The 214,144-nt window shown below is 70.6% G+C and carries 201 protein-coding genes, 2 pseudogenes and 1 riboswitch (1 of these 204 only partly in view); of the genes and pseudogenes, 92 read left to right on the forward strand and 111 right to left on the reverse strand.

The features are described from left to right. The 5 genes from H0B56_RS13300 to H0B56_RS13320 all read left to right on the forward strand — a co-directional run. Window positions 1–324, forward strand: partial view of a flavin monoamine oxidase family protein gene (locus H0B56_RS13300; protein ID WP_219632702.1) — the end only. Its footprint begins 1,026 nt before the window's first position; 324 of the gene's 1,350 nt are visible here — the last part of the coding sequence; the start codon falls outside the window, past its left edge; the stop codon is at window positions 322–324. Between the two features lie 114 nt (window positions 325–438). Continuing rightward, entirely contained in the window at window positions 439–1,671 is a 1,233-nt protein-coding gene (locus H0B56_RS13305; RefSeq protein ID WP_180893336.1) for an acyl-CoA dehydrogenase family protein, read from the forward strand. Continuing rightward, window positions 1,668–2,186 carry an SDR family NAD(P)-dependent oxidoreductase gene (locus H0B56_RS13310; protein WP_180893337.1) on the forward strand — a complete coding sequence of 173 codons (519 nt, stop codon included), beginning with the start codon at window positions 1,668–1,670 and terminating at the stop codon, window positions 2,184–2,186. The genes H0B56_RS13305 and H0B56_RS13310 overlap by 4 nt, the downstream gene beginning before the upstream one ends. Window positions 2,187–2,224: 38 nt before the next feature. Then, window positions 2,225–3,784, forward strand: a complete 1,560-nt coding sequence (locus H0B56_RS13315) for a long-chain-fatty-acid--CoA ligase (RefSeq protein WP_180893338.1) — start codon at window positions 2,225–2,227, stop codon at window positions 3,782–3,784. A 238-nt stretch (window positions 3,785–4,022) separates the two neighbouring features. Then, entirely contained in the window at window positions 4,023–5,825 is a 1,803-nt protein-coding gene (locus H0B56_RS13320; RefSeq protein ID WP_180893339.1) for an FAD-dependent oxidoreductase, read from the forward strand. 231 nt (window positions 5,826–6,056) lie between these two features. Here the strand turns inward: H0B56_RS13320 and H0B56_RS13325 are convergent, their stop codons facing one another. From H0B56_RS13325 to H0B56_RS13335, 3 genes are all read right to left on the reverse strand, one after another. Beyond that, the gene (locus tag H0B56_RS13325; protein WP_180893340.1) at window positions 6,057–8,102 is read right to left on the reverse strand and encodes a fatty acid desaturase; all 2,046 of its coding nucleotides are present in this window, start codon (window positions 8,100–8,102) and stop codon (window positions 6,057–6,059) included. A gap of 35 nt (window positions 8,103–8,137) precedes the next feature. Next, window positions 8,138–9,118, reverse strand: coding sequence for a R2-like ligand-binding oxidase (locus tag H0B56_RS13330; RefSeq protein WP_180893341.1), 981 nt, complete (start codon window positions 9,116–9,118; stop codon window positions 8,138–8,140). Window positions 9,119–9,237: 119 nt separating this feature from the next. Then, window positions 9,238–10,542: a sensor histidine kinase gene (locus tag H0B56_RS13335; protein WP_219632703.1), complete on the reverse strand. Its 1,305-nt coding sequence runs from the start codon at window positions 10,540–10,542 to the stop codon at window positions 9,238–9,240. Window positions 10,543–10,609: 67 nt separating this feature from the next. Here H0B56_RS13335 and H0B56_RS13340 point away from each other — a divergent pair, with 67 nt between their 5' ends. Then, window positions 10,610–11,278: a response regulator gene (locus H0B56_RS13340; protein ID WP_343063883.1), complete on the forward strand. Its 669-nt coding sequence runs from the start codon at window positions 10,610–10,612 to the stop codon at window positions 11,276–11,278. 27 nt (window positions 11,279–11,305) lie between these two features. On the opposite strand, the gene H0B56_RS13345 is transcribed toward H0B56_RS13340, so the two are convergent. Further along, the gene (locus H0B56_RS13345) at window positions 11,306–11,953 is read right to left on the reverse strand and encodes a TetR/AcrR family transcriptional regulator (RefSeq protein WP_180893343.1); all 648 of its coding nucleotides are present in this window, start codon (window positions 11,951–11,953) and stop codon (window positions 11,306–11,308) included. A gap of 164 nt (window positions 11,954–12,117) precedes the next feature. Between H0B56_RS13345 and H0B56_RS13350 the strand changes: the two genes are divergently transcribed. The 8 genes from H0B56_RS13350 to H0B56_RS13385 all read left to right on the forward strand — a co-directional run bounded on the left by H0B56_RS13350 (window position 12,118) and on the right by H0B56_RS13385 (window position 19,912). Beyond that, window positions 12,118–13,389 (forward strand): cytochrome P450, encoded by a 1,272-nt coding sequence (locus tag H0B56_RS13350; protein ID WP_180893344.1) that lies wholly within the window; start codon window positions 12,118–12,120, stop codon window positions 13,387–13,389. 18 nt (window positions 13,390–13,407) lie between these two features. Beyond that, on the forward strand, window positions 13,408–13,599 hold the full coding sequence (locus tag H0B56_RS13355) for a ferredoxin (protein ID WP_180893345.1): 192 nt from the start codon (window positions 13,408–13,410) through the stop codon (window positions 13,597–13,599). Between the two features lie 9 nt (window positions 13,600–13,608). Next, a complete protein-coding gene (locus tag H0B56_RS13360) occupies window positions 13,609–14,829 on the forward strand; it encodes an NAD(P)/FAD-dependent oxidoreductase (protein WP_180893346.1) in 1,221 nt (406 codons plus the stop codon). A 176-nt stretch (window positions 14,830–15,005) separates the two neighbouring features. Further along, window positions 15,006–16,301 carry an HNH endonuclease signature motif containing protein gene (locus H0B56_RS13365; RefSeq protein WP_180893347.1) on the forward strand — a complete coding sequence of 432 codons (1,296 nt, stop codon included), beginning with the start codon at window positions 15,006–15,008 and terminating at the stop codon, window positions 16,299–16,301. An 87-nt stretch (window positions 16,302–16,388) separates the two neighbouring features. Then, on the forward strand, window positions 16,389–17,414 hold the full coding sequence (locus tag H0B56_RS13370) for a fatty acid desaturase family protein (RefSeq protein ID WP_180893348.1): 1,026 nt from the start codon (window positions 16,389–16,391) through the stop codon (window positions 17,412–17,414). Window positions 17,415–17,463: 49 nt separating this feature from the next. Next, window positions 17,464–18,135, forward strand: coding sequence for a sensor domain-containing protein (locus H0B56_RS13375; protein WP_180893349.1), 672 nt, complete (start codon window positions 17,464–17,466; stop codon window positions 18,133–18,135). Further along, window positions 18,132–19,280 (forward strand): sensor histidine kinase, encoded by a 1,149-nt coding sequence (locus tag H0B56_RS13380; protein ID WP_180893350.1) that lies wholly within the window; start codon window positions 18,132–18,134, stop codon window positions 19,278–19,280. The genes H0B56_RS13375 and H0B56_RS13380 overlap by 4 nt, the downstream gene beginning before the upstream one ends. Then, on the forward strand, window positions 19,268–19,912 hold the full coding sequence (locus H0B56_RS13385; RefSeq protein WP_180893351.1) for a response regulator: 645 nt from the start codon (window positions 19,268–19,270) through the stop codon (window positions 19,910–19,912). The genes H0B56_RS13380 and H0B56_RS13385 overlap by 13 nt, the downstream gene beginning before the upstream one ends. A gap of 8 nt (window positions 19,913–19,920) precedes the next feature. Here the strand turns inward: H0B56_RS13385 and H0B56_RS13390 are convergent, their stop codons facing one another. The 3 genes from H0B56_RS13390 to hsaA are packed head-to-tail and all read right to left on the reverse strand — an operon-like array spanning window position 19,921 to window position 22,744. Beyond that, complete coding sequence (locus H0B56_RS13390; RefSeq protein ID WP_180893352.1) at window positions 19,921–20,658, reverse strand: cupin domain-containing protein; 738 nt, start codon at window positions 20,656–20,658, stop codon at window positions 19,921–19,923. Between the two features lie 48 nt (window positions 20,659–20,706). Beyond that, the gene (locus H0B56_RS13395) at window positions 20,707–21,567 is read right to left on the reverse strand and encodes an alpha/beta fold hydrolase (RefSeq protein ID WP_180893353.1); all 861 of its coding nucleotides are present in this window, start codon (window positions 21,565–21,567) and stop codon (window positions 20,707–20,709) included. A gap of 10 nt (window positions 21,568–21,577) precedes the next feature. After that, the gene (gene hsaA / locus H0B56_RS13400; protein WP_180893553.1) at window positions 21,578–22,744 is read right to left on the reverse strand and encodes a 3-hydroxy-9,10-secoandrosta-1,3,5(10)-triene-9,17-dione monooxygenase oxygenase subunit; all 1,167 of its coding nucleotides are present in this window, start codon (window positions 22,742–22,744) and stop codon (window positions 21,578–21,580) included. Window positions 22,745–22,968: 224 nt separating this feature from the next. Between hsaA and H0B56_RS13405 the strand changes: the two genes are divergently transcribed. Beyond that, window positions 22,969–25,524, forward strand: a complete 2,556-nt coding sequence (locus tag H0B56_RS13405) for a PEP-utilizing enzyme (protein ID WP_180893354.1) — start codon at window positions 22,969–22,971, stop codon at window positions 25,522–25,524. On the opposite strand, the gene H0B56_RS13410 is transcribed toward H0B56_RS13405, so the two are convergent. Then, the gene (locus H0B56_RS13410; RefSeq protein WP_180893355.1) at window positions 25,502–26,272 is read right to left on the reverse strand and encodes a tyrosine-protein phosphatase; all 771 of its coding nucleotides are present in this window, start codon (window positions 26,270–26,272) and stop codon (window positions 25,502–25,504) included. The genes H0B56_RS13405 and H0B56_RS13410 overlap by 23 nt on opposite strands. Before the next feature lie 165 nt (window positions 26,273–26,437). Between H0B56_RS13410 and H0B56_RS13415 the strand changes: the two genes are divergently transcribed. Continuing rightward, entirely contained in the window at window positions 26,438–27,049 is a 612-nt protein-coding gene (locus tag H0B56_RS13415; protein WP_180893356.1) for a hypothetical protein, read from the forward strand. A gap of 52 nt (window positions 27,050–27,101) precedes the next feature. After that, window positions 27,102–27,872, forward strand: coding sequence for a FadR/GntR family transcriptional regulator (locus H0B56_RS13420; RefSeq protein ID WP_180893357.1), 771 nt, complete (start codon window positions 27,102–27,104; stop codon window positions 27,870–27,872). A gap of 21 nt (window positions 27,873–27,893) precedes the next feature. Here H0B56_RS13420 and H0B56_RS13425 read toward each other — a convergent pair whose 3' ends face one another. From H0B56_RS13425 to H0B56_RS13470, 10 genes are read right to left on the reverse strand one after another with little or no spacing between them, the layout of a single operon-like run. Continuing rightward, a complete protein-coding gene (locus tag H0B56_RS13425) occupies window positions 27,894–29,606 on the reverse strand; it encodes a pyruvate, phosphate dikinase (RefSeq protein ID WP_180893358.1) in 1,713 nt (570 codons plus the stop codon). 56 nt (window positions 29,607–29,662) lie between these two features. After that, complete coding sequence (locus tag H0B56_RS13430) at window positions 29,663–31,096, reverse strand: purple acid phosphatase family protein (protein ID WP_180893359.1); 1,434 nt, start codon at window positions 31,094–31,096, stop codon at window positions 29,663–29,665. A 15-nt stretch (window positions 31,097–31,111) separates the two neighbouring features. Next, the gene (locus tag H0B56_RS13435) at window positions 31,112–32,605 is read right to left on the reverse strand and encodes an FAD-dependent oxidoreductase (protein ID WP_180893360.1); all 1,494 of its coding nucleotides are present in this window, start codon (window positions 32,603–32,605) and stop codon (window positions 31,112–31,114) included. Window positions 32,606–32,642: 37 nt separating this feature from the next. After that, window positions 32,643–34,061 (reverse strand): ABC transporter substrate-binding protein, encoded by a 1,419-nt coding sequence (locus H0B56_RS13440; protein WP_180893361.1) that lies wholly within the window; start codon window positions 34,059–34,061, stop codon window positions 32,643–32,645. A gap of 53 nt (window positions 34,062–34,114) precedes the next feature. Beyond that, complete coding sequence (locus H0B56_RS13445) at window positions 34,115–34,810, reverse strand: ABC transporter ATP-binding protein (protein ID WP_246361108.1); 696 nt, start codon at window positions 34,808–34,810, stop codon at window positions 34,115–34,117. 8 nt (window positions 34,811–34,818) lie between these two features. Beyond that, window positions 34,819–35,634: an ABC transporter ATP-binding protein gene (locus tag H0B56_RS13450; protein ID WP_180893363.1), complete on the reverse strand. Its 816-nt coding sequence runs from the start codon at window positions 35,632–35,634 to the stop codon at window positions 34,819–34,821. Beyond that, window positions 35,631–37,595: an ABC transporter permease gene (locus tag H0B56_RS13455; RefSeq protein ID WP_180893364.1), complete on the reverse strand. Its 1,965-nt coding sequence runs from the start codon at window positions 37,593–37,595 to the stop codon at window positions 35,631–35,633. Before H0B56_RS13455 ends, H0B56_RS13450 begins: the two co-directional genes overlap by 4 nt. Further along, a complete protein-coding gene (locus H0B56_RS13460) occupies window positions 37,588–38,025 on the reverse strand; it encodes a hypothetical protein (RefSeq protein WP_180893365.1) in 438 nt (145 codons plus the stop codon). The genes H0B56_RS13455 and H0B56_RS13460 overlap by 8 nt, the downstream gene beginning before the upstream one ends. Beyond that, complete coding sequence (locus tag H0B56_RS13465) at window positions 38,022–38,351, reverse strand: hypothetical protein (protein ID WP_180893366.1); 330 nt, start codon at window positions 38,349–38,351, stop codon at window positions 38,022–38,024. The genes H0B56_RS13460 and H0B56_RS13465 overlap by 4 nt, the downstream gene beginning before the upstream one ends. Further along, on the reverse strand, window positions 38,339–39,670 hold the full coding sequence (locus H0B56_RS13470) for a hypothetical protein (protein WP_180893367.1): 1,332 nt from the start codon (window positions 39,668–39,670) through the stop codon (window positions 38,339–38,341). The genes H0B56_RS13465 and H0B56_RS13470 overlap by 13 nt, the downstream gene beginning before the upstream one ends. A gap of 329 nt (window positions 39,671–39,999) precedes the next feature. On the opposite strand from H0B56_RS13470, the gene H0B56_RS13475 reads away from it, so the two are divergent. Next, the gene (locus H0B56_RS13475) at window positions 40,000–40,626 is read left to right on the forward strand and encodes a PadR family transcriptional regulator (RefSeq protein WP_180893368.1); all 627 of its coding nucleotides are present in this window, start codon (window positions 40,000–40,002) and stop codon (window positions 40,624–40,626) included. 28 nt (window positions 40,627–40,654) lie between these two features. Next, entirely contained in the window at window positions 40,655–42,238 is a 1,584-nt protein-coding gene (locus H0B56_RS13480; RefSeq protein ID WP_343063884.1) for a FadD3 family acyl-CoA ligase, read from the forward strand. Window positions 42,239–42,297: 59 nt separating this feature from the next. On the opposite strand, the gene H0B56_RS13485 is transcribed toward H0B56_RS13480, so the two are convergent. From H0B56_RS13485 to H0B56_RS13500, 4 genes are read right to left on the reverse strand one after another with little or no spacing between them, the layout of a single operon-like run. Next, window positions 42,298–43,116, reverse strand: coding sequence for an SDR family NAD(P)-dependent oxidoreductase (locus tag H0B56_RS13485; RefSeq protein ID WP_180893370.1), 819 nt, complete (start codon window positions 43,114–43,116; stop codon window positions 42,298–42,300). 33 nt (window positions 43,117–43,149) lie between these two features. Then, a complete protein-coding gene (locus H0B56_RS13490) occupies window positions 43,150–43,881 on the reverse strand; it encodes an SDR family NAD(P)-dependent oxidoreductase (RefSeq protein WP_180893371.1) in 732 nt (243 codons plus the stop codon). 11 nt (window positions 43,882–43,892) lie between these two features. Further along, window positions 43,893–45,599, reverse strand: coding sequence for an FAD-dependent oxidoreductase (locus H0B56_RS13495; protein ID WP_180893372.1), 1,707 nt, complete (start codon window positions 45,597–45,599; stop codon window positions 43,893–43,895). Between the two features lie 15 nt (window positions 45,600–45,614). Then, window positions 45,615–46,352: a glucose 1-dehydrogenase gene (locus tag H0B56_RS13500; protein WP_180893373.1), complete on the reverse strand. Its 738-nt coding sequence runs from the start codon at window positions 46,350–46,352 to the stop codon at window positions 45,615–45,617. Window positions 46,353–46,586: 234 nt separating this feature from the next. Here H0B56_RS13500 and H0B56_RS13505 point away from each other — a divergent pair, with 234 nt between their 5' ends. The 4 genes from H0B56_RS13505 (at window position 46,587) to surE (ending at window position 50,088) form a co-directional block, all read left to right on the forward strand. Then, on the forward strand, window positions 46,587–47,717 hold the full coding sequence (locus tag H0B56_RS13505; RefSeq protein ID WP_180893374.1) for an LLM class flavin-dependent oxidoreductase: 1,131 nt from the start codon (window positions 46,587–46,589) through the stop codon (window positions 47,715–47,717). Window positions 47,718–47,781: 64 nt separating this feature from the next. Further along, the gene (locus H0B56_RS13510) at window positions 47,782–48,759 is read left to right on the forward strand and encodes an alpha/beta hydrolase (protein ID WP_180893375.1); all 978 of its coding nucleotides are present in this window, start codon (window positions 47,782–47,784) and stop codon (window positions 48,757–48,759) included. Beyond that, window positions 48,756–49,103 (forward strand): bleomycin resistance protein, encoded by a 348-nt coding sequence (locus tag H0B56_RS13515; protein WP_180893376.1) that lies wholly within the window; start codon window positions 48,756–48,758, stop codon window positions 49,101–49,103. The genes H0B56_RS13510 and H0B56_RS13515 overlap by 4 nt, the downstream gene beginning before the upstream one ends. 43 nt (window positions 49,104–49,146) lie before the next feature. Beyond that, window positions 49,147–50,088: a 5'/3'-nucleotidase SurE gene (surE, locus tag H0B56_RS13520; RefSeq protein WP_180893377.1), complete on the forward strand. Its 942-nt coding sequence runs from the start codon at window positions 49,147–49,149 to the stop codon at window positions 50,086–50,088. Between the two features lie 24 nt (window positions 50,089–50,112). On the opposite strand, the gene H0B56_RS13525 is transcribed toward surE, so the two are convergent. The 4 genes from H0B56_RS13525 to H0B56_RS13540 form a co-directional block, all read right to left on the reverse strand. Beyond that, the gene (locus H0B56_RS13525) at window positions 50,113–50,910 is read right to left on the reverse strand and encodes a 2-keto-4-pentenoate hydratase (RefSeq protein WP_219632704.1); all 798 of its coding nucleotides are present in this window, start codon (window positions 50,908–50,910) and stop codon (window positions 50,113–50,115) included. Beyond that, on the reverse strand, window positions 50,911–51,807 hold the full coding sequence (locus H0B56_RS13530; RefSeq protein ID WP_180893378.1) for a VOC family protein: 897 nt from the start codon (window positions 51,805–51,807) through the stop codon (window positions 50,911–50,913). A 58-nt stretch (window positions 51,808–51,865) separates the two neighbouring features. After that, the gene (locus H0B56_RS13535) at window positions 51,866–53,035 is read right to left on the reverse strand and encodes a 3-ketosteroid-9-alpha-monooxygenase, oxygenase component (RefSeq protein ID WP_180893379.1); all 1,170 of its coding nucleotides are present in this window, start codon (window positions 53,033–53,035) and stop codon (window positions 51,866–51,868) included. Window positions 53,036–53,111: 76 nt separating this feature from the next. Further along, window positions 53,112–53,624 carry a flavin reductase family protein gene (locus tag H0B56_RS13540; protein ID WP_180893380.1) on the reverse strand — a complete coding sequence of 171 codons (513 nt, stop codon included), beginning with the start codon at window positions 53,622–53,624 and terminating at the stop codon, window positions 53,112–53,114. 243 nt (window positions 53,625–53,867) lie between these two features. On the opposite strand from H0B56_RS13540, the gene H0B56_RS13545 reads away from it, so the two are divergent. The 6 genes from H0B56_RS13545 to H0B56_RS13570 all read left to right on the forward strand — a co-directional run bounded on the left by H0B56_RS13545 (window position 53,868) and on the right by H0B56_RS13570 (window position 60,215). After that, on the forward strand, window positions 53,868–54,692 hold the full coding sequence (locus H0B56_RS13545) for an IclR family transcriptional regulator (RefSeq protein WP_343063885.1): 825 nt from the start codon (window positions 53,868–53,870) through the stop codon (window positions 54,690–54,692). Between the two features lie 78 nt (window positions 54,693–54,770). Then, complete coding sequence (locus tag H0B56_RS13550; RefSeq protein WP_343063886.1) at window positions 54,771–55,457, forward strand: PadR family transcriptional regulator; 687 nt, start codon at window positions 54,771–54,773, stop codon at window positions 55,455–55,457. A 102-nt stretch (window positions 55,458–55,559) separates the two neighbouring features. Then, window positions 55,560–56,861: a bifunctional 3,4-dihydroxy-2-butanone-4-phosphate synthase/GTP cyclohydrolase II gene (locus H0B56_RS13555; RefSeq protein ID WP_180893381.1), complete on the forward strand. Its 1,302-nt coding sequence runs from the start codon at window positions 55,560–55,562 to the stop codon at window positions 56,859–56,861. 31 nt (window positions 56,862–56,892) lie between these two features. Next, complete coding sequence (locus tag H0B56_RS13560; protein WP_180893382.1) at window positions 56,893–58,185, forward strand: type 2 periplasmic-binding domain-containing protein; 1,293 nt, start codon at window positions 56,893–56,895, stop codon at window positions 58,183–58,185. Between the two features lie 33 nt (window positions 58,186–58,218). Then, window positions 58,219–58,704, forward strand: coding sequence for a TRAP transporter small permease (locus H0B56_RS13565; protein ID WP_180893383.1), 486 nt, complete (start codon window positions 58,219–58,221; stop codon window positions 58,702–58,704). Beyond that, on the forward strand, window positions 58,701–60,215 hold the full coding sequence (locus tag H0B56_RS13570) for a TRAP transporter large permease (RefSeq protein ID WP_180893384.1): 1,515 nt from the start codon (window positions 58,701–58,703) through the stop codon (window positions 60,213–60,215). The genes H0B56_RS13565 and H0B56_RS13570 overlap by 4 nt, the downstream gene beginning before the upstream one ends. 67 nt (window positions 60,216–60,282) lie before the next feature. Here H0B56_RS13570 and H0B56_RS13575 read toward each other — a convergent pair whose 3' ends face one another. The 7 genes from H0B56_RS13575 to H0B56_RS13605 all read right to left on the reverse strand — a co-directional run bounded on the left by H0B56_RS13575 (window position 60,283) and on the right by H0B56_RS13605 (window position 69,223). Next, window positions 60,283–61,911 (reverse strand): amidohydrolase, encoded by a 1,629-nt coding sequence (locus H0B56_RS13575; protein ID WP_343063887.1) that lies wholly within the window; start codon window positions 61,909–61,911, stop codon window positions 60,283–60,285. Next, window positions 61,908–63,386, reverse strand: a complete 1,479-nt coding sequence (locus H0B56_RS22900) for a purine-cytosine permease family protein (RefSeq protein ID WP_180893385.1) — start codon at window positions 63,384–63,386, stop codon at window positions 61,908–61,910. The genes H0B56_RS13575 and H0B56_RS22900 overlap by 4 nt, the downstream gene beginning before the upstream one ends. A 37-nt stretch (window positions 63,387–63,423) precedes the next feature. After that, a complete protein-coding gene (locus H0B56_RS13585) occupies window positions 63,424–65,388 on the reverse strand; it encodes an amidohydrolase (protein ID WP_180893386.1) in 1,965 nt (654 codons plus the stop codon). Between the two features lie 96 nt (window positions 65,389–65,484). Next, the gene (locus H0B56_RS13590) at window positions 65,485–66,978 is read right to left on the reverse strand and encodes a purine-cytosine permease family protein (protein ID WP_219632705.1); all 1,494 of its coding nucleotides are present in this window, start codon (window positions 66,976–66,978) and stop codon (window positions 65,485–65,487) included. Window positions 66,979–66,986: 8 nt separating this feature from the next. After that, window positions 66,987–67,157, reverse strand: a complete 171-nt coding sequence (locus H0B56_RS13595; protein WP_180893388.1) for a hypothetical protein — start codon at window positions 67,155–67,157, stop codon at window positions 66,987–66,989. A 1-nt stretch (window position 67,158) separates the two neighbouring features. Beyond that, a complete protein-coding gene (locus H0B56_RS13600; protein ID WP_180893389.1) occupies window positions 67,159–68,103 on the reverse strand; it encodes a nitrilase-related carbon-nitrogen hydrolase in 945 nt (314 codons plus the stop codon). Between the two features lie 19 nt (window positions 68,104–68,122). Continuing rightward, entirely contained in the window at window positions 68,123–69,223 is a 1,101-nt protein-coding gene (locus H0B56_RS13605; RefSeq protein WP_180893390.1) for an agmatine deiminase family protein, read from the reverse strand. Window positions 69,224–69,247: 24 nt separating this feature from the next. On the opposite strand from H0B56_RS13605, the gene H0B56_RS13610 reads away from it, so the two are divergent. After that, window positions 69,248–69,733: an Lrp/AsnC ligand binding domain-containing protein gene (locus tag H0B56_RS13610; protein WP_180893391.1), complete on the forward strand. Its 486-nt coding sequence runs from the start codon at window positions 69,248–69,250 to the stop codon at window positions 69,731–69,733. 12 nt (window positions 69,734–69,745) lie between these two features. Here H0B56_RS13610 and H0B56_RS13615 read toward each other — a convergent pair whose 3' ends face one another. Continuing rightward, complete coding sequence (locus H0B56_RS13615; protein WP_180893392.1) at window positions 69,746–71,191, reverse strand: aminobutyraldehyde dehydrogenase; 1,446 nt, start codon at window positions 71,189–71,191, stop codon at window positions 69,746–69,748. 186 nt (window positions 71,192–71,377) lie between these two features. Between H0B56_RS13615 and H0B56_RS13620 the strand changes: the two genes are divergently transcribed. The 8 genes from H0B56_RS13620 to H0B56_RS13655 all read left to right on the forward strand — a co-directional run bounded on the left by H0B56_RS13620 (window position 71,378) and on the right by H0B56_RS13655 (window position 80,722). Further along, complete coding sequence (locus H0B56_RS13620) at window positions 71,378–71,857, forward strand: Lrp/AsnC ligand binding domain-containing protein (protein WP_180893393.1); 480 nt, start codon at window positions 71,378–71,380, stop codon at window positions 71,855–71,857. 114 nt (window positions 71,858–71,971) lie between these two features. Beyond that, window positions 71,972–73,408, forward strand: coding sequence for an aspartate aminotransferase family protein (locus H0B56_RS13625; protein ID WP_180893394.1), 1,437 nt, complete (start codon window positions 71,972–71,974; stop codon window positions 73,406–73,408). Between the two features lie 242 nt (window positions 73,409–73,650). Then, complete coding sequence (locus H0B56_RS13630) at window positions 73,651–75,093, forward strand: aminobutyraldehyde dehydrogenase (protein ID WP_343063897.1); 1,443 nt, start codon at window positions 73,651–73,653, stop codon at window positions 75,091–75,093. Window positions 75,094–75,138: 45 nt separating this feature from the next. Beyond that, window positions 75,139–76,326: an ABC transporter ATP-binding protein gene (locus tag H0B56_RS13635; RefSeq protein ID WP_219632759.1), complete on the forward strand. Its 1,188-nt coding sequence runs from the start codon at window positions 75,139–75,141 to the stop codon at window positions 76,324–76,326. Then, window positions 76,319–77,560, forward strand: a complete 1,242-nt coding sequence (locus H0B56_RS13640; RefSeq protein ID WP_180893397.1) for an ABC transporter substrate-binding protein — start codon at window positions 76,319–76,321, stop codon at window positions 77,558–77,560. Before H0B56_RS13635 ends, H0B56_RS13640 begins: the two co-directional genes overlap by 8 nt. 8 nt (window positions 77,561–77,568) lie before the next feature. Continuing rightward, window positions 77,569–78,426 carry an ABC transporter permease gene (locus tag H0B56_RS13645; RefSeq protein ID WP_180893398.1) on the forward strand — a complete coding sequence of 286 codons (858 nt, stop codon included), beginning with the start codon at window positions 77,569–77,571 and terminating at the stop codon, window positions 78,424–78,426. Continuing rightward, window positions 78,423–79,265, forward strand: a complete 843-nt coding sequence (locus H0B56_RS13650) for an ABC transporter permease (RefSeq protein WP_180893399.1) — start codon at window positions 78,423–78,425, stop codon at window positions 79,263–79,265. The genes H0B56_RS13645 and H0B56_RS13650 overlap by 4 nt, the downstream gene beginning before the upstream one ends. A 41-nt stretch (window positions 79,266–79,306) precedes the next feature. Further along, entirely contained in the window at window positions 79,307–80,722 is a 1,416-nt protein-coding gene (locus H0B56_RS13655) for an FAD-dependent oxidoreductase (protein ID WP_180893400.1), read from the forward strand. A gap of 13 nt (window positions 80,723–80,735) precedes the next feature. Here H0B56_RS13655 and H0B56_RS13660 read toward each other — a convergent pair whose 3' ends face one another. The 3 genes from H0B56_RS13660 to H0B56_RS13670 form a co-directional block, all read right to left on the reverse strand. Then, on the reverse strand, window positions 80,736–81,143 hold the full coding sequence (locus H0B56_RS13660; protein ID WP_180893401.1) for a PIN domain-containing protein: 408 nt from the start codon (window positions 81,141–81,143) through the stop codon (window positions 80,736–80,738). Then, window positions 81,140–81,463 (reverse strand): type II toxin-antitoxin system Phd/YefM family antitoxin, encoded by a 324-nt coding sequence (locus tag H0B56_RS13665; protein WP_180893402.1) that lies wholly within the window; start codon window positions 81,461–81,463, stop codon window positions 81,140–81,142. Before H0B56_RS13665 ends, H0B56_RS13660 begins: the two co-directional genes overlap by 4 nt. A gap of 74 nt (window positions 81,464–81,537) precedes the next feature. Further along, complete coding sequence (locus H0B56_RS13670) at window positions 81,538–83,160, reverse strand: PucR family transcriptional regulator (protein ID WP_180893558.1); 1,623 nt, start codon at window positions 83,158–83,160, stop codon at window positions 81,538–81,540. A gap of 144 nt (window positions 83,161–83,304) precedes the next feature. On the opposite strand from H0B56_RS13670, the gene H0B56_RS13675 reads away from it, so the two are divergent. Next, entirely contained in the window at window positions 83,305–84,609 is a 1,305-nt protein-coding gene (locus H0B56_RS13675; protein WP_180893403.1) for an aspartate aminotransferase family protein, read from the forward strand. After that, window positions 84,606–86,102, forward strand: a complete 1,497-nt coding sequence (locus H0B56_RS13680; RefSeq protein WP_180893404.1) for a CoA-acylating methylmalonate-semialdehyde dehydrogenase — start codon at window positions 84,606–84,608, stop codon at window positions 86,100–86,102. The genes H0B56_RS13675 and H0B56_RS13680 overlap by 4 nt, the downstream gene beginning before the upstream one ends. An 80-nt stretch (window positions 86,103–86,182) precedes the next feature. Here the strand turns inward: H0B56_RS13680 and H0B56_RS13685 are convergent, their stop codons facing one another. Next, on the reverse strand, window positions 86,183–87,676 hold the full coding sequence (locus tag H0B56_RS13685; protein WP_180893405.1) for a PucR family transcriptional regulator: 1,494 nt from the start codon (window positions 87,674–87,676) through the stop codon (window positions 86,183–86,185). A gap of 132 nt (window positions 87,677–87,808) precedes the next feature. On the opposite strand from H0B56_RS13685, the gene gabT reads away from it, so the two are divergent. Then, on the forward strand, window positions 87,809–89,131 hold the full coding sequence (gabT, locus tag H0B56_RS13690) for a 4-aminobutyrate--2-oxoglutarate transaminase (protein ID WP_180893406.1): 1,323 nt from the start codon (window positions 87,809–87,811) through the stop codon (window positions 89,129–89,131). Between the two features lie 16 nt (window positions 89,132–89,147). Further along, a complete protein-coding gene (locus H0B56_RS13695) occupies window positions 89,148–90,578 on the forward strand; it encodes an aldehyde dehydrogenase family protein (protein WP_180893407.1) in 1,431 nt (476 codons plus the stop codon). A gap of 22 nt (window positions 90,579–90,600) precedes the next feature. Here H0B56_RS13695 and H0B56_RS13700 read toward each other — a convergent pair whose 3' ends face one another. Next, on the reverse strand, window positions 90,601–91,296 hold the full coding sequence (locus tag H0B56_RS13700; RefSeq protein ID WP_180893408.1) for an acetoacetate decarboxylase family protein: 696 nt from the start codon (window positions 91,294–91,296) through the stop codon (window positions 90,601–90,603). Between the two features lie 124 nt (window positions 91,297–91,420). On the opposite strand from H0B56_RS13700, the gene H0B56_RS13705 reads away from it, so the two are divergent. After that, window positions 91,421–92,257, forward strand: coding sequence for an SDR family oxidoreductase (locus H0B56_RS13705; protein WP_180893409.1), 837 nt, complete (start codon window positions 91,421–91,423; stop codon window positions 92,255–92,257). Between the two features lie 80 nt (window positions 92,258–92,337). On the opposite strand, the gene H0B56_RS13710 is transcribed toward H0B56_RS13705, so the two are convergent. Beyond that, a complete protein-coding gene (locus H0B56_RS13710; RefSeq protein WP_180893410.1) occupies window positions 92,338–93,105 on the reverse strand; it encodes an IclR family transcriptional regulator domain-containing protein in 768 nt (255 codons plus the stop codon). Between the two features lie 82 nt (window positions 93,106–93,187). Between H0B56_RS13710 and H0B56_RS13715 the strand changes: the two genes are divergently transcribed. After that, entirely contained in the window at window positions 93,188–94,852 is a 1,665-nt protein-coding gene (locus H0B56_RS13715) for an amidohydrolase (protein WP_180893411.1), read from the forward strand. A gap of 2 nt (window positions 94,853–94,854) precedes the next feature. Here H0B56_RS13715 and H0B56_RS13720 read toward each other — a convergent pair whose 3' ends face one another. From H0B56_RS13720 to H0B56_RS13735, 4 genes are read right to left on the reverse strand one after another with little or no spacing between them, the layout of a single operon-like run. Further along, the gene (locus H0B56_RS13720; protein WP_343063888.1) at window positions 94,855–95,649 is read right to left on the reverse strand and encodes an ABC transporter ATP-binding protein; all 795 of its coding nucleotides are present in this window, start codon (window positions 95,647–95,649) and stop codon (window positions 94,855–94,857) included. Window positions 95,650–95,671: 22 nt separating this feature from the next. Further along, complete coding sequence (locus H0B56_RS13725) at window positions 95,672–96,457, reverse strand: ABC transporter permease (RefSeq protein WP_180893413.1); 786 nt, start codon at window positions 96,455–96,457, stop codon at window positions 95,672–95,674. Then, window positions 96,454–97,272: an ABC transporter permease gene (locus tag H0B56_RS13730; RefSeq protein ID WP_180893414.1), complete on the reverse strand. Its 819-nt coding sequence runs from the start codon at window positions 97,270–97,272 to the stop codon at window positions 96,454–96,456. The genes H0B56_RS13725 and H0B56_RS13730 overlap by 4 nt, the downstream gene beginning before the upstream one ends. A 4-nt stretch (window positions 97,273–97,276) precedes the next feature. Continuing rightward, on the reverse strand, window positions 97,277–98,296 hold the full coding sequence (locus H0B56_RS13735; RefSeq protein ID WP_180893415.1) for an ABC transporter substrate-binding protein: 1,020 nt from the start codon (window positions 98,294–98,296) through the stop codon (window positions 97,277–97,279). Between the two features lie 185 nt (window positions 98,297–98,481). On the opposite strand from H0B56_RS13735, the gene H0B56_RS13740 reads away from it, so the two are divergent. The 8 genes from H0B56_RS13740 to H0B56_RS13775 all read left to right on the forward strand — a co-directional run bounded on the left by H0B56_RS13740 (window position 98,482) and on the right by H0B56_RS13775 (window position 105,984). Then, window positions 98,482–99,378: a LysR substrate-binding domain-containing protein gene (locus tag H0B56_RS13740; protein WP_180893416.1), complete on the forward strand. Its 897-nt coding sequence runs from the start codon at window positions 98,482–98,484 to the stop codon at window positions 99,376–99,378. Window positions 99,379–99,492: 114 nt separating this feature from the next. Next, window positions 99,493–100,329: an MBL fold metallo-hydrolase gene (locus H0B56_RS13745; protein ID WP_180893417.1), complete on the forward strand. Its 837-nt coding sequence runs from the start codon at window positions 99,493–99,495 to the stop codon at window positions 100,327–100,329. Continuing rightward, window positions 100,329–101,771, forward strand: a complete 1,443-nt coding sequence (locus H0B56_RS13750; protein WP_180893418.1) for a fumarylacetoacetate hydrolase family protein — start codon at window positions 100,329–100,331, stop codon at window positions 101,769–101,771. Before H0B56_RS13745 ends, H0B56_RS13750 begins: the two co-directional genes overlap by 1 nt. Further along, the gene (gene dapA, locus H0B56_RS13755; protein WP_180893419.1) at window positions 101,768–102,703 is read left to right on the forward strand and encodes a 4-hydroxy-tetrahydrodipicolinate synthase; all 936 of its coding nucleotides are present in this window, start codon (window positions 101,768–101,770) and stop codon (window positions 102,701–102,703) included. The genes H0B56_RS13750 and dapA overlap by 4 nt, the downstream gene beginning before the upstream one ends. Beyond that, a complete protein-coding gene (gene hpaE / locus H0B56_RS13760) occupies window positions 102,696–104,201 on the forward strand; it encodes a 5-carboxymethyl-2-hydroxymuconate semialdehyde dehydrogenase (protein ID WP_180893420.1) in 1,506 nt (501 codons plus the stop codon). The genes dapA and hpaE overlap by 8 nt, the downstream gene beginning before the upstream one ends. An 11-nt stretch (window positions 104,202–104,212) precedes the next feature. Further along, window positions 104,213–105,259: a 3,4-dihydroxyphenylacetate 2,3-dioxygenase gene (gene hpaD, locus H0B56_RS13765; RefSeq protein WP_180893421.1), complete on the forward strand. Its 1,047-nt coding sequence runs from the start codon at window positions 104,213–104,215 to the stop codon at window positions 105,257–105,259. A 48-nt stretch (window positions 105,260–105,307) separates the two neighbouring features. Then, on the forward strand, window positions 105,308–105,565 hold the full coding sequence (locus H0B56_RS13770; protein ID WP_180893422.1) for a hypothetical protein: 258 nt from the start codon (window positions 105,308–105,310) through the stop codon (window positions 105,563–105,565). After that, on the forward strand, window positions 105,565–105,984 hold the full coding sequence (locus tag H0B56_RS13775) for a TA system VapC family ribonuclease toxin (protein WP_180893423.1): 420 nt from the start codon (window positions 105,565–105,567) through the stop codon (window positions 105,982–105,984). Before H0B56_RS13770 ends, H0B56_RS13775 begins: the two co-directional genes overlap by 1 nt. Window positions 105,985–106,002: 18 nt before the next feature. Here the strand turns inward: H0B56_RS13775 and H0B56_RS13780 are convergent, their stop codons facing one another. The 4 genes from H0B56_RS13780 to H0B56_RS13795 all read right to left on the reverse strand — a co-directional run bounded on the left by H0B56_RS13780 (window position 106,003) and on the right by H0B56_RS13795 (window position 110,661). Beyond that, window positions 106,003–107,283, reverse strand: coding sequence for a lactate 2-monooxygenase (locus H0B56_RS13780; protein WP_180893424.1), 1,281 nt, complete (start codon window positions 107,281–107,283; stop codon window positions 106,003–106,005). Window positions 107,284–107,422: 139 nt separating this feature from the next. Then, a complete protein-coding gene (locus tag H0B56_RS13785) occupies window positions 107,423–108,649 on the reverse strand; it encodes an ABC transporter permease (protein ID WP_219632706.1) in 1,227 nt (408 codons plus the stop codon). After that, window positions 108,646–109,611 (reverse strand): ABC transporter ATP-binding protein, encoded by a 966-nt coding sequence (locus H0B56_RS13790; RefSeq protein WP_180893425.1) that lies wholly within the window; start codon window positions 109,609–109,611, stop codon window positions 108,646–108,648. Before H0B56_RS13790 ends, H0B56_RS13785 begins: the two co-directional genes overlap by 4 nt. Before the next feature lie 132 nt (window positions 109,612–109,743). After that, a complete protein-coding gene (locus H0B56_RS13795; protein ID WP_180893426.1) occupies window positions 109,744–110,661 on the reverse strand; it encodes an oxygenase MpaB family protein in 918 nt (305 codons plus the stop codon). A gap of 98 nt (window positions 110,662–110,759) precedes the next feature. Here H0B56_RS13795 and H0B56_RS13800 point away from each other — a divergent pair, with 98 nt between their 5' ends. Further along, entirely contained in the window at window positions 110,760–111,422 is a 663-nt protein-coding gene (locus H0B56_RS13800) for a TetR family transcriptional regulator (RefSeq protein WP_180893427.1), read from the forward strand. 243 nt (window positions 111,423–111,665) lie between these two features. Here H0B56_RS13800 and H0B56_RS13805 read toward each other — a convergent pair whose 3' ends face one another. From H0B56_RS13805 to H0B56_RS13815, 4 genes are read right to left on the reverse strand one after another with little or no spacing between them, the layout of a single operon-like run. Further along, window positions 111,666–112,043, reverse strand: coding sequence for a PPOX class F420-dependent oxidoreductase (locus H0B56_RS13805; protein ID WP_180893428.1), 378 nt, complete (start codon window positions 112,041–112,043; stop codon window positions 111,666–111,668). 13 nt (window positions 112,044–112,056) lie between these two features. Further along, window positions 112,057–113,085 (reverse strand): MFS transporter, encoded by a 1,029-nt coding sequence (locus H0B56_RS13810; RefSeq protein WP_343063898.1) that lies wholly within the window; start codon window positions 113,083–113,085, stop codon window positions 112,057–112,059. Continuing rightward, window positions 112,992–113,279, reverse strand: coding sequence for a hypothetical protein (locus H0B56_RS22910; RefSeq protein WP_246361197.1), 288 nt, complete (start codon window positions 113,277–113,279; stop codon window positions 112,992–112,994). The genes H0B56_RS13810 and H0B56_RS22910 overlap by 94 nt, the downstream gene beginning before the upstream one ends. Before the next feature lie 30 nt (window positions 113,280–113,309). Continuing rightward, on the reverse strand, window positions 113,310–113,735 hold the full coding sequence (locus H0B56_RS13815; RefSeq protein ID WP_180893430.1) for a DoxX family protein: 426 nt from the start codon (window positions 113,733–113,735) through the stop codon (window positions 113,310–113,312). A gap of 116 nt (window positions 113,736–113,851) precedes the next feature. Between H0B56_RS13815 and H0B56_RS13820 the strand changes: the two genes are divergently transcribed. Further along, window positions 113,852–114,352 carry a MarR family winged helix-turn-helix transcriptional regulator gene (locus H0B56_RS13820; RefSeq protein WP_180893431.1) on the forward strand — a complete coding sequence of 167 codons (501 nt, stop codon included), beginning with the start codon at window positions 113,852–113,854 and terminating at the stop codon, window positions 114,350–114,352. Window positions 114,353–114,472: 120 nt separating this feature from the next. Here H0B56_RS13820 and H0B56_RS13825 read toward each other — a convergent pair whose 3' ends face one another. Then, a complete protein-coding gene (locus tag H0B56_RS13825; protein WP_246361110.1) occupies window positions 114,473–114,895 on the reverse strand; it encodes a hypothetical protein in 423 nt (140 codons plus the stop codon). A 238-nt stretch (window positions 114,896–115,133) separates the two neighbouring features. Between H0B56_RS13825 and H0B56_RS13830 the strand changes: the two genes are divergently transcribed. Continuing rightward, window positions 115,134–115,898 carry a GntR family transcriptional regulator gene (locus H0B56_RS13830; RefSeq protein WP_180893432.1) on the forward strand — a complete coding sequence of 255 codons (765 nt, stop codon included), beginning with the start codon at window positions 115,134–115,136 and terminating at the stop codon, window positions 115,896–115,898. 44 nt (window positions 115,899–115,942) lie between these two features. On the opposite strand, the gene H0B56_RS13835 is transcribed toward H0B56_RS13830, so the two are convergent. The 11 genes and pseudogenes from H0B56_RS13835 to H0B56_RS13885 all read right to left on the reverse strand — a co-directional run bounded on the left by H0B56_RS13835 (window position 115,943) and on the right by H0B56_RS13885 (window position 129,282). Next, entirely contained in the window at window positions 115,943–117,148 is a 1,206-nt protein-coding gene (locus tag H0B56_RS13835) for an MFS transporter (protein ID WP_180893433.1), read from the reverse strand. Continuing rightward, the gene (locus H0B56_RS13840) at window positions 117,145–117,954 is read right to left on the reverse strand and encodes a glucose 1-dehydrogenase (RefSeq protein WP_180893434.1); all 810 of its coding nucleotides are present in this window, start codon (window positions 117,952–117,954) and stop codon (window positions 117,145–117,147) included. Before H0B56_RS13840 ends, H0B56_RS13835 begins: the two co-directional genes overlap by 4 nt. A gap of 162 nt (window positions 117,955–118,116) precedes the next feature. Beyond that, a pseudogene (locus H0B56_RS13845) lies at window positions 118,117–118,794 on the reverse strand (SDR family oxidoreductase); the annotation flags it as partial. Beyond that, complete coding sequence (locus H0B56_RS13850; RefSeq protein WP_180893436.1) at window positions 118,791–120,158, reverse strand: aspartate aminotransferase family protein; 1,368 nt, start codon at window positions 120,156–120,158, stop codon at window positions 118,791–118,793. The pseudogene H0B56_RS13845 and the gene H0B56_RS13850, both read right to left, overlap by 4 nt. After that, window positions 120,155–121,462, reverse strand: a complete 1,308-nt coding sequence (locus H0B56_RS13855) for an aminotransferase family protein (RefSeq protein WP_180893437.1) — start codon at window positions 121,460–121,462, stop codon at window positions 120,155–120,157. The genes H0B56_RS13850 and H0B56_RS13855 overlap by 4 nt, the downstream gene beginning before the upstream one ends. Continuing rightward, entirely contained in the window at window positions 121,462–122,910 is a 1,449-nt protein-coding gene (locus H0B56_RS13860) for an aldehyde dehydrogenase family protein (protein ID WP_180893438.1), read from the reverse strand. The genes H0B56_RS13855 and H0B56_RS13860 overlap by 1 nt, the downstream gene beginning before the upstream one ends. A 124-nt stretch (window positions 122,911–123,034) precedes the next feature. Further along, window positions 123,035–124,552 (reverse strand): SulP family inorganic anion transporter, encoded by a 1,518-nt coding sequence (locus H0B56_RS13865; RefSeq protein WP_180893439.1) that lies wholly within the window; start codon window positions 124,550–124,552, stop codon window positions 123,035–123,037. Between the two features lie 4 nt (window positions 124,553–124,556). Then, window positions 124,557–125,765, reverse strand: coding sequence for a fumarylacetoacetase (gene fahA, locus H0B56_RS13870; protein WP_180893440.1), 1,209 nt, complete (start codon window positions 125,763–125,765; stop codon window positions 124,557–124,559). Further along, window positions 125,762–126,670, reverse strand: a complete 909-nt coding sequence (locus H0B56_RS13875; RefSeq protein WP_180893441.1) for a hypothetical protein — start codon at window positions 126,668–126,670, stop codon at window positions 125,762–125,764. The genes fahA and H0B56_RS13875 overlap by 4 nt, the downstream gene beginning before the upstream one ends. After that, entirely contained in the window at window positions 126,667–128,313 is a 1,647-nt protein-coding gene (locus tag H0B56_RS13880; protein ID WP_180893442.1) for an FAD-dependent monooxygenase, read from the reverse strand. Before H0B56_RS13880 ends, H0B56_RS13875 begins: the two co-directional genes overlap by 4 nt. 6 nt (window positions 128,314–128,319) lie before the next feature. Next, on the reverse strand, window positions 128,320–129,282 hold the full coding sequence (locus tag H0B56_RS13885; protein WP_180893443.1) for an MBL fold metallo-hydrolase: 963 nt from the start codon (window positions 129,280–129,282) through the stop codon (window positions 128,320–128,322). Between the two features lie 106 nt (window positions 129,283–129,388). On the opposite strand from H0B56_RS13885, the gene H0B56_RS13890 reads away from it, so the two are divergent. Continuing rightward, on the forward strand, window positions 129,389–129,928 hold the full coding sequence (locus H0B56_RS13890) for a MarR family winged helix-turn-helix transcriptional regulator (protein WP_180893444.1): 540 nt from the start codon (window positions 129,389–129,391) through the stop codon (window positions 129,926–129,928). 145 nt (window positions 129,929–130,073) lie between these two features. On the opposite strand, the gene H0B56_RS13895 is transcribed toward H0B56_RS13890, so the two are convergent. After that, window positions 130,074–131,297, reverse strand: a complete 1,224-nt coding sequence (locus H0B56_RS13895; RefSeq protein ID WP_343063899.1) for an MFS transporter — start codon at window positions 131,295–131,297, stop codon at window positions 130,074–130,076. 158 nt (window positions 131,298–131,455) lie between these two features. Between H0B56_RS13895 and H0B56_RS13900 the strand changes: the two genes are divergently transcribed. Then, entirely contained in the window at window positions 131,456–132,136 is a 681-nt protein-coding gene (locus H0B56_RS13900) for an FCD domain-containing protein (RefSeq protein ID WP_180893445.1), read from the forward strand. Between the two features lie 22 nt (window positions 132,137–132,158). On the opposite strand, the gene H0B56_RS13905 is transcribed toward H0B56_RS13900, so the two are convergent. Beyond that, complete coding sequence (locus H0B56_RS13905; protein WP_180893446.1) at window positions 132,159–133,331, reverse strand: 4-hydroxybenzoate 3-monooxygenase; 1,173 nt, start codon at window positions 133,329–133,331, stop codon at window positions 132,159–132,161. A 174-nt stretch (window positions 133,332–133,505) separates the two neighbouring features. Between H0B56_RS13905 and H0B56_RS13910 the strand changes: the two genes are divergently transcribed. The 5 genes from H0B56_RS13910 (at window position 133,506) to H0B56_RS13930 (ending at window position 137,874) form a co-directional block, all read left to right on the forward strand. After that, on the forward strand, window positions 133,506–134,306 hold the full coding sequence (locus H0B56_RS13910; RefSeq protein WP_180893447.1) for an IclR family transcriptional regulator: 801 nt from the start codon (window positions 133,506–133,508) through the stop codon (window positions 134,304–134,306). Window positions 134,307–134,431: 125 nt separating this feature from the next. Next, entirely contained in the window at window positions 134,432–135,388 is a 957-nt protein-coding gene (locus tag H0B56_RS13915; RefSeq protein WP_180893448.1) for an ABC transporter substrate-binding protein, read from the forward strand. Continuing rightward, window positions 135,385–136,203 (forward strand): ABC transporter permease, encoded by an 819-nt coding sequence (locus tag H0B56_RS13920; RefSeq protein WP_180893449.1) that lies wholly within the window; start codon window positions 135,385–135,387, stop codon window positions 136,201–136,203. Before H0B56_RS13915 ends, H0B56_RS13920 begins: the two co-directional genes overlap by 4 nt. Then, window positions 136,200–136,976, forward strand: a complete 777-nt coding sequence (locus H0B56_RS13925; protein WP_180893450.1) for an ABC transporter permease — start codon at window positions 136,200–136,202, stop codon at window positions 136,974–136,976. The genes H0B56_RS13920 and H0B56_RS13925 overlap by 4 nt, the downstream gene beginning before the upstream one ends. A gap of 70 nt (window positions 136,977–137,046) precedes the next feature. Beyond that, the gene (locus H0B56_RS13930) at window positions 137,047–137,874 is read left to right on the forward strand and encodes an ABC transporter ATP-binding protein (RefSeq protein ID WP_219632766.1); all 828 of its coding nucleotides are present in this window, start codon (window positions 137,047–137,049) and stop codon (window positions 137,872–137,874) included. 260 nt (window positions 137,875–138,134) lie between these two features. Here the strand turns inward: H0B56_RS13930 and H0B56_RS13935 are convergent, their stop codons facing one another. Then, window positions 138,135–138,911 (reverse strand): GH25 family lysozyme, encoded by a 777-nt coding sequence (locus tag H0B56_RS13935; protein WP_246361189.1) that lies wholly within the window; start codon window positions 138,909–138,911, stop codon window positions 138,135–138,137. A 697-nt stretch (window positions 138,912–139,608) separates the two neighbouring features. On the opposite strand from H0B56_RS13935, the gene H0B56_RS13940 reads away from it, so the two are divergent. The 7 genes from H0B56_RS13940 to metE all read left to right on the forward strand — a co-directional run bounded on the left by H0B56_RS13940 (window position 139,609) and on the right by metE (window position 148,726). Continuing rightward, window positions 139,609–140,352 carry a (Fe-S)-binding protein gene (locus tag H0B56_RS13940; protein WP_180893452.1) on the forward strand — a complete coding sequence of 248 codons (744 nt, stop codon included), beginning with the start codon at window positions 139,609–139,611 and terminating at the stop codon, window positions 140,350–140,352. A gap of 17 nt (window positions 140,353–140,369) precedes the next feature. Then, window positions 140,370–141,845, forward strand: coding sequence for a LutB/LldF family L-lactate oxidation iron-sulfur protein (locus H0B56_RS13945; RefSeq protein WP_180893563.1), 1,476 nt, complete (start codon window positions 140,370–140,372; stop codon window positions 141,843–141,845). Next, the gene (locus tag H0B56_RS13950; RefSeq protein WP_180893453.1) at window positions 141,842–142,477 is read left to right on the forward strand and encodes an LUD domain-containing protein; all 636 of its coding nucleotides are present in this window, start codon (window positions 141,842–141,844) and stop codon (window positions 142,475–142,477) included. The genes H0B56_RS13945 and H0B56_RS13950 overlap by 4 nt, the downstream gene beginning before the upstream one ends. Before the next feature lie 328 nt (window positions 142,478–142,805). Continuing rightward, window positions 142,806–144,059, forward strand: a complete 1,254-nt coding sequence (locus tag H0B56_RS13955; protein ID WP_180893454.1) for a betaine/proline/choline family ABC transporter ATP-binding protein — start codon at window positions 142,806–142,808, stop codon at window positions 144,057–144,059. Then, window positions 144,052–144,906 (forward strand): ABC transporter permease, encoded by an 855-nt coding sequence (locus tag H0B56_RS13960; RefSeq protein WP_180893455.1) that lies wholly within the window; start codon window positions 144,052–144,054, stop codon window positions 144,904–144,906. Before H0B56_RS13955 ends, H0B56_RS13960 begins: the two co-directional genes overlap by 8 nt. An 85-nt stretch (window positions 144,907–144,991) precedes the next feature. Next, on the forward strand, window positions 144,992–145,930 hold the full coding sequence (locus H0B56_RS13965) for a glycine betaine ABC transporter substrate-binding protein (RefSeq protein WP_180893456.1): 939 nt from the start codon (window positions 144,992–144,994) through the stop codon (window positions 145,928–145,930). Between the two features lie 112 nt (window positions 145,931–146,042). Further along, window positions 146,043–146,286: riboswitch (cobalamin riboswitch) on the forward strand. Between the two features lie 133 nt (window positions 146,287–146,419). Continuing rightward, window positions 146,420–148,726: a 5-methyltetrahydropteroyltriglutamate--homocysteine S-methyltransferase gene (gene metE, locus H0B56_RS13970; protein WP_180893457.1), complete on the forward strand. Its 2,307-nt coding sequence runs from the start codon at window positions 146,420–146,422 to the stop codon at window positions 148,724–148,726. Between the two features lie 124 nt (window positions 148,727–148,850). Here metE and H0B56_RS13975 read toward each other — a convergent pair whose 3' ends face one another. Continuing rightward, window positions 148,851–149,492, reverse strand: a complete 642-nt coding sequence (locus H0B56_RS13975) for a bifunctional 4-hydroxy-2-oxoglutarate aldolase/2-dehydro-3-deoxy-phosphogluconate aldolase (RefSeq protein ID WP_180893458.1) — start codon at window positions 149,490–149,492, stop codon at window positions 148,851–148,853. Window positions 149,493–149,652: 160 nt separating this feature from the next. Between H0B56_RS13975 and H0B56_RS13980 the strand changes: the two genes are divergently transcribed. Continuing rightward, complete coding sequence (locus H0B56_RS13980) at window positions 149,653–150,951, forward strand: alanine racemase (protein ID WP_180893459.1); 1,299 nt, start codon at window positions 149,653–149,655, stop codon at window positions 150,949–150,951. 173 nt (window positions 150,952–151,124) lie between these two features. On the opposite strand, the gene paaE is transcribed toward H0B56_RS13980, so the two are convergent. The 6 genes from paaE to paaZ are packed head-to-tail and all read right to left on the reverse strand — an operon-like array spanning window position 151,125 to window position 156,947. Beyond that, window positions 151,125–152,207 carry a 1,2-phenylacetyl-CoA epoxidase subunit PaaE gene (gene paaE / locus H0B56_RS13985; RefSeq protein WP_180893460.1) on the reverse strand — a complete coding sequence of 361 codons (1,083 nt, stop codon included), beginning with the start codon at window positions 152,205–152,207 and terminating at the stop codon, window positions 151,125–151,127. Window position 152,208: 1 nt separating this feature from the next. Beyond that, a complete protein-coding gene (gene paaD, locus H0B56_RS13990) occupies window positions 152,209–152,724 on the reverse strand; it encodes a 1,2-phenylacetyl-CoA epoxidase subunit PaaD (RefSeq protein ID WP_180893461.1) in 516 nt (171 codons plus the stop codon). Then, window positions 152,718–153,599, reverse strand: a complete 882-nt coding sequence (gene paaC / locus H0B56_RS13995) for a 1,2-phenylacetyl-CoA epoxidase subunit PaaC (RefSeq protein WP_180893462.1) — start codon at window positions 153,597–153,599, stop codon at window positions 152,718–152,720. Before paaC ends, paaD begins: the two co-directional genes overlap by 7 nt. Window positions 153,600–153,613: 14 nt before the next feature. Then, window positions 153,614–153,931, reverse strand: coding sequence for a 1,2-phenylacetyl-CoA epoxidase subunit PaaB (paaB, locus tag H0B56_RS14000; RefSeq protein WP_180893463.1), 318 nt, complete (start codon window positions 153,929–153,931; stop codon window positions 153,614–153,616). Further along, complete coding sequence (gene paaA / locus H0B56_RS14005) at window positions 153,928–154,902, reverse strand: 1,2-phenylacetyl-CoA epoxidase subunit PaaA (RefSeq protein WP_180893464.1); 975 nt, start codon at window positions 154,900–154,902, stop codon at window positions 153,928–153,930. Before paaA ends, paaB begins: the two co-directional genes overlap by 4 nt. Continuing rightward, entirely contained in the window at window positions 154,899–156,947 is a 2,049-nt protein-coding gene (gene paaZ, locus H0B56_RS14010) for a phenylacetic acid degradation bifunctional protein PaaZ (RefSeq protein WP_343063889.1), read from the reverse strand. The genes paaA and paaZ overlap by 4 nt, the downstream gene beginning before the upstream one ends. A 234-nt stretch (window positions 156,948–157,181) precedes the next feature. Here paaZ and paaK point away from each other — a divergent pair, with 234 nt between their 5' ends. Further along, a complete protein-coding gene (gene paaK, locus H0B56_RS14015) occupies window positions 157,182–158,441 on the forward strand; it encodes a phenylacetate--CoA ligase PaaK (protein WP_180893565.1) in 1,260 nt (419 codons plus the stop codon). A 25-nt stretch (window positions 158,442–158,466) separates the two neighbouring features. Here paaK and H0B56_RS14020 read toward each other — a convergent pair whose 3' ends face one another. Both H0B56_RS14020 and H0B56_RS14025 read right to left on the reverse strand, forming a co-directional pair. Continuing rightward, on the reverse strand, window positions 158,467–159,747 hold the full coding sequence (locus H0B56_RS14020) for a cytochrome P450 (RefSeq protein WP_180893465.1): 1,281 nt from the start codon (window positions 159,745–159,747) through the stop codon (window positions 158,467–158,469). Next, a complete protein-coding gene (locus H0B56_RS14025; RefSeq protein ID WP_343063890.1) occupies window positions 159,747–160,508 on the reverse strand; it encodes an alpha/beta fold hydrolase in 762 nt (253 codons plus the stop codon). Before H0B56_RS14025 ends, H0B56_RS14020 begins: the two co-directional genes overlap by 1 nt. 83 nt (window positions 160,509–160,591) lie before the next feature. Between H0B56_RS14025 and H0B56_RS14030 the strand changes: the two genes are divergently transcribed. The 4 genes from H0B56_RS14030 (at window position 160,592) to H0B56_RS23500 (ending at window position 163,657) form a co-directional block, all read left to right on the forward strand. Next, the gene (locus tag H0B56_RS14030) at window positions 160,592–161,338 is read left to right on the forward strand and encodes an IclR family transcriptional regulator domain-containing protein (protein ID WP_180893466.1); all 747 of its coding nucleotides are present in this window, start codon (window positions 160,592–160,594) and stop codon (window positions 161,336–161,338) included. Between the two features lie 67 nt (window positions 161,339–161,405). Beyond that, the gene (gene paaI / locus H0B56_RS14035) at window positions 161,406–161,795 is read left to right on the forward strand and encodes a hydroxyphenylacetyl-CoA thioesterase PaaI (protein WP_180893567.1); all 390 of its coding nucleotides are present in this window, start codon (window positions 161,406–161,408) and stop codon (window positions 161,793–161,795) included. Window positions 161,796–161,831: 36 nt separating this feature from the next. Then, a complete protein-coding gene (locus H0B56_RS14040; RefSeq protein ID WP_180893467.1) occupies window positions 161,832–162,458 on the forward strand; it encodes a TetR/AcrR family transcriptional regulator in 627 nt (208 codons plus the stop codon). After that, window positions 162,455–163,657 carry an NTP transferase domain-containing protein gene (locus H0B56_RS23500; RefSeq protein WP_219632708.1) on the forward strand — a complete coding sequence of 401 codons (1,203 nt, stop codon included), beginning with the start codon at window positions 162,455–162,457 and terminating at the stop codon, window positions 163,655–163,657. Before H0B56_RS14040 ends, H0B56_RS23500 begins: the two co-directional genes overlap by 4 nt. Window positions 163,658–163,753: 96 nt before the next feature. Here the strand turns inward: H0B56_RS23500 and H0B56_RS14055 are convergent, their stop codons facing one another. Next, the gene (locus tag H0B56_RS14055) at window positions 163,754–164,116 is read right to left on the reverse strand and encodes a metalloregulator ArsR/SmtB family transcription factor (RefSeq protein WP_180893468.1); all 363 of its coding nucleotides are present in this window, start codon (window positions 164,114–164,116) and stop codon (window positions 163,754–163,756) included. Window positions 164,117–164,207: 91 nt separating this feature from the next. On the opposite strand from H0B56_RS14055, the gene H0B56_RS14060 reads away from it, so the two are divergent. Continuing rightward, on the forward strand, window positions 164,208–166,184 hold the full coding sequence (locus H0B56_RS14060; RefSeq protein ID WP_180893469.1) for a heavy metal translocating P-type ATPase: 1,977 nt from the start codon (window positions 164,208–164,210) through the stop codon (window positions 166,182–166,184). A 14-nt stretch (window positions 166,185–166,198) separates the two neighbouring features. Here H0B56_RS14060 and H0B56_RS14065 read toward each other — a convergent pair whose 3' ends face one another. From H0B56_RS14065 to H0B56_RS14105, 9 genes are read right to left on the reverse strand one after another with little or no spacing between them, the layout of a single operon-like run. After that, complete coding sequence (locus H0B56_RS14065; RefSeq protein WP_180893470.1) at window positions 166,199–167,008, reverse strand: IclR family transcriptional regulator domain-containing protein; 810 nt, start codon at window positions 167,006–167,008, stop codon at window positions 166,199–166,201. 33 nt (window positions 167,009–167,041) lie between these two features. Next, entirely contained in the window at window positions 167,042–167,485 is a 444-nt protein-coding gene (gene pcaC, locus H0B56_RS14070; protein ID WP_180893471.1) for a 4-carboxymuconolactone decarboxylase, read from the reverse strand. After that, window positions 167,482–168,261: a 3-oxoadipate enol-lactonase gene (gene pcaD, locus H0B56_RS14075; RefSeq protein ID WP_180893472.1), complete on the reverse strand. Its 780-nt coding sequence runs from the start codon at window positions 168,259–168,261 to the stop codon at window positions 167,482–167,484. The genes pcaC and pcaD overlap by 4 nt, the downstream gene beginning before the upstream one ends. Further along, window positions 168,258–169,670 carry a 3-carboxy-cis,cis-muconate cycloisomerase gene (gene pcaB, locus H0B56_RS14080; RefSeq protein WP_180893473.1) on the reverse strand — a complete coding sequence of 471 codons (1,413 nt, stop codon included), beginning with the start codon at window positions 169,668–169,670 and terminating at the stop codon, window positions 168,258–168,260. The genes pcaD and pcaB overlap by 4 nt, the downstream gene beginning before the upstream one ends. After that, window positions 169,663–170,232, reverse strand: a complete 570-nt coding sequence (gene pcaG / locus H0B56_RS14085) for a protocatechuate 3,4-dioxygenase subunit alpha (protein ID WP_180893474.1) — start codon at window positions 170,230–170,232, stop codon at window positions 169,663–169,665. The genes pcaB and pcaG overlap by 8 nt, the downstream gene beginning before the upstream one ends. Continuing rightward, on the reverse strand, window positions 170,222–170,959 hold the full coding sequence (gene pcaH / locus H0B56_RS14090) for a protocatechuate 3,4-dioxygenase subunit beta (protein ID WP_180893475.1): 738 nt from the start codon (window positions 170,957–170,959) through the stop codon (window positions 170,222–170,224). The genes pcaG and pcaH overlap by 11 nt, the downstream gene beginning before the upstream one ends. Next, complete coding sequence (locus H0B56_RS14095) at window positions 170,956–172,143, reverse strand: thiolase family protein (RefSeq protein WP_180893476.1); 1,188 nt, start codon at window positions 172,141–172,143, stop codon at window positions 170,956–170,958. The genes pcaH and H0B56_RS14095 overlap by 4 nt, the downstream gene beginning before the upstream one ends. 42 nt (window positions 172,144–172,185) lie before the next feature. Beyond that, the gene (locus tag H0B56_RS14100; protein ID WP_180893477.1) at window positions 172,186–172,983 is read right to left on the reverse strand and encodes a CoA-transferase subunit beta; all 798 of its coding nucleotides are present in this window, start codon (window positions 172,981–172,983) and stop codon (window positions 172,186–172,188) included. Further along, window positions 172,980–173,783 (reverse strand): CoA transferase subunit A, encoded by an 804-nt coding sequence (locus tag H0B56_RS14105; protein WP_180893478.1) that lies wholly within the window; start codon window positions 173,781–173,783, stop codon window positions 172,980–172,982. The genes H0B56_RS14100 and H0B56_RS14105 overlap by 4 nt, the downstream gene beginning before the upstream one ends. A gap of 125 nt (window positions 173,784–173,908) precedes the next feature. On the opposite strand from H0B56_RS14105, the gene folP reads away from it, so the two are divergent. Together folP and H0B56_RS14115 are read left to right on the forward strand one after the other, a co-directional pair. Beyond that, a complete protein-coding gene (gene folP, locus H0B56_RS14110; RefSeq protein WP_180893479.1) occupies window positions 173,909–174,793 on the forward strand; it encodes a dihydropteroate synthase in 885 nt (294 codons plus the stop codon). A gap of 120 nt (window positions 174,794–174,913) precedes the next feature. Further along, complete coding sequence (locus H0B56_RS14115; RefSeq protein WP_180893480.1) at window positions 174,914–175,357, forward strand: hypothetical protein; 444 nt, start codon at window positions 174,914–174,916, stop codon at window positions 175,355–175,357. 66 nt (window positions 175,358–175,423) lie between these two features. Here the strand turns inward: H0B56_RS14115 and H0B56_RS14120 are convergent, their stop codons facing one another. From H0B56_RS14120 to H0B56_RS14150, 7 genes are all read right to left on the reverse strand, one after another. Continuing rightward, window positions 175,424–176,401, reverse strand: coding sequence for an asparaginase (locus tag H0B56_RS14120; protein ID WP_180893481.1), 978 nt, complete (start codon window positions 176,399–176,401; stop codon window positions 175,424–175,426). Window positions 176,402–176,433: 32 nt separating this feature from the next. Beyond that, window positions 176,434–177,180 (reverse strand): Crp/Fnr family transcriptional regulator, encoded by a 747-nt coding sequence (locus H0B56_RS14125; RefSeq protein ID WP_343063891.1) that lies wholly within the window; start codon window positions 177,178–177,180, stop codon window positions 176,434–176,436. Between the two features lie 93 nt (window positions 177,181–177,273). Then, a complete protein-coding gene (locus H0B56_RS14130; RefSeq protein WP_180893482.1) occupies window positions 177,274–178,203 on the reverse strand; it encodes an SMP-30/gluconolactonase/LRE family protein in 930 nt (309 codons plus the stop codon). Between the two features lie 11 nt (window positions 178,204–178,214). Further along, on the reverse strand, window positions 178,215–178,859 hold the full coding sequence (locus tag H0B56_RS14135) for a histidine phosphatase family protein (RefSeq protein ID WP_180893483.1): 645 nt from the start codon (window positions 178,857–178,859) through the stop codon (window positions 178,215–178,217). Continuing rightward, on the reverse strand, window positions 178,859–179,938 hold the full coding sequence (locus H0B56_RS14140) for a phosphotransferase family protein (RefSeq protein ID WP_343063892.1): 1,080 nt from the start codon (window positions 179,936–179,938) through the stop codon (window positions 178,859–178,861). Before H0B56_RS14140 ends, H0B56_RS14135 begins: the two co-directional genes overlap by 1 nt. Continuing rightward, on the reverse strand, window positions 179,935–180,690 hold the full coding sequence (locus tag H0B56_RS14145) for an SDR family oxidoreductase (protein ID WP_180893485.1): 756 nt from the start codon (window positions 180,688–180,690) through the stop codon (window positions 179,935–179,937). The genes H0B56_RS14140 and H0B56_RS14145 overlap by 4 nt, the downstream gene beginning before the upstream one ends. Further along, the gene (locus H0B56_RS14150) at window positions 180,687–181,949 is read right to left on the reverse strand and encodes an acyl-CoA dehydrogenase family protein (RefSeq protein ID WP_180893486.1); all 1,263 of its coding nucleotides are present in this window, start codon (window positions 181,947–181,949) and stop codon (window positions 180,687–180,689) included. The genes H0B56_RS14145 and H0B56_RS14150 overlap by 4 nt, the downstream gene beginning before the upstream one ends. Window positions 181,950–182,007: 58 nt before the next feature. Here H0B56_RS14150 and H0B56_RS14155 point away from each other — a divergent pair, with 58 nt between their 5' ends. Further along, window positions 182,008–182,643, forward strand: a complete 636-nt coding sequence (locus H0B56_RS14155) for a TetR/AcrR family transcriptional regulator (protein ID WP_180893487.1) — start codon at window positions 182,008–182,010, stop codon at window positions 182,641–182,643. A gap of 2 nt (window positions 182,644–182,645) precedes the next feature. On the opposite strand, the gene H0B56_RS14160 is transcribed toward H0B56_RS14155, so the two are convergent. After that, window positions 182,646–184,280, reverse strand: coding sequence for an acyl-CoA synthetase (locus H0B56_RS14160; protein WP_180893488.1), 1,635 nt, complete (start codon window positions 184,278–184,280; stop codon window positions 182,646–182,648). Between the two features lie 190 nt (window positions 184,281–184,470). Continuing rightward, window positions 184,471–188,487 carry an ATP-dependent RNA helicase HrpA gene (hrpA, locus tag H0B56_RS14165; protein WP_180893489.1) on the reverse strand — a complete coding sequence of 1,339 codons (4,017 nt, stop codon included), beginning with the start codon at window positions 188,485–188,487 and terminating at the stop codon, window positions 184,471–184,473. Window positions 188,488–188,521: 34 nt separating this feature from the next. On the opposite strand from hrpA, the gene H0B56_RS14170 reads away from it, so the two are divergent. Next, window positions 188,522–188,887, forward strand: coding sequence for a DUF2784 domain-containing protein (locus H0B56_RS14170; protein ID WP_180893490.1), 366 nt, complete (start codon window positions 188,522–188,524; stop codon window positions 188,885–188,887). A gap of 44 nt (window positions 188,888–188,931) precedes the next feature. On the opposite strand, the gene H0B56_RS14175 is transcribed toward H0B56_RS14170, so the two are convergent. Continuing rightward, window positions 188,932–189,450, reverse strand: coding sequence for a MarR family winged helix-turn-helix transcriptional regulator (locus H0B56_RS14175; protein ID WP_246361112.1), 519 nt, complete (start codon window positions 189,448–189,450; stop codon window positions 188,932–188,934). Between the two features lie 143 nt (window positions 189,451–189,593). Here H0B56_RS14175 and H0B56_RS14180 point away from each other — a divergent pair, with 143 nt between their 5' ends. From H0B56_RS14180 to H0B56_RS14200, 5 genes are all read left to right on the forward strand, one after another. Continuing rightward, window positions 189,594–189,806 carry a hypothetical protein gene (locus tag H0B56_RS14180; RefSeq protein WP_180893491.1) on the forward strand — a complete coding sequence of 71 codons (213 nt, stop codon included), beginning with the start codon at window positions 189,594–189,596 and terminating at the stop codon, window positions 189,804–189,806. 126 nt (window positions 189,807–189,932) lie between these two features. Further along, window positions 189,933–191,924, forward strand: a complete 1,992-nt coding sequence (locus tag H0B56_RS14185; protein ID WP_180893492.1) for an SDR family oxidoreductase — start codon at window positions 189,933–189,935, stop codon at window positions 191,922–191,924. Between the two features lie 73 nt (window positions 191,925–191,997). After that, the gene (locus H0B56_RS14190; protein ID WP_180893493.1) at window positions 191,998–192,492 is read left to right on the forward strand and encodes a GtrA family protein; all 495 of its coding nucleotides are present in this window, start codon (window positions 191,998–192,000) and stop codon (window positions 192,490–192,492) included. Between the two features lie 221 nt (window positions 192,493–192,713). Further along, window positions 192,714–192,923 (forward strand): CbtB domain-containing protein, encoded by a 210-nt coding sequence (locus tag H0B56_RS14195; protein WP_180893494.1) that lies wholly within the window; start codon window positions 192,714–192,716, stop codon window positions 192,921–192,923. 19 nt (window positions 192,924–192,942) lie between these two features. Then, window positions 192,943–193,692, forward strand: coding sequence for a CbtA family protein (locus tag H0B56_RS14200; protein WP_180893495.1), 750 nt, complete (start codon window positions 192,943–192,945; stop codon window positions 193,690–193,692). Here the strand turns inward: H0B56_RS14200 and H0B56_RS14205 are convergent. The 3 genes from H0B56_RS14205 to H0B56_RS14215 are packed head-to-tail and all read right to left on the reverse strand — an operon-like array spanning window position 193,689 to window position 197,127. Next, a complete protein-coding gene (locus H0B56_RS14205; RefSeq protein ID WP_180893496.1) occupies window positions 193,689–195,212 on the reverse strand; it encodes a cobyric acid synthase in 1,524 nt (507 codons plus the stop codon). The two genes, H0B56_RS14200 and H0B56_RS14205, sit on opposite strands and share 4 nt — an antisense overlap. Continuing rightward, window positions 195,209–196,189: a cobalamin biosynthesis protein gene (locus tag H0B56_RS14210; RefSeq protein ID WP_180893497.1), complete on the reverse strand. Its 981-nt coding sequence runs from the start codon at window positions 196,187–196,189 to the stop codon at window positions 195,209–195,211. Before H0B56_RS14210 ends, H0B56_RS14205 begins: the two co-directional genes overlap by 4 nt. Then, the gene (locus tag H0B56_RS14215; protein WP_180893498.1) at window positions 196,186–197,127 is read right to left on the reverse strand and encodes an alpha/beta hydrolase fold domain-containing protein; all 942 of its coding nucleotides are present in this window, start codon (window positions 197,125–197,127) and stop codon (window positions 196,186–196,188) included. Before H0B56_RS14215 ends, H0B56_RS14210 begins: the two co-directional genes overlap by 4 nt. Window positions 197,128–197,370: 243 nt before the next feature. Here H0B56_RS14215 and cobU point away from each other — a divergent pair, with 243 nt between their 5' ends. From cobU to H0B56_RS14230, 3 genes are read left to right on the forward strand one after another with little or no spacing between them, the layout of a single operon-like run. Continuing rightward, window positions 197,371–198,003, forward strand: a complete 633-nt coding sequence (gene cobU / locus H0B56_RS14220; protein WP_246361113.1) for a bifunctional adenosylcobinamide kinase/adenosylcobinamide-phosphate guanylyltransferase — start codon at window positions 197,371–197,373, stop codon at window positions 198,001–198,003. A gap of 16 nt (window positions 198,004–198,019) precedes the next feature. Further along, a complete protein-coding gene (gene cobT / locus H0B56_RS14225; RefSeq protein ID WP_180893500.1) occupies window positions 198,020–199,066 on the forward strand; it encodes a nicotinate-nucleotide--dimethylbenzimidazole phosphoribosyltransferase in 1,047 nt (348 codons plus the stop codon). Beyond that, window positions 199,066–199,824 (forward strand): adenosylcobinamide-GDP ribazoletransferase, encoded by a 759-nt coding sequence (locus tag H0B56_RS14230; protein ID WP_180893501.1) that lies wholly within the window; start codon window positions 199,066–199,068, stop codon window positions 199,822–199,824. The genes cobT and H0B56_RS14230 overlap by 1 nt, the downstream gene beginning before the upstream one ends. Window positions 199,825–199,913: 89 nt before the next feature. On the opposite strand, the gene H0B56_RS14235 is transcribed toward H0B56_RS14230, so the two are convergent. After that, window positions 199,914–200,111: a DUF397 domain-containing protein gene (locus H0B56_RS14235; RefSeq protein WP_180893502.1), complete on the reverse strand. Its 198-nt coding sequence runs from the start codon at window positions 200,109–200,111 to the stop codon at window positions 199,914–199,916. Beyond that, on the reverse strand, window positions 200,086–200,967 hold the full coding sequence (locus H0B56_RS14240; RefSeq protein ID WP_180893503.1) for a helix-turn-helix domain-containing protein: 882 nt from the start codon (window positions 200,965–200,967) through the stop codon (window positions 200,086–200,088). The genes H0B56_RS14235 and H0B56_RS14240 overlap by 26 nt, the downstream gene beginning before the upstream one ends. A gap of 180 nt (window positions 200,968–201,147) precedes the next feature. Here H0B56_RS14240 and H0B56_RS14245 point away from each other — a divergent pair, with 180 nt between their 5' ends. Further along, the gene (locus H0B56_RS14245; protein ID WP_180893504.1) at window positions 201,148–201,360 is read left to right on the forward strand and encodes a hypothetical protein; all 213 of its coding nucleotides are present in this window, start codon (window positions 201,148–201,150) and stop codon (window positions 201,358–201,360) included. 11 nt (window positions 201,361–201,371) lie between these two features. Here H0B56_RS14245 and H0B56_RS14250 read toward each other — a convergent pair whose 3' ends face one another. The 9 genes from H0B56_RS14250 to H0B56_RS14290 all read right to left on the reverse strand — a co-directional run bounded on the left by H0B56_RS14250 (window position 201,372) and on the right by H0B56_RS14290 (window position 210,059). Next, a complete protein-coding gene (locus tag H0B56_RS14250) occupies window positions 201,372–202,118 on the reverse strand; it encodes an ESX secretion-associated protein EspG (protein WP_180893505.1) in 747 nt (248 codons plus the stop codon). A gap of 27 nt (window positions 202,119–202,145) precedes the next feature. After that, a complete protein-coding gene (locus H0B56_RS14255; RefSeq protein ID WP_180893506.1) occupies window positions 202,146–203,480 on the reverse strand; it encodes a WXG100 family type VII secretion target in 1,335 nt (444 codons plus the stop codon). Continuing rightward, on the reverse strand, window positions 203,480–204,112 hold the full coding sequence (locus tag H0B56_RS14260) for a DUF3558 domain-containing protein (protein ID WP_180893507.1): 633 nt from the start codon (window positions 204,110–204,112) through the stop codon (window positions 203,480–203,482). Before H0B56_RS14260 ends, H0B56_RS14255 begins: the two co-directional genes overlap by 1 nt. Next, window positions 204,113–204,538 carry a hypothetical protein gene (locus tag H0B56_RS14265; RefSeq protein WP_180893508.1) on the reverse strand — a complete coding sequence of 142 codons (426 nt, stop codon included), beginning with the start codon at window positions 204,536–204,538 and terminating at the stop codon, window positions 204,113–204,115. A 90-nt stretch (window positions 204,539–204,628) separates the two neighbouring features. After that, window positions 204,629–205,684 (reverse strand): Rv2231c family histidinol phosphate aminotransferase CobC, encoded by a 1,056-nt coding sequence (gene cobC, locus H0B56_RS14270; RefSeq protein ID WP_180893571.1) that lies wholly within the window; start codon window positions 205,682–205,684, stop codon window positions 204,629–204,631. Between the two features lie 19 nt (window positions 205,685–205,703). Further along, complete coding sequence (locus H0B56_RS14275; RefSeq protein WP_425484533.1) at window positions 205,704–207,092, reverse strand: cobyrinic acid a,c-diamide synthase CobB; 1,389 nt, start codon at window positions 207,090–207,092, stop codon at window positions 205,704–205,706. 11 nt (window positions 207,093–207,103) lie between these two features. Beyond that, a complete protein-coding gene (gene cobO / locus H0B56_RS14280; protein WP_180893510.1) occupies window positions 207,104–207,718 on the reverse strand; it encodes a cob(I)yrinic acid a,c-diamide adenosyltransferase in 615 nt (204 codons plus the stop codon). Next, window positions 207,718–207,945, reverse strand: coding sequence for a hypothetical protein (locus H0B56_RS14285; protein WP_180893511.1), 228 nt, complete (start codon window positions 207,943–207,945; stop codon window positions 207,718–207,720). The genes cobO and H0B56_RS14285 overlap by 1 nt, the downstream gene beginning before the upstream one ends. Further along, window positions 207,942–210,059, reverse strand: a complete 2,118-nt coding sequence (locus H0B56_RS14290) for a putative cobaltochelatase (RefSeq protein WP_180893512.1) — start codon at window positions 210,057–210,059, stop codon at window positions 207,942–207,944. The genes H0B56_RS14285 and H0B56_RS14290 overlap by 4 nt, the downstream gene beginning before the upstream one ends. Window positions 210,060–210,383: 324 nt before the next feature. Between H0B56_RS14290 and H0B56_RS23505 the strand changes: the two genes are divergently transcribed. From H0B56_RS23505 to cobM, 3 genes are all read left to right on the forward strand, one after another. Then, window positions 210,384–211,385, forward strand: coding sequence for an asparaginase (locus tag H0B56_RS23505; RefSeq protein ID WP_343063894.1), 1,002 nt, complete (start codon window positions 210,384–210,386; stop codon window positions 211,383–211,385). A gap of 74 nt (window positions 211,386–211,459) precedes the next feature. After that, a complete protein-coding gene (cbiE, locus tag H0B56_RS14300; protein ID WP_180893513.1) occupies window positions 211,460–212,716 on the forward strand; it encodes a precorrin-6y C5,15-methyltransferase (decarboxylating) subunit CbiE in 1,257 nt (418 codons plus the stop codon). Window positions 212,717–212,729: 13 nt separating this feature from the next. Then, on the forward strand, window positions 212,730–213,503 hold the full coding sequence (gene cobM / locus H0B56_RS14305) for a precorrin-4 C(11)-methyltransferase (protein ID WP_180893514.1): 774 nt from the start codon (window positions 212,730–212,732) through the stop codon (window positions 213,501–213,503). A gap of 6 nt (window positions 213,504–213,509) precedes the next feature. On the opposite strand, the pseudogene H0B56_RS14310 reads toward cobM, so the two are convergent. Continuing rightward, window positions 213,510–214,144: pseudogene (locus H0B56_RS14310) on the reverse strand (hypothetical protein); the annotation flags it as partial.

The following is a 214,144-nucleotide window of genomic DNA, read 5'->3' on the forward strand; positions in this document are numbered from 1 at the left end:
GGTCTCAAGTGGAGCGACAAACTCCTCGACAACCGCGCGGCCCGTCGCGCCGCGTTCCTCGACGATCTGACGACGCTGTTCGGGTCCAAGGCGGCGAACCCGGTTCGTTACCTCGAGAAGTCCTGGGTGGACGAGCCGTGGATCCAGGGCTGCGTCAGCACACGCGCGCCCGGCACGCTGACCCGTTACACGAACGCCGCGCGTGAGCCGGTCGGCCGCGTCCACTGGGCAGGCACGGAGACCGGGATCTTCTACGAGGGCTACATGGAAGCGGCGGTCAGCGCCGGCGAGCGCGCCGCCAATGAGGTCCGCGATGTGCTCTGACCTCGCGACAGCGGGTGCCCCGGCCGCACGGTCGGGACACCCGCCTCGATCACGAACGTCGTTACCCGGACAGGTTCTGGCGAGCCTGTCCCCGCACAACAAGGAAAGGTGATCATGACCGCCTCACAGGATCCCGCCCGTCAGGCGGATCGGCTGTACCACGATCTTCTCTCTCCCACCGAGACGCTGGAGGTGCGCGACCGGGTGCGCAAGGTCGCCGCCGAGGTCGTCGCCCCTGCCGCGCGCCGGATCGCCGGCGGGGACGAGCGCGTCGACGGCTTCCCGCGGGACGTCTTCGACGGCCTTGCCTCCGCGGGCCTGTTCCGGGTGCCCTACGGGTCCGAGATGGGTGGGGACGGCCTGGCGCACCCGGTCACGGCGACGGCCGCCGCGATCGAGGAGCTGGCCTACTACTCCAGCAGCATCGCGGCGGTGTTCGACGTGCACGGCATCCTGGCCGGCAACGCGCTGACCCACGGCACCCCCGCACAGCAACAGCGCTGGCTGCGACCTGTGGCTGACGGGTCGCTGGTCGGTGCCTTCGCCACCACCGAGCCGGAGGCCTCCTCCGACCTGAGCCCGCACGCGGTGCAGACCGTCGCCGTCCAGCACGGCGACAGGTGGGTCCTCACCGGCCGCAAACGCTGGATCTCCAACTCCCCGGTCGCCGGCTTCGTCGTCACCCTCGCCCGCACCGGCGAGAAGCTGTCGATGTTCATCGTCGACACCTCACTGCCCGGAGTGCGCGTCGGCGAGCCCGACCAGAAAATGGGCAACCGCGGCCAGCTCACCGCCGACGTGTGGTTCGACGACGTCGAGCTGGACAACGACGCCCTGCTCGGCGGCCAGCCCGGACACGGACTCCGCCACGCGCTCGCCACGCTCACGCTCGGCCGCATCGGCATCGCCGCGGCCGGTGTCGGCATGGCCCAGGCCGCGTTCGACCACGCTGTCGCGCACCTGTCCACCCGGGAGGCGTTCGGACGGAAACTGGCCGCCAACCAGCACTGGCAGTTCCTGCTTGCCGACCGCGCCACGGAGATCGACAACGCCCGCACCCTCTACCTCAAGGCCGCGCTGCGCCGCGACGCCGGCGAGACCTTCCCCGAACCGGAAGCCGCCATGGCGAAGCAATACGGAAGCCGGCTGGCGGTCGACATGGCCCGCGACGCCGTCCAGGCCTTCGGTGGGCTCGGCTTCGCCCGCGAACTCAGCGCCGACAGCACACCGGGACCGGTCGAGGCCATCTACCGCGACAGCAAGATCGGCGAGATCTACGAAGGCACCAACGAGATCCAGAAATGGATCATCGCACGGAACATCTTCGGCAAGGGCATCACCGGATGAACCTCGCAGGCCGCACCCTGCTCATGTCCGGCGGCAGCCGCGGCGTCGGCCTGGCGATCGCCGTCGCCGCCGCCCGCCACGGCGCCAACCTGATCCTGCTGGCCAAAACCGACACGCCGGATCCCCGCTTGTCCGGCACCATCCACACCGCAGCCGCGGAGATCGAGGCCGCGGGCGGCAGTGCACTCGCCGTCGTCGGGGACGTACGCGACGAGGCATCCGTACAGCGCGCGATCGAACACGGCATCGCCGCCAACTGCCTGTGGCCCGAAACCTACATCGCCACCGACGCCGTGAAGAACATCCTCGGTGGCGACGCCGCGACGGACAGATCACGCACACACCAGATCGTCGCCGACGCCGCCACCACGATCCTCCAACAACCCGCACGCGAATGCACCGGCAACACCTACCTCGACGTGGAGGTGCTCCGCGACGCCGGAACCACCGACCTCACACCCTACGGCGGCACGAGAGACCTCGAATACGACATCTTCGTCGACCCACCCCGATGACCAGCGACCTCCACCACGAAGACCACGAGGGAGTCACCATGCTGAACCTGTCGATCCTGCTCGAGGACTCGGCCCGCACCTACCCCGATCGCGATGCCATCGTGCTGGGCGCGACCCGCCTGACGTACGCCCAAGTCGACGGAGCCGCGAACCAGGTCGCGAACCTGCTCGTACAGCGCGGGATCGAGCCCGGCGACAAGGTCGCCCTGATGTGCCCGAACCTGCCGTACTTCCCGATCGTCTATTACGGCATCCTCAAGGCCGGTGCCGTCGTCGTACCGCTGAACGTGCTGCTCAAGGGCCGCGAGGTCGCCTATCACCTCCAGGACTCCGACGCGAAGGCGCTGTTCGCCTTCGAAGGCACCGCGGAACTGCCGATCGGATCCGAGGCCAAGGCCGGATTCGACCAGGTCGGAACCTGCACGGAGTTCCTGGTCGTCACGGGTGACCCGGCCGGATCCTCACAGATCGAGGGAACGGAGACCTTCGGCCAGGCCGTGGCGAACCAGCCCGCGACCTTCGAGACGGTGGCCACCGACCAGGACGACACCGCGGTCATCCTCTACACCTCCGGCACCACCGGCCAGCCCAAGGGCGCCGAGCTGCGCCACCGCAACATGCGCGACAACGCGCTGGCCAGCAGGGAGCTGTTCGGCTGCGACGCAAGCCGGCCGGACACCTACTTGTGCGTGCTGCCGCTCTTCCACTCCTTTGGCCAGACCGTCATCCAGAACGCCGGCTTCGCCTTCGGTGGCACCGTGGTGATGTTGCCCCGCTTCGAACCGGGCCCCGCGATCGACGCCATGCTGAAGGAGTCGGTAACGGTCTTCGCCGGCGTCCCGACGATGTACTGGGGTCTGCTCGGCGCACTCCAGCAGGACACCGACATGGAGACCCTCGGGCGGAACCTCCGGATGGCGATCGCCGGTGGCGCCTCGCTCCCTGCCGAGATTCACCGTGAGGTCGAGAAGCGGTTCGGCGTCTCGATCTCGGAGGGCTACGGCCTTTCCGAGACCTCCCCCGTGGCCTCGTTCGCGCCGTACGGCGAACCACCGCGCCCCGGCTCCATCGGCAAGCCCATCCCCGGCGTCGAGATGACGCTCATCGAGCCGGAATCCTGGGCCGAGATCGAATGGTCCCCGGACGCGATCGGCGAGATCGCCATCAAGGGACACAACGTGATGAAGGGCTACTACAAGCGCCCCGACGCGACCGCCGAGGTCATCGACGCGAACGGCTGGTTCCGCACCGGCGACCTCGCACGACGCGACGAGGACGGCTACTACTACATTGTCGACCGGTCGAAGGATCTCATCATCCGGGGCGGCTTCAACGTCTACCCGCGGGAGGTCGAAGAGATCCTCATGACCCACCCGGACGTCAGCCTCGCCGCCGTCGTCGGCGTCCCCCACGACACCCATGGCGAGGAGGTCAAGGCCTTCGTCATCCTCCAACCCGGCTCCTCCCGCACCACCGACCAGCTCATCGCCTGGGCCAAGGAGCAGATGGCGTCCTACAAGTACCCCCGCATCGTCGAGCTCGTCGACTCGCTGCCGATGACCGCCACCGGGAAGGTCCTCAAGCGCGAGCTGGCGTGAAGCACGTCAACGACCACTCCGCCGGCCTCGGGCGCATGAGCTTGCTGCGTGAGCGTCGCGAGCACGGCGTCGAGCTCCTGCGGAGATCGTCGCCGGCTGTGACCTCCGGGTCGCAGGCGACAACCTCGAACTCGCGTTGGCCGGGGCCCGCCTGGGCGTGCCGGTCGGACCGGCAACACCCCGGTGCAGACGCGTTACCCCACAGACGAGGCGTGAGCCGCACGCGAAGGAGAGCCCGATGACAGGGAATCAGCCCGTGGCCGCTGGCCATCACATCCTCGTCGAGGCCGAGGAGTTCGAGGACTTCGGTGGGTGGACGCTGGACTCTCAGTTCGAGATGGAGATGGGGTCGCCGTACCTTCTGGCTCACGGTCTGGGTGTCCCCGTCGCCGATGCCACCACGTCGATCGACGTCGAGCAGGCCGGCTCCTATCGCGTATGGGTGCGTGCCAAGGATTGGGTGCCCTCCCACCATCCCGGCCGGTTCGCCGTCTCGGTCAACGGCGAGCGGCTGCCGGTCGAGTTCGGCGCGAACGGTAGCGACTGGAGCTGGGAGAATGCCGGCCGGATCGACCTCGCTGAAGGCCGAGCCACGATCACCCTCACGGACCTGACCGGGTTCGATGGTCGATGTGATGCCATCTACCTGACCACCAGCGACACCGAACCACCCAACGGGATCGATCCCGACACTCGTGCCTGGCGACGTCAGCTCCGCGGGCTGCCGGACCATCCGGTCGACGGCGGATCGTTCGACCTGGTGGTCGCCGGCGGTGGCGTCACCGGCGCTGCGGCCGCGCTGGCAGCAGGACGTCTCGGCCTGACGGTCGCCCTCATCCAGAACCGCCCGGTCCTGGGCGGCAACGCGAGCACCGAGATCGGACTCACTCCCCGAGGAGAGAGGGGTCCCCTCATCAAGGCACTGTCCGCGCGGTCCGAGGACGGCGATCTCACGGCTCTCGATCTCCTGCGTGCGGAACCGACCGTGTCGGTGTTCCTCGAGCACCAGATCTTCGACGTCGCCCGTAACGGTGACCGGATCGTCTCGGTCGACGCCCGCGACGCCCGCTCCGGACGCGAGACCCGATTCCGTGGGGCGACGTTCATCGACTGCACGGGCACCGCGATCCGCGGCCTGCTCGCCGGCGCCGAGACCATGTTCGGATACGAGAGCCGAGCCGAGTTCAACGAGCCACTCGCTCCCGAGGAGCGTTTCGAGTCGCACCACGGAAACACCTTGTTCTTCCGGACCCGGGAACTGGACCACCCGTCCGACTTCCCCGACGTTCCGTGGGCAGTCGAGGTCGCCCAGGACTACGCCAACCTCGGCGGACAGCTCGAACGCCCTGGCGTCGACAACGTTGCAGGACCGGTCGCCGGGCCGGCCCGAACCCATGACCCGAGCATCCCCCGGCGCATGCTCAAGCCGTTTACCCACTTCTGGGAGTACGGTCACGACCTCGACCCGTACACCGACGCCGAGCACATCCGTGACCACCTCTTACGGGCGGTGTACGGCACGTTCTCCAATGTCAAGACCCTCGAACCCGAGACCTATGCGAATCTCGCACTCGACTGGGTTGCGTTCGTCCCCGGACAAGGCGAGTTCCGTCGGTACAAGGGTGCCCATGTCCTGACCGAGAACGACATCCGCGAACACCGCAGGTTCAACGACACGGTCGCCTGGAACTCCGGCGCGTTCTGCCTGCACTACCCGGGCCACGAGAAGTACGACTTCCGCCTGCGGGACTGGAAGTGGGACACCCGCGACGAAAGGCCCTTCGAGGTGCCGTTCCGGTGCCTGTACTCGGCCGACCTCGACAATCTGATGATGGCCGGAAAGCACATCAGCGTGACCCACATCGCCGGATCTGTCACCAAGTTCATGGGCAACGGTGGCCAGCACGCGATCGCCACGGCAGCCGCAGCCAAGCTCTGCCTCGAGTACGACGCCACACCAGGCGAGATCCGCGACAACCATCTGGAGGAACTCCAGAAGACGGTCGAGAAGCTCGGTGGGTCGGCCGGACATCCGGTCTGAGTGAGACCGTTCAACCGACAGTCCCGATCGCCGCCGACGTCGTCGCCCCGCCGGGACGGCTCGCCGCAGCATGCGCCCCGCACCACTGCATCGCCGTTCCGGTGGCGTGTACCCGATCACACGGTCCAGGCCGGAGCAACCGGCCCGCAGGCCACCTCCTGACGACCCGTACGGGCCACACCGCCGACGCGACACACCGACGGCGTGGCGACCTGGTCCGCGTGCTCACGGTCACGCGTCGTAGTCGACAACGATCTGCGCGGCGGTGGGGTACGACTGGCAGGTCAGGACGTACCCCTCGGCGACCTCGCGATCGCCGAGCACGAGGTTCTGCTCCATATCGACGGTGCCCTGCACGAGCCGGGCACGGCATGTGCCGCAGGCCCCACCCCTGCACGCGTACGGCGCGTCGACGTTGTTGTGCAGCGCGGCGTCGAGCACCGTACGGTCGCCCTCGACCCGGAACACCACCCGCCGGCCCCGCACCGTCGCCGCGACCGTGGCATCGACCGCGGTCTGCACGGCCTGCGGCGCGGCGTTCGTAGCGCGCTCGGGGTGGAACAGCTCGATGTGGATACGGTCGGAGTCGACGTCGTCGTTGCGCAGCGCGGCACGCACGTCCTGGACAAGCGACTGCGGCCCGCACAGGTACCACCCGTCGACCGCCAGGGGATCACCGGTCAGTCGGGTGAGCTCACTCGGCTCGATCCGCCCCGCGACGCTCGTCTCGCCATCGTCACGCTGTCGTTCGGCAGCCTCGCTGCTCCACCCGCTGAAGTGGTGCACGACGCGCAACCTGCCCTCGAACCGGCGTTCCAGCATCCGCAGTTCGTCGAGGAACATGGTGTTGTCCGGGTCGCGGTTGCCGTAGATCAGCGTGAACCGGCTGTCCTCCTCCACGAGCAGCGCCGTGGAGAGCATCGAGATGACCGGGGTGATCCCGCTACCGGCGACCACCCCGACATAGTGGCGCCGCGCGCCACCGTCCGGGCGCAGTGTGAAGCGGCCGGACGGTTCCTGAACCCCGATGCGGTCACCGGCACGCAGTCGCTGCGTGAGGTAGGTCGAGACGGTGCCGCCCGGAACCCTCTTGACCGCGATCCTGAGCAGGTCCGATGTCGCCGACGTGCAGATGGAGTACGTCCGGCGGTACGTGGTCCCGTCGACGTCGACATGGACGGTCATGTGCTGGCCCGGCACGAACCGGAACTGCTCGCGCAACTCGGCAGGCAGCTCGAAACTGATGGCGACGCTGTCCTCGGTCAGCGAGCGCACCTCGGAGACACGCAGCCGGTGAATGCGACCGGCCTCGGCAGGGTCCGAGGCGGACTCGGTGTAGAACGAGTCGGCCAGCTTGCGCCAGGCACGGTACTCACTCGCGCTCAGCTCCTTGCCCCAGGCCGTGATGATCGCCGAGTCCCTGGACACGTAGGCGTCCTCGTTGCACCGCCACGCCCGGATGTACCGGTAGAACGGGATGGCAGGGTGCAGGTGGTGCACCAGATGGTAGTTCTGGTACAGCATCAACGGCGTCAGCAGCCACTCGAGTCCTACCCGGACCCGGGTGGCACGGAATCGGTTCTGCGACTCGGTCGCCGTGAGCCCGTGATGCGGCAGCCAGTCGAACCACCACGCGAGCACCATCGCCCCGAAGCGTTGCGGGATCAGGTAGATCACCGCGAGCGACCAGAACCAGCCCCCGAGAACCGACCAGGTGATGACCCCGATGGTCGCTGCCGCCAGCGCCACCGTCTCGACCACCTCGGCCCGCGGCCGCCGCCGGATACGCGGGGCCCAGAACCAGATGTAGTAGAGATCCTGGGTGGCCCAGCGCAACGGTAGCTGCCAGACAGGGCCGTGACTCGTCCAGGCGTCCGGGTCGATACTGCGATGCTCGTTGGTGTTCCTGTGGTGCTCGATGTGGACGAACCGGAACGCAGGGAAACTCGCGAAACCCGCCACGAAGGGCGCGGACATGCGCCCGAGCGCCTCGTTGACCCGGGAGTACCGGCCCGCGGCGTGGTGCGACGCCTCGTGGAGCACCGTGAACATGAGGAAGGTGACCGCGGCGTGCATCGGTACGGTGACCCACGCCGAGACGCCGGCGCCCAGTACCGACCAGGTTGCCACGCACCACAACAGGAGCGAGGCGAGGTAGAGCAGCAGTGTCGGCACCGACACGCGCGGGACCGGTATCCCGGGGTCGGGGACACCGCGGCGCACGGCCCTGGACTCGGCCTCACTGAGCACCGGACGTTGTTCCACGGATGTCGTCACTGTCAGCTCCTCGTCGACGGCCTTGCGGGAGTTGGTCAACGGGCCGAAGCCACCGCCCGGCCCGTCACCTCGGCATCCTCCTCGGCGAAGGTGTCCTCCAGCCGCATCGGCGTGTAGTCCTCGTCGATATCGGCGACGTCGCGCCCACGCGCGCTCTCGATCGCCTTCAACCTCCTGGTGACCTTGTCCATGGCGTACTCGGTCATCTCGTCGAGATCGATCCCGAAGGGAACGCCGTCCGGGAACTGGTCGAAGATCCGGGAGATCAGCGCGAGCGAGGGCTGGATCAGCTCCTGCATCCGCGCGTCCACCACATCCCAGTTGGCGTCGTCCGCGGCGACGTGCCGGCGGCAGGTGAACGTACCCCAGGCCATGTGGCGGCGCTCGTCGTCACCGATACGCTTGATGATCTCCTGCATGCCCGGCAGGATGCCCGTGCTGTTGCACATCTTCGCCCAGGCGAAGTAGCCGGTCAGCGCGAGCGTTCCCTCCACGATGTGGTTGTAGGTCACCGAGGCCCGGATCTGGGCGGCAGGCGAGGGATCGGCCGAGAGCGCGTACAGCGACGCGGGCAGCTCCTCGTAGAAGATCGTGCGGTAGGGCTCGCTGTAGTCCACGTAGGGATGCAGGTCCTCGGTCAGCCCGACGGCGTCGAACCACATCCGGAACGACTGCATGTGCTTGGCTTCCTCGAACAGGAACTGCGTCAGGTAGGCCTCGTCGGCAAGGCGGCCCTCCGCGGCCATCGCGCTCAGGAACGGCTGCAGGTCCTGGGCGACCGACTCCTCCCCCGCCATGAAATGCGCGGCCATGGTGCACGTCAGCTGCTTCTCGTCCGGCGACATCGCGGCGAAGTCGGCCGCGTCCTTGCTGAAGTCGATGCCGGCGGGGTGCCAGAACTTGTCGTTGCCCTTCTGGAGAAGCTTCATCGGAAACGAGTCCATCCGGAGCCCGCCCGAGGCCAGGCTGCCGAACCCGGCGCGGCTTCCGTGCTCGATCACGCGGTTCGTGGTCATCGGCATCTCCACTGTCGGCGGGCAGTTGCTACCGGCAGTATCGGCGGGGTCGTACTCGTGCCGCGCGGGCCGCAGGGGCCCGTACTGGCCCTCCGGTGCCAGGTCGTGCGCCTGCCGGTTCAGTGCAACGGGACACGTACGGTCGCGGCGAGTCCGCCGCCCGGACGCACAGCGAGGTCGAGCCCGCCACGCATGGCCTGGACGATCTGCTCGACGATCCACAGGCCGAGTCCGGTACCGCCAGAGGCCTCACCGAGCGATACGTCCTTACGCTTCACCGCTTCCAGCTGTTCGGGCGCAAGACCGGGCCCACGGTCGAGCACATCGAATCGCACCTCCGTCGGGTCGACGGTGGCCGATACCTCGACGGGTTCGCCTTCGCCGTGCCGTGCGGCATTGTCGATCAGATTGGTCAACACGCGGCGGATTCGCTGGGTGTCGATCCGCACGACCGCGTCCGGTGGGGTCACGTTCAACCGCAGTCGCGGCGGGTGCAGCCCGGCCGCGTCGCTCGAGGCGAGCAGCAGCTCGTGCAACCCGACCGTACGCGGCTGGCCCGCGGGCTGCGTCGGGCTCTTGCTGGCGGTCACGTCGGAGAGCGCGTCGAGCATGGTCGACAGGTGCTCGGCGTGCTCGGCGACCAGGCGCTGCGCCGTGGCGCGCTGCTCCTGGTCGAGCCGCCCGCGTGGATCGCCGAGCTGGGCACTCAGCGCGCGCAGCGAGGACACCGGCGTGCGGAAGTCGTGCAGGATGGCGCGCAACCCGTCGTGTTGCGCGCTGTAGGCCTCGAGCAACCGGGCGCGGAGATCACGTTCCTCCTCGGCGGCGAAATGCTCGGCGAGGGCTTCCGCGTTGGCGGCGGCCCTCGCCGCGTGCGCACGCTCCGCGTACAGGGCGAGGCTGCCCCCGAACACGGCCATGAACAGCAGGTAGAGCGGCCACCACACGCCTGCGACCAGCCGCTGCTCCAGCGGTACTTCGTCCGCGTCGATGAGCAACGCGACCACGAGGTACCCGGTGCCGAGCACCGTGGCCAGCCCGATCGCCAGCCAGAGGTTCAATCGTGTCGCCGCGGCGGTGACGGCCAGGAACAGGATGGCCACGGCCGGGCTCGTGGCACCACCGGTGAGAGCGATGAGCCCCAGGGTCAGGGCCCCGTCCACCGAGGTCACGACGAGCGGGGCCGCACTACCGGGCCGTTCCCAGTGCGGCCGGAACATCAGCACGAGCGCGTAGCCCAGCGCCGCCGACAGCAGGACGGCCGTCGGGATCGGGTGGTTGCGCGTCGGATCGACACCGGCGACGAACGGCACGATGACCGACAGCACGATGGCGAGCCGGATCGAGACGATCACCCGCTCGACCGGGGCGAGATTCCCGTCCTCGTCCAGGACGTGCGGGGTGGAGCCGCCGCCGTGGCTCATGCGGACCGACCTCCTTTCCCGGCCGAGCAGTGTCGCACCCGGCAACCGGGCATGGCACACTACCGCAGTGAACGATCCGCTGCGCATCGTCATCGTGGATGACCACGGCCTGTTCGGTCAGGGCCTGGCGCTGCTGCTGTCGACGGAGGCCGGTGACCGGTTCGAGGTCGCGGGCCGCACCACGCGCGTCGAGGAGGCGGCTACGCTCGCGGCCGACTGCCGGGCGGATGTGGCGATCGTCGACCTCGCGATGCCCCCGCTCGGTGGCAGTGCGGCGATCCGCCAGATCCGTACCCGCTCGCCCGACACGCGGATCCTCGCGCTGTCCGGTACCGACGACCTCGAGCTCGCAGAAGAAGCCGTGCGGGCAGGCGCGCACGGCTACCTTCCCAAGTCGGCCGACCCGGAAGTGCTTGTCGCGCCGCTGCTGGCTCTCGCGGACGGATTCGGTGTCTTCGACGAACGGCTCGTGCACACCCTCGTCGATGCTTCGCGCAAACCCCCGCAAGACCTGGTCGACCGGCTGTCGCGTCAGGAGATTCACCTGTGGAAGCTGGTGGCAGGCGGCCTGGAGACCACGGAGCTCGCCCGCAGGATGTTCGTATCGGATCGTAGCGCCAAACGCATGGTCGCCGGCTTGCTGAACAAGATCGGCGCCGCCAACCGCATCGAGGCGGCCGGGCTCGCCGGGCAGTTCGGCCTACTGGAGCAGGAGTCGTCACCGCAGATCCGGTGACCAGGCCCGCTCCAGCCCTGACGGCGGTCAGCGCGCGGCCGGACCGCCTGCGTCGGCGCCTGCCCGTGACAGGGCGCCGTGGACGTTGCGGATCGCGAGCTCTGCGACCCGAGCGCCCGTCTCCTCGGCCGGCTCGACAGGGAACAGCATGTGGCTCACGGTCATGCGGACGATCGCGTCCACCGTCACGGCCAGCTCGCGTTGCTCGAGCTCCGGGTGGTGCGCCTCGACGAAACGCCCGACCACCCCTGCCGCCGCGCTCATGATCGCGTCGGAGCGGGTGGTCAGCAGGGGCAGCAACGAGTTCTCCCCGCCGCGCGCGCTGTCCAGGACGGCCCTGATGAGCGAGTTCGTCTCGGCTTCGCGGAGCACGTGGGTCACCATGGCGGCTATGGCGCTGCCGAGGTCGTCGGGATGCCGCTCGAACTGCTCCGCAACGCCCTGCAGGACGTGATCGGCCTCCCTCGACACGACCTCCTGGCCGAGGTGGTCCTTGGAGTCGAACTCCGTGTAGAGGGTCTGCCTGCTGATCCCCACGTTCTCGGCAAGGCGCCCCATGCGGACGCGGGCCCAGCCCAGCTCGATCGTCAGCCGCCGCGCCTCGTCGAGCACGGTGTCGCGGAGCTGCCGCCGCACCGCATCCCGGATCCGGTACGCGGTTGACGCCTGAGCCATCACTACCTCCTCCGTGCCGGACGCCCCACATCGTCACCCACCTCCGCAGCCTAACAAATCCTTGACACTGACTTGGTGCCTGACAAAATTTAAATATTGTAAGGTTGTCCAACACGGCGTAGTATTTGTCACCACCGCCCCGCCTACTCGAACCGGGAGATGCCATGTCGCGACCCACCAACGAATCACCTCGCCCGTACGACCCTGTCGACCTGTCGTCCCGGGCCTTCTGGGCAGGCACCGACACCGAGCGGGAGACGGCGTTCGCCGAGCTGCGCGCGAAGCGACCGGTCTCCTGGCACCGGCCGCTGGAGGACCTGCTGTTCACCGACCCGAACGACACCGGGTTCTGGGCGATCGTGCGCCACGCGGACCTTGTCGAGGCGACCAAGCGACACGAGGACCTCATCTCCGGGGAGGGCATCCTGATGGAGTCGCTGCCGCCGGAGCTGCTGGAGGCGGGCCAGTCGATCATCGCGATGGACCCGCCGCGGCACAGCAAGCTGCGCAGGCTGATCAGCAAGGCCTTCACCCCGAAGCAGATGAAGCGCATCGAGGACCGGATCCGGGCCAACGCGCGAATGATCGTCGATGACCTGGCACCCAAGGGTGAGGCGGACTTCGTCGCCGAATGCGCCGCGCTGATGCCGATGCACAACATCTGCGACATGATGGGCATCCCGTACGCGGACCGGCAGAAGGTCGCGCACGAGGCCGCGATGCCGACCGGGGTGTCCGACCCGGATGTGGTCGGCGAGGGCGATCCCGTGCAGCGGCTGTTCGAGGCCGCCGGGTACCTGCACGACATGGCCAAACGACTGGCCGCGCAGCGGCGGGACGAGCCGGGCGACGACCTGATCACCGCGCTGGCCGTCTCCGAGGTCGACGGAGCGAGACTGACCGACGACGAGATCGGCGCGTTCTTCGTGCTGCTGTGCATCGCGGGCAACGACACAACCCGCCAGTCCACAAGCCACGCGATGAAGGCTCTTACCGACCACCCTGCGCAACGCGCGTGGCTGATGGCCGACTTCGACGGGCGCATCACCGGGGCCGTCGAGGAGTTCGTCCGCTGGGCCACGCCGATCATGACCTTCCGCCGCACCGCGGCACGGGACATCGAGTTCGGCGGGCAGACGATCCGCAGCGGCGAGAAGGTGATCCTGTTCTACTCCTCGGCCAACCGCGACGAGACCGTCTTCGACCGGCCGAACGAGTTCGACCTGAGCCGGGACCCGAACCCGCACGTGGGCTTCGGCGGCAACGGTATTCACCACTGCCTTGGCAACCAGCTCGCACGCACCCAGCTGCGGGTGCTCTTCGACGAGCTGCTGCACCGGCTGCCGGACATCCAGGCAGGCGAGCCCGACCTGCTCAACGCGAACTTCATCCACGGCATCAAGCGCATGCCGTGCACCTTCACCCCGCAACGCTGACCGGCCGAGGTGACAACCATGAAGATCCACATCGATGAGGACAAGTGCACCGGCCACGGTGTCTGCGAAGCCATCAGGGAGGACGTGTTCGAGGTCGGTGACGACGGCGTCGCGCACCTGATCACCGAGGAGCTGACCGAGGACATGCGTGAGGACCTCCAGGACGCCTGCGACCAGTGCCCGACACAGGCGCTGCGCCTGGAAGGCTGAGGGGCGGTGATGAGCACGTCCCGTCTCGTCGTCGTCGGCGCCTCGCTGGCCGGGCTCCGCGCGGTCGAGGCCGCAAGGCGCACCGGCTACGACGGCCCGCTCACGCTCGTCGGCGCGGAACCGCACCTGCCGTACGACCGCCCGCCGTTGTCCAAGGAGTTCCTCGCCCCCGCCCCGCAGCCACCGGAACCTCCGACCCATCGCGCCGAGCACTCGCTGCGCGCCGAGCTCGATGTCGACCTGCGACTCGGCACCGCCGCTACCGGCGTCGACACGGCTGCGCGGGTGCTGCACCTTGACGACGGGCGGCTGCCCTACACCGGGCTGATCATCGCCACCGGTGCCACTGCCAGGCAGCTGCCGAACACCCCTGAACTCGCCGGGGTGCACACGCTGCGCACTGTGGAGGACGCCCACCGGGTGCGCGCCGAACTCGATGCCGGAGCGCGCAACGTGGTCGTGGTCGGCGCGGGGTTCATCGGTTCCGAGGTCGCCGCCGCCGTGCGTAAGCGCGGGCTGCCGGTCACGGTCGTCGAGATGGCTCCCGTCCCGCTGGTGCGGGCGATCGGCGAGCAGATGGGGTCGGCGTGTGCGCGGCTGCACGAGCGGCACGGCACGGACCTGCGCTGCGGCGTGGGCGTAGCGGGCCTCGAGGCAGGCGAGGGCACCGACCGTGTCGAGCGGGTGCGGTTGACGGACGGCAGCACCCTGGACGCGGACGTCGTCGTGGTCGGCACCGGAGCCGCGCCTGCCACCGGATGGCTCGCCGGGTCCGGGCTCGAGATCGATGACGGTGTCGTGTGCGACGAGACGCTGGCCACCGGTGCACCGGGCGTGTACGCGGCGGGCGATGTCGCCAGATGGACCAACCCTGCCTTCGGTGAGCGGATGCGGCTGGAACACTGGACCACCACCGCCGAGCAGGGTGCCGCCGCTGCCCGGAACGCGCTGCGTCCCGTTGAGGCGCAGCCGTTCGAGACCGTGCCGTACTTCTGGTCCGACTGGTACGAGCACCGGCTGCAGTTCATCGGCGTCCCTACCGCCGAGGAGGTCCGCGTGGTCACCGGCGACACGGACTCCGAGAGCTTTCTCGCCCTCTACCGGCAGGGCGACAGGGTGGTCGGTGCCCTCGGGCTCAACGAGCGCAAGCTGGTCATGAAGTTCCGCAGGCTCATCGCCACACGCACATCGTGGCGCGACGGCCTGGACTATGTCGAAGGGACGCGGTGACGGCCTGCCGGGAAGCGCCAGCTTCCGTCCACATCAGATCGATGATGCCTGCGACTTGGCGTGCCGGCGAACCACCCGTGCGACGCGCTCGCCCGCAGCCGCATCATAGCGATTCCGTCAGAAGCCTGCCTCCAGCTCCTTGCCTATATCGAACACGTGTTCTATTATGGGTGGTGATGGTTGTTTCTGGGGATGTCGCTCTTCCCGAACCCGGCACCGAGTGGTGGCGGGTGTCTCCGGATGAGCTGATGCGCACGCTGCAGCGCATGGAGGTGCTGCAGCGGCAGGCGGCCGCCGTGCAGGGAGAGATCCTTGCCGATATCGCCGGGCGCGGAGTCATGGACGCGTACGGCTACGGCACACTGCACTCGCTGGTACGGGATGTACTGCGGCTCGATGCCCGGGAGGCGCGGCAGCGGGAGGCGCGGGCGATGGCCTGCAATCCGGTGTGCACCGGCATTCGCGAGACCCCTGCGCCGTGCCCCCGGACCGGGCAGGCGCTGCGGGAGGGTGTGATCGGGCAGGGACATGTGGATGCCCTGCGGGAAACTCTCGAACATCTGCCGGGCAGCGCCACTGCAACGGAGTACGACGAGCTCGAACACCGGCTGCTGGCGCGCGCCGAGGAGTCCGGGCCTGCGCAGGTGCGTACCTTGGGTCGACGACTGCTGGCCCGTTTCCCGCTGCCCGGCGACCCACTTGACGACTCCGAGCTGGCCCAGCCCCAACGTGAGCTGCTGCTGGGCTGGCGGAGGGACGGGCGCCTCGCGTTCTCCGGCACTCTCGATGCCGAATCCGGAAAGGCCCTCGAGACCGCACTCAGCCCACTGGCCAAGCCCCAACCCAGCGAGGACGGCGCCCGCGATGAGCGAAGCCGCGCGCAGCGGCACGGGGACGCGCTTGCCGACCTGATCGGACTCACGCTCGCCGAGGGACGACTGCCCACCGAGGGCAGTGAGAAGCCCCGCCTCGTGATCACGATCCCGCTGCACGAGCTGTGCACGAACGGTCGGGCGGCGCCGGACGCGTTACTGAATCAGGATCTTCCGGTCACCGCGGAGCAGGCCCGCCGGTTCGCCTGCGATGCCGGGGTGATCCCCGCCGTGCTCGGGCCGAAGGGCGAGGTGCTGGATCTGGGTCGCGAACAGCGGCTGGTCTCCACAGCTCAGCGCCGCGCCCTCGTCGTCCGCGACGGCGGCTGTGTATTCCCCGGCTGCGGACGCCCCGAAAGATGGTGCCACGCCCATCACATCGAACATTGGGTACACGGTGGACCCACCGACATCGGCAACCTGGCCTTGCTGTGCACCGAACACCACCGCGTCATTCACCACTCCGAGTGGGACATCCACATGGGAAGCGGCGGCATCCCCTACTGCACGCCACCACCCTGGCTCGCACCCGCGATCCCCCGGCAACGCGAACCCGTCGGGAATGAACGAACCCGGAGCACGGCGCTTCCCGCAGGCTAGCCGTAACCTCCTGGTGGGGCACACCCCCGTTCCGGTTGGGGTGCGCACCGCATGTCGGTCGCGCGGTGCCATGTCGAGACTCGGTGCATGACCAGCGACTTCACCGAGCTCTCCCGGCAGGTCCGCGCGGCAGGCCTGCTGCGCGGGCGCCCCGGCTACTACATCGCCCGCATCACCGTGGTGACCGCATCACTCGCAGCGACGTGGGTGGCGTTCCTCGCCCTCGGGTCCACCTGGTGGCAGCTGGGGATCGCGGTGTTGCTCGCCGTACTCAACGGGCAGGTCGCCCTGCTCGCGCACGACGTCGCGCACCGCCAGGTCTTCCGCACCAGGCGCGCGAGCGAGATCGCGGGCAGGGTGCTCGGCAACCTGGCCATCGGCATGTCCTACGGCTGGTGGATGGCCAAGCACACCCGGCACCACGCCAACCCGAACCACGAGCGGCTCGACCCCGATGTCGACCCGGCGATCCTGGTGTGGTCTCGAGAGCAAGCGAGACGCAGCGGCGGCGCGACGCGGCTCATCGCCAGGTGGCAGGCGTTCCTGTTCGTCCCCCTGCTCACGCTCGAAGGGCTGAACCTGCACTACGCCGGCGTGCGGGCGGTACTCGACCCGGGCACCAACCGGCGCGGGACGGAGGCCACGCTGCTGCTCGCGCACTTCGCGGCCTACCTCGCAGCCGTAGGGGCAGTCCTGCCCCTGCCACAGGCGCTCGCCTTCATCGCCGTACACAAAGCACTGTGGGGCGTCTATCTGGGAGCGATATTCGCACCCAACCACAAAGGAATGCCGGAACCGGCCGAGCGAACCGACTTCCTCCGCAAGCAGGTCCTCACCTCGCGCAACGTGCGCGGAGGGCGGCTGACCGATATCGCCCTCGGAGGCCTGAACCACCAGATCGAGCACCACCTGTTCCCGAACATGCCGAGCCCGCACCTGCGCGCGGCACGCCCGATCGTGCGAGCACACTGCGCCCACCTCGGCGTCACCTACCACGAGGTGGGGTTGCTCCACTCGTGGCGGGAAGCGTTCCGGCACCTGCACCGCGTGGGCGCGCCGCTCCGCGACGGCCGCCCGCGCGCCGGGGGTGGGGCTAACCCCACCTCGTGGTGACCTGCACGCGGTATGGCAACCGGGCTCCCCGCATCGCCAGACTGGCGGCATGACTCGGACCAGCCCCCACCCCGCGACCGAACGCACCGGTGACCGGCCCGCGACGGGACGCCCACCGGTACTCGGCTCGCTGGCTTTCCTGCTGCTGAACCTCCCCCTCGGCGTGTTCTGGTTCTCCCTGCTCGTCAGCCTGATCGCGGTGAGTGCAGGCACCGCCGTCATCTGGGTCGGCCTGGTCACCGGGGCCGCCACCGTGCTGCTGTGGCGTGGCGGCGCCGTGGTCGAACGCGCCAGGGTGCACGCCCTCCTGGGAACCGCCATCGCCGAGCCGTACCGGGAGCTGCCCGACGCACCACCGTCGGTGCGCTGGAAGGCGCGCCTGCGGGACACAGCCACCTGGAAGGACCTCGGCTACCTGCTCGCGCTGTTCCCGGTCGGTATCCTCGAGTTCGTGCTGATGGTCACGACGTGGTCGACCAGCCTGGCTCTCGTCGGCCTGCCGATCTACTACCGGTTCCTCCCCGGCGGGGCCTACCACTTCCCCGGTTACGACCCCGGGCACCAGTGGTTCACGGTCGACTCGGTCGCCGACGCGCTGCCGTTCGCGATCGCAGGTGCCGTCGCTGTGCTGGTCACGGTAGCGCTCACCAGGGCACTCGGCGCCTCGCACGCGAGGTTCGCGCGCAGCATGCTCGGCACGATCCCCGCGAGCGCGGCATGACCGCGGTGCAGGACGACACGGAGAGCGGGCAGCTGCGGCGGCCCCGCGCCGTCGCGGCGATCACATTCCTGGTCGCGAGCTTCCCGATCAGGCTCGGGCAGTTCGTCGCGATCACCGTGCTCACCCTTGTCGGTGTCGCCACCACCGTCATCTGGGTCGGTGTTCCGATCCTGATGGCCACGACCGCGCTCGTGCGCGACCTCGGCGACCGGGAACGCCGGTGGATCCGCGGCATGCTCGACGCACCCCTGCCACCGGTCACCCGCAGCCCCGAGTCCGGAGGGCCCGTGCAGCGCTGGCGCGCGCGGCTGACCGACCCGAGCACCTGGCGCGACCTCGCCTACCTGCTGCTGGCGTTCCCACTCGGAGTGCTCGAGCTGGTGGTCGGGCTCGTGGGTATCGTGCTCGTCCCGATCGGGATCTGGGTAGCGCCGGGGCTGGCCTGGCTGCACGGCAGAATGGCCATGGCGCTGCTCGGCCCGGACACGTCGCGACGGCTGGCGGACAAGGCCCGGCGGTTACAGGCTTCGCGAGCACGCGGGGTGAACGCCGCCGAGAGCGAGCGGCGGCGCATCGAACGGGACCTGCACGACGGTGCACAGCAGCGCCTGGTCTCGCTGGCCATGAACCTCGGGAGGGCGAAAGCGAAGATGAGCACCGATCCCGACGCCGCACGGGACCTCGTCGACGACGCGCACGCCAACGCCAAGACCGCGGTCACCGAGCTGCGCGACCTCGCCCGCGGCATCTATCCCGCCGTACTGGCCGACCGCGGTCTCGACGCAGCGGCCTCGGAGCTCGCCGCGAGCTGCCCCGTCCCCGTCGAGATCTCCGTCGACGAGGGGGTCGTCACGCCACGGCCACCGAGCGCCGTGGAGACCTGCGCGTACTTCATCGTCGGCGAGGCCCTGACCAACGTCGCCAAGCACTCCGGCGCGAACCGGGCGCGGGTGCGTATCGAGCGGGACAGCCAGGCCGTCGTCGTCGAGATCACCGACGACGGTGCGGGCGGGGCGCAGCTACACCAGGGACGCGGCCTGTCGGGGCTGGCCGACCGCGCTGCCGCGATCGACGGCACGGTCACCGCGCACAGCCCACCGGGCGGGCCGACGGTGATCAGGGCGGTGCTGCCGTGCGTGTGGTGATAGCCGAGGACGCCGTGCTCGTCCGCGCGGGACTCGAACGCCTGCTCGCGGACGGCGGCATCAGCACCGTCGCCGCGGTCGACAACGGCGAGGACCTGCTGGACGCCATCCGGCGCCACCAGCCCGACCTGGCGCTCGTCGACGTCCGGATGCCACCCACCTACACGGCAGAGGGGCTCAGCGCCGCCCTCCGCGCGCGCGAACTCGTTCCCGGCCTGCCGATTCTCGTGCTCTCCCAGTACGTGGAGGAGACCTACGCCGTCGACCTGTTCGCCGGAGGCGCGGGCGGGGTCGGATACCTGCTCAAGGAGCGTGTGGCCGACGTAGACGAGTTCCTGGACGCCCTGCACCGGGTCGCCGCGGGCGGCACGGCCATCGACCAGCAGGTGATCGCGCAGCTGATGGCCCGCCGCGGCGGCAGCCCGCTCGAGCGGCTGAGCGCGCGCGAGGCCGAGGTGCTGCGGCTGATGGCGCAGGGGCTGTCCAACACCGCGATCGCGCGCGAGGCCGTCCTCTCGCACGGCGCTGTGGAGAAGCACATCGGCAACATCTTCGCCAAGCTCGACCTGCCCGGTGACGCCGAGGGGCACCGCAGGGTCCGCGCGGTGCTCACCTACCTGGACCGCCGCTGAGCGGTACCTCAGGTATCCAGCATCTCGAAGTCGGCGAAGTCGAATCCCGGGCAGACAACGCAGCTGACGAGAACGTCGCCGTGCGCCCGTGCGCGCTGCCAGGTCCCGCCCGGCACGAGCACCTGCGCCGTGCGCACACCGTCCAATCGGGACACGCTCGAGTCCAGCTCGAGGTCGAGCGTTCCCGGCCCGTGCCACAGCCACAGCTCATCCGAACCCACCCGGTGCCATCGCGAGGTCCGGCCGTCGGTGAGCAGGTAGTGGATCGCCGTGGCCGCGGCACGGGACCCGCCATCGACGGCCAGCCGCGTGGGGCTGGTCCACGTGCGGCGGTACCAGCCGCCTTCGGGGTGCGGGAGCAGGTCCAGCTCCTCGGCACGGGACGGCCGGGACTCGAAGTCGACAAAGCGGCCGTCCAGCGTCCTGCGCGCGTACCGCAGCCCCACCACAGCCGAGAGGTCGATGGGCCCGTAGATGTGCGGGAACCGGACCGACGCGTCGACGCCGGGGGGCGGTGCGGGCGCGGCCTCCTCGAACACGGTCGATGCCGTGTTGCGCGCGGTGTCGACCTCCAACGCGACGAACTGGCCGTCGGCCTCGCGGTAGAGGTGGTTGGCCACCGCCAGCAGCGTGTCACCGTCACCGGTGCAGTGCACGAAACCTTCGGTATCCAGCGAGGCGGGGTGGAGCCTCTCCCCCGCGGCGTCGTACTCCTCGAGCGGAGTCAGGTGCAGGACTGTGGTCATCCTGCGATCGTAAGGCTCACCATATCGAGCCCGGCGCCCGCTTGCCTCCTACAACCCTGCGCCGAGGAAGTCGACCACCGATCGTTCGAACGCGTCCCTACGCTCGATCTGCACCCAGTGGCCGCAGTTGCCGAAGATGCGCAGATCCGCGTTGCACAGCTGGCGTGCGGGCAGCAGGGCTCCTTCGACCGGTGTGACGCGATCGTCCTGCCCCCAGGCAAGCAGCACAGGATGGTTCAGCCTGCCCAGTTCGGCCCACAACGGCACGCTATCGGCCAGCGCGGGGTCGGAGAATGTCGCGTAGGTGTCCCGCAGCGCGGTGATCGCGCCCGGCACCGTGGCCTCGGCGTAGCGGCGCTCGACCAGCTCCTCGGTCAGCATGCTCTCGTCGGAGACCATGGTCCGTAGCCAGGCCGTCAGCCGCTCCCGCGTGGGGTCGGCATTGAACTCGAGCAACCGCTTGATCCCTTCCGAGGGTTGCGGGCCGAGCACCGGAACGCCGACACCTCCGGGTGCCATCAGTACCATCCGGTCCACCCGGTCGGAGTGCTCCAGCGCGAACCGGACCGCGACCGCACCGCCCATCGAGTTGCCCAGGATGTGCGCCCGTGGAATGGCGAGGCTGTCCAGGAAGCCGCGCACCGCGTCCGCCGCGATACGCAGGTAGTTGCGCTCGTAGCGGGCCGGGCGTTCACTGCTGCCGAAACCCGGCTGATCCAGGACCAGGCAGCGGAAGTGCTCGGCCAGGCTCGGCAGGTTGCCACCGAAATTGGCCCACCCGCTGACTCCGGGGCCCGACCCGTGCAGCAGCACGAGCGGCGGCCCGCTACCCGCATCGTGGTAGTGCAGCCGCAGCCCGTCGACCGTCACCGAGGCGCTGGTGGCCTCCCAGCTGTGCGCATCGACCATGCGGATCCCCTCAGACAAGCCGGTCGTGCACGTCGACGCCGAACTCACCCTGGCCGAACATGGCCAGCGCACGCTCCACGTCGTTGGCCACGTGCACGCTGCCTGCATGCACGTCCCGCCAGTGCCGCTCGATCGGGTTGCCGCACGAAAGGGAATGCCCGCCGGAATTGTCGAACAGCAGCTCGATCGCCTGGATCGCGCGTTCGGTCGCGCGTACCTGGTCCCGCCGCGCGCGCAGGCGCAGGCTCATCGGGATGTCCTCACCGGCGACCGCGTAGCTCAGCTCCTCGCTGACGTTGCGGTCCATCTGCAGGGCCGCCGCATCGATCTCGGAGGCCGCTCTGGCCACCCGGACATGCGCGAACGGGTCCTCGGCGACTCGCTGCGAGCCGTAGGACAGCCGGACACGCTCCCGCATCCGTTCGATGTGCGCATCGTAGGCTCCCTGAGCGGCGCCGACGATCGGGGCAGTGATCGAGTAGGTGAACACGGTGCCGAACGGCAGCCGGTACAGCGGGGCCGGGTTCACCGCCTGACCCGGCCCACGCAGCTGCGTCTGCTCCGTGGCGCTGTAGGCCCGGTGCGCGGGCACGAACGTCTTGTCGATCACGATGTCGTTGCTACCGGTGCCGCTGAGGCCGACGACGTGCCACACGTCCTCGATCCGGTACTCCCCGCGTGGGACGAGAGTGGTGAGGTAGTCGACCGGCGCCCCGTCGTCGCCCATCCGCAGCCCGCCGAGCAACGCCCAGCTCGCGTGGTCGCATCCGGACGAGAAGCTCCACCGCCCGGAGAGCTCGTACCCGCCGTCCACCTCGGTCAGCTTGCCGGTCGGCGCATACGACGACGAAACCAGCGTATCGGGGTCATCCGCCCAGACGTCCCGCTGCGCCTCGTCCGGGAACAGGGCGAGCTGCCATGGATGGATCCCGAGCACCGAGGCGACCCACCCCGTGGACGGGCACGCCGCCGCGACGGCCCGCACGACCTCGTAGAAGCTCACCGGATCGCGCTCCCTGCCGCCGTACCGGCTCGGCTGCAGCATGCGGAACACACCCGCCTCGGCCAGCTCGCGGATCGTCTCCGCAGGCACCCGCCGCGCCCGGTCGCTCGCGTCCGCACGCTCGCGGATCACCGGGAGCAGATCACGGACCGTATCGAGCACCTTGTTGTTCATCTGGGCGACCTCCTCGACCACCACATCGCTCACGCTGACGAAACCCGGACACGGCTGGCCGCGTTGAGCACAACAGTAGGGCTGTCGAGCCGCGCGTGCCCCGGAACAGTCCCACTGAACGGAACTTCTGAGACGACCACACATCATTAAAACTAGATAATCTAGCTTCTTGACGTACCGTGTGCCACACTGCGGCGCGGCTGCCTTGTGAGGAGTGAGTCGAGATGCGCGTACTGGTTACCGGTGTCACCGAGCAGAGTGGATGGGCCGTAGCACGCAGGCTGCTTGCCGCCGGACACGAGGTCGTCGGCCTGGCATCGCGACCCCATCGCTACGTCGACCCGCGGGTGGAGCTCGTCGTCGGCGATCCGGGCGATGAGCGGGTATGCGCGCGGGCCGTGACGGGCTGCGCTGCCGTGGTGCACCTGCACTGGGTCCAGCCGCGGCGCGGTGACACCGGGCACGAGAACGTCCGGGCCGCCGGTCGCATCGCCAGGGCCGCTCGTGACGCGGGAGCACGGATCGTGCTGCCGTCCACATCCGAGCTCGGTCACGACAGCACCGGGACCGCGGGCAGACGCCGCAGTAGCGAAGCGCGCCTGCGCGCGATGGCCGAACAGGCAGTGCTCGCCTCCGGTGCGACGTCCGTGATCGTCCGCGCAGCACCACTGGCCGGTCGGCGGGCGGATGCCGCATCCTGCACCACGTTGGCTTCCCTGCTCCGCGCACCGGAGGGTGAGTCCTGGCAATTACTGCACAACGACGACTACGAGCGGTTCCTGACCGTGGCCGCCACATCCGCCGCCCGCGGCATCGTCGCACTCGCTTGCCGGGGCACGATCGACCCGCCGACCGCACGCCGGATCCTGCGTGAGCACGGGGCACCCACATCGGCGCGCCGGGTCCCTGGAATACCGTGCCCACCGTCGCTCGATACGGCCGCACTGAGCGAGGAATGGGAATTCCACTGTGGCTGGTCAGCGGCGGAGGTCGTCGAGGACCTCGCCCGCGGTCTGGTAGGACGCACACCCCGCCGCGACGGAGCCGTGCCGCTGCGTGGACGGATACCGCTGCCGTCGCATGTCATCCCGGCCCGGGTTCCCGCATCCGACGAGCACCCCCTCGAGGTCGCGGCTCCCGACGGGCTGGAGGGCGAGTTCGACGACCGAATCGACAGCCGCTTCCCGGTCTACACGGCCACCAACACGTCCGAGGCGTTGCCGGGGCCGATGACCCCGGCAACGATCGACCTGCACGTGGGCGCGATCCGCCTGGCCAACGAGCAGATGGGCAGGATGCTCGCCTTCGACGGCCTGGCGATGGAGCAATGGAACAGCCGGGTGATCAGCGTGTTCGGTCACCACGTCTACATCAATGTCTCCGTCGGTGTACTCACCGCCGAGAACATGCCCGGCTGGGACGAGGACAGCATCCGCTCCGACGTGTACGGCAACGTGCCCACCGACGTCGAGCTCCTTCCGCACGGCAGGCCGCCCATGCCGGAAGGACTCGCCGGGGTCAAGGCCACGGCGACCGTGATGGGCCGCGTGATCGCCACCGCACGCCGCTACCGCGCGTCGGCCGAGCACGTCTACGCCGCCGCGCACCGTGAGGCGCTCGGCTCGGAGGCGATCCTGGCGTTGACCGACGAGCAGCTGGAGACCAGGGCACGGCTGTGGCGCGACCGGCTGGGCCACGCGTGGGCCGCCGCGGCGATCGGCGTGATGATGACCGGCGCGGCGAAGGCGATACACGAGCGCAAGCACCCCGGTGAGGAGCCGGCGATCGACGTGCGCGAGCTCGCTTCGGCGCGCACGATGCTCGGCGTGGAACGTCTTGCCGAGTACTTCCGGGCCGACGCGAAGCTGTGCGCGCTCGGCAAGGCCGGTGACGTCACAGGGGTGCGCGCGGCCTCGCCCGGCTTCGCCGCCGCGCTGGACGCCGAGCTCGATACGGTGGGGCACCGCGGTCCCGGGGAGTGCGAGCTGGCCAACCCGGTGTTCGCCGACCGTCCGGAGATGCTGGTGACCGCGGCGGCCAACGCGGCGAGCCTGCCCGTCGCCGACCGGAGCGAGCGGCCGCGCGGCCGGTCCAGCCGTACCGCCCGCATGACGGCGGGCGCCACCATCGCACGGGAACGGGCACGCGACGCCGTCGTCCGCGTGAACCACTGCCTGCGGCTGGTACTGCGGGAGCGCGGGCGGCGGCTCGCGGCAGCCGGAGTGCTGCGAGAGATGGAGGACATCTTCTACCTCAGCATGGAAGAGGCTTTTCACCCGCCGTCCGACGCCGCCGAGCGCGCGGCACGGCGACGCGGTGAGCGTGAGCGCCTCAGGGAGCTGTCGATGCCGGATGTGATCACCGGGCGCTGGGAGCCGACGCGGGACAGCGCGCGGCTGGCAGCCCAGGAACAGCTGAGTGGTCTCGGTGTCTGCGGCGGTGTCGTCGAGGGCCCCGTCAAGCTCGTGGCATCGGTCGACGACGAGATCGAACCCGGCGACGTCCTCGTCGCCTCGGTCACCGACACCGGACACACCGCGATGTTCGGCTACGCGGCTGCCGTGGTGACCGACCTCGGAGGCGCGGCGTCGCACGCGGCGATCGTGGCGCGCGAGTTCGGCATCCCGTGTGTCGTCGACACCAAGTGCGCCTCGGGCGCGCTCACCGACGGCCAGGCCGTGCGCGTGGACGGCTCCGCGGGCACGGTCACCGTCGTCGGCAGGGACGACGCTGTGGGTACCGACTCCGGCGAGGTCGCTACCGAGGGGCGGGCGCGGTAGCCGTGGGCGCGGGTTCCACCAGCGCCTCTCGCAGGCGGTCGAGCTCGGACTCGCGCATCCCGTGACGAACGAGCCACTCGGCACCGCCGCCGTACTTCTCCCGCATCATGGCGACGAAGCGCCGCATCACGGCCGGATCGGCGCTGAGCACTCCGGTGCCGACGGCGGGAAGGCGTTCGTAGGACGGCAGGCGTACCAGCCGTGCCCTGATGCTCTCCAGCCTCCTACCGGTGAGCGCGTAGTCCTGCACGATGCTCTCGGCAGGTACGCCGACGGCGTCGAGCAGCACCGCCGCGAGCACACCGGTACGGTCCTTGCCGCCTGCGCAATGGAACACCACGGCGTGCCGGTCCCGATCGGCGATGATGCGCGCCGCCGCGACGATGGACTCCTCGCTTCCCCTGAGCATGCCGGCGTAGAGCGCGGTCAGATCCGTCCCTCGCGAGTCGGGGACCACATCGTCCGGCCGCGCGTTCTCCCCGCGGATGGGCAGGTTGATCCTGCGCACCCCGGTACCGGTAAGCAAGCCGTATCCCTCGCGCCGTACCTCGTTCGGCAGGCGCAGATCGATCACCGTACGCAGCCCGAGGCGGTCGAGCCAGGTCCGCAAGTCGCTGTCGGTCAGCTCCTGCAGCGTACTGGAACGGAACGCGAGCCCGGTGCGCGTGCGGTAACCGTCCCCTGCCGGCAGGCCACCGAGATCGCGCACGTTGTCGATACTCGCGAAGTTCACCCAGCGCGGTGCCATCGTCGCCTCCCAGGAGTGCAGCGCTGCCTGTCATCGCGATCCTGCTGCGTACCCGATGTTACAGCTTTACATATTAGTATAGATTATCTAAATTAAATAGCTGAAAGTGTGATCCGTCACCGTGCCGCGCGACCGCGGTCACGGCAGCGTCAGCGTGGAGAGTCCATGTCAGATCTAGAGGTACTGCGCATCATCGGTGTGAAGGGGCGTGTCACGCCCGAGACGGTCAGTGCGAGCCTGGGAGCCGACAGCTCCGGGATCGACGAGCGCTGCCGGGCTCTCGTGGCGAGCGGGCACTGTGTCGAGACACCGGGAGGGTTACGCATCTCCCCCAGTGGCAAGGAGTACCTTGCCGAGCTGCTCGAGCGCGAGCGGGCGGATGTCGACGTCAACGCCATGAGCCAGGCCTACGAGGAGTTCGCAGGCTACAACGGCGAGCTCAAGAGCATCATCACCGCGTGGCAGATGAAGGACGCCGACACACCCAACGACCACTCCGACGAGTCGTACGACGCCGAGGTACTGAGCAGGCTCACCGACCTGCACCGGCGCGTACGTCCGCTGCTGGAACGGTTCGGCGCGCTGGCACCGCGGCTCGCCCGCTACCGTGACCGCCTCGATCTCGCCGTCGACAAGGTCGCGGCAGGCGAGCACAGCTGGGTGGCACGGCCGATCATGGATAGTTACCACACGGTATGGTTCGAGCTGCACGAAGATCTGATCGCGCTGTGCGGACTGTCGAGGCAGGACGAGGCCGCCTCGGGCCGTGCCCAGTAACCGGCCCAGTGACCGGCCCAGTGACCGGCCTCGTGACAGCAGGGGAGGAACCATGTCGGGATGGCCCACGAACAGCACCCGCGTCCAGCCGAAGAAGGCCGCGGACCTGGTCGCCAACCACATCCGGCTGATGATCGCGCGCGGGGAGGTCGGTGACGGCGAGTGGCTGCCGACGGAGGCCCGGCTGATGGAACAGTTCGGCGTCTCCCGCCCGACCCTTCGCGAGGCGTTCCGGCTGCTCGAGGCCGACTCGCTCATCACCATCCGCCGCGGGCCTCCCGGCGGCGCGAAGGTCACGATCCCCGGACCCGAGGCCGCGGCCTCGCAGTTCGCCATGCTCCTGACGCTGTCGAAGACCACGATCCAGGACGTCTACGACGCCAGGATGGTGATCGAACCGGCCGCGGCGCACGAGCTGGCCAGGCGGGGCAGCGCGGCAGGCAGGCGCGCGCTGGCTGACGAGCTGGAGAATACCCGTCTGCTGGCAGACAAACCGGCCGAGTTCGGAGCAGCGACCGTACGCTTCCACCAGCGCCTCGTGGAGCTGTCCGGGAACAAGACCCTGGCCACCGTTGTCGGGATGCTCGCCGAGATCGTCTCCCGGCACGTCACCAAGCTCACCGAGGAGGCGCCCGCCCCCGACGAGGAGCGCATCTCCCGCAACCACGGTGCTGTCCGCGCGTACGAGCGTCTCGTCGAGCTCGTTCAGGCGCGCGACGGCCAAGCAGCCGAGCAGTACTGGCGCAAGCACATGCGCTCGGTCCGCCCGCACATGCTCGGCAGCGCGACCGGCGAGATACAGGTGGTGGACCTGCTGTACTGAACGGCCCGCTCCCCCGCCGTATCAGCCGGAGCCCCGTTCCTGTCCGGTCACGCACTCCACAGCCGACAGCAACGCGGGCGCGGCGTGTTCGACCACGATGAACTCCAGTCCCGCTTCCACAGCCGCGTGAACACCCTCATCGGTCTCCAGGACAGCGCCGCGGGCACCCCGTGCGGCACGCAGGGCGGGCCGCCACTGCTCACCAGCGTCGTCCAGATCCGCAGGCTCGTACCCACCGACCTGTGCCGGGTCGAACGTGCTCGCGCGGTACACCGCGAGCGGCGCCTTCCGCGCAGCCCACTCACCGATCCGTAGTACGTCCGGCATCGTCGTCTCGTCGATGGCGTCCCCTGCGTGCGTTCCCGCCCACACGACGCCGGTCGCCCCGTCGACGGTGACGTCGCGACCGGCGAGGCCGTCCACGGTTCCCGCCCCGCAACCCACCACGCAGGGGCGACCGATCTCCCTGCTCACCACCGCGGCGTGGGACGTGGCACCACCGAGCTCGGTGACCACGGCGCGGGCCGCGAGCATGCCGTGGAAGTCCTCCGGGCTGGTCGTCGACCGCACCAGGATCACGTCATCGCCGTCGTCGGCGCGTTTCTCCGCCTCATCCGGGTCGGTGACCACCTGCCCGGAGGCCAGACCCTGGCACGCGGCCTCGCCACTGGCCAGTGCCGATCCCGCGTGCCGGTCGGACAGCTCGGGTTCGAGCAGCAGCCGCAGCTGCTCGGCACTGACCCTGCGCAGTGCCTCCGTCTCCCCGATCAGCCCTTCGCCTGCCATCGCCACCGCGGAGCGCACCGCGGCGCGTGGGGTGCGTTTGGCCGACCGCGCCTGCAACAACCACAACGTGCCCGACTCCACCGTGAACTCGATGTCCTGGATGTCCCGGCCGTCGCGTTCGAGCTCCTCGGCAGCCGCGAGCAGGCGCGCGTACACCTCGGGTTGCGACTCGGCGAGCGCGGTCAACGGCTCCGGCGTGACGCGCCCGGCGACCACGTCCTCGCCCTGCCCGCCGACCAGCCACTCGCCCCACACCGGGCCCTCTCCCGTGCTCGGGTCCCTGCTGAACAGCACGCCGGTGCCGGACCGGCCGTCCCGGTTACCGAAGACCATCGCCTGCACGGTGACCGAGGTCCCCGAGGTGTCGTCGATGCCTCGGTTGCGCCGGTAGGCACGTGCCCGTGGCGACTCCCAGGAGTCGAACACCGCCGCGATCGCCGCCCACAGCTGCTCCCACGGATCCTCGGGTACCGCACCGCCCGGATCGCCGAGCACGATCTCGCGGTACTGCTCGACGAACCGCCGGTGCGTGTCGTGCGCGTAGTGCGCACTGCCCACCTCGCCTGCGAGCACGCGCTCGACCGTGGCGTTGATGCCGAGGTCCAGGACGGTGTCCATCATCCCCGGCATGCTCACCGCGGCCCCGGACCGCACCGACACCAGAAGCGGGCGTTCCGCCCCGCCGAACCGGCGTCCGGTGTCTGCTTCGAGGAAGCGGATCCCTTCCCGTACCTTCTCGTCCAGCCAGCCGGGCAGCCGCCGCCCGGCTGCGACGTACTCGGCGCAGCATGCCGTGGTCACCGTGAACGCGGGCGGGGCGGGGAGGCCGAGCGCACGCATCCGGTTGAGGCTCCATGCCTTCCCACCGATCGCTTCCCGCGGCAGCAGGCACGTACCGTCCAGCCACGCGACAGCAGGACGGGTGCCGGTCGGATCCGTCGTGGTCATCGGGTCTCCTTCGTGGGTGTACGGGGTCAACGAAGCTACCGTGGTCGCGGCAACGGTCACCAGGCGCGGCGCACCAGCGTCACGGAGTCGACGAGCCGACCGCTACCGGCGTCCACCGACCGCAACCGCAGGCTCGTCCGGCCGTCGGTGTCGCGGGCGGTGGCCTCACCGCAGATCACCACGGGAGACAGCTCGTCGGTGACCGCGGACCAGAACGCCGTCTCCGGCACCCGCAGCCCGAAGTCCGTTCCGGTGTAGTGGGTCAGGGCCGATCCCGGTTCCGTGGCGCGATCCGGGATGCGCTCGTCCTCCTCGGACAGTCCCGACACGATGTACGTCGTGCCGTCGGCCTCGGGATCGACGGTGGCTCCGCGCCGGGCGTCGGCGGTGACGTCACCGCCGCGGATCGGGTGAGTGCGCTCGTAGAGATGGTTGTGCCCGTTGACGACGAGGTCGACGCGGTACCGGTCGAACAGCGGTGACCAGCGATCCCGCACCCCGGCATCGGAGCCGTGCCGGAAGGACGAGCAGTAGGCACAGTGGTGGAATCCCACGACGATCCAGTCCACGCTGTCGCTGTCCCGGTAGTCAGCCAGCGTGGCAGCGAGCCAGTCCTCCTGGGCCCCGCCCAGGTAGTCCCGGTTGCGCGGCAGCTCGGCGCTCGCGTCGTTCGCGTCCAGGGCGACGACGGCCACGTTGCCGACCTGCAGCGACCAGCTCGCGCCCGGCAGGCCGGGTGCCCCGTTGGCAGGCAGGGAGAACCGCGCGAAGTACGACGCGTAGCCGAGCTCGGTGCCGTCGACCTCCATCTCGTGGTTGCCCAGTACGGGCATCCACGGGATGCGGGAGGACACCGGCTGCACGCCGGACAGCCACGCGTCCCACTCGGCAGGGGCGTAGCGACCCGGGTCATCGGCCCACAGCGTCTCGAAAGCACGGATCCCCCCGGTGTCCGAGGCGTACGACAGGTCACCGACGTGCAGGTGCAGGTCGGGGTCGAAGCCGGCGATCGTGCGCAGTACGGGCGCCATGCGGTTGTCGTAGGTCCCCTGATCGCCGAACGCCGTGAACCGCACGGTACGGCCATTGCCGCCATGGCCGTTCCACGCGGTCCTGAAGGTGAGCTCCTCGCTCCGCGCACCATCGTGGGCAGCGCGGTAGTAGTAGGTCTCGTCCGGGTCGAGCCCGGACAGCCGGACGTGGTGCTGGACGGCGCGCACACCGGGTGCCGATGTGGAGTCGGCGGGGACGATCTCGCCCAGCTCGCCCGTGCTGTCACCGAGCAGCAGGCGCGGCCTGCTCACCGACTCCGGCGTGTGCCACGAGACAGCCATCTCGCGGCGCGGATCCGTCCCGTAGGTGAGGTGGATCCCGCCGGGAGCCTGCGTGGCGTATCCGGGCCGCTGCCACAGCAACGGCCCCGTGGCCGCCGCTCCACCAAGCAGTGTCGCCCCTCTCAGGAACGATCTCCGATCCACGTGCACGGTCATGGCTCGTCCTTTCGTTCAGCGCGCTGCCGCGGCCCTGCCTGCTCGTCGCCCGAAGAATGTGCCGTCACCGAGCGAGGTGCCGCTGACGTAACCGCTGCCGTGCATGCCGCAGCTCGCCCGCCCGGCTGCGAACAGGCCGGGGACGGCCGCGCCGTCGATGTCGAGCACGTGACCGTCGACAGAGGTGTGCAGCCCTCCGGTGGTGAATACCGAGGCCCCGGTACCGCGCGCCTGCCGCCCGGCATTCCCGCCCGATGCGCTCGGCGGCCGCAGGCCCGACCTGACCTCGACGGCCGCATATGGTGCGCGCAGGGGACGCAACCAGCGTGCGGCCTTGTGGAAGTACGGGTCCTCGCCGCGTGCCGCGTACTCGTCGTAGACCTCGACGGTACTGCGCAACGCACCCGGGGGAACGGAGATGGCCTCCTCCAGCTCGGCGAGGTCGTCGGTCACGTGGTACGGCCGCACACCCCAGCGTTGCTCCTCGGGAACGGCCTCGTAGGCATCCTCGTCGACGATCACCCAGACGTTCATGTGCTGGCGCTGCAGCGCGGCGTGCCCGATCAGCCCCGGGTAGGTGTCCTCGTTGATGAACCGCTGCCCGTACCCGTTCACGAGCACGCCCCTGGCCACCATCGGTGGGATCAACGCGATGCCGACCTGGGCGGCGGACATGTGCTTGACGGCGGCGCCGGCGGCCTGCGCCATCCGGATGCCGCTGCCGTCATCGGAGCCGTCACTGTTCTTGCCGTGCTCCAGCAGGTGCGGGGCGTGCAGCGCCAGCATGGCGTCGTTGTCCACGAAGCCTCCCGTGGTCAGCACGACGCCACGCCGTGCCCGCACGGTGTAGTCGCTGCCGTAGCGGCGCACCACGGCTCCCAGCACGCTGCGGTCCGAGTGCACGACGAGCCGTGTCGCCGAGGTGTCGTAGTGCGTCCGGACGCCGCGACCGTCGGCCGCGCCCGCGAGCCGTTCCATGAGCAGCCATCCGCCGAAGCCCGCCGCTGCCGGCCGGTGCCCTCGGGGCGCGGGCCGTGCCAGCTCGTTGTACGGCCAGCTGTTCTCCCCCATCCACATCAACCCGTCATCGGTCGGCGGGACCCAGGCCGGCTCGTCCCACATGCTGGGCTTGAACCCGATCCCGCGTGCGACGAGCCAGTCGAAATGCTCCACGCTGTGCTCACTGTAGGCGGTGATCTTCTCGGCGTCGGCCCCCGGACCCAGTGCCTCCTGCAGGAACCGCGCCATCGCCTCCGGGGAGTCGTCGAAGCCGCACGCGCGCTGGACCCGCGTCCCGCCACCGAGGTAGAGCTCACCGCCTGCCAGCCCGGATGAGCCGCCCGCGCCACTCGCCCGCTCCACGACGAGGACATCGGCGCCGGAGCGTGCCGCCTCGAAAGCAGCCGACGCCCCCGCACACCCGTAGCCGATGACCAGCACATCGGTTACCTCGTCGAAGCGTTCCACCTCGCAGGCTTGCAGTGGTGCCACTACTCGTGTCCCGTTCATTGGCCGCTCCTCCGGTTCGCCCGCTCCGCCATGCCGGTCACCAGCAGTCCGGGTCATCGCCGTCGGGCGATGCCCATCCACCGTCCGCTCCCTGCATGAAGAAGGTGCACTGCGCGTCCACGGTGCCCTCGCCTTCGGCGAAGCCGAGCGGCACGGTCAGCCCACCGAGGCGTTCCTCGTCGAAACCGTAGAGTGCCTGGCGCAGGCTGTCACGGGTCACCTCCGGGCCCGCGGTCCCCGCGGCCTGCTCGAAGAGCTTCCCCGCGGCCCAGCCCAGTGAGGCACTGGGCCCGGGTGCGGAGTCGCCGACGTGCTCTGCCCACGCGGAGCGGAACTGCTCGAATCCCTGGCTGTTCAACCCTTCGAACGGGAAGGTCGGCATCTGCAGCAGGACATCCTCCAGGCCCGTCTTGCCCGGCGTGCCCGCGTTGGCGGTCGAGTACGACTGCAGGAACTGCGGGTCGAAGCCCTGCCGGTCACACGAGGCCGCCACCCGCTCCAGCGTGTTGGGGTCCGCGGCGACATACATCAGCTCGACGCCTGCGTTGCGTGCCTGGATGCACTCGGATGTGAAGTCCGGTTGGGACACCGATATCTGTGCCTTGTAGACCGGATCGAGCCCGGCCCGCTCGGCGTCACCCTTGTCGAAGATCCTTTCCTCGGCGACCGTGCAGGCGCTGTTCGATGTGCAGAACAGGCCGCCGAGCTTCGTACCGTCCCCGTGCCGAGCACCGATGCGCATCGCCCCGAAGATGTTCGAGAACGTCGACGCGCACTGGCTGAACGCCATCGGGCTCTCCATCCAGATGAGGTGCGAGCAGTCGCCACCGATCACGGGAACCTCGTTGTCCTCGACGTAGCCCTGCCACGAGGCCATGGTCTCCTGCAACGTCATGGCGCCCACGATCGCTGCCACCTCGTGCTTCTCGACGAGCTGCTCGACCTGGCTTCGCGAGCGGGCGGGGTCGCCTCCGTCGTCCTGGACGATCAGCTCCACCGGGCGGCCGCCGATGCCGCCGCCGTTGTTGATGCTCGCCGCCCACGCCTGCAACGCTTGGGCACCTTGCGCGAATGCCGCCCCCGCGGGGCCGGACAGGGTGCCGACGCTTCCGATGACGATGGGTTCGCCATCGGCGGAGCCGCCGTCGCCGCCGTCACCACCGGCGGCACCGTCGCCATCGCCGTCGCCAGGACCGTTGGTTCCGTCACCGCCCTGCGATCCCGCGTTCTCGCCGCCGTCTCCGGTGCCACCCGGCGCCCCGTCGCGGGACGTCCCCGTGCCGAGCTCGCCGGGGCCCGTGCCAGGCTGTGCCTGGTCGGTGCCGTTCCGGGAGCCTGCCTCCCTGGCGGCCTGAGCGATGGTGTCCTGGTCGAGCCTGCTACCGCAGGCAGCCAGCGTCAGGGTCACCACCGCGAGCATCGCCAGCGCGATGCGGGTCTTCCTGCGTGTACTCACCGTATCCTCCAAGAGTGGCAGTGCCGGCTCGGCCGGCTGAGCAGGGTGGGCTGTCAGGTTGTGCCGATGTAGTGCTCGGCGAGGCCGTCGGCGTCCAGCTCACCCGGTTCGCCTGCGAAGGTGACGCTGCCGCGGGTGATCAGGTAGGCGTAGTCCGCCAGTGCCAGCGCGCGGCTGACATACTGCTCGACGAGCAGCAGCGCGCAGCCTTCCTCCGCGAGCGTGCCGAGGAACGCGAAGATCTCGTCGACGACGACCGGGGCCAGCCCCATGGAGACCTCGTCGAGCAGCACGTAGTCGGCCTCGGCGATGTAGGCGCGCGACAGGGCCAGCATCTGCTGCTGCCCGCCGGACAGGGCGCGTGCGGGCTGGGACAGCTTCCGGCCAAGGGCGGGAAACGCGGATACGGCCTTGTCGACGGCCCCGGCCACGTCACCGGCGGCACCACCAGCGCCCGCGTGCAGCGCGATGTTGTCGCGCACGCTCAGCTTAGGGAATACACCCCGGCCTTCGGGGATGTGGCAGATGCCGCGCCGCGCGAGCTCGTGCGGGGCCCTGCCGGTGACGTCCTCGCCGTCCAGGCTCAGCTGCCCGGCACTGGGTGCCAGCAACCCGGAGGCCACACGCAGCAGCGTGGTCTTGCCTGCCCCGTTGGCGCCGAGCAAGGCCACCACCGAACGCGGAGGCACCCACATCGACACCTCCCGCAGGACGGGGGCGTGCCCGTAACCCGCGCTGACATCGCGCATCCGCAGCATCAGCCTGCCTCCGATCCCAGGTAGGCGGCACGCACGGTCTCGCTGGAACGCACCTCGCTCGGAGTGCCCGCGAAGACCAGCTCGCCGAAATCGAGGACGTGGATGTGCTCGCAGATGTCCATGACCAGTGCCATGTCGTGCTCCACGAGCAGCACGCCGCTACCGTGCTCGGCGACGACCCGGCCGATGATCTCCCCGAATCGCCGCGTCTCGGCCGTATCCAATCCGGACGAGGGCTCGTCCAGCAGCAAGACGGAGAACCCGCCTGCCAGCACCCTGGCGAGGTCGACGAGGCGGCGCTGCCCGGTGGACAGGGACCCGGCGATCGCCCGGCGCTGCTGGCCGAGCATGCACAGCTCCAGTGCGTCCTCCGTGGCCGCGCGCACGGCCTTGCGCTGGGCCGGTGGGTTGACCACCTGCCTCAGCGGGTGGCTTCCCGCGAGCCGGGCCTCGCGGCCCAGCGCGACGTTCTCCTCGACGGTCAACGTGTCGAACAACTCCATGCGCTGGAACGTGCGCCCCAGCCCCAACCGGGCCCGCCGGGCCGGTCCGCGCGCGGTGACGTCCTCGCCGAACAGCGCGACCCGGCCCGCGCTGGGTGCCAGCAGCCCGGAGCATGCGTTGAACGTGGTAGTCTTGCCCGCCCCGTTCGGGCCGATCAAGCCGGTCACCCGCCCTCGCGGTGCGGTGAACGAGATGCCGGAGACCGCGGTGTTACCGCCGAACCGCACGGTCAGCTCGGTAGCCCGCAGCCCGGAAGTGTCCGCAGCGGCAGCGGCATCCGCCCCGTGCTCGGTGTCCACACGGTGTGTCATCGGCCTCCTTCCCGCGCGGTGCCGATACTGATCCGGTAACCGGGCCGGTCACCGGCGCGGGACACGGCCCGCTCCGCCCGTTCCGCGGCGGCGCTGCCCGCGCCGATGCGTTCGGCCGCCCGCGACGGCTCGCCCTGCTGTGCCGTGCTCCCGCCCGCGTGCCGCTGGGCCCTGCCTGCCTCGTGCACGGCCACCAGCAACGCGCCGAGGCCGAAGACGACCGGCATCCAGTCGGTGAGGGCGTCGCTCGTGCCGTAGGTGGGCGCCACCACGAGGAACAGGGCAGCCAGCACCGGAGCGGCACCGCGCGCCGGCCCGAAGAGCACCAGCACCGCCAGCCAGGTCAGGGACTGCAACGCGGAGAACGGGGTCGCGCTGGCCGCATGGCTCTGCGCGGCGTGCAGCGCCCCTGCGACCCCGGCGATCAGTGCCGACAGGCCGAACACGGTGATCCGTGTCACGTTGATACCCAGGCCCAGGGTGGACAGCGTCGTCGGCGAGTCGGCAAGGGCCCGTAACAGCCTGCCCAGCCTGCTGCGGGTGATCAGCGCGACCAGGCCCAGCCCCGCGACGGTGAAGGCCAGCAGCACGTAGTAGAACGCGACATCGCTGTCGAACCCGGCCGGCCGGGTGGCAGGCAACGTGCCCTGGGCCCCGAACACCCAGTCGCTGGGGTAGGCCACCTTCTCCAGCAGCAGCGCGAACCCGAACGTGGCCAGGGCCAGGAACAGCCCCGCCAGCCGGATGGCAGGGACCGCCACGATCATCCCGACAGGGACGACGACCAGCCCGGCGAGCGCCACCGCGCCGAGCCAGGGCAGTCCCACGCCGGTGGCCAGGTGGGCGAAGGTCGCCGCGCCGATCGCGACCAGTCCGGCATGTGCCAGGGAGATCTGCCCGGAGATGCGCACCAGCAGGTGCAGCGAGGTGAAGATCAGCACGAACACCAGCGCCGAGGCGTACACCGGAAGCCGGGGGCCGACCAGCAGCGGCAGCACCGCGGCCACGGCGATCGCCGCCACGGTCAGTGCGCGCGCGGTCGCCGGGCTCACCAGCGGCGCCACCGGAGCCGGGCTGGCGTGCGCTCCCGGTTCGACGAGCTTGTGCCGGGGCACCAGCAGCAGCACCACGAACAGCACCACGAACGGCATCGCCGGCGGGAGCTGAGCCAGCCACTGGTGACCGGCGACGAGGTTGGTGGCGAGCGCGGCCAGCACCCCGATCAGCAGGCCACCGGCGTAGGTCAGGGGAAGGCTGGCGAACAGCCCCACAGCCGCTGCCCCGTAGGCCTGCACCACGAGCAGCGTCAGCAGCAACGCGTCCAGCCCGATCTGCGGGGCGAGCAGCACGCCGGAGATCGCCGCGAACCAGGTCCCGATCAGCCACGCCCACCGGCGCACCGCGACCGGGTTCGTCCCGGCCAGCGACAGCAGCTCGGGGTTGTCCACCACCGCCCGCATCCGCGTACCCGTCGGCGAGGCGCGGAAGAACACGAAGAACGCCACCGCGGCGGCGGCAGCCACCCCTGCGGAGATGAGCTGGTCGATACCGACGTTGATGCCGACGATCCCGACGGACTCGGTGGGCAGGAATCGCGGGAAGCTCAGGCCCGCACCGCCGTAGTGGGCGATCAGCGCGCTCACGATCGCCAGCTGCAACCCCACGGTGGCCACGATCTTGGTCGTGACCGTCCCGCCTGCCAGGCCCCGGGTGACGCGTTCCAGCCCGACCGCGACGACCGGCGGCAACACCACCACCGCCAGCAGCAACGCCACCGGCCACGGCAGCCCCCGCACCGTGTGCAGCTCGTAGAAGGCGAACGCCGCCACCGCCGCGATCGCGCCGTGCGCGAAGTTGAACACTCCTGAGGTCTTGTAGGTCAGCACCAGCCCCATCGCGGCCAGCCCGTACACCGAGCCACTTGTGACGCCGATGATCAGAAACGGTGCCAGCTCACCCATGGCACACCTCGCACGACCGGCCGTCACCCGGGCTCGCGGGATCCACGTGCTTGCCTGCCACGAGCGGGCAACCGGGACGGTGTACCCGCGCCATACCCTCGGCGCGCACGAGCTCCGGCGACTCCGTCCCTGTCGCGTGCGTCGTACGCGGGACGTCCGCCGCGCGCTGTTCGAGCGAGATCAGCGCCGCGCGACGCTCGCCGACCGCGCGACGGCCGCGCAGCAGCCACAGGCACACTCCGCCCGCGAAGATCGCGAACCCGGCGACCCCGACCTGCAACCAGCCAGCCCTGGCAAGGGCCGAGCCCGCACGCTCGGCACCGGCCCAGGCCGCCGCGATCGCGATCGGACCGACCAGCGCGGTCACCGCCAGCGTCACGATGTCGCCGTCGCGCCACGCCAGGTGACGCGCGCCCTGCTGCGAGGTCATCGCGCGCCCTCCGTCGCGGCCGTGGGCAACGGCCGGGTCGGCTCGGGGGAAGGCTCGGCGGGGCGCTCCTCGCGGATCGCCCGCTCGATACGGTCCAGCTTGCGCCACTCGTCGTGCAGGTCCGCCGACAGCCACAGCGTCGCCGAGGCCCCTAGCAGGAACAACCCGCCGAGACCCGCGCTGATGATGTAGGGAAGCTGCTCGGCCGGGTACGGCGTACCGCTGACCCGGTACCACCCGAGGGTCAGCACCACCACCCCGGCGATCAGCGCGGCCGCCGCCAGCAGACGGTCCCACTGGCTACCCGCCCGCGTCACGAGATCCATCGCGTCCTCACTCCCAACAACCGCAGCAGCGTGCCGCCGGTGACCGTGGCCAGACCGCCGAACACGATGACCAGGTACACACCGGCCATGCCCATATCCATCGGTTCACTCGCCAGGCGGGTACTCGCCTCCTCCGGCGCCGCCTCCGCCTCGGGGGCCCGCGCCTCCTCCGGCGCATCCCCTTCGCTGACCGCCTTCCCTGTCCCGGCCCCACCGGCGTCCTCCGGTGCGCCTGCGGCAGCCGGTCCCTGCTCCTCGGGGACCGCAGGGGAGCCGCTGCCCTGCACTCCCGCGGGAATCTCGGCGTCCGCGCCTGCGCCGGCGGGTCCCTCCGCTACCGTGTCGGCGGCCGCGAACGCGCGCCCGAAGGTGTAGTGCGCCGTGTAGACCGCCGTCTCCACCCGCTGCTCGGCGATGACCTCGACTCCCGCCGAGAGCACGCCCCTCGGGGTCTCGACCTCGTCCAGGTAGCGCACCCGCACACCGGCCTGTTCAAGGACCTCGTTCGGGTCCGGACCATCCGGCAGCTCGATGCCCTCACCGGCCGCCTCGACACCGTCCGGAGTGACCACCACCTCCTGGCCGCCGACCCGTGTGCGCCCTACCTCGAGCTCCGCCGTGCGCGAGAGCTCACCCCGGGAGTCCACAGCTGCCTTCGCCGAGCTACGAACCTGCCCCAGCTCCAGCACATCGTTGATCACCAGCGGCCGCGTCGTCGACGCGGCCGTCGCCTCCGACGAACTCTCCTGCGGATCGACCACGGACGTAGCCCTCGCCCCGGCCACGGCCGCACCCGCGTCGTCCTCATCGTGGCCGCTGCCCGCGCGAGCCTCGGTCGAGGTTTCCTCGCTCCGCGAGCTCAACGTGTAGCCGTCCTCCGAGACCGAGGACTCGGGGTCGCCCGGGTGACGCGAGGAGACATAGGCCGGATATCCGGGGAACTCCTGACCGGTCTGGCCACCGAGCAACCCCGGAAGCGCCACGACGTTCGCGCCGGGGTACGGGTTGCTCGCGAACCCGGTCGACTCCCCCAATCCGTAGTCCACACAGGACTGCGCAGCCGGGGCGGCCACACCCGTGGGAGCGGACAGGAATATGTCGTCGCTTTTCGACGCCATCATCCGCACCCCCTGCGCTGCCGCGACGACGGGGCAGGAGTGCTGCTCCGTCCCCTCGCCTCCTGCGGCAACGCCCGGCACACACAGTGGCGGGAACACGGCTGCCAGCAGCACGGCCCGGCGGAACCGGCGACGCGTGGGCCGGCGTGCGGGCCGCACTGCGAGCCACTGCCGATGCCCGTCATGCCGAGGTCGTCTCACGTCTTCTCCCGGTCGACTCGTACGCGGCTACGGCCTCAGCGTGGAACCTGCGAGGGGGCGCCGGTAGGCAACGTCCTGGTGACCGGGATCGGACGTATCCCCGCGCCGGGCACGACCCGCGGCAGTGCGGATTCCCGCTCACCGGGACGTCCCGGTGAGATGCGCGCCGAGCCCCGGATACGGTGCACGCCGACAGCAGCAACGCCCCGGGCGCCCGCTCAGCCGGGCGCGCCCGGATCGCCGATCGAGTGGACGTGAACGTGACACCTTCCGCCCGCTTCACCGGCAGGCAGGCCGGGCGGGGAACCAACGGTCAGTACGCTGGGAGCATGCCAGCACGCCGAGGATCCCCGACACATCCCGACCTGCCGGCCACCAGCTGGGCCGTGCTCGGCCTGCTGTCCTTCGGCAGGGAGCTGTCCGGCTACGACATGAAGAAGTGGGCGGACTACGGCCTGTGCTTCTTCTACTGGAGCCCGTCGTTCAGCCAGATCTACAACCAGCTCAAGCGCCTGGAACGACACGGGTACGCCAGCTCACGCGTGATCAGCGGTACCGACTCACGGGACAAGCGCGTCTACACGATCACCGAGGACGGCAGGGAAGCGCTGGAGACGTGGGTCGCCCATGCACCCGTACACCCGCCGGTGCTCAAGCACAGCGTGCTGCTGCGCGTGTGGCTCGGGCACCTGGCGGAGTCCGGCACGCTACGCACGTTGCTCACCACACACGCAGGCGAGGCCGAACACATGCGCGCATGGGCGAACGAGGCACACGGTCAGGCCGAGGGCGAGCCCGCCTGGGCCTACCAGGCGAGCGTGTTGCGGTGGGCGGAGCGCTACTACGCCGCCCAGCGGGACAATACCGAAACCCTGCTCGCCGAGCTCGACGAGCTCGGTCACGCCTCAGCGCACGACCCGACCGGAGCCGGGGGCGAACGGTCCGCACATCCCTGACGGCAGCACGGGAGTGAACACTATGTCGGTGAGTAAGCAGCAGGACTGTCACCTCGAGTCGCTCGGCACGGTCCCCGCGCTGTTGGACTACGCGGCGTGCCACTACGCGGAGCTGCCCGCGGTCGTCGACGAGTCCGGCAGCATGACCTTCGCGCAGCTCGACGAGGAGACCCGCGGCGTCGCGCGCGCGGCACGCGGACTCGGCACGCGCCCCGGCGACGCTGCAGCGATCTGGGCGCCCAACGGGCGACGGTGGATCATCACCGCACTCGGCCTGCTACGCGCGGGCGTGACGGTCGTGCCGATCAGCACCCGGTTCCGCGGTACCGAGACCGCCGACATCCTCCGGCGCAGCCGCAGCCGCCTGCTGTTCACCGTGCGCGGGTTCCTGGGGACCGACTACATCCGGCTGCTGCGTGACACCGGAGCCGAGCTCGGCGGCCTCGCCCACACCGTGATACTCGACGGGGATACCGAGCCGTCCGAACACGACTGGGAGTCGTTCCTCGCCGCGCAGCGACATGCTCCCGCCGCGACAGGCACGCAAGGCTCGGTGACCGCGGACAGCGTCTCGGACGTGCTGTTCACATCGGGAACCACGGGCCTGCCGAAAGGCGTGATGTCCACGCACGGGCAGACCCTGAAGGTGTACGCGCGGTGGAGCGAGGTCGCCACGTTGCGGCCGGGCGACCGTTACCTGCTGATCAACCCGTTCTCGCACACATTCGGGTACAAGGCGGGCATCCTGGCCTGCGTGATGCGCGGTGTCACGATGTACCCGCTCGCCGTGTTCGACCCCGAGGTGGTGATGCGCACCATCGCGAGTGAACGGATCAGTGTCCTGCTCGGACCGCCGACGCTGTTCACGAGCATCCTGGATCACGAGCAGCTCGCCGCGCACGACCTGAGCCCGTTGCGGCTGGCCGGGACCGGGGGCGCGACCGTGCCGGTCGAGCTCGTCCGCCGAGTGCGCGAGGAGCTCGGTGTCGGCGGCATGTTCACCGCCTACGGGTTGACCGAGTCGGCAGGAGTCGTGTCGGTCTGCCCACCCGACGCCGATGCCGAGCGGGTAGCCACCACCGTCGGCCCGCCGCTTCCCGGCACCGAGCTGCGTATCGTCGGCTCCGACGGCCGAGCCGTAGCTCCCGGCGAGCACGGCGAGATCCAGACGCGCGGCGACAACGTCATGCTCGGCTACCTGGACGACCCGGAGGCCACCCGGGCGGCGATCGACGATGACGGGTGGCTGCACACCGGCGACGTCGGCACGGTGGACCCGGACGGGTACCTCAGCATCACCGACCGCCTCAAGGACATGTTCATCGTCGGCGGGTTCAATGCCTATCCCGCCGAGATCGAGCGCGCGCTGACCGAGCACCCGGCGGTCCGCGAGGTCGCGGTCGTCGGGACACCCGACGACCGCCTCGGCGAGGTCGGCCACGCCGTTGTCGTCCCGGCGGACGGGGAAGCGACCGACGCCGACGGGATCATCTCCTGGGCACGCGAGCGGATGGCAGGCTACAAGGTGCCCAGGAGCGTGGAGTTCCGCGAATCGCTGCCCCGCAACGCCACCGGCAAGGTCCTCAAGCGCGAACTCCGGTCCAAGGGGTGAGCCGAGGGACTCCTCGGGTACATATCAGGTACCCGAGGAGTCCCTCGGCTCGGCCGGGCTCACGCCGGCTGCCGCCTCATCGACGCGGTGATGACGCGCTGGTAGCCGGAACCGAGAACTCTGGGCATCAGGTCGATCATGTAGGCGTCCGGGCCGACCAGGATCTTGGACCTCTCCTTGCGGATCCCGCGCAGGATGTGCTTGGCGGCCCTGTCGGCCGAGGTCCTGGCCAGGCGCTCGAAGTTGTCCGCCAGCTCGTCGACGTCGCGGCTCGCGCCGGCGCGCGCCTTGCGAGCGATCCCGGTCTTGATCATTCCGGGGTGGACACAGCTCACCCCGACGGGACGGCCCTCCATGCGCATCTCCTGACGCAGCGCGTCGGTGAAGCCCTTCACCGCGAACTTCGAGGCGTTGTAGGCGCTCTGCGTGGGGCACGCGGCCAGGCCGAACATACTGGACACGTTGGCGATGTAGCCGTCACCCGAGGCGATCACGTGCGGCAGGAACGCCTTGGTGCCGTGCACGACGCCCCAGAAGTTGATACCCATGATCCACTCGAGGTCGTCCCACGTCGTCTCGTCGACACCGGAGGTCATCGACACCCCGGCGTTGTTGACCACGAGGTTGACCCGGCCGAAGTCAGCCAGCACCTCCTCAGCGTGGTCGTAGACAGCCTGTCGGTCGGTGACGTCGAGCCGGTAGGCGCGTGCCTTGGCACCGGCACGTTCGCAGAGCTCCGCGGTCTCGGCAACCGTGGACTCGCGCCTGCCGGACAGTGCGAGCCGGGCGCCCTCGTTGGCGAGCGCGACAGCCAACGACCTCCCGATTCCCGCACCCGCACCGGTGATGACGGCGACCTTGTCGTCGAAGTTCTTCATCGGTCGTCACTCCTGCCGATCCTGTGTTGAGTCTTACTGGCTGGTATAGCCACCGTCGGCGACGAACTCGGAGCCGGTGCAGAAGCTCGACTCGTCGGAGATCAGGAACAGCACGAGGTTGGCCAGCTCCTCCGCTGTGCCTCGGCGCGCGAGGGGCTGGTCGGTCACCATGCCCTGCGAACGGTCGGAGTCCGCGGTCATCTCGGTCGCGACGACGCCCGGGTGCACCGAGTTGACACGGACCCCGTCCGCGCCGAACTCCTGGGCTGCGGTCTTCGTCATGCCGCGCACCGCCCATTTCGAGGCGGTGTAGCTGACGATCCCGGAGAAGGCGATGATTCCGCCGATCGACGAGATGTTCACGATCGAACCGCCTCCCGCTCGGCGCATCGAGGGCAGCACCGCCTTCATACCGAGGAACACGCCGATCTGGTTCACATCGATGACCCGCCGGTAGTCGGCCTCGTCCAACGACTCGATCGAGCCGACGTGCACGATCCCCGCATTGTTGACCAGCCCGCTTACCGGCCCGTTCCGGTCGGTGACCTCGGCGACGACACGTTCCCACGCGTCGTGGTCGGTCACGTCGAGCTCCGCGAAGTCCGCCCGCCCGCCGAGCTCACCGGCAAGGGCCTTGCCCTCTTCGGCGAGGACGTCGGCGATGACCACGGACGCTCCCTCCGCGACGAGCGCACGGGCGAACGCCGCGCCGAGCCCCCGCGCGCCCCCTGTGACGATCACCGTCTTACCGCTGACCCTTCCCATGGCCTACGCTCCTATCCGCTTTCCGTCGGCCCGTGCGACTCTCGCGTGCCCCCGGCGAGGTGGCGCGCCGCGATGTACCCGAACACCATCGCAGGGCCGATCGTGGCACCGGCCCCGGCGTAGCTGTTGCCCATCACCGATGCGGAGTTGTTGCCCGCGCTGTACAGCCCGCCGATCGGCGTCCCGTCGCCGTCCAGCACGCGGGCGAGCTCGTCGGTGACCAGCCCGCCCTTGGTGCCCAGGTCCCCGGGGACCATCTCCACCGCGTAGAACGGCGGCTGGTCCACCGGCGCCAGGCACGGGTTGGGCGAGATGGTGGGGTCCCCGTAGTAGCGGTCGTATGCCGACTCGCCGCGGCCGAAGTCCTCGTCCTTGCCCTGGTGGGCGAAGCGGTTGAAACGTTCCACCGACGCGGTGAACGTCTCCGCAGGCACGCCGATGCGCTCGGCGAGCTCGGTCAGCGAGTCGGCGCGGGTGACGATGCCGGCCTCGTAGTACTTCGCAGGGATCTCCTGCCGGGGGAACAACCCGAGGAACAGGTACCTGTTCCGGAACCGCTGGTCCATGATGAAGTGTGCGGGGATGTGCCCGACGCCTTCCCCGTGCCTGCGGTACATCTCGTGTACGACGTCGACGTAGCAGGCCGCCTCGTTGGTAAAGCGCCGTCCGGCGTCGTTGACCATCAGCGAGCCCGGCTGCGAGCGCTCGGCGACGCAGAAGAACGGCGGGCCGTCCGGGGTCCGTACGCACGGTCCCCACCAGGCATCGTCCATCAGGTCCAGCGCGGCACCCAACCGCTTGCCCGCCTGGATGGCGTCCCCGGTGTTCCCGGGGCTTCCCACCGTCCAGTCCGTACTGACCGGGCCGCTGAGGTGTTCCCGGCGCATATCCAGGTTGTGCTCGAAGCCGCCCGCTGCCAGCACCACTCCCCGGTCCGCGCGGACCGTCACCCGCTGCCCGTCCCGCTCGGCGCGCACACCCGTCACGGCGGCACCATCGGTGGTCAGCTCGGCAAGCGGAGCTCGCAGCCAGACATCCACGCCGGCATCCCGCATCGCCAGCCACAGCCGCGCGACCAGCGCCTTGCCCATGGCGAGCGGAGCCCGCTTGGTGGCGATGTTGCGGACGGCGTTTCCCAGCACCGCCAGCGCCGTACGCTTACCCGCACGTGTGCGGGTGACCATGTTGAGGTCGTGGAACTGCGTCGCGGTGAACGCCACACCTTTCGGTAGCGACTGCGAGGACGAGTTGAGCAGGCGCAGGTCACGGCCGAGCAGGTTGCCGTCGATGGGTTCCGGCTCGATCGTGCGTCCTTGCGCCAGCCCGCCGGGAAGCTCCGGGTAGTAGTCCGCGTACCCGCGGTCGTACAGGAACCGCATGTAGGGGCTTCGCTCGGTGAGGAACGACAGCATCTCCGCTCCGTGGTCAAGGTAGGCGTTCAGGCGATCGTCCGGCACCCGCTCGCCCACCACGGCCTTGATGTAGGTCCGGGCCAGCTCCGGATCGTCGGGCACACCCTCGCGCCGGAGGACATGGTTGTTCGGGATCCATATGCCCCCGCCCGACCGGGCTGTCGAGCCGCCGAAGAACCGGCTCTTCTCGATCAGCAGCACGGACAGGCCCTTGTAGCGTGCCGTCAGGGCCGCGGTCATACCGGCCGCACCCGATCCCGCGACGACAACATCATACTGGTAGTCCACTGAGGACTCCCGCGTCATCGGCATCTCCTTGTCTCAGTACCCGGCGCCGCTCAGCAGCCCGCCGTCGACGACGAACTCGCTTCCCGTCGAGTAACTCGCTGCATCGGAGAGCAGGAACGCCGACATCCGAGCGACCTCGCCGGGATCGCCCCATCGAGAGATCGGGATGCTGCTGAAGAAGGCTTCCGCGTCCGCTCCCTCGGTCATCGGGGTGGCGATCGCTCCGGGGTGTATCGAATTGACGCGGATTCCCGAGCCGCCGAGCTCACGCGCGGCCGATCTGGTCATCCCGCGAACGGCGAACTTGCTGGCACTGTAGGCCGACATACCAGCGGCACTGATGAACCCTTCGACCGAGGAGACGTTCACAATAGACCCTCCACCTGCGTCCCGCATCGGCCCGATCACCGACTTCATCCCCAGCCAGGACCCGGCGACATTCACCTGCATGATCCGGGTGAACTCCTCGAGACTCATCTCCTCCACCGAGCGGAAGGCAAGGATGCCCGCGTTGTTGAGCAGTGCGTCGAGCTTGCCGAACCGGTCCGTGGCCTCGGCCACGGCGCGAGCCCAGTCGTCCTGACTGGTCACGTCGTGGTGCACGTAGCAGGCATCCGCACCGAGGTCCTTCACCAGCGCCCTGCCCTCCTCGTCGAGCACGTCACCGAGAACCACTCGCGCGCCCTCGCCGACGAAGTGCCGCACGCTCGCCGCACCCATGCCCCGAGCACCCCCGGTCACCAGTACGACCCTGCCGTCAAGAAGTCCCATCACGTTGTCCTCTCGCCACGTCGTGTACTCGCCGCGCGCCGACCCGACCGCGGGGCTGTCCCGAACGCTACGTCGCGAATGTGCCGGGCAGGTACACCGCAGTCCCGCTCACCGGGATTGCCGCCACGCCCGCCCGCTGCACACGGGCACGCGCCGAACGATCTCGTTACTCGCCAGTTGACATATCGGATCGAAATACTTCTACTAGGTATGTTCCGTCTGGAGGTAGCAAGCATGAAGTTCTCGATGATCTTTGAGGCCCAGATGGCCGACCCCTCGGCCGAGCACGAGCGCCAGGTCCTGCACGACTGCGTCGAGCAGGCCGTGCTCGCCGATCAGGTCGGTTTCGACCGGGTCTGGGCCGTAGAGCATCACGCCTTGCGGTGGTACGCGCATATGAGCGCCCCGGAGACGTTCCTGGCCTGGGTGGCGGCGCGTACCGAACGCATCCGCATCGGTCACGGTGTGGTCTGCATGCCGTTCAACTTCAACCACCCGGTCCGGGTGGCCGAGCGTGCCGCGATGCTCGATGTGCTCTCCGGGGGCCGGATGGATGTCGGTGCGGGGCGGGGTGCCACCCCGCAGGAGACCTCGTTGTGCGGGGTGGACCGGGACCGCACTTACGAGGAGATGGACGAGGCACTGCGGATCTTCGGACAGGCCTGGCAGGACCCGGAGGGTGAGCTGTCGTGGCAGGGCGAGCTGCTCGCCATCGACCCGCACCCGATCCTGCCGCGGCCGGTGCAGCGTCCGCATCCGCCGCTGTACATGGCCTGCACAAAGAAGGACACCCTGAAGCTGGCCGCCGACTACGGTGTCGGCGCCCTGGTTCTCGGCTTCGCCGGTGTGGACGAGATCGCCGAGCTACGCCACTACTACGACCAGTGCATCAGTGAGCGTACCGGCGAGAAGCTGGTCTCCACGGTCGTCAACGACCACTTCACCGCGCTGTGCCCCACGATCGTGCTCGACGACCGCGACAGGGCCGCGCAGATCGGGGCACGCGGGCAGCGGTTCTTCGCGCAGTCCATCAAGCACTGGTACGGCGCCGGGCCGGTACCCGACGAGGCCGTCGACCCGGAGGTCGACGAGGTGGCGGCGATCAAGCAGGCCGCCGAGGAACACGAGGCCTACCTGCACGAGACCAAGATCCCGGTCAACGCGGCCACGACGGGGGTTTTCAACGTCGAGCACGCCTACGGTTCCGCCGATGACGCCATCGCGTACGTGGAGCGCCTCAAGGAAGCCGGAGCCGACGAGATCATGTGCCTGATCCAGATGGGCACCGTGCCACAGGAGGCATGCCTGGAGACCATCCGGCACTGGGGCGAGAAGGTGATCCCGCACTTCCGGCAGGACGGCTGAGCGGGCAGGCAACTACACCCTGCGGGCCGGCCGGGCCCGCTCGACGCAGCACGAAGGAAGCACGATGCCGTTGAAGCCAGAGGCGCGGGCGATCGTGGATATCGCCGCGAAGGAGTTCCCCGCGCTGGGAACCGAGGTCGTCGACGCGGACCATGCCCGCCGGATCCTCGCGCGACGACCGCAGCCCGACGTCGAGCCGATCCCGGTCGGGTGGGTGGCCGAACGTACCGTTCCCGGCTCCGAGGGATGCGGGGACGTGCGGGCGCGGGTGTACTGGCCGGGGAAGCACATCGACCGGCCGGGGGTCGTGGTGTTCTGCCACGGCGGCGGATGGGTCCTCTGCGACGTGGACACCCACGACCGGCTGTGCCGTGCCATGACCAATGCCACCGGCGCCGTCGTGGTCTCGGTGGACTACCGCCGGGCACCCGAGCATCCCTTCCCCGCCGCTGCTGTCGACGCCTACACGGTCACCAGGTGGGTTGCCGACCATCCGACCGCGCTGGGTGCCGACCCGGATCGCATCGCCGTCGCCGGGGACAGTTCCGGGGGCAACCTCGCCGCCGTGACGGCGTTGATGGCTCGCGACCGCGGCGGCCCCGACATCGCCTTCCAGCTGCTGATCTATCCCATGCTGGATCACGCGCAGGACACCGCTTCCTACCGAGACAACGCGCACGGGTACTTCGTCACAGCCGATCACCTGCGGTGGTACTGGCAGCAGTACCTCGGCGATTCCGGTGACGGGGCGCACCCCTACGCATCGCCACTGCGCGCCGCCGACCTGTCCGGTCTACCCCCGGCGCACATCATCACCGCCGAGCTCGACCCGCTGCGCGACGAGGCTGAGGAGTACGGGCGGCGGCTGGCAGCTGCGGGAACACCTACCGATGTTCGGCGGTACGACGGGATGTTCCACGGTTTCGTCAGCATGGCCGAGCACCTACCGGACGCGGTGGCCGCAGGCTCGGCGGCGTACCGCGCGTTGGCAGCCGCGCTGGGCACCTCCCCGGAGCACCCCGATGGGGAGGCCGGCCCGTGAACGCGTCCCGGATGAACCCCATCCTGCCTGTCTCCGACCTGCCGCACGTCGTCGCTGTGCTCACCTCGATCCTCGGCCGCCGAGCGACGTTCGTCGACGGCGAGCGCTGGGCGCAGTTCGACCTCGGCGGCGGGCGCCTCGCCCTCGCGGCGGGTGGCGCCGCCGAGGACGGCCCGGCACTCGCGGTCAAGGTCTCCCGGCTCGACGCCACCGTAGCCAGGCTCCGCGCGGACGGGTATCGCGTCGGCGATACGGGGCGTGGCCCGCACGAACGCAGCGCCACCGTCACGGTCGACGGTGCGACCGGGTGGTCCGTGGTGCTGTACGAGCCACTCGAGCCGTGACTCGGCCCGAGCATGTCGCAGGAGAACCGACAAGGAGGTTGTGATGTCACACCCGACAGGCACGCGACGGAAGCGCCGTCGCATCACGACGGTGGCTTCCGCCGCCGCTACCACGGTGCTGGTACTGGCAACGGCAGGCGGGGGCAGCGTCCTCGCCGCCCAGAGCGGCGGTGGCGAGCCACTACACATCCTGCTCAGCAACGACGACGGTGTCGGCTCGCTGGGCATCGAGAGCATGCAGGACGCGCTCGAGGACGCGGGCCACCGGGTCACCGTGGTCGCCCCCAGCTCCGATCGCAGCGGGTCGGGCGGGGGCATCACCACCGAACCGTTCGACGTCGAGCGGATCGCCGACGACACCTGGGCTGTGGACGCCACCCCGGCCACGTCCGTCGCCGTCGGGCTGGACGCGATCGTCGACGAGCCGGTGGACCTCGTTGTGTCCGGCATCAACGACGGCGCCTCGAACGCGGGCGAGACCGCTCTGGTCTCCGGCACGGTCGGTGCCACAACCTCGGCGATCTCCGAGCTGCTCGGCGGGGACGCCGTCCCGGCAGTCGCGCTCAGCTCGTGGCCGCCAGCCGACGACGTCGAGGAGCACTTCGCGCTGATCGGCCGGTACGGTGTCGAGCTGGTCGAGGAGCTGTTCGAGCATCGGGGGAACAACCCGGTCCTGACCGAACCCCTTGCGCTGAACGTCAACTTCCCCGTCGGCCACGCCCGCGACGCAGGCGAAACAGAGGTCACCACGCAGGGCAAGGGGGCGCTCCTCCCCGGCATCGGAGCTGCCGAGTTCGGCTACACGCTTGAGGACGGCACGGCCACCATCGGCGCGGCACCGCTCGACGCGGACCAGCCGCGCGACTCCGACATCACCGCAGGCGAGGGCGGAGCCGTCACCATCACCCCGTTCGACGGCGACCTCACCGCCCCGGTGCAGCAGCGCAAGCAGGTCGAGAACGTCCTCGGCGAGCTCACCCGGTAGCTGTCTACCGCCGAGTTCACCGGGTCACACGAACGACATCCGTACCGTGCCGAGCCCGGTGAACTCGGCGGAGAGCGTGTCGCCCGCGCTCACGTCCACGGCCCTGGTGCACGAGCCAGGCAGCACGATGTGGCCGGCCTCGAGCCGCACCCCGAACGCCGCGACGGTTCGTGCCAGCCAGGCCACCGCGGCCGCCGGGTTGCCGAGCACGGCATCCGATCGTCCGCGGGTCACCTCGCTGCCGTCGCCCCGGTACAGCGCAGCGTCGATTCGGGTCAGGTCCAGCTCGTGCGGGGACATGCGCCGCGCGCCGAGCACGAACCCAGCCGAGGACGCGTTGTCCGCGATCGTGTCGGCGATTCCGATCTCCCAGTCGCGGATGCGGCTGTCGATCAGCTCGATGCCGGGCACGACCGCCTCCGTCGCGGCGAGCACATCCCGCTCGGTGCAGCCCTCACCCGGCAGTGCCTCGGCCAGGACGAACCCGACCTCCACCTCGATGCGCGGGTAGCAGTACGGCCCGAGCGGGACCGGGGCACCCTCACCGAGCTCCATGTCGTCGAGCAGGTGCCCGTAGTCCGGCTCGTCGACCCCCATCATCCGCTGCATCGCCGCCGACGACAGGCCCACCTTGTGTCCCACCACACGCCGGCCCGCCGCCAGTCTCCGCCGGATGTTGACCAGCTGAATCGCGTAGGCATCACTGGCGTCGATCCCCGGGAACAACAGGCGCAACGGTTCGATCGGCGCACGGTCGCGTTCGGCACACCACAGGAAGTCGGCCGCACACGCGCGCTGCACCTCGTCCAGCATCGCGGACATTCACGCGCCGCTGGCGCCGGACCAGTCGTGGCCCCAGTAGCTGTCCGCGGTGATCTCCTCCGCGGTGTAGTACCGCTCGTCGACGAGCAGACCGTCCGTGCCGTACTCGAGATCCCAGCCGCCGGGGGTGCGCACGTAGAAGGACACCATCTTGTCGTTGGTGTGCCTGCCGAGGGTCGCCGACAGCGGGTGGCCCGCCGCCATGACGCGGTCCAGTGCGCGCCCGACGTCGTCGAGCCCGGCCACCTCCACCATGATGTGAATCAGGCCCGGATCGCCGACCGCCCCGGCCGGGATCAACGCCAGGCTGTGATGGCGGGGATTGACGCCCATGAACCGCACCCGCATCGGTCCGTACTCCGGCGGTGTGGGAAGCCGGAACGCGCCGCGCGGCAAGAACCCCAGGACCTCGGTGTAGAAGCGGTATGCCGCATCCATATCGGTCACCGGAAGCACCGCGTGCCCCAAGCCGAGACCGTCGGTGACGAACCGGCTGTTGTGCGGCGTCACGACCGGGCTGTGATCCAGTACCGGTCCGTGGAATACCTCGACCGGGGTGCCACACGGGTCGGTGAAGCGGATGGCCTCCTCGACGCGGCGCTCGTCGGCGTCGGTCACCGGCAGCCGCTCGACCGGAGTTCCCGCCGCCTCCACCGTGTCCACCACACGCGCCAGCGCCCGCTGGTCGCGCGCCTGCCACCCGACGCCGAGCAACCGGTCCACATCACCAGGAACCAGGACGATCCGGGCGTGCCGCTCGTCCATCCGGAGGTACAGGGCGTCCGGGTCGGGTCCTGAGCCCTCCGCGAACCCCATGACGTCGAACGCGAACGTGCGCCACGCATCCGGGTCGCTGACCTGGATCCGTACGTAGCCGAGGGAGCTGATATCGCTCATAGGAGCTGTCCTTCCTGTGTCGTCGGGTGCACAGATGTCATCCACCGCAGCAACGCGGTCAGGAACGGGCCAGCACTCGCCCGTGCGCCACGTTCTCAGCGACCTCGGCGCGCCATGCCTCGTTCGCGCGTGTGGTATCGACCTCGAACTCGAACCGCCGAGTCATATCGTCCGTGACATCCCCGGCGTCCACGTAGAACTGCTCGTACCAGCGACGAAGCTGATACACCGGGCCGTCCTCCTCGGACAGCAACGGGTTGTCGATCCGGGACTTGCGTCGCCAGATCGCCACATCCTGCTCGAAACCCTTACCTGCACCCTCGGCGAACCGGGCGGCCATCGCGTTGGCCTCCTCATCGGACAGGCCGGGTTGCTTCTTGACGATCGCCCCCCACTGCAGGACGAAGCTGTCGTAGCTGACCGGGTAATGGCAGTTGATCAACACCGTCTCGATGGTCCTGCCCTCGACCTCGTTCCACAGGTAGTCGATCATGTAGGACGGCCCGTAGTAGGAGGCTTCGGAGCGCAGGTAGTTCTTCCCGCCCGAGTAGCTGGTCCCGGTGTCGGCGTCGTCACGGCTTTCCGAGTGCATGTACTGCGTGGCGACATGCCCCTCGAAGATGTTCTTGAAGTACTGGGGGAAGGCGTAGTGGACGTAGAAGAAGTGCGCCATGTCCACGACGTTGTCGATGACCTCCCGGCAGTTGGCTCCCTCGATGGTGAGCCGGTTCCACGTCCAGTCGCTCCACTCCTCGCTGAACGCGCCCTCGATGCGCGGGATCGTCACGTGCTCCGGCGGCGGGTTGCCCTCGGGGTCGTTCCACACGAACAGCTGCTTGTTCTCCTCGAGCGTGGGCCAAGCCTGGGTACGGGCACGCAGTGGGACGCGGCGGGCGTACGGGATGGACTTGCACCTACCGTCACCGCCCCACCGCCAGTCGTGGAACGGGCAGGCGATCTCGTTGCCCTTCACCTCCCCGTCGGCCAGGTTGCCGCCCATGTGCGGGCAGTACCCGTTGAGGACGTTGATCCTGCCGTCCTGACCCTGGAAGACGACGAGCCGGGTGCCGAATGCGTCGATCTCGTGCGGACGGCCGTCGGTGAACTCCTCGGCGAGGCCGAGACAATGCCACCCGCGGGCGAACCGCGTCGGCGGTGCGCCCGCATCGATGACCCGGGGCCCCTCGTCCGAGGTTGACCCGTTGTTCGCGGTGCTGACCTGACTCATCGTCGTCCTCCCGGGGTGTGTTCCTGCGGCTTGTGCGGTGAGCGGGATTCCCTGGCGAGCGGCACGCCGGGGAGGGTCACCCGGCCGGAACCGCCATCCGGCCGAACGACGAGCCGTAGAACAGCAACGGCGAGGCGTCCCTGCGGATCTCGGAACCGGTGATACGGGCGATCACGATCGTGTGGTCACCCCCGTCGACCTCGCGCTCGACCGAACCGTCGATCCACGCGAGCGCCCCGTCCAGCAGCGGCGAGCCGTTGGGCGAGCTCCCCCAGCCGGATCCGGTGAACTTGTCGGCACCGCTGACGGCGAACCGGCGTCCCATCTCTTCCTGGTCGGCGGCGAGGATGTTCACGCACAGGCTGCCTGCCCGACGGATCCGCGGCCACGTCGTCGACGTCCTGCTCGGGCAGAAGCAGACGTACGGGGGCTCCAGCGACAGGGCGGAGAACGACTGGCACGTGAAGCCGACCGGCTCTCCCTGCCGCAGCGCCGTGATGACCGTGACGCCCGTGCAGAACCGACCCAGAACAGCACGGAGATGTTCATCGTCGGCCGCGTCCGGCGTCGACGTGGTCGCGATCGTCATGTCCTGCCCTCCACACCGACGTTTCGTTTAGGTATATCCCTGTAAGGTATATCTATTAGAAATACTCGCGGCGCCACTGTCAAGGGATCGGCGCCGAAGCACGGAGTCGCAGCGACGCGCATACCGCCACGTCATTCGATGCCGTTCGATGCTTGACATTACTACTAGTAATACTTCTAATCTTAACCTGACAGTACAGAGGGGCAGGTGACGCTCTCCCGGAGAGCGAGACAGGGAGGAGCAGTGACAGCGACAACCAACCCGGCCCCGGCCGCGGCTCGCACAGCACCCATACCGACATCGATGATCGAACGCATGACACTCGTGCTGGACGCGTTCGACGACTCCACGCCTTCGCTCTCCCTCGTCGGACTCTCCGAGCGCACGGGGCTTCCGCGCTCGACCGTGCACCGCATCCTCGACCAGATGGTGCGGCTACGCTGGCTCGCGCACTGCCAGGACGGGTACTGCCTCGGCATCCGCCCGCTCGAGCTGGGCGGCCTCGCCGCGGAGCACAGCCAGGTCCGCGAGGTGGTCGACCCGCTGTTGCACGAGCTGTGCGGGCAAACCGGACTGGTCGCACACCTCGCCGTCCTCGACCAGCGGGAGGTCGTCTACCTCGACAGGGCCGGTGGGCGCTTCGCGGCCGACCTGCCCACGCGAATGGGCGGCCGGATGCCCGCCCACGCCACCGCCCTCGGCAAGGCCATGCTCGCCGGCCTCGACCCGAAGATCGTCGAGGCCAACTTCCGATCCCGTATGGCCACGCCGACCCCGAACACGGTGAGCGACATCGACACGCTGCACCGTGAGCTCGCCCGGGTGCGCAACCGGCACGGGGTGGCCATCGACAGGGAGGAAGCGCTGGCAGGCGTCACCTGCGCTGCCGCTCCGCTTCCCGGGCACCGGAGCGCACCGGCAGCGATATCCCTGTGCGGCGATGCCCGCACGATGCACCCAGAACGCTACGCCCACCTCGTCCTGCACGTGGCGCGTGAGGCGAGCCGCGCCCTTCACCCGCATCGGCGGCGACGGGCGCCGAGCACATCCCTGGGACGGCCCGCATGAGAGAGCAGGTTCCGGCCGTATCCGGCTCGCCGGTCCGGCAGATAGCGCGTAATATGCCTAAGCGATATACTCCGCCGCGTGAACGAGCAACCGGAGCGGGACGAGGACCAGCCTGCCGTCGCTGACCTACCGCCGACCAGCTGGGCCGTCCTCGGCATGTTGTCGTACGCCGACGAGCTGTCCGGCTACGACATCAAGAAGTGGGCGGACTGGAGCCTGCAGTTCTTCTACTGGAGCCCGTCCTACAGCCAGATCTACGGCGAGCTGAAGCGACTGGAACGGCTGGGCTACGCGCACTCCCGGACCGTACTCGGTGACGACGGGCTTCGCGGCAAGCGGATGTACGCCATCACCCAGGAGGGCCTGCACGCGGCCTCGCAGTGGGTCAACCACGCTCCTGTCGAGGCCCCTGTACTCAAACACAGCGTGATCCTGCGCGCCTGGCTCGGGCACATCGCCGAACCGGCGCGGCTACGCGAAGTGCTCCAGGAGCACGTGGACTACGCGGAGAGGATGCGCCAGTTCGCGCAGACCGATGCCGATGGCGCCGCCGCCAATCCGGCTTGGGCCTACCCGACAGCCGTGCTGCGCTGGTGTACCCGTTACTACGAGGCCGAGCGGGACTTCGCCAAGGCGCTGCTCGCGGATATCGAGGCGCTCGCCGAGCAGCCGCCCGCACGAGGAGCCTCTCCCGCCCCCGCGGTCAGCTCCACCCGCGGCACGACCCGGCCGAGCGGGACCGGGCGGCGTAAACCCCGCGGCTGATCTGCCGGCCCACTGCCCTGCCACGCATCACCTCCACCGGGCGCGGGCTTGACATTTCGATTAGTAATACTTCTAATCATTATGTATCAGGTGGAGGTGGTCATGAGCATCCAGCCCGTCGCCGCGCGAGCACACCCCGGCGTGCCCGGTGAACGTACCGGCGTCCCGTTCGACCAGCCGCAACGCGGCGTGGCCGACCTCGCCGCCGGTCGCATGATCGTCGTGGTCGATGACGAGGACCGGGAGAACGAAGGGGACATCGTCCTCGCCGCCGAGATGGCCACGGCAGCCAACGTCGGATTCATGGTGCGCCACACCAGCGGCGTCCTGTGTGTACCGATGGAGGAGCGACGGGCCGATGCCCTTCACCTGCCGCCGATGACGCCGGTCAACGAGGACTCCAAGGGCACCGCCTACACGGTGTCGGTGGATGCGGCCGACGGCATCGGAACCGGCATCTCCGCTGCGGACCGGGCGCACACCATCAGGACCCTCGCGGGCCGGGCCACAGACCCCGCCGACCTCAACCGGCCCGGGCACGTCTTCCCGTTGCGCGCGGTCGAGCACGGCGTGCTCCGCAGGCCGGGCCACACCGAGGCCGCCGTCGACCTCGCGCGGCTGGCGGGCCTGTCCCCCGCGTGCGTCATCGGTGAGATCGTCCGCGACGACGGCTCTGTCGCGTCACTACCGGAGCTGACCACGTTCGCGCGGCAACACGGCATGGCGATCGTGTCCATCGCCGACCTGGTCGAGCACCGGCGGCGCACGGAGCGCACCCTCACCCGGCATGCGGAAGCAGACCTGCCGACCCGCTACGGGAGCTTCCGCGCGGTCGGTTACCAGGACGCGGTCTCCGGCACCGAGCACGTCGCGCTCACCTACGGCGACCCGGCCGGTGACGGCGTGCTCGTCCGCGTCCATTCGGAGTGCCTTACAGGGGACGCGTTCGGCTCCCTGCGATGCGACTGCGGCGACCAGTTCGACGCGGCGCTCGCTGCGATCGCACACGAGGGCCGCGGGGCACTGGTATACCTGCGCGACCACGAGGGGCGCGGTATCGGGCTGACCCAGAAGCTACGCGCCTACCAGTTGCAGGACGCCGGCGCCGACACCGTGGACGCGAACGTGACCCTCGGGTTACCCGTCGACGCCCGCGACTACGCACCCGCGACGCAGATACTCGCCGACCTCGGCACGCGCACTGTCCGGCTGTTGAGCAACAACCCGGCGAAGGAAGCCGGCCTGAGCGAGCGCGGCATCGGCGTCGTCAGCCGCCAACCGCTGCACACCGCACGGACCGAGTACAACATTCGCTACCTGCGCACCAAGCGCGACCGGTTGCATCACCACCTGGCCGGTCTCGACCTCGATCCGGCGACACCGGATCGATGCGCACACCCATGAGCCCCGCTCCGCGAGCACGGGAGAGAAGCCGATGAGCATCAACCAATCACACCCAGGTCGCAGGCGAACCGTTCCGTTCGCGCTGCCACTGGCCACCGCCCTCCTACTTTCGGCGTGCGTCCAGTCCACAAGCGATGGAGCATCCGCCGGAGGACCCGGCGTCGAGCACGGCGCGTCGAAGGAGGCCTACGTCGACGCGCTCGCAGGAGCGGGACAGGTCACGCTGACCATGCAGACCGCGGGCAGCCCCGGCCACTACACCAGCCGGGCGACGGAGCAGTACGCCGAGACCGTCGAGGAGTGGTCCGGCGGAACGGTCGAGATCGAGATCGCCTACGGGGACGCTGTCGCACCTGCGACCGAGATCCCGGATGCGCTCGCCGACGGCAGGCTCGACCTCGGGCTCGTGCTCCCGCTGTACGACCCGTCGCGGTACCCGGTCAACAACGCGCTCGCCGACATCAGCTTTCTCGGCACGCACAGCCCCGTTGTCGGGACGTTGGAGACGACAGCGGGCTTCCTGGAAGCCGCGTTCGATACTCCCGAGCTGACCGAGGAGCTGGAAGGCGAGGGCATCATGCCGCTGCTTCCCTACGCGCCGACGGACTCCGTCGGCATGGCCTGCACCGAACCCCGCACCGGCGCCGACGAGCTACACGGATCGCAGGTCCGGGTCAGTGGCTCGGTGCACGGAGAGCAAACCGAGGCGCTCGGGATGACGCCGGTCTCGCTGTCCTACGAGGAGATGTACGAGGCCCTGCAACGCGGCACCATCGACTGCGCCGCCGCGGCACTGTGGGTGGGGGAATTCGCCGGCTTCCTTCCGGTCGCGCCGGAGTTCACGGTCGGCAGCGAAGCGGCCCTGTCCCGCATCCCGTACAGCCTCGGCATCGGCATGTCGACGTGGGAAGACCTGCCCCTGGCGGCACAGCAGCTTCTGCACGACAGGCTGGACGTCTTCATCGAGGGCATGCTCCGGCACGGCATCTGGGAAGGCATCACAGAGGCACTCGAGGCAGTCGACGAGAACGGAGGGTCCGTCCGCGGCTACGGCGCGCAGGCACGAGAGGAGCTGCACGCGGTCAACGAGACGATCCTCGACGACGTGCGTGCCACTGACGCGCTCGCCGACGGCGAGACGTTCGTGCGCGACACCCGGGAGTCCGTGCGGCACTGGCACGATGTCGTCACCGGCGAGCTCGGCTACGCCGACGAGGGCGGATACGGCGACTTCGCCGAGTGGTACTCCCCTGCGGAGATCGACCTGACGCCGTTCCTCGACCGGCTCGACTCGGATGTGCTGCGCGAGCAGCGCCCGGACTGACCCGCGATCGCAGGAACCCGGGGAGGTCGAGTCATGGCGCGGCAACGGTGGCTGCGGGCGAGTGGCGCGGCGGCCGAGTACGTCGCCGCTGCGGCGTTGCTGGTGATGGCGGTGCACATCGTGGGCAACGCCCTGCTGCGATCGCTGCTGAACCACCCGCTGAGCGGGACGAACGAGTACGTGTCGTACTGGTACCTGCCGGTCGTGGCCCTGCTCGGGTTCGTGGCCGCGCAGCGCCGGGACCAGCACATCGAGGCGCGGCTGCTGTTCGACCGGTTGCGGCACCGCAACCGGATCGAGGTCCATCTGGCGGGGCGCATCGTCGTGCTGGTGCTGTGCCTCGGCTTCGCCGGGTACGGCGCGCAGGAGGCCGTGGACAACTGGCGCATCGGGCTCACCGGCGGGGTGAGTGAGGTGGTCGTCTGGCCCGTCACCTTCGCCGTCCCCGCGGCCTTCGCGGCGCTCGCCGGGCAGACCCTCGCGGACATGCTCACCACTTCCGGAAGGGAGTCACTATGACCGGCTCCCGGGTCGAGCGGGATGGTCCCGGTACGTCCCTCGCGGCAGGCGCGGCTCCGCGCGCCGGTGTCGCGGGCGGCCCCGGCGCCCACCGGAAGGGGGCATGGTGGCCCCGTGTCGCGGCGCCTGCCGTGGCGGCCATCTGTGTGCTGCTGATGTTCGGACCGTTCACCCGCGAGACCGTGGGCGCGGCGGCGATCCTGGCGACCGTCCTGCTGATCTTCCTCAAGGTGCCGGTGGGCATCGCGTTGGCGGCGCCTGCCGTGGCCGCGCTCTACGCGTTACGCGGCCCGCGCACGTTGGAGACCATGCTGGCAACGGTGCCGTTCGACGCGGTGAGCCAGTGGACACTCGGCGTCATCCCGATGTTCGTGTTCATGGGACTGTTGCTCGCCAGGTCCGGTGTCACCGACACCCTCTACACCGCGGCGCGACACTGGCTCGGCTGGCTGCCCGGCGGCCTTGCCATCGGAACCACGGCCGCGGGGACCGGCCTCGCCGCGGTCAGCGGGTCGACGGTAGCCACCACCTACACGCTCGCCAGGATCGGGATCCCGGAGATGCTGCGGGCAGGCTACGACCGCCGAGTCGCTGTGGGGTCGGTCATCGTCGCCGGCTTGCCCGGCCAGCTCATCCCGCCAAGCATCTTCCTGGTGATCTACGCGGGCATCGCACAGGTGCCGGTAGGGCCGCAGCTCATCGCCGGAATCGGGCCGGGCCTGCTGGTGGCGTTCGGTTACGCGACGATGATCCTCGCACTGTGCCGGCTCCGCCCTTCCCTGGCCGGGCGGGGAACCGGCACACGCCTGGACGGCTCGACCTGGCATACCCGGCTGCGCAGCGCGGCACGGTGCTGGCCGGTACCCGTGCTGATAACCGCCGTTGTCGGCAGCATGTTCACCGGCGTGCTCACCGCTACCGAGGCAGGCGCGGCCGGCGCGCTCGGCGCGCTGCTGCTGACCCTGTGGTACAAGCGCACGGACAGGCCGCTGTCGGCGGTCGCAGGCGCCGCGACCGACACCGTAGCCACGGTCGGCTCCGTCTTCCTGCTGTTGATCGGCGCGATGATCCTCTCGCGGCTGCTTGCCGTATCCGGGATCGGAACCGGGTTCGCCCAGTGGGTCACCGAGCTCGGCCTGGGGCGTGTATCGTTCCTTCTCCTGCTCGTGGCGGCCTACCTGGTATTCGGCACGTTCATGGACCCCCTGTCCATCATGTTGCTGACCGTGCCCCTGCTCGTCCCCACTCTCGACACGATGGACATCTCGCTGCTGTGGTTCGGTGTGTTCGTCGTGTTCCTCGCGGAGCTGGCGATCGTGACGCCGCCGGTCGGCATCCTGTCCTTCATCGTGCACCGGATCGTCGCCGACCCCGAGGTCAACGGCGGGCAGACGATCACGCTCGGGGACATCTTCCGCGCTGTCGCCTGGTTCCTGCCGGTCACGCTGGTGATCTGCGTACTGCTCATCGTCTGGCCCGGCATCGCCACGTTCCTGCCGGAGCTGATGTGAGTTGGCACTACGCCCGCATGCCGTAGGGTACGGATACGCTGAGCGCGGACAGGTACAACCGCAGGCGTTACTCGGTCAAGCGTACCGTCCTGCCGCCGACGACCGTACGCATCACCCGCGCCCGTAGCAGCGACTCCGGAGGCCTGCCGAACGTGTCGGAGTCGACGACCACGAAGTCCGCGAGCACGCCCGCGCGCAACGTGCCGAACCGCTCCTCCGCGTGGCAGGCCCAGGCCGAGTCACGTGTGCCGTGCACGATGGACTCGTCCAGCGGCAACGCGTAGTGCGGCAGGAACGCCGGCAGCTCCGGATCGGCAGCCGAGCGTCGCGTGCTGGCGATGTACATGTTCGGCAGCGGCGCGTGCGGGGCTGTCGGCGCGTCGGTACCGAAGGCGAGCCGGGCACCCGACGCGGTCATCTCCGGCCAGGCGAACCCCCTGTCGACCCGCTCGTCTCCGAGCATCGCCCGCCAGTTCTCCATGATCGACGGGTCGGCGTGTACCGGCTGCATGGATGCCGTGACTCCCAGCTCGGCCAAGCGGCCGACGTCGCTGGGGTCGACGTACTCCAGGTGCTCGATGCGGTGCCTGTGCCGCGACGGCCCGTTGACCTCCCTGGCGTGCTCCAGCGCGTCCAGGGCCGTGCGCACCGCGCCGTCCCCGATCGCGTGCAGCGCGATCTGCAGGCCCTCGGCGTCGGCAGCAGCCACCACGGGAGCCAGGGCCTCATAGGGCCAGATCGCCTCGGCGTTGCTGCCGTCCGCGTAGGGGCGCGTCATCGCGGCCGTGCAACCGTCGATGACGCCGTCGACGACGAACTTCACCCCGGTGACGCGCAGGTGATCGGAGCGGTACGTCCGGGCGAGCTCGGCTGCGCTGCGCACGTGTGCCAGCTCCTCTTCCGTGCTGCCCGAGCGGGGAACCAGCCAGTGCGCGACCACCCTCAGGTCCAGGTTCCCGGCCTGCTCGGCGCGCACCATCGCCGCGAGGGCACGCTCGTCCAGCGCCATATCGACCGCGCAGGTGACCCCGCTGGAGAGGTAGGCGTGCACGGCCGTGGCCAGCGCACTGTCGCGTTCGGATTCGCTCGTCAGTTCAGCGAGCCTGTCCCGCACGGCCATCGCCGCGGTCTCCTGGAGGTGGCCGGTGGGCTCACCGGTTTCCGGGTCACGGACGATCTGCCCACCGACCGGGTCCGGGGTCGCCGCGGTGATACCCAGTTCTTCCAGCGCGGCCGTGTTGAGCCACATCGAATGGTAGTCCGCGGCGTCCAGGTACACCGGCCGATCGGCGAGCACCTCGTCGAGCACGGCCCGGTGCGGGGTCCCGTCCGGCACCGCCGAGAACGACCAGCCACGTCCGCGCACGCGGGGCGCGGCGGGATGCTCGTGCGCCCATGCGCCGACCAGGCCCCGGATCTCGTCGAGGTCGCTCGCCCCGGTCAGGTCCGCCTGGCTCAACGCCTCACCACACATCACCACGTGGGCGTGGCCGTCGACGAAGCCGGGCAGCACGAGCGCGCCTGCCAGGTCGATCTCGCGTGCCTCCGCACCGGCGTACCGGCGGACCTCACCGGTGCCGCCGACGGCGGCGATGTACTCACCGCGCACGGCGAACGCCTCCGCCCACGGCCGTTCCGCGTCGCCGGTGAACACGCGGCCGTTGACGTAACACTCCACGGCTGAGCCATCGGTCACGGGACGGGCTCTCCTTCCACACTCGCGGGCCCGCCTGCCGGGCCGCGCGGGACGTAACCGCCCTTGACCGCAGGCCGGACCCACACCGCGGTGGCCACGGCGTAGACCGCAGCGGTCACGACGAATGCCGGTACGGATGCCGAGGTGTACCGGAACGCGGCGGCCGCCTCGAACGTCATCGGGTTCAACAGCAGGTAGTACGTCACCACCCCGGCACCGAGCGCCAGGAACGCAGCCGGGTTGACCCCGCGCCAGAAGGAGTACCGCGAGCGCCCCTCGTCGGCGTAGAGCTCGCGCACGTCCAGCTGCGCGCGGCGAAGCAGGTAGTAGTCGGTGAGGTACACCGCGGTCAGCGGGGCCATCGCCAGCCCGACCCAGGCGACGAACGTGAAGAAGTTGTCGTAGAGCGCAGCAGGCCAGAACACCACGACCCCGGCAGGGGTGTACAGCAGCGCGACGAACAGCGGCCACGGGATCCGCCGCAGCGCGGACCCACCGGCGCGGATCAGCGCGAGGCTTCCCGAGTAGGTCTGCGCCACCATGCTGGTGACGTTGGCGAACGCCACGAACAGCAGCGCGAGCGCGCCAAGCACGACCCCGCCGAGCGGGACCATCCACACCGTCGGGTCGACATCGCCGAGCACCAACGCCGCGAGCGTTCCCACCGTGCCCGCGACCACGCTCGCCAGGAAGATCCCGATCAGGTTGGGCCAGAAGGCGTTGCGCTGGGTGGTGGTCAGCCGCGCCAGGTTCCCCATGATGGTCCACCAGGAGAACCCCGTCGCGAAGCTCAGCTCGAGCGCGATGGTGAAGTTGAGCCCCTTGTCGGCGAACGCGTCGAGCGGAGGCGCCGCGGCGAGCTCGGCGAGGGAGTGCTCGCGCAGCAGCACGACGAGCATCAGCACGGTGAGCACCGCCAGCGCCGGAGCCACGATCTTGTTGATCCACTCGATCGACACCGGACCGCGTACCAGGGTCATCCACGACACCGCCAGCGCGAGCAACGACATGGCGATCACCATCGGGCCCGCCGGGTCGAATTCCACGCCGAACACCGCGCCGAGCACATTGGTCACCGCACGGCCGACCATGATGGCCAGCACGCCGTTCCACCCCGCTATCATGACCGGCATCAGCAGCACGAGCAGGATCCGTACCCCGTTGATGCCGAACACCGAGCGCAGCGCGGTGTACTGCTCGAGACCGTACTTGGCCGACGGCAGGCACGTCGCAAGGGCGACGAGGGACACGCCGACGAGGTTGCCGATCACCGTGGCCGCGATCGCGGTGCGGATCCCGACGAACATCGCGATGGTCCCTCCGGTGAGGAAGGCCCATGTCGCGATCGCCAGTCCCACGTTGACCGAGGTGAACTTCCAGAACCCCCAGATCCGCTCGCCGGGCAGCACGGGAAGCTCGGTGAACTCCCCCGCCGTCGCGGCCGCACGGTCCGGTTTGCGCGGCGCCCGGGCCATCACAGGAACCACCCTCGCTTGTTACGCGGCACGATCGTCACGACCTATCCTCCTCACGCTCGGGTTGCAGTCTGGAGTGGACGACCTCGCCGCCCACCATGGTGTGCAGCACTGTCGTCTCCGAGATGTCGTCGCGCGGTACGTCGAACAGGTTCTGGTCGAGCACGAGCAGGTCGGCCAGCTTCCCGCGCTCCAGCGATCCCGTGACCTCGTCCTGGTGCATGGCGTAGGCGGCGTCGATCGTCATCCCCCGGATCGCCTCGGCCAGTGACAAGCCGGGATCCTCGTTGAGAGTTCCCGCGTACTCGGGGTACTCCGGACCCCAGTCGGCGGCCCGGAGCACGGCCACTTCGAGCGCGAAGAACTGGTCGAGCGGGTCGACGGGGTAGTCGCTCCCGAAGGCGATCCTGGCTCCCGCCTCGTGCAACTGCCCTTCCGGCTGGTACCAGTCCCACCGCTCGGGACCGAGGTAGGGCTTCACGGCGTCCGTCGAGTCCGGAGCGGGTTTGGCCCACTGGTAGGACATCACGGGCAGGACGCCGAGCTGCTCGAAACGTCCGAAGTCGTCCGGATGCACGATCTCGGCGTGCTCGACGGAGGGGCGCGAGTCGGTACCGTGCCCGGCGCCACGGGCACGTCCCTGCCCGTAGCCGTGCCCGGATCCCGCGCCGTCCTCGTGCCCACGGCCCTGGGTGCTGTCATCGCGCATGGCCGCGAAGCTGTCCAGGGACGACCGGACGGCCCGGGAACCGATCGCGTGGACCTTGGTCTGGTAACCGGCCTGATCGAGCGTGGTCACCATCTCGGCAAGAGCGTCCGGGTCGATGTAGAGCTCTCCGTCGTTGTCGCCCGGTACCCACTCCGGCTCATCGTCGGTGCCCACGTTCTCGCGATACGGCTCCAGCAACGCGGCCGTCTGGGCCGGATGCTGCGAGATCCCGTCCATGAAGTACTTCACACCGTCGATCGAGACGCCGGGCTCGGCGACCACGCGCGGTCCCGCGACGTGGTCCGAGCGCCACCGGTGGACCTGCTGGGGGAGCTGGTCGAGATTCTCGAGCTCCGCGCGCATCCGGTCGAGCTCGTCGACGAACCGGTCCAGATCCTCCCCGGTGGCCGCCTGCCCCCGAATCGCGAAGTGGGCACGCGACGTCAGCCCGCCGTCCTCACGGAGCCGAACGAAGTTCTCGACCGTCTCGCCGCTCGCGCCCGGCACGAAGAAACTGGTGATGCCCTCCTCGGCGAAGGTCTCCATGCCGCGGCCCGCCGCCACGACCGGGTCCACCGGCGGAGGTGGCGGGATGACTTCGTCCACGAGCTGCTGCGCCCCGTCGTACAGCCATCCGTCCGGTTCGCCGTCACCGTCCCTACCGATCACGCCGTCGGGCGGGTCCTCGGTCTCGGACGTGATCCCGGCCAGCTCGAGCGCACGCGAGTTGGCCAGCGCGGAATGCGCGAAGACCGAGTACACGATGACGGGCCGGTCGGTGTCGAGCGCGTCCAGTGTGTCCTTGTCCACCTCGGCCCCTCTGGGGCGCAGGAACTGGATGTACCAGTTGTCGACGGGAAGCCAGTCGTCAGCGCCCGTGCCGAACTCGGGGTTGTTCGCACACTCCTCGATGCGGGCCTCGAACTCCGCGACGGTCAACGGCTGGTAGTCGAGGTCGCATCGCGGATGCCCCTCCGAGATGCCGTGGATGTGGGCGTCGTGAATTCCCGGCATGACCATCCGGCCGTCGAGATCGATCACCTCGGTGCCGGCACCGATGAAGCCCTCCGCACCACGGTCGTTGCCCACGTAGACGATGACACCGTCTTCGACCGCGACCGCCTCGGCGACCGACCCCCTCGCATCGGCGGTGTAGACGAACCCGTGCAGCAACACCGTGTCGGCCCCCGCGCCGGACTCGCTGTCTGCCGCGGCTCCCGTGGCTCCGGTCGCGGTGGTCAGAGCCAGGGCTACCGCCCCGATGGCAACGCAGATACGACGCATCGTCCGCATCGCAGGACACCTCCTGTTTATCGGCTCGCTGACTCGCCTGCGACCACCGCGCCTGTCGACCGGCACGCCGCTGTACGGATCGCGAGGGTCTGTGGGTTAACGCACCGCAGCCGGTCGCTCGGTATCGGCGGCATCCGGCCCAGCGGGCACCGACGCTGCTGCCCCGGTGGGCGGGCCGTAGCCGCCCTTGCCCGCTCGGGCCACCCACAGCACCGTCAGCGCTGCGTGCAGCACGGCCGTGACGACAAGGGACGGGACCGATGCGGTCAGGTACCGGAACGCCTCGGCCGACTCGAAGGTCACCGGGTCGAGCAGCAGGTAGTAGGTCAGCGAGCCCGCCGCGACCGCGACGAGCGCTGCCGGGTTGAACCCGCGCCAGAAGGAGTACACCGAGACCCCGTCGGGCTCGTAGAGCTCACGCACCAGCAGGCGGCGCCGCCGCAGCACGAAGAAGTCCGTGATGTAGACCGCCGTCAGCGGCGCCATCGCCAGCCCCACCCACGCCATGAACTTGAAGAACTGGTCGTAGAGCACCTCGGGCCAGAACGACATCACCGCGGCGGGCGTGAACAGCAGCGCGACGAACAGCGGCCACGGGATGCGCCGGACCACCGAGCCCGCCGCCCGCACCAGCGCGAGCCCTTCGGCGTAGGTCTGCGAGACCATGCTCGTGACGTTGGCGAAGGCGATGAACAGCAGCGCGAGCGCGCCGAGCGCCACACCGCCGATCGGGATCATCCACACCGTGGGGTCCTCCGACCCCACCACCAGCGCGGCGAAGGTGCCGACGGCACCCGCGACCACGGTGGCCCCGAACAGGCCCACGATGTTCGGCCAGAACGCGTTGCGCTGGCTCGTGGTCAGGCGGGCGAGGTTGCCCATCATGGTCCACCAGGAGAACCCCGTCGCGAAGCTCAGCTCCACGGCCGCGGCGAAGTTGAGCTGGTCGTCGGCGTAGGCCTCGAGGGGTTGCGCCGCGGCCAGCTCGCCGAGCGAGTGATGTCCCAGCAACAGGACAAGCATGACCACCGTCAGCACCGACAGCACCGGCGCGACGAGCTTGTTCACCCACTCCAGCGAGACCGGCCCGCGGGAGAGGACCAGCCACGACATCGCGACCGCGAGCAACGACAGCGCGATCACGACCGGCCCGTTCGGGTCGAACTCGGTGCCGAACGCGGCACCGAGCACATTGGTCACGGCCCGGCCGAACATGATCGCCAGGATCGCGTTCCAGCCCGCGAGCGAGACCGGGAGCATCACGGCGATGAGCACGCGCACACCGTTGGTACCGAACACCGAGCGCAGCGCGGTGTACTGTTCCAGCCCGTACTTGGCCGACGGCAGGCAGGTCGACAGCGCGACAAGGACCACGCCGACCAGGTTGCCGATCACCGTGGCCGCGATAGCCGTCTTCGCCCCGGCGAACAGCGCGATCGACCCGCCGGTGAGGAAGGCCCAGGTCGCGATCGCCACGCCGACGTTGACGGAGGTGAACTTCCAGAACCCCCAGATCCGCTCGCGGACGAGCACGGGGAGTTCGGTGAACTCGCCTGCCACCGACGAGTCACGGCTGGGATCCGATGTCACAGACGCCTTCACCACGGGTACCCCCATGCGAGCATCGCGATGATCAGGACAAGGCTCGCCGCGGCCAGCCATGCCAGCTCGCGCCCCGGAAGGTCCGCCCGTGCGGGGTCGTGGAAGTCGGGGTCTTCGATGATGTCCAGTCTGCGGTCGAGCTCGCGGCGGAACTCTGCGGAGTCCATCTCAGTCCTCCTCGGTCAGCGCGCCGTAGGTGTCGGGGCGCCGGGTCTGCAGGAACGGGAAGAGATCCAGCCAGTCACGGCGCTGGTCCAGATCGAGCGGGGCAACAAGGACCGCGTCCGCGTCGCGCGGGGCGGAGGCGAGCACGCGGCCGTACGGGTCGGAGATGAAGGACGACCCGTAGAAGCTGATCACGCCCTCGTCGCCCCAGCGGTTGGGCACCACCATGAACGTGCCGTTGGCGATGCCGTTGCCGATGATCACCTGGCGCCACAGTGGCTGGGTGTCGAAGTCGGGATGGTCGGGTTCTGACCCGATCGCGGTCGGGTACACCAGCACCTCGGCACCGCCGAGCGAGTAGGCCCGTGCCACCTCGGGGAACCACTGGTCCCAGCAGGTCGGCAGGCCGAACCGGGCACCGGTCGGGGTGAGCGTGCCGGGCAGCTCGACGACCGGGTACGCGTCGCCGCCCGCGGGCCCTCCCCTGAAGTAGCGGTCCTCGTAGTAACCGGCCGTCTTCGGGATGTGCAGCTTGCGGGTGCGCCCGAGCAGCGTCCCGTCCGGAGCGACCAGGATCGCCGTGTTGTAGCCGCGCCCGTCCGGCCCGTCCGCCCACTCGAACAGCGAGGCGTGCACCGCGACACCGGCATCGGCTGCCGCCTTCGCCGCGAACGTGTACGTCGGGCCGGTCTCGAGGTCCTCGGCGGTCGCCGCGGCGTCGCCCTCCGGCAGGGTGTCGGCCGGGTACCGCGACAGTGTCAGCTCGGGCAGGCACACCACGCGAGCGCCCGCGCCCGCGGCGAGCTCGATGCCCTCGGCGAGTACCCGCTGATGCTCGTCGGCGTCGGCGTGCCACCGGGTCTGCACGAGCCCGACCGCGAGCGGGTCCCGCTCCGGCTCGGTGACCCTGGCCGGGGACGGTCGGCGTTGCGCCGTGATCAGCCGCATGTCCATTCGCTCCTCGTACTCACGGACCCTCTGCGGGTGCCGGTTGTTGCTGGGTGATGCAGTGGACGCCGCCGCCGAAGGCGAACATCTCGCGCGCGGCGACCCGCTCGACCACCCGTCCCGGGTAGGCACGCCGCAGCACGTCGGCGGCGACCTCGTCGTGCGGGTCGTCGAACGCGGGCAGCACGACCACCCCGTTGGCGACGTAATGGTTGACGTAGGAGTAGTCGGTCGGCCGCCCGTCGGTCTCGTAGCCTGCCTCGGGGGCTGGCAGCTCCACGACCTCGAGCTGCCTGCCCCGCGCATCGGTACTGCCACGCAGCAGCGCGGCGGCCTCGGCGGAGACCTCGTGGTCGGGATGGTCCGGGTCGTTCTGGGTGTGCACGGCCACGACCCCCGGCCGCAGGAAGGTGGCGAGCAGATCCACGTGCCCCCGCGTACCGAACGTGTCGTAGTCGCGGCTGAGCCCGCGCGGCAGCCAGATGGCCGCGGACGTACCGAGCCGGGCGTGTACCTCGGCCTCCACCTCCGCGCGGGTCCAGCCGGGGTTGCGCCGGTGGTCGAGCTGCACCGTGTCGGTGAGCAGGACGGTGCCCTGCCCGTCGGTGTGGATGCCGCCGCCCTCGGTGACCAGCGGGGACGGCCGTGCCGGGCACCCGGCCAGCTCCGTCACGTGGCCGGCGAGGTGGGCGTCGCGCTCCCATTCCGCCCAGTCCTGGTCACCCCAGCCGTTGAACACCCAGTCGACCGCGGCCACGCCCGAGGCCGACGCCGCGTCCCGCACGAACGTGGGGCCGGAGTCGCGGATCCACGCGTCGTCGATGGGCAGCTCGACCACGTCCACCTCGGCGGGCACCATCGACCGTGCCGCGCCCGCCTGGCCGGTGCCTGCGACCAGCGTGACCGGCTCGTACCGCACCAGCGTGCGTGCCACCTCGGCCCACGCGCGGCGGGCAGCGCGCAGCGTGGCCGACCCCTCATCGCCGAACGTGTCGTTCGGTGGCGGGAAGGCCATCCAGGTGCGCTCGTGGGCGCACCACTCGGCGGGCATCAGCGCGCCTGCGCCGGGTGATTCTCCGTCCGCGACACCCCCGGCTATCCCGGGAGCCGGTTCGGCCATGGTCACTCTCCCTACAATGAGCGCGTGGTCAATCAGAACACGACTGCGCACGCCGCCGGATCACCTGTGCTGGACGAGGTGTCCAAGCTGATCATCGAGCAGCTGCAGCAGGACGGGCGCCGGTCGTACGGCGCGATCGGCAAGGCCGTCGGGCTGTCCGAGGCGGCGGTACGGCAGCGGGTGCAACGGCTCACCGAGGCCGGTGTGATCCAGATCGTGGCCGTCACCGACCCCATGCAGGTCGGCCTGTTCCGGCAGGCCATGCTCGCCATCAACGTCGACGGACCGCTCGAGCCACTCGCCGACGCGCTCGCCGAGATGGACGAAGTGGACTACGTCGTGATCTGCACCGGCCGCTTCGACGTGCTCTGCGAGGTGGTCTGCGCCGATGACTCCGACCTGCTGGACCTGGTCTCCAACCGTATCCGCACGCTGGCCGGGGTGCGCAACGTCGAGACGTTGACCTACCTGAAGCTGCGCAAGCAGACCTACCAGTGGGGTACCCGCTAGGAACCGCACGGCTCAGCCGCTGATGTCGGTCATGACGTGCTTGACCCGGGTGTAGTCCTCGAGCCCGTACATCGACAGGTCCTTGCCGTAGCCCGACTTGCCGAAGCCGCCGTGCGGCATCTCGGCGATCAGCGGGATGTGGGTGTTGATCCACACGCAGCCGAAGTCGAGCCGCTTGGACATCCGCATCGCGCGCCCGTGGTCGCGGGTCCACACCGAGGAGGCCAGCCCGTAGTCCACCCCGTTGGCCAGCCGGACTGCCTCGTCCTCACCGGAGAACCGCTGCACGGTCAGCACCGGTCCGAAGACCTCCTGCTGGATGATCTCGTCGTCCTGTTTCAGGCCGGAGACCACCGTCGGGGCGTAGAAGAAGCCGCGGTCACCGACCCTGCTCCCGCCGTGGTGGACCGAGGCGTGGTCGGGCAGCCTGTCCACGAAGCCCGCGACACGGTCGAGCTGCGCTGCCGAGTTCAGCGGCCCGTACGCGGCCTCCGGGTCGTCCGGTCCCGCGGTCCGGGTGCCCGCGGCCTGCTCGGCGAGCGCGGCGACGAGATCGTCGTGCACCTCCTCGGATGCCAGCACGCGGGCGGCCGCGGTGCAGTCCTGTCCGGCGTTGAAGTACCCGGCCTCGGCGATGGCGGCCGCGGCCGCCGGGACGTCGGCGTCGTCGAAGACCACCACCGGCGCCTTGCCGCCGAGCTCCAGGTGCACCCGCTTGAGGTCGGCGGCAGCGGCCTCGGCGACCTCCGTGCCCGCGCGCACCGAGCCGGTGATGGAGACCATGTCCGGGGTCTCGTGTGTGGTCAGCAGCCTACCGGTGTCGCGGTCGCCGCAGACCACGTTGAGCACGCCCTGCGGCAGGAACTCCGCGGCGATCTCGGCGAGCAGCACGGTCGTGGCAGGCGTGGTGTCGGAGGGTTTGAGCACCACGGTGTTGCCCGCTGCCAGGGCGGGGGCGATCTTCCAGATCGCCATCAGCAGCGGGTAGTTCCACGGGGTGACCTGGGCGCACACCCCGACCGGCTCGCGGCGCACGAACGAGGTGAGACCGTCCATGTACTCGCCTGCCGACTTGCCTTCCAGCACCCGCGACGCGCCCGCGAAGAACCGCAGGTGGTCGAGCACCATGGTCAGCTCCTCGGCTCGCGTCACAGCGAGGGGCTTACCGGTGTTCTCCGACTCGGTGGCCACGATCTCGTCGGCGCGCGCCTCGAGCGCGTCGGCCAGCCTGGACAGCGCGAGCTGCCGCGTGGCAGGGGTGGCGTCGCGCCACCCGCCGAACGCTCCGGAGGCCGCGGCGAACGCTCTGTCCACATCGGCCTGCCCGGCGAGCGCGGAGGTCGCGTACACCTCGCCGGTAGCCGGGTTGACGACGTCCAGCGTGCGACCGTCCACGGAGTCGGCGTGCGCACCGCCGATGAAATGGCGGAAGGTTTTCTTCTGGCTGGGCTCACTCATCGATCGTCCTCACACAGACCAGCTCGGCGGCATCTCTTGCCGTGGCATGGAACACCACCGAATCCGTCGTGTCAATAGATAGATACAACTAAAGCCGTTGTTGATCGCCCAGTACCAAGCGATTTCAGAAGCGCAAGACGGGCCCGCGTACTTGCCCGGCGGCGTCGTGTCGACGATGATGTGCCGGTGCAATCCAACGGCAAGCAGACACAGCGCAACGACACCCTCGACGAGACGGCGAAGAAGATCATCGAGCAGCTCCAGGAGGACGGCCGCCGCTCCTACGGCGCCATCGGGGCGACGATCGGACTCTCGGAGGCCGCCGTACGGCAGCGGGTGCAGCGCCTGACCCAGAGCGGCGTCATGCAGATCGTGGCGGTCACCGACCCGATGCAGGTCGGCCTGTTCCGGCAGGCGATGGTCGGCCTGAAGATCGACGGGCCGCTCGAGCCGGTCGCCGACGCCCTCGGCGCGATGGACGAGATCGACTACGTGGTGATGTGCTCCGGACGGTTCGATCTGCTGTGCGAGATCGTCTGCACGGACGACGAGCACCTGCTGGAGCTGATCTCGCAGCGCATCCGCTCGCTGCACGGGGTCCGCGACATCGAGACGATGGTGTACCTGAAGCTGCACAAGCAGTCATATCAGTGGGGAACTCGCTAGTTTGCAACTAAATTAGTTGCTTAAATTGCGATCATGTGCGATAAACGTCGTACAGCTCAGCGCTGACCGCTAACCCGGTGCACCTTCCGACGACCCACATCGCACGAGGACATCATGAGCAACAGCAGCGACGCCGGCACGAGCAGTGCCCCCAGCAGTGCCCCCAGTAGCGCCTCCAGTAGCGCTTCCAGCAGTGCCGAGAGCCTCTCCGCATCGGCGCGCGACCACCTGTGGATGCACTTCACCCGGCACACCGATGCCACGACGGACATCCCCGTGATCACGCGTGGCGAGGGAGCCTACGTCTGGGACGCCAACGGCAAGCGGTACCTCGACGGGCTCGCCGGGCTCTTCGCGGTCCAGGTCGGGCACGGGCGGCAGGAGCTCGCCGAGGCCGCCGCGAAGCAGACCCGCGAGCTGGCCTACTTCCCGCTGTGGGGGCACGCGCATCCCGGATCCATCGAGCTCGCCGAACGGCTGGCCACCGACGCCCCCGGCGACCTCAACCGGGTGTTCTTCACCGTCAGTGGCGGCGAGGCGGTCGAGACCGCATGGAAGCTCGCCAAGCAGTACTTCAAGCTGACCGGCAAGCCGACCAAGCACAAGGTGGTCAGCCGGTCGCTCGCCTACCACGGCACGTCGGCAGGGGCGCTGTCCATCACCGGGCTACCCGGCGCCAAGCAGGACTTCGAACCGCTCGTACCGAGCACCGTGCGTGTGCCGAGCACGAACTTCTACCGGGCGCCCGAGCACGCGGACGACTACGCGGCCTTCGGCCGGTGGGCAGCCGACCAGATCGCCCAGGCCATCGAGCTCGAGGGGCCGGACACGGTCGCGGCGGTCTTCCTCGAACCGCTGCAGAACACCGGTGGCTGTTTCCCCCCACCGCCCGGCTACTTCGAGCGCGTCCGCGAGATCTGCGACCGCTACGACGTGCTCCTGGTCTCCGACGAGGTCATCTGCGCCTTCGGCAGGCTGGGGCAGGACTTCGGGGCGCGCAGGTACGGCTACCAGCCGGACATCCTCACCACCGCGAAGGGCCTCACCTCCGGGTATGCCCCGCTCGGCGCCGTACTCGTCAGCGACACCATCGCGGAGCCGTTCCGCACCGGCACGACGACGTTCATGCACGGTTCCACCTACGGCGGGCACCCGGTGTCCTGTGCCGTCGCGCTCGCCAACCTGGACATCCTGGAACGCGACGGCATCTACCAGCACGTACAGGACAACGAGCAGGCATTCCGCTCGACCCTGGAGCGGTTGCTCGACCTGCCGATCGTCGGTGACGTGCGCGGCGCGGGCTTCTTCTACGGCATCGAGCTCGTCAAGGACAAGACCACCAAGGAGAGCTTCACCGACGCCGAGTGCGAGCGGATCCTGCGCGGGCACGTCTCCCCCGCGCTGTTCGACCGCGGCCTGTACTGCCGCGCGGACGACCGCGGCGAGCCCGTCATCCAGCTGTCGCCCCCGCTGATCTGCGAGCAGCACAACTTCGACGAGATGGAGCAGATCCTGCGCAGCGCGCTGACCGAGGCGTGGCAGCTGCTGTAGGACACCGCTCCCCGAGCCCGCCGCTGGTGGCACCGGAGACTGCCGGTGCCACCAGCGGCACATCTGTATCTAATTTCGTTGTATCAATTGCATCTATCAATCTAATCAGTCGCGTAACCAATTTTTTGCAACTGAATCCGTTGCATCCGGGAGCGGCCTGTGTCAGCCTGACAGGCCAGAGCACCGTGCCCCGAATCACACCCTGCCGGGAGAGCTGACCAGTGGTTACCACCTCACCCCAGATCCGCAGGCTGCGGAACTTCGTCGACGGGCAGTACTCCGACACGGCCGAGGGCCGCACGGCGGAGGTCATCAACCCCGCGACCGCGGGCGTACTCGCCGAAGCCCCCGACTCGGGACCCGCCGACGTCGACGCGGCCTGCAGGGCCGCGGCAGCCGCGTTCGACGGCGGCTGGCGCGACAGCACGCCCGCACAGCGGCAGATCGCGCTGTCCAGGTTCGCGGACGCCGTCGAGGCACGGGCCGACGAGCTGATCGCCGCGGAGGTGGACAACTGCGGCAAGCCTGCCGGCCCGACACGCGACGAGGAGCTGTTCCAGGTCACCGACGCGCTACGGTTCTTCGCAGGCGCTGCCCGGAACCTGGACGGCAAGGCCGCGGGCGAGTACCTGGCCGGGCACACCTCCTGGGTCAGGCGCGAGCCGCTCGGCGTCATCGGAGCGATCACCCCGTGGAACTACCCGATGGCCATGGCCGCGTGGAAGATCGGGCCCGCACTGGCCGCGGGCAACACGGTCGTGCTCAAGCCCTCCGACACCACACCGGTCTCCACCCTGCTGCTCGCCGAGATCGCCGCGGAGTTCTTCCCGCCAGGCGTGTTCAACGTGATCTGCGGCGGCCGGGACACCGGTCGCGCGCTGGTGGAGCACCCCGTGCCCCGGATGGTCTCGCTGACAGGGTCCACCCGTGCCGGGACCGAGGTGGCCGGTTCCGCTGCCGCCGACCTCAAGCGGGTGCACCTGGAGCTCGGCGGGAAGGCTCCGGTCGTTGTCTTCGACGACGCCGACATCGCCTCCGCCGCTGCCGGAATCGCCGAGGCCGGGTACTTCAACGCGGGCCAGGACTGCACCGCGGCCACCAGGGTGCTGGCCGCCCCCGGCATTCACGACGAGCTCGCCGCCGCGCTCGCCGAGCAGGCGGCCAAGACGGTCACAGCCGGTCCGCGGGATGCCGAGGCCGAGCGGGCCGACTACGGACCGCTGAACAACGCCGGCCAGCTCGCCCGCGTGGCCGGCTTCGTCGACCGCGCGCCAGGGCACGCGCGGGTGCTGGCTGGCGGCAGCACGCTCGACCGCCCCGGGTACTTCTACTCCCCCACCGTGGTCTCCGGGCTACGGCAGGGCGACGAGATGGTCACCGACGAGATCTTCGGCCCGGTTATCACGGTGCAGCGGTTCACCGACGAGGACACCGCCGTGCGGTGGGCCAACTCCGTCGAGTACGGGCTCGCCTCCTCGGTGTGGACCCGCGACCACGCCCGCGCCCTTCGGGTGTCCCGCAGGCTCGACTTCGGCTGCGTGTGGATCAACACGCACATCCCGCTGATCGCGGAGATGCCGCACGGAGGGTTCAAGCACTCGGGCTACGGCAAGGACCTGTCGATGTACGGGCTCGAGGACTACACCCGCGTCAAGCACGTCATGAGCTACATCGGTCGGGACTGACCGGAAAGGACCCGCATGACCATCACCGCACACGAGCGTGCCGACATGTCCCGCTCCCCGATCGCCGGCACCGACCCGACACCGGCCATCAGCCTGCACGGGGTGTCCAAGGTCTACCGCTCCGGCAGCGAGACCGTCACCGCCGTACGCGAGGTGGACCTCAACATCGAACGCGGCGAGTTCTTCTCCCTGCTCGGGCCGTCCGGCTGTGGCAAGACGACCACGATGCGGATGATCGCCGGATTCGACGACCCCACGGACGGAGAGGTGCGGCTGACCGGAAACGACGTCACCGGGGTACCGCCCAACCACCGCGACGTGAACATGGTCTTCCAGAGCTACGCGCTGTTCCCGCACATGAGCGTGCACGACAACGTCGCGTTCGGACTCAAGCGCAGCGGAGTGGCCAAGCGGGAGATCTCCGGACGCGTCGGCGAGATGCTCGACCTCGTCGAGCTGGGCGACCGGGCGGGTCACAAGCCCGCCCAGCTCTCCGGCGGGCAGCAGCAGCGGGTCGCCCTTGCCCGCGCGCTGGTCAACCGGCCGAGCGCGCTGCTGCTGGACGAGCCGCTCGGCGCGCTCGACCTCAAGCTGCGCCAGTCGATGCAGAGCGAGCTCAAACGCATCCAGCGCGAGGTCGGCATCACCTTCGTCTACGTCACCCACGACCAGGGTGAGGCGCTGACCATGTCGGACCGGATCGCGGTGATGAACGAGGGCATCGTCGAACAGCTCGGCTCCCCCGCCGAGGTGTACGAGCGGCCCGCCACCCGGTTCGTCGCGGGTTTCATCGGAACCTCCAACCTGCTCACCGGCACGGCGGGCGAGGCGCGCGACGGGGGATCCGACGTCCGGCTGGCCGACGACCACGTCGTGCGGGCCGGAACCGCGCTCCTGCCGGGGGCCGCCGTCGACATGACCGTGCGCCCGGAGAAGATCCGGATCACCACGCACGAACCGGACGCCGCGCTGAGCCGGGTCCGCGGCACCGTCACCGACACCGTCTACCTCGGCTCGGCCACGCACTACACGGTGCGGCTGGCCGACGGCACCGAGATCGTCGTCTTCTGCCAGAACACCTCCGACGCGCTCGAGGTCGCCGAGGCCGGATCAGCCGTGTGGTTGTCCTGGCAGCCGCAGCATTCCTACGTCCTGCCGGAGGCGCACGCGTCCCGTCCGGCACCGCACACCCCTGCCGACCCTTCCGACGAGGAGACCCACAACCATGCGTGACCACCACCCCCGCCCCGCCCTGCCCCCCGCCCTGCACAGGGGCATGACCCAAGCCCGACTCAGCCGCCGAGGCATGCTGCAGCTCAGCGGACTCGCCGCGGCCGGATTCGCGCTGTCCGCCTGCGGCATCGGCGGGCAGAAGTCCGAGGCCGTCGACGCCGAGGACTTCTGGGCAGGCAAGGAGGAAACCGGGCACCTCCGGTTCGCCAACTGGCCGCTCTACATGGACTCCGAGCGCACCCAGCTCAAGAAGTTCACCGAGGCCACCGGCATCACCGTGGACTACAAGGAGGACGTGCAGGAGAACGCGTCGTTCTTCGGCAAGATCCAGCCGCGGCTGGCCAACGGCGACTCGATCGGCTACGACATGATGGTGCTCACCAACGGCATGGAGCTGGCCAAGCTCATCGCGCTGGGCTACCTCGCGCCGCTGGACCACGCCCGGCTGCCGAACTTCGCCGAGCACGCGGGCGAGCTCTACAAAGACCCCGACTACGACCCCGGCAACACCTACACGGTCCCCTACGCCTCCGGTATCACCGGGATCGCCTACAACCCCGACTTCGTCGATCGCGAGATCACCAGCATCGCGGACCTGTGGGACCCCGCGTTCGAGGGCAAGGTCGGGATGTTCGCCGACCCCCAGGAGATCGCGAACTTCGGGCTGCTGCGCAACGGCGTCAACCCCGCGGAGTCCGGCATGTCCGACTGGGAGGAGGCCGCGGACGCGCTCCGCGAGCAGCGCGAGGCCGGGATCGTCCGCGCGTACTACGAGCAGGACTTCATCCAGCCGCTGACCAACGGCGACATCTGGATGGCCATGGCCTGGTCGGGCGACATCTTCCAGCAGAACGCCGAGGAGGGCACCAACCTGCAGTTCGTCGTGCCCACCGAGGGAGCGACACTGTGGACGGACCTGATGATGATACCGGTCACCTCCGAGGCGCCCGTCGACGCGCTCGAGCTGATGAACTTCCTGTACCGGCCGCAGATCGCCGCGGGGCTGACCGAGTACATCGGCTACGTCCCGCCGGTGCCCGAGACCCAGCGGCTGCTGCGCGAGCGCGCCGAGGACGCCTCCGGTGACGACCGCGAGTACCTCGAGGAGCTGTCCGCGAGCCCGCTGGTCTTCCCGTCCGATGCGGACTACGACAAGCTGCACAGCTACGTCACGCTCGCCCCCGAGGAGCAGGAGGACTTCAACTCCCTGTTCCAGGCCGTCACCCAGTCGTAACGAGAACCATGGTGAAACGCAAACTCGTCCCGTACCTGCTGGCACTGCCCGGGTGGTCGTGGCTGGCGCTGTTCTTCGTCGCCCCGATCGCAGGCATGCTGGCGCTGTCGTTGACAACCGGCGATGTGATCACCGGGTTCCGGCAGACCTTCCACGTCGCCAACTACGTCGACGCGATAGCCACCTACTGGGAGCAGATCAGCAGATCGCTGCTCTACGGCGGCTCCGCGACCGTGGTGTGCCTGCTGCTCGGCTTCCCGATGGCCTACTGGATCGCGTTCCGGGGCGGCAAGCACAAGTCCACCTACCTGCTGCTGATCCTGCTGCCGTTCTTCGTCTCGTTCGTGCTGCGCACGATCTCGTGGAAGTTCACGCTCAGCGACAACGGCGTGGTGCTTGGCACGCTCAAGAGTATCGGCCTCGCGCCGGACGACCTCGCCGTGCTCAACAGCGCCCCCGCGGTGGTACTCGGTCTCGCCTACAACTTCCTGCCGTTCATGGTGCTGCCCATCTACGCCGTGCTGGAACGCATGGATCCCCGGCTGGTCGAGGCCGCCTACGACCTCTACGCCACCCGCACGCAGGCCTTCCTGCGGGTCATCCTGCCGATCGCGCTGCCAGGCGTGTTCGCGGGCGGGCTGATGACGTTCATCCCCACCAGCGCCGACTACGTCAACGCCTCGGTGCTCGGCGGCACGCACAACACCATGGTCGGCAACATCATCCGGACCGAGTACCTGGTGAACAACGCGTACCCGACCGCGGCGGCGATCACCTTCACGCTGATGGGGCTGCTGCTGCTCGGGATCTTCAGCTATGCCCGTGCCCTCGGCACCGAGCGGGTCATGGAGGTGCAAGCCCGATGAGTACCGACACCGCGCACCCGGTCCGGCCGGACACGACGCCCCGGGCGGCCCCCGCGGCCCGTCCGCGCCGCAGGATCGACTGGGGCAAGTACTTCACCTGGGCCGTACTCGCCTGGCTGTTCGTCCCGATCACGTTCATGATCGCGTTCAGCTTCAACGACGTCTCCGGCAGGCACAACGTCCGGTGGGAGGGTTTCACGCTGCGCTGGTACGGGCAGGCCTTCGCCTACAGGGACCTGACCGAGGCGCTGCTGTACTCGCTGGCGATCGCGCTGCTGACGATGCTGATCGCCGGAATCATCGGCAGCCTGCTCGGGCTGGCGCTCGGCAGGCACCGCTTCCACGGCAAGAACTCCACCAACGTCGTCATGTTCGCCGCGATCTCCGCACCCGAGGTGGTGATCGGTGCGGCGCTGCTGTCGCTGTTCCTGCTCGCGGGCGTGAAGGCAGGCTTCGTCACGATCGTGATCGCGCACGTGATGTTCACCGTGTCGTTCGTGGCCATCACCGTGCGGGCCCGCGTGATCACGCTCGACCCGAAGCTCGAGGAGGCCGCGCGGGACCTCGGCGCGGGGCCGTGGACCACGTTCCGCCTCGTGACACTGCCCATGCTCACCCCGGCGATCATGGCGGGCGGGCTGCTGGCGTTCGCACTGTCCATCGACGACTACATCATCACGTCCTTCGTCAGCGGCGAGGTCACCACGTTCCCGCTGTGGATCTGGGGATCGACACGCGTCGGTATCCCGCCGCAGGTGAACGTGATGGGCACGCTCATCTTCGTCGTCGGCGTGCTGCTCGCGGTCGTCAACGTGATCGTCGCCCGCCGCAGGCGGTAGCCCGTGGCACACACCGAACGGAGGGATCTCCCGTGGCAGCCGTGACCACTGATCGCGCAACGGCGGCGTGGGCGGACGCGAAGCCCGCCGCGTTCTGGCTCGACCCCGATGTGCCCGGCCACGAACCCGGACCGGAGGCGCCCGCGCTGACCGGGTCGACGACCGCGGACCTCGTGGTCGTCGGCGGCGGCTACAGCGGGCTGTGGACCGCGTTGCTCGCCAAGGAGCGCGATCCCGACCGCGACGTGCTGCTGCTGGAGGCAGGCACCGTCGGCTGGGCGGCCTCCGGCCGCAACGGCGGGTTCTGTGCCGCCAGCCTCACCCACGGCTTCGCCAACGGGGCGGCCCGCTGGCCGGGCGAGATCGACGAGCTGGAACGGCTCGGCATGGCCAACCTCGACGCCATCGAGGACACGGTACGCCGCTACGGCATCGACTGCGAGTTCGAACGCACCGGCGAGCTCCTCGTCGCCACCACGCGATGGCAGGCCGACGAGCTCGCCGCCTCGGCAGAGGAGATCCGGCGCCGCGGCGGAACGGCGGAGGTACTCGACGCCGAACGCACCCGCGGGATGGTCGACTCCCCGACCTACCTGGCCGGGCTGTACGAGCGCGACGAGGTAGCGATGCTGCACCCGGCCAAGCTGGCATGGGGCCTGCGCGACGCGTGCCGGGAGCTCGGCGTGCGGCTGCACGAGCGCAGCCGGGTCCGGACGCTCTCCGGCCGGGGACCGGACCTGGTCGTGCAGACCGCCGAGGCCACCGTGCGAGCACGACGGGTGGCGTGGGCGGCAGGGGCCTTTCCCGGGCCGCTGCGGCGGCTACGCCACTACCTCGCCCCCGTCTACGACTACGCGCTGGTGACCGAGCCGCTGACCGACAAGCAGCTGGAGACGATCGGCTGGCGCGGGCGGCACGGCATCTCGGACGCGGGCAACCTGTTCCACTACTACCGGCTCACCGCGGACAACCGGATCCTGTGGGGCGGCTACGACATCGTGCACCACCTCGGCGGGCGGATCCGCCCCGAGTTCGACCAGCGACCGGCGACGTTCACCAGGCTGGCCGAGCACTTCTTCCGGACCTTCCCGCAACTGGACGGGCTGCGGTTCACGCACCGCTGGGGCGGGGTGATCGACACGTGCAGCCGCTTCAGCCCGTTCTTCGGCACGGCCCACGGCGGGCGGCTCGCCTACGCCGCGGGCTACACCGGCCTCGGCGTCGGCGCGACCCGCTTCGGCGCCCAGGTGATGCTGGACAAGCTCGACGGTGCGCGCACGGAGCGCACGCGGCTGGAGATGGTGCGCCGCAAGCCGCTGCCGTTCCCGCCGGAGCCGGTCCGCTCGGCGGGCATCTGGGCGACGCTGCGCGCCAGCGAGGCGGCCGACCGCAACGACGGGAAGCGCAACCTCTGGCTGCGCACGCTCGACCGCATCGGCCTCGGCTTCACCAGCTGAGCGGCCCCTCGCCTCAGCCGGGCGCCGCCACCGGCAGCCCGGCCTCCTCGGCCGCGGCGATCATTCGCTTGTCGTAGGTGACGAACCGGACCAGTGCCGCACCCAAGCTCAGCGCGGCGGTGACGTGCACGGCGTCGAGTGACCTCAGCCGCGTCCCTGGCAACACGGTCCCCGCATCGTCGAACGTCTTCGCAGGCAGCGCGACGTGGGCACACCGGTGTAACCATTGCTCGGCACGTTGGTGTGTTTCCGCGTCCGCGTCCGAGGCATACAGGCCTCGGCGCAGTTCCGTCCGCGTGAGGTGGCTGGTGATCTGCCGGGCAGGGGCATGCCGTACCAACCACGACTTCAGCACCTCGGACTCGACCTCGTCCTGGAACAGTTTGATCGCTGCGCACGTATCGAGATAGAGGAAGTTCACCCCGCATCACGCTCTTCGTCGCGGAGCGCGATGACGGCGTCGCTGCCGCGGCGCGTTCCCGAGGGCGACGGTTCGGGAGGCATGTCCGCGGCCTCGGCGGCGGACGGCAACCCGTCCAGGGCGTCCGGGTCAAGGATGCCGTCGGCGACGGCATCCTTGACCGCCTCCTCGGCCGGATCCGGCGGCAGGATGCGACCGACCGTCGCACCCCGCCTCGTGACAACGAACGAGTGCCCGTGACGGGCGCGGTCGAACACATCGGCTGCGTTTCGCTGCAGCTCACGTATCGTGATGCGTTCCTCGTTCGCCTCGTCGTCCATGTCTGACATCATAATCGATTGCCTGACAACGATCCAACGCGCCGAACTCGACGATCGCTTGGTCGCATCGACCCCTACCGTCGGGTGGCCTCGCTCGCCAGCACGGCCAGGTGCAGCGAGGTACGGACCTCGGGGTCGGCCAGGTCGGCACCGAGGATGCGCTCGATCCGCTGCAGCCGCTCGTAGAAGGCCGGGCGCGAGAGGTGCAGCGCAGCCGCTGCGGCGGCCTTGTTCCCGCTGTGCTCGACGAAGGCCCGCAGCGTGCCGAGCAGGGTGGTCCCGTTGTCGCCGTCGTAGGCGGCCAGCGCGCCCAGCTCCCGCTCGGCGAAGGCGGCTACCCGGTCGTCGTCGCCGAGCAGGTGCAGCAGGCCGCGCACGTGCACGTCGCGGAGCCGGTGGCAGGGCCGCTCCTCGCGGACCCCCGCGGCGGCAGCGGCGACGTGGTCGGCCTCGGCGATGCTCCGCCGGACCGCGGCGGGGTCGGTGACCTCGCTGCCGGCCGCGACCGTCGCCGGGGTGGCGCGCGGCATGGCGGCCACCGCCCGGTGGATCCGCGCGGCGAAGCCGTCCGTGACAGCCGTCGCGTCCGCGTCGCGCGGCAGCGACAGCAGGCATCCCACGGTGTTGTCGCTGGTCACGCCGATCAACGCGGGCACATCGGCCTGGCGCGCCGCCGAGGAGGCCACGTCGGCCAGATCCCGGACGGCCTCCTGCGCGGCCAGCGTGGCCGGCCCGGCCTCGCGCACGGCGCGCGGGGTCACGGTGATGCCCACCAGTAGCCGTTCCCGCACCGGCACGCCCGCCTCGGCGCACCGGTCGAGCACCGTCGCCTCCGGCTCCGAGGTCCCCGACAGCGCGGTCAGCAGTGTGCGGTGGGTCTGCCGCTCCAGGCTCTCCCTGTCCCGTGTGGCCAGGCGGTCCAGCGCAAGCGCGGCGGCCGCGCGCTCCAGCAGCACCACCTCGCGCCGGGACGGCTCATCGGGTGCCAGCAGCACCAGCCGACCCCAGTCGTCGCCGCGCGCGCCCACCGAGGTCACCAGCCAGCCCTGCTCCTGGTGGTACGCGGTGCGCTGGCCGTGACCGACCGCCCGGGAGCGCTGCTCCCAGCCGGCGAGCAGCTCGCCGGGGTCGTCCCCCGCGAGGTCGTAGCCGAGGATCTGGTGCCGGATCGACTCCAGCACCACGGGCAGCCCGGCCATGCGGACGAGAACGCCCAGGATCTCGGACTGCCCGGCACCGGAGACGCTCAGCGCCGTGAAGGTCTCGTGGATGTGCTCGGTGGCACGCAGCTCGGCGAGCTGCGCGTCCACGATGAGCTCGCCGACGTGCTGCGCGACGGTCACGAAGCGGGTCTCGCGGCGGAGCGCGACCAGCGGCAGCCCCGCGGCCTCGCAGGCCTCGCGCAGCGCGGCAGGCAGCTCGCCCGTCCAGCGGCGGCCCAGCTCGACCACGAGGCCCGCGACGTCGACCTCGGCCAGCTCCCCGACGTAACCGGCGAGCGCCGCGCCGTCGTCCGGCAACGCGATCCCGGTGGTCAGGACCAGCTCGCCACCGCGAAGCAGGTGCGCGATATCGGCCAGCTCCGCGGAGTGCACCCAGCGCACCGGCCGGGACAGGCCCGCGGACCCGGCGACGACACGCGGCGCCGCCCGCCGCATCACGGGCATCGCCAGCACCTCGGACACCGTGGGAAGCATGCCTCGCTCGCTCTCGTCGAATCCCGGCTCCACACTACAGAGTGTCTGACTATCGCCGAAACTGCTGACACTGTGTCGGTTCCGTCCCGGCGGTCCCGGGAGGTTTGGTTGTGTCAGGCCCTGTTACCGAGCCGGGAGGTCCCCATGCCGCACGACGAGCTGCTGCACCGCCACCGCGCGGTGATGCCGGGCTGGCTGAGCCTCTACTACGACGAACCGATCGAGATCACCGGCGGGCACGGCAGGCACGTCACCGACGGGACCGGCCGTACCTACCTCGACTTCTTCGCGGGCATCCTCACCAACGCCATCGGCTACGACATCGGCGAGATCTCCGAGGCGATCCGTAGCCAGCTCGACACCGGTGTGGTGCACACCTCGACGCTGTACCTGATCCGCAGGCAGGTGGAGCTGGCCGAGCGCATCGCAGAGCTGTCCGGCATCGACGACGCGAAGGTGTTCTTCACCAGCTCCGGCACCGAGGCGAACGAGGCAGCGCTGCTGCTCGCCACCCAGTACCGGCGCTCCAACCAGGTGCTCGCGCTGCGCAACTCCTACCACGGCAGGGCGTTCGCCACGACCGGGATCACCGGCAACCGGGGATGGTCGCCATCGGCGCTGAGCCCGCTCCAGGTCAGCTACGTGCATGGCGGCTACCGCTACCGCGGCCCGCTGCGTGGACTGTCCGATGCCGACTACATCCGCGCCTGCACCGAGGACCTTCGTGAGGTGCTGGCCACCACCACGGCGGGCGACGTGGCGTGCATGATCGCCGAGCCCATCCAGGGAGTCGGCGGGTTCGCCACCCCACCGGACGGGCTGTTCGCCGCGTACGCCGAGGTCCTCGGCGAGTACGGCATCCCGTTCATCTCCGACGAGGTACAGACCGGCTGGGGCCGCACAGGGGAGCACTTCTGGGGCATCGGCGCGCACGGGCTCACCCCGGACGCGATGACGTTCGCCAAGGGGCTCGGCAACGGGCTGGCGATCGGTGGCGTCGTGGCAAGGGGCGAGCTGATGGACTGCCTCACCGCGAACTCGATCTCGACCTTCGGCGGCAACCCCCTGTCGACGACGGCGGCCACGGCGACGCTCGACTACCTGCTCTCGCACGACCTGCAGGCCAACGCCGCCGAGCGGGGCGCGTTCCTGCTGCGGCGGCTACGCGAGGCCGGGCGACCGGACGGGGTGGTCGGCGAGGTGCGCGGCAAGGGACTGATGATCGGCATCGAGCTGGTCGAGCCCGGCACGACCGAGCCGTCCCCGCGCGCGGCCACGGCCGTGCTCGAGGCGACACGGGCGGCGGGGCTGCTTGTCGGCAAGGGCGGGCTGCACGGCAACGTGATCCGGCTGGCTCCCCCGATGACCCTGACGGCGGACGAGGCAACCGAGGGGTCGCGGATCCTGCTGGACGCGATCGCCACGACGGACAAGGAGCTCACCGCATGACCACGCAGCGCGTCACGCACTGGATCGGCGGCGCCGACCGGGATCACCCCGCCGAGCGCACCGCCGAGGTCTACGATCCGGCGACCGGCCAGGTGACGGCACGGGTGGACCTCGCATCGGCGTCCGATATCGACAGCGCCGTCGCCGCGGCCTCCCGGGCGTTTCCCGGCTGGCGGGACACCTCGCTGTCCCGCCGCACCGCCGTACTGTTCGCGTTCCGGCAGCTGCTCGCCGAGCGGGCCGACGAGCTTGCCGAGGCGATCACCGCAGAGCACGGCAAGGTGCTCGACGACGCGGCAGGTGAGGTGCGGCGCGGACTCGACGTCGTCGACTTCGCCTGCGGGCTCGGGCACCTGCTCAAGGGCGAGTTCACCGAGAACGCCTCCGGCGGCGTGGACGTCTACTCGCTGAAGCAGCCGCTCGGCGTCGTCTCGGTGATCTCCCCGTTCAACTTCCCCGTCATGGTGCCGCTGTGGTTCGTTCCGCTCGCCATCGCCTGCGGCAACACGGTCGTGCTCAAGCCGAGCGAGAAGGACCCGTCCGCCTCCGTGCTGCTCGCCCGGCTGCTCGCCGAGGCGGGTCTGCCCGACGGCGTGTGCAACGTGGTGCACGGCGACAGCGTCGCCGTGGACGCGCTGCTGGAGCACCCGGATGTCGCCGCGGTCTCGTTCGTCGGGTCGACCCCGGTCGCGCGGCACGTCTACGAGACGGGCACGCGGCACGGCAAGCGGGTCCAGGCGCTCGGCGGGGCGAAGAACCACATGGTGGTGCTGCCGGACGCCGACCTGGACCTCGCGGCGGACGCGGCGGTCAACGCGGGGTTCGGCTCCGCGGGCGAGCGCTGCATGGCGGTCTCGGCGCTGGTCGCCGTCGAGCCGATCGGCGACGAGCTGGTCGGCAGGATCGCCGAGCGGATGGCCGAGCTGCGTACCGGCGACGGCAGGCGGGGCTGCGACATGGGCCCGCTCGTCACGCGCGCGCACCGCGACCGCGTGTCATCCTATGTGGATGCCGGCATCGCCGAGGGCGCCTCGCTCGTCGCCGACGGCCGCACCGTTCGACCGGACGGCAACGGCGCGGGTTTCTGGCTCGGGCCGACCCTGTTCGACCACGTCACGCCGCAGATGAGCGTCTACACCGACGAGATCTTCGGGCCCGTGCTGTCCGTGCTGCGCGCACCGTCCTACGAGGCCGCCGTGGAGCTGGTGAACAGCAACCCCTACGGCAACGGCACGGCGATCTTCACCAACGACGGCAGGGCGGCGCGGCGCTACCGCAACGAGGTCGAGGTCGGCATGGTCGGCATCAACGTGCCCATCCCGGTGCCCGTCGCCTACTACTCGTTCGGCGGGTGGAAGGCCTCATTGTTCGGCGACACCCACGCCTACGGTACCGACGGGGTGCGCTTCTACACCCGGACCAAGGCCGTCACCTCCCGCTGGCCCGACCCGGGCGACGCGGGGATCGATCTCGGGTTCCCGCGCAACGGGTGAACCGGCACGCGGTGCCGCCGGGGCCGGCACGGTGTGCCGGACGGCCCGACACGGTGTGTTCGAGGGCCCGACACGGCGGGCTAGCCGGGGTCGAGCTGTTGCAGGGCGAGCCAGAGCTCGGCGCGGGTGTCCGGTGAGTCGAGGTCGGCGCCGGTGAGCTCGGCGACCTTGCCGATGCGGTTGCGCAGGGTGTGCCGGTGCACGCCGAGGCGTGCTGCCGCGGGATCCCACTGGCCGTGCTGGCGCAGCCACTCCCGCAGCGAGCCGAGCAGGTCGCCCCGCCCGGTGCCGTCGTGCCGCAGGACCGGCGCCAGCAGCGACTCGGCGAACGCCTCCGCTTCGGCACGCGGGACGAGGCCGAGCAGGCCCTGCCGCGCCAGCTCGGAGAACCGCAGCACGCCCGCGCCGGTCCGCCGCGCCGCGCCCGCCGCCCGTACGGCCTGCCGGTGTGCCTGCTCGGCCGCGGCATAACCGGCCGGTTCGGACACTCCCAGGTGCAGATCGCCGACCCTGCCGGGGATCCGCTCATGGTCGCCGGTCTCCGCAGGGGTCACCACCAGCACGTACCCGTCGACCTCGGCGACGAACCACCGTGTCCCGCGCGGCGGCGCCGCCAGCAGCTCGACCGCGGCCCGCAGCGCGGCAGGCTCGCCGGCGAGGGCCACCACCCGCACCGGCTCCTCCGGCAACGGGCCGAACACCTGTGCCGCGGTCTCGCGCGCGGCCTCGGGACGACCGGCGAGGATCAGCCGCATCAGCGCGGTGCGCAGGTGCCACAGGGTGTCGCCATGGTCCTGTGAGCCGGCGACGACCAGGGTCAGCAGCGCGGCGGCGCTGCTGAGCACGTGCTGGTCGGTGCGGCCGAGCGGGCGGGAGCGGCCCACGACGAGATAGGCGCGCGAGCGGTCACCCAGCGTCTGGGCCGAGACCTGCTCGGCGCCGAGTGAGAACGACGAGCTGGCCGGTCCCCGGCGTGCGCGCAGCCGGTCGACCTCGCCGGAGACCTCGGCCACGCGCCGGGAGGCCGCCGACGGCGCAGCGTGCAGTACCTCACCGGTGCTGTCCAGCAGCAGCACCCAGCCGTCCAGCAGCCGGGCCAGCCGCCGCACCACCCCGGCCCGCCCGGAGGTGGCCAGCGCGGCCTTGGTCAGCTCCTGCCTCGCGGAGTTCGTGGTGGTCACCTCGGCGTAGGCGTCGGCGGCCAGCGCCGCGGATACGGACTTGCTGATCGCGATGAACGGGGTGGGCCTCGGCACCTCGACGAGCGGAAGCCCCGCGGCCTCCGCCGCCTCGACCAGCCCTTCCGGCACCTCCTGGTGCGACAGGCCGGTACCGAAGCCGAGCGCGGCGCCCCCGCTGTCGACGAAGCGGCGCACGAACCCCGCGAGGTCGCTGCCGCCGCTCATCGTCAGGCCCGTGGTCAGCAGCAGCTCGCCGCCCTCGAGGAACGGTGTCGGGTCGGTCAGCTCGCTGACATGCACCCAGGTGACGGGCCGGTCCAGCGCGTCCTCGCCCGCGCGGACCCGCAGCCCGAGCTGCCGCTCGCCGACCAGATCCCGCACGGTCGCAGGCATCGCACCCACCTCGATTCGACAGTGTGTCCATCATATCGGAAACAAATATCCAGATCCGATACTGACCGGATGTGCGCCGCTCGACGAGTATGGGCGTCGACCACGCTCAGCTCAGTACCGAGAAAGGGCAGCATGACCACCACAGCGCAGACGAGCGACCGGCTGAGAACGGCCATACCCGGACCACAGTCCGCGGCACTGCAACGCCGCCGCGAGCGAGCGGTGGCGAGTGGGGTCCCGTCGGTGCTGCCCGCCGCGGCCGAACGCGGCGGGGACGGCCTGCTGGTCGACGCGGACGGCAACGAGCTGATCGACCTGGCATCCGGCATCGCGGTCACCAGCGCGGGCAACCCCGCCCCCGCCGTCGCGGACGCGGTGGCCGGGCAGGCGTCCCTGTTCACGCACGCCTGCTTCATGGTCACCCCGTACGAGGGGTATGTGCGGGTGTGCGAGCAGCTGGCCGAGCTCACCCCGGGAGAGCACGAGAAGCGCTCGGCGCTGTTCAACTCCGGCTCCGAGGCCGTGGAGAACGCCGTCAAGATCGCCAGGCACGCCACGGGGCGGCAGGCCGTCGTGGTCTTCGACCACGCCTACCACGGCCGGACGAACCTCACGATGGCGCTGACCGCGAAGAACATGCCGTACAAGCACCGGTTCGGACCGTTCGCGCCCGAGGTCTACCGCGTACCGATGTCCTACCCGTTCCGGGATCCGGCCGGGATGACCGGTGAGCAGGCAGCGGCGCGGGCCACCACGCAGATGGCCAAGCACGTCGGCGCGGACAACATCGCCGCCGTACTGATCGAGCCGATCCAGGGCGAGGGCGGTTTCGTCGTTCCCGCGCCGGGGTTCCTGCGCGCGGTGGCCGACTGGTGCAGCGACAACGGCGTGCTGCTGATCGCCGACGAGATCCAGACCGGTTTCTGCCGCACGGGGGCGTGGTTCGCCTGCGAGCACGAGGACGTCGTTCCCGACCTGGTCACCACGGCGAAGGGGATGGCAGGGGGCCTGCCGCTGGCCGCCGTGACCGGGCACGCCGACGTGATGGACGCGGTGCACGCCGGTGGCCTCGGCGGCACCTACGGCGGCAACCCGATCGCCTGCGCGGCGGCGCTGGCCACCATCGAGACCATGCGCACCCGCGACCTCGCTGCCGCGGCCGGCCGGATCGAGCGCGCCGCCCTACAGCGGCTGCGTGCCCTCGCCGAGGGAGACAACGGGATCGGCGAGGTCCGCGGCAGGGGCGCGATGCTGGCCGTGGAGTTCGCGGGCGCCGACGGCGAGCCCGACGCCGAGCGCGCGACCCGCGTCGCCAAGGCCTGTCACGAGGCCGGGGTGATCGTGCTGACCTGCGGCACCTACGGCAACGTCGTTCGCTTGCTACCGCCGCTGGTGATCGGCGAGCAGCTGCTGGACGAGGGACTGTCCGTTCTCGAACACGCCATCACGGCCTGAGGAACAGGAGATCGCCATGACCATCACCCCGTTCTGGGTCGACGGCAAGCCGTGCACCAGCGCGGAGCACCTCGAGGTGCGCAGCCCCTACGACGGGTCGCTCGCCGGGACCACCTGCCACGCGGGACCGTCCGATATGGAGCACGCGGTCGCCTCGGCGCACGCCGCGCGGCACGAGGTCGCACACCTGCCAGCGCACGTGCGCGCGGGCGCCCTCGAACACGTCGCGCGCAGGCTGGCCGAACGCGCCGAGGAGGTCGCCGCGCTGATCACCGCCGAGTCGGGCAAACCCGTCAGGTGGTCGCGCGCCGAGGTGACGCGCGGTATCTCCACGTTCCGGTGGGCCGCGGAGGAGGCGCGCAGACTCTCCGGTGAGCTGCAGCGGCTGGACACCGACCCGGCGGCGACGGGCCGGATGGCGCTGGTGCGGCGGGTCTCGCGGGGGCCCGTGCTGGCGATCACGCCGTTCAACTTCCCGCTCAACCTGGTGGCGCACAAGGTGGCTCCGGCGATCGCGGCCGGCTCGCCGGTCGTGGTCAAGCCGGCGCCCGCGACCCCGCTGACCGCCCTGCTGCTCGGCGAGCTGCTCGCCGAGACCGACCTGCCCGCCGGGGCGTGGTCGGTGCTGCCGGTACCGAACGACGCGGCAGGCGTGCTCGTGGACGACCCCCGGCTGCCGGTCGTGTCGTTCACCGGTTCCGGGCCGGTCGGCTGGGCGATCCGCGACCGCGTGCCGCGCAAGCACGTGACACTGGAGCTCGGCGGTAACGCGGCGGCCGTGGTCTGTCCGGACTGGACGGACCTGGACGGCGCTGCGAAGCGCATCGCCACGTTCGCCACCTACCAGGGTGGCCAATCGTGCATCGCCGTGCAGCGGGTGTACGCGCACCGCGACGTCTACGACGAGCTGGCCGAGCGGGTCGTCGCGGCCGTCGCCGAGCTGGGCACCGGTGATCCCACCGACCCCGGCACGGCGGTGGGTCCGCTGATCAGCGAGGAGGCGGCCCAGCGGGCACAGGGCTGGGTGGCCGATGCCGTGGCGGACGGCGCCCGCGTGCTGGCCGGTGGCACCCGCGACGGGGCCACCCTCGCCCCCACGGTGCTGGCAGGCGCGCCCGAGCACTGCGCGGTCAACTCCGACGAGGTGTTCGCCCCCGTGCTCACCCTCGCCCCCGTCGACTCGGTCGGCGAGGCGTTCGACCGGGTCAACGACTCCCGGTTCGGCCTGCAGACCGGGGTGTTCACCCACGACGTGCGACTCGCCTTCCGCGCGTCCGCCGAGCTCGAGGTCGGTGGGGTCATCGTCGGCGACGTGCCCAGCTACCGCGCCGACCAGATGCCCTACGGCGGGCTGAAGGACTCCGGGACCGGCAGGGAGGGCCTGGCCTCGGCGATCGCCGACCTCACCGAGGAACGCGTGCTCGTGCTCACCGGCCTGGAGCTGTAGGCGCGGGCGTCACCGGCAGCGGTTACCTGACGGCCTCGGCGTCGGCGAAGGTCATCCCCAGGCGGCCGATGCTGCTGGTACCCAGCGCCGCCTTCGGCAGCCCGAGCCGCCGCAGCTCCTCGGCGATCGGGTGCTCGCCGAGCTCCATCCGCACCCCGCCGGGCCGGGAGCGCACACCGCCCGGACGCATGATCCACGGGGTGCGGCGCAGCTCGCCGTCCAGGCAGGTATAGGCGTCCACAGAGGTGCGAGCGATCCGGCCCGGCACGGGCAGGCCCCGGCCGATACGCAGGTCGACGACGCCCTGCCCGCCCGCGCTGAGCACGCAGCGCTGGTCCGGCCCGTCGAGCTCCAGGTGAATGTCGGCCATCTCCTTCGGAAAGCCCCAGATCACCCGGCCCGCCTCCAGCGTGAACTCCTGGTTGACCGGCAGCCAGTGAATGAACGCGCCGACCTCCCGTTTCGACGCCCCGGGTGGGCGGGCGAGGAACGCGACGGCGAACTCGTGGTACGGCCCCAGATCGCTGTCGACATAGCGCACGAACGCGAGCGAGCACACCGCCCTGCCCGGCACGGGCTCGACGACGTCCAGCCCCGAGTAGTCGATGATCGACCGTGCCGTCCGTGCCGGTACCAGGAACATGGCCGAGCACGCGCTCGCCTGCCGCACCTCGACCGGCATGGTGACCCGCTCGCCCTGAATGAGATGACTCGCCATAACTCTAGTAGAACATGTTCTTGCTAGTTCGTCACTAGTCCCGCACAATGCTTGCCATGACCAACGATCACGTTCACTCGACCAGGAGAACCTGTTCCCCTTCGGCGCTCGGGCTGCGCGCATCATGAGCGTCGAGGGCATGGGCGTCCTGGTCACAGGGGGTGGCAGCGGTATCGGCCTCGGCGTGGCGCGGCACCTCGCGGCCGAGGGAGCGCACGTCACCGTCTGCGGCCGTACGGAGGCCACGCTGGCCAGCGCGGTCGAGGAGATCTCCGCGCATGCCGCCGGGGGCAGCCGCGCGGGATACGTGGTCGCCGACGTCTCCGATGAGGACGCCGTCGCGAGCGCGGTCGCACGGGCGAGCGAGCGCGCCGGTGGCCGGCTGGACGGCGTGGTGACCTGCGCGGGCGGGAACAGCTGGGTCGGCCCCATCACCCAGATGCCGATCGAGCAGTGGAACGGCGCGCTGGAAACGAACCTGACCGGCACGATGCTGGCGCTCAAGCACGCGGGCGCGTACATGGCCAAGGCGGGCGGGGGCGCCATCGTCGGCATCTCGTCGATCGCCAGCTCCAACACCCACCGCTGGTTCGGCCCCTACGGCGTGACCAAGGCAGGTGTCGACCACCTCTGCCAGCTGGCCGCCGACGAGCTCGGGCCGAGCAACGTGCGCGTGAACTGTGTCCGCCCCGGCCTGGTCCGCACCGAGATGGTCGAGGCCATCACCGGATCCGACAACCCGGTCCGCGACGACTACGAGTCGTGCATACCACTCCCCCGCATCGGGGAGGTCGGCGACATCGCCGCCGCGGTCCGCTTCCTCATCGGCCCGGAGTCGAGCTGGCTCACCGGCCAGGTGATCAATGTGGATGGTGGACACTCGCTACGCAGGGGCCCCGACCTCCGGCCGTGGCTGGAACCCGCCTACGGCGAGGATGGCCTGCGCGGCATCGTCAGCTGACCGCTCGCCGTGTCGGGCGTGCGGACATGCCGTGTCGGGCGTGCGGACATGGTGTGTCGGGCGCGTGGGCAGGATGTGTCTCAGCTCACCCGCACCTCGGAGGCCGGGCCGTTGTCGTCGAGCAGGCCCTCGAGATCACCCGCCGCGTCCGCCGCCGCCCGCTGCGCGTGCGCGACGGCGTCGCTGTCGAAGTCCTGCACGAACCCGGTGACCGACACGGCGGCGCGGCAGTGCCCGCCCGCCCCGCGCACCGGCACCGCGACGTCGGCGATGAGCGGGTCCAGCCCACCCGAGCTGAACGCGTAACCCGCCTGCCGGACGTCCTCGAGCCGTGCGCGCAGCTCCGGGACGTCGATACCCGCCTCCGTCGCGGACTCCAGAAAGGACTCGCGCCGCGCCGGATCGCTGAACGCGAGCAGCACGAGGCCGCTCGCCGAGCGCCACGGGTCGAAGACCTCTCCCCCGAACCCCAGGAACCGCTGGTAACGCTCGGAACGCACCGTCTCGATGACCCGGCAGCCGCCTTCCTCGAGCACCTCGATACCGGCGATGCGCTCGGTGTCGGTAGCCACCCTGCTGAGCATCGGCCGGGCCACGTCGGCCAGGGCGTGGCGCGCAGCGGGGCCCTGGGTCATACGCAGCAACGCCCAGCCGAGCATGTAGCGGTCGTTGCCGTCGCGCACCACGAAGTTCCGCGCGATCAGCTCGGCCAGCGAGCGGTACGCGGTCGCGCGGTGCAGGTCCACGCGCTCGGCCAGCTCGGAGAGCCGCAGCGGGCTCTCCGCGTCCGCAAGCGCGGTCAGCAGGTCAAGGGCCTTGGCGACCGCGCTCCGATCGGTCCGCGCCACGTCCGTCCTCCTCTTGCCGCACTACCTCCACCGCGAGTAACGTTACACGAAACCAATGTTGTCGTCTACGTAACCAGGTGCGATGTCAGGTATCGATCTCCTCTTCCACTCCGGACATATCACCACGCTCGACGGTGCGGGCACCGTAGCCGAGGCGGTCGCGGTCGCCGATGGCCGCATCCGCGCTGTGGGCACGAACACCGACATCATGGCGCTGGCGGGCCCCGGCACGCGGCGGATCGATCTCGCGGGCGGTTCGGTACTTCCCGGCATCAACGACTCCCACCTGCACCTGCAGTTCTTCGGGCTGTCGCGCCCCCCGTTCAGTATCGACCTCAGCGACCGTGCCGTCTCCAGCGTTCGCGAGATCCGCGAGCATATCGCCGGCCAGGCCCGCACCCGCCCGCCGGGCGGGTGGATCCGCGGCTGGGGCTGGACCGAGCGCCACCTCCGCGAGCTGGCCGAGCGCGGCTCCGGGCCGACCCGCGACGACCTGGACCCGGTGAGCCCGGACCATCCCGTGCTGCTCACGCACTTCTCGGGCCACGCGGCCTGGGCCAACTCGCGCGCACTCGAGATCGCGGGCGTCACCGCGGCCACCCCCGACCCGGACGGTGGCAGGGTGGTCCGTGACCCGGCCACCGCGGAGCCGACCGGTGAGCTGCACGAGACAGCAGTGGCGCTGGTCGCCGACCGGGTACCGGAACCGACGCCCGCCGAGCGCCGCGAGGCGACCGCGGCAGCCATGGCCGAGCTCAACGCGCTCGGCGTCACCAGCGTCACCGACCCGGTCGTCACCCCGCCGATGCTGCGCGACTACCTCGCCATGCACAGGGATGGCGCGCTGCGCACCCGGGTGACCACGCTGCTGAACTGGACCTGGCCCTCGGTCACCACGTCGGCAGCGACCATCGATGAGGCGATGCGCTACGCCGGTACGGGCAGCGGGCTCGGCGACGACTGGCTGAGCATCGGCGGGTGCAAGCTCTTCGCCGACGGCATCCCCGCGCTGCGCTCGGCGTGGATGTCCCGGCCGTACGACGACGGCTGCTGCGGGTCACTTGTCACCGAGGGCGGCGACGACGCGCAGCGGCTGTCCTCGCTGGCCACGCTGATCGAGACGCTGCACAGGCACCGCTTCCAGGTTCAGGTGCACGCGACAGGCGACCGCGCGTGCGACGGCGTCGTGGATGCCCTCGCCGCCGCGGCCGAGGCGGACCCGTGGCCCGACGCACGGCACGTGCTCATCCACGCGAACCTGCCCGGCGAGCGCGCGATGAAGCTCATGGCGGCACACGGCTTCGTCGCCAACACCCAGGCGTTGATCAAGTGGCAGGTCTCCGACGCGCTGCGCGGCGTCGTGGACGAGCCGACGTGGCACCGCAACATCCCGGTGCGGTCCTTACTGGACGCCGGGGTCGTCGTCGCGGACAGCTCGGACGCGCCGGTGACCTACCCGGACTGGCGGCAGGGTGTCGAGACGCTCGTGCTGCGGCGGACCCGGCACGAGGGCGCGGTCAGCGGCGCCGACCAGCGCCTCACCCGCGAGCAGGCGCTGCGCGCCTGGACGAACGCGCCCGCCTACCAGGAGGGCCGCGAGCGCACCAAGGGCCACATCGCCCCCGGTGCACTCGCCGACCTCACCGTCCTCGCCGAGGACGTCCTCGCCGTCGACGACGAGGAGCTACACGCCGTCACGCCGGTGATGACGGTCGTCGGCGGGGACATCGTGCACGACGCCCGGTGATCTCACCCCTTGCGGATCAGCTCGAACACGCGGCTGCGCAGCTCGGTGAACGCCGGGTCGGCCTTGGTCCGCACCTGGTCGCGCGGGGCAGCCAGGTTCACCGGGATGATCTCGCGAACCCGGCACGGTGAGCTGCCCAGCACCACGACCCGGTCGGCGAGGTAGACCGCCTCGTCGATGTCGTGGGTAACGAAGACGACCGTGACGCCGAACTGGGCGCGTACCCGCTGCGCGAGGTCCTCCAGCTCGAACCGGGTCTGCGCGTCCACCGAGGCGAACGGCTCGTCCATGACGAGCACCTCGGGCTGGTAGGCCAGCGCGCGGGCGATGGCCACCCGCTGCTGCATCCCGCCGGAGAGCTGCCACGGGTAGTGGCGCCGCGAGTCCGCCAGGCTGACGGCCTCGAGCGCCTCGCGTGTCCGCTCGCCGCGCTCGCGTTTGGACACGCCCTTGTTGCGCAGCGGCAGGGTGATGTTCTTCTCCACCGTCAGCCACGGCATCAACGAGCGCGTGTACTCCTGGAAGACCAGCGCCAGCTTCTCCGGCGGCCCGGTGATCGCTTCACCATCCAGGCAGGCCCGGCCGGATGTCGGCGGTAGCAGGCCGGACAGGCACTTCAGCAGCGTCGTCTTGCCCGCACCGGACGGCCCGACGATGCAGACGAACTCGCCGGCGTTCACGTCGAACGTGAGCCCGTCGAGCACCGTCTTGGCATTCGACCCGCTGCCGTACGTCTTGCAGAGGCCCTCGATGGTCAGGCGGCGCTCCGCCTGCTGGGGAACGTTGGGTTCAGTCACGACTTCCGTCATCTTAGTGTTCCTATGCGGTCTTCGCTTGCTCGCGCATGCCGGTGTGCCAGTGCAGGATGCGGCGTTCGGCCAGCGTGAACAGGCGGTTGAACAGGTAGCCGAGCAGGCCGAGCAGCAGCATGCCCGCCCACATGTCGGTGATGGCAAAGGTCTGCTGCGCCAGGATCGTCAAGTACCCGATACCCTCGGTGGAGGCGAGCATCTCGCTGGTGATCATGACCACGAACGCGATCACCAGGCTCACCTGCAGGCCACCCAGGATCTGCGGGGCAGCGGCCGGGAGCGTGACCCGCAGCAGCCGGTCCCGACCCGAGATCCGGTACACGCGGGTGACTTCGGCCAGCACCGGGTCGGCCGCGCGGACCCCGTCCAGCGTGGCGATCAGTGTGGCGAATACCGCGCTGAAGGCGATGATCGTCATCTTCATCCCCGGCCCGAACCCCAGCAGCAGGATCGCGAGCGGCACGAGTGCGACCGGTGGGACGGAACGCAGGAAGTGCACGATGGGTTCGAGGGCACGGCGTGCGATGGGGAGTTGCGCCATGATCACGCCACACGCGATGCCGACCAGCGCCGCGAGCGTGTACCCGACGAGCAGGTTCCGCAAGCTCGGCAGCACGTCGCTGACGAACTGATCGAACAGCCACATCTCCTGGAACCGCACCAGGATCTCGGACAGCGGTGGGTAGAACTGCAGCCCGGCGCTGCCCGACCAGAACCACCACACCACGACGACGAGAACCGGCAACCACAGCTCCACCGCGAGCGAACGCAGGCGCGTGCTCACCGCCTTCATGCCGTCACCTCCCCGCGCACGGACGGATGCCAGTGCAGCATCCACTTCTCGAAGGCGTGCAGCGCGGTGTTGAAGCCGAGGCCGACCCCGCCCATCACCGCAACCAGCGCATACATCTCGCTGTACAGCCCGGCATTCTGGGTGACGAACAGCTCGTGGCCGATCCCCGGCGCGCCTCCGACCAGCTCCGATACCACGGCGATCACGAACGCCGCGGAGCCGGCGATCCGCACGCCGGTCACGATGAACGCGGCCGCACCCGGCAACACGATCTGTACGGCCCGCTGGGCAGTCCCGAAACCGAACGACCGCGCCGTGTCGATCAGCACGGGATCGGCATCGCGTACCCCGGCGACGGTCTGGATCAGGATCGGCCACACGCACCCGTACAACACGAGCACCACACCCATCTCCGCGCTCGGGCCGAGCAGCAGGATGACGAGCGGCATGATCACGATCGGCGGGATCGGCTTGAGGATCTCGATGATCAGCCTCGTGCTCCGGTAGGCGAACTCGACCGAGCCGAGCAGCACCCCGAGCACGACGCCGGCGCCGATCGCCAGGGCGAGCCCCATCAGCGCGGTGGTCAGGGTCTGCCCGAGCGAGGACCAGAAGGCGCCGGTCGCGAGCAGGCCGAGCAGGCTCCGCACGATCTCGACGACCGTGGGAAACGGCGCGTCCGCCAGCGGGCCACGCGCGGCGAGCTCCCACGCCAGCAGGCACGCGACCACCGCCGTCGAACCGACAGCCACACCGCTGCCGGTCCACCGCGTGGCAACCGGCGCCATCCGGTCTCGTGTCACAGTGATCGCCATCGTCCTACTCCACGACCAGATCCTCGAGTTCCGGAACCTCGTCCAGGTAACCGAGCTCCACCATGACGTCAGCGGCCCGCTCGATCTCAGCCGTCGCCACGTCGGTCGGCCAGTACGGCGGCTTGCCCTTTTTCAGGACGTCGACCGGGATCTGCGAGATGTCCGATGCCTGCTGCAGCGCCGTGTCCAGGTTGTCGTTGGCGTACCCGTTGGACTGGTTGATGGCGTTCTTGAAACCCTCCACGGCATCCGGGTTCTGCTCGGCGACCTCGGTCGAGGTCACCCAGAGCCCCACGGCGCCTTCGCGGAACAACCCGATGGCGGGGAAGTCGATGATCTGCGCGCCCTGCTGCTCCACCGCTTGCTCGATGAACGGCGTCACCTGGCCCACGGCGTCGACACGGCCTTCCTTCAGGGCCGAATTCATGTCCTGGAAGCTCAGCGCGATCCACTCGACGGCCGAGGGGTCTCCCCCGTCCTGGGTGACGGAGGAAGCGATCGTCACCTCCATCTGCGCCTTACGCGCAGGCACGGCAACGGTCTTGCCTTCCAGATCGGCGGGCGAGGAGATGTCGCTCCCCTCTCCCACGAGAACCGCCGTGTCATCCGGACTGTCTTCGGGCTCCTGTCCCGCCTCGACCCACGTCTCGTAGGCGTCGTCCCGGTACCCGTCGGCGGCGGCGACGACCTTCAAGTCAATGCCCTCGGACAGCGCGGTGAGCATCGGCGTGGCGGGGGTGTAGGCGAACTGCACCTCGCCGCCCTGCAGCGCGGCCATCGCGCCCGCCGGGTTGGGGACGTTCTGCACGTCGACCTCCACGCCCTCATCGGCGAAAAACCCTTGGTCGATGCCGAGGTGCAGCGCGCCGGTCGAATAGATCGGCAGCGCTCCGACGGTCACCTGCTGGGTTCCATCCTGCGCCTGGTCAACCTCTGTGGCTTCCTCTTCGGTCGGTCCGCAGGCGGACAGCACACCGACGGCACCGGCCACGGCGAGCACCATGAGATGCTTGTGCGTTCGCATCCGTTCTCCTCAGGACTGCTCGGAATCGCGGTGTTGTTACTGAGACCGCAATATTTGTTACCTGATACGAGCAGTAAAGCATGTGCTCGACGTCACCGGAAAGGCTTCAGTCGTGTCGATTGGGACTCGGCTCAGACGAGTTTTCGACAGTTCCGGTAGACAGTGTCTATGGCTAGGGTGGTGTCGTGGAACGTCGCCAGATCGAGTACTTCCTCGCCGTCGTCGAGAACGGCGGGTTCACCGCCGCGGCCAGCGCGCTGCACGTCGCGCAGCCCTCGCTCTCACACGCCATCAAGGTCCTCGAGCGCGATCTGGGCGCCGAGCTGTTCCACCGCCTGCCGCGCGGGGTGCGCCTCACCGCCGCAGGGGAAGCCCTGATCGACTCCGCCCGCCGGACCCTGCGGGACATGGAGACGGCACGCGCGACCGTCCGCGAGGTCACCGGGCTCATGGCAGGCAGGCTCGACCTGGTCAGCCTGCCCACGCTGGCACTGGACCCGCTGGCGGTCGTGATCGGCCGCTTCCGGCGAGCCTACCCGGAGGTACGGATCCGGCTCGCGCAGTCCGAGCTCGGCGACGAGGTCCGCGAGTCCGTGCGCACCGGCGCGGCCGAGCTGGGTCTCGCCGACACCACCACCCGAAGCTTCGAGGAGCTCGAGGCGGTTCCCATCGGTAACCAGGAGCTGATCGCCACGTTGCCGCCGGGGACCCCGGCCCCGCCCGCCGGTGTGCTCACGGTCGACGAGCTACTGGACCGGGAGCTGATCACCGGCTTTCCCGGCACCCTTGTCCGTGATCTGGTCACCCGCGAGGCGCGCCGGCGCGGCAGGGAACCCAACGTGGTGGTCGAGCTCGGGCACCGGGAGTCGGCGTTGCACATGATCGCCGCCGGTGCGGGCTCCGGCGTCCTCCCGCGACCGCTGGCCAAGCTGGCCGAGCTGGAAGGGGCCGTGCTGGTCTCCGTCGACCCTGCCGTTGAGCGCGAGATCCACCTCGTGCGCAGGCCGGGCACGCTCTCACCCGCGGCACAGGCGTTCCAGCGGATGCTGCTTGCCGAGGAGACCTCGCACAACGAGACATAGATCAGTTCTATCGGAAGCACCGAAAACAGATCTTTGTGCTTATCCGTCCGGCAGGGGTGCAATCGAGGCACGTGCCGCGGATGCAGCGGCTCCCAGGCGGATGAGGAGGCTTCCGTGACGACCAAGCTCGTCCTACTCGGCACGGCCGGCGGCCCCACGCCGCACGGTCACCGGTTCTCGCCCGCGCAGGCGATCGTCGTCGACGGCGCGGCCTACGTGTTCGACTGCGGCAACGGGGTCGCCCATCAGCTCGCTCGCGCGGGCATCCCGTTCTCGGCCATCCGCGCCGTGTTCGTCACGCACAACCACTCCGACCACAACGCCGACATCGGCAGCCTGCTCATGCTGGGCTGGTCCGGGTTGCGGTCGCCGGTACGCATCATCGGCCCCCCGCCGATCGAGACCATGGTCAAACAGGTCCTCGAGGGGCATCGCTACGACCTCGACCTGCGGGTGGCCGACGAGGGCAGGCGGCCGCTGCACGAGATGCTGGACATCACCGAGAGCTCCGGCGGCGGCGTGGTCTACACCGACGAGCACGTCACAGTGACCGCCACTCTGGTCGACCACCCCCCTGTGGACCCCGCATTCGGGTTCCGCATCGACACCGCCGACCGGTCCATTGTGATCTCCGGGGACACCGTCCCCTGCGACAACCTCGTCGAGCTCGCCACCGGCGCCGATGTGCTCGTGCACGAGACCATGCACGTCCCAGCCCTCGACGGCCTGCTCTCCCGGCACAACGGCAGCCGGGTACGCGAGCACCTGCTCGCCAGCCACACCCGCTCCGACGAGGTCGGCCCGGTCGCCGAGCGCGCGGGCGTCCCGCTGCTGGTGCTGTCCCACCTCACCCCGGCCGACGGCAGCGTCGACGACGCGGTGTGGCAACGCGAGGCAGAGAAGGGCTTCAGCGGCACCGTCGTCGTCGGGCAGGACCTGCAGGAGCTCTGATGGACCCCGTCACAGCGGAGCTCGGCCTCACCCCGAGCAAGGTCATCGCGGTGCACCTGAACTACACCAGCCGCGCCGCGCAGCGCGGCCGCACACCGGCCCATCCCTCCTACTTCCTGAAGGCACCGTCCTCACTGGCGGGAAGCGGTGACGTCGCGCGCCCCGAGGGCACCGAGCTGCTGGCCTTCGAAGGCGAGATCGCGCTGGTGATCGCGACCCCCGCCCACCGGGTCCCCCCGGAACGGGCCTGGCAGCACGTCGGGTGGGTCACGGCAGCGAACGACCTGGGACTGCACGACCTGCGCCATGCCGATCGGGGATCCAACCTGCGTTCCAAGAGCGGCGACGGGTACACCCCCATCGGTCCGACGTTCCTGCGCGCGGCCGAGCTGGACCCGGAACGCCTGCGCGTGCGCACATGGGTGGACGGTCACCTCCGGCAGAGCGGCAGCACCGAGGAGCTGCTCTTCGGCTTCGCAGAGCTCGTCGCCGACCTGTCCCGGATGTCCACCCTGGAGGCCGGCGACGTGATCCTGACCGGAACCCCGGCTGGAGCCTCGGTCGTCGAGCCGGGCCAGGTTGTCGAGGTCGAGGTGGCTCACGACGGCGCGAGCACCGGCCTGCTGCGCACCACCGTGGCCACCGGCCCCGCCCTACCGCCGGTCGGCGCGCCGCCGCGCGTGGACGAGGCCACCCGCGCCGACGCCTACGGTGAGACAGCAGGGGACGCCGTGCACGGCGAGCTGCTCGACCGGCTGCGGCGCCTCGGCGTGGCGACACTGTCGGCGCAGCTGCGCAAGCGCGGGCTGAACAACGTCCACATCGACGGGGTACACCCGGCACGACCCGGCGGCACCTTCGCCGGCCGCGCCCGCACGCTTCGCTTCCTCCCGCACCGGGAGGACCTCTTCGCCGAGCACGGTACGGGGTTCAACGCGCAGAAGCGCGCGGTGGAGTCGGTCGGTGCGGACGAGGTGCTGGTGATGGAGGCCCGCGGCGAGAGCACCTCCGGCACGATCGGCGACATCCTGGCGCTGCGCGCGCAGGTGCGCGGCGCGGCCGCCGTCGTCACCGACGGCGGGATACGCGATGCCGCCGAGATCGCCGCACTGGACATCCCCGTCCACCACGCGAGCAACCACCCGGCTGTGCTCGGGCGCAGGCACGTGCCGTGGGAGGTCGACACCGCGATCGGCTGCGGCGGCACCACGGTCGTCCCCGGCGACGTGATCGTCGGTGACGACGACGGGGTCCTGGTCATCCCACCGCGGCTGGTCGCCGACGTGGCCGCCGACGCACAGGAGCAGGAGCGGCAGGAGACGTTCATCGCCGAGCAGGTCGCCAAGGGACACCCGATCCGGGGCCTCTACCCGCTCTCCGGCGAGTGGGAGGCCGCCTACCAGGACTGGCTGCACGGACGACCCGAAGGAGGAAACCGGTGAAGTTCCGCCACGACCCGCAGCGGATCCGGGGGTCGATCGCGCCCGTGATCACCCCGTTCACCGAGGCCGGTGAACTCGACGCCGCGGGCCTGCGCACACTGGTGCGCTTCCAGCTCGCGAACGGCACACACGGGATCTCGCTGGGCGGCTCCACGGGCGAGCCCGGTGCGCAGACCGTGACCGAGCGCGCCGAGGCCGTCCGCGTGGCCGCCGGCGTCATCGACGACCGGGTGCCGTTCGTCCCGGGCACCGGGTCGGCCAAACTGGACGAGACTTTGGAGCTGACGGGGATCGCGCGCGATGCGGGCGCCGACGCCGCGCTGATCATCACCCCGTACTACGCCCGCCCCACCCAGGAAGCGCTGTACTCCTGGTACGCGACCGTGGCCCGCGAGTTCCCGGACCTGCCGCTCGTCATCTACAACGTGCCGTCCCGCACCGCCGTGGACATCGCCCCGGAGACCGTGGCCCGGCTGTTCACCGACTTCGACAACATCGTCGGGATCAAGGAGACCACGAAGGACTTCGAGCACTTCTCCCGCGTGATGCACGCCTGCGGGCCACAGCTGCTGGTGTGGTCCGGGATCGAGCTGTTGTGCCTGCCGCTGCTGTCACTGGGCGGCGTCGGCTTCGTCAGTGCCGTGGCCAACCTCGCGCCACAGGCGGTGGCGCGGATGTACGACGCACACACCGCGGGGGACGCCACCACCGCGCGGGAGCTGCACTACCGGCTGCACCCGCTGGTGGACGTGGTGTTCACCGAGACCAACCCGGCCGCGGTGAAGTGGCTGCTCGCCCGGCACGGGTTGATCGCCTCCGCGCACGTACGCCCCCCGCTGATCCCGCTGACCGGGTCCGGGCAGTCCCGGGTCACCGAACTGCTGAGCGACTCCCGGGACCTGCTGTCCCCTCTGGAGGATTTCGATGGCTGAACCGCACCGCCCTGCCGAGCTGCCGGATCGTTTCGACCACATCATCGCCGGGGAGGGTGTGCCGAGCAGCTCCGGCGAGACGTTCGACGTGCTCGACCCGGTGTCCAACAAGCCCTACGCGGTCGCCGCGGCCGGGGACGCCGCCGATATCGACCGGGCCGTGGCCGCCGCTCGCGAGGCGTTCACCGACGGCCCCTGGCCGACCATGACCGCGCGGGCCCGCGCGACCGTGCTCTACCGCATCGCCGAGGGCATCGAGGCGCGCGAGCTGCGGCTGGCCGAGCTGGAGAGCTTCGACACCGGGCTGCCGATCACCCAGGCGCGCGGGCAGGCACGGCGCGCGGCGGAGAACTTCCGGTTCTTCGCCGACGTGATCGTCGCGATGCACGAGGACGCCTACCGCGTGCCGGGCGCTCAGCTGAACTACGTGGTCCGCAAGCCGGTGGGCGTGGCCGGGTTGATCACCCCGTGGAACACCCCCTTCATGCTGGAGAGCTGGAAGCTGGCCCCGGCGCTGGCGGCGGGATGCCCGGTGGTGCTCAAACCGGCCGAGTTCACCCCGGCCTCCGCGAGCCTGTGGGCGGCGATCATGGCCGAGGCCGGTGTGCCTGCCGGGGTGTTCAACCTGGTCAACGGGTTCGGCGAGCAGGCAGGGCAAGCGCTGGTGGACCACCCGGACGTGCCGCTGATCTCGTTCACCGGCGAGAGCGCCACCGGCAGGGAGATCATGCGCCGGGCATCGGCCCACCTCAAGGGACTGTCCATGGAGCTGGGCGGCAAGTCCCCCGCTCTCGTGTTCGCCGACGCCGACCTGGACGCGGCGCTGGACTCCACGCTGTTCGGGGTGTTCTCGCTCAACGGCGAGCGCTGCACGGCGGGCTCGCGGATCCTCGTGGAGCGCTCCGTCTACGAGGAGTTCTGCGCCCGCTACGCCGAGCGGGCCCGCAACATCGTGGTCGGTCCGCCGCACGAGGACGCCACCGAGGTAGGAGCGCTGGTGCACGCCGAGCACTACGAGCGCGTGCTGGGCTACATCGATGCGGGCAAGGGCGAGGCGACGCTGCTCGCCGGTGGCGGCAGGCCCGACCACCTGCCCGAGGGCAACTACCTCGCCCCCACCGTGTTCGCCGACGTGCCGCCGGACGCGCGGATCTTCCGGGAGGAGATCTTCGGGCCCGTCGTGGCCATCACCCCGTTCGACAGCGAGGACGAGGCCGTAGCGCTGGCCAACGCCGTGGACTACGGGCTCGCCGCGTACGTGTGGACGACCGACCTGCGGCGTGGTCACCGCGTGGGCGCGTCGATCGATGCCGGGATGGTCTGGCTGAACTCGCACAACATCCGCGACCTGCGCACCCCCTTCGGCGGTGTCAAGGCCAGCGGCCTCGGCAAGGAAGGCGGTGAGCGAAGCATCGACTTCTACACCAACGAGCACATCATCCACGTCGCCCTCGGCGAGGTGCACACCCCTCGCTTCGGCGCCGGGACGTCGAGATGAGGCAGACGACCATGACGACACCACCCGACATCATCCGTGCCGCCTACGCCGAGCTGATCGTCACCGACCTGGCTGCCGCCCGCTGGTTCTACGTCGACGTGCTCGGGCTCGTGGTCACCGCGGAGGAACCCGAGGCGCTCTACCTGCGCGCGTTCGAGGAGTACACCCACCACAGCCTGGTGCTGCGCGCGGGACCGACCCCGGCTCTGGCCCGGCTCGCCTACCGGGTGCGCGGCCCCGAGCAGCTCACGGTCGCCGAGCGGTACTTCGCCGGGATCGGCGTCGAGACCCGCAGGGTGGCCGCGGGCACCACCCGCGGTATCGGGGAGGCCGTGCGCGTCCACGACCCGCTCGGCTTTCCCGTCGAGTTCTTCTACGAGACCACCCACACCGAGCGTTTCACCCAGCACTACCACCGCCAGCCCGGTAACGCGATCAGCAGGCTGGACCATTTCAACGTGATGGTGCCCGACGTGCGAGCCGCCTACGACTACTACACCGGCCTTGGCTTCGGGGTCTCGGAGACCATCGAGGACAGCGACTCGCTGTACGCCACGTGGCTGTTCCGCAAGCCGACCGTGCACGACATCGCCATCACCGGCGGCGACGGTCCCCGGCTGCACCACATCGCGTTCGCCAGCCACGAGCGTCACCAGATCCTGCACACCTGCGACGTGCTCGGTGCGCTGCGGGCCGAGCACCACATCGAGCGCGGCCCGGGCAGGCACGGCGTGTCCAACGCCTTCTACCTGTACCTGCGCGATCCGGACGGGCATCGTATCGAGATCTACACCAGCGACTACTACACCGGCGATCCCGACAACCCCACCGTCCGCTGGGACGTCACCGACAACCGGCGGCGCTCCTTCTGGGGCCACGAGGTGGTGCCCTCCTGGTACAACGAAGCCTCCGAGGTGCTGAACCTCGACGGCGGTCCGGTGCCGATCAGTTCCCCTCCGGTGCACGAGGCGAGCGCGGCCACCATCGGCGCCGACGGCTTCGGCGTGGCAGGCACCGGCGAGAACCGGCAGGGCTTCAAGCTCGGCCACCAGGCGTAGGGCGGGCTGGATCTGCCCCACGGTTGGCTGCGGTGCTAATATGCTTTTATGCGCACCACGGTCGATCTGTCACCGGAGTTGCTACGCGCGGCCAAAGCTGAGGCGGCCGCTCGCGGTGAGACCCTCAAGGAGTTTCTGGCCCGCGCCGTTACCCATGAGCTCGGGAATCCAGCCGTTCCAGCCTATCGACCACGCGTACAGCTCCCGCTCGTACGCAGTTCGAAACCGGGTTCGGTAGACCTCACCAACGAAGGCATCGAGGCCATCTTCGCGGCCGAAGACGCCGAGAAGCACGGAAGCGCCTGATGCTGCTCGACGTCGGTGTGTGGCTCGCTGCCACGTGGGACGGCCACGCCCATCATCGTCGTGCGGCGAGCTGGTTCGATGAACAGGCATCAGATCTTGTGCTGTGCCGGATCACCCAGATGGGACTCCTCCGGCTGCTGTCCAATCCCGCGGTCATGGGCGGCGACGTATTGACTCGTGCCAATGCCTGGAGCATCGTGGACCAACTCCGAGCCGACGAACGGGTCCGGTACGCCGGTGAACCGAACGAGCTCGAGCAAGCCTGGCGTGCGATCTCCGCTCGCGACGATGACAGCCACAAACTGTGGACAGACGACTACCTGGCAGCGTTCGCGCAAGCTGCGAGGCTGGCCATGGCCACGCTCGACAGCGGCTTCGCCCGCCGGTACCGGTCCGTCACTGTGCACACGCTGCTCTGATCGGCAGCGCGTGCCAGCTCAGTTCGTCAGGCGTTCCGGGGTGATGGCACCGATCGAGCGGCAACCGGTCAGGCCCATGGTGATGTCCAGCTCGGCGAGCAGGTGTTCGGTCACCTCGCGCACGCCGGCCTGCCCGGCGACGGCCAGACCGTAGGCGTAGGGCCTGCCGAGGAGTACCGCGCTCGCGCCGAGGGCAAGGGCCTTGAACACGTCGGCTCCGGTGCGGATGCCGCTGTCGAACAGCACAGGGACCTGCCCTGCCACCCTGTCCACGATCCCGGGAAGCGCGTCCAGCGACCCGACGGCCCCGTCGACCTGCCGTCCCCCGTGGTTGGACACCACGATCCCATCCACACCGGCGTCGAGCGCGCGTGCGGCGTCCTCGGGATGCTGCAGGCCCTTGAGCACGATCGGCAGCGAGGTGTGCTGCCGGAGGAACGGGAGGTCCTCCCAGGTCAACGCCGAGTTGGAGAACACGTCGAGAAAGGTCTCCACGGCTGTCCTCGGCAACGGCGAGCGCAGGTTGTCCCGGAAACGACCCGGGTAGCGGCGTGTCATGGAGACAACGGACCTCAGCGCGGTCGGCGTCGGCCGCGGCGTGTCACCATCCTGCCGCCCCAGTTCCGCCCGCCTGCGGACCAGGTCGGTGAAGGCGGGGTCGCTTGTGTACTGCGCGATGCCCTGCCCGCGCGCGAACGGCAGGAACGCGCGGTCGAGGTCGCGGGTACGCCAGCCGAGGATGTGGGTGTCGAGCGTGACCACGATCGCGCCTGCTCCGGAGCGCTCCGCGCGGTCGAGCATGCTCGCCACCACGTCCTTGTCCTTGCTCCAGTAGAGCTGGAACCACCGGTCCGTCTCGCCGAGCTCGGCGCAGATGTCCTCCATCGGGTGGGAGGCCTGTGTCGAGATGGTCATCGGGATGCCGAGCTCCCGCGCGGCCCGCGCGACGGCGAGGTCGGCGTCGCGGTGCATCAGCTCCAGCACGCCGATCGGCGCGAACAGCAACGGGGAGGAGTGCCGCCTGCCGAACAGCTCGACCGAGATGTCGCGCTCGGCCACGTCGGTCAGCATGTTCGGCACGATCCGCCGCCTGTCGAACGCGGCCCGGTTGGCAGCCGCGGTGGTCTCCAGCCCGGCCGAGCCGGCCGTGTATCCCCACGCGTCCCGGCTCATCGCCCTGCGAGCGGCCGCTTCGAGCCGGTCGGGGTGCACAGGGACCGGCGGGCGCTTGCCGAACACCCCGTCGCGGTAGATCCGCCCCTGGATCGCACGGCCCACGGTCTCGATCGGCTCGGTCATGACTGCTCCCTCGGTGCTCGCCCGGTCGTGCAGGCACGCCAGCATAATGCCGTGTCGGGCACTACGGCACACCGTGTTCGTCGACTCGGCATGGTGTGTTGGGCCCTCCGGCGCCACCCGGTGGGAGCCCAGGCAGGAGTCAGGCGATCCGCACGCCGCGTGGCAGCGAGCGGACGGGCGTGCGGAGCCGCCGGATGGTCAGCGCGATCGCGCCGGCCGCGAGCAGCACGTCGAACGCGAGACCGTACGGCCACACCGGATCCGGCCGCGGCGGCTCCGGCTGCTCCGGCCCTGACGGGACGATGCCGGGCACGGCCTGCGGATCTTCGGAGGCGCGGGCATCGCGCACCGCGGTGGCGATCTCGCCGAGCGGGTCGAGCGGGTTGCTCAGCCGCTCACCGGTGCGCGGGTCGAACCTCGGTTCCGCGGCGGGGGCAGCGTCGGCAAGGATCACGAACGGGTTGGGCGCGAGCAGCCACCACACCCTCTCCGGGCGGACCTGGCTTCGCTCGTAGGTACGCGTTTCCCAGCGATCCGGCTCGCCCTGCCCTGGCGGATGCGGCGGCGGAGCATGGCGGTCCGCCGGGCCGCCGGGTGCCTCACCGGGCGGCGGGTCGTCCCATACAGGTACCCGTTCGGTCACCTGCTCGGTGGTCGTCGTGAGGGGCAGCGCCAGTGCGAACACCACGACGGTGCCCACCGTGGCCGCGAAGACCGTCAGGTACGACAGCACCGCCGAGGTCGTGGTCCTCGCCAGCAGTGCCGACAGGCACTGCGCGACCGCGCACATCACGCCGAGCAGCAACGCGACGACGAGCAGCGTCACCACGACCCGTGCGATCCCGACGCCACCCTCGACCATCACCCACACCACCAGCGGCAGCGTGGTCGCGAGGAACACCAGCGCGGTCAGCCAGGCCGCAAGCAGCTTGCCGAGCGCGATCTCCGCGGGTGTGAGCAGCGTGACCTGCAGCGTCGCGAGAACGCCGCGTTCGCGGTCGCCGTTGACGGACTGGGCGGTCAGGGCGGGCACGACGAGCAGGGCGAGGCCGAGCACGAACAACATGAGCCCACCCAGCATCGGTGTCCCGAGCGGCGCGGGCGGCGGGACGTCCGCGGCACCCGGCCCGGGCACGGGACCGGTGACCGGGGTCGGGCGGGTTTCGGCCAGCGCCCAGCGAAGCAGCGCGGTGAACGCCAGCAGCACGGCGAACCAGGCGCCGAGCAGCCACCGCCACCGCCCGGTGCGTACCCGGAGACGGAACTCGTGGCCCGCGACGGTGACGACGCCGCGCCACGATGCCCGGCGGATACGCGGTCGCCGGGCACCGCCCGGCCCTGCCGCCTCCCGCGTCGCGGTACTCATCGCCGTCCCTCCGTCATTTCCAGGTAAGCGGCCTCGAGCGTGCCCGCCGCCGGTGCGCACTCCACGACCCGCACCCCGTCGCGCACGAGCGCCGCCACCAGGTCGGCCGCCTCCTCGTCGCCGGCGAGCATGACGTCCACGCCTGCCGGTCCCGGCTGCCCGGTGACCGTCACACCCAACCCGTCCAGTCTCGACAGCAGCGACTCCTGGTCCAGCGAACGCAGCCGCCACGGCCTGCGCTGCGTCGGGCGGAGTTCGGTGAGGTCGTGCTCGTCCACCGTCCGCCCGCCGTCCACGAACACCGCGCGGTCGGCGATCTCCTCCAGCTCGGCCAGCACGTGGCTGGACACCAGCAGCGCGCGCCCGTCGGCGGCGAGGTCGCGGAGGATGCCGCGCAACTCGATCCGGCTGCGCGGGTCGAGCCCGGCGGCCGGTTCGTCGAGCAGCAGCACGCCCGGATCGTGCACCAGCGCCCGCGCGAGACCGAGGCGTTGCTTCTGGCCACGCGAGAGCACGTGGACCGGCCGGTCGGCGAGGTCCTCGAGATGCACCAGCGCGAGCAGCTCGCGGGCCCGCGCGGCGTGCCGGTCACGCGGCAGCCGGTACGCCGCGGCGACGAACTGCAGCACCTCGCGAGGGGTGAGGGTGTCGTAGGTGCCGAACGCGTCCGGCATCCATCCGATCCGCGAGCGGACCTCGCGCGGTTCGCGCACCGGGTCGTGACCGGCCACGCGGATCTCGCCCGCGTCCGGCACGAGCAGCGTCGCCAGCACAAGCAGCAGCGTCGTCTTGCCGGAGCCGTTGGGCCCGACCAGCGCCGTCACCTGCCCCGCAGGCGCGGTCAGGCCCATGTCGTCCACGGCGACGACGTTGCCGAACGTGCGTCGCACGTGCGCCGCGCTGATGCCCTCCCCTGCCGCCGGCGATGCCTCCGGGGCCGCGGGCACCGCGGTCTCGCCCATGGTCGTCGATCCCCCAATCAACTCGTCCCGCCCACGCTTCCGGCGCTCGCGCGTGATCATCGCACGGGGCCAGCGTACCCGCGGCCGGGACGGTTCGGACGTGCCTCGGGGCGTCCACCGCCCTGGGTTCCGTCACCTGGGCCGGCGCGCGAGCACGGCGTGCAGCCGGCGTCGTGCGCGCTCGGCACGGCGTGCCTCGTACGCGATGGGCAGGTAGCGCAGCCGCTCCGGAAGTAAAGGCAGGAGGTAGGCGATGGCGCGGCCGAAGCGGCGCAAGCGCCGCTCGTCGGCGGCCGTCCACGCGATACCGAGCTTCTCGCGCGCCTTCCCGGGAAGCGTGCCGATGGTCACGAAGTATTGCAGCCTCCCGGGGAGGTCCATCAACACCCGCCACAGTGGCCGCAGCAGCCCCGGCATGCCTGGTGGCGGCGGGACGTGACGGACGGTGCGCAGGTACTCCCACGCCGTCCGATGGGCGACCAGCACTTGATCGATGATCTCGTCGAACGTGACGCGGTACTCCTCGTACGTGGCCGGGATCTCCTTCTCCGGGACGTGGAGGTTGCGCATCACCTGGACGAGCTCGCCGTACAGCGCTTCGCACTCGGCACCGGTGGGGCTACGCCGCGCGAAGTACTCCCCGGCGATCAGGAAGGAGTACGGTGCGGTCAGCATTACCCACGCCCACGGACCCGACGCCAGCGCGTGGTGCGTCACGCCGTGCTCGTCGACGGACTTGAGGGGCGCGTGCATCGCGCGGAGCCGGTCCCCCTCGGCCAGTGCCTCCTCGCCCCCGTAGATCCATGTCATGACCGAGGCGACGCTGCGCGCCGCCCGACCGACGGCGTCGGTACGAAAAACCGAGCGCTCCCCGACGACGGCGCCGATCGAGGGGTGCATGACCTGGAGCAAGAACGCAGATCCCGTGGTCAGCGGGAAGGTGACCAACCCGGCGTCGTCCCACAGGATCCCGCCCGGCTCCATGGGACGACGCCGCTCGTCACCGCTCTTGACCGGCTCGGCGTCGCGCCGGCTCGCCGTCCGAACCATGCTCCACCTCTCCTAATCTGGAGTCACTCAACACCACATATATTTGGTGTCAGCTTCCACCAGATAACGCTCCCCGTCAAGCGTGAGACGATGCGCGCGTGACTACGCGCACGTACGGAGGGAAGACGGCCCACGAGCGGCGATCCGAACGCCGCGCCGCGCTGCTCGACGCCGCCCTGGACGTACTGGCCGAGCACGGCGCGACGGGCGTGACAATGCGCGCGGTCTGCCACAGGGCACGGCTCAATGACCGGTACTTCTACGAGCACTTCCGGGACCGCGACGCTCTCCTGAAGGCGGTACTCGACGACGTCACCGCCGCCGGTATCCAGCACGTTCTCGGCGCCGTAGCCCGCGCGGAAACCGATATCCCCACGGTCATGCGCGCCGCCATCGCGGCGGGCCTTGAGTTCGTCACCGAGGATCGGCGACGCGGCACGCTACTTGTCGAGTCCCAAGCCACCGACGCGCTCCGCGCCGGGCGGAACGAGGTCATCAGGTCACTTGCCCGCACCATGACCACCCAGAGCCGCGCACTGCTCGGGGAGCGAGCACCCTCGGAGTCGGACGCCGAGCTGGCCGCGCTCACCCTGGCCAGCGGCGTACTCGAGGTGGTGGCGATGTGGCTACGTGACCGGCTCGACACCTCGCGCGAGCAGCTCACCGACGTGCTGGCGGGGATGCTGGTCACCAGCGTCGATCTCCCTCGCGCCATCGGCCGCTCGGCGGACGGCGCTTCCCGCGCTGACCCGACCGCGTAAGCACGGCCCGGTGTTCGAACGCCACGATCAGCCGCGTGGAGAACGGCGCGACCGACCACCACCACCAGCTACAGCGGCAGTGAAGGCTCCTGCATCGACGTCGCGCCGCTGTCCTCCGGCATGGCCGTACCCGGCATCGAGAACCGCACCGGCGGCACCCTCGGCCGCGCCGCCTGGCACCCCGTCCGCGGGGCGGTCAAGCGGCGCGGCCGAGGGCTCCCCGGTCCCCGGCGCGGCGAACGCTCAGGCGTCGACGTGTTCCATACTCCAGCTGACGACCCTTGCGGGCGTGATCCGGATCATCGGCGCCGGTCCGCCCCCGCCGTAGGGGGTGGCCGCGGGCAGCGCCTCGGCACGGCCACGGACCTGGACCGCTCGCGGCCTCCAGGGCGGCAGCACATCGTCGACCACGAAGCACACCAGCGGGTTGCCCTGTACATTGCGGAACTTGCGGGTGCGGGCGAAGTCGTGTCCGCCGATGTCGATGGTGTCCAGATCCGCGTTGTAGGTCCATCCCAGCGGCACGTTGTGCGGCTGGCCGTGCTCGTCGACGGTGGCGAGGTGGCCCAGCTTGCCTCCCTCGGCGAGGAAAGCCCGCTCGGCGTCGGAGAAGGCGCTCATCGCGATGCTCCTTTCAGGCGGTCTCGTGCGGGTGCTGTTCGGTCGGGGCCGGGGATGCTGCCTCCACCGGCCAGCTGGGGGCCGGAACGGCGGCGGCGAACACGGCAGCGAGGGCGGCGAGCCCGAGGACGGCCCCGGCGCCGAGGTGGAATCCGGCGATCCCGCCGCCTGCTATGTGCCAGGTCAGCGCGGCCACCGCCGGGCCGAGCGCGAACCCGAGCGTACGGCCCATCTGGGTGACCGCACCGACGGTGGCCGCCATCCCGTCCGGCGTGGCCGACAGGATCGCGCTGCTGTTGGGGCCGGTGAACAGCCCGGCACCGATTCCCACCACGGCCAGCGGCCACGCCACCGCGGCGACCCCGGCCTGCGCGTCGACGGTCTGCAAGCCCAGCGCGCCGAGTGCCGCGACCAGCGCCCCGGCGGCCGCCACCCTGCGAGGGCTGATGTGGTCGGCCAGCCATCCCGCCAGCGGCGAGCACAGAGCCATCGCCAGCGGCAGCGTGGCGAGCGCGGTCCCGGCCAGCATCGAGTCGCTGCCGACCACCGTGACGAGCAGGTACGGGGTAAGGAAGAACAGCCCACCGCTGGTCGCGGTCGCCAACGGCAGGGCAACCAGCGAGGGCCACAGTGCGGGACGGCTCAGGGCATCGAGCACCGGGCGGGAGTCGGCGCGGCGTGCCCACCACCATCCGGCGATCACGGCGAGCGCGAGCGCCGCGCCGATGCCGAACCAGTCGACATCCGCCGTCGCCACGGTCTCCGCCCGGTCGAGCGCGACGAAGGCGGCCACAAGCACGGTTCCGAGACCCACTGCGTCGGCGAGCCGGCCGCGGCTGGGCAACCGGAGCCGACCGCCTCCGGGGACGGTGCGGTGCGCCAGCCACGCGACGGCGAGCGCGACCGGCAGGTGCACCAGGAACGTGGCCCGCCACCCCCAGGCTTCGATCAGCGCGCCGCCCACGGCGGGGCCCGCCACCGTGCCGATCGGGCCGAGTGTGGCGAACAGGCCGAAGGCCCTGCCGCGGTGCCGCGGGTCCACGAGGGTGGAGACGGCAGCAGGTAGCTGAGCTGGACCCACTGGGTGCTACCGGCTGGCACGCCGAACTCGTCGCCGATGGCCGGCAGCGCGATCGCCGCGATGGTCATATCCAGGCCGGCCATAAAGATGATCAACGCGAGGGCCACGACGGCTGCCCAGCGGGTGCGTTCGGGTGTGTTGTGCGATGCGGACATGTCAGGTGGCCCCTTCCGTCGACTGCCGCGTCACGTCGACCCCTGACCCGCGCGACCAGCTCGGCGGGCGGTGCGCCCGCGGCGTGCCAGGGCCACGATCGCCGCGAGCGCGAGCAACGGCAGCGCGGCGGCCACCCCCTCGCCGAGCACGACGAGGTGCACGAGGACGGCGCCGGCCATCAAGCCGACGAACGCCAGCCCGGCCAGGCCGGCCAGCAGCGAAACCAGCAGTGCGACAGCCCCGGCGAGCTCCAGCACGGCGATCAGGTAGCGGAACCAGTCACCGAAGCCGATCGCGTCGAACGTCTCGACCACGGCAGGATCGCCCGCGAACTTCGCGCTCGCGGCCAGCGCGAAGCCGGCAGCGGTGATGATCTGCACGGCCCACAGGACGATGGTGCTGGCGCGGCCGCGACCCGCACCTGCCTGCGCCGCTACGCGGATGCCCTCGGTCATACTCTCCAACCCTTCAAGTTCATTGCTGACGGGATGTTTGTGGCAGCAACAATCTATGGACAGTTATTCCCCTAGTCAATGTTCCCCCAGGCAACGAAGGCTGCTATGCTGCGGTCATGGCCAGTGACCTGTTCGACGATCCGCGACTGACCGCGATGGGGCTCCTCGTCGAGGCGTATGAGGGGATCAGCGCCCGGATCTCGGAGGTCCACGCTGCCCACGGCCTGTCCGGCAACGAGTTCGACGTGCTGATCCGGCTGGCGCGCTCACCCGGACGGCAGCTACGGATGGCCGACCTCGCTGCCCAGACCGCACTGTCCACCAGTGGCATCACCCGGGTCATCGACCGGATGGAACGCGCCGGATTGGTCGAGCGCGCCGCCTGCCCGGGAGACCGGCGCGGCTCCCTTGCCGTGCTCACCCGGTCCGGCGAGGACCGGCTGGCCGCCGACGTGCCGCCGCTGTTGGACGCAATCGACACGTGGTTCACCGGCCGGCTGTCCGCCGAGGAGCTCGACGCGTTCCTCACCGGACTGCGCAAGCTCCGCGAGGTGGTCCGACCCCGCGCCACCGCGGGCGCGGACGCACCGGATGCGAGCCCCGCCGACCCGGCATGACGCGCACCGCCCACGCCGTGTCAGTCCTGCTGGCACGCCGTGTCGGGCCTCCGGGCACACTGTGTCGGGCTTGCCAGCACGCCGTGTCGGGTTGGCCGGCACACTGATGTCACGAACACGTCAGCCGGCATCATCGTCGACATCGCACATGGCCGCTTCCGGGTTGACCCACACCACCCGCGCACCGATGCGACTCCCGCGACGGAATCGCCGCAGGGCATCCTCTGGCTCCCGCAGGCTCATCCGGACGTCACCGTCCACTCCAATCACCTCGACGCGATCATCGAACGCGATCCCCCATCCGGCGATCCGGGCATCCACCCTGTCGCCGAACTCCTGTACCACCGCGAACAACCGTGGCGCATCGTCCGCCACCATCCCCTCCAGCAGCTCAGCGAACCGCGCCTCGCTACACAGCGGCGGCAACCCCGACGGATCCGGAATCAACCGATCCAGCAGACACCCCTCGGACGAGCCCTTCTCTGGCGATCCCCCAGCGGAGCCGTCGATGTCCGTGACGTGCTCAGTCGATACATAGGTCATGCGATCCTCCTCAGTCGCACTGGCGCCTGGGCGTGATTTCCGAGGCCCAGCACCCGACAGGCCCGCGAAGTTCACCGCGACACTCCTCGGACACCGACCAGTCATTCTACGATAGACATAGTATACTAGGTATAGTATGAGTCAAGCCAGGTCCATCGCTGTATGCCGGTAGCGGTGTCCGTTACCGTGATCACCAAGCACACTGGGTATGCCAGGCCTGCGATGGAGGAACCGCACTATGGCCACACGATGGAGCGGCACACCCGCGTACCTCCAGATCGCAGCCGACTATCGAGGGAAGATCCTCGACGGTTCGTTGGCACCCGGTGCGAAGCTGCCCTCCGAAAGCCGGCTGATGTCCGACTACGGGGTCTCGCGCATGGTCGTGAAGATGGCGCTGAACGTACTCCGCAACGAAGGGCTGATCCTCGGGCACCAGGGCAAGGGGAGTTTCGTCAAGGAATCACGACGGGTCGTACGGGACAGCACGGGCCGGTACTCGCGCCACAAACCGCACAGCGCGTCGCCGTTCATCAACGACGCTGCGCAATCCAGCCAGCGCGGCGAGTGGGAGTACGCCAGCAAGAAAGTACCGGCTACCGAGGATCTCGCCGTGCGCCTCGGCACCGAACCGGACGCGGAACTCATGCAGACGGACTACCGGTACTTCGCCGACGGTGCCGTCGTTCAGATAGCGCGATCCTGGGAGCCGCTGGCGATCACGGGTGGAACGTCGATCGAACTCCCGGAGGAGTCCCCGGCTGCCGGTGTCATCGCCCGCATGGATCTCATCGACCAGCGTGTTGATGAGGTGGTCGAGCGCGTGCATGCTCGCGCCGCACGTCCCGATGAGATCGAACGCCTCGAGCTTCCCGCCCAGAGCGTCTACGTGCTCGTCATCGAGCGCACCCACTACGTCGGCGATCAGCCGGTGGAGACGTGCGACATCACCTTCCCCGGCGATCGCTACGAGTTGACGTACCGCATTCCCGTCGAGAGCTAGCCGAGTGCGGGACGATTCGAGACTCCGCGCCGGTCACCACTGCCCTACCGCATGCGCCGTAGGGCCAAGCCGCACGCTGCGGCCGCCGCCGCGAGCACGCCCGTGGCCACCGGTGTGAGGTGCCAGCCACCGGCGATCCCGGCCAGGGCCGCGACGGCGGGCGGTCCGATCAGCTGGCCCAGGTTCGCGCCCTGCATCGCCACGCCGGTCGCCGCGCCCACCGAGCGGGGCGACCGGGCCACGTCCGGAACAGCCCCCAGTACCGCCGAGGGGATGAAGCCGCCCACCAGCGACATCGCCACGCAAGCTGCGTAGCGCACGCCGAGCGGCAGAGCCTCCGCGTAGACCAGCACCGCGGCCACGGCCATCACCACGCTGGAGCCGACGATCATCCGCCACCGGGCCAGCCCGCGATGCTGCAACACCCCGCCGAGCACGTTGCCGGGAGCGTTCGCGGCGAATGCCCCCGCCGTCAGCGCTGCTGCGGCCGCCACAGCCAGCCCCTGCTCCTCCACCAGCATGGTCGGCAGGAACCCGAGAACCGCCAGGATCTGCGCGGCATAGGCGGCGAACGCCAGCCCCAGCAGCAGCGACCCCCGCGTCGGTTTGGCGCCTGCGGCCCATCCACTACCGGCACGCCCTGCCACCTCGCCAGGGGCGGCACCCCGGGACACCCAGGCGACCAGCACCGCCCACACCACCGAGAGGACCGCGGCGACCAGCCACGTGCCGCGCCACCCCATGACGGCGACCAGCGGTGCCGCGGCCAGCAGCATCAGCGCGGTCCCGGTCGGCATGTACGCAGGCCATGAGCCCATCACCAGGCCAAGGTCGTGTTGCCTGCTCACCCTCGCCAGCAGCCCGGGAACCGACAGCACGACGACCATGAACGCCACCCCTTCGGCGAACCGCGACAGCAACAGCGGCACCGCGGAATCCGCGAGCGCCCCGATCGCGCTGGTCAGGCCGATCGCGAGCAACCCGCCGACCGCGGACCGGCGATGGCCGACCACATCGGACAGCGCTCCCAGCGCCAACCCGAGAAGGGCGCCGGTGAGGTTGAAGCTCGATATCACGAAACCGGCAAGCGGCAGGGACAGCTCCAGCTCGTCCCGGATCACCGGAAGCGCACCCGGAGCCTTGCCGATGTGCAGCGCGGCCACTACCCCGGCACCCATGAGCACGAGCACCGCGGGCCAGCGCGTTGGCGATACACCCGCGCCGGGATGCAGCGGAACGGTGCCGCTCATGCCCGCCGGTCGACGGTGACCGCGGGCGCGTCCGGCGGTCGCCGCCCGACGGTGAGGCCGCCGTCGACCACGAGCACGTGCCCGACAACGTAGGAGGCCGCGTCCGAGCACAGCCACACGGCCGCCTCGGCGATCTCCTCCGGGCTCGCCGCCCTTCCGACCGGCTCGGCGGCCAGCGCCGCCTCGGCCCACTCCGGGTTGTCCACCATGGACGCGCTCGTCATCCCCGTCGCGGTGAACCCGGGTGCCACCGCGTTGACCCGGATACCGTACGGGGCGTGCTCGATGGCCGCGACCTTGGTCAGCGCCACCACACCCGCCTTCGACGCGGCGTAGTCGCCGAGGCTGGCGTTGCCGGTGATCCCCGCGACCGAGGCGGTGTTGACCACCGCGCCGTGCCCCTGCTCGGCCATGAGCTCCAGTTCGAAGCGCAGGCACAGGAACACGCTGGTGAGGTTGACCGCGATGGTGCGGTCCCAGTCCTGCTTGCGCATCGCGGCCACCGGGCTCGCCGCACCGCTCACCCCGGCGTTGTTGTGCGCGTAGTCCAGCCGCCCGTGACGCGCGGCTGTTCCCCGCACCAGGTCTCGCACCTGCTCCTCGTCGGCGACGTCGACGCGCCGGGCCTCGGCGTGCCCTCCCCCTGCCTCGATGAGTCCTGCCGTCTCGGTCGCACCGTCGGCATCGATGTCCGCGGCGACCACGCTCGCCCCTCGGCGGGCGAAGCCGAGCGCGCTCGCCCTCCCGATCCCCGAACCGGCTCCGGTCACCAGCGCGACCCGGCCGCGCAACTCGTCGTGCGACACGGTGTACTCCTTACTCCGGGATCCTCACTCCAGGCCCAGGGCGTCCTTCCACTGCCGGGCGCCGGTGGCCTCGTCGACCGCTCGCGCATCGGCGACGGCCTCGGCGGCATCCGCGCCGACGAGCCTGCGTACCGGGAACGCCCGCTCGTCGGTGATCGCCTCCAGCACCGCGTCGGCGACCTCCTGGGGATCACCGGCCTCGTCGACGGCCGAGGCCACCGCCGACTCCATCGCCTCGCGGAACGCGGCGTACGGACCGTCGCCGTCCCGCTGCTCACGGCGCACCCGGTTGTCGCGGATGCTGGTGGCGAAGAACCCGGGGTCGAGCTGGCGCACCCGGATACCGAACGGTTCCACCTCCAGCGCCAGCCCCTCGCTCGCCACCCCGAGCGCGTGCTTGCTCGCCGCGTACGACCACGTCATCGGCCGCCCCGGCAGGCAGGCGTCCACCGAACCGATATTGACGATCACCCCGGATCGCCTGCGCCGCATCGCGGGCAGCGCGGCACGGATGACCGCGAGCGCCCCGAAGTAGTTGGTGTCGAACACCAGGCGCAGGTCACCGTCCGGGATGTTCTCCACAGCGCCGAACATCCCGACACCGGCATTGTTGACCACCACATCGAGCTCACCGCACGCGGCGACCGCGCTGGTGACCGAATCCTCGTCGGTGACGTCCAGGCGGACGACCCGGATGTCCCCGGCGGCCTCGCGCAGCACCGCCGCTCGTTCCGGGTCGCGGACCCCTGCGCGCACCCGGTATCCGTGCCGTGCCAGCGTGCGCGCCGTAGCCAGCCCTATCCCGCTCGAGCACCCCGTGACCAGCGCCGTCCCTGTCATGACACCAGCTCCGCCACACACTCGGCGAACGCGGCCGTATGGCGGTCCACATCGCTCTCGGTCGTCGCCGGGCACATCAACGCCATGTTGTGGAACGGGGTGAGCAGCACTCCCCTGTTGAGCAGGTGCAGGTGGATGGCAGCTTCCAGCCGCGGTACCCGGAACCGCTTGGCCTCCCCGCCGTCGCGCGGGGCGCGCGCACTGAACAGGTACTCCACCCGCGCACCGAGACGCGTGGAGTGCCACGGCAGTCCGTGCTTGCCGATCACCTCGGTCACCCCGCGCTCGAACCGCTCCGCGAGCGCGCTCATCCGCGCGTAGGCCTCCTCGGTCATCACCTCTTCCAGGGTCGTGCGCAGCGCGGCCAGCGTGAGCGCGTTGCCTGCCAGCGTGCCACCGAACCCGGCGTGGCTGATCCGGTGACCGTCCTTGGCCGTGTAACGCTCGAAGGTCTCTGCGACCTCGGCGGTCATGCCGTAGACAGCGGCAGGGATCCCGCCCGCGATCGACTTGCCGAGCACGAACATGTCCGGCTGGAGGCCGTGGGCGCGGGTGTAGCCGCCAGGGCCCGTGGATATGGTGTGGGTCTCGTCGATGATCAGCAACGTTCCCGTCCTGCGGGTGATCTCGCGCAGCGCATCGTGGTACCCGGGCTCGGCGGGGACCACCCCGACGTTGGTCATCGCGGGCTCGGCCAGCACGCAGGCGACGTCGCGTTCGGACAGTGCCTGTTCGAGGGCGTCGACGTCGTTGAACTCCACCAACCTCGTGGTGCGGTCGGTGTCCACGGCGTTCGGCGCGACACCGGGCTGCGGCACCATCCTGCCGTCCTGCAGTGCCACCTGGGTCTCGTCCACCGAGCCGTGGTACTTGCCGTTGAACACGAGCACCTTGTCCCTGCCGGTGGCGATGCGCGCGATACGGATCGCGAACCGGTTCGCGTCGGTGGCCGAGGTCGCCAGCTGCCAGTACGGCAGCCCGAACCGCCTGCTCAGCTCCTCGCCGACGGCTGCGGCGTCCTCCGTCGGCAGCATGGTCGTCGTTCCGGCGTGTACCTGGCGGCTGACGGCCTCGGCGACGAGCGGGTTCGCGTGGCCGAACATCGCCCCGGTATCGCCGAGACAGAAGTCGACATAACTCTTTCCGTCCACATCGGTCAGGTATGCGCCCTCGGCCCCGGAGAGGTAGACCGGGTGCGGCGTCGGCCAGTTGGCCATCCAGTGCAGCGGGACGCCTCGGGGCATCGACCCCTCGGTGCGCTCGTGCAGCTTCTTGCTCCGCTGGTGGGTACGCTCGAACCGGGCCGTCTCGCGCTCCAGTAGGGCGTCCAGGAACTGGGGGTCGACCCCGTACTGCTCGCTCATAGGGCACGCACCGCCTTGGTTACCGCGTCGACGAGCGTGTCGGCCTGCGCCTCGGTGAGCACAAGGGGCGGGGACAGCACGATCGTGGACCCTGCCGCGCGCACCAGGACCCCGTGCTCCCGCGCGGCGTCGGCGACCGGCGTGGCGTCGTCGAGGGCCAGCTCCACGCCGAAAGCCATGCCGGCACCCCGGACCTCGGCGACCCGGTCGTCGCCCTCGAGCTGCCCGAGCCCGTCGAGGATGCGCGCGCCGAGCGTGCGCGCCCGGTCGAGCAGTCCCTCCGACTCGATGATGTCGATGTTGGCCAGCGAGACCGCCGCACCGACCGGGTGGCCGTTGTAGGTGAAGCCGTGCCGAAACGGGGTGCCGTCCAGCATGCCCATCACCCCGTCGCCGATGAGCACCGCGCCCATCGGGACGTACCCGCTGGACAGGCCCTTGGCGGTGACGGCGATGTCCGGTTCGATGCCGTAGTGCTCCGCACCGAACCAGTGCCCGAGCCTGCCGAACGCGGTCACGATCTCGTCGAGGATCAGCAGGATGCCGTGCTCGCGCAGCACCCGCTGCACCCGCTCCCAGTAGCCGGGCGGCGGCGGCACCATGCCACCGACGCCGAGAAGGGGCTCGCCGATGAACGCGGCGATGCGCTCCGGCCCGATCTCGGCGATCGTGCGTTCCAGCTCGGCGACAAGAACGTCGGTGGTCTCGGTGCCGTACGGCTTGCCGTGCGGCTTGCTCAGGTGCACGAACCCGGGAGTCAGCGGGCCGAATCCGTCGTGGAAGGCCGGCAGGCCGGTCGCGGCAAGCGAGGCCGAGCCGACACCGTGGTAGGCGCCCTGGCGCGACAGGATGACCGTGCGTTCCGGCTGCCCGGAGGCGTGCCAGGCCAGGCGCGCGAGCTTGACGGCGGTCTCGTTGCCCTCCGACCCGCCGTTCGTGTAGAAGACGGTGTTCAGCCCCTCCGGCGCGATCCCGGCGAGCCGCTCGGCGAGCCGGATCGCCTGCGGGTTGGACAGGTGCCAGAACGAGGCGTAGAACTCCAGCCGCCGCATCTGCTCGGCCGCGACCTCGGCCAGCTCGGCGCGGCCGTGGCCGACCGCGCACTGCCACAGGCCGCAGGTGCCGTCGATGTAGCTGTTCCCGTCGATGTCCCGCAGCGTCGCGCCGCTCGCACTGTCCACGATCAACGGTTCCGGCGCACGTCCCACCGTCGCGTGCGGGTGCAGCACGTGCGCCAGGTCCAGCCTGCGCAGCTGCGCGGCGGTCTCTCCTGCGGCGGCGGTACCGCCAGGTGCGCTGACCATCATCCCTCCAGGCCGATCCAGACGCTCTTGACCTCGCTGTACTCGTCGAGGGCTTCCTCACCCATCTCGCGACCCCAGCCGCTCGCCTTCATCCCGCCCCACGGGGCCGCGGGATCGATCCCGGCGATCATGTTGACCCGCACGCACCCGGCGTGGATGCGGTCGGCGAGGCGGTGAGCCGTGGACACGTCGCGGGTCCAGACGGAGGCCGCCAGCCCGTAGTCGGAGTCGTTGACCCGGGCGGCGACCTCGTCGACGTCGTCGAACGGCAGCACGGTCAGCACGGGGCCGAAGATCTCCTCGCGGGTGATGCGCATGCCGTCGTCGGCGTCGGCGAAGACCGTCGGCAGGTAGAAGCTGCCCTTCTCCAGCGGGCCCGTGCCGCGGGAGCCGCCGGTGACCAGCGTGGCGCCCTGCTCGATGCCGCTTCGCACGTAGGCGTGCACGCTCGCCAAGTGCTCCTCGCCCACCAGCGGGCCCATCTGCGTGTCGGGGTCCAGGCCGGGGCCGATGCGCACCTCCTCGGCCGCAGCGGCGATCCGCTCGGTGAACTCCTGGTAGCGCGACCGCGCCACGTAGAACCGTGCCGAGGCCGCGCACACCTGCCCGGAGTTCTGCACGCCGCTGCGCAGGTTACCCGGCACGGCCCGCTCGAGGTCGGCGTCGGCGGTGACGACACTGGCCGCCTTGCCGCCGAGCTCGAGGGACAGCCGCTTGAGGTTGCCCGCCGACGCGCGCACGATGCCACGCCCGACCTCCGTCGAGCCGGTGAAGGAGACCTTGTGCACGCCATCGTGCTCGGCGAGCGCCTTACCCGCGTCGCCGCCACCGGTGACGACGTTGACCACGCCGGGTGGGAATCCCGCTTCCCCGGCCAGCGCGGCCAGGCGCAGGGCGGTCAGCGGGGTCTGCTCGGCGGGCTTGAGCACGACGGTGTTACCGCAGGCGAGCGCGGGGGCGAGCTTCCAGGCTGCGATGAGCAACGGGAAGTTCCACGGCGTGATCAGTCCGCACACCCCGACCGGCACGCGCCGGGTGTAGTTGAGGGCGCCGTCCCTGGAGTGTGCGGGCACGCGGCCGTCGAGCTTGGTGCACCATCCGGCGAAATACCGGAAGTGCTGCGCGGCGCCTGCCACGCTCACCGACCGCGCCAGCGACAGTGGCTGCCCCTGGTCGCGGGTCTCCAGCTCGGCGAGGTCCGCCGCATGCTGCTCGATCAGCTCCGCGACGCGCCAGAGCAGGCGACCCCGGTCGTCCGGAGTCATGCCCGCCCATCGCGGGTCGTCCAGCGCCTCACGAGCCACCTGGACTGCCAGATCGACGTCGTCCGAGCCACCCTCGGCGACCTCGGTAAGGATCTCACCGGTGGCCGGGTCGCGTGTGGCGACCGTGGCCCCGGACTCCGCGGCGCGCCACGCCCCGCCGATGAACAGCCGACCGCGCTCCAATCTCGCCTCCCACTACGGAAGTTTGTTACTTACAAAGTAACAAGTGTTTCTCACAACGAGCATACGGCGCACACGGGTGCCCCGTAAAGGGCTCGGAGAGCGAAACGAGGAACGGGACCGGCGATCAGGAGCGGATCAGGTCGCCGAGCACCCGCTCGGCACGCTCGGCGACATGGTCCGGGATGTCGCAGAGCTCGATCTCGGTTCCGGACTCGCGGGTGTGCTCGATAACCGACCGCAACGACAGCAGGCCGGTGAGATCCACGCGGCCCAGCCCCTGCAGGTGCACCATGACCCTGTACACATCGGGCTGCTCGGCGAGCAGGGCCAGCAGGCGCCCCTCCAGCACCGGCGCGGACGCGAAGTACAGCACCCCGCTGAGCCACACGTGCAGCGTCGTGCCCGTGTGCGTGGCCGTGACATCCAGCCGCATCTCCCGCCAGAGGTGTACGGCCAGCGACAGTACGACCCCCGCGACGATCCCCCACTCGACACGGGGTGCCGCGGCGAGCGTGATGACGAAGGTCAGCACCGCGATCGCGAACTGCGGGCGCGAGCAGCGCCATGCCTGCGTGAACGGGCGCACCTCGAGCAGCGAGAGCGCCGCGGCGATCACCAGCCCGGCCAGCACGGCCGTGGGAAGGTCCGCGAGCACCCCGGCGGCAGGCAGCACCGCCAGCACGACGAGACCGGTCACCGCCCCGCTCCATCGCGTCCGCCCGCCGGAGAGCCGGTTCAGTGCCGAGCGGGAGAACGAACCGCCGGCGGGCAGGCCGCTGAACAGCCCGGCAACGATGTTGGCAAGACCCTGCCCGGTGAACTCGCGGTTGGGGTTCCACGGGGTGCGGTCCATCGAGGCGTAGCGGCGCGCGATGGAGGACGGCTCGGCGAAGCCCACGAGCGCGATGACCACACCGGGCACCACGAGCGACGGAAGGGCCTCCCACGGCAGCCCGAGATCCAGCGGAGGCAGCCCGGCCGGGATCGCCCCGACCACCGGCACCGCGACGACGTCGAACGCGCTGAGCAGCAACGCACCGACCGTGGCGAGCAGTACCGCTGGGAACAGCGGGCTGATCCTGCGCCCGGCAAGCACGACCAGGACCGTGGCCACTCCGATGCCGACGGCGACGGCGTCCCACGCCCCCGGAGCCCCCAGCGCCTGCGCCGCGCCGAGGAACGGGTTCGCCGCGCCGGCGTCGCCGTCGACGAGCGTGGGAACCTGCGAGGCGATGATCAGTATCGCCGCCGCGACGGTGAACGCCGACACCACGGGCTGCGACAGCAGGTAGGACACCGCGCCCCAGCGCAGCAATCCGAACAGCAGGCGCACCACGCCCACCACGATCGCCAGCAGCGCGGCGTGCGCGGCGAAACCGGCCGTGCCCGTCTCGGCGAGCGGGGCGAGCGCGCTCAGCGTCAGCAGGCTCGTCAGCGCGACCGGGCCGGTCTGCAGGTACGGCGAGGAGCCGATCAGCGCCGCCGCGAGCGGCGCCACGGCCGCGGCGTACAGGCCGTGCACCGCGGGTAACCCGGCCAGCTCCGCGTACGCCAGCGACTGGGGGATCAGCACCAACGCGACGCTGAGCCCGGCGACCAGGTCACCGCGGCGCGGCAGCGTCAGCGATCGCCTCCAGCGCACCACCTCAGCCCGCCGGCTCGCACTCGGCGGCGCGGATCGTCCCGGTCACCGCGCCGAAACCGATCCGGCCACCGTCCTCGGCGGGGGCGGTGGCGCTGATGCTGACGGTGTCGCCGTCGGCGAGGAACGTCCTCGGCTGCCCACCGGAAAGCTGGAGCGGCTCGGTGCCGTTCCAGGTCAGCTCGATCAGCGAACCGCGCGTCCCGGCCGCCTCGCCCGAGACGGTTCCCGAGGCGTACAGGTCGCCGGTACGCAGGCTGGCGCCGTTCACCGTCATGTGCGCCAGCATCTGTGCGGGCGACCAGTACATCCCGGCGTACGGCGGCCGGGAGACGACCTGCCCGTTCAGCTCCACCTCCAGCTGGAGGTCCAGGCCCCACGGTTCGGACTCGGTGAGGTAGTCCATCGGCTCCGGGTCCTGCGCCGGGGTGGCGACCCTGGCCGCGGCCAGCGCCTCCAGCGGCACGACCCACGGCGAGACCGACGTCGCGAACGACTTGCCGAGGAACGGCCCGAGCGGCACGTACTCCCAGGCCTGGATGTCGCGCGCCGACCAGTCGTTGACAAGGCACACCCCGAACACGTGCTCGGCGAAGTCCTTCGGCGGAACCGGCTGCCCCAACCGGCTTCCGGTGCCGACCACGAAGCCGACCTCGGCCTCGATGTCCAGCTTGGTCGACGGACCGAACGTCGGCGATTCCTCGCCGGGAGCCTTGCGCTGCCCGCACGGCCGCGCGATCGGCGTGCCGGAGGGCACGACGGTGCCTGCCCGGCCGTGATAGCCGACAGGAAGGTGCTTCCAGTTCGGCAGCAGCGGCTCGGTATCCGGGCGGAACATCCTGCCAAGGTTCGAGGCATGCTCCTCGGAAGCGTAGAAGTCGACGAAGTCGGCGACCGCGAACGGCATGTGCAGGCCGACCCGCTCCAGCGGATGCAGCGCGGGCTCGACGACCTGCCGGTGCGACTCGTCGGTGAGCAGCTCGCGGATCCGCGCACGGACCTCGCTCCAGCGCGCGCGCCCGGTTTCCAGGAACGGGTTCAGCGATGGTCGCGCGAACACCTCGTCACCGAGCGCGTCGGCGAGGTCGAGCACGTGGTCACCGATGCGGACCCCCACCCGAGGCGCCTGCCCCTGCGGGGAGAACACGCCGTACGGCAGGTTGTCCACACCGAAACCGGCTTCGGCGACGACCGGAACCCATGTCGTGCTCACGTAACCCTCAACCTTTCTCGCTCGTCGTGCTGCCCTGCCAGGCCCAGCTCGGCAGCCTCGGTGACCGGGACGGCCGTGCTGCACGAGCCGTAGCTGGCCAGCGCGCGCCGGGTCGCCCCAGCGGCACGCGATGTCATGCTCCTGGCCTGCCGGGCGAGCTCGGGGGTGTCCCTGCTGCGCAGCGTATCGGCCACGGCACCGGCCTGCGAACCCGCCACCGCACGGGCCACCGCGAGCACCAGGTTCAGGTAGCCGTGATGGTCGAAGCCGGTGTCCGGGTCGGTGTAGCGCACAGCGTGGTGCAGCCCCGCGGTGGTCTTGATCGTCACCCCGGCGCGCGCGGCGGACACCACGGCGCGCGCCAGCTCCTCGGGGCCCGGGAACGCCCCGGCGGTCGCACCCCCGCAACGGAACTTCAGGCCCACCTGCCACGTGCCCGCCCGCCCGGCAACAGCCGCGACCAGTTCGTCCACATCGGAAAGCGCGACCGGCTCGAGGTACACCGGCAGGTCCTCGGCCACCCCCGCGTCCTCGACCGCGGCCACGGCGGCGCGCGCGGCCGCGCGCGGCTCCTCCTCGCCGGTGACGCGCAGCGGGAACTCCACCATGGCCTGCTCGAGGCGCTCGTCGCCGGTGATCGCCCCGACCGCCGAGCGCAGGCCGTCGGCGCCCGTGTCGGCGATCAGGCCAAGGTGGAAGGTATCCCCCGGTTCCAGGTGCCCCCGCAGCTCGTCGACCCGCGAGGCCGGGCACAGGAAGCGGTGACTGAGCACCGGGCTGCCCGCTGCGGCGTCGGCGCGGTGCCGGGACACGGCGTCGGCCATGTTCAACGCCGTCGGCGGGAACAGACCTGCGTCGTCGACCAGCCCGGCCAGCAGCTCGGGCGCGGATGGTGCCTGGGTCATGCTCGCTCCCTCGTGTCGTGTCCTCGCGCGGCCACCCCGTCTCCCGCCCCCGCGGCGCGGCCGAGTGCGGCGGCGACGTCGGCGTGCCGCGGCTCGGTCAGCACCGCGGCGGTGTGCGCGTCGGGCCGGATCACCCACACCTCATCGGCCCGCGCGCCGAGCGCGCGGCGCACGGTGCCGTCGGGGTCGATCGTGGGCAGTTCGAGCACCCGCACCGGCCCGGCCGTCGCCCCCGCCGCCGCGTCGCGCGCCATCGCGGGATCGGTGCCCTGCCCCGCAAGCAGCAGGAACCCGTCCCGCGCGAGCTCGCGCAACCGCGAGGCACCGGCCTCCGGCGCTGACACCGGCACGTCCGGGACGAGGATCCCCGGCCCGGCGGGCGGGGTGCTGCCGCGTGGTGGGCGGCCCGCGAAAGGCCGTCGCCGGTCGGGCGTGGTCAGTGGCGAGTCGACGTACCAGTAGGGCTCGGCAAGCCTGCCCGAGTTCACCTCGGCGTGTGCGGTGCGGTCGTGCACCGCGCGTTCGAGCACATCCAGCCTCGTGCGCTGCTGCTGCTCGGTGTGCGGGACGAGGAAGTCCATGGTCGCCGTGGTGACGTCCAGGTTCTCCAGCGCAGCCGCGTGCCGCTCGGCGTGGTAGCTTTCCAGCAGCTCCTCGCCCGCCCAGCCGCGCAGCACCAGCGCCAGTTTCCACGCCGCGTTCTCCACATCGGCCACCCCGGAGTTCAGGCCGCGCGCGCCGAACGGGGCGAACAGGTGCGCGCAGTCGCCTGCCAGCAGCACACGGCCGGCGCGCATCCGGTCGACCACGCGGGAGTGGAAGCGGTACACCGAGTTCCACACGATCTCGTAGGGCCGCTCGCCGATGATCGCCCGGATGCGCTCGTCCAGCGCCCCGCCGGCCTCCTCGGCCTCGAGGTCGTAATCGCTCGGCACCTGCCAGTCGATGCGGAACGTCGAGCCGGGGCACGGGTGGATGAGGACCTGGCGGCCCGGGTTCCACTCCGGGTCGAAGTAGAAGCGGCGCTCGTGCGACCACCCCGGCAGCGAGGCGCGGATGTCGCAGATCAGGAACCGGTCCTCGAAGGAGTGACCGGAAAACGTCACCCCGAGAGCCCGGCGTACCTCCCGGCCGGTGGCTCCGGCGCAGGCCAGCGCGTAGTCGGCGGGCAGCTCGACCGTCCCTGCCGGGGTGGCGCAGCGCAGCCGCACACCGGTGCCGTCCTGCTCGATGCCGACGACCTCGTGCGCCCACCGGGTCTCGATGAGCTCCTGTCCGGCGATCCGCTCGTCAAGCAGCTCCTCGGTGCGCGACTGCGAGATGTTGACGAACGGCGGGAAGCACGACTGTCCGGGGTCGTCGAGCGTGTAGGCGAACAGCTCGTGATCCCGGTAGAAGGTGCGGGCCGTTGTCCAGGTGAGCCCCTCCTCGGCGACGCGGCGTCCCACCCCGACGGCGTCCCAGATGTCGAGCACGTCCCGTTGCTGGCAGATCGCCTTCGACCCGACCAGGTCCCGCTCGGGCCGGGCGTCCAGCAGCGTCACCGGGATGCCCCAGCGGGCGAGCAGCAGCGCGGCAGTCTGGCCGACGGGTCCGTTGCCGATGACGGCGACCCGGCCCGCCGTGGCGTTCGTGCTGACCATGCTCACTCAGCCCTGCAGCTGGTCCCAGACCTCGCGGTCGCGTTGCGCCGTCCAGATGACCGGTCGCTCGATGCCGGAGAGCTCGTCCCACAGGCGGGAGACGTCGAACGGCAGGCAGTGCTCGAAAATGGGCCAGGCTCCGTACCTGTCGACGAGCGCAGCGTGCGCCGCGTCGAACGCTGCGGAGAGCGCGCCTCCGCGGGCGTGCACCGCGCCGACCTCGCGGAGCATGACATCGAGGAAGTGCCGGGTCTGCTCGATGGCGGCGTCGACGGCGTCCCTGCCGCGAGTCACCGCTCCCCTGCCCCCGACGAGCGTCTCCGCGCCGAGCGCGGCGACGTTGTCCAGTGTGGAGCTCGCCCACTCGCGGTGGAAGGCGTCGCCGGTGTAGAGCGCGGCCTGCGACTCCACCAGGTCGCCTGCGAACAGGATCCCCTGGCGCGGCAGCCACGCGACGATGTCGCCCTCGGTGTGGCCGCGGCCGAGGTAGCGCAGCTCCAGCGTGCCGCGGTCGCCGCCGAGGTCGATGCCCGCACTGTCGCTGAAAGTCATGTCCGGCCAGGTCAAGCCGGGGATCGAGGCCGGTTGCTTGAACAACCGGGGCATGCGGCCGTACTCGGAGGCCCAGTCCTGCTCGCCACGTTCGGCGATCAGGCCGCGCGTGTTGTCGTGCGCGACGATCACCTCGGCCTCGAAGGCGCTCGCGCCGAGCGTGCGCACCGCGTGGTAGTGCGAGAGCACCAGGTAACGCACCGGCTTGCCGGTGTGCTCGCGCAGCCTGGCCAGCCAGTCCCCCGCGGCGACGGGCGTGGCCAGCGCGTCGAAGCAGACGAGGAAGTCCTCGCCCTCGATCGCGCCCACGTTGGGGTCTCCCTCCGCGGTGAGCGCGTACACCCCGTCGGCGAGAACCTCCAGGGTCTGTTCCTTCTCCTCGAGGTCACCGGAGGACGCGAACGCCTTCGTGGCCACGGCTACCACCTCAATGATCAAAGATTTGATTATCTCTTCCGGGAGAAGTGTAGCGCCGACGCCACTACAACGGAAGCGTCTTTCAGCGCGGTCTAGCCTGGGGTACATGACCACGGACCCCGCAGCGGCCGAGCAGCTGGACTACCTGTCGTTCGTCGACTACGCCGTCGACGAGGCCACCGGGCACCTGCCCGACGTCGACCCGGTGGCGATGCGGCTCGTGCTCACCCTGCACCGGCTCACCAGCGCGCTCGTCTACGACCTCGAGGCGACCGTGCACCGTCCGCACGGATGGAGCTGGTCGGGGTTTCGCGTGCTGTTCGTACTCTGGCTGGCGGGCCCGCTGGAGTCCAAACGCATCGCGCACCTGTCCGGGACGAGCCGCGCCGCGGTGTCCGCTCTGGTCAAGACCCTGGAACGGGACGGGCTCGTCACCCGCAGGCGCGCCGAGCACGACGGCCGCGCCGTGCGGGTCGACCTCACCGACCGCGGGCGTGCGGACATCGCCCGCGCGTTCGGCACGCACAACGAGCGCGAGCAGGCGTGGGCGAGCACGCTGAGCGAGCAGGAGCGCACCACCCTCATCGAGCTGCTGGACAAGCTCATGACCGGAACCGAGGCCGACGAGGTCCGCCGCCGCTTCTAGGCACGCGCGTGGGGAGCCCGATGTCACCTCCGGCTCCCCGCGCACCCACCGAGCGCAGAGGCGACGGGGAGCCCAAGGTGACCTTGGTTCCGTAGAAGGAGCCGTACGTGACATTCGGCTCCATCCCCCCCCCCGGGGGGGGGGATCAGACGTAGCGGGGTCTGCCGGCGACCGAGCCGAACAGCATCTGGGCGAGCAGCACCCCGATCAGCATCAGCAGCGGCACGGTCCAGCCGCCGGAGATGTCGTGCAGCAGCCCGAACAGGAACGGCCCCACGGCGGCGAGCAGGTACCCGAAACCCTGCGCCATCCCGGACAGCCGCGCGGTGTCCTCCCCGGTGCGGGCGCGGAGCGCGAGCAACGTCAGTGCCAGCGAGAACACGCTCATTCCCGTCCCGATCAGCAACGTCCACAGCAACGGCACCGCCGCGGGAGCGAGCATCAGGCCGACCATCCCGGTCAGGCCGATGACGCCGAGGCCGACGATCCATCCCGACTGGCTGCGTTGCCGCGCCGCCAGCGCGGGAACGGTGAGGCTGACCGGGACGCCGACCAGCGACAGCGCGCCGACGTACAGTCCCGCGTTCGCCTGGCTCACCCCGGCATCGATCAGCACGAGGGGCAGCCACCCCATCAGCACGTAGGCCAGGCAGGCCTGTAGCCCGAAGAAGACGGTCACCACCCATGCCAGGGGGCTGCGCAGCAGGGAACGCGCCGGGCCGTGGCTCGCCGGGGCGGTCTCACGTTCCGCAGCGGGACCGGCACGACGCCGCGCCCGCGCGGCGAGCGACCACACCACAAGCGCGACCACCGCGAGGGCCGCCCAGCTGGCCAGGGCCGGGCGCCAGCCACCAAGCGCGGTGCCAAGCGGCGCCGTCACCGCCGAGCCGAGCGCCCCGCCCCCTTGCAGGGCTGCGGTGTACATCCCCGTCATCAGCCCGATCCGGGCGGGGAAGGAGGACTTGACGACGACCGGAACCAGCACGTTGGCCAGCGCGATCCCGCCCGTGGCCACCATCGTGCCCGCCAGCACCAGCAGCGGACCCCCGAGCACCCTGGCCAGCAGCCCGCAGGCCAGCACCGTCATCGACAGGGCCACCGCGGCGGTTGTACCGGCACGGCGCGCGAGGGCCGGGGCTGCCAGCCCGGCCAGCGCGAAGCACAGACCCGGGATCGTGGTCAGCACCCCCGCCCAGGTGGCAGAGGCACCCAGGCCGTCGCGGGCCTGGCCGAGCACCGGACCCACGCTGGTGATCGCGGGACGCAGGTTCAGCGCCACCAGCACCACCGCGACACCGAGCAGGAGCCCACCCCCGGCCGCACTGCCGTGCCGCGTCGCGGGCCGTGCCGCGGGCCGTGCCTCGTCTATGCGTGTCGAGATCCCCGTTCCGGCTGTCACGTCCGCTATCATGACAGACATAGGATGATTGGATGAAGTGATCCCCCTACCGACGTGACCCGTGTCAACTCACCGGACGGCCGTGACACGATCACCACCGGAGTTGGACCAAGCGAAAGGACACGAACGTGCCCCTCAGCGCAACTCGCCGGACCGGGCTGGTCGAGCAGGTGATCGGCCAGCTCCGGGATGCCATCACCGGCGGTGAATGGCCCGTCGGCCACCGCATACCGACCGAGCCCGAGCTGGCCGCATCCCTGAACGTGGGACGCAACACGGTGCGGGAGGCCGTGCGCGCCCTGATGCACAGCGGGCTGCTCGAAGTCCGCCAGGGGGACGGCACCTACGTCCGCGCGACCAGCGAGGTCTCCGGGGCCATCCACCGGTTGTGCGGCTCCGAGCTACGCGAGGCCCTCGAGGTACGCCGCACCCTCGAGGTCGAGGGCGCCAGGCTGGCTGCGATCCACCACACCCCCGAGGAGCTCCGCGAGATGACCGAGCTGCTCGACGAGCGTGACGCCGCGCGGCACAGGGACCGGTTCGAGGAGTTCGTCCGCACCGACGCCGCGTTCCACACCGCGGTCGTCCGCAGCGCGCACAACACCCTGCTGACCGAGCTCTACCACGGGCTGACCGAGGTGGTGCGCGGCAGCGTGGCTGCCACGTCCCCGCAGCACACCGCGCCCGGGCACGACATCGAGCACCGCGGCCTGCTGAACGCGATCGCCGAGCGCGACCCGGAACGCGCCGCAGCCGAGGCGCGCGGATTCCTCGACGAACTGCTCGCCGGTATCGGCGACCGGGGATGAGCGGCGCGCATCCCCGGGAGGCTCAGCCCGGCGTGTAGCCCACGTAGTTCTCCGCCAGCGATCGTGCCGCCGCGGGCGACTCCGCCACGTAGCGCAGGCGGGAGAGCTGCATCCGCGCCTGGGCCCCCGAGTCGCCCGGCATGCGGTGCAACATCGAGGTCATCCAGTACGAGAAGTCCTGCGCCCGCCACACCCGGCGCAGGCAGGTGTCCGAGTAGCTGTCCAGCGCCTGGCGGTGTCCCCGCGCGTACCAGTCGTCGAACGCCTCGGCGAGCACCTTCACATCGGCCACCGCGAGGTTGAGCCCTTTCGCGCCGGTCGGTGGCACGATGTGCGCCGCATCGCCAGCCAGGAACAACCGGCCGTACTGCATCGGCTCGGCGACGAAGCTGCGCACCGGTGTGATGCTCTTGTCGATGATCGGGCCTTCCCGCAGCGCGAACCCGTCGTCGGTGCCGAGCCTGGTCTGCAACTCGGACCAGATGCGCTCGTCGGGCCAGTTCTCGATCGGCTCCTCCGGGTCCACCTGCAGGTAGAGCCTGCTGACCTCGGCCGAGCGCAGGCTGTGCAGCGCGAAGCCGTTGTCGTGGAAGGCGTAGATCAGCTCGTCCGTGGACGGGGCGACCTCGGCGAGGATACCGAGCCAGCCGAACGGGTAGGTGTGCTCGTAGGTACGCGCGTGACGTGCCGGGATCCGGTCCCTGCATATCCCGTGGAACCCGTCGCAACCTGCGACGAAGTCGCAGGCGATCTCCACCTGCCTGCCGTCGATGGTGGCGCGCAGCACGGGCGAATCCTCCTCGATACCCGAGACGGCCACGTCGTCGACCTCGAAGTGCACCGCCCCGCCGTCGGCCCGCCGGGCCGCGATCAGGTCCCGCACGACCTTCTGCTGCCCGTACACCGTGACGTTCTTGCCGGTGAGCTCGGTCAGCGGGATGCGGTGCATGGTGCGGTCGAAGCACAACCGCAGTCCCTCGTGCACGATCCCTTCGCGGTCCAGGCCCGCGCCGACGCCGGCCTCGCGAAGCAGGTCCGTCGTCCCTTGCTCGAGCAACCCCGCCCGGACCCGCTCCTGCACGTAGGTCTCGCTGCGCCGTTCCAGCACGACCGAGTCGATACCGCGCAGGTGCAGCAGGTGCGACAACAGCAACCCGGCCGGCCCGGCCCCGACGATCGCCACCTGCGTACGCATGTCGCCTCCTCCTGCTCGCCGTCGAACGTCCCGCAATGCTGACCCGCGAGCGCACCACTTGACGAGCCTGGCCTTCCGGTGAACGGAAGCTAACGGTTGCGCGTGGGACCGGCTGGGTATTCTTTCTGGTCAGCGAGAGACCCGCACTGCCCACGTCAGGATGGAAGCGCACCGATGGCAGGTAACAGCTCCGAGTCCGGGCGAACCGTCGCGGCACGTACCCTCGCGCTGCTCGGCGCGTTCGACGTGGCCCATCCCCGGCTGTCGTTGTCCGAGATGGCCCGCCGCGCCGGGTTGCCCCTGGCCACTGCGCACCGCCTCGCGGGCGAGCTGGAGGCCTGGCGCGCGCTCGACCGTGACGAGCAGGGCTGTTACCGGATCGGGCTGCGGCTGTGGGAGACCGGCCTGCTGGCTCCGGTCTCCAGCAGCCTCCGCGAGGTCGCGCTGCCGTTCATGCAGGACCTGTACGAGGCGAGCAGGGAGAACATCCATCTGGCCGTGCGCGACGGGTTCGACGCCCTCTACGTGGAGAAGCTGTCCGGGCACAGCTCGGTCCCCGTCATCTCACGGATCGGCGCCCGCCTGCCGCTGCACGCCACGGGGGTCGGTAAGGCTCTGCTGGCCTTCGCCGAGCCCGCGTTCATCCGCGCCTACTGTGAGCGTCCCCTGCCCCGCTACACGCGCTACACCATCGCCGAGCGGGGCAGGCTGTACCGCGAGCTCGCGCGCACCCAGGAGCGGGGCCATGCCGAGACCAACGAGGAGATGACGCTCGGTTCCACCTCGGTTGCGGTGCCGATCCCGCACACCAGCGGCGCACCCACCGCATCGCTCGGGTTCGTCGCGCACTCGCACCGGTCCGAGCTGACCGGTCTCGTGCCCGCGCTACGCGCGGCCGCCGAGGGAATCGCCCGGCGCCTGAACGAGTCCGCCGACGACCGCGCGCCCGGGCTGGTACACGACCCCTCGGTGTAGCCGGCAGCCGCACGCGAAGCACGCTATGTCTTCCGCTGAACGGAAGGCCTCCGTTGACCGCCGGTGTGGCCCTGCTTACGTTCGCACAGCAATAAGCCCTTGACTCCCCGACCGCGGAGCATTCCATGAAGCGAACCTCGACCGTGGCAACGGCGGCTGTGGCCGCGCTCGCACTGGCCGCCTGCGGTGGCGGCGAAAGCGAGCAGGCAGGCGGCGGCGGAACCGACGAGGTGACCGTCGGCGTCATCCCCATCGTCGACGTCGCGCCGATCTACCTGGGCCAGCAACAAGGCTTCTTCGCCGAGCGGGACATCGAGCTGACGCTGGAGACCAGCCAGGGCGGCGCGGCCATCGTGCCGGGTGTCGCCAGTGGGCAGTTCGATTTCGGCTTCAGCAACATGACCTCGCTGCTGACGGCACAGACACAGGACCTGCCACTCCAGGTCACCGGCGCCGGGGTGGCCACGACCGGTGACGTCGACGACGACTTCGGCGCGATCGTCGCCCCCGCCGGTTCCGGCATCGACGACGCGTCCGACCTCTCCGGCCGGTCGGTCGCCGTGAACACGCTGAACAACATCGGGGACACCACGGTGCGCCACACGGTCGAGCAGGCAGGTGGCGACCCGTCCGATATCGAGTTCGTCGAGCTCGGTTTCCCCGACATGCCCGCCGCCGTGCAGGAGGGTCGCGTGGACGCCGCGTGGATGGTCGAGCCGTTCGTCACCATCGCCACCGACCAGGACGCCGAGATCGTCGCGTCCAACTTCGCGGCGACGCACGAGGAGCTCGCGGTGGCGGCCTACTTCACATCGACCGAGCTCGCCGAGTCCGATCCGAACCTTGTCGACCGGTTCACAGAGGCGATGAACGCGTCGCTGGACTACGCCCAGGACAACCCGGAGCAGGCACGCGAGATCCTCGGCAGCTACACCGACATCGACTCCGCTACCGCCGAGTCGCTGACGCTGCCGGAGTGGCCGACCGAGATCAACGAGGAGTCTGTGCAGCTGCTCGCGGATCTGGCGGTCGAGCACGGCCTGGTGGAAAGTGAGCCGGACGTGCAGGCGCTGCTGCCATGAGTGTCGCGACAGCGACCCGCACACCGCAGGCCGGGGCGCGGCGTAGGGTGCCCGACAGCGTCCTGGGCCTGGCCGGCCTGGCTGGTGTGGCGGTGCTGTTCGAGCTGGTCCCCCGCGTGGGGCTCGTCGACGAGCGGTACCTGCCGCCGGCCAGTGTGACCGCGACCGCCCTGGCCGAGCTGGTCAGCGATGCGGCGTTCTGGCAGGCCCTGACCTCGACCCTGCTCGGCTGGGCGCTCGGACTGGCCATCGCCACGGTGGCTGGTGTGGTGCTCGGCATCGTGATCGGCAGCGTTCCCGCCCTGCGGGCGGCGACCAACTCGACGATCGAGTTCCTGCGCCCGATCCCGTCCGTGGCGCTGATCCCGCTCGCGGTACTGCTGTTCGGCGCGGACCTGCGGTCGACGTTGATCCTGGTGGTGTATGCCAGCTTCTGGCAGGTGCTTGTGCAGGTGCTGTACGGGGTGGCCGATGTCGATCCGGTCGCGCGGGACACCGCCCGGTCCTACCGGTTCTCGGCGCTCTCGCAGGTGCGCACGGTGATCTGGCCGACCGCCCTGCCGTACGTGATGACCGGATTCCGGCTCGCCGCTGCGGTCGCGCTGATCCTGGAGATCACCGGCGAGCTGATCATCGGCAGCCCGGGACTGGGCAACGCGATCGCCACCGCCCAGTCCTCCGGCGCTGTGGCCACGATGTACGCGCTGGTCGTGGTCACCGGCCTGCTCGGGGTCGGTGTCAACGTGCTGGTGCGCCGCACCGAACGGCGAGTGCTGCGCTGGCACCCCTCCGTACGTAGGGAGGTCGCCGCATGACCGCGATCGCCTGGGGCAGGAAGCTCGCCATCGCCGCCGGGCTGCCTGCGGTGCTGGTCGGCATCTGGTGGCTGGCCACCGCAGGCAGCACAAGCGTGTACTGGCCACCGCTGAGCACGGTACTGGAGACGTTCGCCCCGACCTGGCTGGAAGGTCGGCTGACCTCGGATGTGCTGCCCAGCCTGCTCCGGCTGGCCGCGGGCTACGCGCTGGCGCTTGCGCTGGGAACCGCGCTGGGCACCGTGATCGGCTCCTGGCCGACGGTGCGCGCGCTGACCGAGCCCGCCCTCGAGTTCTTCCGCGCCATCCCGCCTCCGGTCCTTGTGCCGATCTTCATCCTGTTCGCCGGGATCGGCGACGGGATGAAGATCCTCGTCATCATGGTCGGCTCCGTCTGGCCGATCCTGCTCAACACCGTCGAAGGGGTCCGCTCGATCGACGAGGTGCTGCGCGACACCGCCCGCTGCTACCGCTTCCGCCGCCGCACACGGCTCGTCCAGCTGGTGCTGCGCGGGGCGAGCCCACGCATCGTCACCGGCGCCCGCCAGGCGTTGTCCATCGCGATCATCCTCATGGTCATCAGCGAGATGTTCGCCGCGACCAACGGCCTCGGGTTCTCCATCGTCCAGTTCCAACGCAGCTTCGCCATCCCGCAGATGTGGAGCGGCATCATCCTGCTCGGCCTGATCGGTGTCGCCCTGTCACTGATCTTCCGAGCCTGCGAGGCACGTGTCCTCGCCTGGTACCAAGGCCAGCGGGCAGCACAGCGGTAACGCCACCCACCGGAGACCACCCATGAGCACCCTCGAGACAGCATCCGAGTCACCACCCCAGGACACCACCATGGACAACGATGCCCCCACCACCCCGCTGCTGGACGTGACCGGCCTGCGGAAGGTCTTCGCCGGGGCCAACCGCGCGGTCGAGGCCCTGCAGGACCTCACATTCACCGTCTCCCGCGGCGAGCTGATGTGCCTGGTCGGGCCATCCGGCTGCGGCAAGACCACCCTGCTGCGCTGCGTGTCCGGCCTGCTGGCACCGACGACGGGCGCCGTAACGCTGAACGGCGCCCCGGTAACCGAACCGCCCCGCGGCATGGCGGTGGTCTTCCAGGAGTACGGGCGCAGCCTGTTCCCCTGGCTGACCGCCTGGCAGAACGTCGAGCTCCCGCTGAAGGAGAAGAAGGTCCCCCGTGGCGAGCGGAAACGCCTCGTCACCGAGGCACTCGACGCGGTCGGGCTGACCGAATCACGCGACGCCCACCCCTGGGAGCTCTCCGGCGGGATGCAGCAGCGTGTGGCCATCGCCAGGGCCGTGGCCTACGAGCCACAAGTCCTGCTGATGGACGAGCCCTTCGCCGCTGTCGACGCCCAGACCCGAGGCGAGCTCGAGGACCTCGTCCGCGCACTCTGGCAACGCCTCGGAGTCACCGTCCTGTTCGTCACCCACGACATCGACGAAGCCGTCTACCTCGGCCAGCGCGTCGTCGTCCTGTCCGCCTCCCCCACCGTCGTCCTCGACGACGTCCCCATCACCCTTCCCGACGAACGTGACCAGATCACCACCCGCTCACTCCCCCAGTTCGCCGAGCTGCGGGCGGCCATCTACGAGCTGGTACAGCACGCCAAGAACGGCTACCGACCACAACCGGACACCGAACACCCCTCGTGAGGGGCTTGTCGGCGCTGGCGCGGATGGTGGTGCCTGCCGGTGCCCCCGGCGCGCCTACCCGGCTGCGGTCGTGGGTCCTGCTGGCGGCGGTGATCCTGGTCGCGCTCAACCTGCGCGGGCCGATCGCCGCCGTGGCACCGGTCCTCGGGGACCTACGTGGTTCGTTCGGCGTCGGCGGCACCGCTGGTGCGGCGAGCCGAGGGGCCCCTTCGGTACACATGCTGTACCCGAGGCCCCCTTCGGCTCGCCCCTACCGGCCGCTAGCGCGAACCGTCGGCGGGCACGTCCTCGGCGCCCCAACCGCCTGCCAGCTCCACGAGATCACGGTAGTTCCCGTTGAACTCGTTGGAGTCGAGCGGGTCCGTCGTGTACTGCCAGAACGTGTAGTCGTCCCATTCCGGGGGAAGCTCGCCTGTCTCGGTCGCGTAGCGCACGATCCATAGTGGATTGTCAAGCTCGAGATCCCGGTCCTGGCCGACGCACTGCCGCCACCACATCGTGTTCGTGTAGATCACCGGGGACCGTCCCGTGTGGCTCTCGTAGGTGTCTGCGAATTCCTCGATCCAGCCGACCACGCCGGACGGGGACCTGCCGTAGCAGGTCTCGCCGTACGGGTTGAACTCGATATCCAGCACCCCCGGCAACGTCCGGCCGTCCGGTAGCCAGTGCCCTCCGTTGGCCACGAAGTGCCTGGCCTGCGCGGCCCCACCCGAGCGGTCGGGTAGCGCGAAGTGGTACGCCCCCCGGATCATGCCGACCTCGTGCGCCCCCCTGTACTGCCGCGCGAAGTAGGGGTTGGTGAACGTCGTGCCCTCGGTGGCCTTGACGTAGGCGAACCGCTTGCCCTCCTCCCACCAGCGCTGCCAGTCGACGTCTCCCTGCCAGCCGCTGACATCGATCCCCCACTGCGTGGCCGGTCTCTCCTCCGGACGGCGGGCCGCCGTCGCCCCGTCCGCCCGGCCGGACCCGGCTGCCTCGGCACCGGCGTCGGGGCGCACAGCCGTCGGGTACCCCTCCCGTGCCAGACTCCCCGGCATCGGTGGCTCGAGCCGTGCTGTCGTGGGGGCCAGCCCGGGCAACGGCACCCGCAGTGACCCCGCACCACCCGGTGACGGCCCCACGAGCGGAACGTGCACCCACTCGGCCACCGGCTGCAGCTCACCCACAGGGACATCCAGCGAGCCTGCGGCCGGCCGGGGTTGTCCGGGCAGGGTTCCCGGCAGGGGTGGCAGCGTCACCTCCGCACGGCCCTGTTCACGCGCCGGGTCCCGGTCGCCGGAAAGCTCCCCGGGCAGCAGCAGCTCGGTCAGCGCGGCACCGTCCGGGGCGGAACGGTCCGGCAGGAAGATCGCCACCAGCAGCAGGATTCCTGCCGCGACCGCGAGGATGGCCTTCCGGGTGCTGGCCGGACGGCGGGGCACACGCGACATCGGCATCCGGGCCTCCGCATGCCGCCCGGAGCCGGCGCCCCGGCCCGGACAGCGGCCGGTCGTCAGTGGCTACGGTCCGCCCCCGATTGTCGCCCACAGCTCGACGGCTGTCGCCGCTTCGTGCGGAATGCTACGAATACTCGGCGCCGTCACCCGCGCCCGGTCCGGCACGTGGCCGGTCACCGGCGGCACCGGGCACACCCCGGAGCCGGTCCCCGGTGCGGCGTCGTTCGGGGCTGCCCACCGGCAGGCGGTATGTCGCTATGCTCGTGCCCGTACCGGCCGCGGAGAGGGAGGCGAACGCATGCGAGTCGCGCTGCTGGCCACCTGCGTCGCCGACACCATCGCCCCGCGAGCGGCTCGGGCGACCGTGCGGCTGCTGGAGCGGCTCGGCCACGAGGTGGACTTTCCCGCCGAGCAGACCTGCTGCGGCCAGATGCACATCAACTCCGGGTACCCGGATCTCGCGATGCGCCTCATCCGGCACCACGCGGACACCTTCGGCGGCTACGACGCCGTCGTGCTGCCGTCGGCCTCGTGCGCGGGGTCGATCCGCCACCAGCACGCCGTCGTGGCCCGCAGCCGGGGCGACGCCGGACTGGCCGAGCGGGCGGACGCGCTGGCCGCGCGTACCTACGAGCTCTCCGAGCTGCTGGTGGACGTGCTCGGGGTGCACGACGTCGGCGCGCGGTACCCGCACCGGGTCACCTACCACCCCACCTGCCACTCGCTGCGCATGCTGCGTGTCGGTGACCGGCCGCTCACCCTGCTGCGGCACGTCCGCGACATCGACCTGGTCGAGCTGCCCGCCGCCGAGGAATGCTGCGGGTTCGGCGGCACGTTCGCGATGAAGAACTCGGCCACCTCCGGTGCGATCCTTGCCGACAAGGTGGCCAACATCCGCTCGACGGCCGCCTCGGTGTGTGCGGCGGCCGACTCCTCGTGCCTGCTGCACATCGGCGGCGGGCTGTCCCGGTCGCGCACGCCGGTGCGCACCGTCCACCTCGCGGAGATCCTGGCGAGCACGGAAGGGACCGATGCGCTGTGAGCACGGCGTTCCTCGGCATGCCGGAGCTACCCGGCGGGCACGGCAACCTGCGGGGAGCCGCGGAGTTCCCGGACGCGGCGCGGCAGGCGCTCGGCAACCGGCAGCTCCGGGACAACCTGGCGCACGCGACAGGGGCCATCAGGGCGAAACGCTCGGCCGTGGTCGACGAGGTACCCGACTGGGAGGAGCTGCGCGCCGCGGGAAGTGCCGTCAAGGCCGATACGCTCGCCCGCCTCCCGGAACTGCTCGAGCAACTCGAGTCGGCCGTGCAGGCTCGCGGTGGCGTGGTGCACTGGGCCAGGGACGCCGAGGAGGCGAACCGGATCGTCACCGAGCTGGCCGGACGGCAGGGCGCGCGCGAGGTCGTCAAGGTCAAGTCGATGGCTACCCAGGAGATCGGGCTGGACGCCGCGCTCGACGCCGCGGGCATCACCGCGACCGAGACCGACCTCGCCGAGCTGATCGTGCAGCTCGACAACGACCGACCCAGCCACATCCTGGTTCCCGCCATTCACCGGAACAGGCGGGAGATCGCCGAGATCTTCGCCGAGCACATGCGCGACGACCAAGGCAGGCCGCCCACCGACCTGGGCGACGACCCGGCCGCGCTCACCGAGGCCGCGCGCAGGTACCTGCGCGAGAAGTTCCTCCGCACCCCGGTGGCGGTCAGCGGGGCGAACTTCGCGGTCGCCGAGACCGGGACGCTGTGCGTGGTCGAGTCCGAGGGCAACGGTCGCATGTGCCTGACGCTGCCGGACACGCTCATCACCGTCATGGGTATCGAGAAGGTCGTACCCACATGGCGTGACCTCGAGATCTTCCTGCAGCTGCTGCCGCGATCATCCACGGGTGAGCGGATGAACCCCTACACCTCGATGTGGTCGGGGGTGCACGGCGAGGGCGGGGCCCCGGACGGTCCGCGCGAGTTCCACCTGGTCCTGCTGGACAACGGGCGCACCCGTGCCCTGGCCGACGATGTGGGGCGGCAGGCGCTGCACTGCATCCGGTGCAGTGCCTGCCTGAACGTCTGCCCGGTCTACTCGCGCACCGGCGGGCATGCCTACGGTTCCACCTACCCCGGTCCTATCGGGGCGATCCTGTCGCCGCTGCTGACCGGAATGGACGCAGACGACACCAACGCGTCCCTTCCGTTCGCGTCCACACTGTGCGGGGCATGCTACGACGTCTGTCCTGTCAAGATCGATATCCCCTCGGTGCTCGTGCACCTGCGCGGGCAGGCGACGCGGTCCGGGCACCGGACCGAACGCGCCACGATGCGCCTGCTCGCCTGGCTCATGTCCTCGGCAGGCAGGTTCACCGCGGCCCGGCGGCTGATGCGGCTCGCCAGGTTCGGTGCCCGCGGCGGGCGGTTCCGGCGACTGCCACCGCCACTGTCCGGCTGGACCGACCATCGTGACCTGCCCGCGCCGCCGCGGCGCACGTTCCGTCAGTGGTGGGCGGCGCGCCGCCGGAACGGCGGTGGTGCCCGGTGAGCGCGCGCAGCGAGATCCTGGCACGCGTCCGCGCGGCGCTCGCCGACGAGCCCGCCGTGCGCCAGGTGCCCCGCGAGTACCGGCAGCACAGCCGGGACGCCGGCACCGCGGATCTCGCCGAGATGTTCGGCGAGCGGCTCGCCGAGTACACCGCGCGGGTACACCGTGCTACTCCGGAGCACACCCCGGCCGAGATCATCGCCGAGGTCCTGCGAGCACGCGGTGCCAGCAGTGCAGTGGTGGCACGCGGCCTGCCCGCGCGGTGGCGCCCCGGCACCGCCTCGATCGGGTTGGTCGACGACACCGGGCTCGGCATCGGCGAGCTCGACCGCACGGACGCCGCGGTCACCGGATGCGCCGTGGCCATCGCCGAGACGGGCACTCTCGTGCTGGACGCCGGGGCCGACCAGGGCCGCCGCGCGATCAGCCTCATCCCCGACCATCACGTCTGCGTGGTGCGCACCGACCAGATCGTCGGCACGGTAGCCGAGGCGCTGGCCGCGCTGGACCCGCTACGCCCCCTGACCTTCATCAGCGGGCCCAGCGCCACCAGCGACATCGAGCTCGACCGTGTCGAGGGCGTGCACGGTCCCCGGAACCTCGACGTGATCGTCACCCCCGTGGGGTGCTGAATCACGCGGGCAGTCCGACAGATGGAGTGAAAACGTCATACCGCGCACACCGGGCGAGCTGATCGCGGGTGTTACAGGATGTCCGATTGCGATTGGATTGCGATCTACCTTCAGTCTGAACATCAATAACACTGGTGCCGGACGCCGGGCTGCAGAGCGATCGCGAGGTGACTAACCTCGGCCTTGAGAGTGAATAGCCTGTTAGGGAACGCATGCCGACGGCGCGTCGCGACCGTCGGGTGGTTCCCGTACTTCCGGGCGCCCGGCCGGCGAACAGCCTCCGGTCAGCGACCCGTGCCGCGCGTGACCGTCCGACGAGAGGTGCCAGGTGAGCGCGATACGCGCGAAGGAGCTGTACAAGGTATTCGGCCGCCGGCCCGAGGACGCGGTACGGCGACTCAGGGAAGGAGAATCTCGCGAAGACGTCGCGTCCAGCGGTGTCACCCCCGCGGTGATCGACGCGAACTTCGAGGTCCCCCCTGGTGAGACCTTCGTCGTGATGGGCCTGTCCGGCTCGGGCAAGAGCACCCTGATCCGGATGCTCAACGGGCTTCTCGAACCGACCGCCGGAGAGGTCCACTGCGGTGACGAGAACGTGACCACGCTGGACGCAGCCGGCCTGCGGCGGATACGCAGCCAGCACATGAGCATGGTGTTCCAGCACTTCGCGCTCTTCCCGCACCGGACCGTGCGGGAGAACGCCGCCTATGCCCTCCAAGTGCGTGGCGTGGACAGGCGGACCCGCCTGGCCAAGGCCGATGAGGCTCTCGAGATGGTCGGCCTGGCGGGATGGGGAAGCAGGCTACCCGCGCAGCTGTCCGGCGGTATGAAGCAGCGGGTCGGCCTCGCTCGCGCGCTCGCCTCGGAGACCGAGGTCCTGCTCATGGACGAGGCGTTCTCCGCGCTCGACCCCCTCATCCGGCGCGAGATGCAGGACCAGCTCGTCGAGCTGCAGCACCGGCTCGGCAAGACGATCGTGTTCATCACCCACGACCTGAACGAGGCGATGCGGCTCGGCGACCGGATCGCGATGATGCGGGCGGGCCGCATCGAGCAGATCGGCACCGCCGAGGAGATCCTCAACCAGCCGGCCAACGAGTACGTCGCGCAGTTCGTACAGGATGTGGACCGCACCCGGGTGTTGACGGCATCGGCGGTGATGGATACACCACGTGCGGTCGTCTCGGACACGTCCGGCCCGCAGGCTGCCCTGGACGCGATGCGCGAAGGGCAGGTGAACGCGGCGTTCGTCGTCGGCAGCGACCAGCAACTGCTCGGGGTGGTCGGCGCTGAGGCGGCCGCCTCAGCCCTGCAGCGTAGCGGTGACTCGCTGCGCGAGGTGCTGGATTCCAAGGCCACCACCGTCAAGTCCGACACGGTGCTCGTCGACGTGTTCGACGCCAGCGCCCGGTCCGCGATGCCCGTTGCCGTCGTCGACTCCCGCGATCGCCTGGTGGGGGCCATCGTGCGGGAAACGTTGCTCACGGCGATGGCCAAGTTGCGGGCGGGCGAGGAAGCGGCAGGCACCACCGAATCCGGCACGCAGCCGGATGGCGATGTGAGCGAGGTGGACCATGGATGAGTGGCGGATCCCGCTCGGCGACTGGGTCGAGAGCTTCATCGACTGGCTGATCACGGTACTCGGCCCCCTGTTCGACCTCGTCGGCACCGTCCTGAAAGAGACCTTCGAGGGGCTGCAGTCCACGTTGAACTTCGCGCCTGCCTGGCTGATGATCATCATCCTCGCCGTACTCGGCGGGCTGGCCCGTAACGGGACCTTCGCGATCATCGCCGCGCTCGGGCTGTTCCTCATCGCGCTGATGGATCAGTGGGAACAGGCCATGCTGACGCTGGCCCTGGTACTGGTCGCGGGCGCCGTCGCGACGATCATCGCGATCCCGTTGGGCATTCTGGCCTCCCGCTCACGGGCGTTCAGTAACGCGATCCGCCCCGTGCTGGATTTCATGCAGACGATGCCACCACTGGTGTACCTCATCCCGGCCGTCGTGATCTTCACGGTCGGTGTGGTGCCCGGCATCGTCGCGACGATCATCTTCGCGATGCCCCCCGGCGTGCGGTTGACCGAACTGGGGATCCGGCAGGTGGACGCCGAGGTCGTCGAAGCCGGTCACGCGTTCGGAAGCCCGCCGAACGCGATCCTGCGGCAGATCCAGCTACCCCTCGCGCTTCCCACGATCATGGCGGGCATCAACCAGGTGATCATGCTCGGCCTGTCCATGGTCGTGCTGGCGGGATTCGTCGGTGGTCCCGGCCTCGGGCAGCAAGTACTGTCGGCGATCTCTCGCATAGACGTCGCTCTCGGTGTCGAGGCCGGCCTGTCCGTGGTCATCCTGGCGATCTTCCTGGACCGGGTGACAGCGGGCCTCGGGACCCGATCGACGGTCGCCCGCCAGAAGGAGGCGGCATGACAACCCCGATCCGGGATGTCACCGTGACACCCCACCGCGAAACGTCTCGACGTCAGCGTCCCAGCGGCGCTCGAAGGAGGTCATCATGAGAACGGGATTCCGCAAGAGGTCTATGGGCCTGATCGCGGGCTTCGCCGCGAGTGCCCTCGTCCTCGCCGCCTGTGGCGAGAACGGTGACACCGGGGCCGAGGAAGGCAACGGTGACGGCAACGGCGTCGGCGAAGGACAGGACATCACCATCGGCGTGTTCAGCGGCTGGGAGGAAGGCATCGCCTCCTCCTACCTGTGGGGACACATCCTCGAGGAAGAGGGCTTCAACGTCACCTACGAGACCGCCGACCCGGGCCCCATCTACCAGGCCGTCTCCCAGGGCCAGTACGACTTCTCGACGGACGCCTGGCTGCCGTCCACGCACGAGGACTACTGGGCCGACCTGGGTGAGGACATGGAAGACCTCGGTACCTGGTACGACGATGCCCCGCTGACGATCGCGGTGAACGAGGACGCGCCGATCGACTCGCTGACGGAGCTCGCCGACAACGCCGACGAGTTCAACAACAAGATCGTGGGCATCGAGCCGGGCGCGGGTCTCACCCGGATCACCAAGGAAGAGGTGATCCCGACCTACGGTCTGGAGGACATGGAGTTCGCCGAGTCCTCCACCCCGGCCATGCTCGCCGAGCTCGAGGGTGCCATCGACTCTGGTGAGAACGTCGTGGTCACGCTGTGGCGGCCGCACTGGGCCTACGAGGCATTCCCGATCAAGGACCTCGAGGACCCCGAGAACGCGCTCGGCGACCCCGAGGAGATTCACCTGTTCGGGCGCGACGGCTTCTCCGAGGACTACCCCGAGGTCGCGGAGTGGGCCGGCAACTTCACGATGACGCTCGAGCAGCTCAGCTCGCTCGAGGAGATCATGTTCAACCAGAACGACGGCGAGAAGAACGAGGAGTCGGTCGAGCAGTGGCTCGAGGACAACCCGGACTTCGTCGAGGACCTCAAGGCAGGTGAGCTCAGCGGGTAGCCGCCCGCTCCGGGCATACGTAGAAACGGGGTGCATCCACGACGGGATGCACCCCGTTTCTACGTGGTCCAGCTCACGCGACACTCGACTCGCGCCGACCGATCGTGCTGTTAGGCTCGGGCGTGCCACTGGTTCCCCACCGGCGCGCATCGGCGTCGACCGGTGGGGAGGCAACAGGGAACCCGGTGCGAATCCGGGACTGCCCCGCAGCGGTGAGTGGGAACGAACGCCGTCACCACGGTGCGCGACGCCGTGGTAAAGCACTGGATGGACATCCGGGAAGCGACGGCCACTAGGTCGGGCCGGACAGGTCAGTGCCCACGAGTCCGAATACCTGCCCGTGGTGCGCTCACCGGCCGGTGAGCGGGAGTCCGAGCCTCGAGGGTGGGCGCGACGACACGCAACGCGGCTGGCTTGTCCACCATCCGCGCCGTCTCGCTTTCCCCGTACGGCTGGGCCTCATCCGATGAGCTCGCGAGGGAGAGAGCGATGAGTGAGAGAACTCGAATCGGCACGACCGTACTCGGCTACCCCCGGATCGGCCCCGACCGCGAACTGAAGCGTGCGCTGGAAGGCTACTGGTCCGGGCGCATCGACGAAGCCGAGCTGCACCGCACGGCACGAGGCCTGCGGCAGGACACCTGGCGGGAGCTCGCCGAAGCAGGGCTGAACAGTATCCCGTCGAACACCTTCTCCTACTACGACCACGTGCTCGACACCGCCGCGCTGTTCGGTGCGTTGCCACGGCGCGTCACCGAACTCGGCCTGTCCACAACCGACACCTACTTCGCGGCAGCACGCGGTGCGCGCGGCGCGCAGCCACTCGAAATGACCAAGTGGTTCGACACCAACTACCACTACCTTGTGCCCGAGCTCGGGCCGGACACCACATTCACCGTCGCCGGGTCCAAGCCGCTCGACGAGTACCGGGAAGCCCGCGCGCTCGGCTACGAGACACGACCGGTGCTCGTCGGCCCGCTGACGTTCCTGTTGCTGTCCAAGGCCGCGGAAGGCGTGCCGCAGGACTTCGACCCCCTGCGGCTGCTCGAGCCGTTGCTGCGGGCCTACGCGGACCTGCTCCGCACGCTGCACGACGAGGGTGTGCAGTGGGTACAGCTCGACGAGCCCGCGTTCGCGGCCGATCGCACGCAGGACGAGCTCGACGCGCTGGCACGGTCCTACGAGGCACTCGGGGAGCTGACCGAGCGCCCGGGTCTGCTTGTCGCGGGCTACTTCGGCAACCTCGGCCCCGCGCTGGGGACACTGGCACGCTCGCCGGTCGACGCGCTCGCCGTCGACCTGGTCTCCGACCCCTCCGCGGTGGACTACCTCGCCGCCGAGAAGGGAGTCCAGGACAAGGAAGTTCTCGCCGGTGTGGTCGACGGGCGGAACATCTGGCGCACCGACGTCGACACCGCACTGTCCAAAGCGGCCACGCTGCTCGGCACGGCCAGGCACGTCGGCGTATCCACATCCTGCTCGCTGCTGCACGTGCCGTACGACGTCGAGTTCGAGACCGGGCTCGACGATCGGCTGCGCGGGTGGCTGGCCTTCGCCAGGCAGAAGCTGGGCGAGGTGGTCCTGCTCGGCAGGGCACTGCACGAGGGCACGGGCGCGGTCGGCGAGCAGCTCGGCACCGCCCGCGCCGCAGTGCGTGCACGGGCAGCCGCCACGGACCTGCGCGAGCCCGGCGTGCGCGCCAGGCTCGACGCCCTGCGCCCGGAGCACACCCGCAGGGGCGGCTACGCCGATCGCGCGACGGCCCAGCACGCGTCGCTGCGGCTGCCCGAGCTTCCGAGCACCACGATCGGCTCGTTCCCGCAGACCGGCGACATCCGCAGGACGCGTGCGGCCTACCGTGCCGGCCGGATCGGCTCCGAGGAGTACCGGCAGGCCATGCGTGCCGAGATCGAGCGGGTGATCCGGCTCCAGGAGGACATCGGGCTCGACGTCCTGGTACACGGCGAGCCCGAACGCAACGACATGGTGCAGTACTTCGCCGAGCAGCTCGACGGGTTCGCCGCGACCGAGCACGGCTGGGTGCAGTCCTACGGATCGCGCTGCGTGCGGCCCCCCGTGCTGTACGGCGACGTGTCCCGGCCCCGCCCGATGACCGTCGAGTGGGCCGGATTCGCGCAGTCACTGACGGACAAGCCCGTCAAGGGGATGCTCACCGCACCCGTCACCATTCTGGCCTGGTCGTTCGTGCGGGACGACCAGCCGCTGGCGGACACCGCGCGGCAGGTCGCCCTGGCGATCCGGGACGAGGTACGCGACCTGGAGTCGGCCGGTATCCGGGTGATCCAGGTGGACGAGCCCGCGTTGCGCGAGTTGCTGCCGTTGCGCTCGTCCGAGCACAAGGCCTACTTCGACTGGGCCGTGGAGTCGTTCCGGCTGGCCACGTCGGGGATCTCGGATGCGACCCAGATACACACGCACATGTGCTACTCGGAGTTCGGCGACATCCTGCCCGCGATCGAGGCCATCGATGCGGACGTCACCAGCATCGAGGCCGCGCGCTCGCGCATGGAGGTACTCGACGACCTGGGCGCGGCGGGATTCACCCGCGGCGTGGGGCCCGGCGTGTACGACATCCACTCCCCGCAGGTGCCCGATGTCGACGAGGTCGCCGAGCAGCTCCGCAGGGCGCTGCGTGCGGTGCCGGCCGACCGGATGTGGGTCAACCCCGACTGCGGTCTCAAGACACGGGGGTACGCGGAGGTCGAACCCGCGCTGCGCAATCTCGTCGCCGCGGCGCGGCGGGTACGTGCCGAACGCGGTGCGGCTGCCGAGTAAGCGGCCGCGCTCGTGGAAGCTCGTGGGAGGCCGGTCCCCGCCGAGCCGGCCGGCCTCCCACGGCCCGCTCCGGCGGGCTCACGGCACCTGCCGTGCGCGCGTGGCGGCCGCGGCGTGCACGTACTCACCCCGGCGTCCGCACCGTCCTCACCAGGCCGGCGAGCCCGCCGCCGGTGACGGCGCCGCCGACCCCGATACCGGCGGCCCCCGCCCGCAGGTACGCCCGTGCGGTATCGGTGGTGACGCCGCCGGTGACGATCACGCTTAGCTCGGGAAACGGCCCGGCCAGCGCCCGTACCCAGTCGGGCCCGAGGGTCGATGCGGGGAACGCCTTCACGGTGGCGACGCCGAGTCGCAGCGCCTGCCCGGCCTCGGTCGGCGTGGCGATCCCCGGAAGGAACGGTATGCCGCGGTGGCCCGCGGCCGCCACGGTGTCCGTGTCGAGGCCGGGCGCGACGGCGAACCGGGCGCCCGCCGCTGCCGCCGCGTCGAGGCGCTCGGGGGTGGTGACGGTGCCGGCACCCACGGGCAGTCCGCCGGGGGCAGCACGCACGACCGCGTCGAGCACCGCCGGTCCCGCCTCGCTCTCGAGGGTGACCTCGACCAGCCGGACCCCCGCATCCCACGCCTCGCGGGCAGCGGCTACCGCGTCCCGCTCGGACAGGCCACGAAGGATCACGATGAGCGGCACGGGGTCGAGATGGGTGGCGAAGAACCCCGTCCAGTCGGCAGCGGGTTCCGTGGCAGGTGTCGTGGTCGGGTCCATGCCAGCTCCTCACGGCCGGTGCGGGCGTTCGGGGCGCACTGCGGGATCGCGGGGCACCGAGCGACCGGCCCCGTTCGGCGCGAATGTCGCACACTGTACTGGCGACCACGCAACAGGGTCGCTTCCGACGTGACGAGCCCCTTCCGCGAGGAGCACGCGCATGACCGACCCCGCACGATCCCCGCGGCGCCACCCCGGCGGTGCCCTGCCCGCGGACCGGTTGGCCGAGCTCGACGCGGAACCGGTACCCGCGCGCAGCCTGCCCGCCAGCCCCGCGACGGCCGCGGGCGCACGCTCCGCGGGCTGGCGGCTGGACGACCTGTGGTTGCCCGCCGTCGTGCTGCGAGACAGCGCGCTGACGCACAACCTCGACCGGTTCGCGAGCTGGTGCACCGAGCACGGCGTCGAGCTCGCTCCGCACGGCAAGACCACGATGGCCCCGCGACTGTGGTCGGCCCAGCTGGCCCGCGGCGCGTGGGGGCTGACCGCGGCCACCGTGGCACAGGCACGAGTGATGCACGCCTGCGGCGTACCACGCGTGCTCATCGCCAACGAGGTCGTCGAGCCCGCCCAGCTCGGCTGGCTGGCCGGCGCGCTGGCCGAGCCGGCCTTCGAGCCGCTCTGCCTCGTCGACTCCGCCGAGGGGCTCGCGGTGCTGGAGCGGCACATGGAGCGTGCCGAACGCCCGTTGCCCGTGCTGCTCGAGCTCGGCGTCGCGGGGCGCCGCACCGGGGTACGCGGCACCGGCGACGCGCTCGAGCTGGCCGAGCGCGTCGCAGCCAGTCCCCGGGTGGATCTGGCCGGGATCGAAGGGTACGAGGGTGCGCTGCCCCAGGCGCGGGACGGGCAGGCGCCCGAGGTGGCGCGTGACTGGCTCGCGCGGCTCACCGACCTCGTCGTGCGGGCGGACGCCCGCGGCGTGTTCGCGGCGAACGGCGAGGTGCTCGTGACGGCGGGCGGCAGCGCCTACCCGGACCTGGTCGCCGAGGCGTTCGCCGCGATACCGCCGCTGTCTCGCCCGGTTCGGTTCGTCATCCGGTCCGGCTGCTACCTCGCGCACGACGACCTGTTGTACGAGCGCAGCTCGCCGCTGCGCGCGGCGGCCGACCGGGACCCCTTGCGTCCCGCGCTGTCCTGCTTCGCCCGCGTGCTGTCCTGCCCCGAACCGGGCCGGTCATTGCTGGGTGCCGGCAAGCGCGACGTCTCGTTCGACATCGACCTGCCCGTGCCGCGCGCGGTGTATCGCGAGGGGGCTCGCGAGCCGCTTGACGGTCGGGCGCGGATCATCGAGCTCAACGACCACCACGGGTTCTGCGACACCGAGCCCGGCCTGCTCGGTGTCGGCGATGTCGTCGAGCTGGGACTGTCCCACCCCTGCACCGTGTTCGACAAGTGGCCGCTGATCCCGGTGCTCGACGACTCCGACCGCGTCATCGACGCCGTCCGCACGATCTTCTAGCCAGGGCGTGTCTCTTGATCCCCTCCGTCGCGAGCGGGGATCAGCGGAGTGCCTCGCAAGACCGAGGAGTCGCCGGTAGTGGTCTTCACCCGGTAGGGACGAGCACGGACGAGAACGCCGCGAGGCGCTTCGCCGGCCCCGCGCAGCAGGTACGCGGGATTGAGAGACACGCCCTACGTGTCGTAGTCGACGGTGACGCGCTCGGAGGTGGGCAGCGTCTGGCATGTGAGCACGAAACCGTCGTCCACCTCGGACTGTTCGAGCGCGAAGTTCCGTCGCATGTATCCGGCGCCGTCGACGAGCTTGGCCCGGCACGTGCCGCACACCCCGCCCTTGCAGGCGAACGGCAGGTCGGGGCGGCTTCGCTGGGCACCGTCCAGGATCGGGGTCTCCCGTGAGATCGCCGTCGTGGTCGACCGGCCGTCCAGGATCACGGTGACCTCGGTGCTCGCGCCGGACACCGCGGGCTCCACGTGCCGTTCCGGTTCGGGGGGTTCCTCCCCGACGTAGAACAGCTCGTGATGCACCCGCTCGCCGGGCACACCCCACTCGTCGAGCACGCTTTCGGCCTCGGTCACCATCCCGAACGGGCCGCACAGCCACCAGTGGTCGACCTCTGGCACGTGCATCAGCTCCGGGACCAGCTCCCGCAGCTTGGCCCCGTCCAGCCTGCCGGTCAGCAGCTCGGACTCGCGCGGCTCCCTGGACAGCACGTGGACCAGCTCGAAACGCTCCGGGTAGCGGTCCTTGAGATCGGCCAGCTCGTCGGCGAACATCACGGTGTCACTCCGCCGGTTGCCGTAGAGCAGGGTGACCGTGCTGTGCCCGTCCGCGAGAACCGAGGCGGCGATGGACAGTGCGGGCGTGATGCCCGCCCCCGCCACCACAAGCGCGTGGTGTGCGGCGGTCGCGGCGTCCGGGGTGAACGATCCCGTCGGGGTGGAGACCTCGAGCCGGTCCCCCGGCCGCAACCGGTGCACCAGCCACGGGGAGAACTCCCCGCCGGGGATCTCCCGCACCCCGATCCTGGGCCTGGCCCCGGCGGGGGCGCAGATCGAGTAGTTGCGGCGCTGCTCGCGGCCGTCGATGTTGCGGCGCAGCACGAGTGACTGGCCTGGCCGGAAGTCGTAACGGTCGGCCAGTTCGGCGGGCACGTCGAAGCTGACCGCGACCGCGTCCGCGCAGAGGCGCTCCACCTCGGCGACGGTGAGCGTGTGGAACCGCACGCGCGTCCGGGTGCTGGTACTGGCGGTCACCTCAGATCTCCTTGACGTGTTCGAAGGGTTCGGCGCAGGTCGAGCATGTGCGCAGTGCCCTGCACGCCGTGGCGCCGAACCTGGACAGCTCCGCGGTCTCCGCGCTGCCGCACCACGGGCAGCACACGTCGCTCGGCACCTGGCTGCGGGGTGTGTGCAGGGTCAGCGGGATCGGGCCTTGGCCGTGCGCGGGCGCGGGGCCCGGTGGTGCGATGCCGGCCTCGGCGAGCTTGCGCCTGCCGTCCTCGGAGATCCAGTCGCTGCTCCACGGGGGATGTAACGCGGTGCGTACCGTCACGTCCCGGTACCCGGCTGCCCGCAGCTCGCTGACCAGGTCGTCGCGCATGGTCTCCAGCGCAGGGCAGCCCGAGTAGGTCGGGGTGATCGTCACGACCACCCCGTCCGCCGTGACCGTGACGTCGCGCAGCACACCCAGGTCGGCCAGGGTGAGCATGGGCAGCTCGGGGTCGGTCACGCGCGCGGCCACGGCGCGGGCGTGCTCCCTGGTGGTCACCATGTCGCCTCCGGATGCGCCCGGGCAACCGCCTGCAGCTCGGCGATCAGGTAGCCCATCGACTCGGTGTGCACGCCGTGCCTGCCCGCGCGGCCTGCGACCCCTGCTCGTGGCGACACCTGCGGCACCTCGAGCGTCGCGCTCTCCAGCACCGTGCCGAACACCGCGGCGCACTCGTCGCGCAGCGACGCCGGGTCGGCGCCGACCCCGGCCTCGGCCATCCGCCGCTCGACAGGATGCGTGGCGAAGAGCTCGTCCACGTACGGCCACACGGCCTCGAGCGCGTCGCGCATCCGCTGCCGCGAGTAGTCGGTGCCGTCCCCGAGCCGGACCACCCACTGGGCCGCGTAGTCACGGTGGTAGGTGACCTCCTTGATGCCCTTGGCCGCGATCGCGGCGAGCACCGGGTCGCGCGAGCCCGTCATCCGCTGCAGCAGCGCCAGCCGCCATGTCGTGAACACCAGCAGGGTCGCGACAAGGACGGCGAAGTCCGGCTGGTCGAGCTCGGCCAGCCGCACGTTGCCGAACTCGGACTCGGTGCGGAAGTACGCGTAGTCGTCCTCGGCACGGTCGCCGCCCTCGGCCTGGCCCGCGCGGGTGTACAGCATCCGGGCCTGGCCGAGCAGGTCCAGCGCGATGTTGGCCAGCGCGACCTCCTCCTCGAGCTCCGGTGCGTGCGTGCACCACTGCTGCAGGCGGTGCGAGACGACAAGGGCGTCGTCGGCGAGCATCAGGCTGTAGGTGGCGAGGTCCGCGCGATCCACCCCTTCGGGCAGCTCGGAGTCCACACCGGACAGCGGGCTGTCGAAGCCGGTCCCGAACGCCCAGCGCGCGTCGTTCTGCTCGGTGATCGCCTCGTAGGCGTTGTCGAAGGACACAGCGGGCCACCCCCTCACATGTGCGGCACGTCGTCGGGAATGTCGTAGAAGGTGGGATGCCGGTACACCTTGTCGCCGCTCGGCGCGAAGAACGGGTCCTTCTCGTCCGGGCTGGACGCGGTGATATCGGCCGCGGCGACCACCCAGATGCTCACGCCCTCGTTACGGCGGGTGTAGACGTCGCGCGCGTGGTGCAGCGCCATCCGCTCGTCGGCGGCGCGCAGCGAGCCCACGTGCACGTGGTTCAACCCCCGCTTGCTGCGTACGAACACCTCGTACAGCGGCCACTGCGCGCCGCTCGCATCGCCGCGATCGCCTGCCTGCCCGCTCATGCCGCTCCCTCCCCCGGCCGGACCTGCCGCAGGGCCCGCTGTTTCTCCGCGTGCGCGGCAGCGGCCTCACGCACCCAGGAGCCCTCCTCGTGCGCGCGCCTGCGCTGCGCCACCCGCTGCGCGTTGCAGGGGCCGTTGCCCTTGATCACGGCGGTGAACTCGGTCCAGTCGATCTCACCGAAATCGTAGCGCCCGCGCTCGGCGTTCCACCGAAGGTGCGGGTCCGGCAGGGTCACGCCGAGCGCCTCCGCCTGCGGCACGGTCATATCGACGAAACGCTGGCGAAGCTCGTCATTGGTATGCCGCTTGATCTTCCAGGCCATCGACTGGGCCGTGTTCGGCGAGTCCGCGTCGGGCGGTCCGAACATCATCAACGACGGCCACCACCAGCGGTCGGTGGCCTCCTGCACCATCCGCCGCTGCCCCTGCGTGCCGTGCATCATCGTCATCAGCAGCTCGTAACCCTGCCGCTGGTGGAACGACTCCTCCTTGCAGATGCGGATCATCGCCCGCGCGTACGGCCCGTACGAGCAACGGCACAGCGGCACCTGGTTGCAGATCGCCGCGCCGTCGACCAGCCAGCCGATCACCCCGACATCGGCGAACGTCAACGTCGGGTAGTTGAAGATCGAGGAGTACTTCTGCTTGCCACTGATCAGCTTGCCGGTCAGCTCCGACCGGTCCGCACCGAGGCTCTCGGTCGCCGAGTACAGGTACAGCCCGTGCCCTGCCTCGTCCTGCACCTTGGCCAGCAGGATCGCCTTCCGCCGCAGCGAGGGTGCCCTCGTGATCCAGTTCGCCTCGGGCTGCATCCCGATGATCTCCGAGTGGGCGTGCTGGGCGATCTGGCGCACCAGCGTCGAGCGGTACCCGTCCGGCATCCAGTCCCGCGGCTCGATCCGCTGGTCCCTGCCGATCGTGTCCTCGAACTGCCGTTCCAGCTCGCTCCGGTCCGGTTCCGTCGTGGTCATGCCGGGTTCTCCTTGGCGACCATGGTCAGCACGTCGTACTTGGCTACCGAGTCACCGTCCTGGTTGGTGACATCGGTGTCCCACCGCACCTCGCCGTAATCGGCGTCGGTCCGTGGGGTGATCTGCTTGCACGTCAGCGAGACGGTCAGCTCGTCACCGGGTTTGACCGGGGTCAGAAACCGCAGGTTCTCCAGCCCGTAGTTGGCGAGCACGGGCCCCGGCTCAGGGGCGACGAACAACCCGGCCGCGAACGACACCACGAGGTAGCCGTGCGCCACGATCCCGCCGAACAGCGGGTTGGCCGCAGCGGCCTCCTCGTCGGTGTGGGCGTAGAACGTGTCGCCCGTGAACTCCGCGAAGTGCGCCACGTCCTCGGCCGTGACCGAGCGCGGTCCCGCGACCACCGCGTCGCCGACCCGCAGCTGCGCGAGGGACTTGCGGAAGGGATGGGTCCGCGAGACCGCCCTGCTCGCCCCCGGCATCCAGCGTCCCGTCACAGCGGTCAGCACGTCGGGACCGGCCTGCACCGCGGTGCGCTGCATGTAGTGCAGGACGCCCCGCACCCCGCCGAGCTCCTCGCCGCCGCCGGCGCGGCCGGGACCACCGTGCACGAGCGCAGGCAACGGCGAGCCGTGCCCGGTCGACTCGGCCGCGTTCGCCTCGTCCAGTACAAGCAGGCGACCGTGCCACGGCGCCGCGCCGACGACGACCTCCCGCGCGAAGTCGGTATCGGAGGTGACCACCGAGCCCGCCAGGCTGCCGCCGCCGCGCGCGGCGAGATCGACGGCGTGCGCGGCTGACGAGTACGGGAGCAGCGTGGCCACCGGCCCGAAGGCCTCGACCTCGTGCGGCTCGGCACGCTCGGGGTGGTCCGCGCGGAGCAGCACCGGGGAGACGAACGCCCCCCGCTCGGCGTCGGCGCCGGTGACCTCGACCGACTCGGGATCGCCGTGGACCACCCGACCCGCGTCACGCAACGCCTTCAGCGAGCGGCGCACCTCGGCACGCTGCTCGGTACTCACCAGCGGCCCCATGCCCACCGACGGATCGGCGGGATGCCCGACGGTCACGTCCCGCAGCCGCTCCACAGCGGCTTCGGTCACCGGCTCGATCAGCGCTTCCGGTACGAGGGCCCTGCGGATGGCGGTGCACTTCTGCCCGGCCTTGACCGTCATCTCGGTCACCAGCTGCCGCACGTACAGGTCGAACTCGGCCGTACCGGGCCCGGACTCCGGACCGAGAATCGAGACGTTCAGCGAGTCCGCCTCGGCGTTGAACCGCACGGCGTTGCGTACCAGCGTCGGGTGCGTGCGCACCTTCTGGGCGGTGGCAGCAGAGCCGGTGAACGACACGACATCCTGCGAACCGACCTGCTCCAGCAGCTCGCCCGCGCCGCCACAGATCAGCTGAACGGTACCGTCGGGCAGCAGCCCCGACTCGATGATCAGCTCCACGAGGCGCGCGGTGAGGTACGCGGTGGGGGCAGCGGGTTTGATCACGCTGGGCATCCCGGCGAGGAACGCAGGAGCCAGCTTCTCCAACGGCCCCCACACGGGGAAGTTGAACGCGTTGATCTGCACGGCCACCCCGTGCAACGGCGTGGCGACGTGCTGGCCGAGGAAGCTGCCGCCCTTGCCGAGCGGTTCGACAGCCCCCTCGGTGTAGACGGTGTCGTTCGGCAGTTCCCGCTTGGCCTTGCTCGCGTAGCCGAGCAGCACACCGATGCCCCCGTCGACGTCGAACTTCGCGTCACCGCGCGTCGCGCCGGTCCACGTCGAGCGCTCGTACAGTCCTTCGCGGTGTTCCCGCAGGTAGGATCCGAGCGCCTTGAGCAGCGCGCCGCGCTGGTGGAAGGTCAGCTCCCGCAGGGCCGGCCCGCCGACCCGGCGGCCGTACTCCAACGCGGCGGCCGCCGGGATCCCGGTCGCCGACACGCGTGCGACCTCCGCTCCGGTCGCGGCGTGGTACAGCGGCGCGCCCTCGTCCTCGGGCACCTGCCACCGGCCCTGGACATAGCTGCGCAACAGCCCCACGGAATCGCTCACCTCGAGCCTCCCACACGAATTACCGACCGCCCGTTCAGTAATTCATCTTAGCGCCGCCACCCCACGAACGGAAGACCGTCGGGCAGCGGCAGGCGGTCCCTTGACACCGGCGCCGGTCGGTTCTTTACTGGGCGCGCTCGACAATAACCGTCCGTTCGGTCAGTTTCCGAGGTGGTGGCGCTCGTGACGCAGGCATCGGCGCGGCAGTCGAACGATCCGGATGCGTCCGAACGGATGGGCCGGGAGGAGCTCCGCGAGCTGCAACTCGAACGTCTGCAGTGGACGCTGCGGCACGCCTACGAGAACGTGCCGTTCTACCGGCGCAGGTTCGACGAGGCAGGCGTGCGTCCCTCCGACTGCCGCACCCTCGACGATCTCGCGAAGTTCCCCTGCACGACCAAGCACGACCTGCGGGACAACTACCCCTTCGGCATGTTCGCCGTACCCCGGCAGGACCTGCGCCGCCTGCACGCCTCCAGCGGCACGACCGGTAAGCCGACCGTGGTCGGCTACACCCGGCAGGACCTCGACCTGTGGGCCGCCATGGTGGCCCGGTCCATGCGTGCCGCGGGAGCCCGTCCCGGCCAGCTCGTGCACGTCTCCTACGGCTACGGCCTGTTCACCGGAGGCCTCGGTGCGCATTACGGCGCCGAGCGGCTGGGCTGCACCGTCGTACCGGCCTCGGGCGGTATGACCGCCCGGCAGGTCCAGCTGATCACCGACTTCCGGCCGGAGATCATCATGATCACGCCGTCCTACATGCTGACCCTGCTCGACGAGTTCGACAGGCAGGGCATCGACCCGCGGGCCGGCTCGCTGCGGGTCGGGATCTTCGGGGCGGAGCCCTGGACCGAACGGATGCGCGCCGAGATCGAGGAACGCGCCGGGATCGACGCCGTGGACATCTACGGGCTGTCCGAGGTGATCGGCCCCGGGGTGGCGCAGGAGTGCGTCGAGACCAAGGACGGGCTGCACATCTGGGAGGACCATTTCTACCCCGAGATCGTCGACCCGTTCGACGAGAGCGTGCTCGGCGAGGGCGCGCACGGTGAGCTGCTGTTCACCTCGCTGACCAAGCAGGCCATGCCGATCATCCGCTACCGCACCCGCGACCTCACCCGGCTCCTGCCCGGGACCGCGCGACCGGCCATGCGCCGCATGGAGAAGGTGACAGGACGCTCCGACGACATGATCATTATTCGCGGGGTGAACGTCTTCCCCACCCAGATCGAGGAGATCGTACTGGGGACGCGAGGCCTGGCACCGCACTTCCAGCTCGAGCTGTCCACACGCGACCGCCGCGACGAGATGACCGTACGGGTCGAGGCCCGCCCGGATGCGGACGCCGAACGCAGGGCGGCAGCCGCCACCGAGGTGGCGGCACGGGTCAAGGACAGCGTCGGCATCTCCGTCGGGATCGACGTCGTCGACGAGGACACCCTGGAGCGCTCGGTCGGCAAGATCCGGCGCGTGGTCGACCGGCGCGGCGAGTAACCCGGCACCCGAACCCGGCGCCCCGCTACCCACCGGACGGGGGTGACCAGCGCAGCGGCAGGTGCGTGATGCCGTTGATGAAGTTCGACGTCAGCCGGGTCACGGGGCCGTCCCGTTCGACCTGCGGCAACCTGCGCAGCAGTGCCTCGAAGAACAGGCGCATCTGCAGCCGCCCGAAGTGCGCGCCGAGGCACACGTGCGGCCCCTGCCCGAACGCCAGGTGATCGTTGGGGTCCCTGGTGATATCGAAGCGGAACGGGTCGGTGACGGCTCGCTCGTCGAAGTGCGCCGAGACGTGGTAGACGACCACCTTGTCCCCGGCGGCGATCCGCGTTCCGGCGAGCTCGGTGTCGACGGCCGCTGTCCTGCGGAAGCTGAGCACGGGTGGATGCCAGCGCAGCATCTCCTCGACCGCGGTCGGGAGCAGCTCGGGGCGCTCGCGCAGCAGCCGGTACTGGTCCGGGTGCTCGGTCAGGGCGAGCACCCCTCCGGGAAGCGCGCTGCGTACGGTGTCGTTTCCGGCGATGACCAGCAGGAAGAAGAACATCTCCAGCTCGGCGTCGTCGAGTTGCCTGCCGTTGACGGATGCGTGCACCAGCGCGGTCATCAGATCGTCGCCCGGGTTCCGCCGCTTGTGCGCGGCCAGGTCCTGCGCGTAGTCGAAAATGTCCCGCAGCATCGCCGGCGAGCGAGGGTTGACCGGTGTGCCGGCCTCGTCGCGCACCACCTCCGCGTGCTCGGGGTCCTGGTAACCGATCACCCGGTTGGTCCATTCCAGCAGCAGCCCCCTGTCGGCCTCCGGCATGCCGAGCAGCTCGGCCAGATTGGCCAGCGGGAAGTCGTCGGTGACCTCGCCGGGCAGGTCGCAGTGCCCCCGCGCGGCGACCGCGTCGACGAGCGAGCGTGCGCGAGCGGCGATGCGCTCGGCGATGTGCTCCAGCCTCCGCCTGGTGAACACGCCCGCGACGATGCGTCGCAGCCGGACGTGCTCGGGGGCGTCCATGTTGAGGATCATGCGCCGGATGAACGCCAGGTCCTCGGGGTCGGGGTCGCGTATCTGCGTCGCACCCAGCCAGGACGAGTACACCTCCGGGGTGCGCAGCACGTGCCTGACGTCCGCGTAGCGCGTGACCGCCCAGTACCCGGGGCCCGCGGGCCAGTCGAGCACCTCGTGCTCGGCCTGCCAGCACACCGGCATCGCGTCCCGCAGCACGCGAAACCGTTCGTGTGGCGGACCGTCCGCGAAGATCCGCGGGTCGAACACGTTCGGCGGCGAGGTGAGCTCACCGCTTCCCGGCACGCTCATCACCGCTGCCCGAGGAACCGTTCCATGCACGTCGCCAGCGCGACCGGCGTCTCGTCGATGGCGTAGTGCCCCGCGTTGGCCATCACCTCCACCTCGAGGCGCGGGTACCATTCCGCGAAGGTCGCCCGCATCGTGTCCTCGCCGAGCGCCGGGTCGTGTTCGCCCACGATCACCTGTACGGCGACGTCGCTGCCGTCGATCTCCTCATGGAAGTCCGTGGACGACCATGCTCGCAGGTAGGCGTCGAAGGCGTCCTGGTCGGAGTACTCCAGCGAGTGCGCGACCACCGAGTCGACCCAGACGCCGGTCAACCGGTTACCGGTGGTGAAGTCCACGATCGCGCGCCTGCTGCCCGGATCCGCTGCCGCGCCCGCGAACAGCTGCCAGGTCTGCTCGTCGAACGGGACCCCGCTCGCCGGAACAGGGGAGATACCGACCATGGAACGGACCCGCTCGGGCGCGTCGGCGTAGACACGCTGCATGACGCTGCCGCCCATGGAGTGCCCGACCAGGGAGAACGAGGAGAAGCCCAGCTCGTCGGCCACGGCGAGCACGTCGGATGCCGCCTCGGCGATGGAGTACTCGCCGGTCACGCCGCGCCGCGCCCCGTATCCCCTGTACTCGGGGAAGGCGTAGCTGAAGGTGGCGCCGTCCAGGTGCGGCCGGAGCGGTCGCCACGCCTGTGCCGAGCCGAACCACCCGTGCAACCCGATGACGGGATGCTCTCCCGAGCCGACGCGATGAATCTCCGCACTGACCACAGCGACCTCCGGTGTCGTGACGGGGGCGGTAGGTGCTATATTCGCTCCTACAGTGCGCCTTTCGCACTTATCGAGGAGTCATGGTGAACCAGCTCACATCCGATGTCAACGCGGCCGACGCCGCCTACTCCCGAACGCTGGGCAACGGCCTGCGCGTGCTCGAGCTGCTGCGCCACAACCCGGCGGGTCTCGGCGTTGCCGCGATCGCCTCCGCGCTCGACCTGCATCGCACGGTGGTCTACCGGCTGCTCGGCACGCTCCGCGCGCACGACCTCGTCACGACCGCCGGCGACGGCAGGTACCAGCTCGGCACCGGCCTCGTCGAGCTCGCCGGTACCGTCCGCGCGGACCTGCGCTCCGCCGCGGAGCCACACCTGACCCGGCTCGCCGCGGACACCACGGCGACCGCGTTCCTCACCGTCGCCGATCAGGACGAGGCGGTCGGCATCTGCGTGGTGGAGCCGCCGCACGCGCAGCTGCACGTGAGCTACCGGCTCGGCACCCGCCATCCCCTCACCGTCAGCGCAGCGGGCGTCGCCATCCTGGCCGCTCGCCTGCCCGTGCCCGGCGAGCGCGAGGAGATCACCAGGGCACGGCAGCGCGGCTACGCGGTGACGGCAGGCGAGCTCCAGCCTGGCGCCTGGGGGCTGGCCACCGCCCTGCCCGCCGGGGACGGTCCCGCGTGGGCGAGCGTCGGCGTGGTCGCCCTGTCCGAGCTCGACACGCCCGCCACGGCCGAAGCGGTCCGCGCGGCCGCCGAGGCGATCGCGGGCAGCTCCGCGGCCCGGTCACTTGACACCCGGACCGGGTACTCCGTTTACTGCCCTTGAGTTATTCCCAACCGTCCATTCGGTCAACACAGTGGTGGGCCAGGTGCGAGAGAACGCGGCGTATGCCATGTTCGACGTGGACACGGCATCGCAATCGCTGGGTATCGAGCTGCTCGAGGCAGCAGACGGCAGGGCCGTCGCGCGGATGACCGTCCTGCCCGGCATGGTCAACGGGCACGACATCGCGCACGGCGGGTACGTGTTCCTGCTCGCCGACACGGCCTTCGCCTGCGCGTGCAACAGCCACGGCCCCGTGACGGTCGCCTCGGCCGCGGAGATCACGTTCGTCGCGGCCGTGCACCGCTCGGAAGTGCTGATCGCGACCGCCTCCGAACGCACCACCTTCGGCCGCAGCGGCATCTACGACGTCACGGTGCACCGCAGCCGCGCCGACGACCTCGACGTGGTCGCGGAGTTCCGCGGGCACAGCCGGGTCGTCGAGTCGCAACGTCACTGACCGTGCCGGCCCCGAGAGTCTGGGAGACTGCGCGACATGGCGACAGCACCCGGTAGCGCGGGCACCCGCGGCAGGCGGCGCGGGCGTCCCGGCTACGACAAGGAAACCCTCCTGCACATCGCCGTCACGCTGTTCAACGAGCGCGGCTACGACGGCACGAGCATGGAGGACCTCGGCAAGAAGCTCGGCATCACCAAGTCGGCCATCTACTACCACGTCGACAGCAAGGAGGAGTTGCTGCGGCTGGGCACCAACAGGGCGCTCGACGAGCTCTTCGCCGTCGCCGCGGACGCCGAGGTTGCCGACGGCCGTGCCATCGACCGGTTGGAACATCTGGTGCGCGGCAGCGTGCGCGTGCTCGTCGAGCAGCTGCCCTTCGTCACACTGCTGCTGCGTGTGCGGGGCAACACCGAGGTGGAGCGCGCCGCGCTCGACCGCAGGCGGGAGTTCGACCGTATCGTGGGCGAGCTCGTGTGGCAGGCGGAGAAGGAGGGTGACGTCCGGCCCGACGTCGACCCCGCGACCACCGCCCGGCTGCTTTTCGGCATGGTCAACTCCATCATCGAGTGGTACCGGCCGCGCTTCGACGCCGACGACGCCGGGCTGGCCGATGCCGTGGCCAGGATCGCCTTCGACGGCATCCGGGTGAACGGTCGCGCATGACTGTCGCGGGACTGCTACTCGCCGCCGGAGCGGGTACGCGCTTCGGCGGCCCCAAGGCACTCGCCGTGCTCGACGGCAGGCCCCTCGTCGAGCACGGCACCGCCCTGCTGCGCGACGCGGGATGTGCACCGATCCACGTGGTGCTCGGTGCTGCGGCGGAGAGGGTGCGCGCGGTGGCCGACCTCGGCGGTACGCAGCCGGTGACCAACGAGGACTGGGCGGACGGCCTCGCCTCCTCGCTGCGCGCGGGCCTGCGCTCCCTGCCATCCGATGTGGACGCCGTGCTCATCACGCTCGTCGACCAGCCTCTCATCGATGTGGAGGCGCTGCGCAGGCTGCGCGCGGCCCACGCAGGGGGCGCGGTGGTGGCCGCCGCGCGCTACCAGGGGGTAACACGCAACCCGGTGCTGCTGGACCGGTCGGTCTGGCCGGGCGTCGCCGAACACGCGCACGGCGACTCCGGTGCACGCGGGTTCCTGCGTGCCAACCCCACGCTTGTGACCGCCGTCGACTGCGACGACGCAGGCACTCCCTTCGACGTGGACACCGCCGACGATCTCGCCGAGGTGCGGCGGATGCACGGTGCCAGCACGCGGCACGGACACGGTACGGTGACGCCCATGGCTCGTGTCGAATCCACCATGCTCACGCTAGGTACCCATGCACCGGACTTCGCACTGCCCGACCCGTCGGGCAAGATCTGGTCACTGGACGCTGTCGCGGGCCAGCACGGCACGCTGGTCGCTTTCCTGTGCAATCACTGCCCCTTCGTTGCTCACATCGCGGTGCCGTTCGGTCAGGCGGCCGCGCGATGGATCGACTCCGGCGTCTCGGTGATCGGTATCAACAGCAACGACACCGACACCCACCCCGAGGACGGCCCGGAGAAGATGGTCGAGTTCGCCACCGAATGGAACTGGACGTTTCCGTACGTCTCGGACCCCACGCAATCGGTGGCCCATGCCTACCGTGCCGCCTGTACCCCGGACTTCTTCCTGTTCGACTCCGGTCGGCGGCTGGTCTACCGGGGGCGCTTCGACGCCGCTACTCCCGGCAACGACGAACCCGTCACCGGTGCTGAACTCGACAGTGCGGTCACGGCCCTGCTCAGGGGCGCGCCGCTCGACCCGGAACAGCGGCCGAGCATCGGCTGCAACATCAAGTGGAAGCCGGGCAACGAACCGTCCTGGTCCGGCTGAGTCCGGTTCGGGAGTGGAGCCCAAGGTGACCTCGGCTCCATAGAGGGAGCCCAACGTCACATTGGGCTCCACTCCCGTGTCGTGTCTCGCCGCGGGTCACGCCGACTCGGTGGGCACGTCCTCGACCTCGAGCCCGAGATGCTCGATATGGTAGATCGCCTCGTCCAGCAGCTGTGCCACGTGGTTGTCGTAGAGGCTGTAGACGATGCTGCGACCCGAGCGCCTGCCCGAGACCAGGCCGAGCGCGCGCAGCAGCCGGAGCTGATGGGACACCGCGGACTGCTCCATGTCCACGGCCTCGGCCAGTTCACCCACCGCGCACGGTCCCTGCCGCAGGCGGGTGAGCATCAGCAGCCTGCTCGGCGTCGCCAGTGCCTGCAGGGTGGCGGCGACGGTCACGGCGCTGTCGGCATCGAGCGCTGCGGCGCTCGGACTCGCGCCCTGGACTCCGTGACCCACGCGGCAATACTAACAGCCGGTATTGTTGAAGAACTGTTCATATGATCCTATATTCTTCCGAGCGACGTTGTGCCACGACTCGGAGGACCAGGTGAGCCCGACAGACCAGGCGAGCGCGCGGGCCGACCCCGCAGCGCCCGCCGCAGACAGCCCCGCACCGCGATCCCGCCGCACGCGCGCCGTCGCGGTGCCGGAGGTGCGCTGGGCCACCGCCGCGACAGCCCTGTTCTCCGCCGGGGCGCTCGCGCAGCTCGCCGGGGCACCGGACTGGCTGTGGTGGGCGCTCTACCTGGCCTGTTACGCCACCGGCGGTTGGCGGCCCGGACTCGACGGCCTGCGCGCCGCGCGGGAGAAGACGCTGGACATCGACCTGCTCATGATCGCCGCCGCGCTCGGCGCGGCAGCGATCGGCCACATCCTCGACGGGGCGCTGCTGATCGTGATCTTCGCCGTTTCCGGCGCGCTCGAGGCGCTGGCCACCAGGCGCACCGCGGACTCGGTCCGGGGCCTGCTCGACCTCGCGCCGGATCGCGCGCGCCGGCTCCGCCCCGACGGAACCGAGGAGAGCGTCGACGCGGCCCGCCTCGTCGTCCACGACGTGGTCGTCGTGCGCCCCGGCGAGCGCATCGGCGCGGACGGCGAGGTCCTCGACGGCCGCAGTGACGTCGACCGGTCCTCGATCACCGGAGAACCGCTGCCCGTGCCGGCCTCGGCCGGTGACGAGGTCTTCGCGGGCACCCTCAACGGAGCGGGCACGCTGCGCGTACGGGTGAGCCGGGACTCCTCGGCGAGCGTGCTCGCCAGGATCGTGACGCTGGTCGAGGACGCATCGGCCACGAAGGCCAAGGCGCAGCTGTTCATCGAACGGATCGAGCAACGCTACTCGGTCGCCGTGGTGGCCGCGACGCTCGCGCTGTTCTTCGGGCCGCTGGCCTACGGCGCGGACCTGCAACCCACCCTGCTGCGCGCGATGACGTTCATGATCGTGGCATCACCGTGCGCCGTGGTGCTGTCCACCATGCCGCCGCTGCTGTCGTCCATCGCCAACGCGGGCAGGCACGGCGTGCTCGCCAAGTCGGCCGTGGTCATGGAACAGCTCGGGGCGACGACCACCGTCGCCTTCGACAAGACGGGCACGCTGACCGAGGGGACGCCACGGGTCACCGGCGTCGAGGTACTCACCGGGGGCGGGCCGGACACCCACGAGCTGCTGCGCCTGGCGGCAGCGGCGGAGCACCCGAGCGAGCACCCGCTGGGGCGGGCCGTGGTCCGGGCCGCTACCGAGCGCGGCATCGCTATACCGCGTGCCACCGAGTTCGAGGCGCTCCCGGGACGCGGGGTCCGCGCCCGGGTCGGTGCCCGGCGCGTCCGGGTCGGCAGCCCCGCCGCGCTGCTGGCCGGGTGCGACGGCACGGCACGGCAGCGGGCCCGTACCGAGGTCGAGCGGCTGGCGGCGACCGGGGCCACGGTGGTGCTCGTCGTGGTGGACGGCGTGCCAGCGGGCCTGTTCGCGCTCGGCGACCGGCTGCGCCCGCTGGCACGGCAGACGGTGCACGATCTCGCGGCGCTGACCGGCAACACACCGATCCTGCTCACCGGGGACGCCGACACGGCGGCGCGCAGCGTCGCCGACGAGGTCGGCATCGGCGAGGTGCATGCCGGGCTGCTGCCGGAGGACAAGGTCGAGCTGGTGCGGCAGCGCGAGGCACGGGGCGAGCGGGTCCTTGTCGTCGGCGACGGGGTCAACGACGCCCCGGCGCTCGCGGCAGCAGGCTGCGGAATGGCGATGGGCCGTGCCGGCGCCGATCTCACGCTGACCACCGCCGACGCCGTGGTGGTGCGTGACGAGCTGGCCACGATTCCCGCGGTGCTCCGGCTGTCCAGGCGGGCGCGCCGGTTCGTCGTCGCCAACCTCGCCATCGCCGCCTCGTTCATCGTGGCCCTTGTGACCTGGCCGCTCGTCGGCCACCTTCCGCTGCCGGTGGCCGTGGCGTTCCACGAGGGATCGACGATCCTCGTCGCGCTCAACGGGTTACGCCTGCTGCGCGAGACCGCGTGGCGGACCTGAGACCGGCGTGCCGCCTATCCCCCGCCCACCCGGCGCGGGGCGGTGACGGCCAGGTCCGCCTCGATCCGCGCGGCGCACTCGCGCAACCTCGGCAGCACCTCGGCACGCATCGACTCCAGCGTGGTCCTGCTGGCGTGCGAGGAGATGTTCGCGGCGGCGACCACCTCCCGGCCCCGATCGCGGATCGGCACCGCGATCGACCGCAACCCCTCCTCCAGCTCCTGGTCGACAAGGGCCCAGCCCTGCTCGCGCACCGCGCGCAGTTCGGTGACCAGCTCGTCCGGGGTGGTGATGGTGCGCGAGGTCAGCCGGTCCAGGCGCGCCTCGTCCAGGTACGAGCGCAGCGCCCGCTCATCCAGCCCGGCCAGCAGCACGTGCCCCATGGACGTGGCGTGCGCGGGAAAGCGAGTGCCGACATTGATCGTCACAGCCATGATGCGCGACACGGCCACCCTGGCGACATAGACGACATCGGTGCCGTCGAGTATCGACACCGAGCTGGACTCGTGCACCTCCGCGGAGAGCCGCTCGAGGTGCGGCTGCGCGACCTCGGGCAACGACATGCTCGACAGGAAGGAGTACCCCAGCTCGAGGACCCGGGCCGTCAGCGAGAAGTACTTCCCGTCGGTACGCACGTACCCGAGCCCTTCCAGGGTCAGCAGGAAGCGGCGCGCCGCCGCGCGGGTCATACCGGTGGAGCGGGCGACGTCGCTGAGGGTCAGTTCCGCGGCGCCGGAGTTGAACGCCTTGATCACCGCCAGCCCGCGTTCCAGCGACTGCACGCGATGCGTCCCGCGCTCCGTGTCGGAGTCCCGCTCGTCCATCCCGATCCCTCGTGTCCCGGCTGCCCATGCTGGTCAGCGTGTGTCGGTGTGACCTCCCGCGTCGGGGTTCCCCCGCGCCTGCGCCTCGGGGTCGCCGAGCTCGGCCAGCGTGTTCCCGGCGAGCGCGAAGGCCGCGTTCGCGGCGGGCACCCCAGCATAGACGCCGGTGTGCAGCAGCACCTCGGCGATCTCCGCGGGTGTCAGGCCGTGTCCGCGCGCCGCGCGCACGTGCATGGGAATCTCGCCGTGGCAGCCGAGCGCCGTCAGCACAGCCAGCGTGATGCAGCTTCGTGTCCTGCGGTCGAGCCCGTCCCGTGACCAGACAGCGCCCCAGGCTGCCCGGGTGATGTAGTCCTGGAACGGCTGGGTGAACTCCGTGGTGGCCTCGACGGCACCGTCCACATGGGCGTCCCCGAGGACCTCCCTGCGGGTCGCCATGCCGTCGGTGTACGGGTCGGTCGGCGCGCTGTCGCTCATCGCAACTCCTTCAGGTGGTCGAGCAGCAGCCGGTTCACCTCGTCGGGCCGCTCCACGTTGGCCAGGTGCGCCGCGGGGTCGAGAACCTCCATGCGTGCGCCGGGCACCGACTCCGCGATCCGCCTCCCGTGATCGGGGGGTGTGGCCACGTCCTGCTCCCCCGCGATCACCAGCGTCGGCGCGGACACGGCCGGCAGCCCGCCCGCGATGTCCATGCCACCGATGGCCGCGCAGCACGAGGCGTACCCCTCGTCCGGGGTCGCCTCCACCATGCGCCGCAGCCGTTCCACCGTCTCCGGGTGTGCCGTGGCGCAGTCCGGGGTCAGCCAGCGGCCGACCACCGCCTCGGACACCGCGCGGGTGCCGTGCTCGCGGACCAGCCTGGCGCGTTCCGACCACGGCTGCGGGTCGAGCGCGGCCGAAGTGCAGCACAGCGCCAGGCTGGCGACCCGATCGGGGGCGTGCTGGGCAAGCCACATCCCGACCATCCCGCCGAGGGACAGGCCGACCCAGTGCACCTGCCCGCACCCGAGCGCGTCCAGCAGCGCCACCGCGTCGGCTCCGAGGTCGGCCATGCCGTACGGCCCTTCCGGTACCGGGGACAGGCCGTGCCCGCGGTGGTCGTAGCGCACCACCCGGTAGCCCGCGCCGAGCAGCGCGGGGACCTGCGGGGTCCACATCGTCCGGTCACTGCCCAGCGAACCACTCAGCACGACGGTCGGCGCGCCGTCACCCGCTGTGGGGACGGCGGTCTCCTGATACAGCTCGACGCTCATGAACCACTCTCCTCGCTGTCCTGTCGCCGGTCCCGGGATGCCGGGGATGCACCGGCACGGTGCCTGGCGAGGGCCCGCTCGACGAAGACGCCCGCGCTGCCCAGGTACCCGGCGGGATCGAGCAGCTCCGCGAGCCGCTGCCTGCTCAGGTACGTACCGACCAGCCCGTCGGCGGCGAGCACCTCGGCGAGCTCACGATGCTCGGCGACCGCGCGCCGGCAGCAGTCCGCGACGGCGTCGTGCGCGGCGAGCCTGCCGACCGGTCCCTGGCCCTGTCCCTGTCCCTGTCCCGCGACCTCCACCAGCTCGGTCGTCACCCGCTCGGCGAGCGGAAGTCCGCCCGCCGAGTCGAGATTCTCCCGCATCCGGGTGGGGTCGACCCGCAGGCGGTCGAGGCTGGTGCGTAGCCAGGCCACCGCCGAGCCGGTACTGCGCAACAGCTCGCCGAGCGGGCGCCACTCCGCGTGCCACGCTCCGGCCGCGCGCTGCAGCTCGTGCGCCGCGCTGCCGAGCAGCGTGCTCACCAGTCCGGGAGCCTGCGCGCTCGCGGCGGCTGCGGCGACGGCGGCGACGGGGTTGCGCTTGTGCGGCATCGCCGACGAGCCACCCGCGCCGGCATCGACCTCGAACGCCTCGGCGACCTCGGTCTGCGCGAGCACGGTGACATCCCGCGCGATCTTGGACACCGCCGCACACACCGCGCCGAGCGCGGATGCGAGCTCGGCCACCCTGCTCCGGTCGGTGTGCCAGGGCAGGCCGGGGTCGGCCAGCTCGAGGTGCCCGGCGAGGGCGGTGACCACCTCGGGACCGTGTGCCCCCAGCGAGGCCAGCGTCCCCGTGGCACCGCCGAGCTGCACAGCCAGCCGCCCCCGCACGGTGGACAGCTGCTCGCGCGCCGCGCTCACCGCGGACAGCCAGCAGGCAGCCGTCAACCCGAACGTCACCGGCTGCGCCTGCTGCAGGAGCGTCCGGCCGGACTGCACGGTAGCCGCGTGCTGCTCGGCGAGCCGGGCCAGCGCGTCCCCGCACCCGGCCAGCTCGCCGAGCAGCACGTCAAGCGCCCTGGCGGAGACCAGCATCGTGGCCGTGTCCAGAACGTCCTGGCTGGTCGCGCCGAAATGGACATACCGGCGCGCCTGCTCGTCCACTCGCGCGCTCAGCGCCCGGACCAGCGGGCCCGCCGGGTTGCCGATCCCGGTCGCCTCGGCGCCGAGCCCGGCCGGGTCGAAGTTCGACGCGCGGCACTGCCCGGCTATGCGCTCGGCATCGGCAGCCGGGAGCAGCCCGCAGTCCGCCTCGGCCCGCGCGAGCGCGGCCTCGAAGTCGAGCATCGCCTGGAGCCAGGCAGTGTCATCGACCTCGGCCCGCACCGGCCCTGCGGCGAGCATCGGATCGAACAGTTCAGACATCGAAGAAGACTGTCTCGTATTCGCCCTGCACGTGCACGTCGAAGGTGTACCCGTCGGCGCTCGGCCGCGCGAGGAGGGTCTGCCTGCGGTCACGGGGCACCGTGCTCAGCACCGGGTCGGCCGCGTTGGCCTCGGGCCGGTCGGCGAAGTAGACCCGGGTGACGACCCGGTGCAGCATGCCGCGCGCGAAGACGGAGACGTCCACGTGCGGGGCTTGCGGCACCCCGGTCCGGTCCGGTACCCGGCCGGGTACCACGGTGAGGATGCCGTACTCACCGCTGCGGGTGTCGCTGCGCCCGAACCCCCGGAAGCCGCTGTCGATCTCGGCCGAGCGGGGGTCCTCGGGGTGTGCGAAGCGCCCGTGCTCGTCACACTGCCAGGTCTCCACGAGGGCGTCGGTGATCGGCTCACCGGCGCCGTCCAGTACCCGGCCCCGGAGCCACACCGATGACGGCGTGCCTTCCGGCACGACGAACGGGCCGTCCTGCCAGGTCAACCCGATGTGCAGGTACGGGCCGACCGTCTGGGACGGGGTGCTGGGCAACGTGCTGCTAGTGGTCATGGTCGTCGTCCTCGAACGGCGTGGCCTCGCGGCCGCGGAGCACGATGTCGAACTCGAACCCGAGCGCCCAGTGGTCGGTCGTGCGGTTCATGTCGAAGCGCGATACGAGCCTGCTCCTGGCCGCCTCCGGAACGGAGTTGAAGATCGGGTCCTGGTCGAAAAGGGGGTCGTCGGGAAAGTACATCTGCGTGACGAGCCGCTGGGTGAACGACCTGCCGAACAGGGAGAAGTGAATGTGGGCCGGCCGCCACGCGTTGTGGTGGTTCTTCCACGGATAGGCGCCCGGTTTGATCGTGGTGAACTCGTACCGCCCGTGCTCGTCGGTCAACGTGCGCCCCACCCCGTCGAAGTTCGGGTCCAGCGGACAGGGCCAGACGTCCGCGTCGTGCCGGTACCGGCCACCGGCGTTGGCCTGCCAGATCTCCACGAGCGAGTTCGGCACGGCCCGGCCGTCGCCGTCGAGCACCCTGCCGTGCACCACGATCCGCTGCCCGATGGGTTCGCCGGGGTGCTGCACCGTCAGGTCGTTGTCCCGCTCTCCGATGCGCCCCTCACCGAGCACCGGACCGGTGATCTCCGTGACCGACTGCGGCAGCGTCAGCGGCCGCCGCACCGGATGGCGCAGCGCGGTCGACCGGTAGCCGGGGGAGTCCAGCGGTGGGTGTGTCCCATCGGGGTCGGGCCGGTAGGGGGGCGACGCGCGGGTCCGCTGCTCCCGGGCGCTCACGGCTGGACCCCTTCGACGACCACCGCGAGACCCTGACCCACGCCGATGCACAGCGCGGCGAGCCCCCACCTGCCGCCGGAGCGCCGTAGCTGGTGGGCCAGCTGGGTGATGACCCGCCCACCGGAGGCGCCGAGCGGGTGACCGATCGCGATCGCCCCGCCGTTGATGTTGACGATCTCCGGGTCGAGCTCGGGCCAGTCGGCGAGGCAGGCAAGCGACTGCGCGGCGAAGGCCTCGTTCAGCTCCACAGCGGCCAGGTCCGACCAGCCGATCCCGGCACGCCGCAGCGCGGTCTCCGCCGCCTGGACGGGCCCGATGCCGAACACGTGCGGATCCACACCGGCCGCGCCGCGCCCGGCGACCCGCGCCAGCGGCGTACACCCCAGCCGGCCGGCCGCGGCCTCGTCGCCGAGCAGCAACGCGGCCGCGCCGTCGTTGAGCGGCGAGGAGTTGCCCGCGGTCACGGTGCCGTCCGCGCGGAAGACCGGCTTGAGCGCGGCCAGCTTGTCCAGCGAGGTGTCTCCGCGCATCGACTCGTCCCGGCTCAGCTCCGTCCCGGGCACGGCGACGACATGGCTGTCGTAGAAGCCGTCGTCCCAGGCCCGTGCCGCCCGCTGGTGGCTGCGCAGCGCGAACTCGTCCTGCCGGGCACGGTCGATCTTGTACTGCTCGGCGAGGATCTCGGTGCCCTCCCCCAGCGACACCGTCCACTCCTCCGGCATGTCCGGGTTCGTCATGCGCCAGCCGAGCGTGCTCGAGTGCAGCGTCGCGTGACCGGCAGGGAACCCCTTCTCCGGTTTCGGCAGCACCCAGGGTGCCCTGCTCATCGACTCGACGCCGCCCGCGGCGACCAGCGAGGCATCCCCGAGGGCGATCGTGCGGGAGGCCTGCATCACCGCGTCCATGCTCGAGCCGCACAGCCGGTTGACGGTCGTCGCCGGGACCGATGTGGGCCAGCCGGCGAGCAGCGCGGCCATCCGGGCCACGTTGCGATTGTCCTCCCCCGCCTGGTTGGCGTCGCCGAGACACACCTCGTCGACGGTCGCCGGGTCGCAGGAGGTGCGTTCGGCGAGCGCACCGAGCACGCCCGCGGCCAGATCGTCCGGCCGCACCCCGGACAGCCCGCCGCCGTGCCGGCCGAACGGGGTCCGCACCCCGTCGTAGATGTACACCTCGTTGGTCATGCCGGTCCTTCCCTGCTCGGCTTTCCCGCTCAGCTTCCCTGCTCAGCCATCGTTGCCGTCCGGACCCCCGGTGAGCGCGCGCAACGCCGTCAGCTCCCCGGCCGTCGGGGCCGTCGTGGTGCCCACCTCCGAGGCGACAGCGAGCTCCCAGCCGGTGGCCTCGCGTACCTGCTGCACGGTCACGCCGGGATGAACCTGCTCGAGCACCAGCTCGGCGGTGCCGGGGTCCGGCCGGAACACCCCGAGGTCGGTGATCACCATCGTGGGCCCGGCGCCCGGCAGGCCGAGACGTGCGCGGTCACCGGCGCCCGACCCGTGCCCGACCGAGGTCACGAAGTCCACCTTGTCCACGAAGCTACGCCTGCTCTGCTTGACGACGATGAACACCTCGCGGCACGAGGCCGCGATCTCGGGGGCGCCTCCGGCCCCCGGCAGCCGCACCCGGGGATTCGCGTAGTCGCCGCCGATGACGGTCGTGTTGATGTTGCCGAACCGGTCGAGCTGGGCCGCGGAGAGGAACCCGACGTCGATCCGGCCGGGTTGCAGCCAGTAGTTGAACACCTCGGGGACGCCGACCACCGCGTCCGCTGTCTCGGCAAGGATGCCGTCGCCGATGGACAGCGGCAGGCTGTCCGGTTTGGCACCCAGCGCACCGGACTCGTAGATCAGCGTCAGGTTCGGCGCGTGGCCGCGCCGCGCCAGGTTGGCAGCCGTGGACGGCAGGCCGATCCCGACGAAGCACGACGTGCCGTCGCGTAGCGCGCGTGCCGCGGCGACCGACATCATCTCGCTCGCGGTGTGGGCGGCGTGCCCGCTCGTCTCCACGCTCGTCCCGGTCATGCCAGCACCGCCTCCGTCAACCAGTTCTCGAACGTTGCCCTGTCCCTGCTGATCGCGTCCCACTCCTGGTAGTAGGTGTTGTCCCGGTCGCTGTAGCCCTGCGCGTACGACGGGTGGGCACCGCCTGCGACCTCGGCGACGGCCGTCACGGCCCAGGACGGCAGCACGACCTGACCCGGAACCGGGGCCAGCTCGTCGGTGACCTCCTCGACGGTGACGATACTGCGCCCAGCTGCCAGCACCGCCTCCTTCTGCACCCCGACCAGTCCCCACATCTGGACGTTTCCCGCCCGGTCGGCCCGCTGCGCGTGGATGACGGTGACATCCGGGTTGATCGCCGGAACCGCGGTGAGCCGCTCGCCGGTGAACGGGCAGGTGATCGGCTTGATCGTGGTGGTGACCGACGGCAGGTCGGTGCCGGTGTAGCCGCGCATCACGGCGAAGGGCAGCCCCGAGGCTCCCGCGACGTAGCGGTTGGCCATCCCGGCGTGACTGTGCTCCTCGAGCTCCAGTGGCGCGGGCCAGGCGTTCTGCACCGCGTCCCGGAACCGGTGCAGGGAGCCGACGCCGGGGTTGCCGCCCCAGGAGAAGACCAGCTTCCGCGCGCAGCCCGCGCCGATCATCTGGTCGTAGACGATGTCCGGGGTCATACGCACCAGGGTGAGATCCCGCCTGCCCCGGCGGATGATCTCGTGCCCCGCCGCGACCGGGATGAGGTGGGTGAACCCCTCGAGGGCCACCTGGTCCCCGTCGTTGACCAGCTCGGTCACCGCTTCGGCGAGCGTCACGATCTCGGCCACGTCATCACCTCACGCAGTCAAGTGTGCGTATGCCGCACATATGTTCTTAATATGAACATAGCGCCTCACCGGGGGCGCGTCAATCCCGGCGCCGACCCGAGCGACCGCCTGGTATGTTCGACACGATGTCCTCCCCCACGGGTGTGCCTCGCCTGAGCTTCCGGGGCAGGCAAGCCGCTACGGGGCGCGCACTCGTCATGGCGATCGTCAACAGGACGCCGGACTCCTTCTACGACTCGGGTGCCACCTACGGCTTTCGCGAGGCGATGGACGCGGTCGAGCGGGCCGTCGCCGACGGCGCCGACATCGTCGACATCGGCGGCGTGAAGGCCGGCCCCGGACCCGACGTCGGTATCGACGAGGAGATCCGCCGCGTGGCGCCACTGGTGACCGCCGTCCGTGCGCGCTTTCCCGACCTGATCATCAGCGTGGACACCTGGCGCGCCGAGGTCGGCAGGCGTGCCTGCGAAGAGGGCGCGGACCTGCTCAACGACACCTGGCAAGGCGTCGACCCGGGGCTGGCCGAGGTGGCAGCCGAGTTCGGTGCGGGGTATGTCTGCTCGCACACCGGTGGCGCGACGCCCCGCACCAGGCCACATCGCGTGCACTACCCGGACGTGGTGCGCGCGGTGCTCGACGAGCTCGTGCGCAGGGCAGAGCAGGTCGTCGAACTGGGCGTCCCTCGAGAGGGTGTACTCATCGACCCCACGCACGACTTCGGCAAGAACACCTGGCACAGCCTCGAGCTGCTGCGCAGGACACGTGAGCTGACCACGACACCGTGGCCCGTACTGATGGCGCTGTCCAATAAGGACTTCGTCGGCGAGACCCTCGGCGTCGAGCTCGCCGAGCGGGCGGACGGCACGCTCGCGGCGACGACCGTAGCTGCCTGGGAAGGCGCGGCGGCGTTCCGCGCCCACGACACCCGGCGCACCAGGCAGGTCGTCGACATGGTCGCGAGCATGCGCGGGACCCGCCCGCCAGCCAGGAACGTGCGCGGGCTGGCCTGAGGCGTATCCCTGAAGCACCCCGTGTACGCAACGCCCCGCGGGTCGGGTGGATCCACACCACCCGAACGGGCATAGTGATGAACTCGCCCGGATGACGTTCGAGGACGAGAGGAACACACTGTGAAGCGCCCGGCCGTCGTCGTGCTTGCCGCGACCTTCCTCACCGCTTGCACCAGCGGTGCCGACGACCCAGCCGCGCCCGCGGATCCTCCCTCGGCACCTCCCTCTCGCTCCCCGTCACCGTCCCCGCAGCAGGAACCGGACTCCACCGTCGTGCACGTGCGGGTGAGTGGACCGCAGGACACCGTCATGCTGGTCGCGCGGGACGGCCAGCGGTCACAGGTGGAACTGGAGGGAGAGCCGTTCGACTTCGAGTTCACCGAGTCGGGGACCGCGCCGGGGCACCTGGACATCAGGGTGTTCGCCAAGTCCGAGCACCCCGAGGAGGAGCCGGTCCGCTGCTCGATCTCGCTCGACGGGGAAGTCGCCATCGAGGACTCGGCGTCCACCGTCGACGAGAACGGGATCGCCGAGGTCAGCTGCACCCTCGCCCGCTCGACCTAGCGGTTGCTCCAGGGCCGGACATGCCACAGCGGCCGGTCCGGCCGCCCTCCGGCGTACGGGTCCGCCTCACCCGTGCCAGTGCCCGGCCAGCTCGCCTACCAGCGCGATACCCGGCGCGGTGGCCGGTGTCGCGCCGCCGACCCCGGCCAGCGAGGCGGGCGGCACCCCCGCGCGGGCGAGCGCGGCGGCGGTCACGGCCACCCTGGCGCGGTCGCCGCCGTCGGCGAGCTTGACCGCCACGGCCGTACCGTCGCCGCGCGCCGCCACGTACATACCTTCCGCACCGTCCTTGGCCAGCATCCCGGGTACCGCCGTCATCAGCAGGCTCGCCGAGCGCCCGCTGCCCCCCACCATCTCCGGGTGCGCGCGCATCGCCGACGCGATGGCGGCCTCCGGCGTGCCGCCGGCTGCCGCGGCGATCCGGCCGATACAGCGGGCCACCCCGCGCAACGACAGCGCGAACAGCGGGGCACCGCAGCCGTCCACAGCGACGTGCGCGACCGGCTCGCCTGCCAGCTCCGTAACGGTGCGCTCGATCTCGCGCTGCACCGGATGGCCCGGGTCCAGGTAGTCCGCCGTGGAGTGCCCGCGCAGCTTCGCCACGGCGAGCATCGCCGCGTGCTTTCCCGAGCAGTTCTGCGGCAGCCGCTCGGCACCGCGCCCCGCGGCCAGCCATTCCCGCCGCGCGGCCTCGCCCGCGGGCAGGCCCGGGGTGTTGCCCAGGTCCGACTCGTCGAGCCCGTGGCCTGCCAGCAACCGGCGGACGCCGTCGATGTGCCTCGCTTCCCCGGAGTGGCTGGCCACCGCGAGCGCGAGCAGCTCGGCGGGCAGCTCGAGCCCGCGGCGCACCAGCGCGGTCCCCTGCACCGGCTTCAGTGTCGACCGCGGGTAGCACGCTGCATCCACATCGCCCATCGCGAGCAGCTCGGAGCCGTCCGCGCCGAGCACCACCACGGAGCCGTGGTGCACGCTCTCCACGAGCCCGGAACGCATCACGTGGGCGACCGGCTCGTGCGCCGGAACGCGCCTGTCCGCGGCGGGCATACCCCTCCTCTGCCGTACCGTGCCGCTGTCCGTCACGCGGTGCGCAGTGCCAGCGCCTCCGCATCTACGATGTCGATCGCACCGTAACGGACGCGGATCAGCCCGTCCCCCTCGAATTCTTTGAGCACCTTGTTCAGCGAGGGCCTGCGCACCCCGAGCATCGCGGCGAGCGTGCGCTGCGGAAGGGGAACCTCCCCGCTGGTGGACTCCTCGATGAGCAAGCCGGCCACCTGCTCCGGGAGGCTCCTGCCGAGCACGCCGAGCAGCCTGCTCTGGCTGGCCGACAGCCGCATCGCTATGCTCGACAACCAGCGCCGGGCGATCGGTGGCCTCTTGACCAGCAATTTCTCGAACTGGGAGCTGTCGAGATGCAACACGGTGGCGTCGTCGACCGCCCGGGCCGTGTACGGGAACGGCATGTCGAGCAGGTACTCGACATCACCGTCCACATCGCCCGGTTGCAGGAGGTGCACGACGACCCGCCTGCCACCCGAGCCGACCGACAGCTCGATCCGGCCGCTGCGCACGATCCACACCCCTGCCGAGGCCGAACCCGCGGTATAGAGCACAGCCCCCGGGCGGTAACGGCGGGTCCGCAACAGGCCCGCCAGCGCGGAGATGTCCTCGCGCCCCAGTGGGGCGGCCTCACCCCTGCCGACGCAGCGGGCGACCCACGCGGCTTGCCGGATCCCCTCCTCCTCCGGGCCCGCGGAGCCGAGCATGCGCAGCGGGGCCTCCAGGAACGAGCCGTACGCACCGAGCAAGGGAGATTCGGACACCTCGCCAGTGTGTCACGTGACCCCAACCACGCACGCCCCGGAGGCCGCACGACGGGGCGCCGCGGAAAGGTCCGGACCGGAGCTCGCGGAGTCTCAGCGGTCGGTGGTGAGGATCGCGCCCTCGGTGAGGCTACCGCAGTACAGCGTGCCGCCCCGCTCCCGCACGCCGGTGAGCATCGTGAATCCCTCGACCGTCCCGCCGCGCCGCCGCACGACGCCGCCGGTCGCGTCGAACGCCACCACGTTGACCTCGCGTCCGGGGGACGGTTGCAGGGAGGTGGGCAGCCTGCGCACCAGCGACCGCGCCGCCGCGGGCATGCGCTGCACCAGCGGGAGCGACGAGACCGCCGGGCTCGGTATCGCGACCCAGATCAGCCCGTCGGACCCGGTGGAGGCGTTGTCCGGGTAACCGCTCAGCCCGTCGGCGAACACCTCCCGCCGACCGGCTCGCTCACCGGAGAGCCAGAGCCGGTGCAGCCTGCAGGTGGTGGTCTCGGCGATCACCACGAACGACTCGTCCTGGGCGAGGGCGACCCCGTTGGCGAACTGCAGCCCGCTCGCCACCTCGGTGACCGTGCCGTCCGGGTCGCGCCGGAACACCCGGCCCGTTCCGGTGCGCTCGATCATGTCCGAGCGGAACTCCGGGATGGGGAAGCGCTGCGAGGAGTCGCTGAAGAACACCGTGCCGTCGGCGCCGACCGCGGCGTTGTTGCATCCCAGGATGGGGCTGCCCGCCACGTTGTCCACCAGCGTGCGCACCGCGCCCGTCCGGATGGTCACCGCGAGCAGCCCGTGGTCGGACGCGCAGACGACCAGCTCGTCCGCGCCGTAGAGCTCGATGCCGAGCGGCCTGCCCGCGACGCGCGCGACCGTGTCGATGCGGTTGCCGCCGCCGGTGATCCGGATGATCCGCCCGTCGTCGAGACCGGCGTAGACCTGCCCGTCGTCATCGACGACGACGTCCTCCGGCCCGGTGCCGTTGACCGGGATGAGCTGCGTACCGGTGAACGAGGTGATCGTCATGGCATCTCCCGTCAGCGATAGGTCAACAGATCGGCGGAGTCGTTCTCCAGGTGGCCGTGCTCGTTGAACGACACCAGGTTGGTCCCCGAGCGACCCGTGACGAGCTTGGTGATCCCCCCGTTGCAGGTCACCCTGTGCAGGCCGATGAACGTCTCGGCCCGCTGGCCGAGCACCCGCGCCACGAGCGCGCCGATCACGCCACCCGAGGTGAACACCACCGCGTTCTCCCCCTTACCGAGCGAGCCGAGTACCTCGTCGAACGCGGCGTGCACGCGGCAGGCGAACTCCGGCCACCCCTCGGCCCCGTCGACGGCCGAACCCGCCCGGACCCACTGCTCCAGCGCCGAGTCCAGCGCGGCCTGGAACGTGCGGGGATCGGCCAGCTCGCTACCGTCGAGCGCGGTGTGCGCGGCGAGCACGTCCTGATGGGCGTACTCGTTCCAGCGGGGATCCTGCCGCGCGTCGAAACCCGCGGCGTCCGCCGTGTCGCGCTGGCGCCGCATCGTGCCGCTGAGCACGTGGGTGACGCGCGGACCCCTGCGCCGCAGCTCGTCTCCCACCACAGCCGCCTGCCGCAGTCCCCGCTCGGACAGCGCGTCGTAGTCGTGCGAGCCGAACGACGCCTGGCCGTGCCGGACGAGGTAGATCGCACCCATCAGGCCGTTCCCCCCGGACGGTGGCCCGCGATGATCTGCTCGCAGCGCCACTCGAGGTAGCCGACGAACATCCAGAAGTCGGCGAACGCGGGGTTCGTGGTGTGCCCGTCGTGATAGCGCCGGTAGATCTGCTGGATGATCACCGCGAGCCGGAACAGCCCGTAGACCTCGTAGAACGTCCAGTTCTCCGGACAGAGCCCCGTCCGCTCGGTGTAGCGGGCGACCACCTCGTCCCTGGTGAGCATGCCGGGCAGGTGCGTTGGCTGGCGCCTGCTGCTGTGCATGACCTCGTCGTCGTCGGCCTGCACCCAGTAGGCCAGCGTGGCGCCGAGCTCCATCAGCGGGTCGCCGAGCGTGGCCATCTCCCAGTCGAGCACGCCGACGACGTTCATGCTCTCCGGGGCGTCGAACACGATGTTGTCGAAGCGGAAGTCGTTGTGGATCAGGCAGATCCGGACGTCGTCCGGCTGGTTGGCGTCCAGCCAGCTCATCACGCTCTCGAAGTCGCCGACGTTGTCCGTCCGTGCCTTGCGGTACCGGTCCGACCAACCGCCGATCTGCCTGCGCACGTACCCGGCGCCCTTACCGAGGTCGGCGAGCCCCGCCGCGTGCACGTCCACGTTGTGCAGCTCGACGAGCGTGTCGACGAACCGTCTCGACAGGTCCCTCGCCCCTTCCTCGCCGAGCTCGAGCCCGTCCGGGAGGTCGCTGCGCAGGATGATGCCTGGCAGGCGCCGCATGACGTAGAACTCCGAACCGATCACGCCAGGGTCGTCGCAGTAGGCGAGCACGTCCGGCACGTACGGGAACTCGCGTCTCAACCCGGCCTGCACGCGGTACTCCCTGCTCATGTCGTGCGCGGAGGCTGCCTTGACCCCGGCGGGCGGCCTGCGCAGGACGAGCTCCCGGTCGGGGTAGGTCAGCAGGTAGGTGAGGTTGGACGCGCCCCTGGAGAACTGCCGCACGGCAGGCGGGCCGGACAGCCCTGCCACCCGCTCGCTCAGCCAGGCGTGCAGTGCGTCCGTGTCGAAGGCGTCCTCCTCGCGGAGAGCACCGGGCTTGTCGAACACGTCTGTCACGAGAGCTTCCTCACCCATCCCAACGGGGCGAAACGCAGGACCTGTGCCAGCAGCGTCCACGGCCACCACGGCACGTAGGCCTTCGGGCGTTCCTTCTCGATGGCCGAGACCAGCGCCTTGGCTCCCGTGTTCGCGTCCACCATCAGCGGGGTCTTACCCGCCCGTCCGGTCATCTCCGACTCGATGTAGCCCGGGTACAGCGTGGTCACGGTGATCGGCCCGCGGTGGTGCTGCGACCGGATGCCCTCCGCGAGGGAGGCGGCCGCGGCCTTGGACGCGGCGTAGGCCGTGACGGGACCCCGCATGCCGCGCACGGCGGCTACCGAGGAGACCACGACGAGGTGCCCGGAGCGTTGCTCGGTGAAGATCTCGACGGCTGCCTCGCACTGGGCAAGCAGCCCACCGACATTGGTCTCCAGCGTCTGCCTGTTCGCCTCGAAGTAGCCCGTACCGATCGGCTGCCCCTTACCGAGCCCCGCGTTGGCGATCACGCGGTCCAGCGACCCCAGCTCGGCGCGGAACTCGCCGAAGGTCTCGAACACCGCGTTGTGGTCGCAGACATCGAGCTTCTTGGTGACCACGGTGATGTCCGGGTACGAACGGCGCAGTTCCGCGGCGAGCTCGTCCAGCCGGTCCGTGCGGCGGGCACACAGGCCGAGGTTGCAGCCCTTCGCCGCGAACTCCCGCGCCATCCCTTCACCGAGGCCGGAGCTCGCCCCGGTTATTACGATATTGGTCCGTCCCCGTGTCATCCGGCACCTTTCTCCGTCGAGTCCGCTCCCGCCGCGTCGCGTGCGCGCGCGGCTTCCTGGTACGGCGCGAGCTCGTTGCGCGCCACGACCCCGAGGTGCACCTCGTCCGGGCCGTCGGCCATGCGCAGCGAGCGCGCGTTCGCGAAAGCGGCCGCCAGCGGGACGTCGTCGGTGAAGCCCGCGGCGCCGTGCATGCGCATCGCCATGTCGATCACTCGTTCGGCCGTCTCCGGAACGGCGGCCTTGATCTGCGACACCTCGGAGTACGCCCCCGCGATGCCCTGGGTGTCGAGCAGCCACGCGGCGTGCAGCACCAGCAGCCGCGCCTGGTTGATCTCGATCCGCGCGCGGGCGATCCGTTCCCGGTTGCCACCGAGGTTGGCCAGCGGCTTGCCGAAAGCCACCCGCTCGGTTCCGCGCCGCAGCGCCAGCTCCAGCGCCCGCTCGGCGAGCCCGATCAACCGCATGCAGTGGTGCACCCGTCCCGGCCCCAGCCTGCCCTGCGCGATCTCGAAACCGCGCCCGAGCCCTGCGACGACGTTCTCGCGCGGGACGCGCACATCGGTGAAGGTGACCTCGCCGTGCCCGTACGGCTCGTCCCGGTAACCGAACACGGGAAGCATCCGCTCGACCCGGAAGCCAGGCGCGTCCGTCGGCACGATCACCATCGAGTGCCGCGCGTGCCGGTGCGCGTCCGGGTCCGTCACCGCCATGAAGATCACGAAGCCGCAGTTCGGGTGGCCGACCCCGGTACTGAACCACTTGCGGCCGTTGAGCACGACATCCTCGCCGTCGGGTACCGCCGTCGCGGCCATGTTCGTCGCGTCCGACGAGGCGACATCCGGCTCGGTCATGCAGAAGGCCGAGCGGATCCGCCCCTCCAGCAACGGTTCGAGCCAGTGCTTGCGCTGGTGCTGGCTCCCGTAGTGCAGCAACACCTCGGCGTTACCGGTATCCGGTGCGTTGCAGTTGAAGATCTCCGGCGCGATGAACGAGCGGCCCATCAGCTCGGCGAGCGGAGCGTAATCCACATGCGACATCCCGCTGCCGTCCGATGCCGGGGGAAGGAAGAGGTTCCACAGCCCTTCGGCGCGCGCCTTGCCCTTGAGCTGGTCGATGACGGGAAGGACCACCCACGGATCGTCCAGGCCGCGCAGCGCCCGGTGGTACTCCGCCTCGACCGGCTCGATCTCGCGCGTGATGAACTCGGCGACCCGGCTCCGGTACTCGGCAGCCACCTGCGATGGCGAGAAGTCCATGTCGGCACACGCTACAGTAGCTATCGAGCATTGCTCAACAGGCTGCGAAGGGAGGTCCATGACACGACGGCCCGCTCCGGCAGGCACCGGGCGGAGCGCGACACGGCGCAGCAGGCAGGACCCCGCCCAGCGGCGCGAGCAGCTGATCGGTATCGGGCTGGAGATGCTCACGCGGCGCCCGCTGCACCAGGTCACCGTCGACGACGTGGCCGCAAGCGCCGGGATATCGCGCAGCCTGCTTTTCCACTACTTCCCCACCAAGCGGGACTACTACGCCGAGGTGATCCGCGCGGCCAGCAGGCGGCTGCTGCGCGCGATGTGGGTTCGCGAGGACTCCACGGGGCGCGCGGGCACGATCGAGGCGGTCCTGACCGAGTACCTCGACTTCCTCGAACGCAGGCACGAGCCGTACCTGGCGCTGCTGCGCAGCTCGGGCGCCGAGGACTGGGCGAGGGAGATCTTCGAGGAGACCCGGGCGACGCTGGCCGGGCAGCTGATCGGCACGCTCGGGATCGAGCAGCCGAGCGAGCTCGAACGCGCCGCGGTGACCGCGTGGTGGTCCTTCGCCGAGGAGCTCGGACTGACCTGGGCCCGGCACGCGGTCGGCGACCGTGCCGAGGTGTTGCGGCTGCTCACCGGGACGTTACGGCAGGCGGTAGACCTCGCCGGGCAGCGAGCCGGGCCGGAACGTTAGCGCTACGCCCCGGACAGCTCGTTGCGGAGCAGCTTGCCGGTGGCGTTGCGCGGCAGGACGTCCAGGAACACCACTTCCCTCGGCACCTTGTAGCGCGCCAGGTTGGCCTTGACGTAGTTCTTGATCTCCTCGGCGTCCGTCTGCGCGCCCTCGGCCAGCACGACACAGGCCTTCAGGCGCTGCCCGAACTCCTCGTCGTCGACCCCGACGACCGCAGCCTCCAGCACGTCCGAACGCTCGGCAAGCAGGTTCTCCACCTCCAGCGGGAAGACGTTCTCCCCGCCCGAGACGATCATGTCGTCGTCGCGGCCCACCACGAACAGCAGTCCCTGCTCGTCGAAGTACCCGACGTCCCCGCTGGAGAGCAGCCCGTTGATGAGCTCCTTGTTCCTGCCGTCGGTGTAGCCCTGAAAGCTCAGCCCACTGCCGACGAAGATACGACCGATCCGGCCCGGCTCGGTCACGCTGTTGCCCTGCTCGTCATAGAGCTCGACCCGGCAGCCGACGGGCGCCTTTCCCGCGGTGCTGGGATGGGCGCGCAGCTCATCCGGTGTCGCCACGCTGGCGACGGCCACCTCGGTGGAGCCGTAGAGGTTGTAGAGCACGTCACCGAAGACGTCCATGGTCCGGGTGACGACATCGCTGGGGATCGCCGAGCCCGCGGCGAAGATGATACGCAGCGAGGACGTGTCGTACTTGGCACGCACGCCGGGGTCGAGGTCGACGATGCGTTGCAGCATCGTGGGAACCACGACGAGCGCGGTGCTCCGGTGCTCGGCGACGCGCCGCAGGGTGTCCTCCGGATCGAACTTGCGGGTCAGCACCACCTTGCAGCCGAGAGCCCAGGACAGCAGTGCCTGGGACAGCCCCGTGCCGTGGAAGATCGGCGCCGCCATGTAGGTGACGCCCCCCTTGCGCAGCGGGATCCGGTCCAGGAACTGCGCGGAGGCCAGCGGGGAGGTGCGTTCCCGGGGCGCGCCCTTCGGGGTACCGGTGGTGCCGCTGGTGAGCAGGATGAACCCGCCCGGCTGGTCCGGCGTGTCCACCGGCTGGTCGTCCGTGCTGGCGATGAGCTCCTCGAGAACAGGGATCGAGCGGTCCGACAGGGTACTGTCCTGGTCCACCCACGCCAGGTAACGATCCACGTGCGGGTCCACCGCGTCGAGCAGGTCGGTGAACTCCTCGTCGTAGATGAGCGCCTTGACACCCTCGCGCCTGGTGACATCGGCGAGCTGCGGTTTGGCGAAGCCCGTGTTCATCATCAGCAGCTTCGCGCCGAGCTTGCCGGAAGCGGCCATCGCGGTGACCAGCCCGCGGTGGTCCCTGCACAGCGCCGCGATCACGGTTCCGGAACGCACGCCCCGCGTCGCCAGCGCGCGGGCAAGCGCGTTCGCCCGCTTGTTCAGCTGGGCGTAGGTCAGCTCGCCAAGCTCGTCGGCCAGCGCGACCGAGTCGCCGTGCTCCCGGGCGCCCATGTCGATCACGCCGGCGAACGGGCCGTACTTGCGGATGGCCAGCAACGACCTGATCCCCTCGTCGGGTCGCCCGACGAGCCCGGAGCGCCGCAGCACCACAACGCTGCGCCCCAGGACACTGGCCTTGTGCACCGCGTCCTTCAGCAGTGTCGTCGGGCTCATCCGCTGCACCTCCGTTGGCATCGCACGCCTCGTACCGCCGGTATCCCTGGCGACCCTAGCGAACCGACCGTCCCGTATCCAGGGCATGACTCACATTACCTACTAGCGAGTAGATTTTTGCGCCCCGGGCAACACCCCCCGGCCAGGTGTGCTGAATGACGCTGTCCGTCCACGAGACGGACGGACAGCGTCATTCAGCACAAGCGTCGTCGAGGGCGCGGCGCACCCGCTTCTCGGAGACGGGATGAGCGGTACCGAGGGTCTGCGCGAAGAAGCTCACCCGCAGTTCCTCGAGCATCCAACCGACCTCGGCGAGCGGGCCCGCGCTGCGGTACCCGGCCCGGTCCTCCCGGCACCGCCGGTAGTCCTCCTCGAGCTCCGCCACGATGCGCATCCGTTCGGCGTCGCGGTCGGCCGCGGTCGCGAGCTTGTCCACCCGGCGCTCGATACCGCGCAGGTAGCGTTCCAGATCGGGCAGGCGGTACCAGCCCGCGTCCGCGACGAACCCGTCGTAGACCAGGCGGGACAGCTGCGCGGACATATCGGCACGGGCCTCGGCGAAGGCCGCTCGGGGCAGCTGCTCGACGGCCTGCACGGCGCGATGCCAGGCGACGAGCACCCCACGGACCCGCTCCACGGTCTCGGCGACCGTCGACTCCAGACCGGCACGCACCACCTCGGTCAGCCGCGCGAAGCCCTCGGCGTCCCATGCGGGGCCTCCCGCTTCGGCGATCAGCTTGTCCGCTGCGCACCGCGTGCAGTCGTCGAGCAGGCCGCCGACCCCGCCGTGCGGGTTGTTCGCCAGCTCGAGCTTGGCGGTGTTCGACAGCGTTCCGCGCAGCGCCTTGCGCGGGGACGGCACGTTGAGCAGCACCAGCTTGCGCGTTCCCTCGGCCATCGCGGCCCGCTGCTCGGCCGGTGTCGCCAGCACCCGGACATCGACGGCCTCCCCGGCGTCGACGAGCGCGGGGAAACCCCGCACCGCACCGGAGGCTGAGTCGTCCCCGGAACCGTCGAACGAGCGGGGCAGCTCGTCCATCGCCCAGTCCCGCAGGCCGCTTCGCTCGATGTCACCGCCCGCTTTGGACAGCTCGGTACGCAACCGCGGCGCGAGGTCGGCCCGCAGGGCCTGCAGATCCTTGCCCTCGCCGAGCACGCGATCCTGCTCGTCGACCACCCGGAACGTGATGGTGAGGTGCTCGGGCACCCTGGAGTAGTCCCAGGCGTCCGGGGGGATGTCGACGCCGTACATCGCGCACAGCTCGCGCGCCAGTGCCCGGCCGAGCGGTTCCTCGTGTGGCGTGAGCCGCGTCAGCACGGCACGCGCCGTGTCGGGGGCGGGCACGAGGTGGCGACGCAGCTGCTTGGGAAGGGACTTGATCAATGCCGTGACCAGGTCCTCGCGCAGCCCCGGCACCTGCCAGTCGAACGCCTCCGCTCCGGAGTCGGCGACCTGGTTGAGCACGGCGAGCGGGATGTGCACGGTCACACCGTCGGCGTCGGCTCCGGGCTCGAACTGGTAGCTCACCGGCAGCTCGATCCTGCCGTGCCGCCACGTCGTCGGGTAATCGTTCTCGTCGACGCCGGGCGTGCCGGAGTTGATCAGCATCGCCTTGGTGAAGTCCAGCAGGTCCGGCTGCTGCCGCCGGGCTTTCTTCCACCAGGTGTCGAAGTGGCGGGCCGAGACGACCTCGGATCCGATGCGGCTGTCGTAGAACTCGAACAGCGCCTCGTCGTCGACGAGGATGTCCCTGCGGCGCGCCCGCTCCTCCAGCTCAGCGACCTCGGCCAGCAGCTCGGCGTTGTGCTTGAAGAAGCGATGGTTGGTGTCCCAGTCACCGTCCACGAGCGCGTGCCGGATGAACAGCTCCCGGCACAGCTGCGGGTCGACGCCGGAGTAGGTGACCTTGCGCCCCTCCACGATCGGGATGCCGTAGAGCGTCACCTTCTCGTAGGCCATCACCGCACCGCGTTTGCGTTCCCAGTGCGGCTCGGAGTACGTGCGCCGCACCAGGTGCCCGGCGAGCTGCTCCACCCATTCCGGCTGGATCCCGGCGACCACCCGTGCCCACAGGCGTGAGGTCTCGACCAGCTCGCCCGCCATGACCCAGCGTGGGCTGCTGGAGAACAGCGCCGATCCGGGAAAGATCGCGAACCGCGCGCCGCGGGCCCCCAGGTAGTCCTTCTTGGTGGCGTCCCGCAGGCCGACGTGCGACAGCAGGCCGGCCAGCAGGCTTTTGTGGATGCGCTGGTACCCGGAGTCTGTGGTCTCTGCGTAGTCGAGCTCGCGCTTGGTCACGTCGATGCCCAGCGACTTCGCTGTCTCGCGCAGCTGGTTGTACACGTCCTGCCACTCGCGCACCCGTAGGTAGTTGATGAACTCGGCCGTGCAGAGCTTGCGGAACTTGCTGTTCGAGTTCTCCTTCTGGCGCGCGCGCAGGTGCTCCCAGAGGTTGATCAGCGCGAGGAAGTCGGACCTCGGGTGCGTGAAGCGGCCGTGCGCGGCATCGGCGGCACCGGTGTGCTCGGCAGGACGCTCCCGGGGGTCCTGAATGGATAGCGCGGCCGCCACGACCATCACGTGGTAGGCACAGCCGTGCTGCTCGGCCTCCAGAACCATGCGCGCCATACGGGGGTCGAGCGGGAACCGCGCCAGCTTGCGCCCGACAGGGGTGATCCGGTGGGCCGAGTGCGCGCCCGCCCCGCGGGAACCGTTGCCCTCGCCGCGTTCCTCAAGCGCTCCGAGCTCGCGCAACAGCTGCACGCCGTCGGTGATCTGCCGGGTGTCCGGCGGGTCGAGGAACGGGAACTCGGCGATGTCGCCGAGCCCGGCCGAAGTCATCTGCAGGATCACCGAGGCGAGGTTGGTGCGCAGGATCTCCGGGTCGGTGAACCGCGGTCGCGCGGCGAAGTCCTCCTCCGGGTACAGCCGGACGCAGATACCGGGACCGATACGCCCGCAGCGCCCCTTGCGCTGGTCGGCCGAGGCCTGCGACACGCGCTCGATCGGCAGTCGCTGCACCTTCAGCCGGTTGCTGTACCGCGAGATCCTGGCGGTGCCCGGATCGATGACGTAGCGAATCCCCGGCACCGTCAGCGAGGTCTCGGCGACGTTGGTGGCCAGCACGATGCGCCTGCCCCGGTGCGACTGGAACACACGCTGCTGCTCGGCGCTGGACAGCCGGGCGTACAGCGGCAGGATCTCGGTGTTCGGCAGCTTCCGCGCGGACAGCGCCTCGGCCGTGTCGCGGATCTCCCGCTCGCCCGACAGGAACACCAGCATGTCCCCCGGCCCCTCCGCGGCGAGCTCGTCGACCGCGTCGCTGATGGCCTGGACCTGATCCCTGTCCGGATCGGCATCCGGATCGTCGGGGTCGACGACCGGCCGGTACCGCACCTCGACGGGGTACGTGCGCCCGGAAACCTCCAGCACCGGCGCCGGTTCGGCCGCACCGCCGAAGTGCCGTGCGAAGCGTTCCGGGTCGATGGTGGCCGATGTGATGATCACCTTCAGGTCGGGTCTGCGCGGCAGCAGCCGCTTCAGGTAGCCGAGCAGGAAGTCGATGTTCAGGCTGCGCTCGTGCGCCTCGTCGATGATGAGGGTGTCGTAGGCGCGCAGCATCGGGTCGTGCTGGATCTCGGCGAGCAGGATGCCGTCCGTGGCGACCTTGACGAGGGTGTCGTCCCCGACGCGATCGGTGAAGCGCACCTTCCAGCCGACCGTGCCGCCCGGCTCCGTACGCAGCTCGGCGGCAAGGCGCTCGGCCACCGACCGGGCCGCGATACGCCGTGGCTGGGTGTGCCCGATCATGCCGCGCACACCCCTGCCGAGCTCGAGGCAGATCTTGGGCAGCTGCGTCGTCTTGCCGGAACCGGTCTCGCCGGCCACGATCACGACCTGGTTGTCCCGGATCGCCGCGGCGATGTCCTCGCTACGCTGGCTGACCGGCAGCTCGGCGGGATAGTCGACGGCAGGCACGGCGGCGCGGCGGGCGGCGACGCGCCGCTCCGCGGCAGCGACGTCCTCGGCGATCGTCGCCAGGGTGGAACGCAGGGCCTCCTGGTCGGAGAGCTTGCGGGTCCCGTCGATCCGGCGGCGCAGCCGGTGCCGGTCACTGATCAGCAGGCCGTCGAGGCGCTCGCGGAGGTCACCGGCTGTGACGGGACCGTTGCCGGTGACGGCCCCTGCCGGTCGTGATGTAGACATACCGGGGTCCAGGATATCGGGGCACAATGAGGGCATGTACCGCGTCCTCGCGGACGCCACCATGAGCGTGCACCTGGCCTTCCTGGCCTACGTGCTGCTCGGTGGGTTCCTGGCCTGGCGGTGGCCCCGCGCGATCGTGCCGCACGCGATCGCCACCGCCTGGGCTGTCACGATCGTCACATTCGGGTTCACCTGCCCGTTGACGCCGCTGGAGAACCACTTCCGCGCGGAGGCAGGCGAGCGCGGCGCCGGCAACGGGTTCATCGAGCACTACCTCGCGAACATCGTGTACCCGCAGCAGCACATCGAGCTGCTCTGGGCGGCCTCGGCCGTGGTGGTGCTCGTCTCCTGGGCAGGGCTCGTCGTGCTGCTGCGCAGGCGGGCGGGCGTGCGCGCGTGACGGTGCCGGTCGGTGCAAGTCGGCGCGGGTCGGCGTAGGTCCGGTCAGTTCGCGATGGTCGACTGCGCGGCGCGGAGCTTGTTGCACAGCCGTTCCAGGACCCGCAGCTCCTCCTCGTTGAGCGCGCCACCGACGTAGGCGGCGATCGCGTCGGCGTGCGCGCGGCCTACCCTGCGCTGCACGACCAGCCCGTGCTCGGTGAGCACCACGAGGGTGCCGCGACCGTCCGCGGGATCGCGTTCCCTGCGGACCAGACCGTCGGCCTCCATGCGCTCGATCAGCCTGCTCAGGCTGGGCTGGGCAAGCAGGATGTGCTCGTTGAGCTCGTTCAGGCGGAGCCGGGCACCGGGGAACAGGGTCAGGTTGTAGAGCACGTCGTACTCGGAGAGGCTGATCTCGGCGGTACGGAAGTTCGCCTTGAACCGCCGCAGCAACGTGACCTGCGAGCGGAACAACGCTTCCCATGCTTGGACGGCCTGCTTCTGGCCGCGCTCCATCGCCCACCTCCGGTTCGTCCTGGTCGGGTCCAATCCTGCCAGCGACGGGCGAGCAGTGGGGGCCATTCTGCGCGATCATGCGACACGCCCACCACCGTCCGCCCTCCGGGGGATCCGGCAGAACTGATGCGCCTCGTGGCGTCACGATCACGCAACGGCGCCGTCACACCTGTCGAAAAGGGCTGGACGACCCGCGAGGAATCAGCATCATGTCTGCTCGAGATACCTGGACGATCGCCTGCCGAGACCTGGCAGGCCGACGGCGGAACATCACGGTGTTCGCCAGCGAGAGCAAGGTCGTGCTCATCGCCCCGCCGGGCGAGTCAGCGGTACTGACCAGGCTGGACGTCGGCAAGCTGCGCGCGGCCCTGCGGGACGCCGTGATCAGCACCGAGGACGCCAACGACGCCCGCACGCACTAACCGGGCGCGACTTCCCGGACCTCCACCCGGCGGTCGGACCGGAGCCGGATGGGATGACCGGCTAGCGTTACCTACTCGCGAGTAGGTATTGTCGAGCTCGCCTGTTCCCGCCCCAGGAGGTCGAGCATGCCCACGTACTTCGTCACCGGCGCGACCGGCTTCATCGGACGTCGCCTCGTCACACGGCTGCTCGAACGGGACGCCACCGCGACGGTGTACGCGCTCGTTCGCCCGTCGTCGAAACACCGGCTCACCGAGCTCGCGGCCACGCTCGACCGGCCGGAGGCCCTCGTCCCCGTCCCCGGCGACCTCACCGAGAGCTCGCTGGGTGTCGACCCGGCGACGCTCGGGCCCGTCGACCACGTCGTCCACCTGGCAGCCATCTACGACTTCACCGCGAGCGAGGAGGCCAACACCGCGGCGAACGTCACCGGCACCCGCAACCTCATCGAGCTGGTGGAACGGCTCGGGTCTCCGCGCCTGCACCACGTCTCCTCGATCGCGGTGGCAGGAGACCACGCGGGACGTTTCACCGAGGCCGACTTCGACCTCGGCCAGTCCCTGCCGTCGCCGTACCACGCCACCAAGTTCGAGGCGGAGAAGCTGGTGCGCGGGCAGCGCAGCGCCCCGGTCACGGTATACCGGCCGTCCGCTGTGGTCGGTGACTCGCGGACAGGGGAGATGGACAAGATCGACGGGCCGTACTACTTCCTGCCCGCGATCTCGCGGCTGGCCGCGCTGCCGGCCCGGCTCCCGCTGCCCGGCATCGACCTCGGCGCCACCAACCTGGTGCCGGTGGACTACGTCGTCGACGCGATGGCGTACCTGATGCATCGCGAGGCGCCCTCGGGGACCACCTACCACCTCGGCGCCGCCGAACCCCAGTCACTGAACGAGGTCTACAACGCGTTCGCCCGCGCTGCCGGCGCGCCCCGCATCGCCGCGGTGGCACCCGAGCGCGTCTCGACGGTCCTGCGCGCCGCCGCGGGCAGGGCAGGCAAGCGGGTGATCTCGGCGGTGGAGTCGACGCGCAACGGGGGTGAAGCCGTCGCGTCGGTGCTCGCCGAACTCGGCGTGCCGCGCGAGGTCCTTCCGCACCTGTCCACGCCCGTGCGCTTCGATACCGCGGCCACACGGGACGCGCTGGCAGGCACCGGGATCGAGCTGCCCCGGCTCGCCGACTACGCGGGCCCGCTCTACCGGTACTGGGCCCAGCACCTCGACACCGACCGCACCCGCCGCCGGGACCCGCGAGGCGCCCTTTACGGGCGCACCGTGCTCATCACCGGGGCGTCCTCCGGAATCGGGCGGGCGGCCGCGCAGCAGGTCGCAGGCGAGGGGGCGTCCGTCGTGCTGGTGGCGCGCCGGGGCGACGAGCTCGACACGGTGTGCGAGCGCATCCGCGAATCCGGCGGCACGGCGCACGCGTTCCCCTGCGACCTCACCGACGGCGAGTCGGTGGACACCCTGGTCAAGAACGTGCTCGACGAGGTAGGCGGGGTGGACATGGTGGTCAACAACGCGGGCCGCTCCATCCGCCGGTCGGTGCACCTGTCCACGCAGCGGTTCCACGACTTCGAGCGCACCATGGCGATCAACTACTTCGGACACGTCCGGCTGGTGCTCGGGCTGCTGCCGTCGATGCAGCGGCGCGGGTTCGGGCACGTCGTCAACATCACCAGCCAGGGTCTGGAGACGGACACGCCACGGTTCTCTGCCTACCTCGCCTCCAAGGCCGCGCTCGAGGAGTTCGGGCTCGCCGCCGGCAGGGAGACGTTCGTCGACGGCGTGACGTTCACGTCGCTGCGTATGCCGCTGGTGCGCACCGAGATGATCGCGCCGACAGGGGTGTACCGCACGCTGCCCACGATCAGCGCCTCCTCGGCCGGCAAGCTCGTGCTCAAGGCTCTCGTCCGCCGGCCGGTGATCCTGAGCCTGCCCGCGGGCAACGCCGCCGAGCTCGCGGGCCGCCTGAGTCCCCGGGTGTCCCGGCTGGTCGCCAACACCATCTACCGGATCATGCCCGAGTCGGCTCCGGAGGCAGCGGACCGCGGCAGGAGGCCGCTTCCTGCCGTGGCAGCGACGATGACCCGGCTGGCGTGGCGCCGCAGCCCGTGACCGTCGTCGCCGCGCCCGCGAGGCGCGCCGACCGCGCTCACGGCCCCGGCCGGGCCCGTGTACCTTCGGCGACATGCTGGCCTTGACGTCGCTGTCGCGAGCCGTGCGGCAGTGGGTCACACGGTCACCGCTGCTGGTCCAGCTGCTGCGGCAGGGCACGTGGTACGTCGCGGCAGGTGTGGCGGCCACGGGTATCCACGCCGGACTGTTCCTGCTGCTGCGCGAACCGCTCGGCACCTACCCGGCCAACATCAGCGCGATCGTGGTCTCGACGGTGGCCAACACCGAGTTCCATCACTACGTCACGTTCAACGCGCGCGGCAGCTCCAGGCTCCGGCGTCTGGTCGCGATCGCGGTCACCATCGCCTTCTACGCCACGTACAGCTCCACGGCGCTGGCCGTGCTGCAGCTGGTGGTGCCGGATCCGTCCGCCGCTCAGCAGACCACGACGATCGTCGCCGCGGCGCTGGTGTTCGGGCTCGTGCGTTTCGTCCTGCTTCGCGTGTGGGTGTTCGCGCGGACCAGCCGGTCCCGCCGCCGCGCCCGCGAACTCCGCGGGCACCGGTGAGCACGACGCGTACCCGCGCGCCCCGCCGCACCGGGTGCGAGCTGTCACGTTGCCCGGAACACACCCGGAACCCTACGCTGGGAGCGCTGTCCGACGGCAGCCGGAAGCCGGTGAGAGTCCGGCACGGTCGCGCCACTGTAACCGTCCCGCACGGGAGTCAGACCCGGCTCGCCGTCGATCCGCCCCAACAGGGCCGCACGAGCCCGAGGAGGTCGAACATCATGACACAGGCGGTCGCGATTCCCGCCCCGCAACCCGTCAGCATCCCGATCAGGGAGATCCTGCCGTACGCGATCCTGGTCAGCGTGCTCGCACTGGCCGCGCTGTACTTCGTCAGCACGGACAACAACGCGATGACACTGATGGCCGAGGGCTACGTGCACGAGTTCCTGCACGACGGGAGGCACCTGATGGCCTTCCCCTGCCACTGAGGGGAAGGAGTCACCTCACATGATGCGGACATTGCTGGTCCGCGGCCTGCTCGCCGGTCTGCTCGGCGGTGTGGTCGCGGCCGTTTTCGCATACGTGGTCGGCCAGCCCCTGATGGACGCCGCGATCGAGGTCGAGGAGGCGGCCGCGCACGGGCACGATCACGGTGACCCGCTGGTCGGCAGAGGGGTACAGAGCACGTTCGGGCTGCTCGTGGCGCACGCCGCCTACGGTGTGGCCATCGGCGGGCTGTTCTCCCTGCTGTTCGCACTGGCCTACGGGCGCTTCGGCGCGTGGAGCCCGCGCGCCTACGCGGCGGTGCTCGCCACCGGTGCGTTCCTGGCCGTGTCGCTGGTTCCGTTCCTGGCCTACCCAGCCAACCCTCCGGGGGTCGGCGAGGCTTCCAGCGTCAACGCGCGCACGGCTGCCTACTTCGGACTGCTGGCGATCTCGGTGGTCGCTGCCGGTATCGCGCTGTACGTCGCCACCCGGCTCACCGGCAGGTGGGGCGGCTTCAACACCGGCATCGCCCTCACGGCGGGCTACCTCGCCGTGGTGACGGTCTCCGGCGTGCTGCTACCGGGCTTCGACGAGGCCGACGGCTTCCCCGCTGAGCTGCTGTGGGACTTCCGGGTAGCCGCGCTCGGCAACCTCGTGGTGTTCTGGGTCGTGCTCGGCGTGGCGTTCGGTGCGCTGGCGCAGCGCTCGCTACCCGCGCACGCGTCCGCGAGCGCGCAGGCGACGGGACTCCGGCAGGCCGGGGCTAGCTAACCCACCGGGGGCGCGCCGGGCGGCACAAACGGCAGCCCGTCCGGCGCGCCCCCGGTGACCAGCCGGAGCAACGCCACGGTGTCCAGGTGCTCGCCGACGGCGTCGGCGAGCCGGTCCAGCATCGCGTCCCGCAGCTGCCCGAAGCCGGGCGCGCCGTGTTCGGGCTCCCACGGACGACCGGCCTGGGCGGCGGCCTCGGCCAGCCAGGCCCGCCGGAACCCGTCGTTGTCGAAGGCACCGTGCCAGGTGGTCCCCCACACGGCTCCGTGGCGCCAGCCGTCCAGGAATGTCTCCACCTCGGCGGCTCGCCCGTCGCCCCTGTCGAGCGTCGCGCTGCCGTGATGGATCTCGTAGGCTTCCACGGAATGCCCCCGCCAGGAGCCGCGCGGGGTGCCGAGCACCTTGTCGCCTGCGAAGCGCACCGTCGCCGGTAGCAGTCCCAGCCCGGGGCATGTCCCCTCCCCCGACTCCCACTCGTCGTGGATGGTTCCCGCCAGCATCTGGTGTCCCCCGCAGATACCGAGCACGGGCGCACCGGCTCCCGCACGCGCGCGCACCGCGTCGGCGATCCCCCGCTCGCGCATCCACCGCAGGTCGTCCACGGTGGCGCGGGTTCCGGGCAACACGACGACGTCGCTGGTGCGTACGGTGTCCGGGTCGGCGGTCAGCGAGACGGACACGCCCGGCTCGGCGGCGAGCGCGTCCACGTCGGTGGCGTTCGACGCGCGGGGGAACCGCACGACCGCGACGGACAGCGGACGGCCGTTCCCGGCTTGCGCGGCGCTGTCGCGCTCCCACCCCGCCGCGGCCAGCGCGTCCTCCGAGTCGATCCACGCGCCCTCGACCCACGGCAGCACGCCGAGCACCTGCCTGCCGGTGGCACCGGCGAGGCTGTCCAGTCCCGGGCGCAGGAGCCCGAGGTCGCCACGGAACTTGTTGACCACCCATCCCGCGACCAGCCGCTGGTCGGCCGCGTCGAGCAGGGCGAGGGTGCCGAACATGGCGGCGAACACCCCTCCCCTGTCGATGTCGCCGACGACGAGCACGGGCAGTCCGGCCCGCCTGGCGAGCCCCATGTTCACGTAGTCGCCGGAACGGAGGTTGACCTCGGCGGGGCTTCCCGCGCCCTCGCAGATCACCGCGTCGAACCGGCCGCGCAGCTCGGCGAGCGAGCCGTGCGCGATCTCGGCGAGCGCGGACCTGCCGGTGGCGTACTCACCCGAGTCGAGCGTGCCGTACGGCTTGCCGAGCGCCACGACGTGGCTGCGCCGGTCGGAGCCCGGCTTGAGCAGGATGGGGTTCATCGCGGCCTCCGGCGTCACCCCGGCCGCCCGTGCCTGCAGCCACTGCGCCCGCCCGATCTCGGCGCCGTCCGGGCAGACCATCGAGTTGTTCGACATGTTCTGCGCCTTGAACGGCGCCACGGTGTAGCCCTGCCTGGCGAGATACCGGCAGATCCCGGCCACCACGAGGCTCTTACCCGCGTCCGATGTGGTCCCGGCCACCAGCAGCCCGCTCACCGCCGCACCCCCCGTTCCGCGACGGCTCCCCGCAGCAGCGCGGCCACGCAGCCACCGGCCAGCGCGGCCAGGCCGACGGCGCGGGACAGCCGGACCGAGCGGCGCAGGTCGCCGGGCCCCGGGGCCGGTCCCGTACCGAGCTGGCCACGGTCCTCGACCGCGGCCCCGTAACGGTTCAGCCCGCCGAGCCGCACGCCGAGGGCGCCCGCGAAGGAGGCCTCGACGGGGCCGGCGTTCGGGCTCGGGTGCCGCGCCGAGTCCCGCGCCCACGCGCGCAGGGCAGCGCGGGGGCGCCCGCCCACGAGTGGCGCGCAGGCGGCCGTGGCGGTCGCGCTGAACCGCGCGGGCAGCACGTTGGCGAGGTCGTCGCCGCGCGCGCTTGCCCACCCGAACCGGCGGTAGCGGGGCGACCGGTGCCCGACCATGGCGTCGAGCGTGTTCAGCGCGCGGTAGGCGAGCATGCCGGGAACGCCAGCGACGCCGCCCCACAGCAGCGGTGCCACGACCGCGTCGGAGGTGTTCTCGGCGATCGACTCGGTCGCGGCGCGAGCCAGCCCGCCGGCGTCCAGCTCGCGCGCGTCCCTGCCGCACAGGTGGGACAGCCGGGCACGGGCCGCGGTGAGGTCACCATCCGATGTGGACTCGTCGAGCAGTACCGCCATCGTCTCCCCCTCGGAGGCGAGCCCGCGGCCGCCCAGCACGGCCCATGTCACGAGCCCGGTCGCCGCGGCCCGCGCCAGCGGGGACCGCGCGGTCGCGACCCGCACGGCCACGCCGAGCGCCGTCGCCGCCGTCACCCCCGCCACCGTGTAGCAGGCACCTCGCGCGCGGGAGTCGGCCCACACACCGCGTTCGAGCGTGAGGGCCGCCCTGCCGAACACGGCGACCGGGTGGCCACGGCGCGGGTCGCCGAAGGCCGCGTCGGCGACGTACCCGGCGGCGAGTCCGACCGCGGTCGGCAGGCCACGAGTCGTCACCGCGCGACCCCGAGCGCCTGCCGCAACGAGGCGCAGATCTCGGCCATAGCCTCGCCCGCGGCGGGTACGAACGGTCCGAAGTGCAGGAAACCGTGAATGAGGCCGTCGAATCGCCGTTCCTCGACGGCCACGCCCGCCTCGCGCAGCTCGCCGGCGTAGGCCTCCCCCTGGTCACGCAGCGGGTCGAACTCCGCGGTGACCACGATCGTCCGGGGCAGCTGGGCGAGCTTGGGGTGCAGGATCGGTGACATCCGCGGGTCGGTGAGCAGCGCGAGATCGGTGACGTAGGCCTCGGCGAAGAGCTCGAGCGCCGCCCTGTCCAGGAAGTAGCCCTCGTTGAACGCCGCGCGGGAGGGATAGTCCCTGCTGACGTCGGTGGCCGGGTAGATCAGCAGCTGCGCGGCCAGGTCGGGCCCGTCCTCGTCGAGCGCGAGCTCCTGGGCGGTGACGGCTGCGAACGTGCCGCCCGCGCTGTCGCCCGCCACCGCGATGCGCGCGGGGTCGTTGCCCAGCTCGGATACATGCTCGGCCACCCACCGGGTGGCCTCGACGCAGTCGGTGAGCCCGGCAGGGAAGGGGTGCTCCGGGGCCAGCCGGTACTCCACGCTGACCACGACGGCCCCGACCTGCCGGCAGATCTCCCGGCACACCAGGTCATGGGTGTCCACGCTGCCGACGACGTAGCCGCCCCCGTGCAAGTACACCACCGTCGGCATCTCGCCCTCGCCGTCCGGGCGGTACACGCGCGCGCCGACCGGGCCGTCGCCCCCGCGCACGGTCACGTCGCGAACCGAGCCGACGGCGGGTGCCGCGTCGGTGACCGCGGGGCTCGCGGCGACCTCGGCGAACTTGCTCCGCACCTGATCCACCGTGTCGGACTCGCCGACCAGCGGGGGCATGGTCCTCAGCAGCTGGTCGAAGACCGGGTCGAGTGGCACACGTACCTCCCTGCGTCCTGTGGCCCCAGTACATCGGGCCGGCCACACGGCCCGGCGGAGGAGCGTCCCGCCCGGCCACCCGTCCGGCAGCCCCGTGTGGTGGCTGTCCGGGCCGGCCCGAGGCAAACACTATGCGGGCTCCACCCTCCTCGCAATTGTGCGCGCGGCCACGGTCACACCTGCCGAACCGGCGGGGTGCCAGCCGGATCCCCGCCTGCTGCCGGCACTGGAACAATGCCTGCCATGGCCCTCTCACCCGCGCGCCGCATCGCCGGTGGCGCCCTCGGTGCGCTTGCACGGCAGCTGGACCGCGTGGCCACCACCGTCGCCCCTCCTCGCAGGGTGCTCGTGCTCGGCGGCGCCCGGTCGGGAAAGTCACATCTCGCCGAGCGCATGGTGTCGCGGCACGGCGAGGTCGTCTACATTGCCACCGGGCACGTCCCGGACGGCGACGACCCCGAATGGGCCGAACGGGTCAGGGCACACCGCGAGCGCAGGCCCGCGAGCTGGCACACGGTCGAGACCACGGACCTGCCTGCCGCGCTGCGCGGGGCGCATGCCCCTGTGCTCGTCGACTGCCTGGCCACCTGGCTCGCGCGGGTACTCGACGACGCCGGTGCGTGGGACGGCGACCAGCGGTGGCGACGGCGGGTGGACGAGCGCGTGGCCGAGCTGGTCGAGGCGTGGCAGGGTCTGACCGTGCCAGCTGTCGCGGTCAGCAACGAGGTCGGCAGCGGTGTGGTGCCCGCGACACCCGCAGGCCGGTTGTTCCGCGACGCGCTCGGCTCGGTGAACAGCACCGTGGCGGGCGCGTCGGACAGCGTGCGGTTCGTGGTCGCCGGGCGCGCCATCGAGCTGCCGCGGCAGCGACCGTGAAGGAGCGAGGACTTCGATGACCGAGTTCGACATCCCGGTGCCCGACGAGAGCGCGCGCACCGCAGCCCAGGACCGGCTCGACGGGCTGGTCAAGCCGGTCGGCGCGCTCGGCAGGCTCGAGGAGCTCGCCGCGTGGCTGGCGGCCGCGCACGGCAGCGTGCCTCCCCGCGAGCTCGAGGACGTGCGCGTGGTGGTCTTCGCCGGGGACCACGGCGTCACGCGCGCGGCGGGTAGCGGTGTGTCCGCCTACCCCCGGGAGGTCACAGCGGCCATGGTGCGCGCCTTCCTCAGTGGTATCAGCGGGGTGAACGTGCTGGCCGGGCAGGTCGGGGCACGGGTCGGCGTGGTGGACATCGCCGTGGACGACGATCTCGACGGGGTGCCCGAGGCCGTCGCGCGGCACAAGATCCGGCGCGGTTCGGGATCGATCGACTCGGAGGACGCGCTGTCGCCCGGCGAGGCGCGCCGCGCGTTCGACGCCGGGCTCCGGATCGCCGACGAGGCGGTCGACGCGGGCGCGCAGCTGCTCATTCCCGGGGACATGGGGATCGGCAACTCCACGGTCGCGGCGACCCTGGTGGCGGCGAGCCTGGGGTTGCCTGCCGGGGAGGTCGTCGGCACCGGCACCGGGGTCGACGAGGCGGGCCTGAGCGGTAAGACGGCGGTGGTCGACGCGGCGCTGCGGCGCGCGGGCGACCGGGCGTCGGATCCGTTCGACCTGCTCACCGCGCTGGGCAGCGGGTGCGCGGCCGCCACGGCCGGGTTCGTGCTCGGCGGGGCGCGGCGCGCGGTTCCGGTGCTGCTGGACGGGGTGTTCTCCTGCGCGGCCGCGCTCGTCGCCCACGACATCGCCCCGGAGGCGGCGCGGTGGTGGCTCGCTGGCCACCGCTCGACCGAGCCGTCGCAGGCCTTCGCGCTCAAGACGCTCGGCCTGGAGCCGATCCTCGACCTCGGGCTGCGGCTCGGCGAGGGCAGCGGGGCGGTGCAGGCCGTGCCGACCCTGCGGGCCGCGCGTGCGGTGCTGGCCGGGATGGGCTCGCTGGCCGACCTCGACATCGGGTGATGTTCGACCCCCTGCGCATGGCCGTCGGCACGCTCACGGCGCTGCCCGTGCCCGCGCCCGGCACGATCGACACGCGGGTGGCGCGGCGGGCGATGCTGCTCGCCCCCGTGGCCGTCGTCCCGGCGGCCGTGCTCGCCGCCGCACTGGTGTGGGCGGGGCAGGCGCTTGGCCTGCCAGCCATGCTGACCGCGACGGTCGTGCTCGCCGTGCTCGCCCTGGCCAGCAGGGGGCTGCACCTGGACGGCCTCGCCGACACCGCCGACGGGCTCAGCGCGTCCTACGACCGGCAGCGCGCGCTGGAGATCATGCGGCGCGGCGACACCGGGCCGGTGGGGGCGGCCGCGCTGGTGCTGGTGCTGCTCGCACAGGCCGCGGCACTGGCGGGGGCGATAACCGCGGGGCACGGGGTGCTGGCTGCGGCTGTCGCCGTGCTGGCGAGCAGGCAGACCCTGGTGCTGTGCTGCGCGCGCGGGGTACCCGCGGCTCGAGCTGGCGGGCTCGGCGGGGCCGTGGCCGGCTCCGTCCCGCTCTGGCAGGCGGCCCTGAGCACGCTGGCGATGCTCGCGCTGGCCGCGCTCGGCGCGGCGGCGGCCGGGCTGCCGCCGTGGCGCGGGGCTCTCGCCGCCGCACTGGCCGCCCTGCTCGCCGGTGCCCTGCTGCTGCGCTGCACCCGCAGGCTCGGCGGCATCACAGGAGACGTGCTCGGCGCCTGCGTCGAAGCAGCCACCCTCGGCACCCTCCTCGCCCTGGCCGTGTAACCGGGCCGGGGTGTGGGCCCGGGGTGTGGGGCCCAATGTGACATTCGGCTCCTTCTATGGAACCGAGGCCACCTTGGGCTCCCTTCGCATCACGGCTGTTCGTACGCGCCGCGCAGGAGACCGCCGGTGAAGGCGACCCAGGTGGCTGTGGAGACGGTGAGGCTGTCGCCGTTCGGGACCTTGCTGTCGCGGATACCGGTGACCTCGGCGCGCCGGTCGATCTCGACGCAGGCGTTGTTCTCGCCGCCGGAGTAGCTGCTCTTACGCCACCTCGTGCTGCTGGTCATCGGTGTCCATGGCCCCTATCTGTCGCGTGAGCAACGCCGCCGAGTCAGCCGGGGACAGCGCTGCTCGCGCGGCGTCGTCGAACATGGTGGTGAAGCGTTCTACGTCGCTCGCATTATCCACCCAAGAGCCGCCTGCCGGGTACTCGAGGTAGACACCGGGAACCTCGTCCGGCTCGGGATAGTCGACGATGATGTTGGAACCGTTCATCGTGCCGTACGCGCCCGCACGAAACGGCATGACCTGGATCGTCACGTGCGGTTTCGCGCCGATGTCCAGCAGGTGAGCCAGTTGCTCGCACATGATCGCCGGACCGCCGACGACCCTTCGGATCACTGCCTCGTCGATGACCGCATGCAGCTCGACCGGCCCGGATTCCTCCAGTAAGCGCTGCCGGGCAAGCCGTGCGGCCACGAACTTGTCCATGGCTTCGGCGTCGGCGCCGTGCAACCGATGCCCTGCCGCGATCAGTGACCGCGCGTACGACTCCGACTGCATCAGACCGGGCACCACGGAGCGCTCGATGATCCGGATGCGCTCCGCTTCCCGTTCGGCGTTGACCAACCTGCGAAACGACTTCGGCGCGCCGGTCGGGAGCCGGATGGACGGTGGCTCGTCCCGTGCGTTCTCCCACAGCTCGACGGCGCGCGAGCGGCCCTCGTCCGTGACCCCGTAGAGGTTCAACAGGGCGAGCACGGTCGCCCAAACGGGCATGACCTGACCCGACTCGTAGCGGCTCACGGTGCTGTCCGCGGTCTTGAGTTCGGTAGCCGCATCTTCCAGACGCACACCGGCCTGGACGCGTGACTCGTTGAGGAACCGTCCGAGGCGCCGCTTCGCGCGGGTCGCAGTCTTCATGGATCGCATCCTATCGGCAACTACACGCGATACGGTTACACACGATCGATACATTGATCGTGCAATTGCGTACTTATATTCTGCATACGTCGGCCGGGTGGGGTCGGCCCCGCTCGTGGTGAAGCGTCCACGCCCACCCGGCCGGCCCGACCCATCGGTACGGAGCAAGGGAGGGCGGGAATGTTCAGCAGTCACGGCATCGAGGTCGATTCCTGGGTCAGGATCGACGGTTCGTGCCGGATCACCGGCGAGGTCGTGGGGGACGAGGCCCAGCTCCGCCTGGGCGGTGTGCGATCGAGCGGCCTGGACGTGATCGCGGACGCGGCGGGCCTGGAGCGGCTGGTCGCGCGGTGCTCGGAAGTGCTGGACAGCATGCGTTCCGGACAGCCGTGACGGGCGCCGCCTCAGCCGTGCCGCAGGGTGGTCTCCAGCTCGCCGAACTTGTTGGCGATCGTCATCACGTCCGCGCCGAGGAGGGTGACCCACCCGCCCGTGGTCTGGCTCAGCAGGACACGGCCGGACTCGACGGTGTCGAACCAGCACGGGACCGGGGTCGTGGTGACGTTCCTGCTCCCGTAGCCGTCGCGGACGGCGGAGTAGAGCTGCCCGGCGTGGGTACGTTCCTGCTCGAGGACCCGCTTCATGCGCTTGGCATCGCGCGAGCTGGCATCGGAGCCGAACGCCTGGTCCTTCTGCGCGGCGGTCAGGTCGGCCGGGTCGCAGCTCATCGAGTGCACGCGGGCGGCGGGGGTGGCGGGCAGTGCCGCAGCCACTCGCGCCCCCATCTGCTCGACCGGGATGGGCTCGATCTCGATGTCCTGCCCCCGGCTGGTCACCAGCACCGTGTCCCTGCCGTGCGCGGCTGCGCGGATGGTCACGGTCTGCTCGTCGATGGAGGCGATGGTGTAGTACTCGACGGTGGGGCGCTGCATGGTGACCAGCGTGTCGTAGAAGGCCTCGGACACCCGCGTGCCGTCCACCAGGCCCTGCTCACGCAGCTCACCGAGCACCCGCACATCGCGCTCACGGGCGGCCTCCGGCGGATACCACATGGCGCCGCCGAGCAATGTGGTGTGGGCCTCGCCGAGGTTCTCCTTGTCCAGCAGCGTGGAGTAGGTCTCCAGGCTGATCGTCACCGGCCGCGAAATCACCGCTACTCCCCCTCGCAACTCGTGGCGCTACTCGCCGATGACGCCATCGATGATGACCATCCCGGTCACCGGGTCGTACTCCTTCTCCCCATGCTCGTCCCGCATCACCGGCAACCCACTGTCCAGCTGCTCATCCTGCACGAACTTGCGTTCGTGCTCCTCATCGCCACCCCCCTGGCCACCACGGCCACCGCCGGCACCCATCATGCCGCCGCCCATCGGACGGGCACCCCCGGCACCAGCCTGACCCCCGGCAGCACCGGCCGCACCTCCCGAACCGGTCGGCCCGAACTGGCCCTGCCCGCTATAGGCACCCGCACCACCCGGACCCCCACCAGCAGCACCACCGGCACCAGCCATACCGCCGGCCACCATCCCCCCAGCGGCCATCCCCCCGGCACCCGAGCCGGTCGGCCCGAAATCCCCAGCGGCACGCCCCGCCCCCATACCCGAGGCACTCGTGCCACTCGGCGGGATCACCGTCCCATCCGGACGCACCAAACTCCCATCGGGACGCCGAATCGTGCCATCCGGATACCGAATACTGCCATCCGGCAACCGCACACCACCCTGCCGACCACCAGCACCAGCGCCCCCAGCAGCACCACCGGCTCCCGCAGTGCCACCACCAACGGCACCAGCACCAGCAGCACCGGTACCGCCGATCCCTGGCGCCGCCGTCGAACCACCGCTCCCAGCGGGCGCCGCCCCAGCCGGAGCTGTCGTACCGGCACCACCCGACGCGGTCGGCGCCGTCGTGCCGGGCTGGGTAACCGACGAGGGCGCGGTCGTTCCGCCGCTTGATTTCGAGGAGCCGCGCGAATCCTTGTCCGGGTCGGGGTAGTCCCGTTCCTGGGAGATCCGGACCTGGTTCTCCCCGGACTCCGTGGCGTAGGCGGAGTACGCTTGGCGGTTCTTGGCGTCCTTCTCCCGCCACGCTTCGCGCTGCTCTTCCTTCGAGTCGACCAGTTGGGTCCAGCTCACGTAGTCACGCCAGTCCCCGCCGGTGGCTTCCTCGATAGTGCCCTCGACGGGCTCCACCTCGTTGTAGACGCGGTCGAACGAGCCGTTCTGGCTGTTCATGCTGAAGCTGGACGGGCTGACAGCGGCGGCCGTCTCGGCGGAACGGTTCCGGATCTGGTCCAGCTTCGCCTTGAACGCCTCGGCCGACTCACCACGCCACACCTCGTCAACGGTGCGATGCAGCGCGGCCAGCTCGTCGGAGATGTCCATGTGACGGGTGTTGAGGTCACGAGCGATTTCTTCGCCCGTGCTCAAGGAGTCTGTGAACCGGCCGTCCTCTGTGATCTTTGTGTAGATCTCGGCACCGGACAGCCCGTGCCCCGTAGCAGGATGTCCCATCACCCAGCCCCCTTCATGGTCTCCACAGCCATCCCCGCGATCTCATACGCCGCACCGCAAGGGTCGTCGTGATACGGACTAGAGTCGCGAATGGCGTCAAGACCAAGATAGAAGCTCAGGTCGTCGCGCAGACCAACCGCAACATTGCAGTATCCATCCTCGCGACCATCATTCAGGTCTACCGCGATTGCTGGATAGCCATCAATCGGATCCAATTCCATGAATAACTCAGACCCCCCTGCTTCTGCATTCTCATACGAGCTGCTCAAACCCTCGCCATCAGTGGTCAGGAGTGAGCCGCCAAACGATTCGTCGCGCGTATCAGTTCGCCAATTGCAGGTCGGCCCGATGTCGTTCTCCGGATCAGGCTCGGCCTCAGTCACCTCGACTGGCAAACTTGCCAGCTGCTCCTCCGTTAACACGCTGCAGATGTCGTTCTCGAACACCGCCGTATCCTCGATGGGATCTTCCACTGCGGGAGCCCCACTGTGTGGCAAACTCGCATCCTCTCGAGTCGAATCGCTGTCCGAACCCTCTGACTCAGCGTTCCCATCAGCCTCGTCCGAACATCCTGTCGATAGGATGACCGCGGCAGCCACCATCGCCACCAGCCCGAAACCACGTTTCAGCATTCAGTCCTGCCCTTTCAATCCGGCAGCAACCTCGTCCTCATGCTGCAATCGCTCCTCCTTCATTGCCTTAGCGTCCTCAATCAGGCCATCGAGCGCGGCGATCTCCTTACGCAAGCACGCCTGATACGCTGCGCCTCCCTCGTTGGCAGTATCGGCATAGCTGTTCGTTACTGGGTCGCTCTTCTTCGCGATATTTCGCAGCGGTTCCGACTGCCGCTGGGCCTCACGTAAGCTGCTGAGAACGTCCTTCAGCCGCTTGATCACCTTGTCGACGCCCTCGCTGTCGAAGGCGATGTCCTCCAGCCCGGCTGCCTGCGCTTTCGCATCGGCCTGCGCGCGCACCTGCTGCGGACCTACCGGCATGGGCGCGTCATCCACCTGGGGCAACGGCAGCGGCGGTGCCCCGCTGTCTTCCTCGTCGGCCATCCGTGTCCCTCCCTCGACCGGCGGCCTCAGGCGCTCATCCCCAGTGCCGCCACGCACACGTACCGTATCCGGAGCGTACTATCCCGGCAATCACACCTGGGACGGAGCGTGCCGACGCGCGGTTCCGTCCAGCGCCTGCTCCAGCGCGTCGAGGAACCCGCGGGTGGTGTGCTCCTCGCGCACCGCGACCCGCATCCAGTCCGCCGACAGTCCCGGGAACGTGTCCCCGCGTCGCACCGCGTACCCCAGCTCACGCAGCCGCAGCCGCAGCCGCTCGCCGTCGGGCACGTGCAGCAGCACGAACGGCGCACGCGGCTCCCCCACCAGGCGCACACCTCGCGGCTCCAGCGCGCGCAGCCCGTCCACCAGTACCTGCCGGTCCCGTTCGGCTGCCACGGCCAGCTCGCGGGCCTGCGCCGTCGCCCGCGCCCCACTGCAGGCCACGACGGCGGCCGCCGCCGGTGTCGACACCGACCAGGGCGGCTGCACCGCGCGCAGCCGCTCGATGACCTCGGGTTCACCGAGCACGTACCCGGCGCGAAGCCCCGCGATCCCCCACGTCTTGGTGAGGCTGCGGATCACCACCAGGCCGGGTGCGCGGTCGGCAGCGAGACTCTCGGGCTCGCCGGGGACGGCATCGGCGAAGGCTTCGTCGACCACCACGATCCTGCCCGGCCGGCACAGCCGCCGGATCGACTCGGCGGGATGCAGCACCGACGTGGGGTTGGTGGGGTTGCCGATCATCACGAGGTCGGCCTCGGCGGGCACCTCCTCCGGGCGCAGCGGGAAACCCTCCCCCACGTCGAGCACCACGTGCTGCACAGGGTGCCCCGCCGTGCGCAGCGCCACGTCCGGCTCGGTGAACTGCGGGTGCACGATCGCAGCCTGAGCCGGGCGCAGCGCACGCGCCAGCAGCGAGAACGCCTCCGCAGCCCCCGAGGTGACCAGCACCTCGTCCGGGGTGCGGCCGTGCAGGGCCGCCACGGCCTTGGTCGCCTCGGTCGCGTCCGGGTAGGCGGCCAGCCGGTCGAGGCTGGCCACGATCTCCTCGCGCAGCCATCCGGGCGGTTCGGGCAGCCGCACGTTCACCGCCAGGTCCACCAGGCCGTCGGAGACATCCCGGTCGCCGTGGTGGCGCAGGTCCATGCCTTCCGACTCGGCAGGCTCAGCCACGCTCGCTCACCAACCCGGGCGCACGGGCGTGGGCGGCGGCGGCGAATCGGGAGGCCAGCACCGGATACCCCGCCCAGTGCACGTGCAGGTACGAGGCGTGCACCGACGGCGTGACGAACCCTTCCCGGCTGTCCTGCCAGCGCCAAGCCGCGCTCTGTCCGTGCCTTGGCGTGACCTGGGTGCGGTGGAACTCGTGCCCCGTCACCGGCGCCCCCGCAGGCGCGAGGAAACTCTCGCTGTCTACAGTGGCCGTACGGTAGCCGAGTGTGCGGCGGCTCGTCATGGTCGCGGTCGCGTCCAGCACCCCCGTCATCGGCGCGCCGTCGAGCTCGGTACACAGGTAGGTCAGCCCGGCGCACTCGGCGACGACCGGAACCCCGCGCGCCACGGCAGATGCGACCTCGGCGCGCAGCGCCGCGTTGGCCGCCAGACCCTCGATGTGCACCTCGGGGAACCCGCCGCCGAAGTACAGCCCTGCGCAGCCCTCGGGCAGCGACTGGTCGGACAGCGGATCGATGTCGACGACGTCGATGCCTGCCGCGCGCAGCAGCTCGATGTTCTCCGCGTAGCGGAACGTGAACGCCTGACCGGCCGCAGCCGCCACGACCGTGCGCCCGGTCCCGCCCGCGGAAGTTCCGGCAGCCGGCGCCTGCGCCAGCTGCTCGGCGGGGTCCCACGCGGGGCCGGACAGCCCGGGCGCCTGCCGGGCCACCCGCATCACCTCGTCGAGATCCACCCCCGCCGTGACCCACTCGCGCAACCGCCGCAGCATCCCGGCCGCCTCGCGCTCGCGCTCGGCGACGGGGACCAACCCCAGATGGCGACTGGGCGCGTGAATGCCGTCCGCGCGGTGCAAGGCACCGAGCACCGCAACACCGAGCGGTTCCAGCGCCGCGCGCAACTCGGTCTCGTGCCGCTCGGAGCCCAGCTTGTTGAGGATCACCCCGGCCAGGTGCACGCGGGGGTCGTAGGTCGCGAAGCCGTGCACCATCGCCGCGACGCTGCGTCCGGCGGCGCTGGCGTCGACCACGAGCACGACCGGCGCCTCCACCAGCCGCGCCACGTGCGCCGTCGAGGCGTAGCCGTGCGAGCCGAGCGCGCCGTCGAACAGGCCCATCACACCTTCGACGACCGCCACGTCCGCTTCGGGTGCCACACCGGCACCGTGCCGCAGCAGCGGCACCACCTGCTCCTCCCCCTGCAGGTACGGGTCCAGGTTGCGGCCGGGCCTGCCGGTGGCCAGCGCGTGGTAGCTGGGGTCGATGTAGTCCGGGCCCACCTTGTGACCGGACACGGACAGTCCCCGCTCCCGCAGCGCGGACATCAGCCCCGTGGCCACGGTGGTCTTCCCGTGCCCGGACGCGGGTGCGGCGACGACCAGTCGCGGCAGGGTCACCATTCGATCCCCCGCTGCCCCTTCTGGCCGACGTCCATCGGGTGCTTGTGCTTGGTCATCTCGACGACGAGGTCGGCCGCGTCCATCAGCGCGGGCGGTGCCTTGCGCCCGGTGATCACCACGTGCTGGCGGCCTTCCCTGTTGCGCAGCGTCTCGACCACGTCGTCGGTATCGACCCAGCCCCAGTGCAGCGGGTAGCTGAACTCGTCGAGGACGTAGAAGTCGTGCTGCTGCGCCTCCACCCGGCGCTTGATCTCCGCCCACCCCTCGCGGGCGTTGGCGGCGTGGTCCTCCTCGCTGCCCTTCTTGCGGGTCCAGCTCCAGCCCTCGCCCATCTTGTGCCACTCGACGGGCCCGCCCTCGCCGGTCTGCTCATGCACGGTGCCGAGCGCGCGTAGCGCCGACTCCTCCCCGACGCGCCACTTGGCGGACTTGACGAACTGGAACACCGCTACCGACCAGCCCTGGTTCCACGCGCGCAGCGCCATGCCGAACGCCGAGGTGGACTTGCCCTTCATCTCCCCGGTGTGCACGGCCAGGATCGGCCGGTTCCTGCGCTGGCGGGTCGTCAGCCCGTCGTCCGGGATCACATCCGGCTGCCCTTTCGGCATTACGCTGCCCTCCGTATCTTGCGGGACACCCGCACCCGGTCGGCCAACATGACCGCCAGGTCACGATCCTCGGCCATGCTGTCCTCCAAAAACTTGCGGGACACCCGCACCCGGTCGGCCAGCATGACCGCCAGGTCACGATCCTCGGCCATGCTGTCCTCCAAAAACTTGCGGGACACACGCACCCGGTCGGCCAGCATGACCGCCAGGTCACGATTCTCGGTCATGCTGCCCTCCGTATCGTGCTCGCCTGCGCTGTGCGCGCCTTGATTTCCCCGGCCAGGGCATCCGCGGCGACCGAGCCCAGCGGGACGTGCTCGCCACCCAACCGCTCGGCGAGCTCACCGGCGAGCCCGAGCCGCATCCGGCCGGCCTCACAGTCCATCACGACGCTCGCGACACCGCTCGCGGCCAGCGCATCCGCGGCCGTGTGCGAGCGGGCGACCGGCTCGCTACCGCTGGTGGCCCGACCGTCCGTGACCACGACGAGCAGCGGGCGCCTGCGCGGATCGCGGATCGCCTCGACCCGCAGCGTCTCCGCTGATTTCAGCAGCCCCTCGGCCAGCGGGGTACGCCCACCGGTGGGGAGGTCCTCCAGGCGCGCGGCCGCGGCCTCCACGCTGGAGGTCGCGGGCAGCGCGAGCGTGGCCTCCGAGCCCCGGAACGCCACCATGCCGACCTTGTCGCGCCGCTGGTAGGCATCCAGCAACAGGGACAGCACCGCCGACTTGACCTCCCGCATGCGTTCCCGTGCCCCCATCGAGCCGGATGCGTCCACGCAGAACAGCACCAGGTTGCTTTCCTTGCCCTCGCGCTGCGCGTAACGCACGTCGCGCGGCTGCACGACCAGCCCGGCCCCGGTGCGACCCCGCGCGCGCTGGTGCGGGGCGGCTGCCCGCAGCGTGGCGACCAGGTGGGGGCTGCGCGAGCGGCCCGGATCGCGGCCACCGGAGGGCTGCACGCCGATCGTGCGCCCGGTCTCGGTGATCGCGCGGGAACGCTTGCCCTGCTCCCCGGCGCCGCTGCCATCCACCGACAGCAACCGCGCCCGGTACGGGCTACCGGAACCCACGGTGCGTTCGGGCTCCTTGCCCCCGTTTCCGGACTCCTGCTCGCTGTTGCCCTGCTCGCCGTGCTCGCCCTGCTGCTGCGTCCGGTCCTGCCTGCCACCCTGCTGCTCCTGCGGTGCGCCCTCCGGCACACCACCGCCGGGCCCGTCCGGACCATCGGGCCCGTCCGGACCGTCAGGACCATCGGGGCCGTCGGGGCCGTCCTGCCCGCCGGGTGGGTCGTCGGAATCCGGACCGTCCGAACCGGACGAGTCCAGTTCGGATTGTGCCTGGTCGAGAGCCTGCTCGAGCTCCTGGTCGTCGATGCCGGGGGCATCGAACGGGTTGCGCCTGCGCCGGTGCGGTAGCGCGAGGCGTGCGGCGACCCGGATGTCCTCGGTGGTGATCTCGTCGCGACCGGCCCACGCGGCGTGCGCCGCCGCGGTGCGCGCCATCACGATGTCCGCCCGCATCCCGTCGACCTCGAACGAGGCGCACACCTCGGCGATCTGCACGAGCGCGCTGTCGGTCAGCCGCACGGACGGCAGCAGCTGCTGCGCCGCGTCGATCTTCTTGGCCAGCTCGGCCTCGGAGTCGGCGTAGGTGTCGGCGAAGTCGTCCGGGTCGCTCTCGTAGGCCATCCGCCTGCGCACGACCTCCACCCGCTCCTGGGCGTCGTGGCTGGTAGCGACCTCGACGGTGAGCCCGAAGCGGTCAAGCAGCTGCGGGCGCAGCTCGCCCTCCTCCGGGTTCATCGTCCCGATCAGCACGAACCGCGCGGCATGCGAGATCGACACGCCCTCCCGCTCGACCGTCGACCTGCCCATCGCCGCGGCGTCCAGCAGCACGTCGACCAGGTGGTCGTGCAGCAGGTTGACCTCGTCGACATAGAGCAAGCCCCGATGCGCCGCGGCGAGCAGCCCCGGCTGGTAATCGGTGACGCCCTCGCCGAGCGCGCGTTCCAGGTTCAGCGAGCCCACCACCCGGTCCTCGGCGGCCCCCACAGGCAGCTCCACGAGCCGGGCCGGGCGCCGGTGATTGCCGCTACCGGCCTCGTGCGGGCCGTCCGGGCACGCCGGGTCCGGGTCGGCCGGGTCGCAGGAGAACCGGCAGCCGTCCACCACGTCGACATCGGGCAGCAGCCCGGCGAGCGCACGGACCATGGTGGATTTCGCCGTGCCCTTCTCGCCACGCACCAGGACCCCTCCGATGGCCGGTGACACGGCGGAGAGCACAAGGGCGAGCCGCAGGTCGGCCATGCCTACCACGGCGGTAAACGGAAACGGTCGCACGAACGACTCCTTCGCTATCGACGGGTATCCTCGCCCGCTCCAGCTCGGCCACGCCCGGGATATCCCCGGCACGGGCGACGGCCAGCGACGCTCTGGCTCCCGGCCGCCCCGCGAGCCGACGGGTGTCGGCTACCGGCGAGGGCGGGCCGGTCACAGTGGCGGGACCGCCCTGGACTCGCGCTCGCGGCGCTCACCAGGTTCCTCGCTTGGCCGCCCGGCGCATCATCCCACAACCGTATGCGGAGGTGGACGTGAGAAGTCCCATCGTGTACCCACAGTGCTGATCACGTGGTCACACATCGACTCGACGGGAGTGTTCCAGGCGTGCGCAACGCATCCACACCACGCATCGCGGTGATCGCGCTCGGCGGCACGATCGCCATGACCCGGTCGCCGGACGGGGAGGGTGCGGCACCCGAGCTGGACGCCGACAACCTGCTCGAGGCGGTTCCCGGCCTGGCGGAGCTCGACGTCCAGCTGACCACGCACACCCTCCGGTCCGTGCCGAGCCCGTCGTTGAGCCTGGCCGACCTGTCCGAGCTCGCCACGCTCGTCGACAAGCTCGCCGATTCGGATACCGACGGCGTCGTCGTCACCCAGGGCACCGACACCCTGGAGGAGTCGGCGTTCTTCCTGGACCTCACCGTGCGCGCGGACATCCCGCTCGTGGTGACCGGCGCGATGCGCAGCCCCAGCCTGGCCGGGGCCGACGGTCCCGCCAACCTGCTCGGGGCGATCGCGGTCGCGGCCGAGCCCGCCGTGCGCGGCCTCGGCTGCCTCGTGGTGATGTCCGACGAGATCCACTCGGCCAGGCACGTCCGCAAGACACACACCACCAGCACCGCGGCCTTCGCCTCACCGGACACCGGCCCGCTCGGGCACCTCGTGGAGGGCAGGACCCGCCTGCTGACGCGACCGGGACCACGCACCGTCCTGCCCCGGCCGGACGCCCCCGGCCCGCGGACCGTGCCGGTCGTCCCGACCGCGCTCGGCGACGATCTCGCGCTGCTCCAGCCCTACCGGCCGGGGCTGGACGGGCTGGTCGTCGCCGGGTTCGGGGCGGGACACGTGCCGGAAACCACGGTCGACCTGCTCGCCACCTATGCCGCGCGGGTACCTGTGGTGCTGGCCACCCGCACCGGGGCTGGTGCGGTGCACCACGCCAGCTACGGCTATCCGGGCTCCGAGCAGGACCTGCAGCGGCGCGGGCTGATCAACGCCGGGTTCCTCGACCCGTTCAAGGCCCGCATCCTGCTGGTCCGGCTGCTGGAGCGCGATGCCGGCCACACCGAGATCTCCGACACGTTCGCCGAACTAGCGGGCTGACCTGCCCCGCAGTGCCACCTCCAAGCTCTGGTCCGACCGCACCGCCGGTCAGCGGCTCGGATACCGTGCGAGGCGTGCCCCCCGCGAACCAACCCACGAACGACGTGCTCACCGTCGTCGGTATCGGTGCCGACGGCTGGTCGGGCCTGACGGACGGGGCCCGGGAGGAGATCGGCGCGTGTGACGTGCTGTTCGGCGGCCGCCGCCAGCTCGACCTCGTCCCGGCGTCCGTCCCGGCGACCAGGGTGGAATGGCCGAGTCCGCTGCTTCCCGCGCTGGACGGGCTGCTCGCCGAGCACGCCGGGCGGCGCAGGTGCGTACTCGCCAGCGGCGACCCCCTGCTGTCCGGGATAGCGACCACGCTGATCACACGCTACGGGCAGGCGCCGGTCCGCGTCGTGCCCGCGCTGTCCTCGGTGACGCTGGCACGGGCCAGGCTCGGCTGGTCGTTCGAGGAGACCGAGGTGATCAGCTCGGTCGCGCGCAGCGTGGACCGTGTGGCCAGGGCGCTGGCGCCGGGCAGGCGGCTACTGGTGCTGTCGTCGACGGCCGGCACACCGGGCGAGGTCGCCGGGCTGCTGGCCGACCGCGGCTACGGGGCGAGCACCCTGACGGTGCTGGAGAACCTCGGCGCGGACGGCGAGCGCAGCTACCAGGGCACCGCGCGCGACTGGTCGCACCCGCCGGGTGCCGACCTCAACGTCGTGGCCGTCGAGTGCGCCGCCGACGCGGGCACGGTCCCGCACGCCACCGTCGCGGGCCTGCCCGACGACGCGTTCGAGCACGACGGCCAGATCACCAAGCGGGACCTGCGGGCAGCTGCGCTGGCCCGGCTCGCCCCGATGCCGGGCCAGTTGTTGTGGGACATCGGCGCGGGCGCGGGCAGTGTCGCTGTGGAGTGGTGCCGGGCGCACCCGAGTAACCGGGCGCTGGCCCTCGAGCGCGACCCCACGCGGGCCGCGCGGATCGAACGCAACGCGCACCTGCTCGGCGTGCCCGACCTGCGTGTGGCCACAGAGGCCGCACCGGACGGCCTGCCAGCGGACGAGCGCCCGGACGCGATCTTCGTCGGCGGTGGGGTGAGCGCGCCGGGGATGGTTCCGGCCTGCGTCGACACGCTCGCGCCGGGCGGCAGGCTCGTCGCGCACGCGGTGACCGTGGAAGCCGAGTCCGCCCTGCTGGCCGCGTATCGCGACTACGGGGGCGAGCTCGTCCGCATCGGCGCCGAACACGCCACACCGCTCGGCGGGTTCACCGGCTGGCAGCCCGCCCGGACCGTCACCCAGTACAGCCTGCTCGTCGGCGAGCCGGGCCAGCACAGCTCCGGCTAGGAGGGAACACGAGATGACCGTGCATTTCATCGGGGCCGGACCGGGAGCGGCGGATCTCATCACCGTCCGCGGTCGTGACCAGCTCGGGCAGTGCGCCGTGTGCCTCTACCCCGGCAGCCTCACCCCGGTCGACCTGCTCGCGCACTGCCCGGGCGAGGCCCGGATGATCGACACCGCCGAACTCACCCTCGACGAGATCGTCGACGAGCTGATCGGCGCCCACACCGGCAGCACCGGCGACGGCCCCGTGGTGGCCCGCCTGTGCTCGGGCGACCCCTCGGTCTACAGCGCGGTCGCCGAGCAGATGCGCAGGCTGGACGCGGCCGGTGTGCCGTACGAAGTCACCCCAGGCGTGCCCGCGTTCGCCGCAGCGGCCGCGACGCTCAAACGCGAGCTCACCGTGCCGACCGTGGGGCAGAGCCTGGTGATTACCCGCACGCAGGCGCGATCCACCGCCATGCCCGAGGGCGAGGATCTGGCGACGTTCGCCGCGAGCGGTACCACGCTGGCGGTGCATCTGGGGGTGGGTCGCATCGAGCAGGTGGTCGAGGAGCTCCTGCCGCATTACGGTCCGGACTGCCCCGTCGCCGTGGTCGCCCACGCCAGCCAGCCCCAGGAGCAGGTGGTGCGTGGCACGCTCGCCGGGATCGCGACACGGGTGCGTGACGCGGGCATCTCCCGCGCCGCCACCATCTTCGTAGGTAAAGTTCTGGCCACAGAGGACTTCCCGGACAGCTTCCTCTACTCGAAGGGCCGGGACCGGCGCACCCAGCCGGAGTCGCTCTGAGCCGGATCAGAACGGCGGGTCGCCCGGTGGGTCGGTGCCGCTGGTCGTGCGGCCGGTGGGCCGGTCCAGTGTGGATGGCTTCCGGGCCTCGGCTGGTGGGCGCCGGTGGTGGGTGTAGGTGCGTCCGGTGGGGGTGGTGATGGTGCTGGTGCCACTACTGGGGTTGTGGTGGAGGGTCCAGTGGGGGTGGTCCTTCATCCGGTGGTGCCATCGGCATTTGGCGCCGCCGTTGGTGTGGGCGGTGCTGCCGTTCTGGCCGCGTGCCCATCCGTGGAGGTGGTCGTAGTCGCTGTGCTGGGCGGGCCGGTGGCAGCCGGGTGCGGTGCATTCGGCGTCACGCACGGCGACCAGGTCGCGGATAGCGGTGGTGGGCCGGTAACGCCTGCGTCCCACGTCCAAGACGGCGCCGCTGGCGGGGTCGGTAAGGACCTTGCGCCACACACTGTGCCGGCTGGCCATGATCTGGCGGGCGATGGGTGCGGGCAGCGGCCCGTAGCCGGACAGTTCGCAGCCCGTATCCGTCATGCCCAGCGCCGCATCGACCGGCATGTGCAGGAACACCGTCGCCGCCCCCTCCGGGGCGGCCACGTCGGGATCCTGCCCCAGCAGCAGGGTGGCGTGGACATCGGCCCGCAACTGGT

The sequence above is a fragment of the Haloechinothrix aidingensis genome (genome assembly GCF_013450155.1).
Taxonomy (GTDB): Bacteria; Actinomycetota; Actinomycetes; order Mycobacteriales; family Pseudonocardiaceae; genus Haloechinothrix; species Haloechinothrix aidingensis.

Bases quoted from the DNA above. Each gene is read 5' to 3' on its own strand.
- H0B56_RS13980 (WP_180893459.1), top strand. From the start codon at position 149,653: ATGACCGACCCCGCACGATCCCCGCGGCGCCACCCCGGCGGTGCCCTG.
- H0B56_RS13555 (WP_180893381.1), top strand. From the start codon at position 55,560: ATGAGCATCCAGCCCGTCGCCGCGCGAGCACACCCCGGCGTGCCCGGT.
- H0B56_RS13460 (WP_180893365.1), bottom strand. From the start codon at position 38,025: ATGACCTCGCAGCAGGGCGCGCGTCACCTGGCGTGGCGCGACGGCGAC.
- H0B56_RS13355 (WP_180893345.1), top strand. From the start codon at position 13,408: ATGAAGATCCACATCGATGAGGACAAGTGCACCGGCCACGGTGTCTGC.
- hsaA (WP_180893553.1), bottom strand. From the start codon at position 22,744: ATGAACAACAAGGTGCTCGATACGGTCCGTGATCTGCTCCCGGTGATC.
- H0B56_RS13505 (WP_180893374.1), top strand. From the start codon at position 46,587: ATGAAGTTCTCGATGATCTTTGAGGCCCAGATGGCCGACCCCTCGGCC.
- H0B56_RS22910 (WP_246361197.1), bottom strand. From the start codon at position 113,279: ATGTCCGCATCGCACAACACACCCGAACGCACCCGCTGGGCAGCCGTC.
- H0B56_RS13335 (WP_219632703.1), bottom strand. From the start codon at position 10,542: ATGAGCCACGGCGGCGGCTCCACCCCGCACGTCCTGGACGAGGACGGG.
- hpaD (WP_180893421.1), top strand. From the start codon at position 104,213: ATGACGACACCACCCGACATCATCCGTGCCGCCTACGCCGAGCTGATC.
- cobC (WP_180893571.1), bottom strand. From the start codon at position 205,684: ATGGACCTGCGCCACCACGGCGACCGGGATGTCTCCGACGGCCTGGTG.
- H0B56_RS14135 (WP_180893483.1), bottom strand. From the start codon at position 178,859: ATGGGTGCGATCTACCTCGTCCGGCACGGCCAGGCGTCGTTCGGCTCG.
- cobO (WP_180893510.1), bottom strand. From the start codon at position 207,718: ATGCCGAAAGGGCAGCCGGATGTGATCCCGGACGACGGGCTGACGACC.
- H0B56_RS14040 (WP_180893467.1), top strand. From the start codon at position 161,832: ATGGCGACAGCACCCGGTAGCGCGGGCACCCGCGGCAGGCGGCGCGGG.
- H0B56_RS13445 (WP_246361108.1), bottom strand. From the start codon at position 34,810: ATGCGCGATGTCAGCGCGGGTTACGGGCACGCCCCCGTCCTGCGGGAG.
- H0B56_RS14285 (WP_180893511.1), bottom strand. From the start codon at position 207,945: ATGACCGAGAATCGTGACCTGGCGGTCATGCTGGCCGACCGGGTGCGT.
- H0B56_RS13905 (WP_180893446.1), bottom strand. From the start codon at position 133,331: ATGCGTACGCAGGTGGCGATCGTCGGGGCCGGGCCGGCCGGGTTGCTG.
- H0B56_RS13695 (WP_180893407.1), top strand. From the start codon at position 89,148: ATGACCATCACCCCGTTCTGGGTCGACGGCAAGCCGTGCACCAGCGCG.
- H0B56_RS13730 (WP_180893414.1), bottom strand. From the start codon at position 97,272: ATGGCGATCACTGTGACACGAGACCGGATGGCGCCGGTTGCCACGCGG.
- H0B56_RS13375 (WP_180893349.1), top strand. From the start codon at position 17,464: ATGACTCGGACCAGCCCCCACCCCGCGACCGAACGCACCGGTGACCGG.
- hrpA (WP_180893489.1), bottom strand. From the start codon at position 188,487: ATGTCTACATCACGACCGGCAGGGGCCGTCACCGGCAACGGTCCCGTC.
- H0B56_RS13455 (WP_180893364.1), bottom strand. From the start codon at position 37,595: ATGGGTGAGCTGGCACCGTTTCTGATCATCGGCGTCACAAGTGGCTCG.
- H0B56_RS13960 (WP_180893455.1), top strand. From the start codon at position 144,052: ATGGATGAGTGGCGGATCCCGCTCGGCGACTGGGTCGAGAGCTTCATC.
- H0B56_RS13330 (WP_180893341.1), bottom strand. From the start codon at position 9,118: ATGACCACGAACCGCGTGATCGAGCACGGAAGCCGCGCCGGGTTCGGC.
- H0B56_RS13615 (WP_180893392.1), bottom strand. From the start codon at position 71,191: ATGAGTGAGCCCAGCCAGAAGAAAACCTTCCGCCATTTCATCGGCGGT.
- H0B56_RS13525 (WP_219632704.1), bottom strand. From the start codon at position 50,910: ATGTCCGCGATGCTGGACGAGGTGCAGCGCGCGTGTGCGGCCGACTTC.
- cobU (WP_246361113.1), top strand. From the start codon at position 197,371: ATGGCCCTCTCACCCGCGCGCCGCATCGCCGGTGGCGCCCTCGGTGCG.
- H0B56_RS14120 (WP_180893481.1), bottom strand. From the start codon at position 176,401: ATGCCCGCCGCGGACAGGCGCGTTCCGGCGCACGAGCCGGTCGCCCAC.
- H0B56_RS13915 (WP_180893448.1), top strand. From the start codon at position 134,432: ATGAAGCGAACCTCGACCGTGGCAACGGCGGCTGTGGCCGCGCTCGCA.
- H0B56_RS13565 (WP_180893383.1), top strand. From the start codon at position 58,219: ATGGCGCGGCAACGGTGGCTGCGGGCGAGTGGCGCGGCGGCCGAGTAC.
- H0B56_RS14150 (WP_180893486.1), bottom strand. From the start codon at position 181,949: ATGGACTTCTCGCCATCGCAGGTGGCTGCCGAGTACCGGAGCCGGGTC.
- paaK (WP_180893565.1), top strand. From the start codon at position 157,182: ATGGGCCGGGAGGAGCTCCGCGAGCTGCAACTCGAACGTCTGCAGTGG.
- H0B56_RS14065 (WP_180893470.1), bottom strand. From the start codon at position 167,008: ATGGACGAGCGGGACTCCGACACGGAGCGCGGGACGCATCGCGTGCAG.
- metE (WP_180893457.1), top strand. From the start codon at position 146,420: ATGAGTGAGAGAACTCGAATCGGCACGACCGTACTCGGCTACCCCCGG.
- H0B56_RS13935 (WP_246361189.1), bottom strand. From the start codon at position 138,911: ATGCCGGGGAGTCTGGCACGGGAGGGGTACCCGACGGCTGTGCGCCCC.
- H0B56_RS13485 (WP_180893370.1), bottom strand. From the start codon at position 43,116: ATGAAGAACTTCGACGACAAGGTCGCCGTCATCACCGGTGCGGGTGCG.
- H0B56_RS13540 (WP_180893380.1), bottom strand. From the start codon at position 53,624: ATGACGATCGCGACCACGTCGACGCCGGACGCGGCCGACGATGAACAT.
- H0B56_RS13365 (WP_180893347.1), top strand. From the start codon at position 15,006: ATGGTTGTTTCTGGGGATGTCGCTCTTCCCGAACCCGGCACCGAGTGG.
- H0B56_RS13820 (WP_180893431.1), top strand. From the start codon at position 113,852: ATGGCCAGTGACCTGTTCGACGATCCGCGACTGACCGCGATGGGGCTC.
- H0B56_RS13815 (WP_180893430.1), bottom strand. From the start codon at position 113,735: ATGACCGAGGGCATCCGCGTAGCGGCGCAGGCAGGTGCGGGTCGCGGC.
- H0B56_RS14145 (WP_180893485.1), bottom strand. From the start codon at position 180,690: ATGACACGGGGACGGACCAATATCGTAATAACCGGGGCGAGCTCCGGC.
- H0B56_RS13650 (WP_180893399.1), top strand. From the start codon at position 78,423: ATGAGTACCGACACCGCGCACCCGGTCCGGCCGGACACGACGCCCCGG.
- H0B56_RS13645 (WP_180893398.1), top strand. From the start codon at position 77,569: ATGGTGAAACGCAAACTCGTCCCGTACCTGCTGGCACTGCCCGGGTGG.
- H0B56_RS13930 (WP_219632766.1), top strand. From the start codon at position 137,047: ATGGACAACGATGCCCCCACCACCCCGCTGCTGGACGTGACCGGCCTG.
- H0B56_RS14195 (WP_180893494.1), top strand. From the start codon at position 192,714: ATGACACAGGCGGTCGCGATTCCCGCCCCGCAACCCGTCAGCATCCCG.
- H0B56_RS13360 (WP_180893346.1), top strand. From the start codon at position 13,609: ATGAGCACGTCCCGTCTCGTCGTCGTCGGCGCCTCGCTGGCCGGGCTC.
- gabT (WP_180893406.1), top strand. From the start codon at position 87,809: ATGACCACCACAGCGCAGACGAGCGACCGGCTGAGAACGGCCATACCC.
- H0B56_RS14230 (WP_180893501.1), top strand. From the start codon at position 199,066: ATGTTCGACCCCCTGCGCATGGCCGTCGGCACGCTCACGGCGCTGCCC.
- folP (WP_180893479.1), top strand. From the start codon at position 173,909: ATGTCCTCCCCCACGGGTGTGCCTCGCCTGAGCTTCCGGGGCAGGCAA.
- cobT (WP_180893500.1), top strand. From the start codon at position 198,020: ATGACCGAGTTCGACATCCCGGTGCCCGACGAGAGCGCGCGCACCGCA.
- H0B56_RS13965 (WP_180893456.1), top strand. From the start codon at position 144,992: ATGAGAACGGGATTCCGCAAGAGGTCTATGGGCCTGATCGCGGGCTTC.
- H0B56_RS13435 (WP_180893360.1), bottom strand. From the start codon at position 32,605: ATGAACGGGACACGAGTAGTGGCACCACTGCAAGCCTGCGAGGTGGAA.
- H0B56_RS13475 (WP_180893368.1), top strand. From the start codon at position 40,000: ATGCCAGCACGCCGAGGATCCCCGACACATCCCGACCTGCCGGCCACC.
- H0B56_RS14235 (WP_180893502.1), bottom strand. From the start codon at position 200,111: ATGACCAGCAGCACGAGGTGGCGTAAGAGCAGCTACTCCGGCGGCGAG.
- H0B56_RS13405 (WP_180893354.1), top strand. From the start codon at position 22,969: ATGCGCGTACTGGTTACCGGTGTCACCGAGCAGAGTGGATGGGCCGTA.
- H0B56_RS13880 (WP_180893442.1), bottom strand. From the start codon at position 128,313: ATGGTCAGCACGAACGCCACGGCGGGCCGGGTCGCCGTCATCGGCAAC.
- H0B56_RS14190 (WP_180893493.1), top strand. From the start codon at position 191,998: ATGCTGGCCTTGACGTCGCTGTCGCGAGCCGTGCGGCAGTGGGTCACA.
- H0B56_RS13595 (WP_180893388.1), bottom strand. From the start codon at position 67,157: ATGGACTCCGCAGAGTTCCGCCGCGAGCTCGACCGCAGACTGGACATC.
- H0B56_RS13830 (WP_180893432.1), top strand. From the start codon at position 115,134: ATGGCCACACGATGGAGCGGCACACCCGCGTACCTCCAGATCGCAGCC.
- H0B56_RS13625 (WP_180893394.1), top strand. From the start codon at position 71,972: ATGAGCAACAGCAGCGACGCCGGCACGAGCAGTGCCCCCAGCAGTGCC.
- H0B56_RS13945 (WP_180893563.1), top strand. From the start codon at position 140,370: ATGCCGGAGCTACCCGGCGGGCACGGCAACCTGCGGGGAGCCGCGGAG.
- H0B56_RS14255 (WP_180893506.1), bottom strand. From the start codon at position 203,480: ATGGGACATCCTGCTACGGGGCACGGGCTGTCCGGTGCCGAGATCTAC.
- cobM (WP_180893514.1), top strand. From the start codon at position 212,730: ATGACCGTGCATTTCATCGGGGCCGGACCGGGAGCGGCGGATCTCATC.
- H0B56_RS14170 (WP_180893490.1), top strand. From the start codon at position 188,522: ATGTACCGCGTCCTCGCGGACGCCACCATGAGCGTGCACCTGGCCTTC.
- H0B56_RS13395 (WP_180893353.1), bottom strand. From the start codon at position 21,567: ATGGTCGATGCGCACAGCTGGGAGGCCACCAGCGCCTCGGTGACGGTC.
- H0B56_RS13975 (WP_180893458.1), bottom strand. From the start codon at position 149,492: ATGGACCCGACCACGACACCTGCCACGGAACCCGCTGCCGACTGGACG.
- H0B56_RS13715 (WP_180893411.1), top strand. From the start codon at position 93,188: ATGTCAGGTATCGATCTCCTCTTCCACTCCGGACATATCACCACGCTC.
- H0B56_RS13600 (WP_180893389.1), bottom strand. From the start codon at position 68,103: ATGCGGCTGATCACGGCGCAACGCCGACCGTCCCCGGCCAGGGTCACC.
- paaA (WP_180893464.1), bottom strand. From the start codon at position 154,902: ATGACCACGACGGAACCGGACCGGAGCGAGCTGGAACGGCAGTTCGAG.
- H0B56_RS14240 (WP_180893503.1), bottom strand. From the start codon at position 200,967: ATGAAGACTGCGACCCGCGCGAAGCGGCGCCTCGGACGGTTCCTCAAC.
- H0B56_RS13605 (WP_180893390.1), bottom strand. From the start codon at position 69,223: ATGGCCGAACCGGCTCCCGGGATAGCCGGGGGTGTCGCGGACGGAGAA.
- H0B56_RS13345 (WP_180893343.1), bottom strand. From the start codon at position 11,953: ATGGCTCAGGCGTCAACCGCGTACCGGATCCGGGATGCGGTGCGGCGG.
- H0B56_RS14100 (WP_180893477.1), bottom strand. From the start codon at position 172,983: ATGACCGGGACGAGCGTGGAGACGAGCGGGCACGCCGCCCACACCGCG.
- H0B56_RS13780 (WP_180893424.1), bottom strand. From the start codon at position 107,283: ATGACCGAGCCGATCGAGACCGTGGGCCGTGCGATCCAGGGGCGGATC.
- H0B56_RS13835 (WP_180893433.1), bottom strand. From the start codon at position 117,148: ATGAGCGGCACCGTTCCGCTGCATCCCGGCGCGGGTGTATCGCCAACG.
- H0B56_RS13415 (WP_180893356.1), top strand. From the start codon at position 26,438: ATGTCAGATCTAGAGGTACTGCGCATCATCGGTGTGAAGGGGCGTGTC.
- paaI (WP_180893567.1), top strand. From the start codon at position 161,406: ATGTTCGACGTGGACACGGCATCGCAATCGCTGGGTATCGAGCTGCTC.
- H0B56_RS13670 (WP_180893558.1), bottom strand. From the start codon at position 83,160: ATGCTTCCCACGGTGTCCGAGGTGCTGGCGATGCCCGTGATGCGGCGG.
- H0B56_RS13850 (WP_180893436.1), bottom strand. From the start codon at position 120,158: ATGAGCGAGCAGTACGGGGTCGACCCCCAGTTCCTGGACGCCCTACTG.
- H0B56_RS13940 (WP_180893452.1), top strand. From the start codon at position 139,609: ATGCGAGTCGCGCTGCTGGCCACCTGCGTCGCCGACACCATCGCCCCG.
- H0B56_RS13700 (WP_180893408.1), bottom strand. From the start codon at position 91,296: ATGGCGAGTCATCTCATTCAGGGCGAGCGGGTCACCATGCCGGTCGAG.
- H0B56_RS14260 (WP_180893507.1), bottom strand. From the start codon at position 204,112: ATGCTGAAACGTGGTTTCGGGCTGGTGGCGATGGTGGCTGCCGCGGTC.
- H0B56_RS13380 (WP_180893350.1), top strand. From the start codon at position 18,132: ATGACCGCGGTGCAGGACGACACGGAGAGCGGGCAGCTGCGGCGGCCC.
- H0B56_RS23500 (WP_219632708.1), top strand. From the start codon at position 162,455: ATGACTGTCGCGGGACTGCTACTCGCCGCCGGAGCGGGTACGCGCTTC.
- H0B56_RS13785 (WP_219632706.1), bottom strand. From the start codon at position 108,649: ATGAGTACCGCGACGCGGGAGGCGGCAGGGCCGGGCGGTGCCCGGCGA.
- H0B56_RS13665 (WP_180893402.1), bottom strand. From the start codon at position 81,463: ATGGACGACGAGGCGAACGAGGAACGCATCACGATACGTGAGCTGCAG.
- H0B56_RS13770 (WP_180893422.1), top strand. From the start codon at position 105,308: ATGCGCACCACGGTCGATCTGTCACCGGAGTTGCTACGCGCGGCCAAA.
- H0B56_RS13925 (WP_180893450.1), top strand. From the start codon at position 136,200: ATGACCGCGATCGCCTGGGGCAGGAAGCTCGCCATCGCCGCCGGGCTG.
- H0B56_RS13410 (WP_180893355.1), bottom strand. From the start codon at position 26,272: ATGGCACCGCGCTGGGTGAACTTCGCGAGTATCGACAACGTGCGCGAT.
- H0B56_RS13465 (WP_180893366.1), bottom strand. From the start codon at position 38,351: ATGGATCTCGTGACGCGGGCGGGTAGCCAGTGGGACCGTCTGCTGGCG.
- surE (WP_180893377.1), top strand. From the start codon at position 49,147: ATGTCACACCCGACAGGCACGCGACGGAAGCGCCGTCGCATCACGACG.
- pcaB (WP_180893473.1), bottom strand. From the start codon at position 169,670: ATGTCTGAACTGTTCGATCCGATGCTCGCCGCAGGGCCGGTGCGGGCC.
- H0B56_RS13920 (WP_180893449.1), top strand. From the start codon at position 135,385: ATGAGTGTCGCGACAGCGACCCGCACACCGCAGGCCGGGGCGCGGCGT.
- H0B56_RS13825 (WP_246361110.1), bottom strand. From the start codon at position 114,895: ATGACCTATGTATCGACTGAGCACGTCACGGACATCGACGGCTCCGCT.
- H0B56_RS13675 (WP_180893403.1), top strand. From the start codon at position 83,305: ATGCCGCACGACGAGCTGCTGCACCGCCACCGCGCGGTGATGCCGGGC.
- H0B56_RS13530 (WP_180893378.1), bottom strand. From the start codon at position 51,807: ATGAGCGATATCAGCTCCCTCGGCTACGTACGGATCCAGGTCAGCGAC.
- H0B56_RS13735 (WP_180893415.1), bottom strand. From the start codon at position 98,296: ATGCGAACGCACAAGCATCTCATGGTGCTCGCCGTGGCCGGTGCCGTC.
- H0B56_RS13795 (WP_180893426.1), bottom strand. From the start codon at position 110,661: ATGGTTCGGACGGCGAGCCGGCGCGACGCCGAGCCGGTCAAGAGCGGT.
- H0B56_RS13585 (WP_180893386.1), bottom strand. From the start codon at position 65,388: ATGCGGACGATGCGTCGTATCTGCGTTGCCATCGGGGCGGTAGCCCTG.
- H0B56_RS13320 (WP_180893339.1), top strand. From the start codon at position 4,023: ATGACAGGGAATCAGCCCGTGGCCGCTGGCCATCACATCCTCGTCGAG.
- H0B56_RS13490 (WP_180893371.1), bottom strand. From the start codon at position 43,881: ATGGGAAGGGTCAGCGGTAAGACGGTGATCGTCACAGGGGGCGCGCGG.
- H0B56_RS14180 (WP_180893491.1), top strand. From the start codon at position 189,594: ATGTCTGCTCGAGATACCTGGACGATCGCCTGCCGAGACCTGGCAGGC.
- H0B56_RS13495 (WP_180893372.1), bottom strand. From the start codon at position 45,599: ATGACGCGGGAGTCCTCAGTGGACTACCAGTATGATGTTGTCGTCGCG.
- H0B56_RS13685 (WP_180893405.1), bottom strand. From the start codon at position 87,676: ATGCCTGCGACCGTGCGGGATCTGGTCGGCGAGCGGCAGCTCGGGCTG.
- H0B56_RS13805 (WP_180893428.1), bottom strand. From the start codon at position 112,043: ATGAGCGCCTTCTCCGACGCCGAGCGGGCTTTCCTCGCCGAGGGAGGC.
- H0B56_RS13510 (WP_180893375.1), top strand. From the start codon at position 47,782: ATGCCGTTGAAGCCAGAGGCGCGGGCGATCGTGGATATCGCCGCGAAG.
- H0B56_RS13535 (WP_180893379.1), bottom strand. From the start codon at position 53,035: ATGAGTCAGGTCAGCACCGCGAACAACGGGTCAACCTCGGACGAGGGG.
- H0B56_RS14175 (WP_246361112.1), bottom strand. From the start codon at position 189,450: ATGGCCCCCACTGCTCGCCCGTCGCTGGCAGGATTGGACCCGACCAGG.
- H0B56_RS14200 (WP_180893495.1), top strand. From the start codon at position 192,943: ATGATGCGGACATTGCTGGTCCGCGGCCTGCTCGCCGGTCTGCTCGGC.
- H0B56_RS13910 (WP_180893447.1), top strand. From the start codon at position 133,506: ATGGCAGGTAACAGCTCCGAGTCCGGGCGAACCGTCGCGGCACGTACC.
- H0B56_RS13450 (WP_180893363.1), bottom strand. From the start codon at position 35,634: ATGACACACCGTGTGGACACCGAGCACGGGGCGGATGCCGCTGCCGCT.
- H0B56_RS13640 (WP_180893397.1), top strand. From the start codon at position 76,319: ATGCGTGACCACCACCCCCGCCCCGCCCTGCCCCCCGCCCTGCACAGG.
- H0B56_RS13725 (WP_180893413.1), bottom strand. From the start codon at position 96,457: ATGAAGGCGGTGAGCACGCGCCTGCGTTCGCTCGCGGTGGAGCTGTGG.
- H0B56_RS13890 (WP_180893444.1), top strand. From the start codon at position 129,389: ATGACCACGGACCCCGCAGCGGCCGAGCAGCTGGACTACCTGTCGTTC.
- H0B56_RS13705 (WP_180893409.1), top strand. From the start codon at position 91,421: ATGAGCGTCGAGGGCATGGGCGTCCTGGTCACAGGGGGTGGCAGCGGT.
- paaD (WP_180893461.1), bottom strand. From the start codon at position 152,724: ATGGTGACCACCAGGGAGCACGCCCGCGCCGTGGCCGCGCGCGTGACC.
- hpaE (WP_180893420.1), top strand. From the start codon at position 102,696: ATGGCTGAACCGCACCGCCCTGCCGAGCTGCCGGATCGTTTCGACCAC.
- H0B56_RS13680 (WP_180893404.1), top strand. From the start codon at position 84,606: ATGACCACGCAGCGCGTCACGCACTGGATCGGCGGCGCCGACCGGGAT.
- H0B56_RS13390 (WP_180893352.1), bottom strand. From the start codon at position 20,658: ATGACCACAGTCCTGCACCTGACTCCGCTCGAGGAGTACGACGCCGCG.
- H0B56_RS14130 (WP_180893482.1), bottom strand. From the start codon at position 178,203: ATGACGATCACCTCGTTCACCGGTACGCAGCTCATCCCGGTCAACGGC.
- H0B56_RS13425 (WP_180893358.1), bottom strand. From the start codon at position 29,606: ATGACCACGACGGATCCGACCGGCACCCGTCCTGCTGTCGCGTGGCTG.
- H0B56_RS14185 (WP_180893492.1), top strand. From the start codon at position 189,933: ATGCCCACGTACTTCGTCACCGGCGCGACCGGCTTCATCGGACGTCGC.
- H0B56_RS14160 (WP_180893488.1), bottom strand. From the start codon at position 184,280: ATGAGCCCGACGACACTGCTGAAGGACGCGGTGCACAAGGCCAGTGTC.
- pcaC (WP_180893471.1), bottom strand. From the start codon at position 167,485: ATGAGCGACAGCGCGCCGACCGACCCGTACACCGACGGCATGGCGACC.
- H0B56_RS13790 (WP_180893425.1), bottom strand. From the start codon at position 109,611: ATGGGCGAGACCGCGGTGCCCGCGGCCCCGGAGGCATCGCCGGCGGCA.
- H0B56_RS14265 (WP_180893508.1), bottom strand. From the start codon at position 204,538: ATGGCCGACGAGGAAGACAGCGGGGCACCGCCGCTGCCGTTGCCCCAG.
- H0B56_RS13570 (WP_180893384.1), top strand. From the start codon at position 58,701: ATGACCGGCTCCCGGGTCGAGCGGGATGGTCCCGGTACGTCCCTCGCG.
- pcaD (WP_180893472.1), bottom strand. From the start codon at position 168,261: ATGAGCGTCGAGCTGTATCAGGAGACCGCCGTCCCCACAGCGGGTGAC.
- H0B56_RS13350 (WP_180893344.1), top strand. From the start codon at position 12,118: ATGTCGCGACCCACCAACGAATCACCTCGCCCGTACGACCCTGTCGAC.
- H0B56_RS14245 (WP_180893504.1), top strand. From the start codon at position 201,148: ATGTTCAGCAGTCACGGCATCGAGGTCGATTCCTGGGTCAGGATCGAC.
- H0B56_RS13500 (WP_180893373.1), bottom strand. From the start codon at position 46,352: ATGGGACTTCTTGACGGCAGGGTCGTACTGGTGACCGGGGGTGCTCGG.
- paaB (WP_180893463.1), bottom strand. From the start codon at position 153,931: ATGAGCGGGCAGGCAGGCGATCGCGGCGATGCGAGCGGCGCGCAGTGG.
- H0B56_RS22900 (WP_180893385.1), bottom strand. From the start codon at position 63,386: ATGGCCCGGGCGCCGCGCAAACCGGACCGTGCGGCCGCGACGGCGGGG.
- H0B56_RS13315 (WP_180893338.1), top strand. From the start codon at position 2,225: ATGCTGAACCTGTCGATCCTGCTCGAGGACTCGGCCCGCACCTACCCC.
- H0B56_RS13310 (WP_180893337.1), top strand. From the start codon at position 1,668: ATGAACCTCGCAGGCCGCACCCTGCTCATGTCCGGCGGCAGCCGCGGC.
- H0B56_RS13855 (WP_180893437.1), bottom strand. From the start codon at position 121,462: ATGGTCAGCGCACCTGGCGGTACCGCCGCCGCAGGAGAGACCGCCGCG.
- H0B56_RS13560 (WP_180893382.1), top strand. From the start codon at position 56,893: ATGAGCATCAACCAATCACACCCAGGTCGCAGGCGAACCGTTCCGTTC.
- H0B56_RS13305 (WP_180893336.1), top strand. From the start codon at position 439: ATGACCGCCTCACAGGATCCCGCCCGTCAGGCGGATCGGCTGTACCAC.
- H0B56_RS13775 (WP_180893423.1), top strand. From the start codon at position 105,565: ATGCTGCTCGACGTCGGTGTGTGGCTCGCTGCCACGTGGGACGGCCAC.
- H0B56_RS14155 (WP_180893487.1), top strand. From the start codon at position 182,008: ATGACACGACGGCCCGCTCCGGCAGGCACCGGGCGGAGCGCGACACGG.
- H0B56_RS13635 (WP_219632759.1), top strand. From the start codon at position 75,139: ATGTCCCGCTCCCCGATCGCCGGCACCGACCCGACACCGGCCATCAGC.
- H0B56_RS14095 (WP_180893476.1), bottom strand. From the start codon at position 172,143: ATGACCAACGAGGTGTACATCTACGACGGGGTGCGGACCCCGTTCGGC.
- H0B56_RS13750 (WP_180893418.1), top strand. From the start codon at position 100,329: ATGGACCCCGTCACAGCGGAGCTCGGCCTCACCCCGAGCAAGGTCATC.
- H0B56_RS13875 (WP_180893441.1), bottom strand. From the start codon at position 126,670: ATGACCCAGGCACCATCCGCGCCCGAGCTGCTGGCCGGGCTGGTCGAC.
- H0B56_RS13370 (WP_180893348.1), top strand. From the start codon at position 16,389: ATGACCAGCGACTTCACCGAGCTCTCCCGGCAGGTCCGCGCGGCAGGC.
- H0B56_RS14020 (WP_180893465.1), bottom strand. From the start codon at position 159,747: ATGAGCGTGCCGGGAAGCGGTGAGCTCACCTCGCCGCCGAACGTGTTC.
- pcaG (WP_180893474.1), bottom strand. From the start codon at position 170,232: ATGACCACTAGCAGCACGTTGCCCAGCACCCCGTCCCAGACGGTCGGC.
- H0B56_RS13420 (WP_180893357.1), top strand. From the start codon at position 27,102: ATGTCGGGATGGCCCACGAACAGCACCCGCGTCCAGCCGAAGAAGGCC.
- H0B56_RS13430 (WP_180893359.1), bottom strand. From the start codon at position 31,096: ATGACCGTGCACGTGGATCGGAGATCGTTCCTGAGAGGGGCGACACTG.